The sequence below is a fragment of the Dinoroseobacter sp. S76 genome, from assembly GCF_049801095.1.
Taxonomy (GTDB): Bacteria; Pseudomonadota; Alphaproteobacteria; order Rhodobacterales; family Rhodobacteraceae; genus Dinoroseobacter.
In genome coordinates, this window is the sequence record NZ_JBNAGH010000005.1 from 2,501 (window position 1) to 230,165 (window position 227,665).

A 227,665-nucleotide genomic window follows, 5' to 3' on the forward strand; every position below is an offset into this window, starting at 1 on the left:
GACATCGTATAGAGAGTTAAACATCAGAATTGCTGATCTCCCTTGTGAGGGAAGATCGGTGGATGGATCCGCAAGGGTCTCATTCACAAAGCAATTTTGTCCAAGTCAAGTACACTAACCCGGTTCAATTCCACGGAATTGGACCAAGTTCATGAGATCCGCACGGATCCATGAGCGGGAAATAGTATGCTTTGATCCGGAAGCGGCGTTTGTCGTCTTCTGGATCAAATCAAGCGCGAAAAGGGCGTTTGGTGAATGCCTTGGCAGTAAGAGGCGATGAAGGACGTGATACTCTGCGATAAGTCATGGGGAGCCGAGAATAGGCTTTGATCCATGAATTTCCGAATGGGGCAACCCACCTGACAGTTTGTTATTATTGCTCTCCGGAGCGGCTAATAACGGGCTGAACCAGGTACTTTTTGACTGAATACATAGGTCTTAAAGAGCAAACCCGGGGAACTGAAACATCTAAGTACCCGGAGGAAAGGACATCAACAGATACTCCCCTAGTAGCGGCGAGCGAACGGGGACCAGCCGAGCCATGCGAGCGACAAGAACTGTCTGGAAAGACAGGCCATAGAGGGTGACAGCCCCGTATTGGAAGCTCAATTGGACGTATTAAGTAGGGCGGGACACGTGAAATCCTGTCTGAACATCGGGGGACCACCCTCGAAGGCTAAGTACTCCTTACTGACCGATAGTGAACCAGTACCGTGAGGGAAAGGTGAAAAGCACCCCGACGAGGGGAGTGAAACAGTTTCTGAAACCGGACGCCTACAAGCAGTCGGAGGCACATCAGTGCTGACGGCGTACCTTTTGTATAATGGGTCATCGACTTGGTCTCACGAGCAAGCTTAAGCCGTTAGGTGTAGGCGCAGCGAAAGCGAGTCTTAATAGGGCGCATGAGTTCGTGGGATCAGACCCGAAACCGAGTGATCTAGGCATGATCAGGATGAAGGTTAGGTAACACTAACTGGAGGTCCGAACCCACACCTGTTGAAAAAGGTCGGGATGAATTGTGCCTAGGGGTGAAAGGCCAATCAAACTCGGAGATAGCTGGTTCTCTGCGAAATCTATTTAGGTAGAGCGTCATCCGAATACCCCGGGGGGTAGAGCACTGGATGGGTAATGGGGCCCCACAGGCTTACTGATCCTAACCAAACTCCGAATACCCGGGAGTACTAGATGGCAGACACACTGCGGATGCTAACGTCCGTAGTGGAGAGGGAAACAACCCTGACCTACAGCTAAGGCCCCTAATTCATGGCTAAGTGGGAAAGCAGGTGGGACGACCAAAACAACCAGGAGGTTGGCTTAGAAGCAGCCATCCTTTAAAGATAGCGTAACAGCTCACTGGTCTAATTAAGTTGTCCTGCGGCGAAGATGTAACGGGGCTCAAGCCATGAGCCGAAGCTTAGGATGCACATAGTGCATGGTAGCAGAGCGTGGTGTGAAATAACCCAGTCCTCTACAGCGCCTTCGGGTGTTATGGAGGATCGGGTTTGACTGTGAAGCCGGCGCGTGAGCGATCCGGTGGAGTGATCACCAGTGAGAATGATGACATGAGTAGCGACAAACAGGGTGAGAGACCCTGTCGCCGAAAGTCCAAGGGTTCCTGCTTAAAGTTAATCTGAGCAGGGTAAGCCGACCCCTAAGGCGAGGCCGAAAGGCGTAGTCGATGGGAATCCGGTTAATATTCCGGAGCCAGGAGGATGTGACGGATCGAGACTGTTGTTCACCCTTATCGGATTGGGTGGGCCGCTGATCGGTTCCTGGAAATAGCCCTCCATGAGATCGTACCCTAAACCGACACAGGTGGACTGGTAGAGAATACCAAGGCGCTTGAGAGAACGATGTTGAAGGAACTCGGCAAAATACCTCCGTAAGTTCGCGAGAAGGAGGCCCCGTTTGTAGGCAACTATAGGCGGGGGGCACAAACCAGGGGGTGGCGACTGTTTACTAAAAACACAGGGCTCTGCGAAGTCGCAAGACGACGTATAGGGTCTGACGCCTGCCCGGTGCTGGAAGGTTAAAAGGAGGAGTGCAAGCTCCGAATTGAAGCCCCAGTAAACGGCGGCCGTAACTATAACGGTCCTAAGGTAGCGAAATTCCTTGTCGGGTAAGTTCCGACCTGCACGAATGGCGTAACGACTTCCCCGCTGTCTCCAACATCGACTCAGCGAAATTGAATTGCCTGTCAAGATGCAGGCTTCCCGCGGTTAGACGGAAAGACCCCGTGCACCTTTACTACAGCTTCACACTGGCATCAGGCCATGCATGTGCAGGATAGGTGGTAGGCTTCGAAGCAGGAACGCCAGTTCTTGTGGAGCCTTCCTTGAGATACCACCCTTGCATCGCTTGATGTCTAACCGCGGTCCGTTATCCGGATCCGGGACCCTGTGTGGCGGGTAGTTTGACTGGGGCGGTCGCCTCCTAAAGCGTAACGGAGGCGCGCGAAGGTTGGCTCAGAGCGGTCGGAAATCGCTCGTTGAGTGCAATGGCAGAAGCCAGCCTGACTGCGAGACTGACAAGTCGAGCAGAGTCGAAAGACGGCCATAGTGATCCGGTGGTCCCGAGTGGAAGGGCCATCGCTCAACGGATAAAAGGTACGCCGGGGATAACAGGCTGATGGTGCCCAAGAGTCCATATCGACGGCACCGTTTGGCACCTCGATGTCGGCTCATCTCATCCTGGGGCTGGAGCAGGTCCCAAGGGTACGGCTGTTCGCCGTTTAAAGAGGTACGTGAGCTGGGTTTAGAACGTCGTGAGACAGTTCGGTCCCTATCTGCCGTGGGTGTAGGATACTTGAGAGGAGTTGCCCCTAGTACGAGAGGACCGGGGTGAACGATCCACTGGTGGACCAGTTGTCGTGCCAACGGCAGTGCTGGGTAGCTATGATCGGACAGGATAACCGCTGAAGGCATCTAAGCGGGAAGCCCCCCTCAAAACAAGGTATCCCTGAGGACCGTGGTAGACCACCACGTCGATAGGCCGGAGGTGTAAGCGCAGCAATGTGCTCAGCTGACCGGTACTAATGGTCCGATAGGCTTGATTTGATCCAGTAGACGGCAAATGCCCCTGCGGACAATCAAAGCATACACAAACAAACGTATTTGGCTTGGACGCCGATGTGAAAAAGCGCACCACAATTGAACAGTGTTCGAATGCGGTGCGCCAAGCAGATCAACGGTGTTGGAACGCGTTGTCGACTTTGTCGAAACGCTGCCTCCAACTAAAATCCTTGCTCTGCAAGGGCTTTTTCCTTGGTTTGGTGGTCATAGCGCGAGTGAAACACCCGATCCCATCCCGAACTCGGTCGTTAAGCACCGTAGCGCCGATGGTACTGCGTCTTAAGGCGTGGGAGAGTAGGTCACCGCCAAACCTAGAAAAAAGCCCATAACTCTCAATACGATCTCAAAAAAGCGCCAGGCAATAACACTGCCAACGCAACTGGCGCGGGATGGAGCAGCCCGGTAGCTCGTCAGGCTCATAACCTGAAGGTCGTAGGTTCAAATCCTACTCCCGCAACCAAAACCAAAAGAAATTCTAGACAGGTCCGATACGCCAAAGTGGCCATTTGAAGAGACGCTTTGTGGCGGAACGATCGCGTGTGATCAGCCTATTGAGACAAGCTCGGTCGAGCTGTCAGGCGCTACGAAAATGCGCTCCAAAGTGGCAGATGATCTCACGGATCAGACGACACCGGGCCCGAGCCGTGCGGGTACAGGTCACGACGAGGCGCTCCAAAACCCATCTCCTCGCAAAGAAGCAGCAACGCGGGAGCCCGTTGTGAACCAACGGGTTGGGTCGACTACTCTGTTGTGTCGTTGAACGCGCGCAGCGCGCGTTGGCATTGGTCTCTGTCTTCCGCCAGGTGCTCCTTGATGCGGTCGATGGCGTCGGGCGGCAGGCGTTTGCCTGCGCCCAGATGCGCAAGACAGGCAGGGTCATAGTAGCGCATGGCATTGGACAGCACGAAAAGCTCATCCATGAGGTCTAACGTCCCTGCTGGCGAGGTGATGTCGCAGACATTGTCGGTGCCCAGCCGTACGAAGACGCCAGCGGCCAGCAACTCAAGCACACGTGCGATCGAATTATGGGTCGGAGCCTGAATAGGCCGGATCTGGCGCATGCTGATCGCAGCTGACGGGCAGCAGATCACACCAATGTTTAACTCCGCCAGCTCCCGTGCCATGCGATCAAACCGATCATCCTCATAGGCGGAGGGCGAAATGACGTGGATCAGCCAAACCTTGGGCTCATCGCCCGCGGGAATGAACGCCGCCTCGCGCACGATCTTCAGGGCGCGTTCGGTCTGGTCTTCGCGGCTGTGGTTCTTTTGGTCCACATGGATATGCACCTGCTTGTCCAGATCTTTGGCCAGCCCAATGATGCGACGGCAGCAGGCGTCAAAGCCAATATGCTCCGGGTAGTCGACCACATCATCCCGCTCTGGCAAGGCTCCGATGAAATCGGCCTGTTCCGCTGCGCGTTCGATCAAGGCCCAGCGGTCAGGTTCATCATCCCGAAACCCCATTGGAGAATATGCGCCTACCCGGAAATCAATCCGCGGTCGCGCCCGGTCGCCGATCTTCAACAACCGTTCCATTGCCGACAGACCAACACGATCCGTTGTCACATCCACAACGCTGTGGGCATGAGCCGTCCCGAGATCGGCCATCTTCAGCACGCAATTCTCAACCCGCGCCTCCAGCAGGTCGGGATCATAGCAAGCGCTGTTATGGATCAGGGGAATAAGCGCGTGCTTTTGCGCGATGGCCAAGGAGGACTCCGCCCCGTTGCCCAGCTTGCGCATGATATCGAGCGTCGGTTGCAGGGTCTCGGCGCGATCAAGGTGAAGATGGGCATTGAACATGCCGCCGAGGTCCATGATCTCTGAATGCAGATCTGCGAGAAAGGATGTCTTAAAGTCTCTGTCCAATGCTCTTCTTCCTTGCGACCCATTTGCGGTCATGCGGCCCCGCGTATCCGTTCCACGAAAAGCCCGCTGGTGGCGGTGCGTCTAGCTGGTCCATGTCTTCCAAAGGGAGACGAATTCGCCCCGATCCTGCGCCTCCGGCAAGATGTTCTTGCCAGCATGCGGATACCGGATCCGCTCTGCATGGGGGATCAACTCGCCAACCATGTCCGCGTGGTGCTTGTGACGGCGACGGCGCCCATAGATGATTTTAATGCGCAATTTGTCCGGATCATGGGTCGCGCCCAAACGCGCAAATTCCGGGTGCCATTCCGGATGTTTGGTCAGGCTGGCCGGGTCCACGGACACCGCTGCATCGAAATTGGCGCCAAATCCCACATGCAAAATTGCCAGCGACCCGCCACTTACGCCGACGCCAATGACGCGCTGATACCCGTGGTCCCGCACAAAACCCGTTACGAAGTCTGCAATAGCGGACAAATCGTCTCCGATGCCCGGCACGCCATGGAAGAAGAGGCGTTGCGAATGGTCGAGAAAGGTCAGCAAATCCGACCGCTCCACATCCATACCGGCCAGAAACCGGTAGGTCGGCATGGAGAGACGCATCCGGTTGCCGGTAAAGCCCACAATCAGTGTCTTGGTCTCTGCAGGGATTGTCGGGTCGCCGTAGAAGAGCGCTGAGGGCAGCAGCTCTTTGCGCTGCCACCGGGATATATTCGGGCTGAGATCGAGGTACTTTCGCGTGTTCTTGAGCCGCTCGGTGAATTCCGATTTCATCCGAAACCGTTCGAGGAAGCCGAGCGACTTATGTGTCTCATCGAGGTCGAGCGCCTCGAGCCTCTCCACATGGGGCAGAACCTCCGCTGGCGCCAAATGCGTGACGATGAAGTCGAGCTTCAGTTTCAGATCCGAGCGGCCCTTGACCTCGGAAATAAGCTTCCTCGCATCTTCGAAGTCGCCCGAGAAGACAATCTGCTCGGACAAGACCGCTTGGGTGATTTGATCTGCCCCAGCGTTGTCTTGGGCACCTTGCGGCTCCAGGCCGTGCTCTGCGAGCCGTTCTGCGATTTCCCGCACAGTTGTAAAGTTCTCGACCACGTCGTCAGGCATTGATGCATCGAGCGCGGTTTCCAGTGCCACCATAATGCGCACGGCGGAGAGCGAGTCTCCATCGAGGCTCGCGAATTCATCGTCGACATTGAGTGACTCCAACGAAAGCTCTCGCATCCAGATCTCCGCGATGAGCTTTTCGAGCGGTGTCTCCGGACCACGGGCATCCTGCGGTTTGTCATTGTTGCTTTCCGCTGCCAGGGCGGCGAGGCGCTGACGGTCGATCTTGCCAACGGGCGTTTTCGGAAGATCGTCGAGAACGATAATCTGCCGTGGGATCTTATGCGGGGCGAGCCGCGTTGCCAGAAACGCACGGAGATCGGCAATATCTCCGTCGGGCGCGCGGGTCACTGCGCAGTGAATGTCCTCTCCCAATCTGGTGTGAGGCAACGCGAAGGACGCCGCCTGTCGAACCCCGGGATGCGCGGTCAGAACGTCATCCACCTCGTTGGGGCTGATTTTCTCGCCCCCTCGATTAATGAGCTCCTTCGCGCGGCCTGTGAGGAACAGAAAACCGTCTTCGTCGAAATACCCCAGATCGCCGGTGAGAAACCAATCGCCGACAAAGGCCGCGTCATTGGCCGCGTCATTCTCCTCGTACCCGTCAAAGACGTTCTCGCCCCGGACCGCGATCTGCCCTGTTTGCCCCGGCGCTAACGCCTCACCTTCAGGAGACAGGATCGCGACGTCGGGCCCGGCACTTTGACCCACCGACCCGGGCTTGTCCGCTGCAGGTGGCAATTGTGTCGAGGTTATCAAGGGCCCGGCTTCGGTCATCCCAAGTGTGCGGACAATCGGGACGTGGAACCGGGCTTCGAGCTTTTCTTGTTGAGCAGGTGAAAGTGCTGCCGCGACACAGCGCAGGAACCTCAGCCCCATCAGTGGTGAGGTCAGGTCCTGACGGGATGCGTGCAGCTCTAGCTCCGCGAGGGTCGTCGGCACCCCTTGGAACCACGTCGCTTCATGCGCCCGTTGCAACGTGAAAAACTGCTGGGCCTCAAAGCTGCCTGCCACGACCAGACTGCTCCCCGCAGCCAAGGGCGCAAGCAACAGATCTACCAGACCCCCGATGTGAAACTGCTCCCACATCACGAGACATTTGTCCTCCGGGGTGAGGTCGACGGACCGCGCCACATCAAAGGCCGAGCAACAGACATTCCGCTGACTCAAGGGGACGATTTTCGGTTTCCCGGTGGAGCCCGATGTCATCAAGATCAGCGCTGTCTGGCTCGGGAGGGCTGGGCGGAGAGAGGGGTGCGCAGCTTCCTCCGTTGCGATCTGGCGATCGGCACTGACCCAGACAATCGGCAGCGACAAGTGTTGCGCCGCTTTCACAGCGTCCTCCTGGGCGTCCCGGGGCAGGACCAGAGCGTCGATCTGAGTGGCGCTGAACTGCGCGACAAATTCCGGAAAGGTCATGGTCGGGTTGAATGGGACGGCCACGCCATGTGTGGTCATGGCCAGCAGCAGAACGGCCATGTCTATCCCGTTTGGGAACACGATCCCGTATCGCGTCGGCGTCGACGTCGCGGGGGTGCCGGTGGCCCCGGCAAGCGCTCCGGCCAGACGCAGAACCTCTTGCTCCAACGCGCCATAGCTCAACGTGCCGCCTTCGGGGGCGATGAGCGCGGGGGCCTCTGGCCTTGACCCGGCCTGAAAGGACAAAAGCTCTGCAATCGTTCTGATCGCGGTGGTGTCCGTGTCTTTCATGCCAAGACCTCCACATCGAGTTTCTCGAGCCAGCGATGCCCTGGGCGGGCGAGCCAGTGTCTATGCGGTTGGGCGACGAGACGCGGCGCGTCCTCCGCAAACAACGCGCGCAGGGCGTGCACGATCTCGGTCCGCACCATCGCGTTGCCCAGACACATATGGGATCCGGCCCCAAAGGCGAGATGTTGCGGACGCGTGTCCAAGGGGCGAAACGCATCCGCATTCTCGAAAACGGCCTCGTCGCGATTGGCCGAGGCGAGGCCGAGCAGCACTATAGACCTGGCGCGAATGGTCTTGCCCCGGATCTGCACCGATTCCTTGGTGATCCGCCCTTGGTACTGTCCGGGGCTTTCCAGCCGCAAACACTCATCCACCAGTTTCGAGACGTCTTTTGTCGATCCGAAAAGCGGCTCTGGCAGGCGGTCCTGTTGCAGCAGGATGCTGAGGCAGTTGGTGAGCCCGGATTGCACATTGCCAATCCCATCCGCCGCCAGCAGCATGACATTGTCCGCCACTTCATGGTCTGAAACGCTGCCATCCATCTTTGAGACAAGATCGGAGATCAGATCCTCGATGGGCGCAGCACGACGCAGCGCCATGAGGTCCAGGACATGCTGTCGAAAGGCCCGGAGGCTGTCATTGAGCCGGTGAAATTCGTCTCCGTCCGGAATGGCATGAAACAGGCGAAAGAAGTCGTTGCTCCACTCTGCGACTCTGGGCGCATCCGCCTCCGGAAACCCGAGCACGGCGCAAATCGCCCGGCTGGAGAACGGGATCGCAAACTCCGAAACCAGATCGACATTTCCTCCGAGCGACAGGGTTTTGCAGCTGGCCGCGGCCAGCGCGGCAAACCGGTCCTGCTGGTTTTGCGTGCGCCGCACAAAGTTCCGTGCAAGCCAGGCGCGCAGTTCGGTGTGGTCCGGCGCGTCCTTGAAGGCGATCAGGTTGTTCGCGACATCGGCCGCGACGAACTTCGATCGGTTGCGCGCGTGGACCAGCGCAAAGGGCGCTGGCTGATTGCTAAACCGCGCATCCTTCAGACAGGCCAGGACATCCTCGTACCGGCTGATGAACCAGAACCCTTTCGGGTTCCAATGGACCGGATCCTGGTCGCGCAAGGCTTTGTAGACCGGGAACGGATCGTCGATGGTCGCCGGATCGTTGGGCTCAAAGCTTGATGCTGTGCTCTCTTGCATGCGCGTATTGCGAGCCGCATATCCCGTCGCGCCGCCACCCCGTCCGGTCAGCGATCTGGCGTCTGCTCTATGGGCTCATTCCTCCTCGTCCCATCTCAGGTATGTCACAGATCTCAACCCGTGTTAACACCGCAGGCCAAGCCCAAAACCGGGGGCACCCGCCGCGCATGGATCATGCGCTGTTCGCTCCTCGCAGCGCCTCGTGAAACCCGCGCACCAGAAGGTCGAAGACCACGCGGATCCGCTTGCTGGTTTGCAACTCCCGATGGGTGACCAGCCAGATCGGAAACTGGAAGCGCGGCAACTCGGGCAGCACCCGTTCCAGGCTTGGGTCCGCGTCGCATAGAATGTCCGGGAGTACGGAGATCCCCAGATCCGCGCGCAAAAGCTCCCATACCACGACGCCATTCTCGCTCGACATCACGAAATTCTCTGGGCGCAAGGGGATACCGAGATTGTGCATCGGCGCCAGCAAGCGCTCCGGGTCCGGATTGCCGAGAAAGGCATGCTCGGCGACTTCTGCCGGCGTCTTGGGGCGTCCGGCTGTGTCGAGATACGCTTTGGACGCAAAGAGCCCCGCTTGAAAGTCCCCGACATGCCGCGCGATCAGCTCGGGCTGGTCCGGTCGCACATGCCGGATCGCGATATCCGCCTCGCGCTTGATCAGGTTCTGAAGGTCGTTGGAGGCGACGATGTTCACCCGGATCCCCGGATGGCTGCTGCGCAGAGGGGCCAAGAGCTTCGGCAGGGATTGCGCTGATAAGAGATCTGTCGCGGTCACGGTCACAAGACCGGTGACATCCTCCGAATGGGCGGTCGCGGACATGGAAATGCGCGTCGCTGCCTCCCCCATCACCCGCACATGGTCCAGCAGGTCACGCCCGGCCTCGGTCAGCGTCGGTCCTCGCACGCTGCGTTCCAGCAGGGTGACGCCAAGCTTCTCTTCAAGCTCCGTGATCTGGCGGCCAATGGTGGGCTGAGTGGTCTTCAGGGCCCGTGCGGCCCCGCTGAACGAGCCTTCCTCCGCCGTGGCGAGAAAGGCGCGCACCTGGTTCCAATCGAAAGAGATAGCGCTCCAGTTCATGCCTGAACGTATAGCCAATATACGGTTTTCCGCAATTACCCATTCGAACATGAACAGCTAATCAGTTCTCAACCGATGAGGTAGCACATGCAAACGATGTTCTCGCAAGACCCCAGCCCATCCTTCTGGGATAAAACAGCGCCCAGTTACGCTAAGAAGCCGATCAAGGACCCTGCGGCCTACGCCGCGAAACTGGATACCGTTCGGGCGCGGCTGCGCCCTACGGACCATGTGCTTGAGATCGGCTGCGGCACCGGGAGCACGGCGCTCGCACTTGCGCCCTCGGTGGCGCGCTATACGGCGACGGATGTCTCCCAAGCGATGATCGATATCGCCGAGGGCAAGCAGCGCACAGCAAGCGCGCCAAACCTGCACTTTGCCGTGGCCGATGCGGCGCAGCTTATGGCGCAAGCGCCTTTCGAGGCGGTGCTGAGCTTCAGTCTGCTGCACCTGGTGGAGGATCTGCCCGCGGTCCTGCGGGTCGCTCGCGACCAGCTTCGTCCCGGGGGCCTGTTTCTCTCCAAGACCGTCTGCATGGGAGAGGCGAATGTCCTGTTGCGCGGTGTCGTCCGCGGACTGAGCGCCACGGGCTTTGCCCCGCCCGTCCAGCACCTGACCCGCGATCGGCTTTGCCGCGACATCCGCCTCGCAGGGTTTCAGATCGACACATGCCTCCACTTCGGAGACAACCGCCTGAGCCCCTTCATCGTCGCGCGCAAACCCGGCTGACGCTTCCCCGGGCAGCTGATTTCACAATGCGAAGGATCGCTCCCCATGCCAAGCTGACTAGGTAGCCGAGACACGCTCTGACACCCAGAGGTCGTCGGACCTCATCCTGCTCCCTTACCCAACTCCAAGAACCGCGATAGAGGCCACGCCTACCGCAATCCAATCTGATCCAGGGCACGGACCATGGCTGCGTGGCGATCAGGGTCGCGCAGGGTGAAAAGCGTCCAGAACCGGTCCTTGTAGAACCCCTTATAGGACTGACCGATCTTTTCCACGGCCTGATCCGCGCGTTCTTTGGCGCCAAAAGCCGAATAGACGGCCGCCGCCACCACATAGACATAGAGATGCGGGTTCGTGGCCCGGACAGAGAGATCCGCGTATTTGAGCGCCGCCTCGGGATCATTGCGCACAAAGGCAGCGAGGCTGCGCGAGCTGATCATCCCGGCGATGTGCGGATCAATCGGGCTCAGGGACATGGCGGTCGACGCATGCTGATCCGCCACCACCCCGTCGCAGGTGATCGCGTTGAACTTGCCGAGCTCATAATGCCCGAAGGCATAGTTCGGGTTCAGCGCAACGGACCGATCCACCCAGCCTCTCGCGTTGTCCACATCGCCCGAGATCCAGTTCGCCCGACCCAGCACCAGATTGCAAAACGGGTCCAGTGGATCGAGCTGGGTCGCCCGCTCCGCAAGCTCCGTCCCGCGCGACAGGCTCCGCTGCGGATCATCGGTGAAGAAGAGGTTGTAATGCTCGAGCTCGGCATAGGCCAAGGCGCTATAGGCGCGGGCAAAGCTGGGATCGCGCGCGATGGCCTCTTCCATATGGTGGCGCGCGATCTCATGCCCCGACTGCCGGAAACGAAAGAGATGCCGGATCCCCAGATGGTAATGCCCCCAGGCATCCAGGTTCTCGGTCGGCACACGCTCCAGGCTCTCGGCCTCGTTCAGGGGGATATGCATCTCCACCGCGCCGCACACCTCGCGCACGATCTCTTGCCGGGTCACGAAGATATCGTCGAGGGGGCCAGCATAGACCTCGCTCCAGACGACCCGGTGGCTGCGCGTATCGGTCAGCTCTGCCGTCACGGTCAGGCGCGGGCCAAGCAGCTCCACAGACCCGGTCAGTGCGTAGGCGGCCCCGAGCCGGGCATGGATCTCGTTGAAATCGAGGGAGGCGGGATCAAAGCGAAAGGTCGAAGCCCGGGCGATCACCTTGACCGCGCGCAAACGCGAGAGGGCGGAGATCAGCTCTGCCGGGACCCCTTCGGCAATCGCGCTGTGGCTCGGATCGCTATGGATGAGCGAGAAGGGGAGCACGGCCACCACCGGGCGTCCTCCCTGAGGGACAGGATCCGGTGGTGGGCTGGGCTCAGGCTGCAGCACGCTCGCCGGGCGCGCAGCGCCAAGCTCGACCGTGGGCGCCACAAACCGGAACCCTTTGCCGCGCACGGTCCGGATGAACCGCTGTGCGGATCCATCATCCCCCAGCGCCTTGCGCAGCTGCTTCAACGTGCTGGAGATCGAAGCCTCAGAGACAAAAACTCCGGGCCACACCTGATCGAAGATTTCGTCCTTGGTGACCACCCGATCCCGGTTCTGCACCAGAAAGAGCAACAGGTCATAGCATTTCGGTTCGAGCGGGATCCGCCCGTCCTGAGCAATGAGTTCCACTTGCGCCGGGTCCAGCGTGAACCCCTCGAATTCGTAGGCCATGGGGCTAAGCGTATAATCTCAAACCCCCGTCGCAAAGGGGGTAAAGGCGCGCGCCGCTGCCCGGATGGGCTCAGATATCGAGCGTGTTGGTCCGCTCCCATTCCGAGAAATGGGACACGTAGGAATTCCATTCCTGCATCTTCATTTTCAGATAGGCGGCGGAGAACTCCTCACCCATCGCTGCCTTCAGCCCCTTGTCGCGCTCATAGGCCCGCAGCGCATCGAGCAGGTTCAGCGGCAATTTCGGTGCCCCGCGCACCTTGTGGCCTTCGGTATACATGTCGATGTCATAGCGCTTGCCGGGATCGGCCTCGCTGCGGATGCCGTCGAGCCCCGCGGCGATGATCACCGCTTGCAGGAGGTACGGGTTGGCCGCCCCATCCGGTAGGCGCAGCTCGAACCGGCCCGGGCCGGGGACGCGGACCATATGGGTGCGGTTGTTGCCGGTCCATGTCACCGTATTTGGCGCCCAGGTCGCCCCAGAGACCGTGCGCGGCGCATTGATCCGCTTGTAGCTGTTCACCGTCGGGTTGGTGATCGCTGCCAGTGCCGAGGCGTGTTTCATGATCCCGCCGAGGAAGTGCTTGCCCCGTTCCGAAAGGCCCACTTCGCCGGTCGGCCCGTCCCCCTCACCGGCAAAGACATTGGTTTTCGCGTCGGCCCCCGGCGCGTCCCAAACCGAGATATGGGCGTGGCAGCCATTGCCCGTCAGGCCCTCGATCGGTTTCGGCATGAAGGTCGCGCGGAACCCGTGCTTCTCGGCGACGGATTTAGTCATGAACTTGAAGAAGCTGTGCTTGTCCGCGGTCTTCAGGACATCGTCGAACTCCCAGTTCATCTCGAACTGGCCATTCGCGTCCTCATGGTCGTTCTGATAGGGGCCCCAGCCCAGCTCGAGCATGTAGTCGCAGATCTCGCGCACCACGTCATAGCGACGCATGACCGCCTGCTGGTCATAGCAGGGCTTCTCGGCCGTATCGAAGGGATCCGAGATCTGCGTGCCCTCGGGCGTGAGCAGGAAGTATTCCGCCTCCACCCCGGTTTTCACATGCAGGCCTTCGCTGGCCGCCTCGTCGATCAGCCGGCGCAGCACGTTGCGCGGAGCCTGGGCCACATCCGCACCTTCCATCACGCAATTGCTCGCAACCCAGGCCACCTCCGGCTTCCAGGGCAGCTGGATCACCGAGGAGGCATCCGGCACGGCCAGCATGTCCGGATGCGCGGGGGTCATGTCGAGCCATGTGGCAAAACCCGCAAAGCCCGCGCCCTCCTCCTGCATCTCGGCAATCGCCTGAGCCGGGACCAGTTTCGCCCGTTGTCCGCCGAACAGGTCCGTGAAGGAAATCATGAAGTATTTGACACCGGTGTCCTTGGCGAAGGTGGCGAGATCAATGGTCATGTGGCGTGGTCCTGTTGTCGGTTGGGATCGAAATGAATGCGCAGCAGCCGCGCGGGGCGCGGCTGTCTGGTGTGATCAAAAGCTGGTGCCGGGTTTGCCCGGATACCAATCGGTACCCGCGAGGGGGATGCGCGCCATGGCGGCGGCCTCCATCGTCAGGGCGCAGAGGTCCTCGGGCTCCAGATTGTGCAGGTGGCTCTTGCCGCAGGCGCGCGCGATGGTCTGGGCCTCGAGCGTCATCACCTTGAGGTAGTTATTGAGCCGCCGTCCCCCCTCCACCGGGTCGAGCCGGGCCATGAGATCGGGGTCCTGTGTGGTGATGCCCGCCGGGTCATTGCCCTCATGCCAATCATCATAGGCCCCTGCCGTGGTGCCGAGTTTCTGGTAGTCGTCCTCCCAGCGCGGGTCATTGTCCCCCAGCGCGATCAGGGCCGCCGTGCCGATGGCCACCGCATCCGCGCCAAGCGCCATGCATTTGGCCACATCCGCCCCGGTGCGCACGCCGCCGGAGACGACAAGCTGCACCTCCCGGTGCATGCCCAGATCCTGCAGCGCCCGCACGGCCTCCCGGATGCAGGCGAGGATCGGCTGGCCCACATGCTCGATGAACACGTCCTGCGTGGCGGCTGTGCCCCCCTGCATCCCGTCGAGCACGACCACATCCGCCCCGGCCTTCACCGCGAGCGTCGTGTCGAAATAGGGCCTTGCGCCGCCGACCTTGATATAGATCGGCACTTTCCAGGAGGTGATCTCGCGCAGCTCTAGGATCTTGATCTCCAGATCATCGGGACCGGTCCAATCCGGGTGCCGACAGGCAGATCGCTGATCGATCCCCTTGGGCAGGTTGCGCATCTCCGCCACCCGGTCCGAGATCTTCTGACCCAGAAGCATGCCGCCCCCGCCCGGCTTCGCGCCCTGTCCGACCACGACCTCGATCGCATCGGCCTTGCGCAGATCATCCGGGTTCATCCCGTAGCGCGAGGGCAGATACTGATAAACCAGCTTATCGGAATGGCCGCGCTCCTCTGGCGTCATGCCGCCATCGCCCGTGGTGGTCGAAGTGCCGGCCAGCGTGGCGCCCCGGCCCAGAGCCTCCTTCGCGGGGCCTGACAGTGCACCAAAGGACATGCCCGCGATGGTGATCGGGATGTCGAGCTCGATGGGATTGCTGGCAAACCGCGTGCCCAGCGTCACCCGCGTGTCACAGGTCTCCCGGTAGCCCTCCAGCGGATAGCGCGAGATCGAGGCGCCGAGAAACAGCAGATCGTCGAAATGCGGCACTTTCCGCTTCGCCCCACCGCCGCGCACGTCATAGATGCCCGTGGCCGCCGCGCGCCGGATCTCGGCATTGATGCTCTGGCTGAAGGTGGCCGATTGGATCGGTTCGGTCCGCGGAGGACCGTCCTGCTTGATGTCCTTCATCGCTGGATCCTCAATAGGCATTGTCGATATGGAAATTATAGAGCTTGCGGGCTGAGCCGTAGCGCTTGAACTCTTCGGGTTTCGCATCGCAGCCCCCGCGTTCAAGGAGGTCCGCCAGGATCTCCAGATGTTCGGGGCGCATCTCTTTCTCGATGCAATCGGCGCCGAGCGATTTCACCGAACCGCGCACGAAAAGGCGCGCTTCGTAGATCGAATCCCCCAGCGCGTCGCCCGCATCGCCGCAGACCACGAGGTTCCCCGATTGCGCCATGAAGGCGGACATGTGCCCGACATTGCCATGGACCACGATGTCGATCCCCTTCATCGAGATCCCGCAGCGCGAGGAGGCATTGCCCTTGATCACCAGCGTGCCGCCATGGCCCGTCGCCCCGGCATATTGGCTGGCATCGCCGTCGATCACGACCGTGCCGCTCATCATGTTCTCGGCCACGCCCGGCCCGGCGGAGCCGTGGACATGGACCGTGGCCTGCTTGTTCATCCCGGCGCAGTAATACCCGGTGGAGCCCTTCACATTCACTTCGATCGGCGCGTCGAGCCCGACGGCAATCGCGTGACTGCCACGGGGGTTCACGACCTCCCATTGGGTCTGGTTGGTGGTCTCCGCCTGTGCGTGCAGCGTGGCGTTCAGCGCGCGCAATCCCTGCGCTTCGAGGTCAAAAATCTGCATCTCAGTGGTTCCAGAAATAGACGGTGGCGGGCTCGGGTTCCCAGACGCGGGCGCTGTCGATCCCGGGCAGGTTCACCAGCGCGCGATACTCGGACCCGAAGGCGACATATTGATCCGTCTCGGCCATCACCGCCGGTTTGCAGGCAATCGGGTCGCGGACCACGCCGAACCCGTCCTTGGTGCCCACCACGAAGGTGAAAAAGCCGTCCAGATCCTCCAGCGAGCTTTCGAGCGCATCCCCGAGGCTCGCGCCGTTCTGCATCTTCCACGTCAGATAGGCGGCGGCCACCTCGCTGTCATTCTCGGTCTCGATCCGCACGCCCTCACGCTGCAGCTTGCGGCGGAGGGAGTTGTGGTTCGACAGGGACCCGTTATGGACGAGGCATTGATCCGAGCCGGTATTGAACGGGTGCGCGCCCATGGTGGTCACGGCGGATTCCGTGGCCATCCTTGTGTGCCCGATCCCATGGGTGCCGGACATCTCGGCGATGCTGAACCGCGCGGCGACGTCCCTGGGCAGACCCACTTCCTTGTAGATCTCGATGATGTCGCCCACGCTCATCACCCGGATCGCAGGGTCATGGGCCTCCAGCGCGGCGCGGGTCGCCTCGACCTTATCCGCCGGGACCTCGAGAACCGCATGGGTGTCCTTCTGGGCCAGCGTGACCGGCGCGCCGATCGCTGCGGTGAGCGTCTCGGCCAGCCCGTCAAACACCGTCTCGGGACGGTCCGACTGGATCGTCAGTTTGGAGCGCCCGCCCTGTTCATCGCCATAGAGCGCAAGCCCCGCGCTGTCCGGTCCGCGATCGGTCATGGTGACCAGCATGTCGGTCAGCATGGCGCCCAACTCCGGCTCCAGCGACTTGTCCTTCAGAAATAGGCCGACGATCCCGCACATCCGCACGCTCTCCATGATCTGGGATTTGGCGGGAACCTAGCACTCACCCATCGCGATTCACAACCATGAAGAATAAAAATTTCACCACAGGAATAATTCTGCTGAATCTCAGCGCCCCTGTGGGTAGCTGATGATCGAAATGTAGCGCGCCGGCAGCTCCACCAGCGTTTCCGGCCCGTGGGGTGCATCCGCGTCAAAGAACAGGGTGTCGCCAGGGCGCAGGGGATAGATCTCGGCCCCGTGCCGGTAATCCACCGCGCCGCTCAGCATGTAGATCGTCTCGAGCCCGCCATGCTGGAACGTGTCGAACGTGTCGGATTCCGCGGTCAGCTCGATCAGATAGGGCTCAACGATCACGCCGCTCGCATTGCTGCCGATATGGCCGAGCAGGTTGTATTGATGGCCCGCGCGGGTCCCCTCGCGTTCGATCTCGACCCCTTCGCCCGCCCGCGTGTGCACCGCCTCGCGCTGTTCCTCGTATTGCCGAAAGAAGGCCGTCAGCGGCACCGACAGCGCATTGGCCAGGGATTGCAAGGTCGAGAGGGAGGGCGAGGTATTGCCGTTCTCGATCTTCGACAGCATCCCGATGGAGAGGCCCGTCTGCTCGGACAGATCCGCGACCGTCATGTCATGCTGCTTGCGAAAGGCCCGCACCTCGCGCCCGATCGCGACCTCCAGCACGCTTTCCCGCCCGGTCCGGACGGAATGGGGGTCCTGGCTCAGTTTGACGACCATATCCTGCTCCCTCATCGGGCCTCAGAGTTTCTTCTGATTGCCACTTTCTTTCCTGAGATTACACTAGATGGATCGAAATCAAACCACCACCGGGCCCATGACACAGACCATGATTGCCGGGTTCCTGATCTCGGCAGGCTTTCCCATGGCCTGCCTGACCTCGATGATCGAACCCTTGCGCGCCGCCAATGAAATCCATGGCAGGGACGTGTTCCACTGGCGGCTTCTGTCCGAGGCGGGCGGGCAGGTGACCTCCAGCGCGCAGATCGGGTTCGAGACGGATCCCGCGCGCGCGGCGGAGGAGCGGTTGGACTACCTTATCCTGCTTTCGGCCCCGACGACCCGGCTTGCCGATCCCGCGACCGCCGCCACCCTGCGGCGCCGGGCGCGCCACGGCACGGTACTGGGCGCGGTAAGCGGTGGGGTCTTTCCCTTGGTACAGGCGGGTCTTGCCCCCGGCACGCCGATCGCGGTCCATTGGTGCTATCAGGCGGCGTTTGAGGCGGCCTTCCCGGATCAGGCCGCCACAGAGCAAGTGCTGGAATGGCGCGGCCCGGTGATCACGGCAGCAGGGGCTGCGGCGGCCTTTGACCTCGCGCTCTTGATGATCGAGCAGCGTTTGGGGCCGGAATTGGCTGCGGAGGTTGCTTGCTGGTTCCAGCACCCGGTGATGCGGCGCGGGGATGTGGCGCAGGCGGTTCCGGCGCTGATCGGTGCGGATCCCGGGGCTGAGCTGCCGCCTCTGGTCGCCCGGGCCGTGCGGCTCTTCTCCGCGGATCTGGCTGTGCCGGTCCCCGTAGGCGAGGTCGCAATGCAGCTAGGGATCTCTCCCCGGCAGCTCGAGCGGGCCTTCAAGCGGGCGACCGGGCAGAGCCCCTCGCGCTATGCCCGTAAGCTCCGCATGGAGGCCGCGCGCCAGATCATGCTCTACACCAATGACAAGGTGATCGAGGTCGCGCAGGCCGTCGGCTATGGCGACGCGCAGACCTTCGGCAAGCATTACCGGGCGGCCTTCGGGAAATCGCCGCTGGAGGACCGGGCGCAGATCAATCTCTTCCGCGTCGAGGGCAATTTGCCGGTGCCGTCGACCTAGGCCACGGCCTCCATGCCCGTCAGCAGCGCATGGTGTAGCGAGCCCGCCGATGAGCGGGGGCCAAGGATCCGGATCAGATCACCGGTTTCGGGGCGCAAGACAAAGCACCCGAGATGGTCGATCACCGTGCGTTGGGCGGCTCCGGGTGGCATGCGGCGGATCTCCACCGGGCAGAGCAGCTCCATCGCCGCCGCGATCATGTCGCCCGCAAGGTCGAAGACGACCCAGCCATCGGTCTGCTCGGTGATCGAGGCGGCCGCCCGGAACCGGGTCTTGAGCACTGCAGCCAGATCCTCACGGGTGTCGAAAGGCGCGGTAATCATCCAGGCCTCGGGCCCGATCCAGAACCCCGTTTCCGGAGTGCCCCGCGTCATCTCCCCCGGCCCGGGCACCGCCCCGAGCAGTGCGGTGAGAGCCGCATGGCAGGTCTCCTCCTGTCCCACCCGCGCGCTGAGCGAGGCTAGCGCAAAACCCGGGTTCTCGGTCAGGGTCAGCGTGCCGATGGTGTCGACCCGGGGGGTGAGCCCGCCCAGAGCCGTGCGGGGCTGCAGTGTGATCGAGGTCTCAGACACGGAGCCGCTCTCCTTCCGGGTCGATGAAATGGGGCGCGACCACTTCCACCGCGTGATCCACGCCGGTCAGGGGACTCACCACGCGCAACTTCTCGCCCAACCTCTGATCCCCGGCCTTCAGAAAGCCGAGTGCGATGGCATGGCCCAGATGGGGCGAGTGACAGGTCGAGGTGATAAAGCCCTGATCCTCCGCCGCGGTGACGCCCGCGTCCTTGGCGACCAGGTGGGATCCCGCAGGCACCGGCAGGCTCGGGTCCGTGGGCTTGAACCCCACAAGGCGCAGGGCATCCGGGGCGTTCAACCCCTCCCGCCGGGAGAGGACCGTGCCGATACTGTCCTTCTTGTCCGAGACCATCCGTGCCATCCCAAGGTTCAGGGCCGTGGTGGTGCCGTTCAGCTCATTGCCCGCCGGATGCCCCTTTTCGATCCGCATCACGCTGAGTGCCTCGCTGCCATAGGGCGTGACGTCGAACTCTTCCCCTGCGGCCATCAGCTTGCGGATCAGCGCATCGCCATAGCGGGTCGGGACAGCGATCTCATAGGCCAGCTCCCCGGAGAAGGAGATCCGGAAAAGCCGCGCCCGCAGCCCGTCCACGCTGATCTCGCCGCAGGCCATGTAGGGAAACGCCGCGTTCGAGAGGTCGTGGTCCGGATCGACCACCTTTTGCAGCAGCCGCCGCGCGTTCGGCCCCGCGACGGAGAACTGGGCCCAGGCCTCGGTGGTGGAGATCAGCTGCACATCCATATCGGGAAAGAGGCATTGCCGCACGAACTCCATATGCCTGTAAACGCTGACCGCGTTGGCCGTGGTCGTGGTGACGATGAAATGGTCCTCCGCCAGCCGCGCGGCGGTGCCGTCATCCATGGCGATCCCATCCTCGCGCAGCATCAGCCCGTAGCGGACCTTGCCCACCGGAACCTTGGCGAACGGGTTGCAATAAATCCGGTTGAGGAAGGCCGCGGCATCCGTGCCCTGCACATCGATTTTGCCCAAGGTTGTGACGTCGCAGATGCCTACGGATTTGCGGGTCTGCAGTACCTCCCGATCCACGGATTGTCGCCAATGGGTCTCGCCCGGGCGCGGGAACCACTGGGCGCGCAGCCACATGCCCACTTCGACAAAAACCGCGCCTTGCTCTTCGGCCCACTGGTGCGAGGGCGTCTTGCGGGTGGGGCGGAACGCGTCGCCCCGCGACCGCCCTGCAAAGGCCGCGATCGCCGTAGGTGTATAGGGCGGGCGGAACATGGTGGTGCCCACCTCTGGGATCGGCTTGCCCGCAAGCTCAGCCATGACAGCGAGCCCGCCCATATTCGATGTTTTGCCCTGATCCGTCGCCATACCCAGCGTGGTGTAGCGCTTGAGGTGCTCGACGGAGGTGAAGTTCTCCTGATGGGCGAGGGCGATATCCTTGACCGTCACATCGTTCTGCTGGTCGAGCCAGGCCCGCTTCGCTCCGGTCACATGCCAGAAGGGTGTCAGGCGCAGGGGCGTGTCCTCGGTCTCCGGCAGGTCGGGGAGGTGCGCCTCGATCCCGAGATCGGCAAGTGCGGCCTGCGCGCTCTCGGCCCCGGACCGCAGCGCGCCCGCCGTAATGAGGAAGCCCTGCGCCGCCCCCGCGACCCGCAAGCCTTGGGGCAGAGGCTCTGCCGGGACAAAGGCGGCAATTGTCTCTTCCCAGACCGGCCTGCCGCGATGGTGGCTCGCCAGATGCAAGTTCGGGTTCCACCCGCCGGAGACGCCGAGCGCTCCGCAGGCGATCTGCTGCTGCGCGCCCTCTGCAGTGGTGACCGTGACCGTTGTCAGGCCGAGCCGCCCGCGCGTGTCCGTGACCACGGCGCCGGGGATCACCTCATAGGAGGTGCTCTCGGGCGCGTCGGCGCGGGTGTCGATCACGGCGGCGATTTCGACCCCAGCCGCCTGCAGATCCGCCGCACTGCGATGGCCATCGTCATTATTGGTGAAAATGGCGACGCGCCGGGCCGGGGTGACCGCCCAGCGATTGACGTAGCTGCGCAGGGCCGAGGCCAGCATGATGCCGGGCCGATCGTTGTTGTCAAAGGCGATGGGCCGCTCCGTGGCCCCGGCGGCCAGAACCGCGCGCTTGGCGTAGATCCGCCAGAGGATCTGGCGCGGTTTGCCCGTGGGCGGGATGGCCACATGGTCCCAGACCCGCTCCAGCGCGCCGTAAATCCCGTGATCGAACCCGCCGAGCACCGTGGTCCGGGTCATCACCCGGGCATTCGGCAGGCTCTCAAGCTCGGCGAGAACCTGGGCGGCCCAGACCGCCCCAGCGGTATCCCCAATACAGTGGGTTTCGGCATTCAGGCGCCCGCCGATCTGGAAATCCTCATCCGCGAGGATCACCTCCGCCCCGGCCCGCGCGGCGGTCAGCGCCGCCATCAACCCGGTGGGGCCCGCGCCGATCACCAGCAGGTCGCAATGGCGGAAGCCCTTGTCATAAACATCCGGATCGTCCAGCTCCGACAGGGCGCCGAGCCCGGCGGCCCGACGGATGATCGGCTCATAGACTTTCTCCCAGAAGGCGGCGGGCCACATGAAGGTCTTGTAGTAGAACCCCGCCGCGAAGAAGCGGGAGAGCCGGTCGTTGATCGCCATGGCGTCGAAGGCAAGGCTCGGCCAGCGGTTCTGGGAGCTGGCCTCGAGCCCGTCAAAGAGCTCCGCCGTGGTCGCACGGGTGTTCGGCTCGGCCCGGGCGCCGCTGCGCAGGGTGATGATCGCATTCGGCTCCTCGGAGCCTGCGGTCAGGGGGCCACGCGGACGGTGGTACTTGAAGGACCGCCCCATGAGCCGGACCCCATTGGCCAGCAGGGCAGAGGCCAGCGTATCCCCCTCAAACCCGGTATAGCTTTTCCCGTCGAACCGGAAGTGCAGCGGGGCGTCGCGATTGATTTGCCCGCCGCTCAGGCGATGGATCTGGCTCATGTCGAGCGCCCTTCGCGCCGCGCCACGTCCCGGGCCAGCTCCACCGAGGTGATCTCATGGGTGAGGGTGTCGCGGGTCACCACGAGCCAGGACCGGTCCCCTTGCTCGTGAAACCAGAGCTCCCTATGCAGACCGGCGGGGTTGTCGCGCAGGTAGCCGTATTCGATGAAGGCCTCCAGCGCGCCGTCGGCCCTCCCGTCCGGGCGCCCGATCAGGGCCGCATCGCCGAGATAGGTGAACTCCGCCGCGTCGCGGGGGCCAAGCAGGGGGTGGTCAATGATCATGTCCGCGCCTCAATGCAGGTTGGGCTGATTGCCCATGCCTTTTTCGTCGATCATGTGCCCGGTGGCGAAACGATCGAGCCGGTAGGCCGTGGCGGTGGGGTGAGGGGCATCCGTGGCGAGCAGATGGGCATAGGCATAGCCGGAGGCCGGGGTCGCCTTGAACCCGCCATAGCACCAGCCGCCATTGAAATAGAGCCCGTCGATCGGGGTGCGGTCGATGATTGGTGAGCCATCCATGCTCATATCCATGATCCCGCCCCACATCCGCAAAAGGCGCGCGCGGCCCAGCATCGGAAAGATCGCCATGCCACCCTCGCAGACATCCTCGACCACCGGCAGGTTGCCGCGCTGGGCATAGGAGTTGTAGCCGTCGATATCGCCGCCAAAGACCAGCCCACCCTTGTCCGACTGGCTGACATAGAAATGCCCCGCGCCGAAGGTGACCACCCCGGGCAACACGGGTTTTAACCCTTCGGAGACGAAGGCCTGCAGCACATGGCTCTCGATCGGCAGGCGCATCCCCGCGTGGGCCATGACCCGGCTGGAGGAGCCGGCGACGCAGACCCCGACCTTGCCCGCCTTGATCGGACCTCGGGTCGTCTCCACCCCGGTGCAGGTGCCGTTCTCGATGACAAGTCCCGTGACCTCGCAATTCTGCAGGATGTCCACGCCCAGTTGGTCCGCCGCCCGCGCATACCCCCAGGCCACCGCATCGTGGCGTACGGTACCGCCGCGATGCTGGGCGAGCCCGCCCTTGATCGGGAAGCGTGCGGTCTCGGTATTCAGGAACGGGTAGCGCGCCTTGATCTGCGCGGTGCTGAGCAGTTCCGCATCCGCGCCATGCATGCGCATCGCATTGCCCCGCCGGATGAAGGCGTCGCGCTGGGCGTCGGAATGGATCAGGTTCAGGATCCCGCGCTGGCTGACCATGGCGTTGTAGTTGAGCTCCTGCTCCAGCCCCTCCCAGAGCTGCAGCGAGAACTCATAGAACGGCTCGTTGCCGTCGAGCAGGTAGTTCGAGCGGATGATCGTGGTGTTCCGCCCTACATTGCCGCCGCCGATCCAGCCCTTCTCGAGCACGGCCACCCGGTGCCGCCCATAGATGGAGGCGAGGTAATAGGCCGTGGCGAGCCCGTGCCCACCACCGCCGATGATCAGGATATCATAGCTGGGCTTGGGCTCCGGATCGCGCCAGGCCGGGCCCCAGCCGCGATGGCCGGTGAGGGCTTCTTTGATGACGCGAAAACCTGAATAGCGCATGCGGTTCGGACTCCTTCCGCGCGATCATGATCTATGAAACAGGGGTTTGTCCTAGGGAAACCCGACGGGGACGCATGCAAATCGGACATCCATGTCGGATCTGGGGGTCAGGGCGTGCCCGACAGGGCCTCGGCAGCGAGCAGCCGGTCGGCAATCGCCATGGTGTCATCTAGGTGGCTTTCCACCGCCGCGCGTGCGGCTTCGGGATCTCCGGCCGTGATCGCGTCACAGATCCGCGCCATGTGCTCGGGACCCGGGCGCGCGCGATCCGCAGCGGCGAGGGTCAGCATGCGGAGGCGGCTGATCCGCCCGTTCAAACGCTGCACGACCTCCCAGGCGACTGTGTGCCCGGCCCCTTCGAAGATCTCGGCATAAAAGTCCGAACTGGTGCGAAAGACCGTGCCCGGGCTGGCCTCCGCCAGACCCTGCTGCAGACGCTTCAGGGCGTCGCGCAGGCGGGTCGCGCCTTCGGGTGTGATTTTGTGGGCGCAGGCCTCGGCGGCGGCAGTTTCCAGCGCGCGGCGGATGTCATAGATCTGGCGCGCGTCGTCCCGGCTCATCCGGGCTACGATGGGGCCGCGCCCGGGCAGGATCTCGACCAGACCCTCGGCCTCCAGGTAGCGGATGGTCTCGCGAACCACCGTGCGGCTCACCCCGAGTTGGTCGCAGAGCGGTCGTTCGACGAGCCTTTGACCGGGCTCGAACACGCCTTCGATGATCGCTTCGCGCATGCGCTCCTGCACCAGATCCCGCAGGGTGGCGGGCGGCTGGTCGATCTTGGCGAGAGAGGCTTTCGGCATGAGGCGAGGATAGGGAGGCCCGGGGAGCGGAGCAAGATCATATTGACATATGGTATGATGGTATACCAAACTTCTGCCATCGAATCCGGGAAGGGACAGCCATGGCGGCGGAGATCCGAAAAACGCTTTTGCAGGTGGAGCATACGCTGATCGAAGGCGGCAAACCGGCGGAGACGCCGCTGGTCCTGATCGCGGCGGTGGCGGTGATCCGGAACCCCTGGGCGGGGATGGGCTTTGTCGAGGATCTGCGCCCGGCCATCAATGCGTGCGCGCCCGGGCTGGGGGCCCGGCTGACGCAGATGATCCTTGAGGCCGCGGGCGGCGGCGACAGGGTCGAGGGCTATGGCAAGGCCGCGATTGTCGGGGTCAATGGCGAGGTGGAGCATGGCTCGGCCCTGATCCACACCCTGCGCTTCGGCAACCACTACCGCGAAGCCGTTGGCGCGAAATCCTATCTCGCCTTCACCAACACGCGCGGTCCCGCAAACGCATCGCTGCAGATCCCGCTGATGGACAAGAACGATGGCGGGCGGCGGAGCCATTACCTGACCATTCAGCTTGCAATCCCCGATGCCCCGGCCCCCGATGAGATCGTGATCGCGCTGGGCGCCTCCACCGGCGGGCGGCCCCATCACCGGATCGGGGATCGGTATCAGGACCTCAAGGAACTTGGCCATGATGTCGACAACCCTGCAGCAGTTTGAGGGGCTCGGGCAGATCGGCCTCCAAGATCGGGGGCAGGGCGCGCCGCTGATCCTGCTCCACGGGGTTGGGATGCAATCGGCGGCCTGGGCGCCGCAGCTCGACGTTCTGTCGCGCACCCATCGGGTGATCGCGCTGGACCTGCCCGGCCATGGCGGCAGCGCGCCTTTGGCGGGGGTGCCGGGTCTGCCGGACTACGTGGCCTGGCTGTCGGATGTGGTGTCGGCAATTGGGCTTGGTCGGGTCAGTCTTGCGGGCCATTCCATGGGCGCGCTGATTGCCACCGGATTTGCGGTGACGCGGCCCGATGTCGTGCGCCGGGTGGCCCTCTTGAACGGAACCTATCGCCGGGGCCCCGCCGCGCGGCAGGCGGTGATCGCCCGCGCCGCGCAGATCCGCGCCGGACATATGGATCTCGAGACGCCGCTGGAGCGCTGGTTCGGGCAAGACCCGAGCACCGATCACCTGCGTGCACAGGTCCGCAGTTGGCTCGCCGCTGTGGATCCCAAAGGGTATGGCGACGCCTATGCGGCCTTTGCCGAGGGGGATGCGGTCTATGCCGACCGGCTGGGGCAGTTTCCAGGGCCGCTGCTGGCGCTGACCGGCGCGGATGACCCGAACTCCACCCCGGCCATGTCGCGCGCCATGGCGCAGGCCGCGCCCCAAGGGCGGGCGGTCATCCTCGAAGGTGCGCGGCACATGGCCAACCTAACCGCGCCAGCGGCCGTCAATGACGCGCTCGCGGATTGGCTTGCGCAGAGCGATGAGATGAGGCAGCGGGCATGACCGGCTTTGATCCCAAGGAGCTCCGCAAGGCGTTCGGCACCTTCATGACCGGGGTCACGGTGGTCACGGCTCGGGATCCGGGCGGCGCGCCGCTCGGCTTTACGGCGAATTCCTTCACATCGGTCTCGCTGGACCCGCCGCTCGTGCTGGTCTGTCTGGCGACGGCCTCCGCCAACTACGAGGCCTTTACGACGGCCCAAGGCTTCGCCGTGAACATCCTGTCGGAGGGCCAAACCGCCCTCTCCAACACCTTTGCCCGCCCGGCGGAGGATCGCTTTGCCGAGGTAAGCTGGCAGGCTGGCCCGCACGGGGCGCCGATCCTCGACGGGGTCTCGGCCTGGTTTGATTGCGCGATGCACCAGACCGTGGCGGCGGGCGACCATGTGGTCCTGATCGGCGAGGTCCGCGCCTTTGACCACAGCCCAACCCCGGGCCTTGGCTATGCGCGCGGGGCCTATGTGACCGCATCCGCCGAGGCGGAGGCGTTGACCCCGCCCCGGGACATGGTGGTCTCGGCCCTGATCGAGCGGGATGGCCAGATCCTGCTGCAGGATGCGGGCGATGGCAGCCTGTCTCTCCCGACCAGTGATGATGTGACCGACGGGGTGCACGCGACGCTGGATCGCCTGATCGGCGAGACCGGGCTGCAGGCGGAGCCGGGCTTCATCTACGCCGTCTACAAGGACGCGCGGATGGGGCGGCACCACGTCTCCTTCCTGTGTCCGGCGGGGCCGGGCGCCCCGCAACGGGGGGCGTTCACGGTTCTCAACCCCTCCACACTCATGGATGTGGCGGACCCGGCAACTTGCACCATGCTGGAGCGGTTCGCCGACGAGAGCCGCCTTGGCGATTTCGGGGTGTATTACGGCAATGAGGTGACCGGCGAGGTCAGGCCCCGCGAGACAGGAGGCGCGCGTTCATCATGAAGTTTTCCCTCTTTGCGCATATGGAGCGGATCTCTCCGGATCAGGATCAAAAGCAGCTCTATGACGAGTTCATCGCGCTGTGCAAAATCGCTGATGCGGGCGGGATGCATGCGGTCTGGACCGGGGAGCATCATGGGATGAACTTCACCATGGCGCCCAACCCGTTCCTGAACCTGATCGATGTGGCCCGTCATACCAAGCATGTGCGGCTTGGGACCGGCACGGTGATCGCGCCGTTCTGGCACCCGATCCGGCTCGCAGGCGAGGCGGCGATGACGGATATCATCACCGAAGGGCGCCTCGATCTCGGTATCGCCCGGGGCGCCTACAGCTTTGAGTATGAGCGGATGATGCCCGGTCTCGACGCGTGGGAGGCGGGCCAGCGCATGCGAGAGCTGGTGCCCGCGGTCCAGAAGCTCTGGGAGGGGGATTATACCCATGAGGGGGAGTTTTTCACCTTCCCCAAGACCACCTCGGCCCCTCAGCCCCTGCAACCGGGCGGCCCGCCGATCTGGGTCGCGGCGCGGGATCCCAACAGCCATGAATTTGCGGTGGCCAATGGCTGCAATGTGCAGGTCACGCCGCTCTGGAATGGCGATGATGAGGTCGCGGATCTGATGGCGAAGTTTCAGGCGGCCTGCCAGAAGTTCCCCGCGATCCCGCGCCCCAAGATCATGCTCTTGCGCCATACCTATGTGGCCGAGGACGCGGCGGATGTGCGTCAGGCGGCGATCGAGCTCAATCGGTTCTATTGCTATTTCGGGGCGTGGTTCCTGAACAAGCGCGACATCCATCAGGGTCTCATCGACCCGCTCAGCGACGGCGAGATCGCAGCACATCCGTTCTATACGCCCGAGAACATGGAGCGGGACCTGGTGATCGGCACGCCTGGCACGGTCATCGACCGGCTGCGCAAGAGCGCCGAGCTCGGCTATGATGAATACGCGTTCTGGGTGGATTCCAGCATGAGTTTCGAGCGCAAGAAAGCCTCGCTCGAGCGGTTCATCTCGGATGTGATGCCCGCGTTCCAGTAAGAGGGTGAGGATGCAGCAGTTTCAGCACTATATCGACGGCGCCTTTTCCGAAGGGGACGCCCAGTTCGACAGCCTCGATCCCGCTACGGGCCAGCCCTGGGCGCGGATGCCCGAGGCGCGCGTCGCGGATGTGGACGCGGCAGTGGATGCGGCCGAACGGTGCTTTTTCTCGGCGGAGTGGGCCGGGATGACGGCGACGGCCCGGGGCAAGCTGCTCTACCGTTTGGCCGAGTTAATCGCCGATCATGCGGGCCGTCTGGCCGAGCTCGAAACACGGGATACAGGGAAGATCATCCGCGAAACCTCGGCCCAGATCGCCTATGTCGCCGATTTCTATCGCTACTATGCTGGGCTCGCGGACAAGATCGAGGGCGCGCATCTGCCCATCGACAAGCCGGATATGGAGGTCTGGTTGCGGCGCGAACCGGTGGGCGTCGTGGCGGCCATCGTGCCCTGGAATTCGCAGCTTTTCCTCTCGGCGGTGAAGATCGGCCCCGCGCTGGCGGCGGGGTGCACGGTGGTGCTCAAGGCCTCCGAGGACGCGCCAGCGCCCATGCTGGAATTCGCGCGGATCTTCGATCAGGCGGGCTTTCCGAAGGGTGTTTTGAACGTGATTACCGGTGGACCCGAGGTTGGCGCGCGGCTCAGCAGTCATCCCAAGGTCGCCCATGTGGCCTTCACTGGCGGGCCCGACACTGCGCGCCATATCGTGCGGAATTCGGCAGAGAACCTCGCCTCCACCTCGCTGGAGCTGGGAGGCAAGTCGCCCTTTATCGTTTTTGAGGATGCGGATCTCGACAGCGCCGTGAATGCGCAGGTCTCGGGGATCTTCGCGGCCACCGGGCAGAGCTGCGTGGCGGGCTCCCGTCTGGTGGTGCAGGCCTCGGTCAAGGATGACGTCCTTGCGCGGCTCAAGGCCAAGGCGGAGGCGGTCGTGATCGGTCCGCCGAGCGAGATGGGGACCGAGGTTGGCCCCCTGTGCACGGCACGGCAACGGGAGGCGATCATCGCCCTCACCAACCGCGCGGTGCAGCAGGGCGCCCGACTGGTGACCGGAGGGGCTGCGCTGGACCGGGAGGGGTACTATTTCCCGCCGACGATCCTGGATTGTTCCGAGGCGCGCGGCGCGGACAGCCTTGTGGAAGAATTCTTTGGCCCGGTCCTCTCGGTCGTCTCCTTCGAAACCGAAGAGGAGGCGATCGCGATCGCCAATGACACGCGCTACGGGCTTGCCTCGGGTCTCTTCACCCAGAACCTGACCCGGGCCCACCGTATGATCCGGGCGATCCGCGCCGGGATCGTCTGGGTCAACACCTATCGCGCGGTCAGCCCCATCGCGCCCTTTGGCGGGCACGGGCTCTCGGGCCATGGGCGCGAAGGCGGGCTGCAAGCCGCCCTCGACTACACCAAGGTCAAATCCGTCTGGCTGCGGACCAGCGATGATCCCATCCCGGATCCGTTCGTGATGCGCTGAGCCCGGGTTCAGAGCGGCAGGGCGATACCCTCCGGCACGTTCTGATAGCAGACCGGGCGCAGGAAACGGCGGATCGACAGGGTCCCGACACTGGTCGCGCCGAAGTTGGTGGAGGCCGGGTAGGGGCCGCCATGGACCATGCTGTCGGCAACCTCGACGCCCGTGGGAAAGCCGTTGAAAAGGACCCGCCCCGCCTTGCGCTCCAGCACCTGCAGCAGCGCGCCAGCGGATGGGAGATCCCCGGCATCCGCGTGGAGCGTCGCGGTCAGCTGCCCCTCGAGCCCCTTGGCGAGGGCCGCGAAATCCTCGGCGCTTTCGGTCCGGATCACGACGCCCAGCGGGCCAAAAACCTCATGCGCGAGGCGGGGATTGGCGGCAAATGTCCGGGCCGAAACCTGATAGAGCGCGGCCTGTGCCTGTCGCCCCTGGGTCTCGTCCGCAACCAGCGTCTCGACCCCGTCCGCCCCGGTGATCTCGTCCCGCCCGCTGCGGAAGGCCGCCGCGATCCCGTCGGTCAGCATGGTCTGGGTGGCAGCCTCTTCCAGCGCCGCTGTGGCCGCGGCAACAAAGGCATCGCCCGCAGCACCCGCAGGCAGGATCGCGAGCCCCGGATTGGTGCAGAACTGGCCCGCGCCCATGGTCAGGGACCCGGCCCAGCCTTGGGCAATTTCCGTCCCCCGCGCAGCCAGCGCCTCGGGCATCAGGAACATCGGGTTCACCGAGCCCAGTTCCCCGAAGAACGGGATTGGCTCCGGGCGCGCGGCGCAAAGGTCAAAGAGCGCCCGCCCCCCGCGCAAGGATCCGGTGAAGCCCACGGCTTTGATCCAGGGATTCTGCACAAGGGCCGCGCCCACGGCATTGCCGCCATCCTGCACGAAGCTGAACACGCCCGGATGCAGGTTATGGGCGCGGCGCGCGGCCTCTATGGCCTCGGCGACGATTTCGCCGGTGCCGGGATGGGCCGGGTGACCTTTGACCACCACCGGGCAGCCCGCCGCGAGGGCCGCCGCCGTGTCGCCACCCGCGGTGGAAAAGGCCAGCGGGAAGTTCGAGGCGCCGAACACCGCCACGGGACCAATGGGGCGTTGGATCATCTGCAGGTCCGGGCGGGGCAGGGGCGCGCGATCCGGCAGGGCCGGGTCATGGCGATGGTCGAGATACGCGCCGGCGCGGATATGTTCGGCAAAGAGCCGCAATTGCCCGACCGTCCGAGCCCGCTCGCCATTCAGGCGTGCCTCGGGCAGGCCGGTCTCGGCGCAGCCAATTTCGGTGATCGCCTCTGCGCGGGCCTCGATCTCATCGGCGATGCTGTCGAGAAAACCCGCGCGCTCGGCGCGAGAGGTGTAGCCATAGCTCCAGAATGCCTCCTCCGCCGCGGCGCAGGCCGCTTCCACGAGCGCCACGCTCCCGGCGGAGTAGGGTTTCGGTGCGCCATGGGCGGGGGTCGAGAGGAAGCTGCGCTCTCCGTCCATCCACGCCCCTGCGATCAGGCTCAGTCCATCCATGCTTTTGTCCTCAAATCAGCCCGCGCGCGGCGAGGTTTTTCATCAATGCGCTCGTCCCGAAGGTCCAGGGCGGGCAATCCGGAGAGAGCCGCACCGTGTTGGACAAGGTGCCGAGCAGGGGAGTGGAGATTTCGACGCGGTCCCCGATCTTGTGGGTGAACCCGCCGCCGGGTGTGTCGCGATCCTGGGTCGGAGCGAAGAGCGTTCCGAGCATCAGGAAGAAGCCATCCGGGTATTGGTGATGGGGGCCGCAGGTCTGGGCGACGAGGTCCTCGGGATCCCGGCTGATCTCGGCCATGGAACTGCTGCCCTTCAGGACAAACCCGTCCGGGCCTGTCACTGTCAGGGTCAGCTCCACCTGCCGCACATCCTCCAGGTCAAATCCCTCGTCAAAGAGGCGCAGCATCGGACCGATCGCGCAGGAGGCGTTGTTGTCCTTGGCCTTGCCCAGCAGGAGCGCCGAGCGCCCTTCGACGTCGCGCAGGTTCACATCATTGCCCAAGGTCGCGCCCTTGATCCGCGCGTCACTGTCCACGGCGAGCACGATCTCGGGCTCGGGATTGTTCCATGTCGAAACCGGGTGGAGCCCGATGCTCGCCCCCGCACCCACCGCCGACATGGCCTGGGATTTGGTGAATACCTCCGCATCCGGGCCGATCCCGACCTCCAGATACTGCGACCACATCTCCTCGGCGATCAGGGCGTGTTTCAGGGTCATCGCGGTCTTGGATCCGGGCACCACCGCGCGCAGACTGTCCCCGAGGATCTCGGTACAGCGCGCGCGGATCGCATCGGCCTTGGCGGGATCGCCCTTGGCCTTCTCCTCGATCACACGCTCCAGCATGGAGGAGACGAATGTCACGCCGCAGGCCTTGATCGGTTGCAAGTCCGAGGGCGCGAGGAAACGGGGTTTGTCGGGATCGGGCTGTTCCACCGAGTTCGCGGCGATCTCGGTGAGGCTGCCGAGATCCGTGCCCGGAATGGCACTTGCGGTGGCGGCGGGATCGTCATGTTCCAGCAGGGCCTGCATGGTGGGCGTCTCGCGCGTGGTGATGTCCACCAGCCGGTCGCCGCGCCGCTGGACAAGGGCGGGGCCTGCCAGATCTGGCCGCCAGACGCGTCCGACAAAGGCGCCCGTTTCGGGAAGGTTCAGGGTCATACGGGGGCTCCAAGCTCGGTGAGGTGATCCAGAAGGGCGGGGGCCTGCGCGCAGACCACGTCCGGCAGGGACATGTGGTCGGCCCCGGGCAAGACCCGCCAGGCCGCGCGCGGAGCGGTCCCCATCAGGGCGCCGCCGCGCAGGAACTCATGGGTCTCGCGATCCCCGTTGAGATAGAGGGTCGGCGGATAGGGCCCCTCGGGCGACAGGGAATGCTGTGCGATCTCCGCCGGGGTGAGGGCCAGTGCCTCTTGCAGGAAGGACTGCGCCACGGGTCGCAGATCATAGACCCCGCTCAGGGCCAGAACGCCTTGCGTGCGCGCCGCCAAACCCCGGTCCGCCATGGCCGACAGCGCCAGATGCGCCCCCGCGGAATGGCCCACGAGCAGGAATTGCGCCTCGGGAAAACGTGTCGCCAAGGTGTGCAGGGCAGCAGCGGTATCCGCGATCAGATCGCCGAGGCGCTGGGCGGGCATCAGCCGGTATTCCACATTGGCGACCGCAGCGCCAAAGGGCTGGAAGGCGGGCATCATGAAGCGGTGCGTCTCCGCCTCGAGCGCGCGCCAATACCCTCCGTGGAGGATCACGGGCAGGCAAGTCTCTGGCCCATGCCCCGCGATCCATTCCACCCATTGCCTTGGGTCGGGGCCATAGGCCGCGCGCTCAAGCGGGTTGCGCTCTGCCACAGCCGCGCTCGCGGCACCCATGCGAGCGAGGGCACCCGCGAAATCTGGCAAGATCTCAGAGAACTTGAACTGGCTGTCCCAGAAGGCTTGCATGCTCAGCGATCCTGCAAGGCGTCGGCCACCCGGGCGTGAACCTGCAACAGCGCGCGATGATGATCCGGATTGCTCCCCCGGCTGGGGTTCAGGACGAGGCCCAGGGTCACGATCTGGCGCGACGTGGCCTCCACCGGCACCATCAGGGTGGCCGTGCGACGCGGGATCCCATCCTCGAAGGCCCGCAGGTCGAGCGCGCTCACGGCGCCAAGGGTCAGATCCGGGATCACATCAAAGCTGTAGCGCGGGGAGAGCCGCGTCAGCCGCGTCTCGCGGCCCAGCGAATGAGGCCCCATATGGACATCCATATCCTGCAGCACCGCGAGAAAGGCCGTGTGCTGGGTCATCTGCCGAAGCTGCAGCAGCGTGGGCTGGGCCAGCGGCGCCAGACGCCCGAGGCCGAAGCCGCGCAACCCGGTGCGGATCGCCGACAGACCGGGCAGGTAGGTCCCGCTCTCGTCCCGGCGCAGAAGGCCGTCCGCCTCGAGTGCGGCCACATGGCGGTAGCCGGTGCTCGCGGGCAATCCGGCAGACTGGATGAGCCGGGCCGGGGTTGTATGCGCGTCCCGCTCGGGCGCTGTGACAAGAGCCTCGAACAGGTCAACGGCCCGGGCATAAGCAGTCTGGGTCATGCGGAGGCACTCCTTCGATTGGGGGTTTTCGGCCCGCGCAGGGCAGGCCCTTGGGAGAGGATCGCCTCATCGGGCAGATCCCAGGCGACATGGCGTTCGGCCCAGGCGTCGGCCTTGACCGAGAGGGTCTCCAACCCGCGGGGCAGCACGATCTGGACCGGCACCTCCACGCGCTGGGGCACGGGATTGCCGCCCAGCACATCGAGCGCAAGTTCGAGCGCGCGGGCCCCCATGCTCGCCGGGTAATCGAGCGCCGCCATGGGCACCTTGTGGTGCAGGCAGAGCTTGTACATCTCGTTGAGATCCCCGCCCGTATGGGCCGGGACGGGCTGGTCGCTTTCCAGAAACCGGCGGAGGGAGCCGACGCCCTGAAGCCCGCTATCGCACCAGACCCCATCGGGCGCGCGACGGGCCTCGGACAGGACCCGGCCGATGGCCTCATAGCCGCCGCGCGCGGTCCAGTCGGTATAGCTGACATTCTCGACCCGGATGCCGGGGAACTGCGAGAACACACCAAGGGCGGCCTGTTGGCGGCGCAGGGCCGGGCTGGTGCCTTCGAGCCCGCTCAGCATCCAGACCCGGCCTTGACCGGCCAGATGCTCGGCCATCCAGAGCGCACTGATCCGCCCGATCCGGTGATCCGAAGCCGTGGCGAAACTGACAAGCGACGCGCGATCATTGGGCCGCCGATCCACGGCGACAATGGGCAGACCCTGGGCCGCGAGTTCACCGAGCCGGTCGCTCAGGGCTCTGTCATTGACCGAAGCGATCGAGATCAGCAGCAGGTCGATCCCTGCGGCCACCAGCTGGTCAATCTGGCTGCGCTGCCTGGCGGGGTCATCCTGCGCATCCAGCACCAGCAATTCCGCGATCTGCGCCTGGGCGATTTTCTCGGCATAGGACAGGCTCTGTAGCATGGCTTGCCGCCAGGCATTGGAGGTCGAGGCGTTGGAAAAGCCGATGCGATAGGGCGGCTCGGTGCGAAACCGCATGGTCTCGACCGTGCGCACGAGGGAGGGGTCCCATTCCAGATCCGGGCGCGCCCGTGTTCCCTGGGGCCGGGCGGGCTGAGGGTTCACGGCGAGGGTCTTGCGCGTCTCCACCTCGGGGGCTTCGAGCGGCGCAAAGATCATCGCGCGCGCCTTGGGGCCAAGACGTAGCACGCCGTGATCCACCCTCTCCAGCCAGCCGGCGGTTGTCATCGCCCGCAGGAGGCCAAACCCGGTCGAGCGGGTCACGCCCAGATCCCCAAGGATGTCATGGGTGCGGCGCGGGGTGTTGGCGGTGTCGAAGCCTTTCAACACCGCCGCGATCCGCTGCACATTCGATCTGTCATCCTTGGACATCGGCCCGGGTCCTCAGCTTTGCGCGCGCTTCATGTAGACGGCTGCGGCGAGGATGATCAGGGTGCCCTTGATCACCAGCTGCAGCTCGATCGAGAGCCCTAGGATGACCACGATGTTGAAGAGGGACACAAGGATCAGCGCCGCGAGCAGCACGCCGGGCACCGAGCCCTTGCCCCCCGAAAGGGCCGCTCCGCCGATGACCGCCGCCGCGATACTGTCGAGCTCATAGCCGCGCCCGGTCCAGTTATCGACGATACCCACATAGCCCACGAGAAAGAGCCCCGCGAACGCCGCCATGACGCCGGAGATGACGAAGGCCATGACCACCAGCATCCGGGTTGGCGCGCCGGTCATGTAAGCTGCCTCGGGGCTGTCGCCATAGAGCTTCAGCCGGCGCCCGAACACCGTCCGCTCCAAGAGCCAGTGCATCCCGATGGCCACAAGGCCAAGCGCGATGAGGGCCACCGGGATCCCGGCGATATCGCCCGTGGCAAGCCAGCGGAACGTCTCGGGCAGGGTTCCGCCCGGCGCGCCGCCCGTATAGGCAAAGCGGATGCCCTGCAGCACGATCATCGTGGCCAATGTGGCAAGAAACGGCGTCACCTTGCGATAGGCCACGAGATAGCCGTTCACCGCGCCGATCGCCGCGCCAAGGATCAGGCCCATGGCAAAGATCAGCGGCGTGCTGTCGATCAGCGAGGTCGAGAGCACCGCGACCGTTGCCATGATGGAGGCCACCGACAGGTCGAGCCCCCGCACGATGATCACGATCATCTGCCCGATCACCACAAAGCCCAGCGGCGCCGCCTGGATCAGGATGTCCTTGAGGTTGGCGGGCGTCAGGAAGCGCGGGCTGAGCGCCGTGGTCACCGCCCAGATCACGATCAGGAACCCCAGCAGCATCAGCAGTTCGCGCCGTTGGGTCGCCCGCACCGTGTTGCGGTTGCGCTTGGCCGGGGCGGGATTGGAAGCGGTCATGCTCATGACTTGGCCTTTCCTGCAAAGAAGGAGACGGCGGCGATGATGATCACGCCCTCTGCGATCCATTGATAGAAGCTCGAGACATTCATGAAGTTCAGGACATTGGCGAGCAGGGCCAGCAGGATCACCGCAAGGGCCGTGCCGAGCACCCCGCCCTTGCCCCCGGCGAGCAGGGTGCCGCCCACGATCACCGGGGTGATCGAGCGCAGATCGAACCCGACGCCCGCGCGCGGATCGCCGACGCCGAACCGCCCGGTCATATACATCGCCGCCACCGCGCAGAGCAGGCCAGACAGGGCGTAGATCGCGATCTTGGTGTGCTTGACGGGCAGGCCGGAGACGGCGGCCGCGGCTTCATTGTCGCCAATCGCATAGATCCGGGTGCCGAAGGGGGTCCGCCAGAGCATGAAGCCGATGGCCAGATAGAGGAGGATGACAAAGACCATGCCATAGGGAACCACGCCCAGCCGCCCATAGGTGAAATCTTCGAAAAAGAGCGGGACCGAGCCCGTCGGTTGCCGGGTGATCAGCAGGGCCGCTCCGGCGAGGATGGTCGATGTGCCCAGGGTCGTGATCAGCGGGTGCACGCCCACATAGGCGGTGATCGCCCCGTTGATCATGCCGATGATGATGCCGAGCGTGATCACCACCGCCATGGCCATCAACAATGTGCCGGCCGTGTCCCCGGCCAGTGCGGCAAAGACCACGGCGAGAAAACTCAGCGCCCCGGCAAAGCTCAGATCGATACCGCCCGAGAGGATCACGATGGTTTGCGCAAGGGCGACGATGGCGAGCGCCACCATTTGATCCTGCACATTGGCGATGTTGAGCGGGGTGGCAAACCGGTCCGAAGACGTCATGCCGATGAAGAAGACGAGACCGATCAGGGCCAGAACGACCAGATGGACCGGTTGGGCGCGCGTGGCGCGGACGAGGGTGCTCATGCGGCCACTCCGTGATGGGTTGAGGTTTCTGCGGCGGCCACGGTGATGATCGCCTCTTCGGTGATCGCGTCGCCGCGCAGTTCCTTGGCGAGCTCCCCGTCGCGCATCACATGCACGCGGTCGCAGAGCCCGACGATCTCGATCAGTTCCGAAGAAATCACGAGGAGCGCCATGCCCTCATCCGCCAACTCGCGCAGGGTGCGATAGATCTCGGCCTTGGCGCCCACATCGACGCCGCGGGTGGGCTCATCGAGGATCAGGAGCTTGGGCCGGTTCTCCAGAAGCCGGGCGACCAGCACTTTCTGCTGGTTGCCACCCGACAGGGCCGAGATCGGCAGGCCCACATGGTCCACAACCACCCCGCGCCGTTCCTTCAGGATCGCCGCGCGTCGCTCTTCATGGCCCGGGGGGATCGCGTTGTGATGCACCCCGAAACCCGGGGTCGTGGCCGCGAAGTTCCGCGCCACCGACGCGTTGAGAAACAGCCCGTCATCCTTGCGGCTTTCGGTCAGCATCAGGATCCCTGCCTCGATGCAGCCCGCCGGGTCCCGATGGGGCATGGGCTCGCCCGCGAGCCGCACCTCGCCGGTCGCGGGGGCGGCGCCAAAGAGCGCCAGCGCCAGCTCGGTCCGCCCGGAGCCCACGAGGCCCGCAAGCCCGAGGATCTCACCCGCATGGACGTCCAGATTGGCGGGCGGAAGGCCGGGCGCGACCACCAGATCGCGCACCTCCAGCACTTTCTCGCCTGCCATCGGCGATGCGGCTTTGGGCGGGAAGAGGTCCCCGAGCTCGCGCCCGACCATGGCCGCGATCACGCTGTCATGGCTGTAGTCGCTGGTGGGGCCTTTCGAGGTCACGACCCCATCCTTGATCACCGTGATATCGGTGCAGATCTCGAAAATCTCGTCGAGCCGGTGGGAGACATAGACCAGCCCCATCCCGCGTTCGCGCAGATCCTTGATGATCCGGAAGAGGTGCCGGGTCTCGTTCTGGCTGAGCACGGCCGTGGGCTCATCGAGGATCAGGACCTTCGCCTCTGCGCGCAGGGCCTTGGCGATCTCGACCATCTGTTTGTCGGCCACCGACAGCGTCTCGACCAGATCATCCGGGTTCAGCCGGATGCCGAGATCATCGAGCAGGGCCTGGGCCTGCGCCTTGAGCGCGGCGCGGTCGATAAGGCCAAAGCGGCCCCGGGGTTCAGCTCCGAGATAGATGTTTTCCGCGATGGAGAGCGCGCCCAAAACCGAGAACTCCTGATGCACCACGGCGATCCCGGCGGCGAGGCTCTGGCGCGGGTCGGTCCATCCGGCCGGGGCGCCCTCGAACTCCACATACCCGCCCGTGGGCGTATAGAGCCCGGTCAGCAGCTTGATCAGCGTGGATTTCCCGGCGCCGTTCTCGCCACAGAGCGCCACAGCGTGGCCTCCATGCACTTCGAATTCGATGCCTTTGAGGACCTCGTTGGGTCCAAAGGATTTGTTGAGACCGCGTGCGGCCAGATAGGGCTGTCCCATGGGTCCTCCTCCCGTGGCGGGCCGGGGCGATGCGTGGCCGCCCCGGCGCGTTTGGCTTATTTGGGATAGTCCGCGCTGAAGGTGGCGGGGTCGTAATCCGCCCCGACGCCGGAGGACATGATCACCGAGCCCGGCTTGTCCATGAGCGCGTAATCAGCCACGAAAACGTCCGCCTGCACCGAGGCGGTCTCATGCCCCTCGGAGACGACGACCTGCTGGTTCACCTCGATCCGTTTCGGGATGCCTTTTCCGTCGAGCACGTCGAACAGCACCTCGAAGGCCTCGGCCCCCATGGCGGGCGGGTAGTCCACGCCGATCATCGGCACGTCGTTCTGCACGCTGAGCTGGTACATGGCGTTGAAGTCACCGCCCGTATGGGGCGGGATCGTGCCGGCCTCGTAGCCCGCCGCGAGGAAGGCCTCGATCGAGCCCGAGCCCTGCAAACCGGAATCCGCCCAGACCCCGTTGATCTCGGTGCCGTATTTCTGGATCAGCGCCGACATGATGGTCTTGCCATTGGCAGGGGACCAACTGGTGTATTGGGTCTCCAGCACTTCGAGCTCGGGGAACTGGTTGAAGACCTCCATCGCCGCCTGGATCCGTGCCTCGGCGGGCGAGGCTCCGGCCAGACCGCCGAGCATTACGACCTTGCCCTTGCCGTCCAGTTTCTCGGCAAGCCACTGGGCGGAGATCCGGCCAAGCGCCTGATCCGAAGCGGTGACAAAGCTGATGAAGTTCTCGGCGGTGGGCACGGAGCGGTCCACCAGAACCACGGGAACCCCCTGCCGCTTGGCACGCCGGATCACCGGGTCCATGGCCTCGGCGGTGGCTGGCGAGATCAGCAGAATATCCACCCCTTGCGCGATCAGGTCCTGCACATCTGCGGCCTGTTTGCTGGGGTCGTCATTGGCATCCGTGATGATGAACCGCGACAGCTTCTCGGCATTGCGCTCTGCGGCGGCCTCGATCCCGTGCAGCATCGCGACCCGCCAGGGGTTCGAGATCGATGCGTTGGAAAAGCCGATCACATAGGGCCCGTCTTTCTTGTAGTCCGACGCGTCATAGATTTCGGTTGCGCCGGGGTTCCACAGAAAGGTGCGGGGCACGCCTTGGTAGCCATCCGCCAGTGCCGAGCCTGCAAACAGCCCGAGAGTCGCGGCCATGGCCGCGGGTTTGAGAATACGCATGTTGTCCTCCCTAGCGTATTGCGATGATGGGGTTATTCAGCAGCGCGGATCAGGCCACCGGCCTGGATCCCGGAGCGGGGGTCTTTGAACATCACCCCGTCCTTCATGATCATCGACAGGTTGTCCTGATGCTGCACGAGGCTGACATCCTTGGTGACATCGCCCTTCACGAGGAGCAGATCCGCCAGGAAGCCTTCCTTGACCTGACCCAGATCCTCGGAGCGGCCCATGAGGCTTTGCCCCACGGTCGTGGCGCATTTCAGGGCCTCGACCGGGTCATATCCAAAGTACCGGACGAAATGCTCGATATCCCGTGCGTTTTGGCCCATGGGCGTGACGGCAAACCCGTAATCGCCGCCCACCACCACGCGGATGCCGCGTTTGCGGATCTCGTGATAGGTGGCGCAGGTCGCGTCGAACTTGCGGAAAAGGTGCAGTTCCTCGGCGACCTCCTTGGTGATGCCCGCGGGCTCCCCCTCCTTGGTGGAGTTATGCACGAGGCCGAAGGCCGGTCCGACCCAGATCCGGTCCTTGGCCTCTTCGAGCATGTCCAGCGCCTCTTCATCGGCGAAATCGCAGTGATAGATGCAGTCGACCCCGGCGCGGATGGCGCGTTTGACGCTCTCGGACGATCGCGCATGGGCAGCGACCTTCTTATCGAAGGCATGGGCCACGCGGACAAAGGCTTCGAGCTCTTCGGGTTCGGTCGGGGTGATCTCGGCCCGGGCATGGCTGACGAACTCGTCGCCCGAGATGTTGATCTTCATGATATCGACCCCGTCGCGCACGCATTCGCGGGCCACGCGGCGCATCTCGTCCGGTCCATCGGCGATCAGGCCAAAGCTTTCCTGATGGATGTGGCGCTTGCGCTCGTCGCCAAGCCCGGCGGTGGTGGTGACCTCTGGGCTCCCGGCCATCATGCGTGGCCCGTCCAGCAGCCCGGAATTGATTGCATCGCGGGCCACGACGCCCAGCATGGGTTTGGCGGAGGCCGCCTCGAAGATCGAGGTGAAGCCGTGGCTCAGCAGGAGGCGCAGGTTCTGCGCCGTGAGCAGCATATGCTCTTCATTCGACAGAAGGCCCAGCTCCGGCGGCTCGTTGATCCCGGTGAAGCTCGGGTGGCAATGGCCCTCGACCATGCCGGGCATCAGCGTATGACCAGAGCCGTCGATGACTGTGCCCTGCAACTCGGCAGGGCCGTCTGAGCCCTTGGCGACTTCGGTGATCCGGTTGCCGTCGATGGTGACCGTGGCCGCATAGGCCGCGTCCGACACGCCGTCCCAGACAGACGCACCGGTGATGGTGATCTTTGACATGATGTCCTCCCTGCCGCGTCTCTCCTCAGGTGCGGCTGGAGGTCAGTGAAGCGGCTCAGGCCCGGTCGCGGGAGGGGGCAACGGAGCCAGTTGTGCCATATATTGGACTATTCCGAATTGCGGGAGCGCCACACGGCTGGAGCGGATCAGACACAGAAAAGCCCGGCTCGGAAGATCCAGAGCCGGGCTTGATCATTTGCGCCAGTGCAAGGCCTAGGTCGAGGCAGAGGCTCTGTTCGGTTCCGACCCGTCGCCATTCGGCGTGATGTCGACGACCTCGGGCAGGACCGTGTCATCCTCGGCCTCAGCCTCGGTGCTCTTGTCCTCGATGGCCCCGACGATCAGCGGCAGCATCTCGGCGGAGTTCGTCAGGGCGATCTCGGATTGCGGCGGCTCCACCCAGGACAGGGAGTCGAAGGCCCCGCAATTGTCACAGACCGGCACCCAGGCCGCGTGGATGTTGTTGCAGTTGCCACAGGTCCATTGCGGCCCGCGCGACGCAGTGACCGCCTTGGCGAGCCAGGCCCGGATGATCGCATCATCGGAGCCCTCGCCCTTTTCAACCGCGGCCATGATGGTCAGAGACCGGGCCGTGGGCGCGGTCTCATAGAGATCGCCAAGGGATTTGCGCGCCGCCGGGAAATCCTCGGCTGCGATAAAGAGCTCGGCCATCAGGAGCCGGGATTCCACATGGTTCGGGTTGGGCTTGATCAGCGCCTCGAACCGCTTGATGCGCGCGGCTGCGGTCTCGTCCGGTGCGATCTCGGCATAGGCCTCGGCCAGTTCCGGATGGGGGTTGAGCTCCCATGCGCGCTTGAGCAGCTTGGTCGCCTGACGCTGTTTGCCACCGCGCACGGCCACGCGGGCCGCCATCGCTGCCGAAGGCACGAGGCCCGGCGCCATGCGGTTGGCGTCATTGATCAGCGCCTCGCCCAGCTCGGTTTTGTTCGAACTGATCGCGTCCATCGCCTCGCTGAAGGCAAGCACCGCATCCCGGCGCTTGTGCACGTCGCGCGGCATATCCCCGGTTTTCAGCTTGGCGGCGAGGGTCTTCCGCGCGCCGGACCAGTTCTCGTCATTGGCCTGCAGGCGGAGCAGCGTGTCCTGCACCTCCGTATGGCGCGGCTTGAGCGAGAAGGCTTTTTCAGCCAGGGCCATCGCCGTGTCCGTGTCGCCATCGGCCAGACGTTGGCTCAGCAGGCCCCGGACGCCGGCGAACTTGGTCCGCTCATCCGTCAGCATGGTCTTGTAGGTTTCCGACGCCTTGGCGCGATCCCCGGCGAGCTCGGCCGCTTGCGCGGTCAGCAGGCTGGTCAGATCCGGACGGCCCAGATAGCGCTCGGCCCGTGCGGCCTTGGCCATGGCCACGCGGCCTTCGCCGGAGGCCAGCGCCATCATGCCCTGAGCCAGGGCCTCAAAGCCCTTGCGCTCCCGCCCGCGAGAGAAATAGCGCGATACGGCGGTCTCGTCGCCATTGAGGAATTTCAGGGTCGCCAGCAGCAACCCCGCTGCCTTGAAGAGCAACCAGGCCGAGAGCAGCAGAAGCAGCATCAGCACCACCGCCGCAACCGGCGAGAGCGTGAACTCGGTGGAGGCAACGGCGATGCGCACTTGCTCGCCGGTATCCATCAGGAACGTGGCCCCGAAGGTGAGCGCCGCGACCATCGCGACGAAAATCAGGATCTTGATAAGTGACCAAAGCATCGGGGCGCCCTCAGTTCGAATTGATTTTAGTGGCGAGCGCGTCCAGCGCGGCGATCGCGTCGACCCGGGCCTGTGCAGCACCGATCCAGGCCCCCATGGCGCTCTGCCCTTCGGCAGGCAGCGCGGCGATTTCGGCCAGGGCGGCCTCAAGCTGTCCGGCGTTCACGGCCTCCTGGGCGCGGGACAGGATCGCATCCGGATCATCTCCTTCGCGCGCTTCGAGGGAACGTGCCCCGACCTGCGCCCGCAGGAAGGCAAAGACCCGGTCCTGGGGCGCATCGCCCACGGTCGCCTTGAGCGAGTCTGCGAGACCGGCCCGGGCGGCGGCCGGGAACTGCCGCTGCAGATCCAGCAGGGTTTCGACCCCGCTCGCTGCGACAGCGCTCAGGGCCTCCGGCACGGGCACAGTGATCCCGTCCACGGCCCCGGCAAAGCTCGATCCATTCTCCAGCGCTGCCGACAGGTTCGACACAAAGGCCCGGTTGGAGGCCTCGTCCACCGCCGATTGCGTCTCGCTCTGGAGGGCACCGGCCTGCGTCCGCACGGCCTCCATCTCCGCCTGGGCAGCTTCCATTTGTGCTTGCGCGGCGGCAGCGGCCTCGGCCAGCCGCGCCTGCATGGCGGCGTTCTCTTCCTGCTGCTGGGCGAGGGTCGCCTGCAACGCGGCCATGGCGGCGCTGTCGGCGGTCTCGGTCCCCTCGGGCAGGGCGGCGATCGCGGCCATCTGCTCTTCGAGGTTCGAAATCAGCCCGGTCTGGGCCGAGATTTCCGATTGCAGCGTGCCCAGCTCGCCCTGAAGCGTGCCGATCTGATCGGCGACACTGCTGACTGTGCCTTCAACGCTTTCCACGGCGCCCGCGATGGCGTCCACGCGGGGATCCTCGGAGGGGGCGGCGGCGACAGTGGCCAGCTCGCTCTGCAGGGCGGCGATGCTGGATTCCAACCCGCCGATCTTGGCGATTTCGGCGGAGTTGTCTTCCGTCCCGATGATGCCTTCGCCCACAAGGTAGTAGCAAAGCCCAAAGCCCAGACCGGCCGCGATCACACCGCCGAGGAACGGACCCATGAAGCCGCCCTTCTTCTGCACCACGACCGGTGCGGGCTGCGGCGCAGGCTCGGCCTGTTTCGCCGCGACAGGCTCCGGTTCTGGCAGGGGTTCGGGCTCCGGGGTCTCGGTCGGCGTCTCAGCCTCGGCAGGGGTCTCGGCCTCTGCGGGCATGTCATCGCCGGGTGTTTCGTCGCTGGTTGTCTCATCAGCCGGTGTCTCATCCCCGGAGACCTCATCGGTGAAGCTGTCGTCTGATGCGGTGTCGTCGGAGGTCTCAGCGCTGTCTTCCGCTGTCTCGTCCGTTTGCTCTTCGGCTTCGGTCGTCTCCTCAGCGGTCTCTGCCGTCTCCTCCTCGGCAACCGCATCCCCCGGCTGTTCGTCGAGGATCTCGGCGTCTTCGATCACATCATCCTGCTTCGGGGTCGCCTCGGCGTCGAGACTTTCGGGGGCTTGATCAGTGTCGGATACCTGGTCCTCGGGTGTTTCGTTCGGGGTTTTTGGATCTGACACGGACAACATCCTTCCAAGAATTCACGGAGCCATGCGCCCGAATCCTCTTTCCGACCGCACCGTCTGCCAGACTAGCCAGAGGACCTGCCTGTCTCAAGGCGATTGCCCGCCCCATAGACCAAAAGAGCAGCTCGCATTGCCGCAGCTGTTGGCGTTTTAAGCGTCTCGACACCCGCATAAGCAGACCCGTCCAGTGCGCGTGCAACTGCAGTGCTCATCGCGAAGATCTGCGCCGCGGGCGCCGCGGGGCATTCCGTGGCGAAAAGCGAGGCCGTGCGGGGCGAAAAGAGCGGCACGAGACACGGGCCGGTCAGGGCCGCGCGGGCCGCATCGCTCAGGGGGCAGGGCAGCTGATCATAGGCGATGCAGTCCTGCGCCTCCTTGCCCGCCGCGCGCAGGCGTTCGGTGATCTCGCCCCGTGCGTGGGCCCCCCGAATGTGAAGGAAGGGACCGGGCCGTGTGAGGGCAAGGGCCAGGACATCCTCTGCCGTGCCATCGGCCGAGTGCGCGTCAAAGCCCGCCGCACGCGCCTGCTCGGCCGTGCGGGCGCCGACACAGAGCGCGGTTTGCCGTGCGCCATCCGTGGCGGCAGGATAGCTCGCCACCCCATTGGCCGAAGTGAAGATCAGGGTCACCTCCGCAGGCGCCGCGACGATCCCCTCCTGCGGCACGATCCGCAAAAGCGGGCTGATCACCGGCGCAAGCGTCTCGGGCAGCTTGGCCGCAAACGCCTCCGCCTGCGCGCGGGGACGCGTCAGCAGAACGGGGAGAGGCGGTTGTGCGGCCATGGTCCCGGTGGTAGCTGCGGGGCAGCAAAGGCGCAACCGAGGCAGGCCATGTCGGCGACCCCCCTGACCGTTCTGGGCATAGAAAGTAGCTGTGACGACACGGCGGCGGCGGTGCTGCGGGGGCCCGAGGTGCTGTCCTCGGTGGTTTATGGCCAGACCGCGCTCCATGAGGCGTTTGGCGGCGTGGTGCCCGAGATTGCGGCACGCGCCCATGTGGAAAAGCTTGATGTGGCGGTGCAAGGGGCCTTGGCCGAGGCGGGCGTGCCGCTGGACGGGCTCGATGCGATCGCCGTGACAGCGGGGCCGGGTTTGATCGGGGGGGTGCTCTCCGGGGTGATGCTGGCCAAGGGGCTCTCGGCGGCCTCGGGCGTGCCTCTGGTCGGGGTGAACCATCTGGCGGGCCATGCCCTGACCCCGCGCTTTACTGATGATCTGGCCTTTCCTTACCTGATGCTGCTGGTCTCCGGGGGGCATTGCCAGTTCCTGCGGGTCGAGAGTGCGGAGCGGTTTCACCGGCTTGGGGGCACGATCGATGACGCGCCGGGCGAGGCATTCGACAAGACCGCGAAGCTGCTCGGCCTGCCGCAGCCCGGTGGCCCGGCCGTCGAGGCCGAAGCAAAAAACGGCGATCCCAAGCGGTTTGCCTTTCCGCGCCCCCTGCTGGATCGGGCTGGCTGCGATATGTCTTTCTCAGGCCTCAAGACCGCGCTGCTGCGCGCGCGGGATGCGGTGGTGGCCGAGCATGGGGGCTTGCGCCCGGAGGATCGCGCGGATCTCTGCGCCGGGTTTCAGGCGGCGGTCTGCGATGTGCTGGTGGAGAAATCCAGCCGGGCACTGGCGGCGTGCGAGGGCCTGACCGGATTTGCCGTGGCCGGGGGCGTGGCCGCCAATGGCGCGGTGCGCGCGGGCTTGCAAGGCTTGGCCGAGGCGGAGGGACTGCCCTTCGTGGCACCTCCCCTGCGGTTCTGCACCGACAATGCCGCGATGATCGCCTGGGCGGGGCAGGAGGCCTTTGCCGCCGGACAGCGGTCCGACATGACCCTCGCCGCCCGTCCCCGTTGGCCGCTGGATGACCGCCAGCCCGCGCTGCTCGGGTCGGGCAAGAAAGGGGCCAAGGCATGAGCGCCGCGATCGATGTGATGGGGGCGGGCGCCTTTGGCTCGGCACTCGCCATCGCTCTGGCCCGAGGCGGTCGCGAGGTACGGCTCTGGTGCCGTGATCCGGCACAGGCGGCGGTGATGGAACGGGACCGCACCGTGCCGCGACTGCCCGGGGTCACCCTACCGGAGGACATCTCGGTGACGTCCGATGCCGCCAAGATGACCGCGCCGATCCGCCTGCTAGCGGTGCCGATGCAGGCGCTGGGTGGACATCTGGCGGAGCATCGCCCGCCCCCCGCCACAGCCTTGATTGCCTGCTGCAAAGGGCTGGATCTGGCCACGCGGCAGGGGCCCACGGGGCTGATCGCGTCGCACGTCCCTGACGCCGTGCCTGCGGTTCTCACCGGGCCGAGCTTTGCGGCGGATATCGCCCGGGGGCTGCCGACCGCCCTGACCCTGGCCTGTGCCGAGGCCACGCGTGCCGAAGCGCTGCAGACCGCGCTGTCCACCGAGACCCTGCGGCTCTATCGCAGTGCGGATCCGGTCGGAGCCGAGCTGGGCGGGGCGCTCAAGAATGTGGTGGCCATCGCGGCGGGGCTGGTGATCGGCGCGGGCCTGGGTGAGAGCGCGCGCGCGGCCCTCATGACCCGCGGCTATGTAGAGATGCAGCGTCTGGCGCAGCATCTGGGCGCCCAGCCCACCACGCTGGCCGGGCTCTCGGGCTTTGGGGATATGGTGCTCACGGCCACCTCGACCCAATCGCGCAACTTCGCCTTTGGCCAGGCCCTGGGCGCCGGGCACCGCCCCGAGGACGGGATCACGGTTGAGGGACGCGCCACGGCGCAGGCTGTGGCCGGGATCGCCGCTGCCGAAGGTCTCGACATGCCGATCTGCACGATGGTATCCGCTGTGATCGACGAAACCCTGACCATAGAGCAGGCGATGGGCGCGCTGATGTCCCGCGACCTGCGAGAGGAATGACATGCTGGTTGCCCTGATCGCCATAGACAAACCCGGATCGCTCGAGCTGCGGAAGGCCAATCGCGAGGCGCATGTCGCCTATCTCAAGGCCTCCGACGCGGTGCAGCAGGCCGGGCCCTTCCTGTCCAACACGGGCGAGATGTGCGGATCGCTGATCATCCTCGAGGTCGCCGATATGGAAGCCGCGCAGGCCTTTGCCGCAGGGGATCCCTATGGCAAGGCCGGGCTCTTCGAGAGTGTCGAGCTGCGCCAGTGGAACCGGGTCATCGGCTGATGCGCTATTGGCTGTTCAAATCCGAGCCCTCGGTCTGGTCCTGGGACATGCAGGTCGCCAAGGGGGCTGCGGGCGAGGAATGGGACGGCGTACGCAACTATCAGGCGCGCAACTTCATGCGCGAGATGGCGCTGGGCGACCGGGGCTTTTTCTATCACAGCCAGAAGGACAAGGCGGTGGTCGGCACGGTGGAGGTCTCCGCCGAGGCCCATCCCGACAGCACCACCGAGGATGACCGGTGGGAGTGCGTGGATATCCGCGCGCTCAGCTCCTTCGCGCGGCCTGTGACCCTGGACGAGATCAAAGGCGAGCCGCGTCTGGCGGAAATGGTCCTGGTGCGCAATTCGCGCCTCTCGGTGCAACCGGTCACGGCGGAAGAATGGGCGATCATTTGCGAAATGGGAGGGCTTGCCCCCTGATTTCCAAAGGAAGTCGACTTTCGCGTGCAGGTTTGTCGCAGTTTTGCGGGAATCCGTGGCGGGCGCCCGGGTGCCCCCCTATTGTATTGGGAACGCGGACTGGTCGGCCTCGCAGTTCCGTGACTGACCAAGAGGCGGCAGGCGCCGTTTCGGACTTGATGTGACAGCCAGAAAAGCGTCGTCTTTTCGAGCAGGAGGACCGGTACATGATCCCAGAGATTGGCAATTTCGCCCTGATGCTCGCCCTTGCTGCGGCCCTGGTTCAAAGCGTGCTGCCCATGGCGGGGGCAGCGCGGCGCAACGCGATCTGGATGCAATCGGCGGTGACCACGGCGCTGATCCAATGCGCGCTTCTGGTGGTGGCCTTTGCCGCCCTGATGCGCTCCTTCATTGTCAGCGATTTCACGGTCGTGAATGTGGTCGCGAACTCCCATTCCCTGAAGCCGATGATCTACAAGGTTGCGGCGACCTGGGGCTCCCATGAGGGCTCGCTCCTCCTGTGGGTGCTGATCCTCGCGATCTTCGGGGCGGGCGTTGCCCTGCTCGGGCGGAATATCCCGGCGGAGCTGCGGGCGCGGACGCTTTCGGTCCAGGCCTGGATCAGTGTGGGCTTCCTGTCCTTCATGATCTTCACCTCGAACCCGTTTGACCGGATGTTCCCCGCGCCACTCAATGGCAACGACCTGAACCCGCTCCTGCAGGATATCGGGCTCGCCCTGCATCCGCCGCTGCTCTATCTCGGCTATGTCGGCTTCTCGATTGTGTTCTCTTTCGCCGTTGCCGCCCTGATCGAAGGGCGGGTGGATCCGGCCTGGGCGCGCTGGGTGAGGCCCTGGACCCTCGCGGCCTGGGTGAGCCTGACCGGTGGGATCGCGCTGGGCTCCTGGTGGGCCTATTACGAGCTCGGCTGGGGCGGCTGGTGGTTCTGGGACCCGGTGGAGAATGTCTCCTTCATGCCCTGGCTTCTGGGCACGGCCCTGCTCCATTCGGCGATTGTCACCGAAAAGCGGGATACGTTCAAAAGCTGGACGATCCTGCTGGCGATCCTGACCTTCTCGCTCTCGCTGCTGGGGACCTTCATCGTCCGCTCGGGGCTTTTGACCTCGGTCCATGCTTTCGCTGTCGATCCCGAGCGCGGGGTCTACATCCTCGGCCTTCTCGCGGTCTCCATCGGCGGGTCGCTGGCGCTCTATGCATGGCGGGCGCCGCAGCTTGAGGGTGGTGGGCTCTTCACTCCGATCAGCCGGGAGGCGGGCCTGCTGGTCAACAACCTGCTCCTGGCCACGGCCACGGCTGCGGTCCTCTTTGGCACGCTCTATCCGCTCTTCCTTGAAGCGATCACGGGCGACAAGATCTCCGTCGGACCGCCCTTCTTCAATGCGAGCTTCATTCCGATCATGCTGCCGCTGGTCTTCCTGATGGGGATCGGGCCGTTCCTGAGTTGGAAACGCGCAGATCTGCCGGGTGTGCTCTCGCGCCTGAAACTGGCCATCGGGCTGGGCATCGCGGCGGCCCTCTGGGGCTGGTACATGGATACCCAAGGCCCGATCCTCGCGATCATCGCCCTGGGCGTGGCAAGCTGGCTCTTTGTGGCTTCGGCGCGCGAGTGGCTGTCGCGGGTCAAGGCGGGCAGCGTGCCCATGGCCGAGAGCCTGCGCCGGGCGCGGAACCTGCCGCGCGCGGCCCATGGCATGACCATCGCCCATATGGGGGTTGCGGTGCTGATCCTCGGCTTCGTCGGCTCCTCGGCATGGAAATCCGAGCAAATCCTCTTTGCGAGCCCGGGCACAGTGGTGGAAATCGCGGGCTATGATGTGCGGTTTGACTCCGTCGACCGGGTGCGCGGCCCGAACTATGTCTCGGATATGGGGACCATGACCGTGTTCCGGGATGGCGAGCAGATCACCGTGCTGCAGCCCGAGCGGCGCTGGTACCCGGTGGCGGAAATGCAGACCACGGAATCCGCGATCCGTTCGACCCTCGCCGGGGATCTCTACCTGACCATCGGCGAGCCAGCGGCGGACCGGGCGTCCAACGAATGGACCCTGCGGATCCTCTATGAGCCCTTCGTGAACTTCATCTGGATCGGGACGGTGTTCCTCGTGGTGGGCGGGATGTTCTCGCTGACCGACCGGCGCCTGCGGGTGGGCGCGCCGCGCCGGGCCCAGGCCGCGCCTGCCGATGCCACCCCTGCGGAGTAACCCATGAGACGTGTGCTCGTTGCCCTTCCGGTGCTGATTGTCCTCGTGCTGGGGGCGTTCTTCTGGTGGGGGCTGAACCCGGATCGCGACCCAAACGCGATCCCCTCGGTGCTGATCGACGCTCAGGCGCCAGAGTTTGATCTGGGCGGCATCCCGGGCATCGAGACGCCGGGCCTTGCGACAGCGGACCTGTCTGGGTCGGCCAGCCCGCTGGTGGTGAATGTCTTTGCCTCATGGTGCGTGCCCTGCCGGGCGGAGCATGCGGTCCTGACGCGCATGGCGCGGGACGAGGACATGCGGCTGCTCGGCATCAACTACAAGGACAAGCCCGAGGACGCGACGCGCTGGCTCGCGGAACTGGGCAATCCCTATGAGCGGATCGGTGCGGATCTGAACGGGCGCACGGGGATCGAATGGGGGATTTCCGGCGTGCCGGAGACCTTTGTCATCGATGCGGACGGGATCGTCGTCTACCGCTTTGTCGGCCCGATCGTCACCGCTGAGGATGTGGAGCAGATGCGCGGCGCGCTGGAGCTCGCCCGGTCGCGCAGCGGAGGGGCCTCGTGATGCGGATCCTGACCTCTCTCCTGTTGGCGTTGAGCCTGCTGTCTGCCCCCGCCCTCGCCGTGCAACCGGACGAGATCCTCGAGGATCCGGTTCTGGAGGAACGCGCGCGCGAGCTCTCCAAGGACCTGCGCTGCGTGGTGTGTCAGAACGAGAATATCGACAGCTCCCATGCGGGCGTGGCGCGGGATCTGCGGATCCTCGTGCGCGAACGGCTGGTGGCCGGGGATAGCGATCAGGAAGTGCTCGATTTCGTTGTGGCGCGCTATGGCGACTACGTGCTTTTCAACCCGCCCTTCAAGCCCGCGACCTATGCGCTTTGGATCGGGCCGTTTGCGGTGATGGGGCTCGGGCTCTTGGGCGTGGTGATCATGCTTGCCCGGCGTCCGCGCAAGATCGATGCCCAGGCCGTCGCCCTGAGCGAAGATGAAGAACGTGCCGTGGCGGCGATGCTGGCCGAAGACGGCAAGGAAGGACCCAAGGGATGATTTGGGCAATTGGCGGTGTTCTGGCCGCTCTGTCTGTACTGGTGCTGGTCCTGCCGGCGATGCGCAAGCGCACGGACACGCTGGGCCGTGACGAGAGCGCGCTTGAGATTTTCAAGGATCAGTTGTCCGAGGTGGACCGCGATGCGGCGCGCGGCCTGATCTCGGGCGAGGAGGCGACGGCAGCACGATCAGAGATCAAGCGCCGGATGCTGGCCCTGACCAAGCGGCAGGAGGCCGGTGGCTCGGGCGAGACCCGGGCGGGCGGGCTGCCGGTGCTGCTCGCGGCGGCGGCGTTTATCCCGGTGGCGGGGTTCGCGCTCTATGCCGTGCGCGGTGCGCCTGAGATCCCGAGCCAGCCCTTTGCCGAACGGGCCGCCGAGCAGGAGGAGGTAACCGAGGTTGCCCAGCTCGCCGAGACCCTGCGCACGCGGCTCTTGGAGGATGAAACCGGCGGACCCTCCGATGGCTGGATGCTTCTCGGTCAGACCTATATGCGCATGAACCGCTTCGGCGAGGCGGCGCAGGCCTTTGCTGTGGTGGCCGTGCGGCCCGAGGCGGACAGCAGCGTGCATTCCCAATATGCCGAGGCGCTGATCGCGGCGGAGAACGGGGTGATCACCCAGACTGCCAGCCGGGCGATTGCCCAGGCCATGGCGCTCGACCCGATGAACCCGGCCGCGGTCTATTACAACGCTCGCGAACTGGCCCAGGAGGGGTTGATCCGGGAGGCGCGGGCTTCGCTTCTGACGCGGATCCAGCAGGCAGCGGGTCCCGAAGCCTGGATGGAGATTTTCCTGCAGCAGGCCAACCAGCTGGGCGAAGAGATCGGGCTCGACCCGATCTCGCTGCGCGATGTGGTGTCGATCCCGTCCGAGGCGCCCGGCGCGGCCATGCCCGGCCCCACGGCCGAACAGGTCGAAGCTGCGCAGGAGATGAGCGTCGAGGATCGATCGGCCATGATCCGCTCCATGGTGGATGGGCTGGCCGCACGGCTCGAGGAAGAGCCCGGCGATCTGGAAGGCTGGCTCCGGCTCGCACGCGCCTACGCGGTGCTGGGCGAGGCCGAGGGGGCGGCAAACGCTGCCGAGAAAGCCCGCGCGCTGGCCGAAGTGCTGCCGGAGGATGATCCCGGACGGCTCGCGACACAATCAGCCCTGAACGCGCTGGGCCTCTGATCCCTAGCGCGTGGCTTGGGCGAGCTGGCGCAGGCCCGCGTCGCGCAGGGCTTCGGCGACCGCATCCGCGCTCAGGATCTCTGGCAGGGCAATGCCCTCGGGGGCTGCGGGGCCGTAGACCACGTTGAACGGAATGCCGTAGCGTCCAAAGCTCTTGAGATAGGCGGAGATCACGTCGCTCGGGCGGGTCCAGTCCGCTCGCATGGGCGTCACGGTCTCGGATTTCAGCAGGCTTGCCACCGGGTCGCGGTCGAGCACCAGTGCCTTGTTGGCCTTGCAGGTCAGGCACCAATCGGCGGTGACATCGACAAAGACCACCTCGCCCGCGGCCACACGGCGCGGGATCTCGGAGCGGTCGAAGGGCGTCCAGTCCGAGCTGGCAAGCGCGTCGCCGCCCTCCGCACTGGTCGGGGCGGGGGTGATGGGCAGAAGGAAGGCTGCAATCAGCACCGCAGCGGCCGCGGGGGCCCGCGCGCGCGCAAGGCGCGTGCCGAGGGGCGAGAGGACCGCCACAAGAACCACCAGCGCCCCGGCAATCCAGAGCGCGGCGGAGGGTCCGGCAACCCCGTTCAGCACCCAAAGCAGCCAAGCCGTGGTCAGCAGGAGGAGCGCCGCCAGCACGAGCTTCAGCGTCACCATCCAGGCGCCCGGTTTCGGCAGGTAGCGGATCAACCCCGGTGCGGCGGCGATCAACAGGTAAGGCAGGGCGAGGCCAAGCCCAAGCGCGGTAAAGATCACCAAGATATCTATGGGCCGCCCGGCCATGGCAAAGGCGATGGCGGTGCCGAGGAACGGGGCGGAGCAGGGGGTTGCCAGCACGGCGGCAAAGGCGCCTGTTGCGAAGTCACCGAGATAGCCCGAGCCCTTTTCCGAGGCCATGCGCGTCATCAGACCCTGCGGTAAGGAAATCTCAAACAGCCCCGCAAGATTGGCGGCAAACACCGCCAGAATGGCCAGCAGCGCGACCAGGAAATACGGGTTCTGGAACTGCAATCCCCAGCCCACGGAAGCGCCCATGCCGCGTGCCGCCAGTGTCCCGGCGGCCAGCATCCACATGAAGGCCATGACCCCGGCCGCAGACATCAGAAACCCCGTGCGCACGCGCGCCGGCGACTGGTCCGTCGCCTTGAGCGCGGAGGCGAACTTGATCGACAGCACCGGCAAAACGCAGGGCATGACATTCAGGATCAACCCGCCCAGCACCGCGATCAGAGCGATCCACAGAAGGTCATTCATCGCTGTGTTTGCAGTCTGTGCTGCATAGGGCGGGGCCGGGGGCTGTGCATCAAGCTGCACATCCTGCAGGTCGATGGCCACGGTCCCGTCCGTCAGGGTCAGACGCAGGGGCTCCTCGCCCGTGACAGGCTCTGACAGGATCGGAAGCTGCGCCCACAGCTCCTCACCCTCGACGCGGATATCGGGAACCCCGAAGGCGGTGTAGGCGTCCATTTCGGGGAACACATCCGGAGCGGTCCAGCCCCCCGCGCGGGCTACGGAGAGCACCAGCGCGGTCCCGTCCTCGGTCAGGGCGGCGGAGGTCAGCGCCGCGCCGAACCGCTCGGGCGCTTCGGGCACCTGGCTCGCGGCATCTGCGATCAGCGAAGCGGCCTCGAGATCCACGCCCTCCCCCGGACCCAGAGGCAGAGAGAGCTCAAATGTCTCTGGCACGCAGATATCGGCGCAGACCAGCAGGTTCACCTGCGCCGAGAGCGTTGCAGGCGCTCCGGGATCCGCAAGCGTGACCTTCAGCGGGAAGGTGACCGCATCCGCATATCCGAAATTCTCAATCCCGAAGGCGCGGAACCGCGTCGGGGCCGGATAGAGGAGCTCCACCTCGGCGATATTCTCGGAGCCTTCCCAGGTCACCTCGGGGGGCAGGCCAACCTCGCCCGGCGAGCGCCAATAGGTTTTCCAGGTATCTTCCAGCGTGACGGCAATCCCGGCAGAGAGGTGGCGCGTGTCCGGCGCGACCCCATTCTCCACAGTGACCAGACGCGCGGTCGAGATCGGCGAGACATGCGCCTCGGATTGCGCGGCGGGGCTGGGTTCGGCCAGCACGCCGAGGCCACTCGCCAGGGCGAGGGCGTATCCGAGAGCCCGCACGGAGCGGGGGAGGTCTGTGAGAATTCGGGTCACGCGTGCCTATCCTGAGACTCAGACGTCACTTTAATATAGTCTCGCGTCGTCTCAGGAACGAGAGGACACAAGTGCAGACCTGCCCTTTGGGCTCCGTCGGCGCAATCAAACTCTGGTCACGAGGCTGCGAGCGTCAGAGCACCGTCACCAGCGTGCCGGTCGGCACACGCTCATAAAGATCGACGACATGCTCGTTGATCATCCGGATGCAGCCATTGGACACGGACCGCCCGATCGACCAGGGCTGCGTCGTGCCGTGGATGCGGAAATAGGTGTCCACATTGCCCTGATAGAGATAGAGCGCTCGCGCCCCCAGCGGGTTGTCCGGGCCACCCGGAACCCCATCGGCATATTTCGCATAGCTGCGCGGATCGCGCTCGATCATCTCATCTGTGGGACGCCAGCTCGGCCAGACGGCCTTGCGCTTGATTGTGGCATTGCCCTTGAATTCCAGCCCCGCCTTGCCGACCCCGACGCCATAGCGCAGGGCGGTGCGGTCCGGCTGCACCAGATACAGGTAATGCGCCGTGGGCACGACGATGATCTGCCCGGCCTCGAACGGGTAGCGCAGGGGCACCACCCGGGGCTCGAACCTCGGATCGAGTTGGAACCCGCTTTGAGCGATGGCCGGCGTGGCCAGGCTGGCCAGACCCATCCCGAGAAACGCGCGCTTGGTAATCATGGTCACTCTCCTTCATGTCCCGCGAGGGTCCGCGCGTTGGCGGACTTGGTCTGCGTTGCTGATAAACCCAACTCCCAGATCCGGATTTTGGGTAGCAACCATTCGCCGATTCGCGCATCACATCCCCGCGAGCCTAGGGCAAACTTGCTGAATATGTTGTTTCTCGGACGCGACATCGCCCCAATGGCTTTGACGCGGCAGGGCTTCTGGGACATTCTGCGCCGGACAAATCCGCGGCGTTTTCCCTGCGCCGCCGTGAGGAGACTTCGATGAAAAACCTGCTGTCGACTGCCGCTTTGAGCCTGTGTCTCGCCCTGCCTGCCGGGGCTCAGGACCTGAGCGACGCGCGCATCAAGGAACTGGCGCTGGAAGCGATCCTGGAGAACCCGCAGATCGTCATGGATGCCGTGGCTATCCTGCGCGAGCGCGAGGCGGAGGCCCAGGCTGCCGCCGCCGCCGAGACCCTCTCCACCCAGCGCGACCTGCTGGAGCGGGACGAGAACGCACCGGTCCTCGGCAACCCGGATGGGGATGTCACGGTCATCGAGTTCTTTGACTATAACTGCCCCTATTGCCGCCGGGCCAAGCCCACGGTCGAAGGTCTGATCGCGGCGGATTCCGGCGTGCGCGTCGTGTTCCGCGAGTTCCCGATCCTCGGGGATAACAGCGTGCTTGCCTCACGCGCGGCCCTCGCCGCCCGGGAGCAGGGCAAGTATGAGGAATTCCACTGGGCGCTCATGGCGCTGTCGGGACGCATTGGCGAGGCGCAGATCATGAACGCAGCCGAAGAGGTCGGGCTCGATACGGATCAGCTGCGGGCGGATATGGAGTCGGACGCGGTGACCGCGCATATCGAGACGTCCATGGCGCTGGCACAGTCTCTTGGCATCACGGGGACGCCGTCTTTCGTGGTGGGCGAGACCATTCTGCCGGGGCTCGTGGATCAGGCGCGTCTCGAAGAGCTGGTCGATCAGCAGCGCTCGGACGGGTAACGCAGGGCTGGCCCGCGTCTAGCGGGCCACGTTCGCCGCAAACCCCAGCTGGTTCAGCACCGACAGAACCACGGCTTCGGACTCCTGGGTGCGTACCTCGATGATGCAATTGTCCGGATGGGTGTTGATCTCGGCATTCGGGTCGAGCTCGGTCAGGGCGTCCTGGATCGAGGACACGCGGCTGGACCGGTTGATATCTGGAACGGCAAACTTGGTCATCTGGATCTCCTCCAACAGCGCGGGGCGCGGTCGTTTCGTTCGGTGACGCAGAGCCCCGTGGGGCTCAACCTCCAGTTCCTGGACGTATACCTAGCGTACCCCGTCGCATTCGCAACGATTTGTTAACGATTTGTGCGGAGTTGACACAGGCGCGGTGTCGAGACACCTCATGTGTTCACGGAGTGCCATGAGTTTGGGCGCTTTCTTTGCAAAATGGGGAGGATAGCTTGGGTCAAAGCGTTCAAGGGGATATCGGAGGCGCGTTGGGAATCACTCCGGTCGGGGGCATCAGCCATGTGCGCGGGGCTGCGGACCGCCCGCTTCTGGATGTGACGATCCCGGATTTGCTGCGCCAGACAGCTGCCGCGCACCCGGATCAGACCGCCGCGATTTTCGCAGATCAGGACATCCACTGGAGCTATGCGGCGTTCGCGCGCAAGGTCGATGAGCTGGCCGGGGGCTTTGCCCGGCTCGGGCTCACGCGCGGCGACCGGGTTGGCATGTGGGCCCCGAATTGTGCGGAGTGGTTGCTGACGCAGTTTGCGACGGCGCGGCTGGGGCTGATCCTCGTGAACATCAATCCTGCCTATCGCACCCATGAGCTGCGCTATGCGCTGACCAAGACGGGCTGCAAGGCGCTGGTGCTTGCGCCGTCTTTCAAGACCTCGAACTACCTCGCAATGCTGTCGGAGCTCGCGCCGGAGTTGGCTGCGGCACCCCCCGGGCAACTTGCGGCGGCGGCTCTGCCGGATCTTCGTGCCGTGATCGTGACGGGCGCAGAGGCGCCTGCGGGGATGCTCGCCTTTGACGCGGTGCTGGAGAGCGGGGCCGACACCAATGCGGCGGAGCTGGATGCGCTGGCCCAAGGGCTCGATCCCCATGACGCGATCAACATCCAGTTCACCTCCGGCACCACGGGGATGCCGAAGGGTGCGACGCTCACCCACCACAACATCGTCAACAACGCGGCCTCGGTCACCGATGCGATCCGGCTCACCTCGGCGGATCGGCTTTGTATTCCGGTGCCGTTCTACCATTGCTTCGGCATGGTGATGGGGACCCTGGGCTGCGTGACCAAGGGCGCGACCATGGTGATCCCGGGCCCCGGCTTTGAGCCGCTGGTCACGCTCGAGGCGCTGTCGACCCATCGCTGCACGGCGCTTTATGCGGTGCCGACCATGTTTGTCACCATGCTCGAGCATCCGGAATTCGCGCGCTTTGACCTCAGCACCATGCGAACCGGCATCATGGCGGGCGCGCCCTGTCCGATCGAGGTGATGCGGCAGGTCCAGTCGCAGATGCATATGAGCGAGGTGACCATCGCTTATGGCATGACCGAAACTTCGCCAGTGTCGTTCCAATCGGCCACCGATGACCCGGTGGAAAAACGTGTCACCTCCGTTGGGCGCATCCAGCCCCATGTGGAGGTCAAGATCGTCGGGGAGGATGGCGCGCCGGTCCCCGTTGGGGCGCAAGGGGAGCTGCTGACCCGGGGCTATTGCGTGATGAAAGGCTATTGGGAGGATCCCGAGCGGACCGCCGAGGCCATCGATGCCGAGGGCTGGATGCATACGGGCGACCTGGCCACGCTGGATGCGGAGGGGTTCTGCAAGATCACCGGGCGCGTGAAGGACATGATCGTGCGCGGCGGCGAGAACATCTATCCGCGGGAGGTGGAGGAGTTTCTCTATACCCATCCGGATGTCAGCCAGGTTCAGGTTTTTGGCATTCCCGACGCGCGCTATGGCGAGCGCAGCTGCGCCTGGATCGTGGTGAAGCCCGGAAGCGCGCCCAGCGAGGACGATATCCTCGACTTCTGTCGCGAGCGGATTGCCCATTACAAGATCCCCTCCCTCGTCCGTTTCAAATCGGAACTGCCCATGACGGTGACCGGCAAGCCGCAGAAATTCGTCATGCGGGCGGAGATGGTGGAGGAGCTCGGCCTGCAGGAGATCGAAACCGCCTGAGGGGAGTGCGGGTTGCGTGGCAGGCGGGGGCCGGCTCCGTCCCTGTCGTGTTAAGGTAAAGAAACTGTGAGCAGCGCGGGGGTGCCTTAAGCTTCCATTAACGGAGATAATCCTAGGGTGCGGCATGTTTTGGCGCAGGCTGGCCCTGGGACGATTTGAGCGATAATCTGCTCCTCTGAGCGGGATAGTAACCTTAACGGAACGTAACGTTCCTGATGACAGAGATTTCGTTTGCCAGTACAGCACGCGCCCAATACAGCCGAAAAGATCAGTTATTAACCTCGTCGCAGGATGTGACCCGGAGCATTCATCATGTGTACCATTTGCCAAGCCATGAACCCCGACCGTGACCGGTTTACCTATCACGAGGCGCCCATGCTCGGCGCGTTCATGCGGGACAGTCTGGCGGCAGACCTTCCGGAGTACACGGTCGATCAGGTGGCGGATCAGCTCAAGAGCGGGTTCTTCAATCCCAACGAGACCTCCTGGGATCTGGATCCGGGCGAGGCGATCAATGTCGATATCTCGCGGCTGACCGACAAGGGGCAGTATTACGCCGAGCTCGCGCTCGACGCCTGGACGATGACCACGGGGATCGAGTTCAACATCACCGAGCTTGATGTGGTGGCCTTCGGCTTTGCCGAGAGCGGGATCATTTTCGACGACACGGATTCCGGGGCCTACGCGCAGCCGATCACCAATAGCAGCGACGAGATCTACACGGCGAAGATCAACATCTCCCAGTCCTGGATCCGGGGCGATGCCGAGACGATCGATAACTACTCCTTCCAGACCTACATCCACGAGATCGGCCATGCGCTCGGTCTGGAACATGCGGGCAACTACAATGGCAATGCGAGCTACCCGCGGGATGCGCTCTATTCCAATGACAGTTGGCAGATGTCGATCATGTCGTATTTCAGCCAGACCGAGAACACCTCGATCGATGCGAGCTTTGCCTATGTGGTAACGCCGATGATCGCGGATATCCGCGCCATTCAGCAGCTCTACGGGGTCGATGGCGGTCTGCGTCTGGGCAACACGACTTACGGCGATAACTCAACTGCGGGCGGCTATTACGACGAGCTTATGACCACCCGGAACCCGATCGCCTACACGATCATCGATGATGGCGGGTTGGACACGTTCAATTTCGCATCCGTGAGCGCGAACCAGAATATCGACCTGCGCCCCGGCGCGATCAGCGATGTGAACGGGCTCAAGGGCAATCTCATCATCTATTCCGACACGGTGATCGAGTTTGCGCGGGCGGGCTCGGGCAATGACACGCTGACCGGCAATGCGGCGGACAACTACCTGCTGGGCGGGGACGGGTTTGACACGCTGATCGGCGGCGAGGGAGATGACATCCTCATGGGCGAGGGGGGCGTGGACGTACTCACCGGCGGCGCGGGGGCGGATGGGTTTGTCCTCTCCGGGACGGGCTCCGACGGGCTCGATGTGGTGACGGATTTCACCGATGGCGAAGACCAGCTCTTCTTCGAGAACGCCAAGACCTTCAGCGATATCCTCGTGGTCGAGCGGGGCTTCGGCACAGTCGTCGGCTTTGGCGGGGATCGCGCGGTGCTCTTGGGGGTCGAGGCCGATCTGCTCGGCTCCGAGGACTTCGTCTTCATCTAACCCACTGCCGCGGGCACAGTTTTGACGCAGGTCCCTCGACAGGGGGCGCATCCCTGCTAGCTCCGCTCCTATGACTGGCACTGAGACATCCTTGTCCCGTATTGGCTTGGCTTTGACCTATGGCGCGATCTGCCATGGAATTTTTGCGCTGGCGGGGCTCGCCATGCTGGTGGGCTTGTTCACCGGCATGCAATCCGGGTTCGGTGCAGTGCCGCAGCCCTATGCCTGGGTGGTGAACCTGCTGCTGCTGGCGCAGTTCCCTCTGGCCCATTCCGCGCTTCTGACACCGAAGGGGCGCAAGGCGCTGGCGCGTCTAGCTCCGGCGCCCCATGGGGTGACCTTGGCCACGACGAGCTATGCCACGATTGCCTCTCTACAGCTTCTGGTGCTCTTCACGCTCTGGACCCCGTCGGGCGTTGTGCTCTGGCGGGCCGAAGGCGCGGCCTTCTGGACCCTGTGCCTGTGCTATGGGGGCAGTTGGCTTTTGCTGACCAAGGCCTCCTTCGATGCGGGGCCTTCGGTGCAATCCGGGGCGCTGGGCTGGATGGCACTTCTGCGCGGGCGGCGCCCGGTCTTTCCGGACATGCCGGAGCGCGGGCTCTTTCGCGTGGTACGTCAGCCGATCTATGTCGCCTTCGCCCTGACCCTGTGGTGTGTGCCGGTCTGGACACCGGACCAGCTGCTGGTGGCGAGCGTCTACACGGCCTATTGCATCACCGCGCCGCGCCTGAAGGAGCAGCGCTTTCTCAAGATCTATGGAGACCGGTTCCGGGCCTATAAGGCGCGGGTGCCTTATTGGATCCCCTTGCTCCAGAGGAGGAGGCAGAACGATGCCTGATGGAACCGCGCCGCAGCGCAATGACCTGCAGATCTATGATGACCGCGCGGATCAGTGGTGGACCGATGAGGTGCGCTGGGTTCGGACGCTGAAGAACATGGTGCCGGGGCGACTGGCCTATTTCGACCGGTTCTTCGACTGGGAGGGGCAGGATGTGCTCGATCTTGGTTGCGCCGGTGGGTTCATGGCCGAGGCGCTCGCGCGGAAAGGCGCGCGCGTTACGGGGATCGATCCGGCGGCCAAGGCGATTGCCGCGGCGCAGGCCCATGCGGCGGCAGAGGGGCTCGAGATCCGCTATGATACCGGGGTCGGCGAAGCGTTGCCCTATGGGGATGCCAGCTTCGACGCGGTGGTCTGTGTCGACGTGCTGGAGCATGTCGAGGACCTGGCTCAAGTCGTCGCCGAGGTGTCCCGCGTGCTGCGTCCCGGAGGGATGTTCCTGTTCGATACGATCAACCGCAACCCGATCGCACGGCTCGCGGTGATCACCATGGCGGAGGATGTGCTCGGTCTGCTGCCCAAGGGCACCCATGATCCAGCGATGTTCATCAAGCCCGCCGAGCTGCGCCGGGCGCTGGACGGGGCCGGGTTCGCGGTGGGCGGCTTCACGGGGCTTGGCCCACGGGGCATGACCCGGCGCGGGGATTTCACCTTCGGCCGTCTGCCGGGTACGGCGATCATCTATATGGGCACCGCGCGCAAGCCTGCGGGCTGATCCTGTGGATCGCGCCTGCGCGACAAAACCCGCAGACTGCGGCGGATTGTGCCGAAAATGCCAAGCGTGCCGCATCGGGACAGAATCGAGAGCTCCATCGCCGCAGCCCGGATTCCCGTGCGTAGTATTGGGTAGGGGTCGTTATGGGGCTGCATCCGGCAGGTAATTTTGTTATTAACATCAGGCACCTAATTTTTGGTAATTGCGCCTTGCCATGCCGAGTTATTTTTTAAATGCTCACGTGGTGTTCGCAGCTTTTTTGAGTTGCGGAAAATGGTAAGAAAGTTTTACCAAATACGTGGGATACCTAGGGAGGGAAATCCATGAAGTTCAGAACAATGGCAGCGATCAGCTGCCTGAGCCTTGCTGCGACCGGTGCTTCCGCGCAGGAAGTGCTCGAAATGACATCGTCGTTCGGTAAGAACCTGCCGATCCTCGGCACCGCGGGTGTCGACTTCGTCGAGAAGATCAACAGCATCTCCGAAGGCGTTGAGTTCGAGCATTTCGATCCGGGCGAGCTTGTCCCGACGCTCGAAGCGCTGGACGCCGTGTCCAACGGATCCGTGGACGCGTCCTACGCGACCGCAGGCTACTGGCAGGGCAAGATTACGGCTGCGTCGCTCTTCGCGGCTGTGCCCTTCGGTCCCGAAGCGGGCGAATTCCTGGGCTGGATGCTTTATGACGACGGCGCCGAGCTCTATCAGCGCATGTATGACGAAGCAGGCTACAACGTTCAGGTTCTGCCCTGCGGGATCATCGCGCCGGAAACCTCCGGCTGGTTCAAGAACGAGATCACCTCGATGGCAGATCTCGAAGGTCTGAACATGCGCTTCTTCGGCCTTGGCGCCGAAGTGATGCAGCGTCTGGGCGTGTCCACCTCGCTGCTGGCGGGTGGCGACATCTTCCCGGCGCTGGAGCGTGGCGCGATCGACGCGACCGAGTTCTCGATGCCCCGCATCGACGCGCGTCTCGGCTTCTACAACATCGCGAAGTTCAACTACTTCCCCGGCTGGCACCAGCCCGCCACGATGTTCGAACTGCTGATCAACAAGGATCGCTGGAACGATCTGGATGAGCGCAGCCAGAAGCAGATCGAAGTGGCCTGCCTCGCGAACATCACCACGAACTATGCCGAAGGCGAAGCCACGAACTTCGCGGCCATGATCGAGAACACCGAAAAGCACGGTGTGACCATCAAGACCTGGCCTGATGAGATGCTTGCCACCTTCGAAAGCACCTGGAACGAGGTTGCTGCCGAGCTGGCCGCCGAAGACGCTTACTTCAAAGAGGTCTGGGACGACCTGCAGGAATACCGTGCAGGCTACAAGACCTGGGGCAACACCATCTATCTGCCGCGCCCGCGGTAAGATCTGAACCCATCGAGCCGGGGCGGCGCCAAGCGCACGCCCCGGTTTTTTCGTGTCTGAGGGCACGCAACACGTCCGGGGGGAGCCATGGAACCAGCTGACGAAATCATCAAACTCTCTGATCCCGGCGAGAAAGACCGCGCGGTCCATAATCGCGGTGACAGAGGCATTGTCTGGGTCTCGAATGCGGCGGCCTGGCTGTTTCCGATCCTGATGGTCGCGATCTGCGCCCAGGTCGTGCTGCGCTCTTCGGGGTTCAACCAGGCCTGGCTCGATGACCTGCAATGGTGGCTCTATGGCGCGGCGGTGCTGGTCGGGATCGGCTATGCCGTGACCACCACGAGCCATGTGCGCGTGGACATCCTGTTCGACAACTACTCCGAGCAGAAGAAGACCAAGATCGAGATCTTTGGCCTCGTCTGGCTGTTTCTGCCCTTCATCATCCTCTGCTGGGACGTCACGGTCCACTATGCCATCTCGTCGGTGATCGCCGATGAGGGCTCGGACAGCCCGAACGGATTGCACAATCTGTGGCTGCTCAAGGTGGTGATGAACCTGTCCTTCGCCTTTATCGGCGTCGCGATCTGGGCCGCCTATATCCGCTTCCTCGACAAGCTGACCGAGCCGGTCCTGTGGAAGCAGCTCCTCTGGGCCTTTCCGTCGACCATGTTCCTGATCAACCTGATCGTTTTCTACAGCATCTGGTGGTTCTTGCGTTTAACCACGCCTGCCGATGTGACCGACCGACAGATCGGGCGCATGCCGATCTTCGGCGAGTGGAAAGTCGGCGTCGAAGAAATCCCCTATACCATTATCATCACGACCATCGTCACCGTACTCGTCATCGCAGGCGCGTGGCTGATGGAACGTCGTAAAGAGGCGAGGTTCTAACCTATGCTGACCTTGCTTGAGGCGGTTTCGCCCATCCTGACCCTGAACGAGATCGCCGTTCTGGGGATGTTCGTTGTCTTCATCTTCATGCTGTTCCGGGGCATTCCGGTGGCCTATGCGCTGGTCGGGGTGAGCCTTGTCTTCGCGTTGATCGCCGAGATCTTCCTCGATCCGAACCGCTCGGTCCTGCGCGAGGTGATCGATTTCGACCGAACCGGCATCGATTACCAGCGCTTGCAGGTGCTGTCGGGGCGGCTCTTTGGGAATATCGTCAAGAACCCGGTGCTCGTGGCCCTGCCGATGTTTATCTTCATGGGCCTCATGCTGGACCAGTCCGGCGTGGCCCAGCGGATGATGCATTCCATGCAGAAACTCTTCGGCGGTCTGCGCGGCGGCCTCTCCCTGACGGTGCTGCTGATCGGGATCATCCTCGCGGCCTCCACGGGCGTGATCGGAGCCTCGGTCACTCTGCTCGGGGTGATGGCGCTGCCGGCGATGATGAAGCAGAACTACTCGAAACCGATTGCCACGGGGACGATTGCCTCAGCGGGGACGCTGGGCATCCTGATCCCGCCGTCGATCATGCTCGTGATCATGTCGGACCAGCTGGCCATCAGCCTCGGTGACCTCTTCATGGGCGCGCTCTTTCCGGGGCTGATCCTCGGCGCGCTCTACATCGTGTTCATCGTGATCTACGGGCTGATCAACCCCAAGGCCATGCCGGTGCCAGAGCATACGGGCGAGGTCGGATGGGAGGTCGTCAAAGACGTGCTCCTCGCCGTGGTCCCGCCGATGTTCCTCATCCTGCTGGTGCTGGGCTCGATCTTTGCGGGCTTTGCGACACCGACCGAGGCCTCCGGCCTGGGCGCCTTCGGGGCGACGGTGCTGGCCGCGCTGAACGGGAAGCTGAACTTCAAGGTTCTCAAGGAGGTCAGCCGCTCGACCCTGAACACCGCCGGTTACATCGTCGGGATCTTCCTGGCCGCGAACTTCTTTGCGCTGGTGCTGCGCCGCTATGGCGGGGATGAGATCATCCAGGGCTATGTGACCTCGGCCTTCTCCGACCCCTACATGATCGTGCTGTTCATCCTGTTCATCATCTTCCTGCTCGGGTTCCTGCTCGACTGGATCGAGATCACGATCATCATCATGCCGCTGATGCTGCCGATCATTCAGGGCCTCGAACTGGCTGTGCCCGGCTTTGATCAGGTGCGCGACCCGGCCGTGGTCTGGTTCGCGATCCTTGTGGCGGTGACCCTGCAGACGAGCTTCCTGACGCCACCGGTGGGCTTTGCGCTCTTCTACCTCAAGGGCGTCTGTCCACCGGGGGTGAGCCTGGGCCATATCTACAAGGGGATCATTCCCTTTGTAATGTTGCAGCTTCTGGGGCTCTTCATCGTCTTCGAGTTCCCGGCGCTCACGACGTGGCTACCCGCGGTGGCTTACGCCGATTAGCGCGGCTCTTGAGTTGACATCAAAAAAAGGGCGTGCCAGTGGCGCGCCCTTTTGCCGTCCTATGGGGGAGGTTCAGAGGGGCAGGCGACGCTGCTCCGCATCGGAAGCGTAGACCGCCGCCTCCATCCGGCGCACATCGAGATAGTCGCGCGCCTCATTCTCGAAGGGCGCCTTGCCCTGCAGTCCGGCAATCACATGAGCGTTCAGGGCGTAGACACAGTCCCCGGCAAACCCAGGGTAGGTCTGGGCTGCGAGAATCTCCGTCTCCTCTTTGCTGCCAAAAACCCGCCGCGTGACGGAGCCGTCCCCCCAGAGGCTGAGCGTGGCTTCCGTCCCTTCCAATGCCGCCTCGCCAAAGGTTAGACGCGGGTTCTCCGTTGCATGGTCCAGCAGGCGGTTTCCATCGAACAGCGCCCGCGCGCCGGACGCGTAGTCAAAGAGGATGTAGCCCGCATCCTCCCCGGCGATGATCGGGTTCTCGCGGCGCAGATCCGCATAGACCCCCGTGGCCGGGCCGAGCAGATAGCGGAAGGTGTCGATCCAATGGACGGCGGTTTCCTGAACCAGCAGTCGGGGCATCTTCTGGAAATAAGGTTGCCGGTCGAGATAGGCCTCGGGGCCTCGCCCGTCGCCCGTGCGGAAGCGAAAGGTGAGCTGCCGCGGCTCGCCAATCTCGCCCCGATCCATGGCCGCGCGCATGGTGCGGTACCAAGGCTGAAAGCGGAAATTCTCATGGATGATAAGGGGCACCCCGGCGGCGTCGGCCTCGGCGGTGACGGCCTGCGCCTCCTCCAGACTACTGCAGAAGGGCTTCTGGCAGATGATTGCGCGCACGCCCTTGGCGATGGCCAGACGGATTGCCACCGCATGGGTCTTGGGCGGCGTGATGATGTCGAGGATATCCGGGACGTCGACGGCCAGGAGGTCTTCAAGGCTGGCGAAGGCGGGCAGGCCGGTCGCCGTGGCCTTGTCCAGATCGCGGTCGATTGCGCCGATCGGCGTTGCCTCTTCCAGCCGCGCCCAAGCCTCGTAATGGAACCGGGCGAAATACCCGGCTCCGACGCAGGCCACGCGGTAGCTCACAGATGCGTGGCCACTGCTGCCGCGGCCTCCTCCGTCGTGGCGGAGCCGCCCAGATCTCCGGTCAGGATCGCGCCATCGGTTAGCACGGCCTCCACTGCTTCGCGCAGCCGCGCACCATCCGCCGCGATTTCGGCATTTTCGGACCGCACCCCCAGCCAGTCGAGCATCATGGCTGCCGAGAGGATCATCGCCAGCGGGTTCGCGATGCCTTGGCCCGCGATATCCGGCGCGGTGCCGTGACAGGGTTGGAAGACCGCGTTCTCGTCGCCGATATCCGCCGAGGGGGCGAGGCCGAGCCCGCCCATCAGGCCTGCGCCCAGATCGCTTAGGATGTCGCCGAACATGTTCTCGGTCACCATCACATCGAAGGCACCGGGTCGCGTTACCATCCAGAGCGCCATGGCATCCACATAGGCGTGGTCGGCTGCAAGCTCAGGGTGTTTGGCGGCCTCAGCATCAAAGAGCTCGCGGAAATAGGCGAAGGCCCGGAACACATTGGCCTTGTCCACGCAGGTGACTTTGCCGGCTCCGCGCCCGCTCGCCTTGCGTTGTGCGGCGAGATCGAAAGCAAACTTGAAGAGCTTCTCTGACGTGGCGCGGGTGATCTTCAGAGTTTCCTTGGCGTAATCCTCAGTGACCTCGCCGGTGCCCTTGGTGTGAAAGAGGCCCTCTGTGCTCTCGCGGATCAGGACGAAATCCACCGGTCCCGGCGCGTCCAGCGGGGTTGGATGGCCGGGGACGATCCGCACCGGGCGCACACCCGCATAGAGGTCGAGCGCGATGCGAATGTCGATCTGCGGCGTGATCTCGGTGCCGTCCGGATAGCGGATATCCGGCAGCCCCATGGCCGAAAGCAGGATCGCGTCCGATTGGCGCGCGGCCTCGACCGATGCTTCCGGCAGCGCCTCGCCCGTTTTGGCATAATGCGACGCGCCCATCGGGTGATGGTCGAAGGCCAGCCTATAGCTGCTTGCGGCCTCGGAGATCTGGGTCAAGATCGTGAGCGTCGGGGCCATGATTTCGGGCCCGATCCCGTCGCCGTCGAAGACGACAATTGAAAAAGTCTGCATGGATGTCCTCCCGCGCGCAATTTGCCGGGCTGACCCGGCAGTCGCAAGCGTCTTGCATGCGGTCCGACGCTCGACATAGGTTTTTGGGACAGACCCAGGGGAGGGCGCGAATTGTATGCGGTGACAGTGACATTTCGATTGGTGGCGGGAGGCGCGGAGGCGTTCATGCCCCTGATGCTCGCCAATGCGCGCACGACCCTGACCGATGAGCCGGGCTGCCTGCGCTTTGACGTCTGCACGGATCCTGCCCTGCCCAACGAAGTGTTTCTCTATGAGATCTACTACGACCGGGCGGCCTTTGATCGGCATCTGGAGACGGCGCATTTTCAGGAGTTCGATGCCGCTGTTGCGGATCTCGTCGCCGCCAAGGATGTCCGCACCTATGCGCAGGTGCAGGAATGAGTGCCTGGGAGGTCTACGCGGTCAAATACGCGGATCGCAATGCGCGGACCCGTGGGGACAGTTTCCTCTTCGATGATCAGCACGATGTTCCGCACCCTATGGATTATTTCATGTGGGTGTTGCGGCGCGGGACCGAGACGATCCTCGTGGATACCGGCTACGATCATGCGGAGGCAGAGCAGCGCGCGCGGCCCATTCGTCTGGACCCGAGGGAGGCACTGGCGCCCCTCGGCCTGACCCCGGAAGACATCGACCGGGTGATCGTCACCCATCTGCACTATGACCACGCGGGTGGCTTGCACCTTTTCCCCAATGCGACGCTCTACATGCAGGCGGCCGAGATGGCCTATGCCACGGGGCCCTGCATGTGCCACGACGCTCTGCGCTTTCCCTTCACAGGCGCGCATATTTGCGAGGCGGTTCAGCGGCTCTATTCCGGAAAGCTGGTGTTCTTCGAGGGGGATGGCGAGGTGGCCGAGGGTGTGACGGTGCACCAGATCGGTGGCCATTCCCGTGGGTTGCAGGCGGTGCGGGTGCGCACCGAGGCTGGCTGGCTGTGTCTCGCCTCCGACGCGGCGCATTTCTACGAAAACTTGTGGTCGCGTAAACCTTTTCCACTGGTTGTGGATCTCGAGGATATGCTGCGGGGCTTTACGCGACTCGAGACATTGGCGAGTGACCGCGGCTTGATCGTGCCGGGGCACGACCCTCTGGTCTTCTCGTATTTCCCGGTGCTGGAACCCGATCGTATCTTGCGCTTGGACCGGGGGCCGAGCCCGGGTGCCTTTGACTGATATGCTGTCGTTTTTCCGGAAGAAATCGCAGAAGCCAGAGATTGCGCTGAGCCCTGTGATGCCGGATCGGCTGCTTTACGCCGTTGGGGATATTCATGGGCGGGCCGATCTTCTGGAGCAGATGATCGACGCCATTGAGATAGATGCAGCCGGAGCCGAAGGGGATCTGGTCTTTCTGGGGGACTATATCGATCGGGGTCCCGAAAGTGCTGCGGTGTTGCGGCGCCTGTGCGGTTTGCGCGTCGGGCATCTCAGGGTGAATTGCCTCATGGGAAACCACGAGCAGATGTTGCTGTCTTTTCTGGAGGATCCGTTGGCCGGTGAGATGTGGCTGCGCAATGGTGGGATGGAAACCATCAGCGACTTTGATCCCGCGCGACGTGATCCGGCGGAAGGCGTGTCCCCGCTACAGGATCTGCGGGATCGTTTGCAGCGGGCCATGGGGCAAGAGTTGGTCGACTGGTTGCGTGGGCTGCCCCTGTCTTTCTTGAGTGGGACCGCTGGTTGCGTTCATGGCATGGCCGATCCGAAAGCAAGTTGGGAAATGCAGGCTGCACGAGGGGTTCTTTGGGGGCGCCCGACAGCAGCCTCAACACCGCGGCGGGACGGAATCTGGGTAATCCACGGTCACACGGTTGTTCCGCAGGCGGAAATTGGGCCCGGGCGTATCGCTGTCGATACAGGTGCGTACAAGAGCGGTTTGCTGAGCGCCGTGCGCTGTGACGGCGGGGAGAGCCGGTTTTTGACTGTTGGCGGCGCGGCTCAGTAGGCCTCGCCGCTATTGTAGCCATAACCATAGCCTTCGTCGGAATGGCGGCATTTGTTCAGCACCATGCCGAGAACATTGGTATGATCCGCAACTTCCTTTTCGCACCGATCCAGATCCGCGACCTTGCTGCGCTCAGCATCCGCAACGATCAGAACGCAGTCCACATTGGTGAAGAAGGCAGCCGCATCGTCATTCACGAACATCGGCGGCACGTCGAAGAGCATGATGCTCGGCTTATACTCAGCCTCGATCCGGTTAACGGTCTCGGTCGTCGAGGTGTTCAGGAACACATCGGATGGGTCTTTCACGCGGTGTGCGTTCAGAGACAGGGCGACATTGGGCCCAAGGCGACGCGCGTGCTGCTCAAACGGGAGGCTCCCGTTCAGGACATCTGCGACCGTGCCGGTGGGTTTAACGCCGAGAATGTCTGCAAGTGCTGGGCGGCGCATGTCCAGATCCATCAGGATGGCGCGGATAGAACGTTGGCGCGCGATGGAGCTTGCCAGGTTGCAGCAAACGGTGCTCTTCCCGGCGCCACTATTGGCCGAGGTTACGGCTAAACGGCGCCAGCCGTTCTTTTCCATCTGCTTCAGAGCCTTGGTTCGCAAGACATCGAAACTTGCCGCTTCGGACTGTTTTGAGCCTGCGGAGAACACACGGTTCTTGATCAGATGCGCGGGGTCGGTTTGAAACTCTTCCAGAGCCGCCCAGCGTTGGTCCAGAGTTGACGCGCCGCGTTCACGCGGTGCGGACGGGGCCGCAGCATCGCTCTCGACGATGCCGCTGGAGACGGGGGCATCCCCGCGCCGTTCGCGCGCTTTTTCCAGCGCTGCCTGAAGTTTTTCCATTCGACTAGTTCCTTACATCTCAGCGCGGAGCCACCAAAGCGGTCTCTACACACCAATCTTGTTGAGGACGCGATCTGCCAGCAGATCAAGCGGCAGATACAGCATGTGGATAGCATAGAGCGCGACCGGTATGCCGATGATCACCAGGATGACGATCGCAGCTTTCAAGCTCCGCTCCATCACTTCCTCGCGGCGTGTCTTCACATAGGGCAACGTCGCAAGTGGCGCGATGCCGAGGGTCTTGACCAGATCAACCGGGCGCCGAACGGTGCGGTCCAACAGCTCCAGCAAAAGGATTAGGCCGAGGCCCAAGACGATCCCGGCAAAGGACCCGCCGATAAAGACCAGCATCGGGGACGCGCTGGAGGGATCCGTGGGCGTGGTCGCTTGTTCGAGCACAGTGATGCGCTGCCCCCGCGCCGCAAGCTCGATCCGCTCGCCGGTTTGCGCGATATGGAGGCGTTCGACCGCGGCGTTATACTGCTGCTGGACGTTCTGGTAGTCACGGGTCAGGCCTTGGAGTGTGACGGAGATGCCAGGCGTCTCATCAAGTGTGCCTTCGACTTCCTCGACCTGCGTGTTCGTCAACTCGAGCTGCTCGCGCAGAAACTCGATTTGGGCATCGATCTGCTCGATCTGCGATTGCAGCGAACCGGTTGGGTCGTCTGTCGGGCTTTGTCCACCTAGGGACTGGATCACCCCTTCAACCTGCTGGATGCGAGAACGCAGGATGCGCACACGGGGCGAGGTTTCCCCGGCCGTTTCCATGGCTTCCGCCAGTTCCTGGCGCAGGATTTCGACCTGCTCTTGCTCGCGCGTCAGCGCTTCGCTGCCTTCGAGCTGCTGGTCACTGCGGCCCACGGGGAGGGCATCCACCAGCTGCTTGCGCTGTTCGTTGAGGATCAGGATGTCGCGGGTATAGGCCGTTGCGCGCTCTTGTAGATCTGCGAGACGCTCCAGACGGAACTCGAATGTCTCGGGCAGTGCGTCGATGTTTTCGAGCCGAAACTCCCGCATGGCGGCGGTGCGTTGATCGACCTCTTCGGACAGCCGATCGACCTCCTGTTTGAAGAATTCCTCTGTATTGGAGGCGCGGCTTGTGCGCAGCCGGCTGTCTTCACGCTGAATGAGGGTCACGTATTCATTGACCACATCGGATGTGGTCTGCGCCACATCATCCACGAAGGAGAGCGACATCAGGGTCGCGCGGTTTCGACCGGTGGTCAGGCGGATCACACTCTTGTCGCGCATGTTCCGGACGATCTCATCCGGGCTCATCTGCGAGGCATTTGGGAACACGTCGAAGCGGTCCGCAATGTCGAGCATGTTGGCCCGGGTCAACAGACGCTGTTGCACCACTTCGAGCTGCTCCTGGGCACCCGTATTGCTCAGCGTGGTGACGAGTTCATCCGGGATCTGCCCCGCTTCGAGCAGGAGCCGGGCCGAGGCTTCGTACCGTGTCGGCAGCTGCTTGGAGATATAGGCCGAGGCAACGATCGACAGACCGGCGACCGCGATGAAGATCGGGAACCGGCGCCACAGGACCGACAGAATATAATGTATGCTAAAGTTCATTCTGCCGCCTCGCCCATTTGGTCAAAGTTTCCGATGAAGATGCCATCGGAGAGAACCTCATCAACGGCGCTTGCGGTGACCACTTGCCGATTCTCTGTTGCGGTGTAAAGCAACGCAAAGTCGCAGAGCTTGTTGACCAGCCGAGGTACGCCTTCGCTCGCCTGGTAGATCCTGTCCAGCGATTGATCCGTGAACTCGGTGCCCGTTCCGCCAGCATGTTTCATACGATGCGCGACGTATTCCCCGACAGTTTCCCGGTCCATGGCAGGGATGTGGTAGAAGGCCGAGACACGCTGCGCGAATTGCTGCAGATCCGGATGCATGATCATCTTGCGCAGCTGCGGTTGGCCGACAAGAACCAGCTGCAGCACTTCATCCTTGTTCGAGTTGATGTTGGTCAGCATCCGGAGCTCTTCGAGCCCTTCGGAGGACAGGTTCTGCGCCTCGTCTATGATTATGATGACCCGGCGCCCCTCAGCATACTCGGAGACGAGAAAGTCCTGTAAACGCTGAAAAAGTTCGACGTAGTCATCCGTGGGTTCGGACGGCACTGACAGCGCGTTCAACACCCATTTCAAAAGCTCGCCACGCCCGCCTTGCGCATTGGAGATCAGGCCGATCGTGACCATGTCGTCGATGGAGCGCAGCAGGCGCTGCAATAGAGTAGTCTTGCCCGCGCCAACCTCGCCGGTGACAACCGTGATCGGGGCGCTGCTGAGGATGCCGTATTCCATGACGGCATAGGCGCGCTTGTGGATCTTGCTCCAGAACAGAAAGTCGGGATCGGGCAGCAGTTTGAAGGGCCGCTCCCGGAGCCCGAAATAATCCGAATACAAGCCGCTCATGGACATCGATACACACTCATTCTTTCCATCAACACGGGGCCAGAACACAGGCGGCCCACATCTACCATATAGGAAGACGCCCCGATCTTTGGAGTTCTTTGTAGTCTCCGAGGGTTAAAGAACAGCGAAATGCGCTCTGGAGGCGTCGGTTGTGCGCATTTTGCGCAGCATCGTGTCGTCCGAGCACTGGCAGGAGCATTCTGCAACAATACTCGCGTTGCGCACGCTTCGTTTTCAGAACATCACCGATCCCGTGATTCGTCGGCTCACGCTTTGGGCACGCTGCGCCGTAGCGTGAAAATATTCCAAATTCGCCCAAAAATAACAACAAACGCCGACGTAGCGGCAGTTTAACCATGCACTTATAAAATTTACAATCAAGTTTAACGGTCACTTTTGTTCGTAAAAACAGGATATTACGATGATTTCGGGCGCGATATCGCGATCCGTGGGCCTTGGCAGACTCCGCCACACGTGCTTAGTTAGCGCTGTCTTAACGATCTACAGAGTTTCAAAGATCAGTGTGTGTGGCGCGTCTCGAATTTCTGCAGACGCTGAATGGTGAGTGAAGAGTACCATGACGATAAGAGCGAACGACATTTCAGGTAGCACCCCGGTCTCCGCGATTGCAGTAGGGACCAAAGCCTCCTCCACGAACCGTCTCTACCGCAACGCAGGCAAGCGTTTTCTGGACCTTGCCCTTGTTGTGGGGTCGGCAGTTTTCGTGGCGCCTGTCATTCTTCTTCTCGCGGCTTTGGTCGCGCTTGATGGACACAACCCCTTCTACTGGCAGTCTCGTGTGGGCCTGAACGGTCGGAGCTTCCGCCTCTGGAAACTGCGCACAATGGTTCCGAAAGCGGATGAGAAGCTTGAAGCTTATCTCGCTGCGAACCCCGAAGCCCGCGAAGAGTGGGACACGACCCAGAAACTGAAATCCGATCCGCGCATCACGCGCGTTGGCCGGATCCTCCGCAAAAGCTCGCTGGATGAACTGCCCCAGCTGATCAATGTCCTGACCGGCGACATGTCCCTCGTGGGCCCGCGCCCGATGATGGAAGCCCAGCGTGAGATGTATCCCGGCGAGGCCTACTACCGCATGCGCCCCGGCATCACTGGCACCTGGCAGATTTCGGACCGCAACGATTGCAGCTTCCGCGGTCGCGCTCAGTTCGACGATCTCTATGAGCAGAAAATCACCCTCGGCGAAGACATCCGGATCCTGAAGCAGACCTTCTCCGTCGTCTTCCGCTGCACCGGGTACTAATAAACCCTTAGGGGTTCGGTCGCTATATGTCGCAGAGCTGCACGAATTCGTGCAGTTCTTGCCGTGGATAGACCATACTTGCACTGCTACACTGGCAAGAACGGCGGGCGGAAACGCCGGGTAGAATTGTGGAGAGTGGTTGTATGAGATTAACTGGTTCGGTTCGCCTGATGATTGGCGTCCTTGGGGTCGCGGCGCTTGCTGCCTGTGACACCGCGGAAGAGCGCGCGGAGGAGCATTACCAGAAAGGCCTTGAGTTGATCGAGGCTGGGGATGCGGACCGTGCTCTGGTTGAATTGCGTAATGTTTTCAACCTGAATGGCTTCCATCGCGACGCGCGCGCGCTCTATGCGGCAACCGTGCGCGAGATGGGTCGGACGCGGGAAGCCTATGGGCAGTATCTGCGTCTGGTTGAGCAGTATCCCGATGACCTCGAAGGGCGTCTTGCGCTCGCGAATCTCTCCATCGAAGGGCGCCAGTGGGAAGAGGCCACACGGCATGTGACCCGCGCCAATGAGCTCGCCGCAGATGATTTCGGCGTGAAGATTGTCGATCTTGTGGTGCGCTACCGCGAATCCGGACTGGCCAATGACGATTCGACGCGTGCGGCTCTGTTGGAGACGGCGCTCGAAATGCTGGAGCAAGCTCCGGAAGAGCTGAACCTGCATAATGTCCTCATCGATGGGGCCATCTGGCAGCAGGATTTCGATCTGGCGCTGGAACGTGTGGATGCCGCGCTCAGCTATTACCCGGAGGAGCAGCAGCTCTATATGCTCCGTCTCGCCGCGCTCGAACAGCTCGGGGATATGGAGGGGATCGAAGAGCAACTCGTTGCCCTGGCAAAGCAATTCCCGGATGTGGAGCGGTATCGCCGTCTCGTCCTGCAGTTCTATCAGCAGCGTGGCGAGCCGGAGAAGGCCGAAGCCTTCATCCGCAGCATCGTGTCCCCGACCGATGAGGATCCGTCTGAATATGTCGCCTTCGTGCGCTATCTGCGCGACACGCGCGGCATTCAGGCCGCAGTGGACGAGTTGGAGAATGCTCTGGTCGAGGCGCCGGACTCCGCAGTTCTCAAAGCGCTGCAAGCGTCCCTGATCTTCGATTCCGGTGACCGGGACACGGGCATCGCCCAGATGCAGGCGATCGTCGATGCGGAGGAGGAATCGAATGATACGCTCCGCTTTAAGGTCGCGCTTGCCCAGATGCTGCTCGCCACGGGCAATGAGGTTGGCGCCCGTAAGCTGGTCGAAGAGACATTGGCTGCCGATGCCAGCAATGTGGATGCGATCAAGATGCAGGCGGCCTGGCTGATTGATGGGGACGAAACCGAACGTGCCATCAGCCTGCTGCGCACGGCGCTGGACCAAACCCCGGATGATCCCCAGATCATGACTCTGATCGCCAATGCGCATTTGCGCAACGGCGACCGCGAATTGGCACGGGATCTCCTGAGCCTGGCTGCGGATACCTCTTCCTTCGCGCCCGAGGAAAGCCTGCGTTACGCGCAATTCCTTGTGGGGGCGGACGAGCTGCTCGGGGCTGAGGATGTGTTGGTCAACGCCCTGCGTCGCGCACCGTCCAACCTGCGGGTTCTGGCGTTCCTCGGCGATGTCTATGTTCGCCTGGAAGACTGGTCGCGCGCAGAACATGTGGAACGGACCCTCCGTCAGTTGGAGGACACCCAGGCAACGGAAGCCGCGGACGCCATTCGTGTCGCAATCCTTGACGGACAGGGCCAAGCTGAGGACGCGCTCGACTTTCTCGCGCAGCTTGCCACGGGCGAAGACGGCAATTTCAGGGCTTTGACCGCCGCGGTGCAGTCGCTCATCGCCGCGGGCGAAGTGGAACAGGCGCGCGCACTGGTGCAGGAAGCGATTGAGCTCGACCCGGATCGGTTCGATCTTCAGTTCCTTGATGCAGCTCTGGAAAGCAGCGCTGGGGATCTCACGGTGGCTGAGAAAACCTACCGGGATCTGATCTCCCGCGAAGAAGCGAATGAGCGTGTCTGGGTGGAGCTGGTGCGCGTCTTGAACCGAGCGGGCAAGCCTGGCGAGGCCGAGATTATGCTCGACCAGGGTCTCGAAAAGTTTCCGGACGGGCCCAACTTGCTTTGGGCAAAGGCATCGACCCTTGAACAGCGCAACGATATCGAAGGCGCAATCGCGATCTACGAAGATCTCTATGCGATTTCGAGCCGCTCGACGATCGTGTCGAACAACCTGGCCAGCTTGCTTTCAACCCATCGTGGCGACGAGGCCAGCATCGAGCGCGCCTATCGGATTGCCCGGCGCTTGCGCGGGACACGAAATCCGGCCTTCCAGGACACCTACGGTTGGCTTGCCTATCAGCGCGGTCGCTATGATGAAGCGCTGACCTATCTCGAGCCTGCGGTGGCTGGCCTTCCCCAGGATCCGCTGGTTCGGTTCCATCTCGGGATGACCTATCTCGCGGTGGACCGCACGGCAGAGGGCGCAGAAGCCTTGCAGACGGCGATCAGCCTTGCGGGCCCGAATGACACGCGTCCGCAATTTACGATTGCTCGTGAAGAGTTGAACAAACTTGAGAATGCGGGCCAATGATTGTGAAACGAATCCGTGTATGAACAAACGGCGCTGCGACAGGGACGTCGCGGCGCTGACTTGATCTGTGTAGAATGGCCCCTTGTGTACTAGCCTCTAGGTGATTGCGAATGTCGACGTTAACTCAAAGCATAGACTCTGGCCGCGCGCGGCTACCAATCAATTTACCCGGGCTCTTGTCATTCGGGCTTCTGCTGGCGGTCTCCGTCCCGATTTTCTGGATGGGGTTCGTCTCGCTCTTCAACGCTTGGGGCACGCCTGAATACAGTCACGGACCTCTGATCCCTCTGATTTCGCTTTATCTATTCCTGCGGGAATTGCGCGACAAACCGAATGTTGCGGAGGGTGAGGTCAAAAAGCGCTGGCCTGGCATTCTGGTGATCGCCTTCGGCCTGCTGATTGCTTTCGCCGGCAATCTGGCGCGGATCCCGGACATCATCACCTACGGGTTCATCATCTGGACCGGTGGCGTGGTGCTGACGGTGTTTGGTTGGAAACAGGGTATTCGCCACCAACTCCCAGTGTTTCACCTCGTCTTCATGCTGCCCCTACCGCAGTTCGTGTACTGGCAGATGACCATGTTCCTGCAGGGGATTTCCTCGGTCGTGGGGGTCTGGTTCGTTCAACTCGCTGGCGTCCCGGTGTTCCTGGAAGGCAACATCATTGATCTGGGGGTCTATAAACTCCAGGTGGCCGAGGCCTGTTCCGGCCTGCGTTACCTTTTCCCGATCCTGTCCTTCTCCTACCTCTTCGCGATCCTCTATCGGGGGCCCTATTGGCATAAGGCGGTGCTGCTATTGATGGCCGCCCCCTTGGCGGTCTTCATGAACTCGGTGCGCATTGGGATCATCGGCGTCATGGTGAACTCCTACGGGATCCAGCATGCGGAAGGGTTCATGCATTTCTTCGAAGGTTGGGTGATCTTCGGGTCCTGCATCGCGATTCTGTTCCTGATGGCGATCGCGCTTCAGCGTCTGACACCGAACCCGCTGCCGCTGAGCGAGGCGATCGATCTCGACTTCAACGGCCTGGGTGCGGTCAGCGGCCGCATTCTCGCGATTCAGAACTCGGTCGCCATGATGGCTGGCACAGCAGTCGCAATCCTGGTGACCGGCCTCTTTTTCGTCATCAACCCGGGGGCAGCGCCCGCGATTGAGCGTGACCCCTTCGCGATCTTCCCGCGCCAGATCGCCGAGTGGCGCGGCGTTCAGGTGCCTCTGGATACACAGATCGAGCAGGTTCTGGCGGCCGACGACTACATCAACGCGAACTACGTGAACCGTGAGACCGAAGAGACGATCAACTTCTTTGTCGCCTTCTACAACAATCAGACTGAAGGCGGTGGGATCCATTCGCCCGAGGTGTGTCTGCCTGCCGGCGGTTGGGAGGTGTTCAGCCTTGATCCCTACGAGGTTTCGCTGCCCGACACGGCTTACGGTACGTTCAACCTGAACCGTGCTGTGATTCAGAAGGGCCTCTCCAAGCAGCTGGTCTATTACTGGTTCGAGCAGCGCGGCGAGCGTTTCACGAACGACTATTCTGCAAAGGCCGCCGTGGTTTATGACGGGATCTTCGAAGGCCGCACCGATGGCGCCATGGTGCGCTTTGTGACCCCCATTCGGGGTGGCGAGAGCGAGGCTGCCGCGGATGCGCGCCTCAAGCGGTTCATGGGAGAAACGCTGGTTAAGCTTCCGCGCTTTGTTCCTCTTTGAACTTCAGCGCTTTACATCTAGGGTGCTCATCAGGCGTTAGGTCCTGATGGGCATCCAGATGAACGAAACGAGCAGACCATCACCGGCTCTCAAGACCCCTTCGGTCACGTCTGGCATCAAACCCTCGTCGCAATCTACGCCAATGCTGATCCCCATCGGGATCATCGCAATCTGCGTGGCCGTCGAGAGCGTCTTCCAAATCGCCAATCTGGGCCTGATCGAGCATCCGCGTCTGCGCGCCGAGGTCCTTGAATACCTGGCCTTCTGGCCGGGGCTTCTGCGCAGCTGGCAAGCGAACTACCCTCTGCAACCCTATGCGATGTTTTTCTCCTATGGGTTCCTGCACGGTGGTTTGCTCCACCTCGTGCTCAACATGGTCACGCTCTATTCACTCGCCAAAGCGGTGATCCAACGGGTTGGGACATTGAAGTTCCTGGCCCTCTACGCCGTCGCCATTCTTGGCGGCGCGGTGGGTTACTGGCTTCTAACCTCGAGCCTGCGCCCGATGGTCGGCGCGTCCGGTGCACTGTTTGGCTTGGCGGGCGCCATCGTGGCTTGGGATTATCTCGACCGCTACCTTTTCTCCGAAGGCTTGCTCCCCGTCCTCCGCACGATCCTTTTCTTGGTGGGGCTCAACCTCGCGCTGTGGTGGGCCATGGATGGCCAACTCGCGTGGGAGACCCACCTAGGCGGCTTTGTCGCTGGCTGGATCATGGCGATGCTGCTGGATCCAACCGGTCGTCCGCCCCCCAGCCCCGACGCCTAGTAGTCCCGCTCAAAGAAGATCCCGATGCTGCTATTGTCGGTCCCTGCTGTACCCCGCGCCGTTAGGGAATCCGTGAGCTCGACATTCAGATCGATCTCGGTCTCGCCCTCATTGTTGATGTTCACATTGGTATAGACATCATCGGAGATGTATTTGCCGAGCCGCAGGTTCGTTTGCCCATCCTCTTCGGTGGTTAGGTCGAGATCGTCGAGACCGGCCTCTTCGCGCAGGGCGTTGAAGAAGCCCAGCCCAGTCCCGTTGCGCACCGCGACCAGTGAGTTCGCCAGTTGCAGCGCTTGCAGCGGGCTCAGGCTGGACACTTCGGAATTGAACAACAGCCGAGCCAGAACCTCATCCTCGGGCAAGGTCGGAGTGGACTCAAAACTGATTTCCGGATCATCGGCGGGGCCCGAGACGATGGCCGCCACTTCATAGTCATCGGTTTCCGTGCTGGCCACGAACCGCAGATCCGGGATCACGGAGGCGGTCAGCAGGATCTCCCCCTCAGTCAGGTCGAGCCGCTGACCGAGCACATCGAGGCGCCCACGCTGCAACTCAAACTCCCCGACCGGGCGCGGGTTGTTTGAACTTCCGGTTATCTCGACGCTGCCCCCAAGCTCCGCATCAAGCCCAAAGCCACGCACGAAAATCTGGGTGGGCGAGTTGATCAGCAGGTCGAGTCCCAAAGGCGGACCCGGCGCACTCGCTGCCGAAGGGGGCTCCGGCTGCGCCTTGAGCCCCGCATGGGACAGGGTGCGCTCCACCCCTTGGGAAGCGCCGACATGCTCGATGCCTTCCAGCGTTCCAACTGTACCGCCGCCATCGGGAATGCGGATCTCCGTCTCGTCCAGATTGATCTCACCAGAGAGCACCGCGCCACCGGCCAGCGGCCCGTCCAGGGCAATGGCGCCATCAATCCGGGTTTCTACAAATCCCTGCAGCGCGAAGCGCAGCCGGTCGATATCGATGTCCAGCGCGGATTGTTGTGGCGGCGTCAGTCCGAGGGAGCCCCCGAGGGAAATCCGCCCTCCGCGATTGCCGCGTCCGGAGAGGTCCAGTGTTGTGGTGCTGTTGGCGAGGCCGACAGTGCCGCCCAACTGCTCCAGCGCAAAGCCGACGGTTGGATCCGCGACGCGCCCATTTTCGACCCGCAAGGTCGCTGTAACCGCGTCGAGGCCCAGCGGCCCGTCCACCGAGACATCGAAGCCGATCGCGCCGCTTGCGGTGCGCGGTGACAGGAAGGGCTGCGCCAGCTCCATCCGTACCGCGCCGTCAATATCCAGATCGGCCGTTGCAAAATCATCGGCGATGGAGCCCCCCAGATTGAGGCGCAAACCAGCGGGCCCAGACCCACTGCCCTCCACCGCGTAGCGTCCTCCGCTGTTGCGCACCGTGCCAGAGAACTCGGTCGCGCCTGGAAATCCGGGCACGATCCTGTCGAGCGAGTCCAGCGCCAAAGAGATATCGAGATCCGTTTGTGCACTCGTTCCGCTGCCCGTGACCGACAAATCCAGTGCTTCGGTTTCCACAACTGCCTTGCGGATTGCGATGCCATCCGTGCTCCGTGCGCCGGAAAAGGCGAGATCTGCGCGTCCGCCGAGCAGGCTGTCAGCCTCCGCGATGCCAGTCCTGAGCCCGCGCCCCTGACCCGTGACGTCCAAATCGAAGATCCCGCTCAGAAGCGTGGCGCTGCCCTCGACATTCAGGTCCACCGCCCCTTGCAACGTTTGCCCGGTCACCTCGGCGAAACGCGCCAGATTGGGCGCGGTCAGGGCGATGCCGCCGTCGAAATCGATCCCCTCGGCCAGGTTTTCGAACAGGCCTTGCAGGCTAAGTTCCAGATCGCCCGCCGCGATTGCCGCTTCGGAAATTGTGAGCGGTGTATCCTTTTCCCAGTCAAACGCCGCGTTGAAGGCCACTTCATCGCCCGCGGCCCGCTGCAGTTTCGGATCAGAGAGGACGATGCCGTCTGCCCCGCCGCTCAGACGTCCAGTCACTGCGCCCAGCTGCTCTCCCTCCGGCAGGGTCAGCTCGCCCGCTCCGCGCAGGTCGACGCTTTCGATCTCGAACTCGCCCTGCGTAAGGTCCGACATCGCGATGACGGCGGACCAGACCGAGGCGGCAGTGCGATCATAGGACAGGTTCAGATAGGCGGAGGTCAGCTCTGTCGGTGTGCCAGGCACGGGCAGGCGCACGGGGGCACCCTCGGCGGCAGCCAAGCGTGCGACCAGGGCGATTTGCTCCGGCCATTTGGTCTCGGATAGGGCGAGCCGGGTGCGCATGTTGAATAGCGCGCTTTGCAGATGCAGGCGTGGGATGCTGATCGCGCCGTCGGCAAAGAGAACCGTCTCGAAATCGAGCCCGGTCTCGCTGCCAAAAAAACTCTGGATATCCTCGGTCACTAGGGGCCGGATATCCCCGGACAGCTTCGCCTGGATCGTGCGATCGACCCCGTCCGCGCCCTCGGCTTCGGCGGAGAGAAGGCGAACGATCCCCCCCAACCGGGTGCTATCGGCAGTGGCAAACCGGAGATCCGCCTCGAAATCCGACAAGAGCCCGCGCCCCGTGACCGAGAGCTCCAGATCCGGAGCCCCGGGGATCCCGGTCTTGCGCGACAAGAGCCCACCTTCGCGTCCCTTGGCATCCAGGATCACCACCAGCTCTTCGCTGCTGTTCTGGAAGCTCGCCGTCAGATCCAGCAAGGTGCCCGTGACATCGGTCCGCTCCAGATCCAGCGAGATAGAGCCGTTCCCATCGGCGAGGGTCAGCCCGCCCACCAGTGTCGCGACGACCTTCTCTCCCAGAACGGGCTCTTCGAGGACGATTTCTTCGGCGGCAATGCGCTCGATCTCGATCGACACCGGCAGTTCCGGGAGCTGGAACTGGAACGGTTCCGCCTCGGCCTTGGGCAGTTCAGGATCTTCGGGCGCGCCAGCCGGGATCCGCAACAAGGTAATACGCCCGGCGGCCAACTCCTTGGCGCGAACCCGTCCGCGCAGCAGGGCGGTACGCGTCCAATCGAGCTTGGCGTCTTCGATGACCATCCAAGGGCCGGTCGGATCCGCAAAAGTCAGGCTCTCGATCGTGGCGGTTGAGGACAGCGCGCCGCTCAGCCCATCCACGGTCACTTGCAAGGTGTCGGATGACAGGCTCTTCTCGAGCAGCCCTTCCAGCCCGCCCTTTTCCTCGTCTTGAGCGAGTGCACCAAGTGGAAGCCAGAGCAGGCAGGTCAGGGTGATCAGAATCCGCATCAAAACGCTTGCCCCAATCCGAAGTAGAATTGCACGCCGTCATCCGTGTCACCGCTCACCGGCGCGGCGATGTCCACGCGGATCGGGCCCACAGGCGTGTCATAGCGCAGGCCGAGCCCGGCGCCGCTATGGCTGTCACCATTGCCGGTAAAGATGTCGCCATCGGTGATCCGGCCATAATCGAAGAACCCGACCGCGCCGATTGCATCGGTGAACCTGTAGCGCGCCTCTAGCGAGAGGCCGGCAAACCCCTCGCCGCTGGACAGGGTGTCGTTGCGGATCACGCCAAGAGATTCAAAGGGTTGGCCGCGCACGGTTCCGCCGCCGCCGGAGAAGAACAGGTAAGATTCCGGCACGGAGCCCGAGGTTGCGCCAAACACGCTGCCCAATTGCCCGCGCACGGCCAAGGTCAGGGCGTCATCCTCGATGAAGGACTTGTAGTAGCGCGCATCCAGCGTCGTGCGGATCCCGTCATCCGCGTCCCGCTCGCCGACGAAGGGGAAGACCTCGCCGCTGATGAAGGCGCCAGAGCGGGCATCCGTGACGATATCGCGATCATCATAGGTGGCGCCCACCGGGGTGCCGAAGATCCGGAACCGGCGGTTGCCCGGCTTCAGGTCGGTCTTTGTCGCCGAGAGCCGGATCCCGCCATAGACAAAGAACTCGTCGCTAAGACGGTAGTTGAACCCCGTGTCGAAGGTCACGATGTCTTCTTGAAAGGTGCTGTTGGCTTCGCGCGAAATGTCGAGGGACATGCGGAAATCCGCCTCGGGAGCAAAGACCGCGGGACGCAGGAAGGACACACCGAAGGTGAATTCCAGCTCCTGACTATCCTCGAGTTGCTGGGTCAAGTCCGCGTCAAACCGCAGGCGCTCGCCGCCGCCCAGAAGGTTACGGTGAAACCAGAAGCCGGACACGGAGATGCCGTCGCTGCTGCCGATCTCGGCGCCAAAGCCAAGGCGACGGGGCTTTTCTTCCTGCAACTCGACGATGACGTCGATCGTATTGTCCGGGTTGGGGGTCTCGGCCTCTTCGACCACCACAAAGCGGAAGGCCCCGCTCCGGGAAATGCGCCGCTGGATTGTTTCAAGATCCTCGTCTGAGAACTGCGCCCCGGCGGGAAAGCCCGCCATGGCGCGGATGCGCTCGGTGCGCACATCTTTGTTGCCGAGGATCTGCATCTCGCCAAAGGTCAAGCGTGGGCCCGGATCGATGGAAATCTCTACATTCAGCGCGTTTTCCCGGTGCGCCGCGGTCACGCGCTGCCCGGTCAGGGCGGCTTTGGCGTGCCCCACATCGCGCCAGCCTTGTACCGAGGCAGTCGCGGCCTGCTGGATCAGCCCGCTGCGCGCCAGCACACCGGAGCGGAAATCCTCGGGCAATTCGGTGCCTGGGGCGGTCGGGTCCACGATGGCCCGGCCAAAGGTAAAGGGCTTGCCCGGCGCGATCTCGACCTGGATCGTGCGCACCTGATCCGGCGTTTCAAACGGCGACAGCTGCGCGGCCTCGCGCCCATCCACGAGGATCGACACCACGCCGGAGTAGTAGCCGTTTTGATAGAGCACCGAGAGGTAGCGCTTGTAGTCCGCCTTGGCCGCCGCCACCACGTCTTGTGAGGTGGAGCTCTCCTCCTCCAGAACCACCCGCACGAGGGAGGCCGCACGGAGGCTATCGGTCAGCTCTTCATCGACAAATGTGGTCGATATCTGCAGATCCTGGGCCTGAACGCCGGCCGTTCCGAGACCAATCGCCAAAAAAACGGCACTACACCATGCCTGCACGCGCCCTCTTACCGGTCCCATTGCATTCTGCCTGTTAACCTCTCTCCTCTATCCAAGGCATACCCCATCGCGGCGCGGGCGCAAACGGCTGAGGCAGCTGAAGCGCAGGTTTAAAGGCGCGCGCAATAAAGGGCGCATTTGAACTGTTAGGTCGGCCTTAACAGCCACGGGCTAAAACCGGTCTTGGGTGAAGTATAGAGGTGATGCGATGGGTGGGGACCTTCCCGCACCAGTCATCATCAAACGTAAAAAGGTTATCGCGGGCGGCGGCCACCACGGGGGTGCGTGGAAAGTTGCCTATGCGGACTTCGTGACCGCGATGATGGCCTTTTTCATGTTGATGTGGCTGCTGAATGCAACGACCGAAAAACAGCGTAAGGGTATTGCGGATTACTTCAATCCGACGATCCCGGTGAACCGGATCTCTGGCGGTGGCGAGGGGATGTTCGGGGGGGACAATATCTTCTCCGAGATGACCCTGGCGCGCAGTGGTACCGGGGGGACAGACCGCACCAATGGCTCGGCCTCGGCCCGTGCCGATGCGGAGGCCGAAGGCGCCCGTTTGCAGGCGCTTTCCGAGGATCTTTTGGGGTTGAGCGGTGAAAGCGATGTGGCCGAGCAGCTCAAGCGCCATGTCACCACCCGCGTCACGGATCGTGGGTTGGTGGTCAACTTGTTCGATCAGGATGGGGCGACGGTCTTTGTTCCCGGCACGAATGATCTCACACCCCTGGGTACCGCGCTGTTGCTGGTGGTCGCCGAGGTGTTCAAGGTGGTCGATAACGGTCTGACCGTGACCGGCCACGTGCCGAGTCGCCCGGTCGTTCTGCGCGAGAATGACGTGTGGGAGGTCTCGACCGAGCGCGCCCATGTCGCGCGAAAGTCGCTTCAAGACGCCGGATTTCCGGCGGAGCGGATTGTCATGGTCTCAGGGCAGGCAGATCGCAAGCCGACAGCCTATCCGGATATATCAATACAAAACAACAGGTTGGAGATTGTCTTACTCAGGTCAAATCATTCCAAGTAAAAAATGAGGCCGAATTAGGGCGCCTTTAACAGCTTCGACTCCAAGTTCCGATCATCGGAGTCGATGCTGCAGAAAGGCGCACAATGACTATTTCTTCTTCTTTGAATGCGGGTGTTGCCGGACTTAATGCGAATGCGACGCGTCTGGCGACCATCTCGGACAATATCGCGAATTCGTCCACCTATGGCTACAAACGGGCCGAGGCGGATTTTCAGTCCATGGTCATCTCGGACAATGGCAGTGGCAGTTATTCTGCCGGTGGTGTTCGGGCGACCACAACGCGCGTCATAGACGAGCGTGGCCCCCTGGTTGCGACCTCCAATTCCACCGATCTGGCTGTTGCGGGAAGTGGTATGCTCCCCGTCACGTCCATGGCCGCGGTTGAGAACCCGAATGGGAATTACCCGCTGAACCTTATGACCACCGGGTCCTTCAGCCCCAACGAGGACGGCTATCTGACAACGACCACAGGTATGGTCCTGATGGGATGGCCCGCGGACCCCGATGGGACAGTGCCGGACTTTCCCCGGGATACCGTGGCCGGGCTTGAGCCGATCGAGGTGACCTACAACCAGTTCGCAGGTGATCCTACCACGCTGATGGAGTTGAACATCAACCTGCCAGCGGATGCGACCAAGGCGAATTCCGGGGCGGAACCCATCGTGATGCCCATGGAGTATTTCGGCAATCTCGGCACGTCCGAGACCTTGACGGCGACCTACACGCCCTCGATCCCAACTACGGGCTCGCCTTCGAACACCTGGACCCTCTCCATTACCGATTCCGCATCCGATGGTGCAGTAGTCGCGGAGTTTGAACTGGTCTTCAACACGGGCCGCGATACGGGCGGTAGTCTCGCCTCCGTGACCGCGATCTCCGGTGGGACCTATGACGACACAGACGGAACGCTTTCCATGACCGTCGCAGGCGGCCCCATCGATCTGGAGATTGGCGGTCTTGGCGGCACCGGTGTCCCCACCAAAATGACCCAGCTCTCGGATACCTACTCGAGCGACTATGACAAGAACGGGACGCCCGTGGGTGGCCTGACCGGCGTGCGGGTTGACGAGAATGGGATCGTGAATGCGATCTACGACAACGGCGCCACGCGGACCATCTACCAGATCCCGCTGGTGGATGTACCGAACCCGAATGGTTTGATGGCCAAGGACAACCAGTCCTACGCAATCTCCTCCGAGAGCGGCGCCTTCTTTCTCTATGATGCGGGCGATGGCCCGACTGGAGACATCGTCGGGTTTGCTCTCGAGGAATCCACCGCGGATGTCGCGGGCGAGTTGACCCGGTTGATCACGACCCAACGGGCCTATTCGTCCAATGCCAAGATCATTCAGACCGTCGACGAGATGTTGCAGGAAACAACCAACATCAAACGCTGATAGTCGTCAGAAAAGGACCCACCCATGTCCGTTACAATTGCTCTCAACAACGCGCTTTCTGGCCTTACGGCGGCCAGCAAGGCGGCGTCCGTGGTCTCTTCGAACATCGCCAATGCGAATACAGAAGGGTACGGCGTGCGCGAGGTGGAACTCTCTTCCGCCTCGCTGGGCGGGCAAGGGGCCGGGGTCAAAATCAATGGCATCTCGCGCAGCGTAGATCAGAGCGTATTGGCAGACCGCCGCGCCGCTGATGCTGCCTATGCCAGCGCGGCAACGCAAGCCAGCTACTATGCGAGCATCGAGAACGCGATTGGCCTTCCAGGCGATGATGGGTCCTTGTCGTCTGAGCTGGCCAAGTTCGATGCCGCGTTGATCGAGGCAGCAAGTCGACCGGATTCAGATGCGCGCTTGTCCAGTGCCGTTGCGGCAGCAGATAGCCTCGCCACCACCCTGCGCGACTTGAGCGGTGATATTCAAGCGGAGCGTCTAGAGGCTGAGAAGCAAATCGCGGCGCAGGTGGATATCCTGAACACGTCTCTTTCGCAAATTGAGGATCTTAACAACGAAATCCGTCGCCAAACCGCCAACGGCAATGAAGCGCTCGCGCTGATGGATCAGCGCCAAGTCCTGATTGATCAGGTGGCGAGCATCGTACCCGTCAATGTCGTGGATCGGGATTTCGGTCAAGTCGCCCTCATCTCCGACGGAGGAGGGGTCCTCCTCGATGGACGTGCGGCCGAGTTTTCCTTTGAGGATGTGGGCGCGATTGTTCCGGAGATGACCGTAGAAGGCGGCGCTCTGAACTACGTGGAGATGAACGGGTCTCCTGTCGATACGAGCGCCACTATCAATCCCTTGAAAGGTGGGTCCTTGGAAGCGCTCTTCGAGGTGCGCGACGAGCTGGCTGTCGCAGCGCAACAAGACGTGGATGCGGTGGCCCGGGATCTTATCGAACGTTTCGCGGACACTGCTGTGGATCCAACGCTCAGTCCAGGAGATCCAGGGCTTTTCACAGATGACGGCGCAGCCTTTGATGCATCGCTCGAGACCGGCGTGGCCGGGCGCATCTCCATCAACGCGCTCGTTGATCCCGACCAAGGTGGCGAAACTTGGCGGCTCCGCGCAGGCTTGGGTGCAACCTCCCCGGGCGAACCTGGGGCGGGGGCCATTCTGCTTTCCCTTTCCGACGCCTTGAACGGACCAAAGGTTGCCGCCTCCGGCTCTTTTTCGTCCATACCCCGGTCGGCGGCCGATCTGGCCAGCGATTTTCTTTCTAAGATCGGGACAGCGCGCCAGGCGTCTGAAGGTGAGGTCGCCTACACATCCGCCAAATGGGAGGCCCTTCGAACGCTCGAGCTTGAGGGCGGTGTCGACACCGATCAGGAACTACAAAAGCTCTTGGTGATCGAAGACGCCTATGCCGCGAACGCGCGAGTCATTCAAACCGTCGACGAAATGCTCGACCTGCTGCTGAGGATCTGACCATGATTTCAACATCCATCGGTGACCTCGCCCAAACCATGTCGAACCGCATGCAAATGACGCGGCTCAAGAGCAATCTCGGAACCCTCACCTACGAGATGTCGTCTGGTAAGAAAGAGGATATCTCTGCCGAGGTACGTGGCGAGTTCAGTGCGGTCTCCGCGCTTGAGGGCTCGTTGAAGTCCTTGTCCGCCTATGAGAACTCGGTGACCGAGGCGGTGTTGCTCTTCGATACAGCCCAAGCGTCTCTCACGCTCGTCAATGATCTCGCTGTGGAGGCGGGCCCGAACCTGATCTTGTCCAGCGAGGTTTCCGACCCGGCGATGCTCAAGGCGGCTGGAGAAGACGCGGAACAGAAACTCGCTACGATTATCTCAGCGCTCAATGTATCGGTCGCAGGGCGGTCAGTCTTCGGCGGGGCAGCTACAGATGGGGCTCCACTGATCTCGGCAAACGAGATGCTTGACGAATTGACGGCTCTGGTCGCTGGCGCCGCAACGCCAACGGATGCTCTGGCCTTGGTCGAAAGTTGGTTCTCGGATACCGGAGGCGGCTTTGAGACGATCGCCTACCAAGGGTCGGATGATCCAATGACCGCGATTCCGGTTGGCCCTGATGAGAAGGTGACACAGTCAGCGACCGCCGCGGATACGGCCATCCGAGAAGTCATGTCTTCATTTGCGACCGCAGCTCTCGTCGCGCGGGGTGTCTTTGACGGCGATGCGCAGCTTCAGGCCGAACTGATCGGCGCAGCCGGGGAGGCGATGCTGACTTCTGAAACCGGCCTCTCGGTTCTGCAGGCGGAACTCGGAGCTCAGCAGGCCTTCCTAGACGGTGTGGGTGGCCGACTTGAGACACAGCAAAACACATATCAAATGGCGCTGAACGAGATCTACGCCGCTGACCCTTACGAGGTGGCGACACAACTCGAAGCCGTCGCATTGCAGCTCGAAACGATGTATGCAGTGACGTCACGCTTGAGCAGCCTGTCCATGACTGAGTATCTGAGATGATCAAGCAGGTCTTTGCCGTTCTCGTGTGTTTTTGCGTTGCAAGCCAGGGGTTTGCGACACCCATCCGTCTCAAAGACCTGGTGGAATTTGATGGTGTTCGAGGCAATGACCTTGTGGGCTATGGCCTTGTGGTCGGCCTCAACGGGACTGGCGATGGCATCCGAAACGCGCCCTTCACCGAGGAAATTCTCGGGAGCATTCTCGAACGCCTTGGCGTGAACGTATCTGGCGAGCAATTTCGCCCCAAGAACGTCGCAGCAGTCATTGTGACCGCGGAATTGCCCCCTTTCGCGCGCGCTGGCAGTCAGATCGATGTGACCGTGTCAGCCATTGGCGACGCCAAAAGCCTTTTGGGCGGGACACTTATCATGACGCCCATGAACGCGGCGGACGGTGAGATCTACGCGGTTGCACAGGGAACCATCATCGCGGGAGGAGAATCCGCGCGAGGCGGGAATGAAGAAGTCGTCACCGGTGTGCCAACCGCAGGTGTTATCCCTTCAGGGGCGCGCGTGGAGCGGGAAGTGGATTTCGAGTTTGGAGAGCTCACCTCGCTTCGGCTGGCCTTGCGAGCGCCGGACTTTACCACAGCGTCGCGCATCGAGACGGCGATCAACGCGTTCTTTGAACGGCAGGTGGCGCTGATGCTCGATGCGGGAACAGTCGAGATTGATATCGCGCGCACGCGATTGCGGTCAGCAGCCCATGCCATTGGTCGTATCGAAAACATCCTTGTAGAACCCGAACTTCGGGCGAGAGTGGTTGTGGATCAACGCTCAGGCACGATCGTGATGGGAGAGGATGTCCGCGTCTCGCGAGTGGCTGTATCTCAGGGCAATCTGACGATCCGAATTGAGGATCGCCCGGTTATCGCGGTTCCAAACCCCTTCTCCACGGCCGAGACGATTGTTGTGCCGAGGCAGGAGGTCGCTTTGGAGCGTGAGCCCGGTATCGGCCTTGCGGAAGTCCAAGAGGGTACGAACCTGTCTGAAGTGATTGCGGGTCTCAATGCTCTCGGTGTGGCGCCGCGCGACATGATCGACATTCTCAAGAGCATCAAGGCAGCTGGCGCTCTACATGCAGAATTCGTGGTCCGCTAGTCTGGCATCTCTTCGACGGCAATGAATTGCGCTCGGTCCGATAGTCCGTCAAAAAGTTGTGCTTCTGTCCCAGTCATCCAAGCCTGTGTGCCTAAACTGCAGATCTCATCATAGAGAGCGTTTTGCCGGTTCCGGTCCAGATGCGCGGACACTTCGTCGAGGAGAACAAGAGGGGCAGCGGCGCGCTCTGTTTTGAGAGATCGCACAACTGCCAGAATGATGGAAATCAGGAGCGCCTTCTGCTCTCCAGTCGAGCAATCCCTCGCTGACACACCTTTGGAGGAAAAAATAGCCGAAAGGTCATCTCGATGCGGGCCTGAGAGGGTTCGACCTGCCAAAAGGTCTCGGGATCGTCCATCTTGTAGTGCCGCGCGAACATGGGGAGCCGTTGCAAGGGGGTTATCCCCTTCGGGTCCGACCAAGGCGAGTTCAGCGATTGGAAAAGCCTCACTCGCTTCGGATTGCCCCCCTGCAATGCGCCGCAGTGTTTCGCCTCTTTGCAAGGTGATCTGTTCTCCGGCGAGGGACATGCGCGCTTCCAACGCATCGTACCAATGTGGATCCGAGATACCGTCCTTCAGCAGACGGTTTCGATCCCGCATCGCCTTTTCGTACTCGAGAACGTGCTTTCCGTGGTCGGGAAAGAAATTCAAAGTCAAACGGTCGAGAAAACGACGGCGCCCTTCTGCGGCTTCCGTCCAAAGACGATCCATCGCGGGAACAAGCCAGACGACTGGTGCCAGTTTCCCCAACTCCAATTGAGGCTTCGATTTCCCGTCGATCTTTACGGTGCGCGCCGCGCCACCTTGGCTCCCGGTTTCAATGAGGTGATGGGTTTCACCAATGGAGACCTGCGATGTGATCTTCCAGCCAATATTGTCAGGTTGGCGTGCAAGTTGGTCCCCCTTCGCGCGACGTAAACCGCGTCCGGGCGACAAAAGGCTCACCGCCTCCAGGATATTGGTCTTGCCGGCCCCGTTAGGGCCATGCAGCACAACAGGCCTCGGGTCCAAATCCAGCATGAGGGACTTGTGAGATCGGAAAAACGAAAGCTGCAGGCTTTCAACCGCGAGCTTCACCAAGCGCTGCTACACGCGCATGGGCATGACAACGTAGACAGCGGAGGAATCTCCCCCCTCCCGCATCATGGTTGGATCCGCAGCCGAGTTGAACAAAAACACCGCATTCTCGCGATCCACTTGGCTGGCGATCTCCAGCAGGTATTTGGCGTTGAACCCAATCTCGAGCCGCTCGTCCCCATAGGCGACGGCGAGTTCTTCCTCCGCAGCCCCACTATCCGGTGCATTGACAGACAGGATCAAACGATCCTCATCCAGAGCCAACTTCACAGCACGGGACCGTTCAGAACTCACCGTCGCAACGCGATCTACCGCCTTGGCAAATTCTGAAGCATCGACCTCAAGCTTGCGGGAATTCCCCATGGGGATCACGCGTGTGTAATCCGGGAACGTGCCGTCGATGACCTTGGACGTCAGCGTGATCTCGGGTGTTGCAAAGCGCACCTTGGTCTCGGACACGGAGACTGCGATCTGCGCATCATCATCTTCTAGCAGCTTACGCAACTCGCCGACCGTTTTACGCGGAACGATCACACCAGGCATGGTCTCGGCTGCATCGGGCAATTCAGTGTCAATCCGCGCGAGGCGGTGACCGTCCGTGGCGACGCAACGCAAGCAGCGCCCGTCCTCACCATCCGCCACATGCATATAAACACCGTTCAGATAGTAACGGGTTTCTTCGGTCGAGATCGCGAATTTTGATTTCTCGAAGAGGCGACGCAAAACCGTGGCTGGCGCCGCGAAGTTGCTTGTGTATTCGGCGGTCGTCATTACAGGGAAGTCTTCGCGGGGCAGCGTCGCGAGAGAGAAGTTGGAGCGTCCGGCCACAACTTCGAGCCGACCCTTCGCGCTGTCATCGATCAGTTGCACCAAAGCGCCGTCGGGCAGTTTGCGCACGATCTCATGCAGAGTGACGGCAGGCACCGTTGTCGATCCGGCCCGTTCCACCTGCGCCGAGACGCGGTCCACAACCTCGATATCCAGATCAGTGGCGCGGAAGCTGACGGCATCGCCCTCAGCCTCGATCAGCACATTCGCTAGGATCGGAATGGTATTGCGCCGCTCGACAACCGACTGCGCCTGGCTAACGGCTCTGAGAAGAGTGGCCCGCTCGATGCTGATTTTCATAGCGTTGTCCTATGCCCCCCGGGAGCGCTCGAGCCTAAGCATTCTTGCACAGTGCTCAAGCGCTAAATGCGAACTTCCAATGGTTTGAGGGGGCCGTCAAGGCCCGCTTGTCCGTCGCGGGCCTTTGTCGTTTTCAGGTCAGACCTGCAGCGTCCGGGTCAGGATCTGCAGGTCCTCTTTCACCTGAGGGTCTTCTTCGCGCAGGGCCTCGATCCGTTTGACCGCATGGATGACCGTGGTGTGGTCACGACCACCGAAGCGCCGCCCGATTTCGGGCAGGGACCGAGTGGTCAGCGTCTTGGCCAGATACATGGCCAGCTGCCGGGGGCGCGCGATCGCCCGGGTGCGACGCGGGCCGAGCAGGTCAGTCATGCGGACATTGTAGAATTTCGAGACCGTTTGCATGATCTCGTCCACGGTGACGCGCCGATCATTCGCGCGGATCATGTCCGAAAGAGCCTCTTGCGCCACATCGATCGTGATGTGCTGCCCCACCAGAGACGAGAACGCGAAGAGGCGGTTCAACGCGCCTTCGAGCACACGCACATTGGTGGAAATGCGTTGGGCCAACATCTCCAGCACGCCATCATCGATGTGGATCGATTCGCCGCTGGCTATATGGTCCTGAAGACGCTGCTGCAGGATCCCGAGACGCAGCTCGTAATCCGTGGGATGCAGGTCCACGACCAGACCACTCGACAGCCGCGATTGGATTCGATCCTCCAACCCGTCGATCTCTCCCGGCGCCCGATCCGCAGAGATGATGATCTGCTTGTTCTGGTCGATCAGGGAGTTGAACGTGTGGAAGAACTCATCCTGCGTGCTGTCCTTGCCCGCGATAAACTGTACGTCGTCCACCATGAGCAGGTCGACAGAGCGAAAGAGCTCCTTGAACTCCATGGTGTTCCGATCCCGCAAAGCGCGAACGAAGCGATACATGAACTGTTCCGCCGAGAGATACAGCACTTTCAACTCTGGGTTGCGTGAGCAGGCTTCCCAGGCAATGGCGTGCATCAGATGTGTCTTTCCAAGTCCCACGCCCCCATAGAGGAACAGCGGGTTGAACGAGACCGGTCCACCCTCTGCCACCCGCCGTGCGGATGCATGGGCAAGCTCGTTCGGTTTGCCGACCACGAAGTTCTCGAATGTCAGTCGCGAGTCCAGCGGCGCGCTTTGCAGCGATGCGGAGGGAACCGGCTTTTCGCCTGCGGCCGGCTCAGTCTTAATCGCGGGAGCGGTCGCCTTCGCCGCGGACGCGTTGCTGCGTGCCGTGGCCGCAAGACGCGCCACATCAAACTCGATGCGGTTCACCTGTACGCCCGCCGAGAGAAGATGCTGCAGGATGTCATCACGGTAGTTCCGTGCGACCCAATTCCCGACAAAGTTAGATGGAGCTTCAAACCGGACGACGCCTTCACGACAGTCAGTGAATTTCAGCGGCTCGATCCAGGTAAGGTAGTTGTTTTGCCCGACAGTTTTAAGCAGATCATTCTGAACACTCCCCCAAGTGTCTTCGGTCATTTTTTGCCCTTTTTATAAGTGTTTAGGACTGCACCCATGACAGTCCACGTGCCTTCCATCCGCTCAGCGCCCCGCGGTGCTTTGCGTCGTCCAGGTCTCCTTCAAAACCCTCTTTTACGTTGACGCAAATGACCGTTTCACCGCGTGCGGCAAAGGTCTGCGCCATGGTCTGCGCGGCACTGAGTGAGCGTGCCCCCGACCGGCAGATGAAAAACGCCTGAGAGGGAGCAGCTCCTCCGAGGGCGTCCAGCACCTGGTTCGCAAAGTCCGCGTTGTGAGACATGCCCGGAAACGTCGCCCATTCAACCTGAAGGGGCGCGCGTCCGAGATCGCTGAGATCGGGGCCGCCCACAAATGCCCACTCTGCCGCGGATCTGACGTCCACGAGCACCGCGTTTGCATCCTGTGAGAGACTGTCCCAGACGTCTTGAGGCACAGCCTCTCCGACGACGGGATTTTGGCCCGCGCTCATATTCTAACTCACTTCCGTGTGACTCGCTGGGACATGGGTATCAACTGCTCCACGGGTCTCGCAACAAATCTTCTTTGTTGACTCCGGGGATATCGTTCATCGAATCTTTACACAACCCTGGGTTGATATTCGATTGCGCGAGTAAGGTTCATAAAATGAAGGGGAATTCTGTCACAAAAGCAAAAACGCCCCCGGACGGAGGCGCTTTCAATTTTTTTTCAACCTGAGGGTGAGCGATCAGGCGCTGAGCGCTTTCACCCGCTTGGACAGGCGCGACATTTTCCGGGCTGCCGTGTTCTTGTGCACGATGCCCTTCGTCACGCCCCGCATCAGCTCCGGTTGAGCCGAGCGCAGAGCGTCGGAAGCCACCGCATAGTCCCCGGACGCAATGGCTTCTTCCACCTTGCGCAGATACGTGCGGATGCGCGACCGACGCGCCTTGTTAACGTCAGCGCGACGCTCGTTCTGGCGCGCGCGTTTCTTTGCCTGAGGCGAGTTGGCCATGAGGCCTCCCACTTGATGTCACGAGTAAAATTCTGAACCGCTCCAATAGAAGCGAGTCGTCATCAAGTCAACCTGTGAACGGGGGAATTGACCTATTTGTCCCGGAACTGCGGTTCGCGCTTCTCAAGGAAGGCGCCCATGCCCTCGGTCTGGTCTTCGGTGGCGAACATGGCGTGGAAGAGACGGCGCTCAAAGAGCAGTCCTTCGCGCAGCGATGTCTCGTAGGAGCGGTTCACCGCTTCTTTCACGGCCATGGCGGTCAGTTGGGATTTCTCGGCGATCTTGTGGGCCGCACCCATCGCCTCCTCCATCAGCTTCTTGACCGGGACGACCCGGCTGACGAGGCCCGAGCGTTCGGCCTCCTGCGCATCCATGAAGCGACCTGTCAGATGCATATCCATGGACTTCGACTTGCCGACGAACCGTGTCAGGCGCTGCGTGCCGCCGATCCCGGCGACTACGCCGAGGTTGATCTCGGGCTGACCGAATTTCGCGGTTTCCGACGCGATGATAAAATCGCACATCATGGCGATCTCGCAGCCACCGCCTAGGGCGTAGCCCGAGACCGCCGCGATGATCGGCTTGCGGCAGTTCAGCAGACGCTCAACTTCGGGACCAAAGAGATCCGAGCCGAACACATCCACGAAGGTCTTGTCCGACATTTCCTTGATATCCGCGCCAGCGGCGAAGGCCTTGTCGGACCCGGTCAGGATGATGCAGCGGACCTTCTCGTTTTCTTCTGCCATCTGCAGCGCCTTGGCGAGCTCCAGCAGCAGTTCCGTGTTCAGAGCATTCAGCGCGTCCGGTCTGTTCAGCCGGATCAGTGCGATGTGGTCCTCCACATCGACGATCAGCGTGTTGTAGGCCATTCAGGCGCTCCCGTTGTTCCCAGCCCGGGCAGGGTTACCAACTGGAGCGCGGGGTGCAAGGTTATCTTTGGCAGCTGGGACAATAGAAGGACGATCTGCCTGATTGGACGATCCGGCGCACTACATCTGGGCAGGCCGGGGTCTGGCACGGGGCGCCTTCGCGGTCATAAACTTGGAATCGGTGCTGAAAATAACCCAGATCTCCGTCCGTTTGCCGGTAGTCCCGGAGCGAGGATCCCCCGGCCTCGATCGCCTCGGACAGGACGGCGCGGATGATGGGAACGAGGCTGCGCACGCGGCTCTCCGAGATCCGCGCCGCCTTGCGTTGCGGCGAGATGCCCGCCCGGTAGAGCGCTTCGCAAACATAGATATTGCCGAGGCCCGCGACGATCTTCTGATCGAGCAGGGCGGATTTGATCGGCGTGTTCCGCCCCTTGAGACGCGCGACAAGGTAGTCCTCGTCAAACCCGTTCCCCAAGGGTTCGGGGCCGAGGCTGGCGAGCATCGGGTGTGCCTCGACCGCGTCGCTCGGCGCCAGATCCATCGCGCCGAACCGCCGCGCATCGTTGAAAACCACCCGGGAGCCTGTCTCGAAATCGAACACAACGTGGTCGTGTTTTTCCAGCGCGGGCAGCTGATGGTGAAACTCACCCGGTCTCGTCGCAGCCCCGTTGTCATGCGGCGCATGGATCAGGATCCGTCCGGACATGCCGAGATGAATGATCAGCGTCTCGCCCGTATCCAGCTCGGCCAGGATGTATTTCGACCGCCGCCCCAGCCGAATGACCTTCGCACCGGTCAGGCGCTCAGCCATGCGCTCCGGCAGGGGCCAGCGCAGATCCGGCCGCCGCACATCTGCCGCGACGATCCGCCGACCGGTCATTACCGGATCCAGCCCGCGACGGACCGTTTCGACCTCTGGAAGTTCAGGCATCAGCTCTCCCCGCGTTGCAGCACGTTGTCACCGCCAAGCCGCAGCCTATAAGGAGGGGGCAGCATCCACCGATGGCAAGAGCACATGACCGAGAAGAATGAGAAAACCACGCATTTCGGCTACCAGACGGTCGCCGAGCAGGACAAGGCCTCGCTCGTGCAGGGTGTCTTCACCAATGTCGCGTCGAAATACGATGTGATGAATGATCTGATGTCGGCGGGTCTGCACCGTGTCTGGAAGGATGCGATGATGGATTGGCTCGCGCCGCGGGACGGGCAGCGCCTGCTCGATGTGGCGGGGGGGACCGGCGATATCTCTTTCCGGTTTCTCAAGCGCGCGCCCGGGGCCGAGGCGGTGGTGCTCGACCTAACCGAGAGCATGCTGGTCGCCGGACGGCAGCGGGCCGAGGCCGAGGCGATGGATACCCGTCTTGATTGGCTGGTCGGCGACGCAATGGCGCTGCCTTTTGAGGCCAACAGTTTCGATGTCTACACGATCAGTTTCGGGATCCGGAACGTGACGCGGATCGCGGATGCGCTGTCCGAGGCGTATCGTGTGCTCAAGCCCGGCGGCCGGCTCATGGTGCTGGAGTTCAGCCAGTTGCCCAATCCCGGGCTGCAAAAAGCCTATGACCTCTATTCCTTCAACGTCATCCCGCCCATGGGCCAGATGGTGGCCAATGACCGCGACAGCTATCAGTATCTCGTGGAATCCATCCGCCGTTTTCCGGATCAGGAGACCTTCGCCAGCATGATCCGCACCGCGGGGTTCGAGCAGGTGAAGTACCGCAATCTCAGCTTCGGGATCGCCGCGTTGCATTCCGGGTGGAAGCTCTAGCATGCGCGGACCCCACAATTTCTGGCGCTTGATCCGAACCGGGGCGACCTTTGAGCGGACGGGCGCCATGCGCGTGGCGCTCGAAGCGATGGATGCGCCGCCCGCCTTGCGGCTTGCCGCGCGGGTGCTGGGCTGGCCGTTCCAGTGGCTCGGGCTGAAGGGCGACGAGACGATGCCGCCAGTGACCCGGGCGCTCACTGCGCTTGGGCCCGCCTATATCAAATTCGGTCAGATCCTCTCGACCCGGCCCGATGTGGTCGGGCAGGAGCTGGCCGATCAGTTGAAGGTTCTGCAGGATAAGCTTCCCCCGTTTACCGCCGAGGAAGCCAAGCGCGAAGTGGCGCGCGAATTGGATATGCCGGTGGAGGAGCTGTTTTCGGAGTTCTCGCCCCCCGTGGCCGCGGCGTCCATCGCGCAAGTCCACAAGGCCCTGCTTGCTGAGACTGGCGAAGCCGTTGCCGTCAAGGTCCTGCGCCCCGGTATCGAGAAAGCATTCCGCAAGGATATCGACGCGTTCTACCTGATCGCGCAGGCGGTTGCGCTCTTTGCGCCGGGCGCGCGGCGGTTGCGGCCGATCGATGTGATCGAGCATTTCGAGGGCGTCGTCATGGGCGAGCTTGATCTGCGCCTCGAGGCCTCCGCTGCCGGTGAGTTCGCCGCGACCACGGCGCAGGATGCGGGCTTCCAAGTGCCGGACGTGCATTGGGACCTCTCGGCGCGCCGCGTCATGACCCTGTCCTGGGTTGAAGGCATCCCGATGCACGATGTGGAGGCGATCCGCGCCGCCGGGATCGACACGATGGAGCTTGGAAGCCGGGTCCTGTCGCTCTTTCTCAGCCAAGCGCTCCGGGACGGGTATTTCCACGCGGATATGCATCAGGGGAACCTGAAGGTCGGGCCGTCCGGGGATATCATCGCGCTCGATTTCGGGATTATGGGGCGGATCGATGAATACACTCGGCGCGTCTATGCGGAAATCCTTATGGGGTTCATCCAGAAGGACTATCGCCGCGTGGCCGAGGTGCATTTCGAGGCCGGTTACGTGCCGGCGGACCGCGATATCGATCAGTTCGCGCAGGCACTGCGATCGGTCGGGGAGCCGATCTTCGGCATGGACGCTTCGCGCATCTCCATGGCGCGGCTTCTGGCCTATCTTTTTGAGGTGACAGAGCGGTTCGGGATGGAAACTCGAACTGAACTTATCCTTCTGCAACGCACCATGGTCGTGGTCGAAGGTGTGGCCCGTTCGCTCAACCCTCGGATCAATATTTGGGAAGTCGCACAGCCGATTGTCGGGTCCTATATCGCGCAGAATGTCGGGCCAAAGGCCTTGCTGCGGGATCTGACCGCGACGGTGCGGGTCTTGGGGAAGTTTGGCCCGCGGCTACCGCAACTGGCTGAGGCCGCGCTTGTCCGGCAAACGAACCTTGCCACACCGCCACCCAAGGTCGTGCGCTTGCCGGGTTGGGCCTGGTTTCTCGCCGGAGCTGCCTCAGCTGGCGTGCTCGGCGCGCTCGCAGGCTTGCTCTAGCGCTGCGCATTCCTTCTCGAGCGCTTCTGCGTAGATCGCGTTGCCCTGCGACAGCTGCATTTGGCAATAACAGGCCATGCGCCAACGATAGTATGGCGCGATCCGGATATAGGCGCGCGCCAGTTCCGCATCCGCGTATGCCTCCAATAGCGCGTCATCCGAAATAATCGGGTCGGTTTTGGATAAGGATTGCATGCCAGGCGAACTTGCGTGCGCGATATCCTCGCAAGGATCGCCTTGCGCGGGGCATTGCCAATCAAGCGCGATTGCCTTGGATGTGTCCAGTATCGCCACATTTGCGGGCACCAGGTCCCGGTGGACCAGGCGCAGCGGCAGTGGGTTTGGTACGTCTCTATTAGGCGGGGCAAGGCGTGTCAGCCAGGCTGGGGGCCTGCTTTTTGCCAGCATGGCATGACCATCCAAAAGCAAGTCCATCGACGATTTGCGGCAGACCGGCAGATCTGGCCAAACAGGTGTCTGATGGATCTCGCGCAGGGTTGTGGCCAACGCAAGCGGGGTCAAAGCCCCGTGCGTTGGAACGAACTGGGACAAGATCAGCGCCGCACCGCTGGGCAGCCATTGAAACGTGAGCGGTTGTGCAGAGAGCGCGCGGTGGCTCAAGGCCTTCATTGCCGCCCACTCCAGCTCCGGAGCGTTCGGGAACAGCGCTGAACTCCGTGCCGGGTTGGTGTATTTGACAACAAGTCTGGTGCCGATTTCAGGCGTGTGCACCCAGACTTGGCTGGTATGGCCTTTGTGGATCTGCCCAAGGCCTTTTGAGGACAGACCCAACCCGCTCAACGCATTGGACACCTCTAACGGCAGCTCGGTCTGTGGGGAAGGGGGAGCGATCTTGGCCATGGCGCGGAGCTATAGCCAGACCGATTTGCCGTGGCCAGAGCTGTTTCAGACCGGCTGGCGCAGACTGATGACCGAGGCTGCATCAAGCTCGATCCCGCCGCCGGTCACAAGCTGCGTGCCGCCGCCCGAGGCCCTCACCTCGACAATCTCGCGATAGGCCGACACGCGCCCATCCGGCAGGCTTTCGCCATCTACGGTGGATTCGACAGAGAGGCTATATGAACCGCTTGGCAAGGGCGCCCCGTCCGCGCCGACCCCTGCCCAGAGCATCGACTCGGCCGATGTATCCAGCGGCAAACGTTGAACCTCTGTGCCGTCGGAGCGGAACACGACCAGCTCGGCGCTGTCGGCAAAACTCGGGATCTCAGGGCGGATCTCAATAGGTGCACCGTCGAAATACATTGGCCCGACTGCCAGTGCATCCATGCCAACCCAACTCGCCAGCTGGGACAGGTTCGCCAACCCCATCTGGCCCCCGAGATCTTCGAGCAGTGCATTGGTGCGCGTCTGCTGTTCGACCCCCGAGAAGGTCGCGAGCTGGACAGCCAGATCCTGACTGTCCACCGGATCCAGGGGGTCCTGATTCTCCAGCTGTGTTGTCAGCATGGTGAGAAAGGTCTCGAAATCGGAGGCAATCGCCGTTGCCGAATTCGACGAGTTGCTTGCGGGTTGGGTGGTCGACGTGACCCCGGAAACTGCGTCCATGATGTCTCCTATAGTCTCAGGTCAAGGCCGGAAGAGGATGTGTTCGTGCGCGGTGAGGCAGGGCCTGCAGCCTCGGTGCTATCGGTTTGCGACGAGATCACGTGGTGCGAGGCAGCCCCCTCGCGTTCGCCCGAGGAGTCCGACGCGTTCGATCCGTCCTGGGAGAAACTGAACGAGACATTTTCCCATCCAGCCTCCGCCAGTTCGGCGCGCATCTGTTCGATATTGCGGCGAATTAGATCGAGCGTTTCGGGGCGCTCGACCTGCACGAGCACAGTGCCCACGCCCTCGCTCCCCGAAAGGGTCATGCGCACACGTCCCAGTTCTTCCGGGCTGAGGAGGATTTCCGTCGAGTCGCCCGGTGCCTTTGGCATCCCAGCCTGAAGTTGCGCGAGGATAGCTTGAGCGGTGGTCGCTGGACGCTGTGCGGTTGCAGCAGTGAGATCGGCCTTCGACAGGGTGCTCTCGGACGAGGAGTTGCTAGCTCCGAGGGTCAGTTCATCGAACATGTCGAGCGTGTCGGTCTTGACCGGAAGCGTCGGGATCGCGGTCGTGGAGAGACCCGCTTGCATACTCAGAGCGGCGTTTTGAGTACTGTGACCCAAGCTCGGTGTTTGTTGGTTGCCGAGGAAACCTGATGCTGCGCGTTCGGGTCGCTCGGGACTGTTTGCGTCGGTAAGCTTTTCCGCAACGTGATGATTGGTATCTACGGTTTTCGTTTCGACCATCGCAAAAGGCCGAAGTTGTGTTGGAGTGGCGGTCACTGCGCCAATGGGGGCGTTTGCACCTGAGCCAGGGTTGGTCGCTTCTCCCTTAGACACCGTGATTTCTGCCGTTGCAGGAGAGGCCACCGGACCAATCGATTCCTGCTTTGGAGGTATCAAGACATTTGAAGAGTCGGGTGCCGCACTTGCAATCTGTCGGATCTCAGCCCGGATTGGGGCGAGACCGGCGAGGCCTAGCGTTCTGGGGGGCATTGATGCGTCCAGTGGTCTCTTTGCCAAAAACTGCTGGTTACCTTGTCCTTCGCCTTGCGGTGAAGCAGGGCGCGAGTTGTCGAATTGCGTCAGCAACTGGTCCGCAGCCTGGGGCACTCCCACAGGCTTGGATGAGGTCAAAACCGCTCCCGTTGGTTCAATCTGAGTTGTCGCGGGCGCAAAGGCGGCTCCCGATCTGTTGCTCTCAGGCTGAGTTGAGGCGAGCTTTATCCCGGCTTTTGGAGCAGGGGCTTGTGTAGAGGGAGAGCTGAGCCCTGTTCCAGAAAAGGAGGGAGCGTTTGCCGTTTGCGTGGTGCGTGATGCCGAGCCGGAGTCGGAAAAGGCGCTCTGTGCGATGTTGACTTGGCGCGTCTGCGCGCTGAACGCTGCTTCGCTCAATGTCACTATCGGTCGAGGGCGTGATTGCGCAAAGTCTGGTTCAACCAATTGGTCTAGAACCGAACCTTTACTTGGCGTCGCTTCTGTTTGTGCGGCGCCCGGGGCCGCCACGGCGCGATCTGATGACTTCGCATTGACCTCATCTCGAATTCTCTGAGAGTCACTCTTTTGAGCGTTTTCGGCCTCTTTGGACGAGGCCCTTTTCAGAGGCTCTTGAGCGCCCGCATCCGTCTGGACAAGACTTGCGTTTTCGCCGTCTTGCGGCAAGCGCGTTTTTGCGGATGCCTCTGAGTTCAGTTCTTGGGCCGTCGGAGACGGAAATGCCGATGGCTTTCCCTCTCGACCCGAAATCGGGGCGGCCTGTGTGGGACGCGTTTCATTTGCTTTGGTGGTTGTGACAGCTTTCTCAACGGCTTGAGAAGGAACAGGCGCTTCTGAAGTGCTCGTGATCCTGTCTTCTGAAAAAGCGCCCAAGCGCGCAGGCGCTTTGCCCTCGCTTTCAGCGACAGAGGCGGCCTCTTTGACCGGAACATCCACTTTCCGAGGATCAGTCTCTATCTCAGCTTTGCCATCCACATCAGTTTCAGCGGTCGCACCGCCCTCGGAGGCCTCTCCGCCTGCAGAAGGTTTCTCCGGCGTTTCGTCCCCTTCGGAGATCGATGTCGGGGTCGCTTCAGGTTTTCTGTTGCGGTTCTCTTCGGCTTGAAACGCCTCCAGGAATCCGTTGGCAGAGGCTTCGTCGCCCGCGATTTGCGCGCCTCCAGAGCCTTTTGCAGACGCTTTGGTTTGGCTGTCGCTCGCCGTTAGGGCGGGTAGAACACGTGTAATCTCTAGGTGCATGGTGACCTTCTGGGCACTGGTATGCCGTTCTGCCTAGCGAGTATTCCTTACTACTTCTTTACCCTGGCTGCGCATCACTATGGCATGGATAGAATCGCACCCACATCACTGAACAGCGCGCCTGGACCGGCCTCTCTGCCCTCTCCGCAGGACGAGGCGCTCCGCGAGGCCGCTGAGAAACTCGAGGCCGTTTTCCTCTCGGAAATGCTCAAGGCCGCCAAGTTTGGCGAGACACCCAGCACCATGGGGGGCGGTGTCGGCGAAGATCAGTTCGCGTCCTTTCTGCGCGATGCCCATGCAAAATCCGTTGCCCAGACCGGTGTGCTCGGTCTGGCCGAATCCCTGTTCAACGCCATGAAGGAGGCCGGAGATGTGGAATAAGTCGACCCCATCGAAGCAGATTATCGCTTGCCTGGAGCATGAATATGAGATGCTCAAGACCGGGAAGTTTGACGACATTTCGACACTTTCGGCCAAGAAGGAAGGCCTGCTGAAAGGGCTCGATCCGAAGTCTCTCGCACCTGCAACGGCGCAGTTGATTTCGCAAATGGCCACGCGCAATGGCGCCTTGATGGTTGAAGTGATGCGTGCCTTGAAAGAGGTCTCTGCGCGTCTTCGTTCTGCCGAGAAACCGGATCGCGCATTCTCTAGTTATACGGCGGTCGGAGGGGCTGTGAATATTGGCGGCAGTTCCAGAGGTCATTCTAAAAAACTCTGAAAATTGTAGTGATATTACCGAGAGTTGGGTGGTCGCATTAAGCCTGTCTTATTGAGTTGCATTCAAGGTCACGGAGCACCCTCGAGGTGACGCGGGTAAAAGCCGCTACGTCAGAAGGACGTGTCCGTTGGCCAACAGGCCTGAGCAAAGACAAGGCGCAAAAGCGCCACCTAATCAAGGAACGCAGATGTCTAGTATTCTGACCAATAACAGCGCAATGGTTGCGCTTCAGACCCTGAAGACAATCAACTCCAACCTCAGCAAAACGCAAGACGAGATCTCGACGGGTAAGTCCGTTGCTACTGCGAAAGACAACGCCGCGATCTGGGCGATTTCCAAGGTCATGGAAGCCGATGTGAAGGGTTTCAAGGCCATCTCGGAAAGCCTGTCGCTCGGTGAATCCACCGTTGCGGTTGCGCGGAACGCTGCGGAAACCGTCAGCGACCTTCTGACCGAGATCAAAGGCAAGATCGTTGCTTCGCAGGAAGACAGCGTCCCGGCGGACAAGATCCAGACCGACATTGACGCGCTGAAAGAGCAGATCAGCTCGGTGATCAACGCCGCCCAGTTCAACGGTAAGAACCTGGTCGACAATTTTGACGCCACCTCGATCCTGTCTTCGCTCGATCGGGATTCCTCCGGCAACGTCACCGCAAGCAGCATCGCTTTCAATGGTCAGAACCTGACCTCCGATAGCGGGACCCTGTCCACCGCGAATGCGCTGAGCCGGATCGGTACTGTCAGTGATGCTGGCGTCTACACTGTCGGCAATGGTGCGACCCTGTCCAGCGCGGCCAATGACGCGACGCTGACACTCGCAACCGATCTCGCTGACGGGGATACGATCACCATCAACTTTGGTGAAGAACAGTTCACCTATACCAACTCGACCGGCTCTGCGGTCGCCGTGGCTGATCTGGACGACATCGTTGCTGCGGGTATTGCCAATCTCGGTGTTGAGGGTGTGACGACCAGCGTAACTGGCGCAGGTGAGGTCACCGTATCCTCGACCAATGCCTTTGAATCGATCGAGATCCAGGGCTCTTCGCCGAGCACGACTGTGAACGTCGACCCTGACGCTGGTGGCGCTCAGTCCGCAGCGGGCAATGGCAACGCGGCAACCCTGGTTGCACGTGCCGAGACCATCTCTCTCGGTGGGGCTGGGAACACGGGCGGTGTTGTCAATGATGGCGATGGTTTCCAGATTGCGCTTGATGGCAAGACCTTCAACTATGTTGCCAAAGACGGTGATACGCTCAACGATGTGGCAACAGGTCTGAAGCGTGTGATCGATGCCGGCGGCGTTGAAGGGGTGTCTGTCAAGGTCAACCTGTCCGACGACCCGACCACCGCGCCTCCGACCATTCAGATCGACAACAGCGGCACGGCGACTGTGTCTCTGACGGTTGATGATGGGTCGGGTGGTACGGCATCGGGCGGTCTTGTGGGTCTTGACGGGATCGACGTGACCACCAAGGAAGGTGCTGCCAACGCGCTCGATAACATCGAGAGCCTGATCAACACCGCAGTTGACGCTGCATCGGCCTTTGGTTCCGTGCAGAGCCGTGTTGAGATCCAGTCCGACTTCATCGGTCGCCTGACCGACTCCCTGAAATCCGGGATCGGATCGCTGGTGGACGCTGACATGGAAGAGGCATCCGCCCGTCTGCAGGCGCTGCAGGTGCAGCAGCAGCTTGGTACCCAGTCCCTGTCGATTGCGAACCAGGCGCCGCAGAACATTCTGGCGCTCTTCAGATAAGTCCAGTGGCCCCGCAGTAGCTTTGCTGCGGGGCCATCGTTGACACTGTCACTGCCTCTAGCCGGAAGATCACGATGAACGCTTACGCCCGCAGCCAAATGGCCTACTCCCAAAGCAAGAGCGCAACTCGAACAAATCAGAGTATCGAGTATGAGCTGTTTGCGAATATTACCAGTGCCTTGGTGCGCTATCGCGACTCCGCAAAAGACAATTACAGTGAGTTTGTTACAGCCCTTCATGACAATCGTCGCCTTTGGCTCGTGCTTGCCAGCGACGTTCTCGAGGATGGCAATATGCTTCCGGTTATGCTGCGAGGGCAGATTGTCTATCTGGCGGAATTCACGCGGTTGCACACATCGCACATCCTGAATGGAGACGCGAATGTAGACCCGCTCATTGAGATCAACCGCAGCATAATGAAGGGACTTTTTTCCCAACGAGGTGTGAAATGACTGGCCTGGTGCTGAAGCTTTCTCCGAAAGAACGTGTTCTTGTAAACGGTGCTGTTGTCGAGAATGGAGATCGTCGTAGCCGTTTGAGTATCATCACGCCAAACGCGAACATCCTGCGTCTGCGCGACGCGATCCACCCCGACGAGGTGACCACCCCTGTTCGGCGCGTATGCTATATCGTGCAATTGGTTCTCTCTGGTGACGTGCCTCCGGATGAGGGCGCACCTCAGTTGCTCCGGGGCATCGAACAGCTGAGTCAGGTCTTCCGCGATAGCGACAGCCGCGCGCGCCTCAACGAGGCAACGGAAAGCGTGCTGAGCCAAAACTTCTATCAAGCGCTGAAATCCCTGCGGTGCATCCTGCCCCGGGAAGAGCGCCTCTTGGCGACGAGCCACTGATGACTTTCCAACCTGTCGTGCCCACGGGTGGTGTGGTGGGCTGGAACTTCTTGAATCGCACGATGGAGGCGCAACGGGCGGCCTTCACGCAGACCGAGAGCTATCAGAGGGATGAAGACTACTTCCGAGCCAATGTCGGGAACATTCGGTCTGCTGAAGAGCTTGTTGCGGACCGCCGGTTGTTGTCATTTGCTTTGGATGCGTTTGGACTCGGGGATGACATCGGCAACAAGTACTTCATTCAGAAAGTGCTTGAGGATGGGACCCAAGATTCCGCAGCGCTTTCAAATCGTCTGTCCGACAAGCGCTATAAAGAGCTTTCCGACGCCTTCGGTTTCGGGGCCGGGCAGTTTCCCAGAAACCAGCTGAGTTTCTTCGCAGATGAGATCGTCTCCAAGAACGAGGAAAGCCTCTTCGAAGAAGCTGTCGGAAACGTAGACGGTGATCTGCGGATCGCATTGAATCTGCGCCGCGAGCTCTCCGAAATCGCATCGGACGATATGTCTGAAACCGCGAAGTTTTATACCGTACTTGGTAACCCTCCGCTGCGAACAGCGTTTGAAACTGCCTTTCGGCTACCCAGTGCGTTTGCGACGCTTGATATCGATCGACAGGTCGAGTCCTTGCAAGACAGGGTCGAGAGCTCGTTCGGCGCAGCGACCATCTCGCAGTTCGCAGACGAAGACATGACCGAACGGCTGGTGCAGCAGTTCCTTGTGCAGTCTGACATCCAGAGCTTCGAGGCAAGCTCGTCCCCGGCGGCGATCGCACTGGCATTGCTGCAATAGTCTTGCTGCGCCGTGTTCTGGGGTAAGCTGAGGCGAGCGCTGTGGTCCAGAAAAGGCTGCTTAGACCATACCGTTCAGTTGACGTTCAATGTAGACCTGTGGGTTTCGAAAGGCTCAACGACACCATGATCGCTGAGACGTGGACCGGGATTGCAAACCAACGACGCTCCAAAGAGCGCCTTCAACACAAAGTAGGGCGGGATCCAATCCGTCGCGTCATCCACGGCTTTGGCCCAACCGGCAAAGTTGCTTGCAACACTCTCCAGATCTTCACTGGTCAAGATCCCTGCAATGGGCAGAGGAACCTTCTTCACGACACTTCCACCAGTTGCCACGGCGAGGCCCCCCTGCATAGACCTGACTGCATTGGCCGCAAGCGCCATTTCATGAGGGTTTTTCCCGAAGACTGTCAAATTGTGGCTGTCATGAGAGACGCTCGTCGCGACGGCGCAGTCCATCGTGCCCCAGTCTTCGAGGACAGCCAGCTTTAGCGAAGCGCCGGATTGGTGCCGGTTGATCACGGCCATGCGGAGATACTCCGCAGGGATTTGCACGACATCTGAGATGACTTCGAACCTGCCTCTCCCCCACTCCGGAAAGCGCGGTTTCCGCAGCGTGCGCATGTCAACTGTCCTGCCCTCAGCGCGAAACTCAAAGTCCTCAGGTTTTAAGAGCCGAGATTTGACGGTGCTGGTGAGCTGCGGTGGAACTTCGACCTTGCTCTGCGCAACCGTCAATACGCCTTGGTCCGCAACACAAACACCGTTCATGTAGACCGTCTCGACAACTGCCTTGCGCAGGTCGGTCACAAGTAGAAAATCAGCGCGCCGGCCGGGCGCCAGATGCCCCAGATCCTGCCGTGAAATGCACCGGGCGGCATTCAAGCTCGCGGCGCGGTAAACCCAAGCCGGGGGCAAACCAAGTGACATGAGAGTGCGCAAAAGATCGTCCAACCCACCACGTTCCAATAGGTCATTGGGAAACACATCATCGGTGCAGAGCGTCACGGTTTGCGGCAAATGCCCAAGTGCCAGCAACGCGGCCGCAAATTCAGGCAAGAGATGCTTGTGTGACCCGCGCAGTTCGATGGTCAGACCCGCCCGCAGTTTTTCAAGCAGATCTTCGCCAGATGTCAGCTCGTGATCGGTTTCCACGCCTGCGGCGACAAAGGCGTTCAGATCCGAGCCAGACAAGCCTCGCGCGTGGCCGCAGATGCGTTTGCCGCTCGCCAATCCGGCGGACACGATCTGCCTTGTACGCTCATCTCCGGTCAGCAGGGGGTGCATTGTCATCAGTTCCGCCGCCCCGTGCGTGTCAGGGCGTGCGAGCAGCTCCGCGATGGTTTCGGCATCAAAATCAGCGCCACTCGTCTCATAGCCCGGCGCGGATGGCACACATGTGGGAACGAGAGGCAGGAAACGGAGAGCTGCGGCCCGGGCGGCGGCGAAGGCGTAATCCATCCCCGCCAACCCCGCGACATTCGCGAGTTCATGGGGGTCCCAAAGAGCGGTCGTCACGCCGCGCGGCACCATATGGCGCGCGTATTCCGTGGGTGTGATCATCGAGCTTTCGACATGCATATGTGTGTCGATCAATCCGGGCAGCAGGTATTTGTCTTTCGCATCAACCCGTGTCTTCGCATGGGATGCCGAACCCGGCGCATGCACCGAGGCGATCAGTGCCCCGACGATGCCGATATCAGCGGCCCGCTCTTCGCCCGTCACCATATCGAGCACGGTCCCGCCTTCGATCAACAGGTCAAAGGGGATCTCTTGTCGGGCGGCCTGCACGGCGCGGCGACGCAAAGCCGGATCGTTGAGATTGGCATCAACGGGCATCGCGCTCCCCCTCGAAGGCGGCGAGACAATCGCGCGCGATCATGCCATCGGCATCCGTGACCAGACGCGTCCGCGACATCGGCTGCGGCGCGAACCGGGTCTCACCATAGCTGCCATCGTCGCAAACCGAGACTGTCATGGCCATGGGCGCATAGACAAAACGGTCTGGCCAGATCACCGCGGCGGCGGCGATCGGGTCGTAAATCGCCATGGCCTGCCGTCCCCGCTCCAACGCGATGTCCAGATAGCCAAGCAGCAGATCGCGGCTGAGCGCATCCGTTTCGGGTGCATCTTCCGCGCTGAAACAGTGCTTTCGGCACAAGGTGAGGTCCACCACATCGAGCGGAATCTGGGCAGACAGGACCGTTTCGAGTGCCTCCGGGTCCGCGAGCGCATTGTACTCCGCCCGTGGCGAATGATTGCCGGGCCCCGCACTGCCGCCCATCCAAACGAGGCGTGTGATTCGTGCTGCGACGCGGGGGGACTTCTGCAAGAGGCGGGCGATATTGGTCAGAGGGCCGAGGGCGAGGATCGTGCGCTCCGGCGCCCGACGCGGGGTACGCAGCCAATGCTCCAGCGCCGCCCGCGCGGGTGGAAACACCGGCGGGCGCGCCGGTTTTGGCAATGTGTGTCCCCGGCTGCGCATGCCGAGCGGTCCCAGGATACGGGTCGCGGTTTCCGGGGCACGTTTCAGCGGCTGGTCCGCACCGGAATAGATCGGCATCTCGAGGCCGTAGGCCGCCTGCGCGCCATGGGCATTCGCTTCGACCTGTGGCAAGGGCGCGTTCCCGGCCACCAGCGATATGCCCGCGATCGCGACCCGGTGGGTGCGCAGCAAAAGCAGCGCCCAGAGGTCGTCAAACCCCATATCCGTATCCACCCAGATCGCGCTCATCGGCTCAGCGCCCGTGCTGTGGCATGGGGCAGGTCGAAGGAGACCACCCCACCGATCGGGATCTCCGGTTGTTCGATGGGTGCATCCGCCGTGATGGCGCCGATCTCGCTGTCGAGGACGTATTCCCGATGCCCCCCGGCGAAACTGCTGGCGCGGACGCGGCCTTGATGAGGTCCACTGCCCACCTGCACGCCACTGGGACGCCAAGCCAGCAGCGGGGCTGGCGCGGGAAAACCAAGAGGCAGCGCGCCGGTCTCAGACGTGAGTTTCCCGTCGTCCGTGGCGAAGATGTTCTCAAACCCCATGAAATCGGCAGCAAAGGCCGAACTCGGCGCGGCATAGAGCTCAGCCGGACTGCCCAATTGCTCAATCTCGCCATCCTTCATCAGCACGATCCGATCCGCGAGGGCGAGCGCTTCGGCCTGATCATGGGTGACAAACACCATTGTGACGCCGGTCTCCTTTTGCACCCGCTGCAACTCGTTGCGCATTTCGAGACGCAAACGGGCATCGAGGTTCGAGAGCGGCTCATCGAGCAGCAGAACCTTCGGCTCCATCACCAGGGATCGGGCCAATGCGAGGCGCTGCTGCTGCCCGCCCGACATCTCGCCGGGTTTGCGCGCCTCGAACCCGGAGAGCCCAACCGTGGCCATCCCGGCCTCGGTCCGGCGGCGGATCTCGGCCTCCGGCAGCTTTTGCAACCGCAACCCGAAGGCGACATTCTCGAAGGCGCTGAGATGGGGGAAGAGGGCGTAGGACTGGAACACCAGCCCGATCCCGCGCTTGTTCGCTGCCACCCGGGTCACGTCGCGGCCATCAATTTCGATCCGGCCCGTGCTGGGCGTCAGCAGCCCGGCAATGGCGCGCATGGTCGTGGTCTTGCCGCAGCCTGATGGACCGAGCAGGGCGATCAGTTCCCCCTCCCGGATGTCGAGGTTCAGGGAGGGCACAGCGACGGTCGACCCGTAGGAGAGGGTCAGATCCTGCAGGGAAACGAAGGCGTCAGACATAGCGAGAGAACCCCAAAAGCCGTTCGGCGATGAAGACAATGGCGACGGACATGAAGGCCAGCAGCGCTGAGAGTGCTGCGACCGAGGGATCGAAGGTGATCTCCATATAAGACAGCATGTCGATGGGCAGCGTCCGCACCCCCGGTCCCGACAGGAAGAGCGAGGCGGGCACCTCGTTGAAGCTGGCCACAAAGCCGAGGATGAAGGCCGCCAGAATGCCGCCGCGAATATTGGGCAGCACGACCTTGGTGAAGGCCTGCACCCGCGTACAGCCGAGGATCACGGCGGCTTCTTCCATGTCCGCGCGCAAATTGTTCAGGCTCGAAGAGACCACGCGCACCGCATAGGGCATCACCAGTGCCGTGTGTGTCACGAAAAGTGCTGCAGTGATCGAGACGTTCAGGGGCACCACGAAATACCGCAGGAGCGCGAGCCCAACGATGATACCCGGCACGATGATCGGTGCGGCGACGATGGTTTTGATCGTCTCGGCTCCGGGCAGGTCATAGCGGTGCAGGGCGTATGCCGCGGGGATCCCCAGCAGCAGCGCCGCGAGGGTTCCGAACACCGCGAGGAACATCGAGAGCGCAAAGCTGGCCCGAAAGCTCTCGACCGTGAACACCTTGGCGTACCATTTCAGGGACAACCCCTGAGGCGGGAAGGCCAGTGCCTCCCCCGCCGAGGCCCCGGCAAGGATCACGATCAGGAAGGGCCCGATCAGGAAGGTCAGCGTGACCCCGAGGATGACCCAAATGGCAAGACGCGGCATTGACTATCTCCCCGGCGAGGCAATCCGCTTGAGCAGCAGATTGGCCGAAAAGGACATGACGATCAGGATCATTGCGATGACACTGGCGGAGACAAAATCGTTGGAGACATTCACCCGCTGATACAGCAGCGTTTCCAGCATCAGGACCTTGGACCCGCCAAGGATCGCCGGGGTGATATAGGCGGTCAGCGCCCCGGTGAAGACCAGGGTCCCGCCGATTACCAGCCCCTCGCGTGTGAGCGGTAGGATCACCCGAAAGAAGACCTGCAACCAGCTGGCTCCGAGGACCCGCGCGGCGGGGATGACATCCTTGGGGATGTTCTCCATCGCCGAGACGAGGGAGATGATCATCAGCGGCAAAAAGAGCTGCAACAGGCCGATGAATACCGCGGTTTCCGTGAACAGCAGCCGGATCGGTGTATCCGACAGGCCGAGCCCGACAATCGCGTCATTCACGATGCCCGTCCGCCCGAGAATGACGATCCAGGCATAGGTCCGCGCCACGGGTGAGATCATCAGCGGCAGCACCACGAGACCAAAGATCCGTCCGCGCGAGGTCGCGGGCAGGTTCACGATGCAGAACGCCGCCGCATATCCGATCACCGCCGCCGTGCCCGCCACCAGCACCCCGAGCTTCAGCGTGCGCAGAAAGACCGTCTGGTTGAGCGGTTGCGAGAAGAAATCCACATAGCCCTGCAGGCTCCACGCCCCGCCCTCGGTCTGAAACGCGATCGAGAGCAGGATGCCCACGGGCACAAGGAACACCAGAAAGGTGAACAGCGCCGCAGGCAGAGCGAGGGCCAATCCTTCGGTGCGGTTGAGAAACATGGCAGGGCGTCCTGTCACAGCGGGATGTGGGGACGGGGCAAGCGCCCGCCCCCAGGCCGTTTAGCGGATGACTTCGCTGTTCCACTGCTCCACCCAGGCATCGCGGTTCGCGATGATCTCGGCAGGCGGCAGGATGTTCAGCGAGTTGATCAGATCCGCGCCATAGGTCAGGTTCGAGGCGACCTCGTCGCTGACCGTGACATCCATATTGGCCGGGCTGTCGATCAGGGCCTCGGCGATCCGGGTCTGCACCTCGGCCGAGAGCCAGTAATCCATCAGTTTATAGGCCAGCTCCTCGTTGCCATTGCCCTTGGTCATGATCATCACGTTCATGCCGCCGGCCTGACCTTCGGCAGGCTCCGCCCAGGCAAAGGGCAGGGGCGAGCTCTTGAACCGGCTCCAGGCGAAGCGGCCGACCGGGGCGGCGATCACCTCTTCCTGGTTCATGAGCTGCGCCAGCTCCGAGGAGCGGGAGTAGAAGGTCACGATGTCATCCGCGCTCTCGCCGATGGCCGAGATGGTCGCGGTGAAATCGCTGGCATCCCCGCCTGCGGCCTTGTCGAGCATCATCAGGGTGAGCGGTCCTTGGGTCCCGGTGATGTTTGGGAGGGAGACATTGCCCGCCAGCTCTTCACCGAGAAGGTCGCCCCAGCTGTTGATTTCCACCAGATCCGAGCGATAGACGATCGAGCTTGCATAGAAGGTGTAGCCCACCGCCATGTTGTCGCCGATCGGGTCCTGTGCGGCCGGGTAAAGCCGGTCGAAGCTGCTGATCTGCGCGGTGTCGAGCGGGCTGAGCAGGCCCTTGCGCGCAAGGCTCAGCGCGTCATGGGAAGAGATCACCGCCATGTCGATCACCGGGTCGGCGGCATTGGCCTCGATCTTGGCCATCCGCTCCACGCTGTTGCCGGTCTCGATCACCAGCTCGCAGCCGCAGATCTCTTCGAAGGGATCATAAAGCGCCTCTTTGTAGGCGTCTTGGGCAAAGGAATAGACGGAGATCGTCAGGGTCTCTTGCGCCATGGCCCCGCCCGCCGCGAGAGCGGTCATGCAGGTGGCGAGGGGAAAGATCTTGGTCATTGTCAGGGTCTCCTCTTGGACGGAAATGCGGGAATGCCGGTGGATGCGCGCAGGACGAGCCGCATGGGGACGGTCTCGCCGTGATCGGGGGGCGGGCGACCGTCGATCTGCGCGGTGATGATGGCGATGGCGCGGCGGGCGATGTCTTCGACATCTTGCGCGACGGTGGTCAGGCTCGGATGCATGGCCGAGGAAAACGCCATATTGTCGAAGCCGGTCAGGCTGATCTGTTCGGGCACGGAAAGCTCGGCGCGCATCAGCTCGGATCGGACCCGCAGGGCCAGAAGGTCCGAGGTGGTCATCACCGCTGTCGCGCCCTCGCGGATCAAAGGCAGGATCTGCGCGATCCCGGCATCGCCCCAGACCGTCGTCTGAGCCACATCCCCAAGCACGCCGGTCATACCCGCGATCCGGTCGCGCTGCACTTCGGAAACGGGATCGGCGCCGAGGATCACCACCTGACGGTGCCCGATCTCGCGGATATGTCGCGCGACCAGCGCGCCGCCGCCCCGATGGTCCGCCGAAACGGCGTTTTGCGGGTCCGAGGCGGTGTTGATCACGGCCACTGGCACGGGCATCGGGTCCGGTGAGGTGCCTTTTTGAGGTACGACGAGCATCCCGTCCACACCCAGATGCAGCAAGCGGCGCAGGGCCTGGCTCTGCTCTGCGGGGCTGCCGCGACTATCAGCGATCAGGATCCCCATATCCTGCGCATCGGCCATCATCGACAGCGTCTGCGCGATCCGGGGGAAGAGGGGATTGGTCAGATCCGGCATCACGAGGCCGAGGATTCCGGTCCGCCCGCTTTGGAGGGCGCGGCCCGCGAGGCTCGGGCGGTATCCCATCTCCTGCGCGCGGGTGCGGATGCGCTGGGCGAGGTCCTCGGACACGCGGCCCTTGCCGCCAAGCGCATTGGAAACGGTGGTCGCCGTGACCCCGATCTCCGTTGCGATGTCCTTGATGCTGACCATGAGATGCCCTCTTGCTTGAACGTTAAACTCGCGATGTGAGTCGCGTCAATGCTGAAGTTTAACGTTAAATCAGAGAGGCAATGAGAAACCCCGCAGCCGGAACTGCGGGGTTCTGTTCGGTTGCGACTGGTCTCGGACCTAGAAGTCGAGGTTTTCCACGCTCAGTGCATTCTGCTGGATGAAGGCGCGGCGCGGTTCGACCACGTCGCCCATCAGCTTGGTGAAGATGTCATCCGCATCGGCCACATCCTCGATCTGCACCTGCAGGAGCGTGCGCGCCTCGGGGTCCAACGTCGTCTCCCAGAGCTGATCCGGGTTCATCTCGCCCAGACCCTTGTAGCGCTGCAGGGATTGACCCTTCTCGCCCTCGTCGAGGATCGCCTTCAACAGGGCGAGCGGACCATGGATCATCTGATCCCGCTCCTTGCGGGTCAGGCGTGCCGGGTCGCGATAGACCTCGCGGCTCTCGCGCGAGACCGAAGACAGCTTGCGTGCCTCGCCGGAGCGGAGCACCGCGCCATCGAGTGTTCGGATCTCCTCGACACCGCGCAGCACGCGGCTCAGCCGGATCCCGTGATCCTGTGTGATCCGGCCTTGCCAACCACGCTCATACTCCACGGCCACGAGGTCGAGCCGTTTGGCGACCGCATCGGCGACCTGCTGCAGATCCTCGTCCGCGCGGCCCGGGTCGAACGCTCCGGCTATTGCGGCCTGCTCGAGGATCGGGCGCGGATAATGGGTCGGGAAGGCGTCAAGGATCCGCTTGAACTGCCGCGCGGCCTCCACCACCCGGGCGAGGTCCTGTCCCGCGATCTCTTCGCCCGCGGGCAGGCGCAGCACCGCGCCCTCGATGCCCTGAGCGATCAGGTGATCCTCCAGCGCGGCCTGGTCCTTGAGGTAGACCTCGGACTTGCCCCGCGCGACTTTGTAGAGCGGCGGCTGCGCGATGTAGAGATACCCGCCCTCGATGATCTCCGGCATCTGCCGGAAGAAGAAGGTCAGGAGCAGCGTCCGGATATGCGCGCCATCCACGTCCGCATCAGTCATGATGATGATCTTGTGGTAGCGGAGCTTCGAGATGTCGAACTCGTCCCGCCCGATCCCCGTGCCGAGCGCGGTGATCAGAGTCCCGATCTCCTGACTTGAGAGCATGCGGTCGAACCGTGCGCGCTCCACATTCAGGATCTTACCGCGCAGGGGCAGAACCGCCTGATTGTGGCGCGAGCGGCCTTGCTTGGCGGAGCCTCCGGCGCTGTCGCCCTCCACGAGGAAGAGCTCGGAGTTGGCTGGATCCTTCTCCTGACAATCGGCGAGCTTGCCGGGCAGGGAGGCCACATCCATCGCCGTCTTGCGCCGGGTCAGCTCCCGCGCTTTGCGGGCGGCCTCGCGGGCGAGGGCGGCCTCGATGATCTTGCCGACGATCTGCTTGGCCTCGTTGGGATGCTCTTCGAACCACTCGCCGAGCTTTTCGTTCACCAGGCCCTCAACGGCCGGTCGCACCTCGGAGGAGACAAGTTTGTCCTTGGTCTGGCTTGAGAATTTCGGGTCCGGCACCTTCACCGAGAGCACGCAGGTCAGGCCTTCGCGCGCGTCATCGCCGGTAAAATTCACCTTTTCACGCTTCGCGATCCCGCTCGACTGGGCATAGGAGTTGATTGTCCGGGTCAGTGCCCCACGGAACCCTGCCAGATGGGTGCCGCCATCGCGCTGGGGGATGTTGTTGGTGAAGGGCAGCACCGTTTCGTGGTAGCTGTCGTTCCACCACATGGCGACCTCGACCCCGATCCCGTCCTTCTCGCCTTTCATGAAGATCGGCGCGTCCATCACGGCGGTCTTCGAGCGGTCGAGATACTTCACGAACTCGCGCACGCCGCCCTCGTAGAAGAGGTCCGAGCGCAGGGGCTCGGCGGGCCGCTCATCCTCGAGAATGATCCGCACGCCGGAATTCAGGAAGGCCAGCTCGCGCAGGCGGGTTTCCAGCGTTTTGAAGACATATTCGAGGTTCGAAAACGTATCGGTCGAGGCCAGAAACCGCACTTCGGTGCCTTTGCGGCCATTCGCATCGCCGACCACGCGCAGATGCTCGGCGGTCACGCCGCCTTCGAAGCGGGCGTAATGCTCCTTGCCATCGCGCCAGATCCGCAGCTCCAGCCAGTCGGACAGGGCGTTCACGACCGACACCCCCACCCCGTGGAGACCGCCGGAGACCTTGTAGGAGTTGCTGTCGAACTTCCCGCCCGCATGGAGCTGGGTCATGATCACTTCGGCCGCGCTGACGCCTTCTTCCTCATGCATGCCCACCGGAATTCCGCGTCCATTATCGCTCACGGAAACGCTCGAATCCGCGTGGATTTTGACCGTGACGGCGTCCGCATGACCGGCCAGCGCCTCGTCGATGCCGTTATCGACGACCTCATACACCATATGGTGCAGACCCGAGCCGTCATCGGTGTCACCGATATACATGCCCGGACGCTTGCGGACAGCCTCCAAACCCTTGAGAACCTTGATGGAATCGGCGCCGTAATCTTCGGGCGCCTGCGCGGTCTCTGCCATGAGAGCCTTCCTGTTGTTTTCTTTGAGTTTATACAAGCCTTGGGGGGGGATGTCACGCGCTTGCAACAAGATATAGCGTTGATGCCCGTCAGGAGGCGGGCGAAATGCGCATCGGCTCTTGTGGGCGCGGCGCGTGGTCGCCATCAGGGGCGCGCGCGGGCTCTCCGGGGGACAAGCGACGCCCGCGCTCTAGGTAGGCCGAGGAAGGAGAAACCCCCCATGGTCTTGCAACTGCGCGGTGTCACGAAATCCTATGAGACTACCGATGGTCCCCTGCCGGTTTTGCGCGGTATCGATCTGGGTCTGAACGCGGGCGAGACCCTTGCCCTGACTGGCGAGAGCGGGTCGGGCAAGAGCACGCTTTTGCATCTGGTGGGTGGGCTCGACACGGCCGATGCGGGCGTGATCGAGGTGGCCGGAGAGGATGTGGCCCGCATGGATGATGCCGCCCGCGCCACTCTGCGGCGCGAGACGGTCGGAGTGGTGTTTCAGCAGTTCAACCTGATCCCGGCGCTGGATGTGGCGGCGAACCTGTCGTTTCAGGCGCGGCTCGCCGGGCGCCATGATCCGGACTGGCAGGCTGTGCTGGCCGAGCGGTTGGGCCTGACCCCCTATTTGCGACGCTATCCCGAGCAGCTCTCTGGCGGGCAGCAGCAGCGCGTTGCGATCGGGCGCGCCATGGCCACGCGCCCGGCGCTGCTTCTGGCTGATGAGCCCACGGGGAACCTGGACGAGGCGACGGCGGATACGGTGCTGGCGCTGATGCTGGAGCTTGTCGCGGAAACCGAAGCCGCCCTTTTGATGGTCACCCATTCCGAGCGGCTGGCCGACCGTATGGCGCGCCGGGTCCATCTGCGGCGCGGGCAGGCGGCCTGATGCGGCGCACGGCCCTGTGGGGGATGATGGCCCATTGGCGGCGTCATCCCGGTCAGTTCCTGACCCTGATCCTCGGGCTGGCGCTGGCCACGGCGCTCTGGTCCGGGGTGCAGGCGATCAACGCAGAGGCGCGGTCGAGCTATGCCACCGCGGCTGCCGCGCTCGGTCAGGATGAGCTGAACCAGCTCGTGGATCCCTCGGGCCCGATCCCCGAGACGACCTATATCGCCCTGCGCCGCGCGGGGTGGGGCGTGTCGCCTGTGCTGGAGGGGCGGATCACGCGCGATCTCGGGGTGATCCGGGTGCTGGGGATCGACCCGATCACCGCCCCACCCCAGGCCCAAATGGTCGATCTCAGCGCGCCGGAGGACCTGATCGCGTTCTTCTCGGGCCGCGCCTATGTGCCGCCGGAACTGGCCGCGCAGCTCGGTCCCCGTTTCGAAGGGCAGGAGGTCCGCGTGGCCGCCAGCCTGCCAGCCGGGACCCTGATGATGGATGTGGGACAGGCGCAGCGGGTGCTCGATCGCCCCGGTCAAGTCTCCCGCTTGCTGGTCTGGGCCGAGCAACCTCTCACTCGCCGCCCGCTCGCCGAAATCGCGCCCGAACTGCAGGAGGCCACGCCCGAAGATCGCGGCGATGTCGCGCGGCTGACGGATAGCTTTCATCTGAACCTGACGGCCTTCGGGTTTCTGTCCTTCGCGGTCGGTCTTTTTATCGTCCATGCGGCGATCGGGCTGGCCTTCGAACAGCGGCGCCCGACCTTCCGCACCCTGCGCGCGCTGGGCGTGCCGGCGCGGATGCTGGTCAGCCTGCTCGCGGCGGAGGTGCTGGCGCTGTCTCTCGTGGCCGGGGTGATCGGGGTCGCGTTGGGCTATGCCATCGCGGCAGCGCTCTTGCCGGATGTGGCCGCGACTCTGCAAGGGCTCTACGGGGCGAGCGTGGATGGCGCCCTCAGCCTGCGCCCAAGCTGGTGGATTGCCGGACTGGCCATCTCGGTTCTCGGCGCGATTGCAGCAGCGGCCCAGAGCCTGTGGCGGCTCTGGCATCTGCCCGTGCTGGCCCCGGCCCAGCCCCGGGCCTGGGCGCGCGCCTCGGCCCGGTCCATGCGGGTGCAGGGCGGTCTGGCGGCGGGGATGATCGTGCTGGGGCTTGTTCTGCTCTTCGCGGGGCAGGGGCTCGTGGCGGCCTTTGCCATGCTGGCGCTCCTGCTGCTCGGGGCGGCGCTGGCCCTGCCCGTGCTGCTCTCGGGTGTGCTGGGGGTCGGGGCGCGGTCGGCGCGGTCCGCGCTGGGCCAATGGTTCTGGGCCGATACACGGCAGCAATTGCCGGGCCTGTCCCTCGCGCTCATGGCGCTTTTGCTCGCGCTCTCGGCCAATATCGGCGTGGGCACCATGGTGGGCAGTTTCCGTCTGACTTTTACGGGCTGGCTCGACCAGCGGCTCGCCTCCGAGCTCTATGTGACCGCGCGCTCCGAGACCGAAGCGGCGGAGCTCCGCGCCTTTCTCGCCCCGCGCAGCACGGCTCTTTTGCCGATCTGGAGCGTCGAGGCCGCCTTGCCCGGCGGTCCGGGAGAGATCTTTGGCGTCGCGGATCACGCCACCTATCGCGACAACTGGCCCCTGCTGACGGCCCTGCCGGGGGTTTGGGACCGGGTCGCAGACGGGTCGGGCATCCTGATCAACGAGCAGCTGTCGCGCCGCGAAGGCCTGCGTCCTGGCGACCGGATCACCCTGCCTGGGCCCTGGGAGGCCGAAATTGCTGGGGTTTATTCCGACTATGGCAACCCGCAAGGGCAGGTGATGATCGGGCTCAGCCGGTTCGAAACCCAGTTCCCGCAGGCGGCCCAGCTGCGCTACGCCGTGCGCCTGCCCCCGGAGGAGACCGAGGCCGTGATGACCGCGCTTCAGACCGAGTTCGGCTTGCCCGCGAGCACGATGATCGATCAGGCGACGGTCAAGGCGATCTCGCTCGCGGTGTTTGAGCGGACCTTCACGGTGACAGCCGCGCTGAACGTGCTGACCCTCGGGGTGGCCGCGATTGCCATGCTCACCAGCCTGCTGACCCTTGCGCGGATGCGGGTGCCGCAGCTCGCGCCCGTCTGGGCGCTGGGCCTGACGCGGAAACGACTCGCGCGGATGGAGCTGTTGCGCGCAGCGCTGCTCGCCGCTCTCACGGCGGCTCTGGCCTTGCCGGTCGGTCTGGTCCTCGCCTGGGCCCTGCTTGCGGTGGTGAATGTGGAGGCGTTTGGCTGGCGATTGCCCATGCATCTCTTCCCCGCCGATTGGCTACGGCTTGCGGTGCTGGCGTTGGCGGCGGCATTGCTGGCCTCGGCCTGGCCCGTGATGCGGTTGGCAACGACAGCGCCCTCGGAACTTTTGAAGGTGTTTGCCAATGAACGCTAAAGCATTGTGCCTCTGCCTCGCGAGCATCTGCACACCCGTCGCGGTACTCGCCCAAGGGTTCGCAGGGCTCGGGACCAGCACGGCGGATGGCTTTTCCCAACCTGTGCCCGACCCGGTCTTCGAGTTCCCCCAAGATCATGGACCCCACCCCGACTACCGGATCGAGTGGTGGTATCTGACGGCGAACTTGCAAGGTGCGGATGGGCGCGATTACGGGCTGCAATGGACCCTCTTTCGCTCGGCGCTGGAGCCGCGACGGACGGAAGGCTGGGACAGCCCGCAGATCTGGATGGGGCATGCGGGGCTGACCACGCCTGACCAGCATTTCGTGGCCGAGCGCTTCGCCCGGGATGGCACGGGACAGGCCGGGGTCACGGCCGCGCCCTTCGCGGCCTGGATCGACGATTGGCAGATGACCGGAACCGCGTCCGTGGGCGCCGACGCGATCTCGGCCCTGCGCCTCACCGCGTCTGGGGTGGACTTCGCCTATGATCTCGGGCTGACCGCAGACGGGCCGCTGGTGCCCCAGGGGGCATGCGGCTTTTCGGTGAAATCCGACAGTGGGCAGGCGAGCTATTACTATTCGCAACCCTTCTACCAGCTCACGGGCACGCTGACATTGCCCGAGGGTCCGGTGGCGGTGACAGGCTCCGCCTGGCTTGACCGGGAATGGTCGAGCCAGCCCCTGGATGAGGGGCAAACCGGCTGGGATTGGTTCTCGCTCCACCTTGAGAGCGGAGAGAAGGTCATGGGCTTCCGTCTGCGTGACGCGGCTGGGGCGGATTACACGGCCGCGACCTGGATCGCGGCGGATGGCAGCCCTGACCCCCTGCCCAATGGGGCCTTTCAGGTCACTGAGCGTGCTCGGACGGAGGTCGCTGGTCGTCAGGTGCCGACGGAGTGGCAGGTGCAGATCCCGAGCCGCGGGCTCGACATCGTCACCCGTCCGTTGAACGCCCAAAGCTGGATGGACACGCTCTTTCCCTATTGGGAAGGGCCCATCCGGTTTGAGGGCAGCCACCGGGGCAAAGGCTATCTGGAGATGACCGGATATGAGTGATTGGTACACAGAATTGGACAGCACGCTTGACCAGGTCTGGCAGCTTCTGGGCCGGGCGATCCGCGATCCCAAAAGCCCGCTGCGCACTCCGGTCATGGCCACGGTCGGGGTGGACGGCGCCCCGGATGCGCGGGTTGTGGTGCTCCGTTCCGCCACACGTAGCGCTGGAGCACTGGAGGTCTATACCGATCGGAGATCAAAGAAAGTCAAAGACTTAGAATCATGTCCGTCGGTAACAATTTGCGCCTGGCTGCCAAAAGCTGATTTACAGGTACGTATTAAATCGCTAGGCACTATAGCCAGCGGATCAGAGGTTTTGCCCTTGTGGCAGTCGATGTCTGAGACCGCCCGCCGGGTCTATGGCGGCGTGCCTGCTCCGGGAATGTTGCTTGCGCATCCCTCGGCGTTTGGTATCCGCCCGGACCCGGCGGATCTTGCTGTTCTGCGCTTTGCGATCTCCGAAATCGAAACTCTGCATCTGGGCCGCGAGATGCACCGCCGCGCCCGGTTTCAGCGAGATAACGCGTGGGCGGGGGCCTGGTGCGCGCCCTGAGCAGGCCGCTCAGAGGGCGAACATCGGGAAGCTGACGCCCAGCGACCAGGCGAGGATCAGGCCGAGGGCAACGCCAATGCTGCCGACAGCACCCGTGCGCCGCCCGAGCCAGGCGCCCATGGTGCCGAACACCACGAAATAGAGCACGATCACCGGCAGGATGATCAGCAGGAAGAACAACCCTTCCAGGTCCAGCGCGACCGCGATGCCCAGCGACAGGAAGAAGCCCAGCTTGGCCACGATCCGCCGCCAGAGCGCTGCCGTACCCGCCCCGCTGAGCCAGGTATCGGCGAGCATGTAAGCCACCGCGCCGAGGGCGATGGCGAGGATGATCACCAGCCGTCCCGCATGGGGCATGAAGGAGGCGACATAGCGGTCCAGCGCGCCGCCGAACACGGCGATCCCATAGAGGAGCAGGGCAAGGCCGACCCAGATCTGCCACCCGCCGGGCCGGTGGCCCCGGAGCCAGAGAACCGCGCCTGCCAGAGCGCCGAAGACCAGCAGGTGCAGCGCGAGGTAGTCCGCTACCAGCACGGGCAGGATGTGCAACTCCACCGGCCAAAGGGCCAGCGGTGTGATCAGACTCGCCGCCCCCAGCGCCATCCAGTAATCCCGCCGGGGCAGGGGGGCGGGCAGCGTGTGCCCCCGTGGCGCGAGCCGCGACAGGGGCCAGGCCAACCCTACGAGCCCCGCGAGCAGCAGCGCGATCCACCCGCCCGTGGTGGCCAGCGCACTCTCCGAGCGGCGCTCATAGGCTGCGTCCAGCCAATCCCGCGCCTCCCGCAGGCTCGTGGCGGCATAGAGCACGCCCACATGCTCCACATTCGGGGCGACCGCCGCCCTGCGGATCACGGTGTCCGTCTGCGCGGTCTCCCCCTCCTCGGCTACTGGATCCACGAGGCGCAGCACGCGCAGGGCCTCGGCCCGTAGGGCTGCCTCCCATGCGCCGGTGATGGCGAGTAACCGCGTGGGCTCCGTCGCCGAGACGGCCTGACTGAACATCGAGATCGCGACCGTGGCCGAGACCCGCGGATCGGCCAGCGTCTGACGCACGATCACATCCGAGGCCATGGAATGCCCAAGCAGCGCCACGCGCCCATCCACCCCGGGCAGGGATAGCGCGTAATCCGTCACGCGCCCGGTCTCCGACATCAGAAGCTGTGTCGTTCCATCGATCCGCGTCACATCCCCGGACATGGGCACCGGGTTGCGGCCATGGCCCTCGAAATCAAAGCTCACCGCCACATAGCCCGCCCGGGCAAGCGTCAGGGCAAAAGCCTCCATTAACTGGCGGGACCCGGCAAAGCCATGGGCGATCACCACCGCCGGGGCCGGCGCGGCCTCAGGCGCGCGATAGACGGTCACTGGGGTCTGCCCGACCGTATCCCGCGAGATCTCGAGCCCCGCGCGCGCCCCTTCCAGCCGCCAGACGGCCAGCGCAATCGAGCAAACCGACAGGACCAGAACCAGCCAGCGCAACCACATCATCGTGAGGATCCTTTCTTGCGGCACCTCGGCCCCTCGCCCGCGCGCGGAGAGGCTGCTACGCCTTGGCGCGACAATGTAGTGGAGCCCGCCCGCATGCAAAGCCCTCTTCCCCTGACCCGTGATCTGGTTCTGATCGGTGGCGGGCATACCCATGCGCTGGTGCTGCGCCAATGGGGGATGACCCCGCTGCCGGGGGTGCGCCTGACCCTGATCGACCCGCACCCGAGCGCGCCCTATTCCGGGATGCTGCCCGGGCATATCGCCGGGCATTACGCGCGGCAGGATCTGGAGATCGATCTGGTGAAGCTCGCGCGCTTCGCCGGGGCGCGTTTGATCCTCGGGCGGGCCGAAGGGCTGGATATGGCCACGCGCGAAATCCATGTGCCGGGCCGCGCGCCGGTGCGCTATGACATTGCGGCGCTGGATATCGGGGTGACCTCCCGCTTGCCGGACCTGCCCGGGTTCTCCGAGCACGCGCTGGCTGCCAAGCCGCTCGGGCGGTTTGCCGATCACTGGGAGACGTTCGCCGCCAACCCGCCGACCGAGCCCCATGTGGTCGTCCTGGGCGCCGGGGTGGCGGGGGTGGAACTCGCCATGGCCTGTGCCCACCGGTTGGGCGCGGAGGCGCGCGTCACGGTGGTGGAGGCCGGGCTGGATATCCTCGCCGGTATGACCCCCCACACGCGCGACGCGCTGGCAGATGAGCTTGCCGCCCAAGGCATCGCCGTGGAGCTCAACGCCCGCGCGGCCCGGATCGCGGCGGACCATGTGGCGCTCGAGGATGGCCGGGCGCTGCGCGCGGATGTGGTGATCGGCGCGACCGGTGCGCGGCCTCAGGGATGGCTGGCTGAGACGGGGCTCGCGCTGGTGAACGGGTTCATCGCCGTGGACAACCAGCTCCGCAGTCTGTCGGACGATCGGATCTACGCCACGGGCGATTGCGCCCATATGGGCTTTGCCCCGCGCCCCAAGGCCGGGGTCTATGCGGTGCGGCAGGCGCCGATCCTGCTGGCCAATCTGCGCGCGGATCTGACCGGCAAGGCCCGCAAGCGCTACAGCCCGCAAAAGGATTACCTCAAGCTGATCTCCACCGGGCGCAAGGCGGCGATTGCCGACAAGGCCGGGATGCGCAGCTCGGGCGCGTGGCTCTGGCGGTTGAAGAACCGGATCGACCGCAAGTTCATGGAGAAGTTCCACGACCTGCCTGCGATGCGAGCCCCCGATCTGCCGCGAGAGGTGGCGGTGGATGTGCGCGCAGCGCTCGGAGACAAGCCGCTTTGTGGTGGCTGCGGCGCCAAGATCGGGGCTACGGCGCTCGACGCGGCCCTAGCCCCTCTGCCCGCGCCGCAGCATCCCGACACGCTCTCGGGTCCTGGCGATGACGCAGCCATTCTACGCCATGGGGGCGGGCAGCAGGTGATCTCGACCGATCATCTCCGCGCCTTTGTCGAGGATCCTTACCTGATGACCCGGATCGCGCTGCAGCACGCGCTGGGCGATGTCTGGGCCATGGGGGCCGCGCCGCAGGCGGTCCTGTCCCAGATCATCTTGCCCCGCGCCACGCCCGAGCTGCACCGGGGGATGCTGGCCGAGATCACTGCCGCAGCGCAGACGGGCGTGCGCGCCGTGGGGGCGGATCTGGTCGGGGGACACACGGGTATCGGGGCTGAACTGACCCTTGGCTTCACGGTGACGGGTCTCTTGCCAGAGGGGCGCGCGGCCATCGGGCTCGCAGGCGCGCAGCCCGGGGACCGGTTGGTCCTGAGCCGTCCGATCGGTTCGGGTGTTCTGCTCGCGGCCGAGATGCAGGGCGTGGCAGAGGGGGCGGATATCGCAGCGCTCTGGGCGACGCTGGCCGAGGGGCAGGCGGAGCTGGCCCAGGCCCTGGCGCAGCACGCCCATGCCATGACCGATGTGACCGGGTTCGGGCTGGCGGGACATCTTGCGCGGCTTTGCGCGGCCTCCGGCGTGGGCGCGTCGCTGTCGCTGGAGGCAGTGCCGGTCTTTGCCGGGGCCGAGGCGCTGGCGGCGGCAGGCCACCGCTCGACGCTTTACCCTGAGAACCGCGCCTTGGTGCCGGATCTGCCGGACCAGACCGCGCGGCAACAGCTCCTCTTTGATCCGCAGACGGCGGGGGGGCTGCTGGCAGCGCTGCCTGCCGGGGTGGATGTGCCGGGCGTGGTCGAGATTGGCCAGATCACCGAAGCCCCGGGGATCCGCCTGGCCGGCTAGGCGCTCAGCGCGCGCAACGCCTCTGCCACCTTGGCGGCGGTGTTCGCCATCGCCTCGGGCTCCAATGCCCCGTCATCGAGCGCAAGCTCGGCCGCTGCGCCGGGCTTGGCCTTGCGGTTCCGGCGATAGAGCGGGTCGTAATGGACTTCCATGAGGCTGTCGGCGAGGGGCTCAAAGGCCTGCTCGGCAACCAGCGCTTGCCACGCCTCGACCTGACCATGACCGTGGAGCTTGCGGAACGGATCAAGCCGCTCGGTCAGATCCGCGGGCTGCGCCAGCAGGTCCCCATAGCTCCGCATCAGATACCGCGCCCGGGCCGCGCGGGGCACCGACAGAACCAGCCGGGGTGCGGATTTCATCGCCTGCCAGATCGCGGGCGGCAGGTTGATGCGCCCGATCTTGGAGCTCTCGGCCTCCACCACCACCGGGCGCGTTGGGTCGAGCGCGGTGATCGCGGCGGCGAGGCGGCTTTCGAACCCTTTCTGGGCCGGTTGTTCCTCTGCATAGGCGCCCAGAAGCGAGCCCCGGTGATGGGCCAACCCCTCCAGATCGATGACCTGAAACCCCTCCTGCGGCAGCAGGTTCAAAAGATCGGTTTTGCCCGAGCCCGTATCCCCGTCGAGCAGCAAAACCGGGCAGGGAAACGTCCCGTCATAGAGCGCGGTCTGCACCAACCGCCGATAGCTCTGATACCCGCCTTTGAGGACATCCGCGCGCCAGCCGACCTGCTGCAGGATGCCGGTGAACGAGCCCGAGCGTTGCCCCCCGCGCCAGCAATAGACCAGCGGGCGATAGCCGCCGCCTTTGCTCGCGAGGTGGGTCTCCAGATGCCTTGCCGCGTTGCGCGCAACCATGGCCGCCCCCATCTTGCGGGCGCGAAAGGGGCTGTCCTGAACATAAACGGTACCGACTTCGGCGCGTTCGGCATTGGACAGCACCGGCAGGCTGACCGCCCCGGGTACATGGTCCTCGGCAAACTCGGCAGGCGAGCGCACATCGATGATCTCGTCGAAATCCGCGCCTTGCAGGGTCGCCAGAGAGGTCAGGGTCAGGGCCATGCCGCCCTCCTAGCGCAGGGGGACGAGCGCGGGAAGCCCTCAGCTCAGATGCTCTTCGCCCCGGGCGCGGGCCAGCTTGATCTGTTTCTGACGCTCGCGAAAGCGGGTGCGGTCGGCGTCGCTATACTCGTCCACGCAGTGCGGGCAGCTCACGCCCTCTTCATAGGCGGGATGGGATTTCGCATCCTCGGCCAAGGGGCGGCGGCAGGCATAGCAAAGGCCATAAGGGCCAGGTTTCAGCCCATGGCCCACGCTCACACGCTTGTCGAAGACAAAGCATTCGCCATCCCAGAGGCTTTGATCCTCCGGCACCTCCTCGAGGTATTTCAGGATCCCGCCCTGCAGGTGAAAGACGTCCCGAACCCCTTCGCCCAAAAGGTAGTTGGTCGATTTCTCACAGCGGATCCCCCCGGTGCAGAACATCGCCACGCGCTTGTTGTCAAAGCGGGCCTTGTTCTCCTCCCACCAGGCGGGGAAATCGCGGAAGCTCTCGGTTTTGGGGTCGATCGCGCCGCGGAATGTGCCGATCTCGACCTCGTAGTCATTGCGCGTGTCGATCACGACCACATCTTCGGCGCTGATCAGGTCGTTCCAGTCTTCTGGGGCCACATAGCGTCCCACGGCGGCGGTCGGGTCGACCTGGGGCTGGCCCATGGTTACGATCTCGCGCTTCAGGCGGACCTTCAACTTGCCAAAGGGCATCTCGGGCGCGTGGCTTTCCTTCCAGACCAGCGCTTCGCAGCCGGGCAGGGCGCGGATGGCGGCGAGGGCCGCGTCGATCCCGGCGCGCGGGCCTGCGATGGTGCCGTTGATCCCCTCGGGCGCCAGCAGCAGAGAACCTTTTACACCGCCCGCTTCGCACACGGCGCGCAGCCCCGGACGCAAGGCATCCGGTGTCTCAAAACGGGTAAAGTGATAGAGGGCGGCCACAACAAACATGGCGCGGGCTATACCGCCCCGCAGGAGGCTTTGCCAAGCTCCGCGGCTTGACGGACCCCAGCGGCTTTTCTACGCAGGATGCGGCTGAATTCGGAGAACCCCATGTCCCATGCGCTGATCGTAATCGATGTCCAGAACGATTTCTGTCCCGGAGGCGCGCTGGCGGTCGCAGAGGGGGATGCGATTGTGCCCGGGATCAACGGGTTGATGGCCGAGGCGGACGCGGTGGTGCTGACCCAGGACTGGCACCCGGCCGGGCACAGCTCCTTTGCGAGCCGTCATCCCGGCGCAGAGCCGTTCTCCCTGACCGAGATGCCCTACGGGCCGCAGGTTCTCTGGCCGGATCATTGCATTCAGGGCAGTGCCGGGGCGGGGTTCCATCCGGATCTCGCGGTGGATGCGGGCCAGATGGTCGTGCGCAAGGGGTTTCGGCCGGCGATCGACAGCTATTCGGCCTTTTTCGAGAATGATCACAAGACCCCCACGGGGCTCGAGGGTTACCTGCGCAGCCGTGAGATCACGGAGCTGACCATGGTCGGGCTCGCCACCGATTTTTGCGTGCAATACTCGGCGCTTGATGCGGCGCGGCTCGGGTTTGCAACTGCCGTGCGGCTCGATCTCTGCCGGGCGATTGATCTTGATGGCTCGCTGGCGGCTGCGCGAGACGCCATGCGGGCAGCGGGGGTGATCCTCTCCGAGGGCTGACATCACGAGGCTCCCATGCAGGAATTGTTAACTGTTGTTTGGGAAGAAGAAGGCTCAAGAACGCCCTGAACGGCGGAGCCCATGTTTCTACCTGCCCGTGAGACGCAGAATGCGCGTCAGAAATTCGAGGAGCGCGTCAGCGCGGATGGCCGTTTCGCGAGCTACGCGCGGGGCCGTCTGTCCTACTTCCTCGGTCGGCAGGTGCTCACCTTCATCGGGGCGGCGATTCTCGGATTTCTGGTCAGCCCGCAGCTGGGATTCGCGGCGCTTCTGGTGGCGCTTTTTGGCGAAGCGGTAGATTGCTTCACCCTGCGCGCCTTCGTGCGCCGTGGGAACTACGGAAGACGGGCGCAACAGGCCTCCATCGCGACGGCTGCGGTTCAGGCGACGACGATCTCGATCTGTGTCTGGCTTGGATGGTGTGCCACCTCGGGCCCGGAGGCCCGGTTTTTTGCTGTGGTCTATATGTGTGGCGCAGTAATCAATGCCGGGCTTGTCTATCCCTTCCACCGCCGCGCGACCGAGGCGCGGCTGGTTGTCTATATCTTTGCAATTGCGTCGCTTTTTGCGATGGATGGGCTCACGGGACGCGGCAGTCAAGGGCAGTTGATCTTTGATTTTCTCGCCACGCTCATGCTGGGCTACATGGCCTATACCTTCATCCGCTTCGTGTTGCGCAGCCATAACAAGCGGATCGTGATGGAACGGGATCTGATCCGACGACAGCACATGCTGGATCAATCCTTCCAGACCCTTGAGGCGCGGGCACGGGAGGCGCGCCAGCTCGCCATGGTCGCAGCCAATGCCAATGACAGCGTGATCGTGACGGACCGAGAGGGGCGGATCGAGTACACGAATGCGAGCTTTACGCGGGTGTCGGGCTACACCGCGGAGGAGGCTTTGGGCCAGCTGCCCGCCGACCTCTTGAACTCGCCGAATACCGATACCGAGGCGATCGCCGCGATCTTCAAGGCGCGGGATATTCATGAGCCTGTCCGGATGGAACTGATCAATCGCACCAAGAGTGGCGAGGATATCTGGGTCGAAACCAACATCACGCCCATGGTGGATGATGATGGCGTCGTGCAGGGCGAGGTCGCGATCGAACGTGATATCACCCAGGCCAAGCGACGGGAAAAAGAGCTCGCGGATGCCAAAACCGCAGCCGAAGAAGGGGCGCGCGCCAAGGCGCAATTCCTCGCCATGGTCAGCCATGAGATCCGCACACCGCTCAACGGGATTATCGGGATGTCCGATGTGCTGCTCTCCGGCAGCTTGCAGAAGGATCAGCGCGAGACGGTTCAGACGATCCTGTCCTCCGGTGAGGCGCTTTTGACGATCATCAATGACATTCTGGATCTGTCGAAGCTTGAGGCCGGCAAGATGGAGATCGAGACGATCCCCTTCGATTTGCGCGCACAGTTGCAAGGCGCCTTGGCTCTGGTTCACCCCTTGGCCGAGGAAAAAGGGTTGGCCCTGTCCTTGACCTTTGACGACTTGCCCGCCGATGAGTTTCTGGGCGATCCCGGGCGGGTGCGCCAGGTCTTCCTCAACCTCATGGGCAATGCGATCAAGTTCACCAAATCCGGCGGGGTGAGCGCCCGGGTCTCTATTGCGACCGGGCCACAAGGGGACGAGATCCGCATCGCAGTTCAGGATACGGGGATCGGCATCCCCGAAGATCGGCTCGCGCATATCTTTGCGGCCTTCGCCCAGGCAGACGGGGCCACAACACGTCACTTTGGCGGAACGGGCCTTGGGTTGGCCATTTCGCGGCAACTGGCGCGCCAGATGGGGGGCGATATCGATGTGACTTCGGCCCCGGGCCAAGGCTCCTGCTTCACCTTGCGGTTCCGCACGCAAGCGGCCGCATCGGCGCATAAGGCCGCCACCTGCAAGGCCACGGCCGGGATCGCCGGAATTCCGGCGGATATCCGGATCTTGGTGGCCGATGACAACCGGACAAACCGGCTGCTGCTGGGCAAGCTGCTGGACAAGGTCAAGCCGGGTCTGATTTTCGCGGTCGATGGGATCGAAGCAGTTGAAAAGTTCCGCTCCGAGGGGCCAGACCTGATCCTAATGGATATGTCCATGCCGCGCTGCGATGGAATCGAGGCCACGCGTTTGATCCGCGAGATCGAAGCGCTGGAACCGGCGCCGGCCGTGCCCATCCTCGCGCTGACGGCCAATGCTTTCGCCTCTGATCGCGACCGCTGCCTCGAAGCGGGGATGGATGGCTTTCTGACCAAGCCGATCCGCCGCCGGGATCTCTTCGCCGCTATTGCGGAGTTTGCACCGGATCAATCCCAGACGGATCGCGCCACGACTGCGCTGAAAACCGCCGCCCTCTAGCAACTTTGCGTCCTGCGGACAGATCGGGTATCACCGCTCTGGACGCCGCTCGTCGTGACTTGGCGTGCTTGCGGAGGAAGATGCGTGGTCGATATCGCGGAACGGGTCTACAACCACAATTGGAAGATCGACCCGATCATTCGGTCTCTGATCGACACCGATTTCTACAAACTGCTGATGTGCCAATCCGTGTTCCGCAACCGCCCGGACACCCGCGTGACCTTCAGTCTAATCAACCGCTCCAAAGATGTCCGTCTCGCCGAACTGATCGATGAGGGCGAATTGCGCGAGCAGCTGGATCACATCCGCTCACTCTCCCTCAGCCGCGGAGAATCCACCTGGCTGCGCGGCAACATGTTCTATGGCAAGCGTCAGATGTTCCGCTCGGATTTCATGGAGTGGTTCGAAGGGCTTAAACTCCCTCCGTATAACCTCACCAAGCGCGACGGCCAGTATGAGCTGACCTTCGAGGGTCAATGGCACGAGGTCATGTTGTGGGAGATCCCGGCCCTCTCGGTTCTCATGGAGCTGCGCTCCCGTGCGGTCCTGCACGACATGGGCAAGTTCGAATTGCAGGTCCTCTATGCCCGCGCCATGACCCGCCTATGGGAGAAGGTCGAGCGGCTGCGCGAGATCCCCGACCTCCGTCTTGCGGACTTCGGCACGCGGCGGCGCCACTCTTTCATGTGGCAGGACCGCTGCGTGCAGGCGATGATCGAAGGGTTGGGCGAGAAATTCGTTGGCACCTCCAACTGCCTGATCGCCATGCGCCGCGAGGTCGAGGCGATCGGGACAAATGCCCATGAGCTGCCGATGGTCTACTCCGCGCTGGCCAAGACCGATGCGGAGCTGCGGACTGCCCCCTATCAGGTGCTCGCCGATTGGCATGAAGAGCATGAGGGCAACCTGCGGATCATTCTGCCCGACACCTATGGCACCGAAAGCTTCCTGCGCGAGGCGCCGAATTGGCTGACCGGTTGGACAGGCATTCGCATCGACAGCGGGGATCCGGCGGCAGGCGCCGAGCGCGCCATCGCCTGGTGGAGGGATCGCGGTGAGGATCCAAGGGACAAGCTCATCATCTTTTCCGACGGTCTCGATGTGGACAAGATCGCCGAATTGCAGGCGCAGTTCACCGGCCGTGTGCGGGTCTCCTTCGGCTGGGGCACGCTGCTGACCAATGATTTTCGCAAGCTTGTGAGCGGGGACCGGCTCGCGCCCTTCTCGCTCGTCTGCAAGGCCGTGGCCGCGGATGGTCGCCCGACTGTCAAGCTGAGTGACAATCCGAACAAGGCCATGGGGCCGAAGGACGAGATTGCCCGGTACAAGCGGGTGTTCGACATGGGCGCGCAAGAAGCGCTCGACGTCATCGTCTGAAGCTCAGGAAGTCCTCGCCCGCGAGCACGGCCTCGGCGGCGCGCAAGGCCCGGGCCTTGTAAAGCGGTGATTTCGGATGCCCGGTCGGGTAGCGCGGCACCACCCAAGCCAAGGCGCAGAAACTGCGCAGCATCGACAACAGGGGCAGCGCGGCGCGTTCCTCATCCCCGAGCGGCGTGACCACCTCGTAGCCGCGCAGCACGGCATCGCGCAGATCCGGCAGCAACGGGTCATCAAGGCTCTGGGTGAGAGCCGTCGCAACATCGTAGAGCCGGTACCCGGGCCCGCAATCATCGAAATCGATCAGCGCAAGCCCATCTTGGGTCACCAGGACGTTTTCGCGCAGTGCGTCGCCATGGATGAGCGGAGCCAGCGCCGCATCCGGCAGGGCAAGCAAGCGCTCGCGCGCGAGATCCCGAGCCCGCAGGATCAATGACATCTCCGCCTCTGTCAGGATCGGGCTTTCCCAATACCGACCCCAGATCGGATCCGTCCCGGTCAATCCGTCCAGATCCCAGGCCGGGCGCTGGGCCGTGAGCGGGCCTTGGGGCAATGCCGCGTGCAGGCTGGCGAGGGCCGCGCCGAGCTTCTCGTAGAGGTCCAATGCATTGGGCGGCAAGGGGGCGTCCCCTTGCCCGAGTGCGTCCCCGTTCACCCAGGAAATCAGGCTGGCTACCGCTGATCCGGGCCCCTGCCAAAGCCATTCACCGTCTTTTGTCCGGTGCCCTCGCGGGCACGGAAACCCTGTCGCGGCAAGGGCATCGCAGAGCGCGAGCTCCGCCGCGATTTCCGCCGTTGTCTTGTAGCCCACCCGGTGCACGCGCAGAGCGGCGCGTGCGCCATCGGGCAACGTCACCGCGAAAACAGCGTTCTCCCGGTGGCTCAGCAACTCAGGCTCGCCCATGCAGCCCCAAGCTGCCTGAGCCTCCGTCGCGATTAATGCGGGCATGTGTCGAAACTCGCTTGCAAAATGTCCGCGAGCCGGTCCGCATGTTCGGGTGCAAAGGGCAGGGGCGGGCGGATCTTCAGGATGTGCATCTCTCGCCCGATCCGGTTGATCAGCACGCAGCGCTGTTTCGCCTCTTCGGTGATGGCCGCGGCCAGAGCCGGGTTCGGCGCACCGGTCTCATCGACCAACTCGATTGCGAAGGCCAGACCACGCCCCCGGATATCGGCGATGCCCGGGTGGGTCAGCCCCTTGAGCCGATCCAGCGTATAGGCGCCAACCCGGTCCGCGTTCTCGACCAGACCTTCGCCTTCGATCACGTCGAGCACCGCGTCCGCAGCCGCCATGGAAACCGGGTTGCCACCGAAGGTGTTGAAATAGCCAAACGCCTCGCGAAAGGCAGTCATGATCTCGGAACGGGCGATGGTTGCTGCAACCGGATGCCCGTTGCCCATGGACTTGCCGAGGGTGACGATATCCGGGGCAAACCCCAGCGCCTCATACCCCCAGAACACGTCGCCGAGACGTCCGAAGCCCGGCTGGATCTCATCGGCGATCACCAGGCCGCCCGAGCCGCGCAGCGCCTTGAGCGCCGGGTCGAGGAAGCCTTTGGGCAAGCAGGGCAGGCCCTCATTGGCAAAAATCGGGCAGAGGATCAGGGCGGCAACCCCATGCCCGCGGGCCTCCAGATCGGCTATGGCCTGCGCGATCTCTGCGCCGAAAGCCGCTGCCTGCGCCTCCGCGCTACCGCCCAGCGGGACGCGCGCATCGGGGGCAGGAACCAGTCGGACATGGTCGGGATAGCCCCCGATCGGCGGGCGTCGCGTGCTCAGCTGCGAAACTGCGGTGGTGTTGCCGTGATAGGTGTTATCCGTTGCGATCAACCCGCGCGCACCGGTCGCCGCCTGGGCCATGCGGAGGGCCACATCGACCGCCTCGGACCCGGTGCAAACCATGATCGCCTGATCCAGCCCGTGGCCCATCTTGCCCGTGAGCCGCTCGATATAGTTCAGCACTCCGTCATGCAGATAGCGCGTATGCGTGTTCAGCACGCCCGCCTGGCGCGCGATCGCGGCGACCACATGGGGGTGGCAATGGCCCACATGGGGCACGTTGTTGTAGCAGTCGAGATAGCGCCGCCCGCGCGCATCCCAGAGCCAGACCCCCTCGCCGCGCACGATATGCAGGGGCGGGTCGTAGAAAGTCGGGACGTTTGGCCCCATCAGCCGCGCGCGGCGCTCCAGCAGGTCTGTCATTCGCGGTCCTGCACGCGTCCGCGGAGCGCCTTGATCTGCCCGCGCTGGGTCTTGGCGTCGAGCCGCCGACGTTTCGAGCCGAGGGTCGGTTTGGTTGGAATGCGCCGGGTCGGCCGTTTCAGGGCATCGCGGATCAGTGCCGCGAGACGCTCCCGCGCGATCTCGCGGTTGCGGGCCTGACTGCGCGTGTCGTCCACCTGCAGGATCAGCGCGCCGTCCTTTGTCCAGCGCCGTCCGGCGAGCCGCTTGAGCCGCGCTTTCACCGGATCGGGGAGGTTCGGGCTGCGCGCGGCCTCGAACCGAAGCTCGACCGCCGTCGAGACCTTGTTGACGTTCTGACCGCCCGGCCCGGAGGATCGGATGAAAGTCTCCGTCATCTCCCAGTCCTGCAAGGTGATGGTCTCGCTGATCTGCAACATGGGGTGCTGTCTCGGTCGCTTGTCCCATGGTGATACACAAGCGCGCCGTCTCAGGCGAGGAGTTTCCCGGGCTCGACAGCGCAGGATTGGGCCACGGGCGAAAATCAGCCCTCAAGACAACGAAAGGGCCGCCCGGTTCGGGGCGGCCCAGCCGAAAGTTTCGGAGGTGGGGTCGGTTAGATGCGTTGCAATGCAACCGATCCGCTGGAGCGGTCATCACCGCCAAGGGCTGCCTCAGAAGCGCGCCACTCCAGTTGTCCCGACACCTCTCTCCAATACCTTTTTAGACACTGGATCACCTCCTTTCGATTGTTGAACCTAAGGAGATGCTGCCACAGATTTTGTGTTTGTCAAAACCTTTTATGCTAGGTTTGGGCGGACCTGCCGCAAAATGAGGCGGAAGGGGATGAGGGCGAGCAGAGCGAGGCTCAGCTTGACCATCCAGTCGGCCACCGCGAGCGACACCCAGAGCGGCACGACCGGTCCGATGCCCAGAAGCGGCAGCGCTTCGCCAGCCCAGGAGACGTCATTGCCGGGTTCGATCATGGTCAGGCTCGCGGAAAACGCGATGGTGAAGAAGATCGCCGTGTCGAGGGAGGAGCCAACAAGCGTCGAGGCCAGGGGCGCGCGCCACCAGGCGCCGCTGCGCAGCTTGTCGAACACCGCGATATCCACCAATTGCGCCGTCAGGAAGGCGAGGCCCGAGCCGATCGCGATCCGCAGGGTGACGAGGGGGCCGAACTCCCCATGGATCTGGCTGCCGATCAGGGAGCAGATCACGCCCACAGCGAACCCGATCACCACGACGCGGCGCGCGGCGGCGGTGCCGTAGATCCGGTTCATCAGATCGGTGACGAGAAAGGCGAGCGGATAAGTAAACGCGCCCCAGGTCAGCCATTGGCCGAAGAGGAATTGCACGAGGATATTGGAGGCGACGACAATGGCCGCCATGGCAAGGATGCCGGGCAGGTGGATGCGGGTCATGTATGTGGTCCGTTTTTACAAGGTCGCGGAGACTTGGCGCCCATGGGCGCGGAGGCCGCTCGGATAGCGCCTCGGGCGCGGCACTGCAAGCCTAGTCGAGCCGGTATTCCACGATCTGGTTGCGCAGGAAGAGATTGAAATTGTCATCCGCGACCATGGTCAGGCGCAGCCGACCCTCCGGATCGCGCCAGACCGCGAGCCCTTCGAGGTTCTCATGGGTGCCGGTCGGGGTCTCCAGCAGGGTCTCTTCGCGGGTGATGCGTCCTTCGGGCGCGATCTCGAACCGCCGCACCCGGGTTGAGAAAAACACGCCCCGCAAGGCCCGCTCCAGCAGGTAAAGATGTCCATCCGGGCCGAAATCCATGCCGACCACGAGGAAGTCGCCACGCCGGGGCAGGGCGAAGGGTGTGTCCCAGCGGCGCCCATCGAAGCGATAGACCGGAAACGGGCGGTCCAGTTTCCCGGAGCGCTCGGGCACCGTATAGACCCAGCCCCTTTCATCCGCCGCCAGCGCCTCAAGGCTGGAATTGCGCTGCAGGCTGTTGAAGACTGCCGGGTGGGGCAGGCGCGCCAGATGCCGACCCTCGGGGGAGAACCGCTCGATCCGCGCGAAGCCCTCGTAAGACACGAGCAGATCACCCTCCGGGGTCAGGGCGCTGCCTTCGGCATCCTGCAATCCCGGGCGGACGGGGCCGTCATCCCCGGTCTCTAACGGCATCACCGTGGTCAGGGTCACCTCACGCAGGTCGCCATTGGCCTCGCGCAGCATTTCGCCCCGCACAAAGAGGCCGCGATCCCCGATCGCGTGGAATTGGCGCCCGTCTTCGGTCACCGAGAGGGCCGACAACCCCCCGAACTCCGGATCCACATGGGTCAGCGTGATCACGCTCGACAGCTCCGCCGCCCCGGCCCCAAGTGCGAGGCAGGTGGCGAGCGCCGGCGCGATCAGCGCGAGGCGAGCACTTGCTGGCATTGCTGCGGCAGATCGGCCATGACGTAGTCGCGGGCATTGCGACGTTTCGGGGCGGGTTTCGCAGGTTTGGCCGGTTTCGCGGTCTTCTTCGGTGGCGCAAGCGCGTCGGTCACCCACCAGTTCAGGGTCGCATCACAGCCTGTGCCGCCCTTGGAGAGCTCCCGCACGCTGGGGGTCTGGGTCTTACAACCGCGCGCGCCGGAGGGGCATTTCAGCCGCACATGGAAATGGTAATGATGTCCCCAGAGCGGGCGGATCTTTTGCAGCCATTTCTTGTTGCCCTTGGCGGCGTTGCACATGGCGATCTTCGCCGGGGCGGTGACAAAGATCCGGTCCACGGCCGGGTCCTTGGCCGCCGCTTTGAGGATCTCCATATGTTGCGCGGTCCAGTTCCCGTTGACAGAGCGCTGATCCTTGGACCGCACGGAGATCGAGCTGATCTTCTCGCGCTCGGACCGGCTTAGGTTCAGGCGTTTGGGCGGCAGCATCCAGATGTCGATATCGAGCCCCATCTGGTGGCTTTGATGGCCCGAGGTCATGGGCCCGCCGCGCGGCTGGCTGATATCGCCAATATAGAGCCCCTTCCAGCCGGGCTGCCGCGCAGCGAAAGCGCTGAGCCGCTCGACGAACGCGATCGCATCGGGATGCCCCCAGTTGCGGTTGCGGCTCAGACGCATGGCCTGCCACGTGGGGCCGGTCTCACGCAGCTGCGTGCCGCCCGCGAGACAGCCCTTGGCATAGGTGCCAAAGGCCGCCGGGGCCTGACGCGAGCCGCTGGGTTTCGCCCCAAAGAGCGCGTTGGCCTTCTGTTGGGCCAAACTCGGGACGCTCAGGGTGGGCAGGGCAAGCGCTGCGCAGAGAAGAAGTCTGGAAAATACACGGATCATGGTCTGCTCATCTCAGGGTCCGGATGCACGAACCTTAGCAGAACGAGACCACAGAGGAAGAGGAGGATCAGCGAGATCAACCCAGCGCTCTGGGTGCCGCTGAGATCCGTTGCAATGGCGATGGTCAGGGGGGCGAGAAACGAGGTCGCCTTGCCTGCCAGCGCGTAGAGCCCGAACGCCTCGGTCATCCGCTCGGGATTGGCCTGGCGGACCATCATCGTCCGGCTTGCCGCTTGCACGGTGCCTCCCGCTGCGCCGATCAGCGCGCCGCAGATGTAAAAGAGGATATCGGGCAGCGAGGAGTCGGGCCCGACGGGCATGCCGAACACGACCTCGCGCGAGACCGATACGATCGTCACCCCCACCAGGGACAGCACGATGATCGACAGCACGATCACCGGTTTCGGGCCAAGGGCCTTGTCCGCGAACCCACCGAGATAGGCAAAGATTGCCCCGGTGATCGCAGCCATGATCCCGAAGACACCGATATCGATCACGCTCCAGCCCAGCACGCCGAGCGCGTAGATCCCCCCGAAGGTGTACATCCCGTTCAGCGCGTCGCGATAGAGCATGGAGGAGGCGAGATAGGCGCTCAGGCTTGGTTGCGATGGCAGGCTGCGCAAGGTGCGGCCGAGATCGCGCAGGCCCTTGAGGACGTTCGTGCGCTGGGGCTTGGCGGGCGGGGTCTCCCGCACCCAGAGGAAGAACGGGATCATGAAGATGACAAACCACAGGGCGGTGAAGGGCCCGACGCTGCGGGTGCCTTCGCGGGTCTCCGGATCGAGACCGAGCGCGGGGGGCTGGCCCAGCAGGGTCACGCCCGCCTCGTTCTCTGCCAGAAAGAGCAGCATGATCAGCAAAGCGACGACGCCCCCTGCATAGCCCACGGCCCAGCCGGTGCCCGAGATCCGCCCGATCTCTGCCGGTGGCCCCAGATCGGGCAGCATGGCGTTGGTGAAGATCGTGGCGAACTCCATCCCGATCAGCCCGAGGCCGAAGGCGATCAAGACGACCCAAACCAGATCCGTGCCCGGGGCCGCGAGCCACAGCGTGCTCGCCCCCGCCACATAGAGAATGGAAAACCCGATGATCCAGGGCATCCGCCGCCCGGCCTGATCCGCCAGGGACCCGAGGATGGGCGCCAGGAGCGCAATACTAAGCCCCGACAGGGTCAGCGCGTATCCCCAAAGCGCCTGGGCTTCGACCGGATCGCCGACCACCGTCGCGAAATAGGGTCCAAAGACAAAGGTCAGGAGCAGCGTGTTATAGGGCTGGCTGGCCCAATCGAACATCATCCAGCCGCGGATGCGTTTGCGTTCTGGTGTCATGGGGCCCTCCGACTTCGGCGCGATTAGGGCAGGCGCCCGGGCGAAGGGCAAGGGGCTTTGTCAGGCGCCAAGCTCCGGGGGCCAGGGCCGCTCCGCCTCGGCGGCGATCCAGCTCTCGACCCAGGCGGGCAGGGTCACAGGCGCATGGCCCGGTGCCAGCTCCGCCAGCAACCGCTCGGGCGCGACGATCCCCTCCTTGTCCGTCATGGCGGACCGGAAGACGGCCTGACTGGTCACGGTGCCGCGCACCATCATGATTTGCTCGATATAGACGAAGCGATTGTCCCAGCCGATGGTCCGCGTGCGCATCTCGATCCGGTCAAACATCCGCACCCGACGGCGATAGCGCACGACCGAGCCCGCAATGGTCAGCCCCCAGCGTTTCCGCCGCAGCAGTGCCAACAGGCCCACGCGCTGCCCCATGGGGATCCGCCCCATATCGAACAGCGTCAGCGTGCGGCCATTGTTCAGCTCCATCCACAGATCGATGTCCCAGGGCCAGCAGAGATGATGGCTCACATGGGTTTCGGTGGGCTGCAGAGGCGGCATGCGCCGGGCGCGCAGGACCTGATAGGCGAGGCGAAAGACGGGATACATCGGAGGACTCCTTTGGGCGGGAGGATGGCCCTCTTGACGTGCGCGTCAACCGTGACCCAACGTCCATGCCTTGCGCTGGGCGCGCCCGACGCATAGGTCTTGGAAAACCAGCGCGGAGACCCCAATGCAGTCGCTCTTTCAGATCCTCATGCTGATCCTTGATGTGGTGTGGTTCATCATCATCGTCCACATCATCATGAGCTGGCTCATCAACTTTCAGGTGCTCAATCTGCGCCAGCAACTTGTGGCACAGATCTGGTATGGGCTGGAGCGCTTGCTCGACCCGATCTACAGCCGGGTCCGGGCGATCTTGCCGAATATGGGAGGGCTCGATCTCGCGCCGCTCGTGGTGCTGATCGGCGTCTATGCCCTTCGGATCATCCTGACCAACAACATCGCGGCGTTTTACTGAGATATAGCGGTCGCGCCGCCTTGCCCCACGACAGGGAGTGTGGGATGCTCTGAAAAAAGAGCAGTCACCTCCTATCATGCCCGCAGCCGACGCCCTTCTGTCGTCCGTTTTTGGATTCTCCCAGTTTCGCCCCGGTCAGGCCGAGGTGGTCGAGGCGGTCTGTGCGGGCGAGGATGTTCTGGCCATTATGCCTACGGGCGGGGGCAAGTCCTTGTGTTTCCAGCTGCCCGCGCTTGCCCGCCCAGGCCTGACCGTGGTGATCTCGCCGCTGATCGCGTTGATGCGGGATCAGGTGCGTGGGTTGCGCGAGGCCGGGGTGGCCGCCGGGGCGCTGACCTCGGGCAATACGCCCGAAGAAACCGATGCGGTATTCGACGCGATCGAGGATGGCTCCCTCAAGATTCTCTACATGGCGCCGGAGCGTCTCGCCCATACGGGCACCCAGCGGCTTCTATCCCGGGCGGGCGTCGGGCTGATCGCCGTAGACGAGGCCCATTGCGTCAGTCAATGGGGGCATGATTTCCGGCCCGATTACCTGCGGATTGGCGAGCTGCGCCGCGCGCTCGATGTGCCGGTTGCGGCCTTCACAGCCACGGCGGATGCGGAAACCCGGGATGAGATCATTGCACGGCTCTTTCCCGGTGCCCCACCGCGGGTTTTTCTGCGGGGTTTTGATCGCCCGAATATCCATCTGGCCTTTGCGCCCAAGGACGGGCCGCGCCGCCAGATCCTCGACTTCGCCGGGGCGCGCAAAGGGCAATCGGGCATCGTCTATTGCGGGACCCGCGCCAAGACCGAGGGGCTCGCGCAAGCGCTCCGCGAGGCCGGGCACGCGGCTTGTCACTACCATGGCGGGATGGAGGCCGAGGATCGCCGCTACGTGGAGACCCGGTTTCAGCGCGAAGACAGTCTGATCGTCGTGGCGACCGTGGCCTTTGGCATGGGGATCGACAAGCCGGATATCCGCTGGGTCGCCCATGCGGATCTGCCCAAGAGCATTGAGGCCTATTATCAGGAAATTGGTCGCGCGGGCCGTGATGGCGCCCCGGCGGAAACGCTGACCCTGTTCGGGCCCGATGACATTCGCCTGCGGCGCAGTCAGATCGACGAAGGCCTCGCGCCGCCGGAGCGGAAGAATGCCGATCATGGCCGACTGAACGCGCTGCTCGGTCTGGCCGAGGCCTTGCGCTGTCGGCGTCAGAGCCTGCTGGCCTATTTCGGCGAGGAAAGCACGCCTTGCGGGGCCTGCGATCTTTGTGACCAGCCGCCGGATGTGTTCGACGGGACCGAGGCCGTGCGCAAGGCGCTGTCGGCGGCGCTGCGGACGGGCGAGAATTTCGGATCCGGCCATCTGATCGACATTCTGGTGGGAAATGCGACAGACAAGGTGCGTCAGCGCGGCCATGAAGACCTGCCGACCTTTGGGGTGGGGCGCGATCTGGACAAGCGGACCTGGCAGGGTGTGTTTCGGCAAATGATGGGTCATGATCTGGTGCGTCCGGATGTAGAACGCCACGGCGCGCTGGTGATGACGCAGGCCGCGCGACCCATCCTGCGCGGCGAGGCGCGCATCGATCTGCGCAAGGACACTCTGCGCAAGGCGGCGCAACGTCCGGCTGTTCGAGCGCTGGTTTCCGAGGAAGATGCGCCGATGCTGTCGGCGCTGAAGGCCAAGCGCCGCGCGCTGGCCGAGGCGGCTGGCGTGCCGGCTTATGTGATTTTCAATGATCGCAGTTTGATCGAAATGGCAGAGCGGCGCCCGACAACGCTCGATGCCTTCGCGCGGATCAGTGGGGTTGGCGCCAAGAAACTGGAGCGCTATGGGGCGGATTTCCTTGAGTTGATTTCCGGTGAGGTCACTGCGCCCGTCTCGCCCGCGCGGCGCAAACTGGCGGGGCGCTCCGCTGGAGAGACCTATGACAAGCTGCTCGAGGCCCAGGCGGATTTGATCCGCGGCCCCATGGGCACGGAAAAGCCCCTGACCTGTTCGGCCGCCGTGCTGTCTCGTGTGGCCGAAACGCGCCCCTCGGACAGTGATGGCCTGACGCAACTTCTCGGGGATCGCCGCGCCGAACGATTTGGAGCGGCGTTTCTCGAAGTGCTGCGCGAAACCTGATGCTGGACGGCGCTGCGGCGCTGACTAGATTGCTGTGAAACCGAGGATGGAGAGCGCCACATGTTGACTGTCATTTCCCCCGCGAAACGACTGGATTGGTCCGTGCCGACCCCGGCTGACGCAACGCTGCCCGCGTTCCAGGACAGTGCCGTGGCCTTGGTCGAAGTCGCGCGGCAGTTGACCCAAGGGGATCTGCAGAAGCTGATGGGATTGTCCAAAGACCTTGCGCGACTGAATGTGGAGCGTTTCGCGGCGTTTGAGCCGGAGGCGGCGACCGACACGGCGCGTCCGGCGGCTCTGGCCTTTGCCGGCGATACGTATGTTGGGCTGGAGGCGGGGAGTCTTTCCGAGGATGAGATGCGCTATGCCCAGGATCATCTGCGGATTCTTTCCGGGCTCTACGGGATCCTGCGTCCGCTGGACCTGATCCAAGCGTACCGATTGGAGATGGGCAGCCGCCTGAAAACGGAACGCGGCAAGACCCTCTATGCGTGGTGGGGCGACCGGATTGCCTTGGCGTTGAATGAGGCGGCGGCGCAGACCGGGAGTACAGCCATCGTCAATTGCGCGTCTCAGGAGTACTTCGGGGCCGTCGATCTGAAAGCGCTGAGCGTTCCGGTGCTCACGCCGGTCTTTCTCGAGGATCGCGATGGCGCGGTGAAGACCGTGAGCTTCTTTGCCAAGAAAGCCCGGGGCGCGATGGCGCGGTTCGTTGTCCAGAACCGCGTGACGGATCTGGAAGGGCTGCGGGAGTTTGAGATCGGCGGCTACGCGTTCGACCCGGACCGCAGTTCCGATGACAGTCCTGTCTTCGTGCGCCCCTACCCGGAGCCAGCGAAAAAGCCGAAGGCCAAGCAGGCAGCCTGAGCGTCAGTCATCGAGATGCAGGGGGAGGCGCCCCTCGGGCACAAGCTCCTCGATCCGGCCCATGATCTCTGCCTTTTTCAGCGGTTTGGTCAGGTAGTGGTCGAGCCCTGCGGCAAGGATGCGATCCGAATCGCCATCCATGGCATGGGCGGTCAAGGCAGTGATGGGCACCCGGGGCGCTGAGTTTTCTTCTTCCAGGGCTCGAATAGTGCGGGTGGCCTCCATCCCGTCCATCTTGGGCATGGAGATATCCATGAAAATCATGTCCGGGCGTTCGTCCTGATAGGCCGCCACAGCCTCCTCGCCATTATTGGCAAAGCGCAGGTCGATATTCAGGGTCTTCACCATCTTGCGGAAGACCAGCTGGTTCGTCTTGTTGTCCTCGGCCGCCAGGATGCTGATTTTACGGGGGGCATCTGTGGCCGGAGTGGGGGGCGCAGGTTCCGTCGGGGCTATGGTCGGCTGCGCAACCGGTTCCGGCGCCGGTTCGGGCGTTGGCGCCAGCGGCACCACGTTGGACGCAGGCGTGGCTGCCGGAGGCGCCGGTGTCTCGGCGGCGGGCGCGGCAGGGGCTGGGCTGGGAGCGGCGGTCTCCTCCGCCAGCTTGGCGCGGCGGCGTGCAGACATGAAGGGACCGGGCTCAATCACCGGTGTCGTTTGCTCTGTCTCAAGCGGTTGCGCAGCAGCCGCAACTGCGGGAGCCTCGACCTGGACCGGGGCGGCAGTCGGACTGGTCTCAGCCAACGAAGGAGAGGCAAGCGGCTCCGCGGCCACGGGTTCCGGCGCAGCCGTGGGTGCTTCGGGTTTCGCAAGCGCGTTCAGTGCCGCATAGAGATCCGCGCGCATGACCGGTTTGCTGAGCGTTGCCTGGAACATATCCTTATCGTCGGAATTGAGCTGCCCCATCATGGCGGAGCTCAGCAGGATCACCGGCGGGCCGTTGGGGCGCTCTCGCAATTGCCGGGCAAGGTCGCTGCCCGAGAGGCCGGGCAAGACCAGATCCGTGAGGACGGCGTCGATATCCTGATGACCGTCAAGATATTCCAGCGCCTGCTCCACCGAATTGGCAACGGACACGGAGACGCCCAGTGGGGCCAACTGCCGCTCGAGGATCGAGCGGTTGATCTCGGTCTCATCCACGATCAGCACACGGCGCAGATCCGACGTAATGGCGAGCGGTGTCTCGCCGTCTTCTTCATTGAGCGGCAGGGTAATCCGGAAGGAGAAGCAGGAGCCTTCACCCAGCTCGGAATCCACCCAGATCTCCCCCCCCATCAGCTCGATCAGCTGGCGAGTGATGGCAAGGCCGAGGCCCGTGCCCTCAAAGGCGCGGTTGCGTTCGTCTTCGGCCTGATTGAACTCACCGAAGATGTGATCGATCATATCGGGTGCAATGCCGATCCCGGTGTCTTCGATGCTGATGATGATCTCTTGCGCGCCGTTCTCCGGCGGCATGCCGATCACCCGCAGGAGCACATGGCCTTCGAGGGTGAACTTGACCGCGTTGCCGACGAGGTTCGTCATCACCTGGCGCAACCGGCCCTGATCCCCGATGAACTTGCTGGGCAGGAAGATGTCGTAGTCGAGCACCAGATCGACGCTCTTTTCCTGGGCGGTGGGCTTGGCGAGCATGACCACGTCATGCATCAGATGCTCCAGATCGATCGGACCCGGATGCAGCTGCAGCTTCTCGGCCTCCATCTTGGAGTAGTCGAGCACGTCATTGATGATCACCAGCAGGGCTTCGCCGGATTTGCGGATCGTCTCGACATAAAGCAGCTGCTCTTCGTCGAGCGGGCTGTCGCAGAGCAGCTCGGCCATGCCGACGACCCCGTTCATCGGGGTGCGCAGCTCGTGGGTCATATTCGCGAGGAAGGCGGACTTCGCCCGGTTGGCGGCCTCCGCCCGGGTCCGCGCGATCGTCAGATCCTTTTCCCGGCGGATCGTGTCGGTGATGTTGAGGCACAGGCTGACGATGTCGCCATCATCGCCCCGCCGCTCGACCAGCTTGATGGAATAGCCATTCCAGAGCCGGACCACAGCCGGTTCGATCTGGCTGCCATTCCAGCGGTTTTGCATCATGGCGCACCAATCCGCGCGGCTGAGCCCTTCGGTGTCGATGATGCCTTCTTCGACGCAGAGCTTCAGCAGATCGGTGTATTCCGCGCCGGGCGCCACAGCCTCGATCCCGTCAAAAACCGACATATAGGCCGGGTTCGCCAGCACGAGCCGCCGCGAAGAATCAAACACCGCAAAGCCGTCTTCGATGGTCTCGAACGAGGTCCAGAGCCGTTGTTCGGCCCGGCGGAGATCCGAGCGGACCTGGAAGTTCTCGTCCTTCAGTTCTTCCGCATGGTGGCGTTGCTCGACGATCTTGTCGGAGAGCGTAAACGCATGTTTTGAAAGCTTTTCATTGGCAGCGAAGAGCTCTTCCTGTTTCTGTGCGAGCAGCCTCTCAGCGGTCAAACGCGCACGGCGTTCAGCAGCGAGTTTGTGCTCGATCTCGGCGATTTGCATGCGCGACGTCCTGCTTGGTCCCCTTGGCCGCGCGGCTTAATCTCCGCGCGGTCCCGGGTGACACTGGACGCAATTGGTGAATCTCAGCTTAAAGCGCCTCAAGCGCCAGTGCGATACCTTGTCCGCCGCCGATGCACATGGTCACCAGTGCACGGGTCCCTCCGCTGCGTTCCAACTCGTAGAGCGCTTTGATCGCGAGGATGGCACCGGTGGCTCCCACCGGATGGCCGAGGGCGATGGCACCACCATTCGGATTGACCTTGGCCGGATCGAGCCCGAGCCCCTTGTTCACCGCGAGCGCCTGGGCCGCGAAAGCCTCATTGCTTTCGATGACGTCGAAATCTTCGACCGAGAGACCGGTCCGTGCGAGCAACGCCTCAACCGCGGGCACGGGGCCGATGCCCATCACCTCGGGGCGGACACCCGCATGCGCGTAGCCCAGCACGCGCGCACGGGGTTTCAGCCCCGCAGCCTCCGCGGCGGAGGCTTGCGCGAGGACCAGAGCCGCGGCCCCGTCATTGATGCCGGAGGCATTGCCCGCTGTCACGGTGCCGTCCTTCTGGAACACCGTGCGCAAGCCCGCCAAGGCCTCGGCTGTGGTGGGCTTGAGATGCTCATCGCGCTGAAACTCCACCATCTCGCGCTTCACTTTCACGGGCACCGGCGTGATCTGGCTGTCGAAATAGCCTGCTTTCTGGGCGGCGGCAGCACGGGTCTGGCTGTCCAGGGCAAAGGCGTCCTGATCCGCGCGAGAGATGTCATGCTCGGCGGCGACGTTCTCGGCGGTCACGCCCATATGGCCGGTCCCGAAGGGGCAGTTTAACGCGCCCAGCATCATGTCTTGCGATCCGGTATCGCCCATCTTCTGCCCCCAACGGGTGGCGGGAAGGATATAGGGCGCGCGGCTCATGCTTTCCGCCCCGCCGGCCAGACCGAATTGCGCGTCCCCAAGCATCAGCGCCTGGATCACCGAGACCAGCGCTTGCGCGCCGGAGCCGCAGAGCCGGTTCACATTCATGGCAGGTGTCGTGTCCGGCACCCCCGCTTCCATCGCGGCCACGCGCGAGAGGTACATATCCCGGGGCTCTGTGTTGATCACATGGCCATAGGCCACATGGCCGATCTGGCCGCCCTCGACCCCGGAGCGCTCCAGCGCGGCCTTGGCCACGGTCGCGCCGAGCGCGATGGGCGGCACCGATGCGAGGCTGCCTCCGAAGGTGCCGATGGCGGTGCGAGCGCCGTCCAAAATGACGATATCCTGAGCTGCGGACATGATGATCCTCCCCTGCGCGAAACTGCGTTGCGCCATTGGTGGCAAGTCCGGGCCAGTGGATCAAGAGACGCCCCAGCGTCACATCCGGCGGGGAAGCTCGGCCTAGCCCTCGCCGGTCTGCGTGAGGCGAGACAATTGTCGCTGGAGGGCGGCGGCATCGGTCCCGAGCTGGGAGAGCACCTCGGCCTGATAGGCATTGGCCACCTCTGCAAGCTCGACCATCATGGCACGTCCTTTCTCGGTCAGGGTCAGATCCACAAGCCGCTTGTCTGACTCGGAGCGGAACTTGGTCAGATAGCCCGCCGCCTCCAGCCGGGCCGCGGCACGGGAGACCTTGGATTTGTCCATATCCACCCGCTCATGGATCTCGCGCACGCTCACCGTGCCCGATTGGCTGAGATGGGCGACCACACGCCATTCGGCGACACTGATCCCGAAGCGTTCTCGGTACCGTCGCGCAAATTGCCGGCTGAGCCGTCCGGCGGCGACATTGAACTGATAGGGGAGGAACGTATCGAGGTTGAAGTCGGTCTTGGTCAAAGGGCCTCCGGCGGGGCGGCTGCGGGGGGCGATCCCGAGAGGGCAGAGACTCGCCCGGGGTCGCGAAACTGTCTTAGCACAAGCTGGCGTGCTTTTCTGTGACGCATCAAACCATAGCGAGGCCCGAAGAGGGAAGCCCAAGCGCGCTGGCGGGCTTTGGGCGGGAAGACGCTCGCGCGGGATCTTATGTGCAGGACCCCGATGACAGGCCGCGGGGGCTGAAGGGATCTGTGCGACAGGGGGCGCTTGAGACGCGTGATCTTTGCCCAGCAGCCGCACATCCCGGCGCGCGCTCTGTGTGCCGCAGACCAGTCTCGACCACGGCGGCTGCCTGGATTTCACGGCAATTGTTCTGGCGGGGCGGAGAGATCATTTGGTCGGGCTGAGAGGATTCGAACCTCCGACCCCCTGCTCCCGAAGCAGGTGCGCTACCAGGCTGCGCTACAGCCCGACCGAATGGCGGGGAGGTACCCGTTTCATCCCATGGATGCAAGCGGCCATCCGCCGCGCCCGGCGAAAAAACCTCGTATCTCGCCACGCAAGCCGAGAGGCTGGTCGAGACCGCAGGACCTCGCTACACACACGGGCAAGATGACCTTTTCCAGCCGCCTCACCTACCTGATCAGCTTCGCGCCGATCTACCTGTTTCTCAAGCTCGCGCGGCTTGTCCCGTTTCGACGGCGGGTGGCGCTGGGCGGGGCGCTGGCGAGTTTCGCTCTGCGGCGATTCCCGCCCGCCCGGGCGCGGGTGATGTCCAATCTCGGGCGGATCCGACCGGACCTGAGCGAGGCCGACGCCCTCGCGCTCTGCGCGCGGATCGGGCGGCAGCTGGGACGGACCCTGACGGAGATTCTCTTTGGGGAAGAGCATCAGTCCCGGCATCTGGCCTTTCGTGTCTCGGGCCCCGGGCTGGCCGCGATCGAGGCCGCCCATGCGGAGGGCAAGCCGATCCTTCTGGTCAGTGCTCATTTCGGGCAATGGGATGCGGCGCGGATCCATTTGCGCGATGCGCTGGGGGTTGAGGTGGGGGCGCTCTACCGCCCGAATAACAACCCCTATTACGAGCCCTATCTGGCGGCGGGGGCCGCAGCCTCGGGCACGCCGCTGGTGCCCAAGGGCAATGACGGGTTCCGCATGCTCTTGCGCCACCTGAAGGGCGGCGGGGCTTTTGCGATCATGGCCGATCAATACCATTCCGGGGGTGAGGTGCTGCCGTTTCTCGGGGCGGATGCCAAGACCGCGCTGACCCCGGCGGAGCTGGCGATCCGCTACAAGGCGCCGCTGGTGCCTTGTTTCGGGATCCGCCGGGACGCGGAAGAGGCGATCGACGTGATCTTCGAGGAGCCGATTCCCGTCGCCGCCCCCGAGGTAATGATGACCGAGTTCAACAATCGCGCCACCGCCCGGATCGAAGCCGATCCGGACCAGTGGCTCTGGCCCCATCGCCGCTGGAAGGGGCTTGAGAAGCGCTAGTTGCCCGGCCGGGCGTCGTCCTCCGGCGCGCCAATATCGGGCTTGGCGCTGTCCGGCAGAAGCGGGCTGACCCGGGGCAGGGTCGCGGTCTCGGGCGGGGTCCGCGTGCGCAGGACGGGCTTGTTGTCCGAGACGCTCTGGCGGCTTTCCCGGGCCACGATATAGATCCCCGAGGCGATGATGATCCCCGCTCCGATGGCCGTGGCGGCATCGAGGCTCTCACCAAAGAGCACATAGCCAAAGGCCGAGGCCCAGAGGATCTGGGAATATTGCATGGGCGCGATGATCGCCGCCTCGCCCGCGCGATAGGCACTGATCAGGCAGAGATTCGCGACAAACCCGAGGAGCGCCATCACACCGACCGCCGCCATATCGCCCAGGGGCATGGGACGGTAGGTGAAGGGCATGAAGGCCGCCATGAGCACGAAGTTCGCCACCATCGGGTAGAGCAGCAGGACGACCGAGCGTTCCTCCCGCCCGATCTTGCGCACGATGACCGAGGCCGTCGCCCCGCCCACCGCTGCCGTCAGCGCCGCGATATGGCCGAGCGTGATCTCGGTCGCGCCGGGGCGCAGGACAATGACCACACCGATCAGGCCCGCGATCACAGCCAGCCAGCGGCGCAAGCGCACGGTCTCGCCGAGGATCGGGATCGACAGAACCGTGATCAGGAGCGGCGAGGCGAAGAGGATCGCGTAAGTCTGCGCCAGGGGCAGAACGCTGAAAGCGTAAAACGCCGTGATCCCGGTGATGACCGCCGCCACGGTCCGCGTCGCAATCCACCAGGGGTGGCGCGGTTTCAGCGTGCCGACATTGGTGTCACGCATCATCATCACCGTGGTCAGCGGAAAGCTGAACAGCACGCCAAAGAACATGATCTGGAAGGGCGCGTAGCTGCTGCCGAGGCTTTTGACGACCACGTCATGGACGGCGAAGAAGGCAAAGGCAGAGAGGCCGAGCAGGGCGCCTCGGAGGTTTGGGGACAGTGTCATGGGGCGACTCAAAGGAAGTAACGTGGCGTTAGCGCCACCAACCTAAGTCGCTTTGCGTCCGAACCCTGCGAGTCGCCAAGGGCCAAATGGCCGCACTTCCCGTGGCTGCAGTCCAGCTATGCGCCGGATGCGGGGCTTGGGGAGCCGCTGGCGCGTGCAATGCACGCGCCTGACGATGTCTGATCAAAGTGCGGAACAGTGCTGCGGAGTGCGGAAGGGACCGCTTGGGCAAGACCGCGCCGCGTTCTCCCACCGGCGCCGCAGGCGGCGTCGCGGATCTCAGATCCGCGCCACCGGTCTTAAAGGCTGGCGTCGAGGGCCGCGATCACCGCGTCGCCCATCTCGCTGGTGCTGGCCGGGGTCGCATCGCCCGCCTGCATCAGGTCCGCAGTGCGAATGCCCTGACCGAGCACGGTGTTCACGGCTGCCTCGAGGCGGTCCGCCTCATCACCCTGATCAAAGGAATAGCGCAGCGCCATCGCAAAGCTCAGGATGCAGGCACAGGGGTTGGCCTTGCCCTCACCCGCGATGTCAGGCGCAGAGCCGTGCACGGGCTCGTAGAGCGCCTTGGGACGCCCGTTCTCCATGGGCAGGCCGAGGGAGGCCGAGGGCAGCATGCCGAGCGAGCCGGTCAGCATCGCCGCCGCATCCGACAGCAGATCGCCGAACAGGTTGTCGGTCACGATCACGTCGAATTGCTTGGGCGCGCGCACCAGCTGCATCGCACCGGCATCCGCATACATATGGCTCAGCTCGACCTCGGGGTACTCGGCGGCATGCACCTCGGTCACCACGTCGCGCCACAGGATCCCGCTTTCCATCACATTGGCCTTCTCCATGGAGCAGACCTTGTTGTCCCGGCGCTTGGCCAGCTCAAAGGCGGAGCGCGCGACCCGGGAGATCTCGCTTTCGGTATAGCGCTGGGTGTTCACACCGACGCGCTCATTGCCTTCCTTGAAGACCCCGCGCGGCTCGCCGAAATAGACGCCGGAGGTCAGCTCGCGCACGATCATGATGTCGAGCCCGGCGACGATGTCCTTTTTCAGGGACGAGAAATCCGCCAGCGCGTCAAAGCATTGCGCCGGGCGCAGGTTCGCGAAGAGATCCATCTCCTTGCGCAGGCGCAACAGCCCGCGCTCGGGCTTCACGGAGAAGTCGAGCACGTCGTATTTCGGCCCCCCCACAGCGCCGAGCAGAACCGCGTCCACCTCTTGCGCCTTGGCCATGGTCTCATCCGAGAGCGGGATGCCATGCACATCATAGGCCGCGCCGCCCACGAGATCCTCGGAGACGTCAAAGGTCATGTCGCGCTTGGCGCCGAACCAATCGATGATCTTGCGCACTTCGGCCATGACCTCGGGGCCAATGCCGTCTCCGGCGAGGATCAGAAGGGAAGGGGTGCTCATCTCTAGGTGTCTCCGGCTGCGTTTCGCCGGCTGCGGTATCCCGTCCGGGGCGGAGGGTCAAGGTGACGGGATGTGCGAGGCGGCGCGGGCGGGTCGGGATCACGCCTTAGAAGGCGAGATCTACCCAGATCAACCGGTGGCGCGAAGCGGTCTCGGCTTCCTCCAAAAGCTCCACCTCTGCGGCGCCTGGCCAGTGCAGCCCGCTACCTGCCACGGTCAGCGTGCGGCTTGGCAGGATGTAATCCACGCGCAGATTGCCGGGATCGCTGGGCCGGTCGTCGGGCCAGTCGACCGTATCCAGCGCCGGATCCCCGCGATGTGCCGTGTTCACGCCGCCCTGACGCGCGCTCGCCTCTGCCGCGCCCTCTGCGCTGGGCGCCGGATCCTGCAGTTTGGGATGGCCGCGCAGGCGAGCGACAGCGCCCGGGCGCGCCTCCCCATCCAAGGGGTCCGCGTTCAGTGTGCCGAGCACCACGGCCTGAGGCCCCAATGCCCGCTGGAGCGCGGGCGTCCAGCCATTCAGGTAGTCCGCCCAGAACCGCTGCTGATCCGCGTTGCGCCGCCCATTGCGATCCTCCGGCCCGTCAAAAACTGGCGCCATGGCATGCAAGGGCAGCAGATGCAGGCGCGACCCGTTGGGCAGCTGGATCGGCACATCCCAATGGCCCGTGGACGAGAGCCGCAGCACCTGCAGCACGTCTGGATCCGGCAAGGTTGGCAAGTCTGCGGCGGGAAGGTCGGACCAGAGGAGGTCCGTAAACTCCAGCACCTCGTCATGGAGGATCGGGTAGCGCGACAGGATCGCCAGCCCGCCTGCCCCGCGGAACTCGCCATAGGCCTGGGCATCCTCCGGTTCCTCCAGCCGTCCATCCCCATCGAGATCATAGCCCGTGGGCACCCCGGTATTGGGCGCGCCCGCATAGGCATGAGCGAGCGACAGGCCGGACTTCGTCAAAGCCGCCTGCAAAGCGCGCAGAGTTTGCCCCCCGGCGTCATAGTCGATGTCTCCCAGCAGGATGATATCCGGTGCAGCCCGGCTGAGAATGCTGAGCACCGCCGCCAGCTGCTTCGGGCGTTTCTCCTTGCCCAGATCGCGCAGCAGCAAACCCGGCCCTTTGGCCGACAGCTCCGTATGGAAATAGGCGATGCGGATGGTCTCGGCCTGCACAGGCGCGCCGAGTGCCGAGAGCGCCCCAAGCGCGAGCGCCGGGACGTGCCAGAAAGCCTTGAGAGATGCGAGAAACCCCATCTGCCCACCAAAGCGGAGGCCGCGTGTGGCGACCGTGTTCAGCGGGCAGGAAACAGGGAAGGGGTTAAGACCGGATTAACCAAGATCCCCGGCGCGCAAATCCGCGCGCCGGCTAGGGCCTTTGGGTCGATCAGACCCAGGGACGGGCTGCGGCGGCCTGTGCTTCGAACGCATCGATGGAGGCGGCTTTCTCCAGGCTCAGACCGATATCGTCGAGCCCGTTGAGCAGGCAGTGCTTTTTGAACGCATCCACCTCGAAGGAGATCGAGCCACCATCGGGACCGGTGATGGTCTGGTTCTGCAGATCCACGGTCAGAACCGCGTTGGCGCCGCGCTCGGCGTCGTCCATCAGCTTGTCGACCTCTTCCTGAGGCAGGGCGATGGGCAGAATGCCGTTCTTGAAGCAGTTGTTATAGAAGATGTCCGCAAAGCTCGGCGCGATCACGCAGCGGATCCCGAAATCGAGCAGCGCCCAGGGCGCGTGCTCCCGCGAGGAGCCGCAGCCGAAATTGTCACCCGACACGAGGATCTGCGCGTCCCGGTACTGCGCCTTGTTCAGCACGAAATCGGGGATCTCCGCGCCGTCATCATCATAGCGCATCTCGTCGAAGAGGTTCACACCCAGACCCGAGCGCTTGATCGTTTTCAGGAACTGCTTGGGGATGATCATGTCCGTATCGACATTGATCAGGGGCAGGGGGGCCGCGATGCCCGTGAGCGTGTCGAACTTGTCCATCTGGTGTCTCCTGGCGCCCGGTGCCGGGCGATGTCTTGTCATCAACTCATGTCCACACCGCCGCCAGAAGCGCCGGGGACGGATCGCCGGTGTGATGCCTTATTTTGCGGAGCGGTGCAATCCAAAGGCTTCGCGACAAAAAGAGCGATGCCTTGTGCGGGTGCGCTGATCCGCGTCCGTATGACCGGGCCGGAGTTACCAGGTGCAGTGACCCGCAGCCAGCGGCGCTGACGAATGTTTCCATGCGGACCTTGATCGGTAGAGTGCCCTCAAACCTCGACGCCGGGGGTGAGGGGGCGAGGCTCCGCATTGAGCCATTGATCCAAATGGCCCGCAGAGAGCGTTTGATGGGCGGCGACGCCCTGCGCTCTTGCCCGCGATCGAAGGCCAGGATCTGCGATGTCTGGGGAGGAACTGGTCAGAGCGGGCGCGGGTTGCGCCCGATCCGCAGTTATTCCTTGGGCGTCTTGGCGAGCTCCGGATGGGCGCGCAGGAAGAAGCCGAGGACGGTGAAGCCCAACCCGTTAAAGAGCAGCTCAACCCCGAGAAGCACCCCAAGAAGCTGTGCCGAGGCGGTGGCGAAATTGGCGAGGATATAACCCGCCAGCAGCACCGAGAGCGCGCCGGAGATCAGCATGGGCCAGAAGAACTGCGTCTGTTTCATGGTCCAGGCAAAGACGATACGCGCTCCGCCGCTCACGGCGAGCAGGATCGTGATCAGCAGCGCCAGAGAGATCGCCCCCTCGAGCGGGTGGAACAGGAAGGAGATCCCGAGAAACGCGGCCAAAGCGCCCATCCCGATGGAGAAGAGCTTGCTCCCCATCCCCTCGGCCTTGAGGCCACCGGCGATCTGCGCGGCCCCGGCAAAGAGGAACAGGGCGCCGGTGACGGACGTAACCGCCACCGAGGCCAGAACGGTGTTCCCCAGAACGATGATGCCACAAATCAGGGAGAGCAGGCCCAAGAGAACCCATTTCATCCAGTCTTTCATGGCCCATCGCTCCTGTCAGGTTGCCGCTTTGGGGCAGGCTACATCAGTTCGCGCACATCCGTAAGACGCCCGGTGACGGCGGCTGCTGCGGCCATGGCCGGGCTCAGCAGATGGGTGCGACCTCCGCGACCCTGACGGCCTTCGAAGTTCCGGTTCGAGGTCGCGGCGCAGCGCTCGCCCGGGGTCAGCTGATCCGGGTTCATGGCCAGGCACATGGAACAGCCCGCCAGACGCCATTCGAACCCGGCTTCCTTGAAGATCTCCGCAAGGCCCTCTTCCTCGGCCTGGGCACGGACGAGGCCAGAGCCCGGCACGACCATGGCGCGCTTCACGGCGATCTTCTTGCCCTTGAGGATTTCTGCGGCGGCGCGCAGATCCTCGATCCGTCCATTGGTGCAGGAGCCGATGAAGACCGTGTCGATCTCGATCTCGCTCAGGGGCGTGCCCGGGGTCAGACCCATATAGTCGAGGGAGCGCTTGGCCGCGTCGACCTTGCCGCCGGTGAAATCCTCGGGGGAGGGGACTAGCGCGCTGATCGGCAGCACATCCTCAGGGGAGGTGCCCCAGGTCACGACCGGCGCGATATCCTCGCCCTTGATCGTGATGACCTTGTCCCAATGGGCGTCCTCGTCGGAAAAGAGCGTCTGCCACCAGGTGAGCGCGGCCTCCCATTGGGCGCCTTTCGGCGCATGGGGGCGACCTTGCACATAGTCATAGGTCTTCTGGTCGGGCGCGATCAGGCCGGCGCGGGCGCCGCCTTCGATGGCCATGTTGCAGACCGTCATCCGGCCTTCCATGCTGAGATCGCGGATCGCCTCACCGCAATATTCGATCACGTAGCCGGTGCCGCCTGCGGTGCCGGTTGCACCGATCACCGAGAGGGTGATGTCCTTGGCGGTCACACCGGGGCGCAGCTTGCCGGTGATCTCGACCTTCATGTTCTTGGACTTTTTCTGGATCAGGGTCTGGGTGGCGAGCACATGCTCCACCTCCGAGGTGCCGATCCCGTGGGCCAGCGCGCCGAATGCGCCATGGGTCGCGGTGTGGCTGTCGCCGCAGACCACGGTCATACCGGGCAGGGTCCAGCCCTGTTCCGGGCCAACGATATGCACGATGCCCTGACGGATGTCGGAGACCGGGTAGTAGTGAATGCCGAAATCCTTGGCGTTCTTGTCGAGGGCCTCGACCTGAATGCGGCTGTCTTCGGTCATTTGCTCGGGGTTCTCGCGCCCGGCGGTGGTGGGCACGTTGTGATCCGGCACGGCGATCGTCTTGTCCGGCGCGCGGACGCTGCGTCCAGCCATGCGCAGACCCTCAAAGGCCTGGGGGCTGGTCACTTCATGGACGAGGTGACGGTCGATATAGAGCAGGCTGGTGCCATCCTCGGCCTCATGGGCCAGATGGGCGTCCCAGATTTTGTCATAGAGTGTGCGGGCAGTCATTTTTGTCTCTCCCGAGGTGCGGGTTGGATCATGTCAGAGGGCGAAGCGCGGCGCGCATCCGTCAGCTATCGGCAGGCTCGGCCCGCAGGGCGGCGTGGAATCGCCACGGCATCCGCGTCCGGTCCGATATGTTGAAAACCCGATTCATGGGCAGCAGATACAACCCAAGACGCGGACCCGCAAGACAGCACTCCGGCGTGGTCCCGCACAGGCTGCACATGTGTCGCACCCCAATAATCTGGAAAAAACTGATCCAGACCCAATCTTGCACCGTAACCCCTGCAAAACTGGCCAAACAAAGGACGCGGCGCCATGATCCGCTTGACCCATATCGCATTGATGCTCGGTCTGACCGTTGCGGCTGTGTCCGTCGGAGCGGAGGCGCAATTGTATCGCGGTTACGAGACGCCCAGCTACGAAGTGACCGTCAAAAAGGGTGACTTCGAGCGACGGGACTACGCGCCTCAGGTCGTGGCCGAGGTCATGGTGCGCGGGGATCGCGAGCAGGCGGTCTCGCGCGGGTTCCGGGTGCTTGCGGACTATATCTTTGGCGGCAATGTGGATGAGGCCAAGGTGGCCATGACCACTCCGGTCAGCCAACAGGCCAGCGACGATGATGATGGCCCGAACCTCTGGGTGGTGCGGTTTGGCATGCCTCAGGGCTACACGCTGGAGAATCTCCCGAAGCCGCAATCGGCCGCGATCCGTCTGGTGGAGACACCTGCCGAGGATCAACTTGTCGTTCAGTTCTCGGGCCGGTGGAGCGATACGCTCCTCACCCAGAAGGAGCTGGAGCTGCGGGCCTTTGCTGCCGCCCACGGGCTGGAAGCCTCGGGCGCGCCGCGCTTTTACTTCTATGACGGGCCTTTCACGCTGCCCTGGACACGCCGCAACGAGGTGGCGCTGGTCCTGAACTGATCGGCGTGCAGCCCGCATGCATCACCTGGCGCGCGTCAAAACGCCCCCAGAGTTGAGCGAACTTCGCTTCAGTGTTATGATTTCAACAACCCTGCGCCGGGGTGGGATCGGCGTGTTGATGTAGGAGGACAGAAATCTGTCTCACATTTCCAATGCGGTCGGGGGCTCCGCTGTGACCGAAACCTCGACCCCTGGACTGGCCGCTTTGCCATCCACGGACATGAGCGAAGATCTGCTCTCGCTTGTCCTTTCTTCCCTTGATCAAGACAAAGCCGAAGACATCGTCTCCATCGACCTGCAGGGCAAGTCGAGCATGGCCGATCATATGGTGATCTGCTCGGGCCGGTCCTCGCGCCAGGTCGCGGCGATCTCCGACAAGCTGGTCGAGCGGATCAAGGCTGAACTGGGCCGGGGCTGCAAGGTCGAAGGCAAGGGCCAGGGCGACTGGGTGCTGATCGATACGGGCGATGTGGTGGTCCATGTCTTCCGTCCGGAAGTCCGCGACTTCTATCAACTCGAAAAAATGTGGATGACCCCGGCGGCGCAAGCCTGAGCCGGGGCGCTGTGCGCCCATGAAAGTCACGCTCTGCGTGGTCGGCCGCCTGCGGGCGGGACCGGAACGCAACCTGATCGACGATTACCTGCAACGCTTTGACCGCACCGGGCGGGGCTTGGGCCTCGGCCCGGTCTCAGTCGTTGAGGTTGAGGACCGCAAGGGCGGTGGGTCCGAGGCCGAGGCGGTTCTCCTGCGCAAGGCGGTTCCGGCTGGGGCGGTGCTCTGTGTGCTGGATGAACGGGGCAAGGTGATGTCCTCGCCGGAATTTGCCGGGCAGATTGCCGAGTGGCGCGATGCCGGGCGAGGTCATCTGGCGCTTGTGATCGGCGGGGCGGATGGTCTGACCAAGGCCTTGCGGGCCGAGGCCGATGCGAGGCTGTCCTTCGGCAGGATGGTCTGGCCCCATATGCTCGTGCGCGTGATGCTGGCCGAGCAGCTATACCGTGCGGCGGCCATTCTGGCCGGAACGCCCTACCATCGGGCGTAGCACGCGCAGAAACCGGCGGGTTTTTGAGTATTTTTGGAACAATGAGGGGGGCGTGCGCCCGGGTGAGGTTCCGATCCGCCTGTGGCTTCGCTAGAAGGCGGGTGACGAAGCAGAGGATGGTCCCATGAGTGCGCCGAAACCCGTTGTGTTGTGTATTCTCGATGGCTGGGGGCTGGACCCGGATGGGGCAGCCAACGCGCCCTTGCTGGCCGACACGCCGGTCATGGATCGGCTCATGGCCGAGTGTTCCAACGCGACGCTGACGACCTTTGGTCCGGATGTGGGTTTGCCCACGGGGCAGATGGGCAATTCCGAGGTTGGGCACACCAATATCGGCGCGGGGCGCGTGGTGGCCATGGATCTGGGTCAGATCGATCTGGCCATCGAGGATGGCAGCTTTGCCGAGACCCCGGCGCTGCAGGCGTTCATCGCCAAGATGCGGGCCTCGGGCGGCACAGCGCATCTGATGGGGGTCGCCTCGGATGGGGGCGTCCATGGCCATAGCGCCCATATCGCGGCGGCGGCGCGTGCCGTAGCCGCGGCGGGGGTGCCGGTGGTGATCCATGCAATCACAGATGGGCGCGACGTGGCCCCGAAATCCGCCGATACCTTTGTGCCCGCATTGGAAGCTGCCTTGCCCGAGGGGGTGCGGATCGGCACGGTGATCGGGCGCTACTATGCCATGGATCGCGACAATCGGTGGGAGCGGGTTTCGCGCGCCTATGCCGCCATGGCGCGGGCCGAAGGGGAGGCGGCGGCCAGTGCGACGGAGGCGGTGAGCGCCTCTTACGCCCGGGGCGAGACCGATGAGTTCATCGCCCCCACGGTGATCGACGGGTTTTCCGGGATGGCGGATGGCGATGGCCTCTTTTGTCTGAACTTCCGGGCCGACCGGGCGCGCGAGATCCTGCGCGGTTTCGTGCAGCCGGATTTCACGGATTTCGACATCTCGGGGCGACCCGGCTTCGCGGCCGCTTTGGGCATGGTGTCCTATTCTGATGATCACGACGCCTGGCTGGGGATCGTTTTTCCCAAACGGGAGATCGTGAACACGCTCGGTGCCTGGGTCGCCAAACGGGGGCTGCGGCAGTTCCGTTTGGCCGAGACCGAGAAATACCCCCATGTGACCTTCTTTCTGAATGGCGGCCAGGAAGTGCCCGAAGACGGCGAGGAGCGCTTCATGCCCGCTTCGCCCAAGGTCGCGACCTATGATCTGCAGCCTGAGATGAGTTCGGCGGAGGTCACGGACCGCTTCGTCGGCGCGATCGAGGCAGGCTATGACCTGATCGTGGTTAACTATGCGAACCCGGATATGGTCGGGCATACGGGCGATCTGGAAGCCGCAAAGGCGGCCTGTGCCGCGGTTGATGCGGGCCTCGGGCGGGCGATTGCCGCGCTTGAGGCCGCAGGGGGCGCGATGATCGTTACCGCCGACCACGGCAATTGCGAGACGATGGTCGACCCGGAAACTGGAGGGCCGCACACGGCCCATACTCTGAACCCGGTGCCGGTGATCCTTGTGGGTGGGCCTGAGGGCGCAGAGCTGGCCGAAGGGCGGCTCGCGGATTTAGCGCCCAGCCTTCTGGAGCTGATGCAGGTGCCGCAACCGCCCGAGATGACGGGCAAGAGCTTGCTCCGGTGAGGGCGCTCCGCGCCGCTCTGGCTGCGCTGGCGCTTGGCGTACCTTTCGTGGCAGAGGCCCAGTCGGACCCTGTCGCCCGCGCGGAGGAAGCCTCCGCGCTTCTGGCCGAGGCGCGCGCGGCGCTGACCGCCGAGACCAGCGCTTCGGACCGGATCGCTGTGTTGACCGAAGCGGTGCGGGGTTTTGAGGCCGGACTTGAGGCTGTGCGCGAAAGCACCCGGCAGGCGGTGATCCGCGAGCAGGCCATCACGGATCGGCTGGCAGCGGAACAGGCAAGGCTCGGCGCGCTTCTCAGCGTGCTGCAGACTATCGGCCAGACCCCGGAGCAGGCGATGCTCCTGCATCCGGACGGCCCGCTCAGTCTTGCGCGGTCGGGCATGCTCGTCTCCGAGGTCACGCCTGCCGTGGCCGCCGAGGCCGCGGAGCTGCGCGCGACCCTGGAGGAGCTCAACCGCATCCGCCGGACCCGCACCGTGGCGGCGGCCCAGCTCGAACAGGCGCTTCTGGATATTCAGGCTGCGCGCGTGGCGCTCGCGGGTGTGGTGGCCCAGCGGGTCCGTCTGCCGCAGGACAGCGCGCCGGATCCGGTGCTGCTGGGGGTGCTTTCGGCCTCGAGCGCGACCTTGCGGGATTTTGCCGAGCAGCTTGATGCGCTGGACGGTCCCGCGCCGCCGCTCTCGGACTTCGCTGCGCGGCAGGGATCTTTGCCCCTGCCCGTGGCGGGCCGGGTCCTGCGCGCCGCCGGAGAACCAGATCTGGCGGGCATCATCCGGCCCGGTCTGGTGCTCGCGGCCCCGTCCCAAGCGCTGGTCACCAGCCCCAGTGCGGCCACTGTGCGTTATGTGGGCACGCTGCTCGACTACGGAAACGTGATCGTCCTTGAGCCGCAAACTGGCTACTTGCTTATTTTGGCGGGGGTCGATGATCTTTATGTTGATGCTGGAGAGGTCTTGTCCCCGGGCGCTCCGCTTGGCCTCATGGGCGGTCTGCCAGAAACCGAGAACGGTTTTGCCAGTGGTCAAACCCGGCAAGAGACGCTTTACTTGGAACTCAGAAACGGCGGCGAACCGGTCGATCCGGGTGCGTGGTTCGTGACAGACAAGGATTGAGATGCAGATGAAGAACTTCGTTATGGCCGCGCTTGGCGGCACCGTGGCCGGCGCACTGCTGACAACCCAGGTCGCAGGACCGCTGCTGGCCCAGGAAAACGCCCGCAAGACGTCGGTCTATGAGCAGCTGGACCTGTTTGGGGACATCTTTGAGCGGATCCGCGCGCAATATGTCGAGCAGGTCGAAGAGGGCGAACTGATCGAGGCCGCGATCAACGGCATGCTGACCTCGCTCGACCCGCATTCCAGCTATCTGCCGCCCAAGGATTTCGGCGATATGCAGGTCCAGACCCGCGGCGAGTTCGGCGGGCTCGGGATCGAAGTGACCCAGGAAGACGGCTTCGTGAAGGTCGTCTCGCCGATCGATGACACCCCGGCGGCCGAGGCCGGCATCGAGGCCGGCGATTTCATCACCCATGTGGATGGCGAGAGTGTGCTGGGTCTGACCCTCGACGATGCGGTGGGCATGATGCGCGGGCCAGTTGGCTCCGAGATCGTGATCACCGTCGTGCGCGAGGGCTTTGACGAGCCTTTCGATGTGACAATCACCCGTGACACGATCAAGCTGACCGCGGTGCGCAGCCGCACCGTGGGCGACACGGTGGTGATGCGTCTGACGACTTTCAACGATCAGACCTATCCGAACCTCGAAGAGAAGCTGGCCGAGGAAGTGGCCGAGCTTGGCGGGATGGAGGCCGTGAATGGCTTTGTCATCGATCTGCGCAACAACCCCGGTGGTCTGCTGACCCAGGCGATCAAGGTCTCCGACGCCTTCCTCGACAAGGGCGAGATCGTCTCGACCCGGGGGCGCGACCCGCAGGATGGTGAGCGGTTCAACGCCACCGAGGGCGATCTGACCGAGGGCAAGCCGATCGTCGTGCTGATCAATGGCGGCTCGGCCTCGGCCTCCGAGATCGTGGCGGGCGCGCTGCAGGATCACCGCCGCGCCATCGTCGTGGGCACCAAGAGCTTCGGCAAGGGCTCGGTCCAGTCGGTCGTCCCCCTGCGCGGGGATGGGGCCATGCGCCTGACCACCGCGCGCTATTACACGCCCTCGGGCCGCTCGATCCAGTCGCTTGGCGTCTCGCCGGATATCGTGGTGGCCCAGCCCACCCGTCGTCCCGACGCGGAGGAGGAGGTCGACAACCGGCCCCGTCGTTCCGAAGCGGATCTGCGCGGCTCGCTGGACAATGACTCGATCTCCGAGGATGAGCGTCAGCTTCTCCTCAAGGAGCAGCAGAAGGCCGAAGATGCCGCCAAGCTGCGGGACGAGGATTACCAGCTCGCCTATGCCATCGACATCCTCAAGGGCCTGAACGCGCTCGGGCCGACCGACTGATCAAAGAGGCCGCATGACTCCGGAAGAAATCTCTGCACTGCCCTATCGCAAATGCGTCGGGGTGGTGCTGTGGGACGGTGCGGGCCGGGTCTTCACCGGCCAGCGCTTCGACAGCGAGCTGCCTGCTTGGCAGATGCCCCAGGGTGGCATCGAGGAGGGCGAGAACGCCCAGACCGCCGCCCTGCGCGAGTTGGGCGAAGAGACCGGGGTCCTGCCCGAGCAAGTTGAGGTGGTCGCCGAGGCCCCGGACTGGATCTCCTATGACCTGCCGGTGGAGATCGTGCCCCGCATCTGGAAGGGCCGCTACAAGGGCCAGACCCAGCGTTGGGTCCTGATGCGGTTTCAGGGCACGGATGCAGATATCAATATCGAGACGGCCCATCCGGAGTTTTCCGAATGGCGCTGGCTGGAGCCGCCCAAGGTGCTCGCTTCCATCGTGCCGTTCAAGCGTGATGTCTATGAGCAGGTCTTCAAGGCCTTCGGGAACTGGCTGTGATCCGTCTGTTCCTTCTGGGGTTGGCGGTGGCGCAACCGGCCCACGCCCTGAGTTGCCTGCGGGCGGACCCGGTGCGCAGCTATCTTGAGCGGGCAGACCTTCCGGATCAGGTGGTGCTTTTGGGCACGTTTGATGTCACGCCCGGGGCGCTGGACCGCCCCGACGGCACGATGACCCAGATCCCCGAGGACAAGCAGGTTACGGGCCAGTTCCGGGGCGAGGATCTGCTGAGTGGGACCCGGATCGAGGGCCCGATCACCGTGGTCAGTCACTGTATGGCCTCCTGGTGCGGGAATATGGCGCCGGGGGTGCATCTGGCCTTTGGCACGCAGAGTGATGCGGGGCTGGTGGTCTCGGTCGATCCCTGTGGGTCGGCGGCCTTTGCGGACCCGGATATCGCGACCCTCGCGCGGCTCGAACGCTGCATGGTCGATCAGGCCTGCGAAATCCCTGAATAGCTTGCGACAGATCCGGGCGGCTTGACGGGCGGGCCATGGCGTTCCATGTTTCGCTATAGAACATAACATGAACAAAAACTGCAAAACGAGTCGCCCATGTTCGTGGAACTGAGCGCTCTGTCGAATTTCACCTTTCTGACAGGCGCCTCCCATCCCGAGGAATACGCGCAACGGGCCAGCCTGCTGGGCCTCCCTGCGCTGGCGATTGCGGATGTGAATTCCGTGGCCGGGATCGTGCGCGCCTATACGGAGATCAAGGAGATCGCCCGCCAGGTCCGCCTGCGGCAGGAGGCAGAGGCGCGCGAGGGTCTGATCGGTCCGCCGCCGCCCCGGGAGCAGGGGGCGGGAGGGCGCTCTGCGGCGATCCGCAACGTGCCGCGTTTCCTGCCGGCGGTGCGCCTGCGCCTGCGCGAGGGGCTGGAGATGACGGCGCTCCCCGAGGATCGCACGGCCTGGGGGCGGTTGACCCGGCTCCTGACCATGGGGCAATTGCGGGCGGCCAAGGGTGACTGTGATCTCGGCCTCGCGGATGTTCTGGACGGATTGGAGGGGTGCCAACTGCTCCTCCACGGCCCGCCAAACGCGCTGGCGGGGCCGCGCGGCGCGGGCAGATGGGTGTCACAGGCGCGACAGGTGACGCGCCGCTTGCCCGGGCGCGTCAGCCTCCTCATGGGGCCCAGCTATGACGGGCAGGACCCGGCCCGCTTCGCCGCCTGGGCCGGAATCGCCGCGGATCTCGGCATCCCCACCGTGGCGAGCGGTGCCCCGCTCTTTCACAGCGCGACCCGCCGCCGCCTCGCCGATGTCATGACCGCCATCCGAAACGGACAACGGGTCGAGGAACTGGGCCGCGCGGCCCAGGCCCATGCGGAACAGCGTCTGCGCTCCGAGGCCGAGATGCTCCGGCTTTTTCGCGGCCATGAAGAGGCTGTCCATCGCAGTGCCGAGATTGCCGGGCGCTGCCAGTTCTGCCTCAGCCAGCTGCGCTATATCTACCCCTCCGAAGTCCAGGGCGGCGAGACAGCCCAGGACCGGTTGGCGCGCCTCGCCCATGAGGGGCTGCGCTGGCGCTACCCAACGGGCGCCCCAGACAAGGTCCGCAATATGCTCAACCATGAGCTGCGCCTGATCAGCAAGCTCGGCTACGCCCCCTATTTCCTGACCGTGAACGACATCGTCGCCTTTGCCCGCACCCGGGACATCCTCTGTCAGGGACGCGGCTCGGCGGCCAATTCCGTGGTCTGCTATTGTCTCGGCATCACCTCGGTCTCCCCCGAGATCGGCACCATGGTCTTCGAGCGCTTCGTCTCCGAGGCCCGGGACGAGCCGCCGGATATCGATGTGGATTTCGAGCATGAGCGCCGCGAAGAGGTGATCCAGCATATCTATACCCGCTATGGCCGCCACCGGGCCGGGCTCTGCGCCACGGTGATCCATTACCGCGGCAAGCGGGCGGTGCGCGAGGTGGGCCGGGCCATGGGGCTGAGCGGGGATACCCTCTCGGCCCTCTCGAGCCAGATCTGGGGCTTCGGCTCCGTCCGCGGCATCGAGGAGGCCCGGCTGCGCGAGATCGGCCTTGACCCCGCCGATCGCCGCCTGCGCCAGACCATCGACCTGATCTATCAGATCCAGGGCTTTCCCCGACATCTGAGCCAGCATGTGGGCGGCTTCGTGATCACCGAAGGGCGCCTCGACGAGCTGGTGCCCGTGGAGAATGCCACCATGGAGGATCGCACGGTTCTCTGCTGGGACAAGGACGACCTCGACAGTCTCGGCATCCTCAAGATCGATATCCTCGCCCTCGGCATGCTCTCCTGCGTCCGCAAGGGGTTCGAGCTCATGCGGCAGCATCATGGGCTCGATTACGACCTCGCGACCCTGCCGCCCGAAGACCCGGTGGTCTATGACATGCTCTGCCGCGCCGACAGTATCGGCGTGTTTCAGGTGGAAAGCCGGGCGCAGATGAACTTCCTGCCCCGGATGAAGCCGCGCAGCTTCTATGATCTGGTGATCCAGGTGGCCATCGTCCGGCCCGGCCCGATCCAGGGCGACATGGTCCATCCCTTCATCCGCCGCCGCAATGGCGAGGAGCAGGTGCAGTTCCCCTCGGACGCTCTGGGGGAGGTCCTGTCCAAAACCCTCGGGGTGCCGCTCTTTCAGGAACAGGCCATGCAAATCGCCATCATCGGCGCCGGGTTCGATCCGTCCGAGGCGGACCGGCTGCGCCGATCCCTCGCGACCTTCAAGAAACACGGCAATGTCTCGGAGTTCCGCGACCGGTTTCTGAAGGGCATGGCCGCCAATGGCTATGAGCGAGATTTTGCGGAGCGCTGTTTCTCGCAGATCGAGGGGTTTGGCAGCTATGGCTTCCCGGAAAGCCATGCGGCGAGCTTTGCCCTTCTGGTCTATGCCTCCTCCTGGATCAAATGCCACCATCCGGGGATCTTTGCCTGTGCGCTGCTGAATTCGCAGCCCATGGGGTTCTATGCCCCCGCCCAGATCGTGCGTGATGCCCGCGAGCATGGGGTGGTGGTGCGTCCGGTTTGCGTGAATGCGAGCTATTGGGATTGCGTGATGGAGCCCGACGGGCAGGGCGGTCTGGCCCTGCGGCTGGGGTTCCGGCAGGTGAAAGGGCTCAAGCAGGAGGATGCGGATTGGCTCGTGGGCGCGCGGGGCAATGGCTATGGCGCGGTCGCGGATCTGTGGCGACGCGCGGGCCTTGGCAGCCCCGCGCTGACGCGCCTTGCGGAGGCGGATGCCTTTGCGGATCTGGGGCTGAGTCGGCGCGAGGCCCTCTGGCAGGCAAGGGCGATTCAGGGGCCAAGGCCCCTGCCGCTCTTTGCCGGGGATCTGGAGGGGGAGGTCCTGGCGGAACCGGCGGTAGAGTTGCCGCAAATGAGCCTCGGCGAGGAGGTGGTGGAGGATTTCGTCGCCACCCGACTCAGCCTGCGGGCCCATCCCGTGGCCCTGCTGCGTCATGTCCTGACACCGGGTATGGGAGATCCGGGTCTCGCCGCCCGGCCCGATCCGCGTGGAGCCTGAGGTTGGAGCGAGGGGCCAGCCCCTCGCGCTCCCCGGGATATTTACGGACTTAAGATCAGGCCAGCTGGGCGCGAGCGGTCAGATCTGCAGGGTGGTTAGGGCAATGGTATCGGTGGGGGCGCCGGAGAGGATTGCGGGGTTGAAGGCCATAGAAACGGAGGGCGTTGAGAGGGGGCGGCATTGCAGTGGGGCTAGCTCGGGGGACGGGATCTCTACGGCTCAGATCGTGAGCGGGAAGACATGCAGTTTGCCGGTCATGAAGCACTCCGTTCGCATCGAACAAGTGAACCGGGTTTGTAACAGAGCAGCACGGGCCCGGCTGCCGGGCCGTTGAAGACTGCGAAGGTTATGACTGACGCCAGCGGGTGGGGGACCAGCACCCGCGCCCGGGGCATGCCATCTGCCCGACAATCAATGGCATTGGCTCAAGGTTGCGACATGGGAGGCACTGTCCCAGTGAGGGTCATTGCTGCGCGGGCCGATTTCCAGCATCCTGCGCGAGAGCGGACGGGAGGGAACACGTCATGCGTATAATTGGGATCGGAGCCGTATGCGCGGTTTGGCATTCTGCAGCAGTGCAGGGCTTCTGCGGAGCGAATATCAGCGATTTGCGAAGGGGCATGGCGCTTGCCCTCTGATCCGATCATCCGCCCGGCGGCGCCCGCCGATTGGTCCGCGATTTGGGGGATGCTGCGCCCGGTGTTTCGGGCGGGGGAGACCTATGCCATCGATCCTGCGATCTCTGAGGCCGATGCGCGGGCCTATTGGATGGCCTCTGCGCGGCAGACCTTTCTGGTTGAGGCGGATGGCGAGGCCCTTGGCACCTACTACCTCGTGGCCAATTTCGCCGGGAACGCAGATCACATCTGCAATTGTGGCTATGTGACGGCCGCGGCGGCCCAGGGGCGCGGCGTGGCTCGGGCCATGCTGACCCATTCGCTGGAGGCGGCGAAGGCCAGCGGGTTCCGCGCCATGCAGTATAATTGCGTTGTGGCAAGCAATACCCGTGCGGTGGGCCTCTGGCAGGCCCATGGGTTCGAGATCGTCGGCACCCTGCCCGAGGCGTTCCGCCACCCTGCCCAGGGCTTCGTAGACGCCTATGTGATGATGAAACGCCTGTGATGTCGGAGACACCCGTGACCTCAACCCACCGCGAACGCCCTTTGCTGGCCGTACTGATCGATGCCGATAACGTGCCTGCGAAGTTCGCCGAGGCCATCCTGAAGGAGATCGCCTCCATCGGGGAGCCTGCCCTGCGCAGGGTCTATGGCGACTGGTCGAGCGGGCGGCTGCGCAACTGGTCCGAGAAGGTGCTGAGCCTCGGGCTCGTGGCCCATCAGGATACCGCCAACACCACGGGCAAAAACGCCTCGGATATCGGGCTGGTCATCGATGCCATGGACATCCTCCATGGCGGGCGGTTTGACGGGTTCGTTCTGGTCAGCTCGGATAGCGACTTCACCAGTCTCGCGAACCGGTTGCGCGAGGACGGCAAGGAGGTGATCGGGATCGGCGAGAAGAAAGCGCCCGAAAGCCTGCGCAATGTGTGCAACCGCTTCATCTTCATCGAGAATATCGTGCAGGATCGGGGCGAGAACACGGCGACGACCCGCCCGGCGGATCGCGAGAAGGCCGCGGATGCGATCCCGCTCATCCTCAATGCGATGGACGAGATCGCCCAGGATGACGATTGGTATCCTCTGGGCCAGCTTGGTCAGTATATCTCGGCCGTGAACCCGGATTTCGACACGCGCAGCTATGGGCATCGCAAGCTGAGCAGCCTGATTGCGGAGCTCAAGCGGTTCGAGACCAAGAAAGTGGGCAACCAGCTGGTGGTGCGGCGGCTCGACTAGGCGGTGTCCGTGCCGTAGCGGGCAAGGAACATCTCGACCGCGCCCGAGAGCACCCGGCAGACCTCAGCCTGCGTGGGCGCTGGCGGCACCCGCATCAGGAGCCGCATCTGCAGGTCGGCGCGGCAGAGCTCGACAAACTGATCGGCGGCCAGCGGCAGGTCGTCAATCTCCAGCTCGCCCCGGGCGCAAGCCTCGGCAAAGTAGTCGCACAGGGCTGCCTGGGTCGCCATGGGGCCTGTGTCGTAGAAGGCCTGGGCGAGCTCGGGAAAGCGTTCCCCCTCCGCGATGCAGAGCCGAAAGATACCGAGCCCCATAACCGAGAGGCTGAAGCCGATGATTGTCTCGCCCGCCTGGCGCAGCACCTTGGCGGGCGGGGCGGAGCGGTCGATATCGGTCATGGCCCGGTCGGTGATCGCACCGATCTCGGCCCGGGTCACTTCGAGAAAGAGCAGCCGCTTGTCGTCGAAATAGCTGTAGAGCGTCGCCTTGGAGACCCCGGCCTCGCGCGCGATGTCATCCACGCTGGCCCCCTCGAACCCGTCGCGCAGAAAGATGCGGCGCGCGCCTTGAAGCACATCTTCAAACTTTCGGCCGCGTCTGACCTGTGAGGTGACGTTCATGCAAACTCCATTCCTATGACAACATAGGGCGTGGGCCGCTCCGGTCTCAAGTCTGTGGTTGAAACCGGATCCGCGGCGGCTTAACTTAGAATCATTCTAAAACAAGGCGCCCCCTCCCATGGTTACCCTGTCCCGTCGGCGGTTCTCCGATCTCAGCGAAAAGGAAGTCCTGGCCCTCGCCATCGCCTCGGAGGAGGATGACGGACGGATTTATCGCACCTATGCCATGCATCTGCATGCGGATTTCCCCGAGAGCGCAAGGATCTTCGAGGAGATGGCGAAAGAGGAGGAGGACCACCGCACGCGCCTGATCGAGCTGTTTCGCGCCCGGTTTGGCGAAACGATCCCCCTGATCCGGCGCGAGCATGTGGCGGGCTTCTATGCGCGGCGCCCGATCTGGCTCATGGAGAACCTGAGCATCGAGCGGATCCGCGCCGAGGCCGCGATGATGGAGCGGGATGCCAGCGCCTTTTATCACAAGGCCGCGCAGCACTCCTCGGACGCCCAAACGCGCAAGCTGCTGGGATGGCTCGCGGCGGCTGAGGCCGGGCATGAGCGGCTGGCCACGGACCTGACCGGGAACATCCCCGAGGATGCGCGGGACGAGGAAGAAGCCGTCGCCAAGCGCAAATTCATCCTGACCTGGGTGCAACCGGGTCTGGCCGGTCTCATGGACGGGTCGGTCTCGACCCTCGCGCCGATCTTTGCCGCGGCCTTTGCCACGGGCGACACGTGGCAGACCTTTCTCGTGGGACTTGCGGCCAGCGTCGGGGCGGGGATCTCCATGGGGTTCACCGAGGCCGCCTCCGATGATGGGGAGCTTTCGGGCCGGGGCGCGCCCTGGAAACGGGGCCTCGCGTCGGGCGTGATGACCACGCTGGGCGGGCTGGGGCACGCGCTGCCCTACCTGATCCCGGATTTCTGGACCGCCACGACCATCGCGATCATCGTCGTCTTCATCGAGCTTTGGGCCATCGCATGGATCCAGAAGACCTATATGGAGACGCCGTTCCTGCGCGCGGCCCTGCAAGTGGTGCTGGGCGGCGGGCTGGTGCTCGCCGCCGGGGTGCTGATCGGGTCGGGCTAGGCGCGTCATTCTCTCCCTCGGACCGCTTCGGGCTTGGCGCTGCCCGGGGCTGATGTAAGGTGCCGCCATGCTGGCGATATTTCTGCAAACCCTGCCTTTTTTCGCGATTATCGCCCTCGGATACGGGGCTGGGCGCACGAACTTCTTTTCGCCCGAGGCCACGGCCTATCTGACGAAATTCGTCTTCTATTTCGCCCTCTCGGCGATGCTCTTTCGCTTTGCGGCCAATCTCAGCCTGTCGGAGATCCTCGATTGGCAGATTGTGGGCGCCTATCTCTGGGCGACCGGGGTGATCTACCTGCTGGCCACGGCGGTGGCGCTCGTCCGCAAACTCGGGATCGAGGAGGCCGCGGTGGAGGCGCAATGCGCCGTGATCGGCAATGTGGGCTTTCTCGGGATCCCCATGCTTGTGCTCTTGCTGGGTGAGGCGGCGGTGGGGCCCGTCCTGCTGGTGTTGACCGTGGATCTGATCGTCTTTGGCAGCCTGATCGTGATTCTGATCACCGGCTCGCGGGATGGGCGGGTCTCCTTCGGGGTGCTGCAATCCGTGGGGCTGGGCCTGGTCAAGAACCCGATGATCGTGTCGATCTCGCTGGGGCTGCTTTGGTCCGCGCTGGCGATTCCGATTCCGGGGCCGATGAACGCGTTTCTCGACATCATCGGCTCGGCGGCCACGCCCGGGGCGCTTTTTGCCATTGGCGCGTCGCTCGCCACGAAATCCGCGGAACGGATCCAGGTGGCCGGATGGCTGTCCTTCTGCAAGCTTGTGATCCATCCCGCGGCGGTCGCCCTCGCCGCGCTGGTGATCTTTCCGGTGGAAGACAGCTACGCCGCCGGGGTCATGATCGCCGCGGCGGCCCTGCCCACGGCGGGCAATGTCTACATCCTCGCCCAGCACTATGGCGTCGCCCCGGCCCGGGTCTCGGCAACAATCCTGATCTCGACTGCGCTGAGCATCCTGACCCTCTCGGCAATCATCGCCGCCCTCGGGCAGGGCTGGATATGAGCCTCTATATCGACGCCGATGCCTGCCCGGTGAAAGCCGAGGCCGAGCGGGTCGCGACCCGTCACGGGGTGCAGATGTATGTGGTCTCCAACGGGGGGCTGCGCCCGTCTCAGAACCCGCTGGTCGAGATGGTGTTCGTCCCCGACGGGCCGGATGTGGCGGATATATGGATCGCGGAGCGTGCGGGGCCGGGCGACGTGGTCGTGACCGGCGATATTCCCCTGGCCGCGAAATGCGTGGAGGCCGGGGCGGAGGTTCTCAAGCATAATGGCGAGCGTCTGACCGAGGCCAATATCGGCAACGTGCTTGCCACGCGGGACCTGATGGCCGATCTGCGCGCGGCGGATCCGTTCCGTCAGGGTGGCGGGCGCGCCTTCTCCAAGGCGGATCGGTCGCGATTTCTGGACGCTTTGGAACGGGCTTTGCGGGCGGCCAAGTCCAAAAAATAACCCGCACATCCCCCAACCTCGAACAGATTGTTTCCGCTCCGAGAACTGGCAGTGGAGAAGCATTGACCTGGGGTATCCGAGTAGGAATGATGGGAAACATTTCGAGCATTCGGCGCTCTTAACCAGTATCCAGGGGAGGTATTAACCATGATTTCAAAACTACTGACGCTCTCAGCCGCAGCGATTGTCGCTGCGGGCGCAGCGCAGGCCACGACGATTTCGTCGACCTTTGACACGGACGTCGAAGGATGGACCGGAGATGGCGGCACGGTGAGCCATGTGGCCACGGGCGGAAATCCCGACGGCTATCTGTCTCAGACCGACGTCACCGGCACCTTCATGTTCGTGACGCTGCCCGCAGCCTATAATGGCGATCTGTCCGCGTTTGACGGCGGCACGGTCGGGTTCGACGCCATCGATCTGGGCGGCTCCGGATCTGAGCTCCTTGGCTTCGGCACGCTGTCGATCTCGGGTGCGGGCGGCACCGCATCGGCGGATCTCTATGCCGGTGCTGTTGCAGACATCTGGACCAGCGTCAGCGAGGACTTCACGGCAGCCACCTTCGGGGTCAGTCAGATGACATGGGAGGCCATCCTGGCGGATGTCTCGAGCATGACCCTCGAGACCGAGTTTATCGATGGCCGGGTGGAAACCGTCGGCATCGACAATTTCGAGCTGACGGCGCCGGTCGCGCCGATCCCGCTACCGGCGGGGGCGGTCCTGCTGCTCTCCGGCCTGGCCGGGTTGGGCTTGGCCAAGCGCCGCAAGACCTGACACGATAATGGGGGTGCTGGCGGCTCGCCGGCCCCCCTTCGCTCAGGCCGGGACGGGCGCCGCGCGCTCCCGGATGGGCAGGTGGACGAGGGCCGAGAAGAGACCCACGCCGACACCGATCCACCATACCAGCGTATAATCTCCGTAGGCATCATAGAGCCGTCCGCCGAGCCAGACGCCCATGAAGCTGCCGATCTGGTGGCTCAGGAAGACCACGCCATAGAGCGTGCCCATGTATTTCAGCCCGTAGAGATGCGCGATCAGCCCTGAGGTCAGCGGGATCGTCGCGAGCCAGAGCGAGCCCATGGCCAGGGAAAAGAGGATCACCGTCTCCGGTGTGATCGGCACCATGATGAAGGCCGCCGCCACCAGTGTCCGGCCGAGATAGATCCCCGCCAGCAGGTTCTTCTTCGAATACCGCTTCCCGGCCCAGCCCGCCGCGAGCACGCCCCCGATATTGGCCAGCCCGATCATCGAGATGGCCACGGCCCCCAGCGCCGAAGTGGTCGTGATCCCCAGCCCGGCCAGGACGCCGCCCGGCGCGATTGGTCCGCAGAGCTCGGTCACGAACGCAGGGAAATGCGCCGTGATGAAGCCTAACTGATACCCGCAGGAGAAAAACCCGAGGAAAATCAGGGTGAAGCTTGGGTCTCGCAGGGCGCGGCCGACCACCTGCCCCATGGGCTCGGGTGCGGCTGTACTGGGCGCGGAGGCCGGGCTGCGCAGGACTGGCAGGACCAGCAGGGTGGAGACGATCGCCAGGGCGAAGATCACAAAGACCACCTGCAGATCAAAGAGGTTCAGCAGCATCTCGGCCAGGGGGGGGCCAAAGATCTGCCCACCGGAACCCGCCGCGGTCGCAATGGCCAGCGCCATGGAGCGATGCTCATCCGAGGCCGCGCGCCCCACGATGGCGAGGATCAACCCCATGCCGGTGCCCGCGATGCCAAACCCCACCAGCACTTCGAGCACGTGATGCTCCGTCGGAGTGCTCGCCCCGGCGCTCAGCAAAAGTCCGATTGCATAGAAGGCCACGCCCAGCAGGATCGCCTTGCGGTCGCTGAACCGCTCGGCAATCGCCCCGAAGAGGGGCGCGCCCAGCCCCCAGGCGAGGTTCTGGATCGCGATGGCCATGGAGAAATCGGACCGAAGCCAGCCAAACTCCTCCTGAATGGGGATCTGGAACACGCCAAAAGCGGAGCGAATGGCGAAGCTGATCAGGATGATCGCACAACCGGCCAGCAGGACCGGTGTGATCAGAGAGGGGCGCTGTGTCATGGGCGCGAGCCTGCGGCGATGGGTCAGGAGCGTCAAACGAATATTTCTGGCCCTCACCATCAAAATCGCTTAACCGTTGCGGGCGAAAGGACCAGGATATGGCGGAATTAACTGAGCGTTATCATGCGCTTGTTGCTGCGGGCGAAATCACGGCCGATGCCGCCCAGGTGAGTGTCCTTCACGTTCTCGAAGCGTTGGTGACAACGCTCGATGCGCCCGCGCCCAAGCGCGGGCTGCTCAAGCGCTTCTCCAAGCCGCAGGCGCCGGAGGGCAAGCGCGGCGCCTATCTCTGGGGCGGGGTGGGGCGCGGCAAGTCCATGTTGATGGATCTGTTCTACGAGACTGCTCCGGTGACCGGGAAACGGCGTGTCCATTTCCATGCCTTCATGCAGGAAATCCACGCGGCCCTGCACGAGGCGCGCAAGACCGGGGTCGAGGATGCGCTCGCCCCTGTGGCCGCGGATGTGGCCAAGGATCTGCGCCTTTTGTGTTTCGACGAGATGCAGATCACGGATATCACCGATGCGATGCTGGTCGGGCGGCTCTTTGATCTGCTCTTTGCGCGCAATGTGGTAATCGTGGCGACCTCGAACCGGGTGCCGGATGATCTCTACAAGAACGGGTTGAACCGGGATCTCTTCCTGCCCTTCATCGCGCTCATAAAGGAGCGGCTGGTGGTCCATGAGCTCGTCTCCGAGACGGACTATCGCCAGAACCGTCTGACCGGGGCGCAGCGCTATTTCACACCCAAGGGGGCGGAGGCGCGCGCCAAGCTCGACGCGATCTGGGAAGACCTGACCGGGGGCGAGAACCATCCGCTGACCCTGACGGTGAAGGGACGTGCGCTGGAGATCCCGCGCTATCACAACGCGGTCGCGCGGATGCGGTTTTGGGAGCTGTGTGGTCAGCCCCTGGGCGCGGGGGATTACCTCGCATTGGCCGAGGCGGTCCGGGTGCTGCTGCTCGATGACATTCCAGCCCTGGGGCGGAGCAATTTCAATGAGGCCAAGCGCTTCGTCACGCTGATCGATGCGCTTTACGAGGCCAAGGTGCAGCTGATCTGTTCGGCGGAGTCCCAGCCCGAAACCCTCTATGTCGAGGGTGAAGGGACTTTCGAGTTCGAGCGCACCGCGTCTCGCCTGCGCGAGATGCAGGATGCGACCTGGGGCACGGAGGACTAGCCCCGCGCCCCGCTACGGCGCCCGCTGGATCAGAGGGCCGCGAGCAGCGCCTCGCCGCCGGAGGTCTCACAGACCCCGGGGTTTTCCTCGGCATGGAGCACGGTCACCGTGCCATCCTCGACCACCATCGCGTAGCGCTTGGAGCGCGCATGCAAACCGGCGGGCGGGGCGTCGAAATCCATGCCCACGGCCTTGGTGAAGGCGCTGGCCGGATCGCCCAGCATGGTGATCCCGGCGCCCGCCGCACCGGTGGCCTCACCCCAGGCCTGCATCACGAAGGGGTCGTTCACCGACACACAGATGATCTCGTCCACGCCCTTGGCGGTGAAACCGTCCTTGGTGCGCATGAAGCTCGGTACATGGGCCGAGTGGCAGGTGGGCGTATAGGCCCCGGGCACCGCGAAGATCACCACTTTGCGTCCGGCGGTCAGGCTCGAGACCGTGACCTCTTCGGGTCCCTCGGCGCCCAGTTTCACCAATGTGGCCTCGGGCAGTTTGTCCCCTGTTTGCATTGCGTATTCCCTTCGCGTTGCGTTTCGCACTAGACCGCATATAGCCTTTGCACAGCCAGACACCAGAGCGAATACGGAGCCCCGCCCATGTCCCATATTGTCATCATCGGCGCTGGCCAGGCGGGCAGCGCGCTGGCCGCGAAGCTGCGCAGCTCCGGCTTCGAGGGGGAGGTGACCCTGCTCGGGGCGGAGGCCGTGCCGCCCTATCAGCGCCCGCCTTTGTCCAAGGCATACTTGTTGGGCGACATGGCGCAGGAGCGGCTCTATCTGCGGCCCGAGGCCTATTATGCCGAGAACGGGATCACCCTGCGCATGGGGACCGAGGTGACGGGCATCGATCTGGCGGCCAAGCAGGTGCAGATCGGCGATGAGGTGCTGAGCTATGACCAGCTTGCCTTTACCACCGGCTCGACCCCTCGGCGGCTGCCTGCGGCGATTGGCGGGGATCTGGAGGGGGTCTTCACCGTGCGCGACCTGCTGGATGCAGATGCCATGGCGCCGCTGCTGGTCGAGGGCAAGAAGGTGCTGATCGTGGGCGGCGGCTATATCGGGCTGGAGGCGGCGGCGGTCACCGCCAAGAAAGGCCTCAGCGTCACCCTGGTCGAGATGGCAGACCGGATCCTGCAACGGGTCGCGGCGCCGGAGACCTCGGATTTCTTCCGGGACCTGCATCAGGGGCATGGGGTCGATCTGCGCGAGGGGGTCGGGCTCGACCGGCTCTTGGGCGAGGGCAAGGTCACCGGGGCGCGGCTGACGGACGGCTCTGAGATTGACGTGGATTTCGTCGTGGTCGGGGTGGGCATCGCGCCGGGGGCGGCGCTGGCCGAAGCGGCAGGGCTGACCATCGAGAACGGCATCTGGACCGATGAGATGGGCCGGACCTCGGACCCGTCGGTCTGGGCTGCGGGGGATTGCGCCTCGCTGCCCTATGGCGGGGCGCAGATCCGGCTGGAATCGGTGCAGAACGCCATCGATCAGGCCGAGGCCGTGGCCGTGAACATGCTGGGCGCCGAGACGCCCTATCACCCCAAGCCTTGGTTCTGGTCGGATCAGTATGACGTGAAACTTCAGATCGCCGGGCTGAATACGGGCTATGACCGGGTTGTGGCCCGCGAGGATGAAGGCGCGCGCTCCCACTGGTATTATGGCGGCGACCGCCTGCTGGCCGTGGACGCCATGAACGCCCCTCGGGCCTATATGGTGGGCAAGCGCCTGATCGAGAGCGGGCGGAGCCCCGCCATCGACGTGATCGCAGATCCCGACACCGACCTCAAAGCGCTCCTGCGGGGTTGACGCCGCGATGCGCATCATCGCGGGGGCGTTCGGGGGGCGGCGGCTGGCCAAGCTCGGCAAGGGAGATATGGCGGCCCATCTGCGCCCAACCCCGGACCGGGTGCGCGAGGCGCTCTTCTCGTCGCTGAGCTCTGGCGCCTATGGCGATCCGATCAGCGGGGCCCATGTGCTCGATCTTTTTGCCGGGACCGGCGCGCTGGGGCTCGAGGCACTGTCGCGCGGGGCGGCGGAGGTGAGTTTTGTGGAGAATGGCCGTGTGGCCCAAGGGCTCTTGCGGGAAAACATCGCGACTTTGGGTGTGGCGGATCGCACGACACTGATCGGGCGCGACGCGGTCAAGCGACCACCCCATAGCGGCGCCCCTTTTGATCTGGTGTTCCTCGACCCGCCTTATGGCAAAGGCCTCGGAGCGCGGGCGCTGGCTGTGCCGGGCTGGATCGCGCCGGGCGCTCTGGTGGTGTGGGAGGAGAACGCCCCCCAACCCGCGCCCGAGGGCTTCACCCTGTTGGACCATCGCCGTTATGGCGACACCCATGTCACCCTCCTGGAGGCGCAGGAGCCCTAGGGGCAAAACGCAAAAGGCCGACCCAAATGGGCCGGCCCTCTGGATCCTCCGCGCCAAGGCTTAGTTCAGCGGGGCGCTGTCGTCCCGGGTCACTTGCACGGCGGCGCGCGCATCCGCCACGAGGCCAGCCCCGTCGAGACCCTTCTCGGTCATCTCGGCGATCCAGGCTTCGGTCACCTTGTCCCCCAGCAGGGCGATCTCGCCGGTCAACTCGGGCGACATGGTCGCGATCTCGTTGCCCGCATCAGCCATGGCCTGCTTGCCGGTGGTGTCGCCCGTGTCATGGGCACGACCCGCCAGCGCCGAGGCGGCAAAGCCAGAATTCGCGTCGATCACGGCCTTCAGGTCATCGGGCAGGCTGTCATACTTGGCCTTGTTCATCGCCCAGATGAAGAAGAGGTTATAGAGGCTCTTGTCGCCTGCGACATCCGTATGGCTGTCGGTCAGCTCATCCAGTTTGAGCGAGGGCGACATCTCCCAAGTGATCACGCCGCCATCGACGACGCCGCGCGACAGGGCTTCGGGGAAGGCGGGCACAGCCATGCCCACGGGCGTGGCGCCCACTTCCTTCAGGAGAAGCGTCGCCGGACGGGACGGCCCGCGCAGCTTGAGCCCCTTGAAATCGCCCAGTTCGGCGATTGCGGGGCCTTTCTTGTGCACGAGACCACGCCCGTGCATGTGGGCCGCGATCACCTTCACATCGGCGAAATCATCCATCAGGTGCTTCTGGGTATAGACCCAGGCCGCCTTGGAGGCATCTTCACCGGATTTCGTGGTCATGAAGGGCAGTTCCATGGCCTCGGCCTCGGGGAAGCGCCCGGGCTGGTAGCCGGGGATCACCCAGCCGCCATCCACCGCGCCGTCGCGGATCAGGTCATACATGTTCGGGGCTTTGCCGCCCAGCTGCATGAACGGATAGAGCTCGACCTTGATGCGGCCATTGCTGTCCGCTTCGATCTTGCGGGCCCAGGGCTCCATGAAATGGGTCGGGTTCGCGCTGAGCGGCGAGACGAAATGCTGAAACCGGAGCGTGACCTCCTGCGCGACGCTCGGCAGAGCAGTGGCGGAGAGGGCAAGCATGGCCAGAGCGGCGGTCTTGGAGAGGAAGGTCATCGCTGGGGCCTCCTTTACAATCTGAATACGGTCCTGCGAGCAGGGGTCGAAAGCGCCTGATACGGCGCGCTGCGGGCAGTATCTAGGGTTAAAATGCTCTAGTTGCAAATCATTCGCAAAAACAATGCAGGGCAAATCATCGCAACCAAATGGTCAAATATCTGAAACAAGTCGATTTTCTGCATCCGGCCAAAACACAAGAATTATTTCCCGCGCTTTGGCCGGGATAGCCCGCCCGGGCTCAGGCGGGGACCAATCCGCTGCGGGCAGCGGTCACATATTGGGCAATCCGATCGAAATGCCGGTCCCAGGTTCCGCAGCACCCGCCCCAGATGTCGACCTTGGGATAACGCCCTGCAAGATCGCCCATGCGGTGGCCCAGATCCTCGGGGTCGCCCTCCTCGATATGGCCGAGCTTGCAGAGGGAGACCTTGTCCATGCTCACCGCATTCGGGCGGAGGGAGCGGATCCGGTCCGTCCAGCGTCCGGGCTCCAGGGCGGGCTCAAACTCCAGCGGGTGGGAGCAATTGATGCCATAGCTGTCGGGCCGCGCCGCACCGGCTTCCGCATCCGTTGCCTCGATCGCCTCTTTCAGTGACGGACCCGATTTCAACTTGTGGTGGCTGTCCAGTGTGAAGGAGAGGTTGAGTGGCACGCCGATCCGCGCCGCCGCGCGGCTGATCCCGACGGCCTCGGGGATGTTGTTGATGGTTGCGGCCCAGACGAGATCGACGCCACACTGCTTGAGGTTTGCAATCTGCGTCGCGTGATACTCCTCAGCCTCCTCTGCGGTGATGTCGCGGTTCAGGGCATAGGCATCGCCGCGCGGCCCGAGGCAACCGGCGATAGCGATATGGGGGATTTGGCCCGCATAGGGCGCCGAGACCGCGCGCAGGAAATCAATGCATTTCTGCTGCATCTCGCGCAGGCCTTCGGCGGAATAGCCAAGCTTCTCGGCCCAATCCGGGCTGGCGCGATAGTCGAACCCGGCCAGCAGCGCCCCGCATTGATGCCGGGCCACCACGTCGAGATAGCGGCGGTACATATCATGCATATCGGCCACGGCGGCGGGTTTGTTCATCAGCTCAAACACCGCGAACTCGCGCAATTCATGGCCGTGCCGATACATCAGCTCGGTCTCGGTCCCGCCTTCGGCGAGGTAAATCTGATTATTTAGTCTTGGAAATTCAGCGCTTTGAAATGACATTGGGGTCTCCTCTGGTGCCGTAGGCTACCAGAAAAGGCCCCTCTTGTCTGCGCAGGGGAGATCAGAGTGTGTAGGTCGGGTGGAACAGACCGCCGGGCGAGAGGGTGAAGATCTCACAGCCATCCGCGGTCACGCCGATCGAGTGCTCGTATTGCGCGCTCAGGCTTTTGTCACGGGTCACGGCGGTCCAGTCATCGGCCAGGACCTTGGTCTCCGGGCGGCCCAGATTGACCATGGGCTCGATGGTGAAGAACATGCCCTCCTCGAGGACAGGCCCGGTCCCCTTGCGCCCGTAATGCAGCACATTGGGCGGCGCGTGGAACACCCGGCCCAGCCCGTGCCCGCAGAAATCGCGCACTACGGACATGCGGTGGCTTTCCACGTAGGTCTGGATCGCGTTGCCGATATCGCCAAAGGTGTTGCCGGGGCGAACCGCCTCGATCCCCTTGAAGAGCGCGTCATGGGTCACCTGGATCAGACGCTCGGCCCGGCGGGGCAGCTTGCCCGCCACATACATCCGCGAAGTGTCGCCGAACCAGCCATCCACGATGACCGTCACGTCGATATTCAGGATGTCGCCATCCTTGAGCTTCTTCTCGCCGGGAATGCCGTGGCAGACCACATGGTTGATCGAGATGCAGGAGCCGTGCTTGTAGCCCTTGTAGCCGATGGTCGCCGAGGTCGCCCCCGCCGCATCCACCTTATCGGTGATGATCCGGTCCAGCTCCCCGGTGGTGACACCCGGCACCACATGGGGCGCGATCTCGTCAAGGATCGTCGCGGCCAGCTCCCCGGCTTTGTGCATCCCCGCAAAATCGGCGCGCTCATAGAGGCGAATGCCATCCTTGGTCAGGGTCGCCCGAGGTTGTTCGTTCACGCTGGTCTCCATCATGCATGACAGATAAGGGTTTTTCCGCCGTGCTGCTAGCCCCGCTTAGGCGGTTTGCCGCGCAGGATCAACGGGAAGCGCGTGACCGAGCGTCACTCCGCCGATCTCGATCTCGGTGCCGTAGCAGAGCATTTCAACCCCCGCCTCGCGCGCCGCATCGAAGGCCGCCGCATAGCCGGGGTCGAGATCCGGCGCCATGCGGAGCCGGTTGCAATCGGTGCGCTGCACGAGATAGAGCATTACGGCCCGGTGCCCGGCCTCAACCATGCGGCTGAGCTCCACCAGATGCTTGGCGCCCCGGGTGGTCACGCTGTCGGGAAACTCGGCCCAATCGCCATCGCGGCGCAGGTGGACATTCTTCACCTCCACATAGGCATCCGGCAGCCCGTCTTGCGTCGCCAGAAAATCCACACGGGAACTGGTGCCGTATTTCACCTCCGGCCGGATCGTCTTATAGGCGGCAAGCTCGGTGATGGCACCGGCATTCAGCGCCTCGCCCACCACCTTGTTCGGGACCGAGGTGTCGATCCCGGCCATGTGGCCGTCCTCAAGCTCCACCAGACGCCAGCCATAGTTCAGCTTCTTCTTGGGGTCGTCATTCGGCTCCAGCCAGATCCGTCGCCCGGGATCCTTCAGCCCCAGCATCGCGCCCGGGTTCGGGCAATGGGCGCGGACCTCCTCGCCGGTCTCCTCCAGCGTGGCGTCACTGAGAAAGCGGTTATAGCGCCGGATCAGGCGCGCGGGGATCAGAGGGGTTTGAAAGCGCATGGTGCTCGACCTATACCGAGGCGCAGCACAAGGAAAGAACCACGCGATGAGCACACCCACCGCCGCCATGATCGTGATCGGGGACGAGATCCTGTCCGGGCGCACCCAGGACAAGAACATGTACCACCTTGCGGGCGCGCTGACCGACAAGGGCGTCCCTCTGGTCGAGGCGCGGGTGATCTCGGACGATGCCGACACGATCGTCGCCACCGTGCGGGAGCTGAGCGGGCGCTACACCCATGTCTTCACCTCTGGTGGGATCGGGCCGACCCATGACGACATCACGGCCGACGCGGTGGCGGCAGCCTTTGATCGTCCGATCGATGTGCGCGAGGATGCGCGGGCGCTGTTGGCGGCGCATTATGCCAAGACCGGCGCGGAGCTGAATGACGCGCGGCTGCGCATGGCGCGGATCCCGGACGGGGCCAGCCTGATCGACAATCCGGTCAGCACCGCACCGGGCTTCACCATCGAGAATGTCCATGTGATGGCCGGGGTGCCGTCGGTGTTTCAGGCGATGGTGGCCTCGGTTCTGGCCACGATTGATGGCGGGGCGCCGATCCTGTCGGAAAGCCTGCGGGTGATCCGCCCCGAGAGCGAGATTGCCGGGCCCCTGCGGGATCTGGCCGCGCGGTATCCGGACCTCTCCTTCGGGTCCTACCCGTTCATCCGCGACGGGGTGTTCGGCGCCAATGTGGTGGTGCGCGGGACGGATGCGTCCCTGCTGGGCGAGGCTGTGACCGCCCTGCGCGATGCCTTCCCCGAGGCCGCATGACCGCGCTCTGGGCGGCCATCGACGCGACCTGGGCCGCGCCGCAAACCCATCGCAGCGGGCCTTTCCTGCTGCGCGAGGGGCAGGGCGGGGGGCAGCGCGTCTCAGCCGCCACCCTGAGTGCGGCCGACGGGCCGGACCCGTCCAGCGCCGAGATCGACGCCGCCGCCGAGGCGATGCGGGCGCTGGGCCAGCGACCGCTCTTCATGGTGCGAGGCGCGCAGACCGGGTTTGACGCGCTGCTCGAGGCCAAAGGCTATGAGGTCAACGATCCGGTCGTGGTCATGACCGCCCCGGTCGAGACCGTGGCGCAGGATGGCCCGCCCCCGGTCAGTGCCTTCGCGATCTGGCCGCCTTTGCAGATCATGTGCGAGATCTGGGATGCGGGCGGCATCGGGCCGGAGCGCCGGGCGATCATGGCCGGGTCCTGCGACCCCAAGGCCGCCATTCTGGGCCGGGTCCGCGACCGCGCGGCGGGCTGCGCCTTTGTCGCGCTCCATGACGGCATCGCCATGATGCATGCGGTCGAGGTCAGCGCGCCCCTGCGTCGCCTCGGCACCGCGCGGAACATGACCCTCGGGGCCGCCGACTGGGCCCGGCGCAACGGGGCCCATACCTTCGCCATCCTGACCACGCGCGACAATGCCGCCGCCCAGGGGGTCTATGCTTCCCTCGGCATGGTCCCTGTGGAACAGTACCATTATCGCCAAGACCCCAACTGGATGGAGCCCGCGCCGTGACCGATACCCCAGAGCTTGTAACCGCGCTCGATCTGCCTGCGGTGGATCCGCTCCCGCCCGAGACGGCCAAGTATTTCGCGATCTGCGAGGAGAAGCTCGGCCTCGTGCCCAATGTCCTCAAGGCCTATGCCTTTGATATCGAGAAGCTGAACACTTTCGCGGCGCTCTATAACGATCTGATGCTGGCCGAGAGCGGGTTGACCAAGCTCGAGCGCGAGATGATTGCGGTCGTCGTCTCGTCGGTGAACCGCTGCTATTACTGCCAGGTCGCCCATGGCGCCACCGTGCGCGAACTTTCGGGCAATCCCGAGCTTGGCGAGCAGATGGTGATGAATTACCGGGTCGCCGATATCGATGCGCGGACCATGGCCATGCTCGATTATGCCGTCGCCCTGACCGAGGCGAGCGCCAAGGTCACCGAGGCGGATCGCGCGGTGCTGCGCGACCATGGGTTCAGTGACCGGGACATCTGGGACATTGCCAGTGTGACGGGGTTCTTCAACATGACGAACCGCCTGGCCTCCGGCGTCGATATGCGCCCGAACGCGGAGTATCACGGGGCGCATCGGTGAAATGGCTGGCCGGGATCGTCCCGGCCTGTCTGGCCAGCACCCTCGGGGCGCAGGAGCTTGCCCTGCCCGAGGGAGCGACCCTCATTCATGACGAGAGCGAGCCTGCGATCCGCGCGGTGCTCCCGTCTGGTGCCGCACAGGGCGGCACAGTGCCAACTGCGACGCTGGAGGGCGATGCGCGCCACCGGGTCTGGCGGCTGGTGCCGTCCCATTCGATTGCAAGCCTGCTCGCAAGCCTTGGCCCGCAGGTGGAGGCGGCCGGGTTCTCGCCCTTCCTGACCTGCGAGACGTGGGAGTGTGGCGGCTACAGCTTTCGCCTCGCCATGCCCGATGTGGATCCGCCGACCATGATCGTGGATCTCGGGCGCTTCGGCTATATCGGGGCGGAGGGCGCGACCGGGACCGCCCTCGCGTTCATCCTCAGCACCACGCGGGATTCCAGCTATGTGCAGCTTACCACGGTGACCCCTGTCGGGATTGCGGCGCCCGCCGTGGTCGGGGCAGCGCAGGTCGCGGCCGAGCCGCTTCTCGACCAACCCGCAGATCCCGGGGACTTCTCGGCAACCCTGCTGGAGACGGGCGGCATCGTTTTGGAGGATCTGCGCTTTGAACCTGGCAGCGCGACCCTTGCCGCGGGGTCCTTTGCCTCGCTGACATCTCTGGCTGCGTTCCTGCGGGAAAACCCGACCCGGCGCGTGGTGCTGGTCGGGCATTCCGATGCCCAGGGCTCCACGGCGGGCAATATGGCCCTGTCCAAGCGCCGGGCCGAGGCCGTGCGCGCGCGTCTTCTGGCGGAGTTCGATGTGCCGGGCAGTCAGGTGCAGGCAGATGGCGTAGGCTATCTCGCCCCGCGTGCCAGCAACGACACCGAGGATGGGCGCGAGGCCAATCGCCGGGTCGAGGCGGTGCTCGTCCAGCCCTGAGCGCTCAGAGCGTGGTCGGGTTCCCGTCCGGCGCGTATTCCGCCACGAGGAAGTCGATGAAGGCGCGCACCTTGGGCTGGGTGAACCGGCCCGGCGGATAGACCGCGTAGATGCCCAGATCCTCGTACGGCAGATCCGGCAGGACTTCGACCACCTCACCCGCCTCCAGCGCCTTGCGATAGAGGAAGGTGGGCAGATAGGCGATGCCAAGCCCGGACGCGGCCGCATTGAGCAGCGATTGTCCGTCATTGACCGTCAGCCAGCCCGCTGTTCGGATCTGCCGTCTCTCGCCGGACGGGGCCGTGATCTTCCACAGATTCCCCGAGGCCTGGTTCGAATAGTGCAGCAGTTTGTGATCGCTCAGATCGTCGATTTTCTCTGGCGTCCCGAAGGTCTCCAGATATCCCGGCGCCGCCACCAGCCGCTTCGACGTCTCCGTGAGCTTGCGCGCCCGGAGCGTGCTGTCCTCCAGCTCGCCCACCCGCACGGCCAGATCGAACCCCTCGGAGATCAGCTCCACATAGCGGTTGTTCAGCACCATGTTGATCTGGATGTCCGGGAACTCATGGAGGAATTTCGCCAGCACCGGAGAGAGGTGATTGACCCCGAAATCCGTCGCCACCGAGATCCTCAGGAGCCCGCTCGGCTGGGATTGCATGGCGTTGACCAATGCATCGGCCTCGCCCGCATCGTTCAGCACCCGGCGCGCCCGGTCGTAATAGGCAAGGCCAATCTCGGTCGGGCTCACCCGGCGCGTCGTCCTGTTGAGCAGGCGCGCGCCGAGACGCGCCTCAAGCGACGAGACGTGCTTGGAGACCGCAGATTTCGAGATCCCCATCTTTTTGGCCGCGTCGGTGAATCCGCCTTGGTCCACCACTGTGGCAAATGCTTCCATTTCGGTCAGTCGGTCCATCGGATTGATCCTGGCAGCTACATTCACTGATCAGGTATCGGAGACAATTCAGGCGTTATTGGGCCGTCATCCCGTCATTATAAGGATTTTGCCCCGTGATTGTTGGCCGATTCCGCCGCAAACCGGCCAGAAGGTGGCAATGCCCCTTTTTTGCCGTGTTTGCTGAGGGGTTTAGCAGGCTCTCGGTCGTGAGACGCGGCCAACCGGTCACGCCCTTTGGATCCCGAAAAAGTGACCGGAGCGCGACGGATTTGCAGCATGTCTTGGGTCGCGGCTGAGTCGACGCGCGGGGGCTCAGAGCGTGGCGGCCAGCCGCGCGCCCTGATCGATGGCGCGTTTCGCGTCGAGCTCTGCCGCCACATCCGCCCCGCCGATCACATGGACCGGCACGCCGCTCTCGACCAGCGCATCCGCAAGCCCCCGATCGGGCACCTGCCCGGCGCAGAGCACGATCGTGTCCACTGCCAAAGTCTGCGGATCCGTGCGTGCCTCACCCTTGGAGATCTGTAGCCCGTCCTCGGTCACCGCCTCATAATTCACGCCGCCGATCATCTGCACGCCTTTCATCTGCAGGCTGGCGCGGTGGATCCAACCGGTGGTCTTGCCGAGCCGTTTGCCGAGCTTCTCGGATTTGCGCTGGAGCAGAGTGATCTGGCGGGCGCTGGCCTCTGGCTGTGGACCCTCCGCCGCAAGGCCGCCACGGGTCTCGGCGGGGTCAGTGACGCCCCATTCCCGTTTCCACAGATCCGGGTCCTCGGTCGGGCTCTCGCCCTGATGGGCCAGATACTCGGCCACATCGAACCCGATGCCGCCCGCGCCGACAATCGCGACGCTGTCGCCGACCTCGGCCCCGCCGCGCAGCACATCTATATAAGAGAGCACGTTTTCAGCCTCCTGACCGGGGATTTCCGGGTCGCGGGGCAGCACGCCCGTGGCCACCACCACCGCGTCATAACCTGCGACGGTCTCGGGCGTGACCTCGGTGCCAAGGCGCAGGTCGACCCCGCGCTCGGCGACCATTGTCTCGTACCAGTCGACAAGGCCGTGGAACTCCTCCTTGCCGGGGACCATGCGCGCCATGTTCAGTTGCCCGCCGATCCGGTCAGCCCGGTCAAAGAGCGTCACAGCATGGCCCCGCTCCGCCGCCACGAGCGCCGTGGACAGGCCCGCAGGCCCGGCGCCGACAATCGCGATCTTGCGCGGCGTCTCGGCAGGCGCGTAGGTCAGCTCGGTCTCGTGACAGGCGCGCGGGTTCACAAGGCAGGAGCTCAGCTTGCCCGAGAACGTATGGTCGAGGCAGGCCTGATTGCAGGCAATGCAGGGCGCGATGGTGTCCGCACGCCCGGCTGCGGTTTTGGCCACGAACTCCGCATCCGCGAGGAAGGGCCGCGCCATGGAAACCATATCCGCGCAACCTTCGGCCAGCACCTCTTCGGCGACCTCGGGGGTGTTGATCCGGTTCGAGGTGATCACGGGGATCGAGACCTCGCCCATCAGCTTCTGAGTGACCCAGGCGAAGGCTTTGCGCGGGACGGATGTGGCGATGGTCGGGATCCGTGCTTCGTGCCAGCCGATGCCGGTGTTCAGGATCGATGCGCCCGCGCCCTCGATGGCATGGGCAAGCTGCACGACCTCTTCCCAGGTGGAGCCGTTGGGGATCAGGTCGATCATGCTCAGGCGATAGATCACGATGAAATCCTCGCCCACGGTCTCGCGCACCCGGCGCACGACTTCGACCGGCAGGCGCATCCGGTTTTCATAGCTGCCGCCCCAGCGGTCCTCGCGGCGGTTCGTGTGGGTGACGAGGAACTGGTTGAGGAAATAACCCTCCGAGCCCATGACCTCGACCCCGTCATAGCCCGCTTCGCGGGCCCGGGCGGCGGCGGTGGCGATATCCGCGATCTGCTTTTCGATGCCCTCTTCGTTCAGTTCCTTGGGCGGAAATGGCGAGATCGGGGATTTCACCGCCGAGGGGCCGACGCAATCGGGCGAATAGGCGTAGCGCCCGGCATGGAGGATCTGCATCGCGATCTTGCCCTCGGCCGCGTGGACCCGGTCCGTCACGATACGGTGGTTGGCGATATCCTCGGGCGTGAAGAGCCCCGCCGCCCCGGGAAACACGCCGCCCTCCTTGTTGGGCGCCATGCCGCCCGTCACCATCAGACCGACACCGCCCCGGGCGCGCGCCGCGTAGAACTCTGCCACACGGTTCCAGTCCCGCGTCTCCTCAAGCCCCGTATGCATCGAGCCCATGAGCACCCGATTGCGCAGGGTTGTATGGCCCAGCTCCAAAGGACGCAGAAGGTTCGGATAGGCTGTCATGATGGCGCTCCGGTGGTGTGGCGATTGCCGCGCAGACTGCCGGGGGGCGGCGGGGATGTCATCCGCAACGCTGCGTCAGTCCTCGGCAGCCCTTGCGCGGGCCTCGGCCTGAAACGCGCCGCGCAGCTGATCGAGCTCGGCGCGCAGGAGCGCAACCTCGCCCCGCAGATCATCCGCCAAATCCCCGCCCGCGAGGATTGGCAGACGCGCCAGCACAGCCTCCGTGGCGCTGTCGATGATCAGAAAGACGGACGTGCCATCGCGCAGAACCGTCGCAGGGAGGGGCCAGCGCACCTCCCAAACACCGGGCTGACCGGGCAGGGCGGTGACCTCCGGATCCGAAAGGCGCGTGCCGTCCAGCAAGACCGCGAGGGCTGGTTCCGCTCCGGGATTGGTTGCGGTCAGACGGCCCTGCCAGATACCTCCGGCAAAACCGGTTTTTTCCAGTTCGAACGCAGTGGGGGTGTCGGAGGGCATGGGCGTCACAGCTCCGCTCTGGCATGGCGCGACAGGATGAGGTCGCAGAAGGTGAGGCGTCGCATGGCGGGCTCCTCGACCATCAGGTCGATCCAGATCCGCTCCAACGGCATGTCGCGCAAGTGACCATAGGCCAGATCGAAGGCCACCTCGGTGGTGCTGCCTTCGGTGGGCGGAAACTCCGCAAGCATCTGCGCGGTGTTCGGTCCCTGCTGCAGGTTGAGACGGCCATAGAGCCGGGTCTCTGCGGACATCGTCAGATTGAGGGTGAGCCTCAAGACGTCGCGTAAGCCGATCCCGGTGACCTGATCTTCCGGCAGGCTCAGGACGAGCGACAGGAAGGAACCGCGAAAGCGCAGCGTGTCGAGGGACAGGGCGAACCGGGCGGGCGCCGCAGGCAGGGCGAGGGTCTGGCGCAGGGTGATCTCGGCCAGGGGGCAGTCGTGAAAGAGCGCAAGATCCGGGCTGATCTTAGTGCCGTTTTCCGGCCCCACATGGGCGGCGGGCAGGGCCGCATCGCACCAGGAGAGAGGTCTGTAGGCCCAGAGTGCTCCGGCAGGGACCGCCGCCGGGGCAGCTTGCAGGGTGCGCAACCCGGCCTCGGCCTGTCTTGCGGCGCGATCCGCATCCGCCCGGGCCGCGCGCGCAGCGTCCCGGCGAGTGCGCAGGGCCGCCGCGTCCGCAGGGGAGCCCTCGGCGAGGGCCTCTTTCTGTCCGGTGATCAGATCGCTCAAACGGCGCAGCATGCGGCGTGGTCCCTTTCCATCGGCCCATGGTCTGGCGCGCCGTGTGATCCAGCGCGCAAACCCACCCTATCGCGCCATGCCCGGGCGGCAAGCGGGAACCGCGCGGGGCTATTGCGCCTCGGCGCTCGGGGGCAGGTTGCTCCGTCGGATCGCTTCGGCGAAGTCGCGCACGGCGCTCAGCCCCTCGCGCGCTGAAAGCGGGTCGGCCTCGAACCCCAGAACGGCGAGGGCCACGATCCGCCCGTCCACGTCGAGAAAGGCGCGCCAATGCTCGGCGGTCATGCCGGGTGCGTAGCTCTCGCTCTCGTCCCGGGCATGGACATAGAGCACATCGCCCCGGGAGAAGCTGTCGAGGATCGTGACAGTCGCTGCATTCTTGTCCCGGCTCAGCATGGCCCGCCCGGTTTCGGAGCGCAGAAAGCTCGCGAGCAGATCGGATTGGCTGGCCACTTCAATCGCATCGGTCTCCCGGACGGCGGCGGTCAGAAGGGCATGGATTGGAGGCTGCGGTGCCTCCTCCGAGCGGGTGATCGCCGCGCAATTGCCCAGAAGGACGAAGGCCTGAGTGCCGCGATCCCGTGTCGCGAACGGATAGACGCAGAACCCTTCGGGCCCGGCAATCGTGACCTCCCCGCGGGAGACAGTCACCGCCGATTGTCCGATCGCCCCGATGGACAGGCCAATCGCGCCCAGCTCGGCGCAGCCCGCCAGCACGAGGCTGGCGAGCCCGGCCAGGCCCGCCATGCGGACCCGGCGCAGAGCAAACCGCTCAGAGATCGGCGTAAACGTGCTTTTCTTCGCCGCCGCCGGGATGGGTCACCGCCCCGAGACGCGCGCCGCCCACAAGCTGGGCGTATTTCCACAAGGCACCGGTCGCATAGATCGTCTCGCGCGGGCCGGCCCAATTGGCCTTGCGCTCGGCCAGCTCGTCCTCGGTCAGCGCGACCGAAAGCTCGCCCTTGATCGCGTCGATGGTGATCATGTCGCCATCCTGGAGCATCGCGATGGGACCGCCATGGGCCGATTCCGGACCCACATGGCCGACGCAGAAGCCGCGCGTTGCGCCAGAGAAGCGGCCATCGGTGATCAGCGCCACCTTCTTGCCCATGCCCTGACCCGAGAGCGCGGCGGTGGTCGCCAGCATCTCGCGCATGCCCGGACCACCTGCGGGGCCCTCGTTGCGGATGACGAAAACATCGCCCTCTTCATAGGCGCGGTTCTGCACTGCCTCGAATGCGTCTTCCTCGCATTCGAACACGCGGGCCGGGCCGGTGAAGCTCAGCTGGTCCTCGGTCATGCCCGCGATTTTCACGATGGCACCTTCGGGGGCGAGGTTGCCCTCCAGCCCGACAACACCGCCCGTGGTCGAGAGCGGCTTGTCCACCGGGTAGATCACCCGGCCATCGGCGTCGCGCGCGACCTTGTCGAGCTCTTCGCCCATGGAATAGCCCGTGGCGGTCATGCAGTCTTCGTGGATCAGACCGGCGCGGCGCAGCTCGCGCATCACAACCGGCACACCGCCCGCCTCATACATGTCCTTGGCCACATATTTGCCGCCCGGCTTCAGGTCGACGAAATAGGGCGTGTCACGGAAGATGTCGCAGACATCCTGCAGCGTGAAGGAGATCCCGGCCTCATGGGCAATTGCGGGCAGGTGCAGACCGGCATTGGTCGACCCGCCGGTGCAGGCCACGATGCGCGCGGCATTCTCCAGCGACTTGCGGGTCACGATGTCCCGCGCGCGGATGTTCTTCTCGATCAGGTCCATCACCGCGCGGCCCGAGGCCTCGCCATACTGGTCCCGGCTCTCATAGGGTGCGGGCGCCCCGGCAGAGTTCGGCAGCGCGAGGCCGATCGCCTCGGAGACACAGGCCATGGTGTTGGCGGTGAACTGACCGCCACACGCCCCGGCGGAGGGGCAGGCCACGCGCTCCAGCACTTCGAGCTCGGCATCGGAGTAGTTCCCGGCCTGGTGCTTGCCCACGGCCTCGAACACATCCTGAACCGTGACATCCTCGCCGTTCAACCGGCCCGGCAGGATCGAGCCGCCATAGATGAAGACCGAAGGGACGTTGAGACGCACCATGGCCATCATCATCCCCGGCAGGGACTTGTCGCAGCCCGCCAGACCCACAACCGCGTCATAACAATGGCCGCGCATGGTCAGCTCGACCGTGTCGGCAATCGCCTCGCGCGACGCCAGCGACGAACGCATGCCCTCATGGCCCATGGCGATCCCGTCGGTCACGGTGATCGTGGTGAACTCGCGCGGCGTGCCATAGGCCTGCTTGACGCCCATCTTCACGGCTTGGGCCTGACGGCTCAGCGCGATGTTGCAGGGCGCGGCTTCGTTCCAGCAGGTGGCGACCCCGACCAGCGGCTGGTGGATCTCTTCCTCGGTCATGCCCATCGCATAGTAATAGGACCGGTGCGGCGCGCGGGCCGGGCCTTCGGTGACATGACGGCTGGGCAATTTGGACTTGTCGAACGGACGCTTGAGCATGACGTGTCTCTCCTGGCAATTGCTCCGCCTGATACGCGCTCAGGGACGTCGGCACAAGCATGGCGGAGGCCTAACGCAGCGCTGACGGGATCGCGCGCAGGCTTGCGGGGCTATTTCAGCCTCGGAGTTTTTTGATGACCCGCCTTTCTCTCGCTTTGACAGCCATTTTGACCCTGACCCTTCCCCCTGCCGCGCAAGCCCAGGACAACACCCCGTCCCTGCTGATCCGGCCGGAGACGAGCCTGACGCTCCGCCCCAATGTGGAGCTGACCGTGCGGCCCGAGATCCTGCGGGATCTGCGTTTGACCGCGACCCAGATCGAGCAGTTCCTGCGCGCTCATCCTGAGTTGGATAAGGAGGCCAAGCCTCTGCCCGACGGGCGCATCCAACTGCCGCCTGATCTGGTGGAGGGCGCGCGCTACGGGCTCGAGAAGCGCATGGCCATCGCCGGGCATGGGCAGGTTTTCGATATCGAGGGCCGTCCGATCAAGATCGACCGGGATGAGGCTGCCAAGCTTCTGTCCGATATCCAGGAAGTTGCCCTGCTGGAGCGGCGCGCCAGCAAACTGCCTGAGATGGAGGGCATGGATCAGCTCATCGAGATCACCAAAATCCTTGAGGAAGTGCGGAGCCTCCGCGATCTGGACGAGACGAACCGGCTTTACGCGCAATACCTCACCATCCGGGCCGAGGCGCAGATGCTGGAGGATTCGCGTCGCGCCGCCCTGCTATGGCGGGCCGAGCACCTGTCGCGGCTGCTCTTCCCCCGTCCGGAGATCGAAGCCGTGCTGCGCCCGGATCTCATCCGCGTCAAGCTGCGCCTGTCGGACTGGATCATCTCCCTGCTCACGCAGACCGACTATATGCGCAGCTGCGGGGCCGAGGATGTGCCCGTGCCGCCGGATTTCTCGACCAACTCGTCGAAATGGACCTTCCAGGGCAATCTTGCGAGCACGCTGATCGTTCAGGGCAAGACCGCGGCGGTCTATACCTATGCCTCGCCCTCGGTGCGCGGCAGCTGTATCGCCCTGCCGCGTGGGCCCGGTGGTACCACCGATGTGGCGGGTGTGATCTGCCAGAGTGCGGAGACCGGCAAGGCCTGTTTCTGGGACAATCTCGAAAAGGGCACGGGCGACATCATTCCCTTTGGCAACAACGCGGTCATCAAAATCCGCGACATGCAGGACGCGACCGAGCTGTCGCTGAACTGCACGGGCTGCCATCAGGGCAACAACGTGTTCAACATCTCGCCGGATGATCCCACATGGTGCCGCCTGCTGCGCGGTGGCCAAAGCGGGGCGAATTGCAACGCGCTGTCGGGGCCCAATGCGGCGAATTTCACGACCGAGGTGGATCCCGGCGTGCTGCCCCTGAGCGTTCCGGGGACTATGCCGCCGGTGCTGCATTCGCGCTATACGCCGCTCTCGGGCTCGCCCGCGCGTCCGGGATGGGTGAACAACACCGCCCCGGGCTGCGGGGGTGCCTGTCATCTGGGGCCGAACGGCGCCTTCACGCCGCCGCCCATGCCGCCGACCTGCGGCGCCAACTGCAACTGAGGACGGTTGTCCTCAGCGCCTGCGCGGGCCATAGGTCCGCGCGAGCAGCCGGAGCCACGCGAAATGTCCTTTTGGACCCCTGAATTTGACCGATTTGCAGCCCCGGCGCGGACCCGCCCGGCGCTGTGGCGTTTCTTTGCGGGCCTTGTCCTGCTGGTCGTGGTCTACATCGCGTGCCTTGCGGGGATCTTTGGTCTGATCGCGCTGATCGGAGGAGAGTCGGCGCTGATCCATTGGATGCAGCGGGTGGAGCAGGCCGCCGGACCCACAGCGACCCTGATCCTGCTGGCGACGTTCGGTGGTGTGATCCTCGGACTATGGGCGGCGCTGCGACTGATCCATGGGCGCGGGCTGAGCACAACGCTTGGTCCTGCGGGGCTGGGGCGGCGCGGGTTTCAGCGGGCCGCGTTGATCACCGCTGCGGGGCTTGTCCTGTCCATGGCGCTCTTTCTGCCGCGGATCGAGATCCTGCCGAACCTGCCTTGGGCGATCTGGGCGTCGTTCCTGCCCCTCGCGCTCTGCCTGATCGCGCTGCAGACCGGGGCCGAAGAGATGCTCTTTCGAGGCTATCTGCAACAGGAGCTTGCCACGCGTTTTGCCAACCCGCTGGTCTGGATGCTCCTGCCCAGCATCCTCTTTGGGCTGGCCCATTACGATCCGGGCGCTGCGGGGGAGATCGCCTGGATGGTGGCCCTGGCCGCTGGGCTCTTTGGCCTGCTGGCGGCGGATCTGACCCGGCGTACAGGTCATATCGGCGCGGCCTGGGGGATGCATTTCGCCAATAACTGCTTTGCAATCCTCGGGATCTCGGTGCAGGGCACGATCCCGGGCCTGTCCCTCTACACCACCGAGCTGGCAATTTCGGATGCTGCCGAGATCGCGCCCCTCCTGTGGCAGGATATGGCGATGACCGTCCTGCTCTATCTCGCCGTGCGCTGGGCTGTCGCGCGCTGATTGCATTTCCCGGCGGCGCCGACTATCTCAGGCGCACACGACCCAGCCCCTTTCCGACCAGAGCGACCGATGAACTGGATCTCCAACTACGTCCGCCCGACCATCAACTCCCTGTTTTCGCGGCGCGAAGTGCCCGAGAACCTGTGGACCAAATGCCCCGAATGCGGAACGATGCTGTTCCACCGGGAGCTGTCGGACAACCAATTCGTCTGCGTCAGCTGCGACCACCATATGGCGATCACGCCCCGCGCGCGCTTTGAGGCGCTGTTTGACGGCGGGATCTTCTCGGAAGTCGAGGTGCCCGCGCCGATCGCCGATCCGCTGCAATTCCGCGATCAGAAGAAATACCCTGACCGGATGAAAGCCGCGGTGAAAACCACAGGCGAGAAAGAGGCGATGCTGGTCGCCGAAGGTGAGATCGGGCGCACGCCGATCATTGCCGCCGCTCAGGATTTCAGCTTCATGGGCGGCTCCATGGGGATGTATGTGGGCAACGCGATCGTGGCCGCCGCCGAGCGCGCGGTGGAACTGAAGCGCCCGTTGATCCTGTTCTCCGCCGCCGGGGGCGCGCGCATGCAGGAGGGCATTCTGAGCCTGATGCAGATGCCGCGCACGACCGTGGCGGTCGAGATGCTCAAGGAAGCCGGGCTGCCCTATATCGTCGTGCTGACCCACCCGACCACGGGCGGGGTGACGGCCTCCTATGCGATGCTGGGCGATGTGCAGATCGCCGAACCCAACGCGCTGATCTGCTTTGCCGGGCCGCGCGTGATTGAGCAGACCATTCGTGAGAAGCTGCCCGAAGGGTTCCAGAGGGCCGAATACCTGCTGGATCACGGGATGCTCGACCGGGTGACCCACCGCATGAAGTTGCGCGAAGAGCTGATCCGGATCACGCGCATGCTGCTGGGGCTCGACCCGGCGATCGCCGGGGATCTGCCTGCGCCGGAGCCCGCTCCGGCAGCGGACGCAGCGGCGGAGACTGCGCCGGAATCCTCGCCGCCCCTGGCTCAGCCCGGGGAAGGCCGCCCGTCCGGCTCGTGAGCGGGGTTAAATCCGACATCATCCTCGAGAGGTTGATGTCCCTGCACCCGAAAATCATCGATCTGACGCTGGATCGGGTCTGGCGTCTTCTGGCGGCACTCGACCATCCAGAACAGGCGATGCCGCCTGTGATCCATATCGCCGGGACAAATGGCAAGGGCTCGACCCTCGCCATGCTCCGCGCGGGGTTGGAAGGGGCGGGCCTGAGCTGTCATGCCTATACCTCGCCCCATCTCGCCCGCTTCCATGAGCGCATCCGCGTCGCGGGGGAGCTGATCTCCGAGCCCGATCTGTCGGCGCTGCTGGAGGAGTGCGAGACGGCCAATGGCGGCGCATCCATCACCTATTTCGAGATCACGACCGTGGCGGCCCTGCTGGCCTTTGCCCGGACTGCGGCTGACTACACGCTGCTGGAGGTTGGGCTGGGCGGCCGGCTCGATGCCACCAATGTGGTGGACCAACCGGCGCTCTGCGTGATCACGCCGGTCTCTCTCGACCACCAGCAGTTTCTGGGCGAGACCGTGGCGGATATCGCGGGTGAAAAGGCCGGGATCCTCAAGCGTGGCGTGCCTTGCGTGGTTGGTCCGCAATCCGATGAGGCGCTCGAGGTGATCGAGGCGAAAGCCGCCCGGGTGGGCGCGCCTCTGCTGGTCTATGGCCAGCATTGGCATGTGGGGATCGAGCATGACCGGCTGGTCTATCAGGACGAGACGGGTCTGTTGGATCTGCCGCGCCCGGTCCTACCCGGCCCCCATCAGATCGAGAATGCCGGGGCGGCTCTGGCCGGGCTGCGCGCGTTGGGTGTGGGCCAAGCCGAGGCGGCCATGACCCGTGCGGAATGGCCCGCGCGCATGCAACGGCTGCGCGATGGGGCTCTGGCGACAGCGCATCCCACCCTCGATCTCTGGCTCGACGGCGGGCACAACCCGGCGGCGGGGACAGCGCTGGCTGAGACCCTTGCCGGTCTGCCGGAGCGTCCGACCTATCTCGTTTGCGGCATGCTGCGCACCAAGGATGTCTCCGGGTTTTTGCGCCCTCTGGCGGCGCAGGCGCGGGCATTGCGCGCGCTCTCGATCCCCGGGGAGCAAGCGACTCTCACCGGGGCCGAGACCGCCGAGGCGGCCCGGGCCGTGGGGCTCGAGGCGCGCGAGGTGGCGGGCGTCTCCGAGGCTTTGGCCGAGATCGCAGGGGAAGACCCCAATGCGCGGGTGGTGATTTGCGGCTCGCTTTACCTGGCGGGGGCGGTCCTGCGCATGCAGGCGTGATCACAGGCCGCCGTTAACCAGAATCACACGCGGCCAATCTAGAACATATCCTGAACACGCCCGTCTTGCGGGCGCCATCGGGATCGCGATTTGCCCAAGAAATCCAAGACCCTCGCCACCCAGGGCGACGATGCGGATCACACCTATTCCAGTGTGGGCTATCCGAATGACGCCTATTACCTGCCCGAAGGCACCGACCTGAAGGTTATGGATCTTAAACTGGTGGATGAGGACGGGGATGGCGATATCGGGCCCGGCGACACGATCAACGGGTCCGAGGTCACGGCCTCCTTTCTCGGCGACGCGGTGGGCGTGGATTTTGGCGATGGGGAGCAGATCGTCGAAGGCGTGACCTTCTATCTCTCCGATGGCAGTCAGGTCTTCATGGCCACCGATGGCACCCAGCTCGAAGATGGCGAGTCCACGGGGAGCAAATGGGTCCATAGCAGCACCGATGTCCCCGTCAGCTCGATCACCGCGCCCTGTTTCGTGGCCGGAACCCTGATCGCGACGCCCGAGGGCGAGGTGCCGGTCGAGGCCCTGCGCGCGGGCGATCTCGTTCTGACCCGGGATCACGGGGCGCAGCGGCTCCTTTGGGTTGGGCAGGTGACCCTGCCGGGGGAGGGCGAAGCCGCGCCGATCCGCTTTGATCCAGAGGCGCTGGGCGGGGAGCGTCCGCTCTGGGTCTCCCCCCAGCACCGGATGCTCTTGCAAGACGGGCGGCTGGATCTCCTGCTCGCTGAGGGTGAGGTGCTCGCCGCCGCTTGCCATCTGGTCAATGGCGACACGGTGGCCCCGGATCCGCGGATGCAGGTCACCTATGTGCACCTGCTTTTTGCCCGGCATGAGATCGTCTTTGCCGAGGGCGTGCCGAGCGAGAGCTTTCATCCCGGCGAGGAAGGGATGCGGTCCTTCGGTCCCGGACGGCGGGAAAGCGCGGCGGAGACCTTCCCGGATCTCGCGGCCTTCCTCACCGGATATGGGCCTTGCGCCCGGCGCGTCCTGCGCGCCCATGAGGCCGTTCTCGCCGGACGTGTGGTGATCGGGCGCCGCACAACGGGGGCAGCCCTGGCCGCCTAGGCCAGCGTGTCGATCTTGGTCGCGAGCTTGATGTCCAGATCCGACAGCCCGCCCACATCATGGGTGCTGAGCGTGACGTCCACGGTGCGATAGACATTGAACCACTCGGGATGGTGGTCCCATTTCTCGGCCCAGAGCGCCACATGGCTCATGAAGGCGAAGGCGGCGGTGAAATCGGCAAACTCGAAACGCTTCTCGATGGCGTCGCGCCCGTCTACCAGCGCCCATCCCGCTGCCAAAAGAGGGGCCAGCGCCGCATCGCGCGTCTCAGGGGTCAGTTTCTCAGCCATCAGTCCTCCGACAGGGTTTTCTTGAACGGGCCGTAGCCGGTCATCACTTCGATCTCCTCGTCCACCGCGTCTTTCTCGGCGGCAAGATAGGTGCGGATCGCATCGGCAAATCCGGGATCCCGCACCCAATGCAGGGAATGGGTCTGGGTCGGCAGGTAGCCGCGCGCAAGTTTATGGGCGCCCTGTGCCCCGGCCTCGACCGTGGCGAGCCCCTGGGCAATCGCGAAATCGATGGCCTGGTAGTAGCAGGCCTCGAAATGCAGGCAGGGATAGTCCTCGATACAGCCCCAGTAGCGTCCATAGAGCACGTCGCGCCCGATGAAGTTCAGTGCTCCGGCGATGGGCTCCCCATCGCGCAGGGCAAGCACCATCATCATGTCGTCGCGCAAGGTCTCTTGAGCGATGTCAAAGAAGCGGCGGGTGAGGTAAGGCGTGCCCCATTTGCGCGCGCCCGTATCCTGATAGAATACCCAGAACGCATCCCAGTGCTCCGGCCGGATCGCGTCGCCGGTGAGCTGGACGATCTCGCCCCCGAAGCTCTGGGCGGTTTGGCGCTCCTTGCGGATATTCTTGCGTTTGCGCGACGAGAGCGAAGCGAGGAAATCGTCGAATGCGACGTAGCCCCGGTTCTCCCAGTGAAACTGCTGACTGCTGCGCGCCATCAGGCCCATGGCCTCGCCAGCGCGCGCCTCGGTCTCGGTGCAGAAGGTGATGTGGAGGGAGCTGACCTCCGCCTCGACCGCCACTTGCACGGCACCTTGCACGAGTGCCGATTGGCCGACGGTTTCAAAGCCCGGGCGGGTTAGCAAACGGCGGCCCGTGGCCGGGGTGAAGGGGACCGCAACCTGCAGCTTGGGATAGTAGCGCCCGCCCGCCCGCTCATAGGCATGGGCCCAGTTGTGATCAAAAATATACTCACCCTGGGAATGGGACTTTGCGTAGAGCGGCGCGACCGCGATCACCATGCCCTCGGCGCGGGCCACCAGATAGCGGGGCGCCCATCCGCTTCCGGCGCCGACCGAACCGGATTGCTCCAAGGCGCGCAGGAAGCGATGGGTGGTGAACGGATCCGCCGGGCGGCCATCATCCGCCGCCTCTGGGCAGGCGCAGGCATCCCAGTCCTGCGCGTCGATCTCGGCCAGCGTGTGAATCACGCTGATTTCGACGCTTGTCTCGGCTGGGGTGGCGGTGGGCGCGGGGTCTGGGATCATCGAAGCTTTCACCATCGGGCACTGGGTTCAAACATGGCCCCGTCGCGAATGGGGTCAACCCTGCGCACCCCTCGTGGGCCATGGATCAGGGCAGGTATCCCTCAAAGGTGATGTTGTCCGCAGTTTCGAGGGCGGTTTTGGCCTCTTCGGGGCTGCGGATGGTCCAGGTCAGCACCGGCACGCCTCGCGATTTCAGCGCGTGGACGGGGGCCATCTGCAAGGATCTGCGATCATGGCTGATGAAGCTCGCACCAACCCGATCGAAATCGGTGATGGCGCTCAGATGGTCCGCGCGCGCTTGGGTCAGCCCGGGCTCCGTCGCAAAGTCCTTGGTGACAAGCCCGATGGGGCAGTCCGGAGACAGCGTTTGGAAAGACGCCACAGCATCTGGGTTGAAGGACATGACGGCGACCGGTCCGTCATAGGTGGCGAGTGCGCGCGCCACCGCGCGCGCCAACGCGCCATCCTCGGGGGTTTCCTTGCTGGGATGGCTCTTCAGTTCGACCAAGAGCGGGACGCGCCCCGCGACGCGGGTCAGCACCTCCGCCAGGGGCGGGGGTGCCTCCGCGCTGTGTTTCAGGGGGATCCGGGTCATCTCCGCAAGGCTGTGGTCCCGCACCCGCCCGTCCAACCCGGTCAGCCGCACAAGCTCCGGATCATGAAAGACCAGCGCTTCGCCATCGCCGGTCAGTTGCACATCGATCTCGAGCCCATAGCCCTGGGCGATGGCCGCCTCGATCGCGCCAAGACTGTTCTCCACGCGGCCCTGTTTGGCATCGTGCAAGGCGCGATGGGCCAGAGGCCGGTCGAGAAAGGCGCGGGGCAGGGCGGTCATGGGCGGATCTGGAAGATCCCCTCGATCTCAACCGCGACGCCGAAGGGCAGGGCGGCGGCGCTGACGGCGGAGCGGGCATGGCGCCCGGCATCGCCCAGGGCCTCGACCATGAAATCCGACGCCCCGTTGATCACTTTGGGCTGGTCGCCAAAATCCAGGGTCGAGTTCACAAAACCCACCAGCTTGACCACGCGCACCAACCGGTCGAGGTCGCCGTCACAGGCCGCGCGCACTTGCGCCAGCAAGTTGATCGCGCAGAGCTTTGCTGCAGCCGCGCCAGCTTCGGCCTCCAGATCATCGCCGAGCTTGCCCTTGACCATCTCGCCATCGGCCATGGGCAACTGCCCCGAGACATGGACAAGGTCGCCCACCTGCACGAAGGGCACGTAATTGGCCGCCGGGGCCGCAGCCTCCGGCAAGGTGACGCCCAAGGCGGCGAGGCGGTCTTCGAAATTGCTGGCCATGCTCAGTCTCCCGTGATTTCGGCTCCCTTATCCCTCACGGAAAGCGCGATTGAAATAGTCGCTGAGCGGTTTCACGAAATACTCGATCGGGGTGCGGTCGGCGGTGCGGATGAAGGCCTCCACCGGCATGCCCGGGATCAGGTCGAGCCCGGAGAGCTTCTCCATCTCGCCCTCTTGCGGAGCGGTTTCGACCCGGTAGAAGGAAGCGCCCGTGGCCTCATCGACGAACGCATCCGGCGAGACGCTGACCACCTCACCCTTCAATTCCGGTGTGCGGCGCTGATCGAAGGCGGAGAAGCGCAGGTTCACCTCCTGCCCGACAAAAACCTCGTCCACATTGATCGGATTGACCCGGCTGGTGATGATCAGCGGACGGTCCTGGGGCACGAGATAGAGCACGGGCTCCGCGGGCCGGATCACCGAGCGTTCGGCGAAAATCGCAAGGTCGTAGACGATGCCACCCACGGGCGCGCGAATGTCGAGGCGGCTCAGCCGTTCGCGCAGGGCGCGGCGTTGCTGCTGCAACTCAAGTTCCTGGGCCTGAGTGTCGCGCAGCCGCGCGATGGCCTCTTCTCGGCGCGAGGTGGTGAGCTTGAGGATCTCGATATCGATCTCGGTCTGCCGGCCACCGAATTCCGCCTTGGAAGCTGTGAGCTCCCCGACCGAGCCCAGCAGACGCGCCTGCTCGCGCTGCAGCGACAGGACCCGCGAGGCCTGTGCCAGCCCGCGATCCAGCAGGCTTTGCTGATCCGCGAGCTCCTGCTCGATCAGGTCGAGCTGTTTGCCCAGTGCCACTTGCTGCGCGGTGATCCCCTCGATCTGGTTGTCGATTTGCGAGCGGCGGCGGGCGAGTTGCTCGGTTTCGGTCTGGATCGAAGTGTTGCGCGCCTCAAAAAGGCGCCGCTGGCCCGCCATGACATCGGCGATTTCGGCGCTGGATCCTGCCGCCGCGAGCAGCGCGTCATCGAAGATTACCTCTTCGACCCCATCCCGCTCGGCCACAAGCAGCGCGCGCCGCGCCATCAGCTCAAACAGCTGACCCTCGACAATCGCCAGATCCGTCAGCAGCAGCGTCGGATCAAGCTGGATCAGCAGCGAACCGCTTTCCACCGTGTCGCCTTCATCCACGGCAATGCGCTGCACCACGCCACCATCGGGATGCTGAACGACTTGCCGGTTCTGATCGACCTCGATCTGTCCCGGGGCAATGATGGCGCCGGCGATATTGGCCATGACGGACCATGTTCCGAAACCGCCGACCAGTATCGCGAGGGCGGTCCCGCCGATCAGCAATTGGCGGCTGGCGGGGAATTTGCGGGATGAGGGGCTCATGACACACCTCCTGCGGCTTTCTTGAGGATTTCCTTGTGGTTCGAGACCATGGATTTCAGCACCTCGTCGCGGGGGCCAAAGGCCTTGCGCGAGCCGCCTTCGAGCACCAGAAGCGTTTCGCATTGCTCAATCGCGGCGGGCCGGTGGGCCATGATCAGCACGGCCTTCCCGTCCTTCTTCATCCGCGCAACGGCGGCGTTCAGAGCCTGCGAGCCGCTATTGTCGAGGTTTGAGTTCGGCTCATCCAACACCAGCAGCACCGGATCGCCATAGAGCGCCCGGGCAAGCCCGATCCGCTGCATCTGCCCGCCGGACAGTTTGGTCTGACTGCCGAGGATTTGCGTGTCGTAGCCTTTGGGCAGTTTCAGGATCATCTCATGGGCGTCGGCGCGCTTGGCCGCATCCACCACGGCCTGAGCATCGGGTTGGGTCGCGAGGCGGGCGATGTTTTCGGCAATCGTGCCGTCAAACAGCACCACCTGCTGGGGCAGATAGCCGATATGGGTGCCGAGCACATCGGGCCCGAACTGGTCGAGAGAGGCGCCGTCCAGCCGGATCTTCCCCCCCGCCGCGGGCCAGATCCCGGTCAAAGCGCGCGCGAGGGTTGACTTGCCCGCCCCGCTTTGCCCGATCACGCCGCACGCCTCGCCCGGCGCGACGGTGAAAGACACGCTGCGCAGGGCGGCCTGCGCCTCCCCCGGGGGGACCACGATCAACTGCTCCACCGAGAGCTGCGCCTTTGGCTTTGGCAGTGGCGTGCGATCCGCATCGGGCGGAATCGTGTCCAGCAGATCCAGCAGATCGCGCCGCCCTTTCATGGCGCGCTGCACCAGGGGCCACTGGCCGATCGCCATCTCGATCGGGGCCAGAGCGCGGCCCATCAGGATGGAGCCCGCGATCATTGCGCCCGCGGTCAGCTCCCCCTGGAGCACGAGATAGGCGCCGAGACCCAGCATTGCCGATTGCAGAAACAGGCGGAACGTCTTGGTCAGGGTCGAGAAGCCGCCCGTGCGATCGGACGAGGTCAGCGTCTCGGTCAGGGATGCGCTGCGCACTTGATTCCACCGCTCAAAAGCCGAGCGGCGCATGCCCAAGGCTTCCACCGTTTCGGCACCGCCTGCCAGCTGTTGGGACATCATCTCGGCGCGGGCCGAGGCCTCATTCGCCTTGCTGACCGGGCGGCTGGTGAGCCACTGGTTCAGCACGGTCACAATGATCAGGAAGGTCCCGCCGACCATGGCCAGATAGCCAAGCCAGGGGTGGAAGATGAAGATGGCCGCCACAAAGAGCGGTGTCCAGGGGATGTCGAACACCGCGAGGAGCGCGGGCGAGGACAAGAGCCTTTGCATCGCCTCCAGATCCCGCAAGCCGGTGGCAGCGGTCGTCTGCCCCTCGCGCAGGGATTTGCGCAGGGAGGCGGAAAAGACCCGCTGATCCAGCGTGTCCTGCATTCGTGCCCCGGCGCGCGCCAGCACCCGTCCGCGCGCCCAGTCGAGCACGCCCATCATCAGAAACAGGAACGCGACCAGTGCCGAGAGCGCCAGCAACGTCTCTTCTGACTGGCTGCCCAGTACCCGGTCATAGACCTGCAACATATAGAGCGGCCCGGTCAGCATCAGCAGGTTCACAAAGATTGAGAACACGAACACGGACCCGAAAAGGGGCATATTCGCGCGGCGAATCGCGCCCAGTTCTTCCTTGCCCTTGCCTGCATTTGGCGGTCTGCGTGCAGCCATACTCTGTCCTCATCCCCTCGAACCCGCTGCCATGAATGGCGAAGCATTGCCGATTCTAACGCATACTTGTTTAACGCGGCTTCTCTATTCACGAAGCCTTTCCTATCTAAGGGTGTATAGGCGTATATACTGCAAGCCAATTGTTGCTGCTGATCCCGGAAGCCGAGTTCTATGTCCCAATCCCTTCGTCGCATTTTGCGACCTGTGTCCTGTCTTGTTCTGATCGCGGCTCTCGGAGCCTGTGCCAAACCGCAAAACAGCAGTGACATCATTGATCCGCTGGAGCCCGCCAATCGCGGCGTGCACAACTTCAACAAGGCGCTGGACAAAGCCGTACTGCGCGATGTCTCGCAAGCCTATGTCACCGTGGTGCCCGAGCCGGTGGTCGACGCGATCAGCAACGCGACCCACAATCTCGAACAGCCCTCGCGCATCATGAACAACCTGCTGCAGGGCCGGATCGAGAATGCGGCCCATAACTCGTTCCGTTTTCTGGTGAATACGACCTTTGGGCTTCTTGGTGTGCTGGATGTGGCCGACGCCATGGGGCTTGAGGAGATCGACACGGATTTCGGCGAGACGCTCTATGTCTGGGGCGTGGGCGAGGGCGCTTATCTCGAGGTGCCGCTGTTGGGGCCGCACACGTCACGCCGTCTCGTGGGGCGCGCGGTCGACATCGTGACCGACCCGATCGGCGAGGTGGTTTCGGTAACCCGTCCCCTGGCCGTGCGGGCCGGGCTCTTCACCACCGAGCAACTGAAGGACCGCGCAGAGTTCTCCAATGTGGTGGATGACGTGCTCTACAACAGCATCGACAGCTACTCTGCCACACGCATTTTTTACCTCCAGAACCGCCGCTTCATGCTTGGGAGCGCGCAGGGGCCGGCCTATCTCGACCCCTATGAAGAGTTCCCCGACGGCGCCGAGGGTGCTGCCGGAGCGGCCAGTGCCGCGGATGATTTGTATTTCGACCCCTACGAGGATCCCTATGTCCAGTAATCTGCTTCGCCGTACCTTCTTGCGCCAATTCGCAGGCTCCGCGCTTGCGGCGGCGCCCGTGCTTGGGCTTCTCGGCGCGCGACCGGCGCAGGCGCTGGACACGCGGCAGGCCTCGGATCTCGTCGGGCGCGTGGTGTCCGAAATCGATAGGGCGATCAATTCCGGCAAGACCGGCCCGGCGCTCTATCGCGAGTTCGAGAAGATCTTTCAGCGCTATGCGGATGTGAACATCATCGCGCAATCGGTCCTTGGGGTGGAATGGCGCAGCGCCAGCAACGCCCAGCGGCGCGCTTATACGGAGGCCTTTGCGCCTTATATCGCCCGGAAATACGGGCGCCGTTTTCAGGAGTTTGTCGGGGGCCGGATCGAGGTCGAGAGCGCGCGCCCGGTGCGCAGCTTCTTCGAGGTCAAGGGCACGGCGTTTCTGCGCGGCGAGTCGCCCTTCGAGGTGATCTTCCTTGTCTCCGACCGCTCCGGTCAGGACCGCTTCTTCAACATCATCATCGAGGGCGTGAACCTCGCGATCACCGAACGCGCCGAGATCGGCGCGCTTTTGGATCGCAATGGAGGGGACCTGGACCGGATGATCAGCGATCTGCGCACGCTCCAGTAATTGCGCGCGTCCGCGCCGCCCTGGCACAGGGCGGCGCCTCGTTGTCCAACGGCCTAGTTCCGCCCGAGGATCTGCCCCAGAACATCGCGAATGACCCGCTCCGCCGCGTTGCGGATCGGATCCTCGCGCGTGTTGCGCGGGGATTGCACGACCTGCGGAGCCTCCGGCGCCCGCGCGGGCGGCAGGGTCATGGGCAGGGGCTTTTTCGGACGCCCCTCATGGACACGGGCCATCGTCTCGCGCCAGATCTCTGCCGGCAGCCCTCCCCCCGTTACCCCGGTCAGGGGCGTGTTGTCGTCATATCCCATCCAGATCCCGGCGACATAATCGGCGGTGAAGCCCACGAACCACGCATCGCGCGCGGCCTGTGTCGTGCCGGTCTTGCCCGCGGCCTGCCGGTCCTCCGGCAGCTTGGCGCGCCCGCCTGTGCCATCGGCGATTACACGGTACATCATATAGGTGAGTTCCTGTGCGGCGCGCTGGCTTACCACACGTTCGCCAATCCCGCCGGCTTGCCCCATGAGCGGGGTGGTATCCCCCAAGAGCCGCAGCTCGGTCAGCCCATAGGGTGCCACGCTGCTGCCACCGTTGAGGATGCCCGCATAGGCCGCCGTCATCTCCAAAAGCGTGCTCTCCGAGGCCCCGAGCGCCAGGGCCGGGCCATCGGCCATCTTGCGCGCGATCCCGAAATCCGTGGCGACCTTGCGCACATTCTCGCGTCCGACCTCTTCCGAAAGCCGCACAGCGGGGGTGTTGAGCGAGTTCATCAAGGCCTCGGTCAGGGTCACCTCGCCATAGAAATTGCCCGTGTAGTTCCGCGGGCTCCAGGGGCCCGAGCCGGGGATGTTGATGGTCAGCGGGGCATCAAGGATCAGATCATTCGGCCGATAGCCGAGATCGAGCGCTGCCGCATAGACAAAGGGTTTGAAAGCCGAGCCGGTCTGGCGCAGGGCCTGGGTCGCCCGGTTGAACGCGCCCGAAACCTGCAGCTTGCGCCCGCCCACCATGGCCCGCACCGCGCCATCGGCGGACATCACCACGATCGCCGCCTGAGCCTTGGACCCCTTCGAGACCTTGGTGTCGAAGACATATTGCAGGGCCTCTTCGGCCGCGCTCTGGATGTCCTGGTCAAAGGTCGTGCGGATGATCACATCCTCGGTGGTCTCCGATGTCAGAAAGCTCGGGCCCGATTCCATGACCCAATCGGCGAAATACCCCCCCGCCCGACGCTCCGCCGCCGCAGAGAGGGTCGCGGGATTGGCCTGGGCCACGGCGGCTTCGGTGTCGCTCAGATAGCCCTGTTCCTGCATCAACCCGATAATCGTTGCCGCACGCCGCTGGCTGCGCGCCAGATCATTGGTGGGCGCAAACCGCGTGGGGGCCACCAGCAATCCCGCGAGCATCGCAGCCTCGGGCGGGGTCACCTCAGCGGCGGATTTTCCGAAATACCGCTGGCTCGCGGCCTCAAACCCGCGCGCGCCTGCGCCGAGATAGGCGCGGTTGAGATAGATCGTGAGGATCTCGTCCTTGGTATAGGCCGTCTCCAGCGCCATGGAGTAGGGGATTTCCTTGACCTTGCGCCAGATCCCGCCCGAGCGGCACTCCACCTCGTATTCCGCCTCGCTCTGGCCGCTCTCCGGTTTGAACTCGGTTCCGAGACAGAGCAGCTTCGCCACCTGCTGGGTGATGGTCGAGCCGCCATGGCCCGAGAGCGGGCCGCGCCCTTCGCGCAGGTTGATGCGCACCGCACTGGCGATGCCCCGCGGGCTGATCCCGAAATGGCGGTAGAACCGACGGTCTTCGGTGGCGATGATCGCGTTCTTGAGATGGGGCGAGACCGTATCGGCGGTGATGATCCCACCAAACTGGTCGCCGCGCCAAGCATAGACGTCGCCTTCCCGGTCCAGAAGCGTCACCGAACCGCGCACCCGCGCATCGGTCAGCTCCAGAGCCGGGGGCAGTGTGGAATAGTGATAGGCCGTGGCCCCCGCCAGAATAAGCGCGAGCACCGCGAGCCCGCGCCAGGCCACCGCAAAGATCAGGCCGAAAATCCAGCCGATCAGCCGTTTGATGCTCCAGAGGATGCGCGCAAAGAACCCGCGGGGCGGCTGGCCGCCGCCACTGCGCCGCCGTTTGCGGGTCGGGGCCGGTTTGCGTGCCACGGATTTGCGGGGCGCCGCCTTCTTGGTGGGCGCCTTGCGCGCGGGCGCCTTCGGCTTTGGTTTGGGCTTGGCTTTGGCGGCCTTGGCCGGACGCCCGGCAGGCCGCGGGTCGGCGCGCAGCACCGGCCGTTTTCGCTTATCTGAACTCATACACGGTGCCTGTACTGCTCTGGTGCGCCCTGCAAGGGCCCGGGTCTCCGCCCTGGCCCAATGTAACCTTTCGTGACTCGATTTTGCACCGGTCCGATTCCGTTTCTTCGTTCGCCAACTGCCCGAAAAATGTGCGATCGGTGAAAATCGTGCAAAAAATGTGCGACAACAACCTCAGGTTGTCGAGATTTGCCCCTGTCGGATTGAAGCCGCCCCGCGTCACGTTCTGTTGTGCGCCCGTGAACTCTCGCAGGGAACCTGCCTTAAGGAAGGGTAAGACGTGAAACTCATCATCGCAGCAATCAAACCGTTCAAGCTGGAGGAAGTGCGCGAAGCGCTCACATCCATCGGCGTGCGCGGCATGATGGTCACCGAGATCAAGGGCTTTGGCTCTCAGTCCGGTCACACCGAAATCTACCGGGGCGCGGAATACGCCGTGAATTTCGTCCCGAAGGTCAAGCTTGAAATCGTCGTGGGCGATGCCATGGCCGACCAGGTGGTCGAGGCCATCCAATCCACCGCCAAGACCGACAAGATCGGCGACGGCAAGATCTTTGTTCTCGACGTGCAGCAGGCGGTCCGCGTCCGCACGGGCGAAACCAACGACGACGCGCTGTAAAGCCTGCGTCTCTTTTCAGAGGGTAACCGTATAATGAAAATAACCAAGCTCCTTCCCCTGGCGGCCGCTGCGATCGCGCTGCCGAGCCTGGGTCTTGCTCAGGATGCTGCGCCGACTTTCGACGAAATCGGCCCGTACATCATGACCACGCTGCTGTTCTGCATGGCGGGTTTCCTGGTGTTCTTCATGGCCGCGGGCTTTGCGATGCTCGAAGGCGGTCTGGTGCGTTCCAAGAACGTCACCATGCAGATGACCAAGAACATCGCGCTCTACTCCATTGCGGCCATCATGTACTGGCTGATCGGCTTCAACCTGATGTATCCGGGCGATTTCAACGGCTATGTGGGCAGCTTCTTTGTTCTGACCGAGCTGGACCCGGTGGGTGTTGCCGCCGCTGATGCCGCGCTTGACTACGCGTCGGTCGGTTCGGACTTCTTCTTCCAGCTGGTGTTTGTGGCTGCCACCGCGTCCATCGTGTCCGGTGCTCTGGCCGAGCGCATCAAGCTGTGGCCCTTCCTGATCTTCGTCGTGGTCCTGACCGGTGTCATGTACCCGATCTCCGGCTCCTGGCAGTGGGGCGGCGGCTGGTTGTCTGAAGCTGGCTTCTCTGACTTCGCCGGTTCGACCGTTGTGCACTCCGTGGGTGGCTGGGCCGCTCTGGCTGGTGCGATTGTCCTCGGTCCGCGCCTTGGCAAATACAAGGACGGCAAGGTCAACCCGATGCCCGGCTCCAACCTCGCCCTTGCCACACTGGGCACGTTCATCCTGTGGCTTGGCTGGTTCGGCTTCAATGGCGGCTCGCAGCTGGCCATGGGCACCGTGGGCGATGTCTCTGACGTTTCGCGCATCTTCGCCAACACCAACATGGCTGCGGCTGCCGGTGCTGTGACTGCGCTGATCCTGACCCAGGTTCTCTACAAGAAGCCGGACCTCACCATGGTGCTGAACGGCGCTCTGGCAGGCCTCGTTTCCATCACGGCCGAGCCTCTGGCGCCGTCCTTGGGCTTGTCTCTGGTGATCGGTGCTATCGGTGGTGTGATCGTGGTCTTCACTGTGCCGCTGCTGGATAAGCTCAAGATCGACGACGTTGTCGGCGCAATTCCGGTGCACCTCTTTGCAGGCATCTGGGGCACGATCGCTGTTGTGCTTTCCAACTCCGACGCGAACCTGTTCACCCAGCTGAAAGGCATCGTGGCCTACGGCGTCTTCACCTTCGTCGCCAGTCTCGTTGTGTGGTTCATCCTCAAAGCAGTGATGGGCATCCGCGTCAGCGAAGAAGACGAGATCAACGGCTTGGACATGTCCGAAATGGGCATGGAAGCCTATCCGGAGTTCTCCAAGGGCTGAGACTCCTTCCACTCAGCCTGAACACTCCCCGGGCGTATTTTCGCCCGGGCTTTTTATCAAAGTATCGCCGCGTATTTGGTGATGTGTGTTTGGCCACAGGCCGCTTAGTGTACAGTGCAGAGCCGGGTCTTTCGGGCAACCGAGGGGCCCGGTTTCTCTTTGAACAAGGGCTCCGAGGGCTTAGCGCAGCACAGCCGCCAAAGCATCGGCCACGGGGGCACAGGTGGCCTCGGTCACGCCGGCCAGATTGATCCGGCCCGTGCCCACGATATAGAGCCCGTGCTCCGCGCGCAGGCGCGCCACGCGCTCCGTGCCGAGGGGCAGCATGGCGAACATGCCGTTCTGCCGGGTAAGCCGGTCGAACGCATCCGAGTTCAGCCGTGCGCGCAGACTGGCGGCCAGATTGGCGCGGTTGTCGATCAACGCCCTGCGGATGGCGCTGAGCTCAGTGTCCCAGGACGCACGCAGCGTGGGATCCGTGAGGATCTCGGTGACCACCCGTGCGCCGTGATCTGGCGGGAAGGAATAGGTCTCGCGATTGAGACGGGTGAGTTGGCTCTCCACCGCATCCCGGGCGCGGGCGCTCTCCGTCAGCGCAAGACACAGTCCCACACGCTCCCGGTAGAGCCCGAAGCTCTTGGAGCCGGAAAATGCCACGATCGACTCGGGCAGAGCGCTGAGGCGCCGCAGGAAGGCCAGATCCGCCTCTGGGGCTGCGCCGAAGCCGAGATAGGCGCAATCGACCACGGGTATCGCGCCGCTCTGCGCAAGGCTGGTCACGATCTCCTCCTGCAGTTCCGGATCCGGATCGGCCCCCGTCGGATTGTGGCAGCAGGCATGGAGCAGCACCACATCCCCGGCCCGCGCCCCCGCCAGATCGCGGAGAAGGCCTGCGCGTTCGATTTCCTGCGTCGCCGGGTCGATATAGGTGAAGTTCCGGGTCTCGAGCCCCAGGCTCCGGGCCAGAACCCAGTGGTTCGGCCAGGACTCCTCTGGGACCCAGACGCGCAGGTCGGGCCGCGCGGTGCGCGCCAGAGCGAGAGCGGTTTGAACAGCGGAGGTCCCACCGGTGGTCGCGCTGGCCGCGCGCCAGTCTCCGTCGCCCTCCGGCCCTAGCAACAGATCCGAGACCGCCGCGTGAAAGCCCGGATCGCCGCGAAAGCCCACATAGATCTTGCTGTCCTGACTGTGCCAGATCCGCTCCTCCGCGGTCTTCACGGCTTGGAAAACAGGTGTGCGCCCCTCCGCATCCCGCCAGACACCGATACCGAGATCGACCTTGTTCGGGCGCGGGTCCGCCTGAAAGGCCTGCATCAGCGCTAGGATCGGGTCTGTTTCCGACGTCGACAGGCGTTCGAACATGGCCTGTCTCAGCCCGTGGCGACTTTCAGCCCGTCATACATGCCCCATTCGCTCCAGGAGCCATCATAGAGGCTGTGATCGCGATGCCCGATCCGCTCGAGCGCGAGGCTGAGGATCGCCGCCGTGACCCCGGAGCCGCAGCTGGTGATCACCGGTTTGCTGAGATCGATCCCCGCGGCCTCGAAGGCCGCGCGCAACTCCGGCACCGGTTTCATGGTCCCGTCTTCTGCGAGCAGGCTCGCGTAGTGCAGGTTCTTGGAGCCGGGGATATGCCCGGCGCGCAGGCCAGGGCGCGGCTCCGGATCCTCGCCGCGGAACCGGCTGGGGGAGCGGGCATCGACAACCTGCGGCACGCCGAGCTTGGCGGCGGCGGCCACCTGGGTGACGTCCTTGATCAGATGGGCCTGGCGCTGCACTGTCATGTGCCGGTCGCGGATCACCGGGGGCAGGTCCTCGATCTCGCGGCCCTCGGCCTGCCATTTGCGAAAGCCGCCGTCGAGCACGGCAATATCGGTCTTGCCCATGAGCCGGAAGAGCCACCAGATGCGCGCCGCCGAGAACAGTCCCGCGCCGTCATAGACCACCACCTGATGCCCATCGCCCACGCCAAGGGCGCGCATGCGGGACATGAACTTCTCGACCGGCGGGGCCGTATGGGGCAGATCCGAGCGCGCATCGCTCACATCATCCATGGCCAGAAACCGCGCGCCCGGGATATGGGCCGCGTCATACTCCGCCTTCGGGTCGCGCTGCGCGTCGGGCAGATACCAAGACGCATCCAGGATCCGCAGATCGGGATTGGTCAGATGCGCCTCCAGCCAATCGGTGGATACCAGGGTCTTGGGATCGTCTTGTGACACGGGATGCGGCCTTGTCCTGCTGTGGTCTCATCATTGGGTAACGAGCGGAGACCCCGCTGGCAAGAGAGGCCAAAGGACAGGCCTGGACGTGCGCCGTTGGATTTTGAGTATTTTTGGAACAATGAGGGAAAGGACGCGCGTCAGATCCAGACCGCGTTCCTGGTTTCATTGTTCTTCAAATACTCACGGCCAAGCGGGTCGGCCTCGCGCGCGGTCAACCTAGTGCCGTTCCTTGAGAAGCCGCTGCTTTTGCCGGTTCCAGTCGCGCTTGGCATCCGTGGCGCGCTTGTCGGCGAGCTTCTTGCCCTTGGCGATCCCGATCTTCAGCTTCACCAGCCCGCGATGGTTGAAATACATCGCCATGGGCACGAGCGTCATGCCCTGCCGCTGGGTGGCGTTCCAGAGCCGCGACAGCTCCCGTTTCGAGGCCAGCAGCTTGCGGCGGCGGCGCTCTTCATGCTTCCAGGTTTTGGCCTGCGCATAGGGGGCGATGTAGCTGTTGACCAACCAAAGCTCGGCTTCATCCACGGTCGCGTAGCTCTCGGCGATGTTCGAGCCACCCTCTCGCAGGGATTTCACCTCGGACCCTTCGAGCACAATACCGACTTCGAGGTCGTCTTCGATGGCATATTCCCGCCGTGCGCGCCGATTCTCGGCGACGACTTTGTAGTTCTTCTCTTCGGGGGTCTTCGGTTTGGCCATCTGGCTCACATAGCAGGTGCGGCGGGGGATTCAACCAGCCGCATCTGCACCCGCTCCAGCCCGGTTTCGGGATCCATGCGCCGTCCGGTCTCGGCAAAGCCCAGCCGGTGATAGGCGGCGCGGCCGTGCATGTTGAGGGTATAGACTTCGAGCGTGACGTCCTGCTCGGCGCAAAGCTCAGCGCAAAGCGCGCGGCCGATCCCGCTGCGTTGGGCCTCGGGCGCCACGAAAAGCCCGGCCAGTTCCTGTCCCCGGGTCAGGGAGGCGAAACCGACGATCTGGCCTGCGCGGAGGGCGACAAGGGTCTGGGTGGCGGGGAAGTAATCCCCCTCCAGCCGCGCGCGCTCTGCCGCGATCTGGGCATCGCTGAGAAAGGGATGGGTGCTACGGGTGGCGGCCTCCCAGACGTCGCAGAGCGCGTCCAGATCCGCCGCCAGACGCGGGCGCAGGATGAGATCAGTCGAGGAGCCCGGCATGGGCCATCGCGGCCTTCACCGCCTCTTTGGTGCCGTCGGTCAGGCACTGAAGCGGCAGGCGGACCTCCTCACTGCATTTGCCGAGCAGGGAGAGGGCGTATTTCGCGCCCACGAGGCCCGGCTCCATGAAGATCGCCTCATGGAGCGGCATGAGCTTGTCCTGCAGGGTCAGCGCTGCGGCGTAGTCGCCGGCCAGCGTCGCCTCCTGGAACTGGGCGCAGAGCTTCGGCGCCACATTGGCCGTGACCGAGATGCAGCCGACGCCGCCATGGGCGTTGAAGCCGAGCGCAGTTGCATCTTCGCCCGACAGCTGGATGAACTCAGCCCCACAGGCCATGCGGGTCTGGCTGACCCGAGCCAGGTCGCCGGTGGCGTCCTTCACGCCGACAATGGTCGGCAGGGCGGCAAGCGTCGCCATGGTGGCGGGCGTCATATCCACCACGGAGCGGCCGGGGATGTTGTAGATCACGATCGGGATGTCCGCAGCCTCGGCCAGAGCCGTGTAATGGGCCACCATCCCGGCCTGGGTCGGCTTGTTGTAATAGGGCGTCACCACGAGCGCGCCCTGGGCGCCAGCCTCGGCGGCGTGGCGCACAAAGCGGATCGCCTCAACCGTGTTGTTCGAGCCCGCGCCCGCGATCACCGGCACGCGCCCGGCAGCAACCTCGATCACCTTGGCGACCACGGCTTCGTGCTCGTCATGGCTGAGCGTGGGGCTCTCGCCGGTTGTGCCCACGGGCACCAGCCCATGGCTGCCCTCGGAAATCTGCCACTCGACAAACGCCTCCAGCGTCGCGAAATCCACGGCCCCGTCTTTCATCGGCGTGACCAACGCTGGCATAGACCCTTTGAACATGGATACCCTCCTTAACGATGATCGGTCCGATAGTGTCACGGGCGCATACCGCTCCGGCCGGGGGCAAGGCAAGGGGCTCGGGCGAAATACCGGGCGGTTTCCCCTATGATGGGCGGTCAGGACACCCTAGATGACCCCTAAGATCAAAAAACAAGAGCAGGCGAGGCGCGAGATGAACAGGATTGGCAAAGCGTTGGGACAGATGGCGCTGGTGGCAACGCTCGCATTGGCGCCGGTGGTGGCCAAAGCGGATCTTGCGGGGGCGTTACAGGCGGCCCGGGGCAGCGATTGGGACCGAGTCGCCCGGGAGGCGGGGCGGATCACCGATCCGGCGGCCCGGGATGTGGTGATCTGGACGCTGCTGCGCGCGCGTCAGGGGAATTGGGCACAGTATCGAGATTTTTTGGCGCGCAATGCGGATTGGCCGGGCCTGCCGCTCTTGCGGGCGCGGGGGGAGCCGAAGATCCCCGAAAACGCGAACCCGGCGGATGTCCGCGCCTATTTCGCCGCCCAGGCCCCGCGCACCGGCACGGGCGCGCGCCGTCTGGCCGCCGCGCAGCGGGCTGCGGGGCAGAGCACGGCGGCGGGTGAGACGCTCGCCGCTGCCTGGCGTGATCTCAATCTCGACGCGGAGGAACAGGCGCTCTTTCTGCGCAACCACCGCTCCGACATCGCCTCGGCCCATGTGGCGCGGCTGGACCGGCTCCTCTGGGCCGGGCGGACGCGCGATGCGAGTGCGATGCTCGATCTGGTGCCCGCCGATTGGCGCAAGCTGGCTCAGGCGCGGATCGCCCTGCGGCTCGATGAGAACGGTGTCGACGGGCTGATCGCGGCGGTGCCCTCCTCGCTCAGCGGGGATCCGGGGCTCGCCTATGAGCGGTTCCTATGGCGGGTGCGCAAGGGACGTACGGACTCCGCGCGGTCCTTGATGATGGAGCGGTCGAGTTCCGCAGACGCGCTGGGCCGGCCCGAGGAGTGGGGCAATCGCCGTCGCTCCCTGGCGCGGGACCTGATGCGCGATGACCGGGACCGGGAGGCCTACCGTCTGGCGGCAAACCACCACCTGACCGAAGGGCGGCATTATTCGGATCTCGAATGGCTCTCGGGCTTTATCGCCCTGCGCAAGCTCAACGATCCCGAAACTGCCCTGCGCCATTTCCGGGCCTTCCGCGCCTCGGTGGCCTCGCCGATTTCGCTGGGCCGAGCCGGGTATTGGGAAGGCCGCGCGCTGGAGGCCATAGGTCAGCGCGATGGCGCGCGGGCGGCCTATGCGTTCGGGGCCCAGCACCAGACTGCGTTCTATGGTCAGCTGGCGGCCGAGCGGGCGGGCATCGCCCCGGATCCGGCCCTCGCTGGACGAGAGAACTACCCGGATTGGTCCGCAACACCCTATGCGCGCACCTCCGTCTATCTCGCCGCCCGTGCGCTTCAGGGCGCGGGGGAGCGCGGGCTCGCCGAGCGTTTTCTCGTCCATCTCAGCGAGCGACTGACCCTGGAAGAGCAGGGCGCGCTGGCGGATGTGGCCCTGGCCTGGGACGAGCCCCATATCGCGCTGATGATCGCGAAATACGCGGCGCGCAGCGGGGGCGTGCTGCACCGGGCCTATCACCCGGTGACATCGCTCGTGCCCGGCGCGCTCCCGGTCAACCGCGCGCTGGCCCTTGCCATCGCCCGCCGCGAGAGCGAGTTCGACTCGGTGGTTGTCAGCCCCGTGGGCGCACGCGGGCTCATGCAGCTTATGCCGAGCACCGGCCAGTCCATGGCCCAGAAGCTGGGCGAGCCCTTCTCCGTCTCCCGCCTGCTGAGCGATCCGGCACAGAATGTGCGCTTTGGATCGAGCTATCTCTTGCAGCTGATTGACGAGTTCGGGCCGAACCTGACGCTGATCTCGATCGGCTACAACGCGGGGCCCGGACGCTCGCGCAGTTGGACGGACCGGTTCGGCACGCCCAAGGGGCTGGGTGAGGACGCGATGGTCGACTGGATCGAGCATGTGCCCTTCCGCGAGACGCGCAACTACATCATGCGCGTGACTGAAAGCCGGATCATCTATGGCATGCGGCTGGCTGGCGAGGCGCAGCCCTTCCGCGTCATCGACCGCCTGACCGCGCGCTAGGACCCGGTACGCCGGGCGCGGGCCTCCAGCGCTGCGGCGACCTGTGCCCGCCAAAGGGTGAAGATCCCGGCGCCGACCACGAGGGCCGCGCCGATGGCGACGTTCATCCGGATCTCTTCGCCAAAGACGCTGACGCCCAGCATCGCGCCCCAGACCAGTTGCAGATAGGCGAAGGGCTGGACCGAGCTCGCCTCGGCCACCTCATAGCATTTGATCAAGAGGAAATGCCCGCCCGCCCCGGTGATGCAGAGCGCGATCATCCAGGCCCAGTCGCCGGGCGTCATCGGCTCCCAGCCCCAGATGCCCACGCCGGTGATTGCCAGCGCGCCCACGGTGCCGGTCCAGAAGAAGCTGGTCTCTGCACTGTCCTTGCGCGCGGCATAGCGGGTGAGCAGCCCGTAGAGCGCAAAGAGAAAGGCCGCCAGCAGCGGCACCAGCGCCTCGACCTGAAACACCCCGAAGCCCGGCTGCAGGATGATGATCACGCCGACAAAGCCCACCCCGATGGCGACCCAGCGCCGCCAGCCCACGCGCTCCCCCAGCACGGGGCCCGACAGCGCCGCGATCAGGAGCGGATAGCAGGTGAAGACCGCGTGGCTTTCCACGAGGCCCAGCAGGACAAAGCCCGCCACCATGATGCAGATCTCGGTGACCAGCAGCACTGCGCGCAGCCCCTGGATCACCGGCTGTTCGGTCTTGGCCGCCGCGCGGACCCCGCCCGCCTGCCGCGACGCGATGGCGATGACGAAGGCCGCAAAGAACCAATAGCGGATCATCACCACCATCAGCACGTTGTATTCAGCGGCCAGATGGCGGGAGATCCCGTCCTGCAGGGCAAAGACAATCGTCGTCGCGACCATCAGCCAGATGCCCAGCCGCGTGTTGTTCCCGGTCATGGCAGGCGCCCCACACTCATATGCCGCTTGCGGCCAAAGCCGGGGATGCGGGTGACCTCGAACCCCGCCGCGGCGAGGGCCCGGCGCACATGGCCCGCGGCTGTATAGGTGGCAAAACTGCCGCCCGGGGCGGTGTGGCGCGCGACCTCGGCCATGAGGTCCGGGTCCCAGAGCTCGGGGTTTTTGGCGGGGGAGAACCCGTCGAGGCACCAGGCATCGGCCTGCCCTTCCCAGCGCGGCAGCGTCTCGCGTGCATCCCCGAGGATCAGCTCAAAGGTCAGGTCCGGGGCGTTGAAGGTGGTTGCGCCCCCCTCGAGCGCGGCGAGAACATCCTCCAGCACCGGGACCACTCCGGGAAAGGCATCAAGCGCTGCGCGCATCTCCGGCACGGGCATGGGAAATGCCTCAAAACTGGTGAAGCGCAGGGGGGCGTCGATCCCGGCCTCCCGCCACGTTCTGCGCATCACCGCCAGGGTGAGACCCGTGCCAAAGCCCAGCTCGGCCACGGCAAAGCCCGGGCGGAACCGCGCGGGCAGCTCATTGCCGGCCACAAAGACATGGCGGGTCTCAGAGAGCCCGTCCGCCTTGGAGTAATAGGGATCATCAAAGCGCACCGAGACGGGAACGCCCTCTGTCCACGCGACCTCTGCCTGCTGGCCTTGCATGCCGTCCTGCCTTACATCTCAGGGCCGGATCGCGGCCCGGCGCGACAATGGGCAAGGAGGACGAGTTTGGCAATTGCGGATGTGACCGTTCTCGGGGCCGGGATTTTCGGGCTCTCGGCCGCCTATGCCTGCGCCCGGCGCGGGGCGCGAGTGCGGGTGATCGAGGCGGCGCGGATCGGCGCGGGATCCTCGGGCGGGGTCGTCGGCGCGCTGGCCCCCCATACGCCGGAAAACTGGAACCCGAAGAAGCAGGTACAGTTCGACAGCCTCATGCGGGCCGAGGCCTGGTGGACCGAGATCGCGGCGGGTACGGGGATGGATCCGGGCTATGCGCGGCTGGGCCGGGTGCAGCCGCTGGCCGAAGACCGTGCGCTGGATCTGGCCAAGGCGCGGGCCGTGCAGGCAGAGAGCCTGTGGCAAGGGCGCGCGGCATGGCGGATCCGGCCGGTTTCGGACTTCCCGGGCTGGGCGCCAGAGAGCCCCACCGGTCTGCTGATCCACGACACGCTCACGGCACGGCTTCACCCGGCCAAGGCCTGCGCAGCCATGGCCGAGGCCCTGCGCCAGATGGGAGCGGAGATCCTGATCGGCGATCACGCCCCGCACGGCAAGGTGATCGAGGCCACCGGGGCTGCAGGGCTGGCGGAGCTCAGCACCGCGCTCGGAGCCATGGTCGGCAACGCGGTGAAGGGGCAGGCGGCAGTGCTCGGCCATGACGCGCGGGATCTGCCGCAGCTCTTTGTCGAGGGGCTGCACATCGTGCCCCATACGGATGGGACCACGGCCGTGGGCTCCACCTCGGAGCGAGAATTTGACGACCCCAAGAGCACTGATGCCCTGCTTGACGATGTGATTGCTCGCGCGCGCCGTGCCGCGCCGGTTCTGGCCGAGGCCCCGGTGCTCGCGCGCTGGGCCGGGCTGCGCCCCCGGGCCAAATCCCGCGCGCCGATGCTCGGTGCCCATCCCCTGCGCCCGGATCGGCTGATCCTGAATGGCGGGTTCAAGATCGGCTTCGGCATGGCGCCGGAACTCGCCGAGATGGTCGCCGATCTGCTGCTCGACGGTCAGGACCGCATCCCCGAAGGCTTTCGCCCAGAGGCCAGCCTGCCGCGCGCGCCCGTGGCATGACGCTGCTGGGTTACGAACCGGGCGTTCTGGCCTTCGCCTTTGCGGCGGTGTTTTGCGGCGCGCTCTTGCAGCGGCTGGCGGGGCAGGGGTTCGGAATGCTGGCCGCGCCGCTCATCGCCATGGTTGCGCCGGAGGTCCTGCCCGCAGCGCTTCTGTTTCTCGGGATCGCCGTTGGGGCGGGCGCGGTGTCGGTCGACCGGACGCAGCTCAGCCGGGCGGAGCTGCTGCCCGGTTTTGCCGGGCGCACCCTGGGCGCGGTGCTGGCGGCGATGATCGCCGCCCGGCTCGCGGCCCCCGAGGCGCTCGCGGCCCTTGTCGCGCTCATGGTCTATCTCGGGATTGCGCTGTCCCTAATCGGGCTGCGGGTGCCGATCATCGCGCCGACGCTCTTTGGCGCGGGCACGCTGGCGGGGATCATGGGGACCCTGACCGCAGTGGGCGCGCCACCCATGGCGCTGCTCTATCAGCACGAAACCCAAGCCCGTTCAGCCGCGATGCAGAACGCGTTCTTCGCCTTCGGCATGGCTGTGAGCGTGGCGGCGCTCGGCTGGCAAGGGCTGCTCAGCCTGCGCGCGCTGGGCTTTGCCGCACTCCTGTCGCCCGCCGTGCCCCTGGCGCTCTGGCTGGCGCGCCCACTTTCGGCGCGGGTGGCGCGCCATGCCATCCGACCCTGGGCGCTGGGCCTCGCGGGGCTGGCCGCGACGACCCTGCTGATCAGGCTGCTGTAGCCGCAGCGCGCAGCTTGGCCATCAGGGCATCGAGGATCTCCTGATAGCTCTCACCGGTCAGGGCCCCGGCCTCGTCGAACTCCCGGAAGGCTCCGGCGACCAGCACCTCCGGCCCCGGCAGGACCTGCGCCTGAAAGGGCATCATCGCCAGCCGCAGCGCATAGGCCGAGCGCGCGCCACCGGAGCGTCCGGCCGCAGCCCCGATGATCGCCACGGGCTTGTCCTGCCACGGCTTGCCCTCGACCCGGCTCACCCAGTCGAGCGCGTTTTTCAGCACGCCGGTAAAGCTCTGGTTGTATTCTGGCGAGGCAATGATCACCGCATCTGCCGCCGCGATCTGGTCCGCGAGGGTCTGGACCTCCGCCGGGATGCCCTGGGCCTCGAGATCTCCATCATAGAGCGGGAGGCGCAGATTGCCTTCGGTGAACGCGGCGGGCCCGAACCGGCTCGCGGCCTCGCGCAGCAATTTGGAGTTGAAGCTCTCGGCGCGCAGGGACCCGGAGATCCCCAGAAGTTTTGGCGTTGTCATGACCTGTCCTTTTTCCTTTGCCCCAGTGGTAGCCGCCCCCGGACCGGAGGCCTAGGGGGCGTTGTGATCAGGGGCGCACGCGCCGTGTGCGCAGCCCCGCGCGGGGCTGGCGCATCTACCGAATGCCGCCGAGCTGATCCCTTTCGGGCCATCCCTGCCGCGCCTTTGAGCAGGCACCGGACAGGGCGCGGCATTTTTGTCGCCCGTAGGTCAAAAACCCGCTCCGCACGGGACCGGTTCCCTCGCCTCGTACGACTTTGGTCGTAGATTTGTGCTGCGGGAGGACCGAACCGCACCGGATCCGCCGGTGTCCCATCCACTTCAAGGCGGCACAAAGGCCGCACCCGCGAGGCCCCTATGACGGAACTTCTGACGGCGCTGATGCTCTGGATCTCAGCCAATACTGCCTATGATACGGCGGGCATCCCTCTGCCGGATGTGATCGAGATGACCCCGGTGGAGCTGACCGCCGAATACTACACCGATGTCCCTCACCTGATCCCGGCCCAGGGCGTCGATAGTCGTGTCCAGGCGCTCTATTCCCCCCGGGAGGGCACCCATGGCCGGGTCTATGTGCTGGCTGCGGAATGGGTGGAGGGGGCGGATCAGGATGATGATCCCTATACCAACCCGGCCTTCCGCGAGATGGTCCTTCATGAGCTGATCCACCACCTGCAGTTCCAGACCGGCGTGGCGGAGACCTATCTCTGCCCCGCTCAGGGCGAGACCGAAGCCTATGCTGCCGGTGGGCTTTATCTGCGCCAGATGCACGCGCCGGACCCGCTGCCCAATCGCAATTTCTGGGCCCATGTCTATTCGCGCTGCTAGCGCTGCCGGTGTTTCCCGATTGCGCCCCGGGCCGGGGGCTCTAGGCTGGCCGGATCTGCCCTGCCCTGACCAAAGGACCCTTGCGATGATCCTGCATCTTCTGGTGCTGCTGGCCTTTCAGCTGATTGGCGAGGTTCTGACCCGGACCCTGGGCCTCCTGGTGCCCGGGCCGGTTCTGGGGCTGGTGCTCTTGCTGGCTTTCTTCCTGCTCGTGCCCAAAGTGGCCGACGCCGTGCGCCCCACGGCAAGCGGGCTCCTCTCGCATCTCTCGCTGCTCTTTGTGCCGGCAGGGGTGGGCGTGGTGGCCCATCTCGACGTGCTGGGCAGCAATGGCGGCCCGCTGATGGCGGTGCTGGTGGTCTCGACGCTGGTGTCGATCGCGGTGGGGGCGCTGGTCTTCACCGGGGTCGCGCGGCTGGTCGGTCGGAGGGCAGGGGGATGAGTGATCTCGGCGCGATCTGGGTTTACCTGTCCTCCGAGCCGCTCCTCTGGCTGACCGCGACGCTCGCGGCCTATGTGATTGGCGACGCGCTTTTCCGCGCTTCGGGCCGCGCGCCCCTGGTGAACCCGGTGCTGGTGGCGGTGGCGCTTCTTGCGGCGGTGCTCTGGCTGTCGGACACGCCCTACCAGACCTATTTCGAGGGTGCGCAATTCGTCCATTTCATGCTTGGCCCCGCCACTGTGGCGCTGGCGGTGCCGCTCTATACCAACCTCGCCAAGGTGCGCGCCGCGGCCCTGCCCATGATCGCGGCCCTTCTGGCGGGCTCTCTCACGGCCATGGCAACCGCGGTTGGGCTCGGCTACGCGCTGGGCATTCGGGGCGAGGTCCTGATGTCGCTCGCGCCGAAATCTGCCACTGCTCCCGTGGCGCTCGGGATCTCCGAGGCAATCGGCGGCTTGCCCACCCTGACAGCGGTGCTCGTGATCCTGACCGGCATCATCGGCGCGGTCTTCGCCACGCCGCTCCTGAACCTGCTGCGGATCCATGACTGGCGCGCCCGGGGCTTTGCCACCGGGGTTGCTGCCCATGGGATCGGCACCGCCCGCGCCTTTCAGGTCAATGAGACCGCCGGGGCTTTCGCCGGGATCGGCATGGGCGTAAACGCTGTACTGACCGCCGTGCTCGCCCCGGTGCTCATGGGGCTGATTTTCTGAGGGAGGATGCGATGACCGAGACCAATGACGCCGCGCGCCACAATGCCAAGATGGCCAAGAAGAAGGCCGCGCGCGACAAGATCATGGCGACCAAGACTGATAAGAAGGGTCTGATCATCGTCCATACGGGCAAGGGGAAGGGCAAATCCTCCGCCGCCTTCGGGATGATCTTTCGCTGTATCGCCCATGAGATGCCTTGCGCCGTGGTGCAGTTCATCAAAGGGGGCATGAGCACCGGAGAACGTGATCTGATCCTGTCCCATTTCTCTGACCGCTGCGCCTTCCACACCATGGGCGAGGGTTTCACATGGGAGACCCAGGACAAGGACCGCGATATCGAGATGGCACAGGCCGCCTGGGCCAAGGCCAAGGAGCTGATCCGCGATCCCGCGAACAAGATGGTGCTGCTCGACGAGATCAACATCGCCCTGCGCTACGACTATCTCGATATCAACGAGGTCGTCGCCTTCCTGCAAACCGAGAAACCAGAGATGACCCATGTGGTCCTGACCGGGCGCAACGCCAAGGAAGAGCTGATAGAGGCCGCCGATCTCGTCACCGAGATGGAGCTTGTGAAGCACCCCTTCCGCTCAGGGATCAAGGCCCAGATCGGCGTGGAGTTCTAACGGCGCCCCCTCGCGCAACGCGGGGGCAGCACGCCTGCCCCCTTCATTGTTCCAAAAATACTCATGCGCCGGAGGCCTCCCGCGCCGGCCCGCCCGGGGCAGCGAGATCTCTCAGCTGCGCTTTGGCGCTGTTCGAGCGCGGTTGCCAAAGCCCCCGGTCAATGGCTTCGCTGAGCCGCTCGGCAATCTCGCGCAAGGCATCCGGATTGGCCTCGGCGATGAAGGCGCGGGTCTCCTCATCCTCCAGCATTGCTGCATGGACCAGATCGAAATGGTGGCTTGCCACCGCGCCCGTGGTGGCTGCAAAGGCAAAGAGGTAATCCACCGTCGCCGCGATCTCGAAAGCGCCCTTGTAGCCATGGCGTTTCACCCCGGCGATCCATTTCGGGTTCACCACGCGGGAGCGGACTACCCGTCCTATTTCTTCCTCCAGCGTGCGGATCACCGGACGTTCCGGGCGGGAATGGTCATTGTGATAGATCGGCCGCTCCTTGCCCTGCAGGGTGGCCACCGCCGCCGCCGCGCCGCCCTCGAACTGGTAGTAATCATCACTGTCCAGAAGGTCATGCTCGCGATTGTCCTGATTCTGGACAATCGCCTCAGCCTGGCTCAGCCGTGCGGTGAACCCCGCGCGATCCGGTGTGCCCTCCTCCGCGGCGCCATAAGCATAGCTCGACCAGGCAATATAGGCCTCGGCCAGATCCGCCTTGTCAGCCCAGAGCCGCTCATCAATCATCGCCTGCAGGCCAGCCCCATAGGCCCCGGGCTTTGAGCCAAAGACCCGCGCGGTCTGCCCTTCGGCCTTCGCGCGCGCCGCGGCCGGGTTTTCCGCCTCGGGCTCGTCCAGCGCCATGACCGCCCGCGCCGCACTGTCCACCAGCGCGATCTGCTGGGGAAAGGCATCGCGGAAAAACCCCGAGACGCGCAGGGTCACATCCACACGTGGACGCCCCAATACGGACAGGGGCAGCACCTCGAACCCGGTGACCCGGCGATTGGCACTGTCCCATTGCGGCTTTACCCCCATCAGGGCGAGGCACTGGGCGATGTCATCCCCGCCCGTGCGCATATTCGCCGTGCCCCAGGCCGTCAGCAGCAGGGACCGGGGCCAATCCCCGTGATCCTGCAAATGCTTCTCGATCAACAGGTTTGCCGAAGCCCAGCCCAGCTTCCACGCGGTGGGCGTGGGGATCGCGCGACTGTCGACACTGAAGAAATTCCGTCCCGTGGGCAGGACATCCATGCGCCCCCGTGTGGGCGCGCCGGAGGGCGCCGGGGCGACGAACCGCCCTGACAGGGCTGTGAGGAGGCCCGATTTCTCCGCCGGCCCGCATTCCGCAATGGTCGGCAGGACATGGTCTGCAATCGCCTCGAGAACCGCGCGGCTCGCCGGACCTGGTGCGGCCATGCCGCCCTCGACACACGCCACGGCCAGAGCCTCCAGCCGCTCCACCGTGTCGCCATGACTGCGCCATGGATCAGAAAGAAGACCTGCCAGAAGATCGGGACGCGGCCCCGCCCAGGGGGCCGCCATCTCGCAATCAAGCGGGTCGAAGCCAAGCGCCAGATCCCCTGCAAACGCCCGCAGGAGCGAGGCGTCGCCCTCCTTGCCGTCGCCCCGGGGCAGGCGGGTCAGCGCGATCGCAAGATCGCGCGCAAGATCGCCCTCGGGCGCGGTGCCAAAGATATGCAAACCATCGCGGATCTGCGCCTCTTTCAACTCGCAAAGATAGGCGTCGAGTTTCGCGAGATCGCCATCCTCATCGCCGGTAAACCCGGCATCCTTGTCGAGCCCGGTGACCGAGGTCAGGGACAGGATCTCGCGCCGCAACTCGGTGATCCGGCGCGGGTCGACACCGGCGGCCTCGTAATACTCGTCCACCAGCGCCTCGAGATCACGCAAGGGCCCATAGGTCTCTGCCCGGGTCAGGGGCGGGGTCAGATGGTCGATGATCACCGCCTGCGCCCGGCGCTTGGCCTGAGTGCCTTCGCCGGGGTCGTTGACGATGAAAGGGTAGATATGAGGCAGCGGCCCGAAGACGACTTCTGGAAAACAGGCCTCGGACAGGGCCACGGATTTTCCCGGCAGCCACTCGAGATTGCCATGCTTGCCCATATGGACGAGCGCATGGGCGCCATGGACATGGCGCAGCCAGAAGTAGAAGGCCAGATAGTTATGGGGCGGGACGAGATCAGGCGCGTGATAGGTCTCGGTCGGGTCGATGTTATAGCCGCGCGCGGGCTGGATCCCGACCACCACATGTCCATAGCTCAAGATCGATAGGGCGAAGGCCCCGCTCGGGGCAGCGTCGGAATTGAGTATTTGAGGAACAATGAAGAAGGGGTCGTCTTCCGGGGCGCCCCAGCGGTCCTCAATCTGTTCGCGGGCCGCAAGCGGGAGGGCGCGGTAGTGGGCGAGGTAGGTCTCCAGCGGCAGGCGTTCGCCGCCCGTGCGCGCTGCCCGGTCGGTCAGCCAATTGGTCGGGCCCTGCCGGATGGCGGCCATCAAGGCAGCGCTGTCCTTGGGGGCATCTGTGACCTGGTAACCTTCGGCGGCGAGGCGCGTGAGCATCCGCGCGGTTGCCTCGGGCGTATCGAGGCCCACGCCATTGGCGAGCCGTCCGTCTTTGTTCGGGTAGTTCGCGAGAATCAGCGCCGTGCGCCGCTGGCTGACCGGGGACCGGCGCAGGGCGGCCCAGTTCGCCGCGAGATCGGCCACAAAGGCGATCCGGTCGCCCTGGGCTTGATAGGTCGCGATGGTGCATTCGGTGGCTTCGTCGAAGAAGGCCTCGCCCTTGAAGCTGACGGCCCGGGTCAGCACACGGCCATCGACCTCCGGCAGGGCGACATTCATGGCGATATCGCGGGCTGAGAGGCCGGTTGTGCCCTCGGCCCAAGCCTCTTCGCTGCTGCCGGCGAGCACGACCTGAAAGACCGGGGCGCCCTGGGCTTCGGCCATGGTGAGCGGGTTGGTCCCGCTTTTGCCGGCACCATCGGGCGTGCCCACCGCAAAGCTCGTGCAGTTCAGGATCACATCCGGCGGCGCCTGGGTGAAGAGCCCCTGCAGGGTTGCGACCGAGACCGGATCCTTCAGGGAGGCCACAAAAACCGGCAGCGGGTTCAACTCCTTGCGCGCGAGCGCCCGGACCAAACGGTTGATCGGGTGAAGGCCCGCTCCCTGAACCAGCGCCCGGTAAAAGATCAGGGGCACAACGGGCGCATCCGCCTGCCATTGCGCCTGCACCGTCGCGAGATCGCTCAGCCCCGCCCCGGGCCAATAGACCCCGGCCCGCAAGAGCGGGGCGGCGGCGGGCGGTTCTGGGGTCTCAGGATCCAGCAGATGCTGCGCATAACCGAGGAAATTCGCGGCATTCTCCGGCCCGCCTTCGACCAGATAGGACCAGAGCGCGTCATATTCCGCGCCGCGCAGGGTCGAGAGCTCTCGCAGACTGTCATCGGGTTTGTCATCCCCGGGCAGCAGGATCACATGGCCCCCCGCGGCCGCAACCCGTGCCGCATATTGCTCGGCCCCGTAGCGCCAATAGCCCAGCCCGCCCAGCACACGCGCGACTACCAGCCGGGCCTTGGAGGCGCAGTCATCGATATGGAGATCCACGGACATCGGGTGGCGCAGATGCATCATGCTCGCTAGCCGCAGGTTCGGTGGCGCGGCCATCTCGGCGCGCGCTGCGCTCAGGGCGGCCAACTCTGTATCGGCGGCGGAAATGAAGACCAGATCGGCGGGGGTCTGACCCAGATCGACAGGCTCCTGCCCGTCATCGATGCTGCCGGGTGTCGCGGCCAGAAGATGCATGTTGCGCCCCGTTTCTCCAAGTGCAGCGGCGGGTCTATCAAGCCTGCCTCAGCCGGGCAATGGTCGCGCCTCTAGCCCTTGGAGAAAATCGGTGGCCCTTTCAGGACGATCTCGGCCGGGCGTTGGGGGCTGCGGGTCAGCTCCCGCTCATAGAGGACCAACTCATCATTCCCGAGCTCTTCGGAGCTGGCCTCGTAACGGTTGCGCCGCAGCGCTTCGGCTTGGACCGGGTGCATCCGATCGACCCAGGCCCGCAGGACCCGCAGGCGCAGGCTGCGCGCCAGCGTTTCGACCTGTTCGATCAGGATATCGGGCAGGCTGCCCGGCGCCTCGGCGGCGACAAAGCGAAAGGCGCTGACCAGACCGAAACTGCCCATGTTGCGCAGGGCGATGCAGCCGAGGCCGACCTCATCCCGGGCTGCAAGGTAGAAATAGCCGTTGGGTCCGGTCACGTCGGACATATCCGGACGGGTCCGCGACTTCGGCGGGATCAGCAGGGTCTGCGCCAGAGGATCAAACGGGGTTGTCCGGTAAATCCGGATCTCGCGTGGCATATGCTCATAACTCCGGGTCCGCGGACGGACCCATACCCCTCGACCAAAGTATGACTGCTTGTGGCGCGAAAGGCGAGGATCAAATCCAGCTTTACGCTGCGACAAAGAGCGATCCGGCGGGAAATTGGCTAAAATTCGCGCCGAAACCTGCGTCGGATCAAGCTCGGAGCGGCTTTTCGTAGAAGCGACTCAGGGGATCGTCGAGGTAATCGCCGAACGGTCCACGGATCGCGAATCCCTCCCGCTCGTACAAGGCGCAGGCGGAGATCAGGTCGGGACCGGTTTCGAGCCGCAGGATCGGGAGGCCCTTTTCCCGGGCAAAGGCCTCCAGCGCTTGCATTAGGGCTGCGCCAGCGCCGAGCCCGCGCGCCTCGGGGGCAACGAACATGGACTTGATCTCGCCATAGCCATCGCGCGTCGCGAGGGCCGCGCAGCCGATGGCCTGACCGCCCGACATGGCCAGAAAGAACTGGATCCGGGGATCGTCGAGATCCTCGGGGGCCATGCTGTAATTCACCTCTGCCGGATAGCGGTCCATCATCATGGCGGCACTCGCCCCGAGCAGCGCGCGCGCCTCGGGGCTGAGCGGATCGCCCGGCGTGACGGTGACACTCATGCCCGTAGGGCCGCGTCGATCGCGGCCTGATCAAGCCCGGCCTGACCGATTACCACGAGACGGGTCTCGCGCGCTTCGGATGCGCCGAGGGGGCGGTCGAAATAGGTGTCGATCCGAGGGCCTACCGCTTGCAGGGTCAGGCGCATGGGCTTGCCCGCCACGGCGGCAAAGCCTTTGAGACGCAGGATGTCATGGGCCTCGATCACGCTTGTGACATGGGCGGCGAAGGCCGCGGGGTCGGTGATCTCGGGCAGGGTGACCACGAAAGAGGTGAAGGCATCATGGTCGTGGTCATGGTGGTGATGATGCGCGTGATCATGGTCTTGTTGATGATCATGGTCGTGCGAGTGGTCGTCATGGTCGTGAGGGTGGTCGTCCGCGTGGTGATGGTGGTGATGCACCTCGCTTCGCGCGTCCAGATCCGCCTCGGCTCCGATCCCCTGGCCCAGCAGGACATCCACGGGCAGGGCGCCCTGGGTCGCGCTGACCACCTGTACCCCGGCGCGGGCTTCGGATTTCAGCTTGCCGGTCAGGGCCTCGGCTTCCGCCGGGCTCAGCAGGTCGGACTTGTTCACCACAAGCATATCCGCGCAGGCCACCTGATCCTCGAAAAGTTCCGAGAGCGGGGTCTCGTGATCAAGGTTCTCGTCCAGCTTGCGCTGGGCATCCACCGCATCGACGGAGTGGGCAAAACGCCCCTCTGTCACGGCCTTGCCATCGACCACGGTCACCACGCCATCCACGGTCACCTTGGTCGAAATGCCCGGCCAGTTGAAGGCGCGGACCAGCGGTTGTGGCAGGGCCAGCCCCGAGGTCTCGATCACGATGTGATCCGGGGGCGTCTCACGGGCGAGCAACGCCTCCATGGTCGGGATGAAGTCATCGGCCACGGTGCAGCAGATGCAACCATTGCTCAGCTCCATGATGTCGTCTTCGGTGCAGGTCTCGTCCCCGCAGCCCTTGAGGATATCCCCATCGACGCCCAGATCGCCGAACTCGTTGATGATGAGCGCGATCCGCTTGCCCTCGGCATTGGCGAGCATGTGGCGGATCAAGGTCGTCTTTCCGGCACCGAGAAAGCCGGTGACGACGGTCGCAGGGATCTTGGCTGGCATGGGACACTCCGGTCTGAAATGCGCGCTCCGCCCGGACGGGGGCGGAGCCATGTGAGGGGCCGAAGGCGCGGGCGCGCTGCGGCTGTGATGAAAGGGCCCGGACCGCGCGGCGATCCGGGCAAAGGAAAGGCTCAGGCGCTGTGCCCGTCATGCAGATGCGGGTGGAAGAGCGCCGAGCGAGAGATGTCGCGCCCGGCCTTGGCCGCGGCCAGCACGGCAAGATCCGCAAGGGGCTCGATCAGGATCACCAGCATATAGGCGGCCCCAAAGCTCGCGATCGCCGCGAGGTTCTCGGCGCCAAAGCCCGAGCCATAGAGCGCCCAGAACCCGACCCAGGCCACGACGCCCGCCTGATAGGTGGTCGATAGCTTGAGTGCCTGCACATAGCTCAGATCCACATAGGGCGTGCCCGGCGCGATGATCCGTTTCGCAAGGGCACTGATCGCAAAGAGCGGCACCAGCAGGGTCGTCACGTTCATGAAGTATTGCGGCAGATCTGCAGGGGCGAAAAGCATCCCCTGGGCCAGCAGCCCGAGCATCAGACCCAGCGCCGCCGGCGCCGCGCCAAAGAGCAGGAAGAGCGTCGAGCCCAGGATGAAATGCACTTCCGAAACCCCGACCGGGAATTTCGGCAGCACTTCAAAGAAGAAGAAAACGGCCAGGGTCGAGGCCGCAACACGGGCGGCAAATCCGGGAATGCGCGTGGTTTTCAGCGTCTCCCAGGCCAGTTTCGCCGTCCAGACGCCTGCGCCTGCGGCGGTGGCGTAGCTCAGGGCAAGTTTGGCGCCGTTTACGACGCCGGGTTCGATATGCATGTCAGTCTCCTTAACCTGTCACACCCGACAGGAACGGTTGCAGTCTGCATGGCTGGTCTCCTGGCTCGCGGGTCGATGGGTGGCACCGGCCTTCCCAGAGCGCCTGCTCCAGTGGCGTGTCGGTGACCCTCTCCGCATACAGTCGCGGGGGCGGCTGAGGCTTGGGCCCTCCGGGTTGGATCGGGCCGTTCCACATTCCCATTTGATCCCCCGGGCGCTTGGCGCTGGCACGGGGAACCATGCCCGGCGTTTGTGCGCGCGGGATGCGCGGGGCGTCAAGATCCGAATGCGCGCGGGGGTGCCGCAGGGGGCGCGGATCATCTTGAAGGCACCGCAATATATCGCGGATTTCGACTTATCCACGACGATATTTGGTGGCGGGATTGACTCATGGCCCGTGGGTCGTGACCCTCGGAGGTTGAAGAATCATGTCCGGAGAACACCGATGCGGTTCAACCGACTGCGCCTGAATGGCTTCAAAAGCTTTGTGGACCCGACCGATCTCATCATCGGGGACGGGCTGACCGGCGTGGTCGGGCCGAATGGCTGTGGCAAGTCGAACCTGCTCGAGGCTCTGCGCTGGGTGATGGGGGAGAACCGGCCCACCGCCATGCGT

Annotated in this window: 203 protein-coding genes, 2 tRNA genes, 2 rRNA genes and 1 riboswitch (1 of these 208 only partly in view); of the genes, 97 read left to right on the top strand and 110 right to left on the bottom strand. The window is 64.1% G+C overall.

Annotated elements, in window-relative coordinates:
• Positions 1-227 precede the first annotated feature (227 nt).
• The 3 genes from ACP153_RS14890 (at position 228) to ACP153_RS14900 (ending at position 3,531) form a co-directional block, all read left to right on the top strand.
• A 23S ribosomal RNA gene (locus tag ACP153_RS14890) occupies positions 228-3,056 on the top strand.
• 211 nt (positions 3,057-3,267) lie between these two features.
• Positions 3,268-3,382: ribosomal RNA gene (gene rrf / locus ACP153_RS14895) — 5S ribosomal RNA — on the top strand.
• A 72-nt stretch (positions 3,383-3,454) separates the two neighbouring features.
• A tRNA-Met gene (locus ACP153_RS14900) sits at positions 3,455-3,531 on the top strand.
• 280 nt (positions 3,532-3,811) lie between these two features.
• On the opposite strand, the gene ACP153_RS14905 is transcribed toward ACP153_RS14900, so the two are convergent.
• The 4 genes from ACP153_RS14905 to ACP153_RS14920 all read right to left on the bottom strand — a co-directional run bounded on the left by ACP153_RS14905 (position 3,812) and on the right by ACP153_RS14920 (position 10,039).
• Complete coding sequence (locus ACP153_RS14905; RefSeq protein WP_424971804.1) at positions 3,812-4,942, bottom strand: amidohydrolase family protein; 1,131 nt, start codon at positions 4,940-4,942, stop codon at positions 3,812-3,814.
• An 81-nt stretch (positions 4,943-5,023) separates the two neighbouring features.
• The gene (locus ACP153_RS14910) at positions 5,024-7,759 is read right to left on the bottom strand and encodes a non-ribosomal peptide synthetase (protein ID WP_424971805.1); all 2,736 of its coding nucleotides are present in this window, start codon (positions 7,757-7,759) and stop codon (positions 5,024-5,026) included.
• Complete coding sequence (locus tag ACP153_RS14915) at positions 7,756-8,955, bottom strand: cytochrome P450 (RefSeq protein ID WP_424971806.1); 1,200 nt, start codon at positions 8,953-8,955, stop codon at positions 7,756-7,758. The genes ACP153_RS14910 and ACP153_RS14915 overlap by 4 nt, the downstream gene beginning before the upstream one ends.
• A 172-nt stretch (positions 8,956-9,127) precedes the next feature.
• Positions 9,128-10,039 (bottom strand): LysR family transcriptional regulator, encoded by a 912-nt coding sequence (locus ACP153_RS14920; protein WP_424971807.1) that lies wholly within the window; start codon positions 10,037-10,039, stop codon positions 9,128-9,130.
• Positions 10,040-10,126: 87 nt separating this feature from the next.
• On the opposite strand from ACP153_RS14920, the gene ACP153_RS14925 reads away from it, so the two are divergent.
• Positions 10,127-10,768, top strand: a complete 642-nt coding sequence (locus ACP153_RS14925) for a class I SAM-dependent methyltransferase (protein ID WP_424971808.1) — start codon at positions 10,127-10,129, stop codon at positions 10,766-10,768.
• A gap of 149 nt (positions 10,769-10,917) precedes the next feature.
• On the opposite strand, the gene ACP153_RS14930 is transcribed toward ACP153_RS14925, so the two are convergent.
• The 6 genes from ACP153_RS14930 to ACP153_RS14955 form a co-directional block, all read right to left on the bottom strand.
• Positions 10,918-12,483 carry a winged helix-turn-helix domain-containing tetratricopeptide repeat protein gene (locus tag ACP153_RS14930; protein WP_424971809.1) on the bottom strand — a complete coding sequence of 522 codons (1,566 nt, stop codon included), beginning with the start codon at positions 12,481-12,483 and terminating at the stop codon, positions 10,918-10,920.
• Positions 12,484-12,553: 70 nt separating this feature from the next.
• Positions 12,554-13,882, bottom strand: a complete 1,329-nt coding sequence (gene glnT / locus ACP153_RS14935) for a type III glutamate--ammonia ligase (protein WP_424971810.1) — start codon at positions 13,880-13,882, stop codon at positions 12,554-12,556.
• A 75-nt stretch (positions 13,883-13,957) separates the two neighbouring features.
• Positions 13,958-15,304, bottom strand: coding sequence for an FMN-binding glutamate synthase family protein (locus ACP153_RS14940; RefSeq protein WP_424971811.1), 1,347 nt, complete (start codon positions 15,302-15,304; stop codon positions 13,958-13,960).
• Between the two features lie 10 nt (positions 15,305-15,314).
• The gene (locus ACP153_RS14945; RefSeq protein WP_424971812.1) at positions 15,315-15,992 is read right to left on the bottom strand and encodes a protein GlxC; all 678 of its coding nucleotides are present in this window, start codon (positions 15,990-15,992) and stop codon (positions 15,315-15,317) included.
• Between the two features lies 1 nt (position 15,993).
• Positions 15,994-16,890 carry a class II glutamine amidotransferase gene (locus ACP153_RS14950; RefSeq protein WP_424971813.1) on the bottom strand — a complete coding sequence of 299 codons (897 nt, stop codon included), beginning with the start codon at positions 16,888-16,890 and terminating at the stop codon, positions 15,994-15,996.
• A 108-nt stretch (positions 16,891-16,998) separates the two neighbouring features.
• Complete coding sequence (locus ACP153_RS14955) at positions 16,999-17,625, bottom strand: helix-turn-helix domain-containing protein (protein ID WP_424971814.1); 627 nt, start codon at positions 17,623-17,625, stop codon at positions 16,999-17,001.
• Positions 17,626-17,692: 67 nt separating this feature from the next.
• Here ACP153_RS14955 and ACP153_RS14960 point away from each other — a divergent pair, with 67 nt between their 5' ends.
• A complete protein-coding gene (locus ACP153_RS14960) occupies positions 17,693-18,718 on the top strand; it encodes a GlxA family transcriptional regulator (RefSeq protein WP_424971815.1) in 1,026 nt (341 codons plus the stop codon).
• Here ACP153_RS14960 and ACP153_RS14965 read toward each other — a convergent pair.
• From ACP153_RS14965 to ACP153_RS14985, 5 genes are all read right to left on the bottom strand, one after another.
• Complete coding sequence (locus ACP153_RS14965; RefSeq protein WP_424971816.1) at positions 18,715-19,290, bottom strand: sarcosine oxidase subunit gamma; 576 nt, start codon at positions 19,288-19,290, stop codon at positions 18,715-18,717. The genes ACP153_RS14960 and ACP153_RS14965 overlap by 4 nt on opposite strands.
• Complete coding sequence (locus ACP153_RS14970; protein ID WP_424971817.1) at positions 19,283-22,234, bottom strand: sarcosine oxidase subunit alpha family protein; 2,952 nt, start codon at positions 22,232-22,234, stop codon at positions 19,283-19,285. Before ACP153_RS14970 ends, ACP153_RS14965 begins: the two co-directional genes overlap by 8 nt.
• A complete protein-coding gene (locus ACP153_RS14975) occupies positions 22,231-22,518 on the bottom strand; it encodes a sarcosine oxidase subunit delta (RefSeq protein WP_424971818.1) in 288 nt (95 codons plus the stop codon). The genes ACP153_RS14970 and ACP153_RS14975 overlap by 4 nt, the downstream gene beginning before the upstream one ends.
• A 9-nt stretch (positions 22,519-22,527) precedes the next feature.
• Entirely contained in the window at positions 22,528-23,778 is a 1,251-nt protein-coding gene (locus ACP153_RS14980; protein WP_424971819.1) for a sarcosine oxidase subunit beta family protein, read from the bottom strand.
• A 107-nt stretch (positions 23,779-23,885) separates the two neighbouring features.
• On the bottom strand, positions 23,886-24,578 hold the full coding sequence (locus ACP153_RS14985; protein ID WP_424971820.1) for a GntR family transcriptional regulator: 693 nt from the start codon (positions 24,576-24,578) through the stop codon (positions 23,886-23,888).
• A 101-nt stretch (positions 24,579-24,679) separates the two neighbouring features.
• On the opposite strand from ACP153_RS14985, the gene ACP153_RS14990 reads away from it, so the two are divergent.
• From ACP153_RS14990 to ACP153_RS15010, 5 genes are read left to right on the top strand one after another with little or no spacing between them, the layout of a single operon-like run.
• Positions 24,680-25,282: an amino acid synthesis family protein gene (locus ACP153_RS14990; protein WP_424971821.1), complete on the top strand. Its 603-nt coding sequence runs from the start codon at positions 24,680-24,682 to the stop codon at positions 25,280-25,282.
• Positions 25,254-26,066, top strand: a complete 813-nt coding sequence (locus ACP153_RS14995) for an alpha/beta fold hydrolase (protein ID WP_424971822.1) — start codon at positions 25,254-25,256, stop codon at positions 26,064-26,066. The genes ACP153_RS14990 and ACP153_RS14995 overlap by 29 nt, the downstream gene beginning before the upstream one ends.
• The gene (locus tag ACP153_RS15000) at positions 26,063-26,992 is read left to right on the top strand and encodes a flavin reductase family protein (RefSeq protein WP_424971823.1); all 930 of its coding nucleotides are present in this window, start codon (positions 26,063-26,065) and stop codon (positions 26,990-26,992) included. Before ACP153_RS14995 ends, ACP153_RS15000 begins: the two co-directional genes overlap by 4 nt.
• Complete coding sequence (locus ACP153_RS15005) at positions 26,989-28,026, top strand: LLM class flavin-dependent oxidoreductase (protein ID WP_424971824.1); 1,038 nt, start codon at positions 26,989-26,991, stop codon at positions 28,024-28,026. The genes ACP153_RS15000 and ACP153_RS15005 overlap by 4 nt, the downstream gene beginning before the upstream one ends.
• 10 nt (positions 28,027-28,036) lie before the next feature.
• Positions 28,037-29,500, top strand: a complete 1,464-nt coding sequence (locus ACP153_RS15010) for an aldehyde dehydrogenase (RefSeq protein ID WP_424971825.1) — start codon at positions 28,037-28,039, stop codon at positions 29,498-29,500.
• Between the two features lie 8 nt (positions 29,501-29,508).
• On the opposite strand, the gene ACP153_RS15015 is transcribed toward ACP153_RS15010, so the two are convergent.
• From ACP153_RS15015 to ACP153_RS15075, 13 genes are all read right to left on the bottom strand, one after another.
• Positions 29,509-31,005 carry an aldehyde dehydrogenase (NADP(+)) gene (locus ACP153_RS15015; protein ID WP_424971826.1) on the bottom strand — a complete coding sequence of 499 codons (1,497 nt, stop codon included), beginning with the start codon at positions 31,003-31,005 and terminating at the stop codon, positions 29,509-29,511.
• Positions 31,006-31,015: 10 nt separating this feature from the next.
• Positions 31,016-32,164: a fumarylacetoacetate hydrolase family protein gene (locus ACP153_RS15020; RefSeq protein WP_424971827.1), complete on the bottom strand. Its 1,149-nt coding sequence runs from the start codon at positions 32,162-32,164 to the stop codon at positions 31,016-31,018.
• The gene (locus ACP153_RS15025) at positions 32,161-32,943 is read right to left on the bottom strand and encodes an alpha/beta hydrolase (RefSeq protein WP_424971828.1); all 783 of its coding nucleotides are present in this window, start codon (positions 32,941-32,943) and stop codon (positions 32,161-32,163) included. Before ACP153_RS15025 ends, ACP153_RS15020 begins: the two co-directional genes overlap by 4 nt.
• Positions 32,944-32,945: 2 nt before the next feature.
• Positions 32,946-33,575, bottom strand: coding sequence for a helix-turn-helix domain-containing protein (locus ACP153_RS15030; RefSeq protein WP_424971829.1), 630 nt, complete (start codon positions 33,573-33,575; stop codon positions 32,946-32,948).
• Positions 33,572-34,921, bottom strand: coding sequence for a substrate-binding domain-containing protein (locus tag ACP153_RS15035; protein ID WP_424971830.1), 1,350 nt, complete (start codon positions 34,919-34,921; stop codon positions 33,572-33,574). The genes ACP153_RS15030 and ACP153_RS15035 overlap by 4 nt, the downstream gene beginning before the upstream one ends.
• A gap of 12 nt (positions 34,922-34,933) precedes the next feature.
• A complete protein-coding gene (locus ACP153_RS15040) occupies positions 34,934-35,905 on the bottom strand; it encodes an ABC transporter permease (RefSeq protein ID WP_424971831.1) in 972 nt (323 codons plus the stop codon).
• Positions 35,902-36,846, bottom strand: a complete 945-nt coding sequence (locus tag ACP153_RS15045) for an ABC transporter permease (protein WP_424971832.1) — start codon at positions 36,844-36,846, stop codon at positions 35,902-35,904. The genes ACP153_RS15040 and ACP153_RS15045 overlap by 4 nt, the downstream gene beginning before the upstream one ends.
• Positions 36,843-38,360: a sugar ABC transporter ATP-binding protein gene (locus tag ACP153_RS15050; protein WP_424971833.1), complete on the bottom strand. Its 1,518-nt coding sequence runs from the start codon at positions 38,358-38,360 to the stop codon at positions 36,843-36,845. The genes ACP153_RS15045 and ACP153_RS15050 overlap by 4 nt, the downstream gene beginning before the upstream one ends.
• 56 nt (positions 38,361-38,416) lie before the next feature.
• Entirely contained in the window at positions 38,417-39,547 is a 1,131-nt protein-coding gene (locus ACP153_RS15055) for a substrate-binding domain-containing protein (protein WP_424971834.1), read from the bottom strand.
• Between the two features lie 32 nt (positions 39,548-39,579).
• The gene (locus tag ACP153_RS15060; RefSeq protein WP_424971835.1) at positions 39,580-40,863 is read right to left on the bottom strand and encodes an amidohydrolase family protein; all 1,284 of its coding nucleotides are present in this window, start codon (positions 40,861-40,863) and stop codon (positions 39,580-39,582) included.
• A 213-nt stretch (positions 40,864-41,076) separates the two neighbouring features.
• A complete protein-coding gene (locus ACP153_RS15065; protein WP_424971836.1) occupies positions 41,077-42,567 on the bottom strand; it encodes a heme biosynthesis protein HemY in 1,491 nt (496 codons plus the stop codon).
• Positions 42,568-42,577: 10 nt separating this feature from the next.
• Positions 42,578-44,125, bottom strand: coding sequence for a COG4223 family protein (locus ACP153_RS15070; protein ID WP_424971837.1), 1,548 nt, complete (start codon positions 44,123-44,125; stop codon positions 42,578-42,580).
• 71 nt (positions 44,126-44,196) lie between these two features.
• Complete coding sequence (locus ACP153_RS15075; RefSeq protein ID WP_424971838.1) at positions 44,197-44,913, bottom strand: uroporphyrinogen-III synthase; 717 nt, start codon at positions 44,911-44,913, stop codon at positions 44,197-44,199.
• A 48-nt stretch (positions 44,914-44,961) separates the two neighbouring features.
• On the opposite strand from ACP153_RS15075, the gene tsaD reads away from it, so the two are divergent.
• The 8 genes from tsaD to ccmI all read left to right on the top strand — a co-directional run bounded on the left by tsaD (position 44,962) and on the right by ccmI (position 52,115).
• Complete coding sequence (tsaD, locus tag ACP153_RS15080; RefSeq protein ID WP_424971839.1) at positions 44,962-46,035, top strand: tRNA (adenosine(37)-N6)-threonylcarbamoyltransferase complex transferase subunit TsaD; 1,074 nt, start codon at positions 44,962-44,964, stop codon at positions 46,033-46,035.
• Complete coding sequence (locus tag ACP153_RS15085; RefSeq protein WP_424971840.1) at positions 46,032-46,994, top strand: NAD(P)H-dependent glycerol-3-phosphate dehydrogenase; 963 nt, start codon at positions 46,032-46,034, stop codon at positions 46,992-46,994. Before tsaD ends, ACP153_RS15085 begins: the two co-directional genes overlap by 4 nt.
• A gap of 1 nt (position 46,995) precedes the next feature.
• Entirely contained in the window at positions 46,996-47,268 is a 273-nt protein-coding gene (locus ACP153_RS15090; protein ID WP_424971841.1) for a YciI family protein, read from the top strand.
• Positions 47,268-47,687 carry an EVE domain-containing protein gene (locus tag ACP153_RS15095; RefSeq protein ID WP_424971842.1) on the top strand — a complete coding sequence of 140 codons (420 nt, stop codon included), beginning with the start codon at positions 47,268-47,270 and terminating at the stop codon, positions 47,685-47,687. Before ACP153_RS15090 ends, ACP153_RS15095 begins: the two co-directional genes overlap by 1 nt.
• A gap of 206 nt (positions 47,688-47,893) precedes the next feature.
• The gene (locus tag ACP153_RS15100; protein WP_424971843.1) at positions 47,894-49,888 is read left to right on the top strand and encodes a heme lyase CcmF/NrfE family subunit; all 1,995 of its coding nucleotides are present in this window, start codon (positions 47,894-47,896) and stop codon (positions 49,886-49,888) included.
• Positions 49,889-49,891: 3 nt separating this feature from the next.
• The gene (locus ACP153_RS15105; protein WP_424971844.1) at positions 49,892-50,455 is read left to right on the top strand and encodes a DsbE family thiol:disulfide interchange protein; all 564 of its coding nucleotides are present in this window, start codon (positions 49,892-49,894) and stop codon (positions 50,453-50,455) included.
• On the top strand, positions 50,455-50,940 hold the full coding sequence (locus ACP153_RS15110) for a cytochrome c-type biogenesis protein (protein ID WP_424971845.1): 486 nt from the start codon (positions 50,455-50,457) through the stop codon (positions 50,938-50,940). Before ACP153_RS15105 ends, ACP153_RS15110 begins: the two co-directional genes overlap by 1 nt.
• Positions 50,937-52,115, top strand: coding sequence for a c-type cytochrome biogenesis protein CcmI (ccmI, locus tag ACP153_RS15115; protein WP_424971846.1), 1,179 nt, complete (start codon positions 50,937-50,939; stop codon positions 52,113-52,115). Before ACP153_RS15110 ends, ccmI begins: the two co-directional genes overlap by 4 nt.
• 3 nt (positions 52,116-52,118) lie before the next feature.
• Here ccmI and ACP153_RS15120 read toward each other — a convergent pair whose 3' ends face one another.
• Together ACP153_RS15120 and ACP153_RS15125 are read right to left on the bottom strand one after the other, a co-directional pair.
• Complete coding sequence (locus ACP153_RS15120) at positions 52,119-54,251, bottom strand: protein-disulfide reductase DsbD family protein (protein ID WP_424971847.1); 2,133 nt, start codon at positions 54,249-54,251, stop codon at positions 52,119-52,121.
• Positions 54,252-54,384: 133 nt separating this feature from the next.
• Positions 54,385-54,933, bottom strand: coding sequence for a L,D-transpeptidase (locus ACP153_RS15125; RefSeq protein WP_424971848.1), 549 nt, complete (start codon positions 54,931-54,933; stop codon positions 54,385-54,387).
• Between the two features lie 269 nt (positions 54,934-55,202).
• Between ACP153_RS15125 and ACP153_RS15130 the strand changes: the two genes are divergently transcribed.
• A complete protein-coding gene (locus tag ACP153_RS15130; protein WP_424971849.1) occupies positions 55,203-55,925 on the top strand; it encodes a DsbA family protein in 723 nt (240 codons plus the stop codon).
• Between the two features lie 18 nt (positions 55,926-55,943).
• On the opposite strand, the gene ACP153_RS15135 is transcribed toward ACP153_RS15130, so the two are convergent.
• On the bottom strand, positions 55,944-56,144 hold the full coding sequence (locus tag ACP153_RS15135) for a hypothetical protein (RefSeq protein ID WP_424971850.1): 201 nt from the start codon (positions 56,142-56,144) through the stop codon (positions 55,944-55,946).
• Between the two features lie 263 nt (positions 56,145-56,407).
• Here ACP153_RS15135 and ACP153_RS15140 point away from each other — a divergent pair, with 263 nt between their 5' ends.
• From ACP153_RS15140 to ACP153_RS15170, 7 genes are all read left to right on the top strand, one after another.
• Entirely contained in the window at positions 56,408-58,111 is a 1,704-nt protein-coding gene (locus ACP153_RS15140; protein ID WP_424971851.1) for an AMP-binding protein, read from the top strand.
• A gap of 333 nt (positions 58,112-58,444) precedes the next feature.
• Entirely contained in the window at positions 58,445-59,752 is a 1,308-nt protein-coding gene (locus tag ACP153_RS15145; RefSeq protein WP_424971852.1) for a M10 family metallopeptidase, read from the top strand.
• 70 nt (positions 59,753-59,822) lie between these two features.
• Complete coding sequence (locus ACP153_RS15150) at positions 59,823-60,590, top strand: methyltransferase family protein (protein WP_424971853.1); 768 nt, start codon at positions 59,823-59,825, stop codon at positions 60,588-60,590.
• On the top strand, positions 60,583-61,305 hold the full coding sequence (gene ubiG / locus ACP153_RS15155; RefSeq protein ID WP_424971854.1) for a bifunctional 2-polyprenyl-6-hydroxyphenol methylase/3-demethylubiquinol 3-O-methyltransferase UbiG: 723 nt from the start codon (positions 60,583-60,585) through the stop codon (positions 61,303-61,305). The genes ACP153_RS15150 and ubiG overlap by 8 nt, the downstream gene beginning before the upstream one ends.
• Before the next feature lie 323 nt (positions 61,306-61,628).
• Positions 61,629-62,672, top strand: coding sequence for a TRAP transporter substrate-binding protein (locus ACP153_RS15160; RefSeq protein ID WP_424971855.1), 1,044 nt, complete (start codon positions 61,629-61,631; stop codon positions 62,670-62,672).
• Positions 62,673-62,759: 87 nt separating this feature from the next.
• Positions 62,760-63,563 carry a TRAP transporter small permease subunit gene (locus ACP153_RS15165; RefSeq protein ID WP_424971856.1) on the top strand — a complete coding sequence of 268 codons (804 nt, stop codon included), beginning with the start codon at positions 62,760-62,762 and terminating at the stop codon, positions 63,561-63,563.
• Between the two features lie 3 nt (positions 63,564-63,566).
• Complete coding sequence (locus tag ACP153_RS15170) at positions 63,567-65,018, top strand: TRAP transporter large permease (RefSeq protein ID WP_424966266.1); 1,452 nt, start codon at positions 63,567-63,569, stop codon at positions 65,016-65,018.
• A 72-nt stretch (positions 65,019-65,090) separates the two neighbouring features.
• On the opposite strand, the gene ACP153_RS15175 is transcribed toward ACP153_RS15170, so the two are convergent.
• Both ACP153_RS15175 and ACP153_RS15180 read right to left on the bottom strand, forming a co-directional pair.
• Positions 65,091-66,101 carry a Gfo/Idh/MocA family protein gene (locus ACP153_RS15175; protein WP_424971857.1) on the bottom strand — a complete coding sequence of 337 codons (1,011 nt, stop codon included), beginning with the start codon at positions 66,099-66,101 and terminating at the stop codon, positions 65,091-65,093.
• Positions 66,098-67,171, bottom strand: a complete 1,074-nt coding sequence (locus ACP153_RS15180) for an isocitrate/isopropylmalate dehydrogenase family protein (RefSeq protein ID WP_424971858.1) — start codon at positions 67,169-67,171, stop codon at positions 66,098-66,100. Before ACP153_RS15180 ends, ACP153_RS15175 begins: the two co-directional genes overlap by 4 nt.
• Before the next feature lie 126 nt (positions 67,172-67,297).
• Here ACP153_RS15180 and ACP153_RS15185 point away from each other — a divergent pair, with 126 nt between their 5' ends.
• From ACP153_RS15185 to ACP153_RS15195, 3 genes are read left to right on the top strand one after another with little or no spacing between them, the layout of a single operon-like run.
• Entirely contained in the window at positions 67,298-67,573 is a 276-nt protein-coding gene (locus tag ACP153_RS15185) for a putative quinol monooxygenase (RefSeq protein ID WP_424971859.1), read from the top strand.
• On the top strand, positions 67,570-68,367 hold the full coding sequence (locus ACP153_RS15190; protein ID WP_424971860.1) for an N-acyl homoserine lactonase family protein: 798 nt from the start codon (positions 67,570-67,572) through the stop codon (positions 68,365-68,367). Before ACP153_RS15185 ends, ACP153_RS15190 begins: the two co-directional genes overlap by 4 nt.
• Before the next feature lies 1 nt (position 68,368).
• Positions 68,369-69,136: a metallophosphoesterase family protein gene (locus ACP153_RS15195; RefSeq protein ID WP_424972054.1), complete on the top strand. Its 768-nt coding sequence runs from the start codon at positions 68,369-68,371 to the stop codon at positions 69,134-69,136.
• On the opposite strand, the gene ACP153_RS15200 is transcribed toward ACP153_RS15195, so the two are convergent.
• The 3 genes from ACP153_RS15200 to ACP153_RS15210 are packed head-to-tail and all read right to left on the bottom strand — an operon-like array spanning position 69,130 to position 72,410.
• The gene (locus ACP153_RS15200; RefSeq protein ID WP_424971861.1) at positions 69,130-69,984 is read right to left on the bottom strand and encodes a CpsD/CapB family tyrosine-protein kinase; all 855 of its coding nucleotides are present in this window, start codon (positions 69,982-69,984) and stop codon (positions 69,130-69,132) included. The genes ACP153_RS15195 and ACP153_RS15200 overlap by 7 nt on opposite strands.
• 45 nt (positions 69,985-70,029) lie before the next feature.
• Positions 70,030-71,559 carry a GumC family protein gene (locus ACP153_RS15205; RefSeq protein WP_424971862.1) on the bottom strand — a complete coding sequence of 510 codons (1,530 nt, stop codon included), beginning with the start codon at positions 71,557-71,559 and terminating at the stop codon, positions 70,030-70,032.
• The gene (locus tag ACP153_RS15210) at positions 71,556-72,410 is read right to left on the bottom strand and encodes an ExeA family protein (protein ID WP_424971863.1); all 855 of its coding nucleotides are present in this window, start codon (positions 72,408-72,410) and stop codon (positions 71,556-71,558) included. The genes ACP153_RS15205 and ACP153_RS15210 overlap by 4 nt, the downstream gene beginning before the upstream one ends.
• A 571-nt stretch (positions 72,411-72,981) precedes the next feature.
• Between ACP153_RS15210 and ACP153_RS15215 the strand changes: the two genes are divergently transcribed.
• From ACP153_RS15215 to ACP153_RS15230, 4 genes are all read left to right on the top strand, one after another.
• Complete coding sequence (locus tag ACP153_RS15215; protein ID WP_424971864.1) at positions 72,982-73,668, top strand: sugar transferase; 687 nt, start codon at positions 72,982-72,984, stop codon at positions 73,666-73,668.
• Positions 73,669-73,811: 143 nt separating this feature from the next.
• Entirely contained in the window at positions 73,812-76,247 is a 2,436-nt protein-coding gene (locus ACP153_RS15220) for a tetratricopeptide repeat protein (protein ID WP_424971865.1), read from the top strand.
• Between the two features lie 176 nt (positions 76,248-76,423).
• Entirely contained in the window at positions 76,424-77,959 is a 1,536-nt protein-coding gene (gene xrtD / locus ACP153_RS15225; RefSeq protein ID WP_424971866.1) for a VPLPA-CTERM-specific exosortase XrtD, read from the top strand.
• Positions 77,960-78,005: 46 nt separating this feature from the next.
• Entirely contained in the window at positions 78,006-78,725 is a 720-nt protein-coding gene (locus tag ACP153_RS15230) for a rhomboid family intramembrane serine protease (RefSeq protein WP_424971867.1), read from the top strand.
• Here ACP153_RS15230 and ACP153_RS15235 read toward each other — a convergent pair.
• Both ACP153_RS15235 and ACP153_RS15240 read right to left on the bottom strand, forming a co-directional pair.
• A complete protein-coding gene (locus ACP153_RS15235; protein WP_424971868.1) occupies positions 78,722-81,976 on the bottom strand; it encodes a translocation/assembly module TamB domain-containing protein in 3,255 nt (1,084 codons plus the stop codon). The two genes, ACP153_RS15230 and ACP153_RS15235, sit on opposite strands and share 4 nt — an antisense overlap.
• Complete coding sequence (locus ACP153_RS15240) at positions 81,976-83,778, bottom strand: autotransporter assembly complex protein TamA (RefSeq protein ID WP_424971869.1); 1,803 nt, start codon at positions 83,776-83,778, stop codon at positions 81,976-81,978. The genes ACP153_RS15235 and ACP153_RS15240 overlap by 1 nt, the downstream gene beginning before the upstream one ends.
• 187 nt (positions 83,779-83,965) lie before the next feature.
• Here ACP153_RS15240 and ACP153_RS15245 point away from each other — a divergent pair, with 187 nt between their 5' ends.
• The 5 genes from ACP153_RS15245 (at position 83,966) to ACP153_RS15265 (ending at position 89,776) form a co-directional block, all read left to right on the top strand.
• Positions 83,966-84,784, top strand: coding sequence for a flagellar motor protein MotB (locus tag ACP153_RS15245; RefSeq protein WP_424971870.1), 819 nt, complete (start codon positions 83,966-83,968; stop codon positions 84,782-84,784).
• Between the two features lie 83 nt (positions 84,785-84,867).
• Positions 84,868-86,181, top strand: a complete 1,314-nt coding sequence (locus ACP153_RS15250) for a flagellar hook protein FlgE (RefSeq protein WP_424971871.1) — start codon at positions 84,868-84,870, stop codon at positions 86,179-86,181.
• Between the two features lie 24 nt (positions 86,182-86,205).
• Positions 86,206-87,663, top strand: a complete 1,458-nt coding sequence (gene flgK / locus ACP153_RS15255) for a flagellar hook-associated protein FlgK (RefSeq protein ID WP_424971872.1) — start codon at positions 86,206-86,208, stop codon at positions 87,661-87,663.
• 2 nt (positions 87,664-87,665) lie between these two features.
• Positions 87,666-88,676 carry a flagellin gene (locus ACP153_RS15260; RefSeq protein ID WP_424971873.1) on the top strand — a complete coding sequence of 337 codons (1,011 nt, stop codon included), beginning with the start codon at positions 87,666-87,668 and terminating at the stop codon, positions 88,674-88,676.
• Positions 88,673-89,776 carry a flagellar basal body P-ring protein FlgI gene (locus ACP153_RS15265; protein ID WP_424971874.1) on the top strand — a complete coding sequence of 368 codons (1,104 nt, stop codon included), beginning with the start codon at positions 88,673-88,675 and terminating at the stop codon, positions 89,774-89,776. The genes ACP153_RS15260 and ACP153_RS15265 overlap by 4 nt, the downstream gene beginning before the upstream one ends.
• On the opposite strand, the gene recF is transcribed toward ACP153_RS15265, so the two are convergent.
• The 7 genes from recF to mutM all read right to left on the bottom strand — a co-directional run bounded on the left by recF (position 89,773) and on the right by mutM (position 96,283).
• Complete coding sequence (gene recF / locus ACP153_RS15270) at positions 89,773-90,858, bottom strand: DNA replication/repair protein RecF (RefSeq protein WP_424971875.1); 1,086 nt, start codon at positions 90,856-90,858, stop codon at positions 89,773-89,775. The genes ACP153_RS15265 and recF overlap by 4 nt on opposite strands.
• Before the next feature lie 6 nt (positions 90,859-90,864).
• A complete protein-coding gene (dnaN, locus tag ACP153_RS15275) occupies positions 90,865-91,983 on the bottom strand; it encodes a DNA polymerase III subunit beta (RefSeq protein WP_424971876.1) in 1,119 nt (372 codons plus the stop codon).
• A gap of 138 nt (positions 91,984-92,121) precedes the next feature.
• On the bottom strand, positions 92,122-93,504 hold the full coding sequence (dnaA, locus tag ACP153_RS15280) for a chromosomal replication initiator protein DnaA (RefSeq protein ID WP_424971877.1): 1,383 nt from the start codon (positions 93,502-93,504) through the stop codon (positions 92,122-92,124).
• Between the two features lie 22 nt (positions 93,505-93,526).
• The gene (locus tag ACP153_RS15285) at positions 93,527-93,976 is read right to left on the bottom strand and encodes a rhodanese-like domain-containing protein (RefSeq protein WP_424971878.1); all 450 of its coding nucleotides are present in this window, start codon (positions 93,974-93,976) and stop codon (positions 93,527-93,529) included.
• Between the two features lie 237 nt (positions 93,977-94,213).
• Positions 94,214-94,480: a 30S ribosomal protein S20 gene (rpsT, locus tag ACP153_RS15290; protein WP_424971879.1), complete on the bottom strand. Its 267-nt coding sequence runs from the start codon at positions 94,478-94,480 to the stop codon at positions 94,214-94,216.
• A gap of 92 nt (positions 94,481-94,572) precedes the next feature.
• Complete coding sequence (locus ACP153_RS15295) at positions 94,573-95,349, bottom strand: enoyl-CoA hydratase (protein WP_424971880.1); 777 nt, start codon at positions 95,347-95,349, stop codon at positions 94,573-94,575.
• Between the two features lie 61 nt (positions 95,350-95,410).
• Positions 95,411-96,283 (bottom strand): bifunctional DNA-formamidopyrimidine glycosylase/DNA-(apurinic or apyrimidinic site) lyase, encoded by an 873-nt coding sequence (gene mutM, locus ACP153_RS15300; RefSeq protein ID WP_424971881.1) that lies wholly within the window; start codon positions 96,281-96,283, stop codon positions 95,411-95,413.
• A gap of 84 nt (positions 96,284-96,367) precedes the next feature.
• Between mutM and ubiE the strand changes: the two genes are divergently transcribed.
• On the top strand, positions 96,368-97,120 hold the full coding sequence (ubiE, locus tag ACP153_RS15305) for a bifunctional demethylmenaquinone methyltransferase/2-methoxy-6-polyprenyl-1,4-benzoquinol methylase UbiE (protein ID WP_424971882.1): 753 nt from the start codon (positions 96,368-96,370) through the stop codon (positions 97,118-97,120).
• Position 97,121: 1 nt separating this feature from the next.
• Positions 97,122-98,651: a 2-polyprenylphenol 6-hydroxylase gene (gene ubiB, locus ACP153_RS15310; protein ID WP_424971883.1), complete on the top strand. Its 1,530-nt coding sequence runs from the start codon at positions 97,122-97,124 to the stop codon at positions 98,649-98,651.
• Here the strand turns inward: ubiB and ACP153_RS15315 are convergent.
• From ACP153_RS15315 to ACP153_RS15325, 3 genes are read right to left on the bottom strand one after another with little or no spacing between them, the layout of a single operon-like run.
• Positions 98,613-99,512 carry a phosphotransferase family protein gene (locus ACP153_RS15315; RefSeq protein WP_424971884.1) on the bottom strand — a complete coding sequence of 300 codons (900 nt, stop codon included), beginning with the start codon at positions 99,510-99,512 and terminating at the stop codon, positions 98,613-98,615. The genes ubiB and ACP153_RS15315 overlap by 39 nt on opposite strands.
• A gap of 45 nt (positions 99,513-99,557) precedes the next feature.
• Positions 99,558-100,217 (bottom strand): flagellar hook capping FlgD N-terminal domain-containing protein, encoded by a 660-nt coding sequence (locus tag ACP153_RS15320; protein WP_424971885.1) that lies wholly within the window; start codon positions 100,215-100,217, stop codon positions 99,558-99,560.
• 8 nt (positions 100,218-100,225) lie between these two features.
• Complete coding sequence (locus ACP153_RS15325; protein WP_424971886.1) at positions 100,226-102,433, bottom strand: flagellar hook-length control protein FliK; 2,208 nt, start codon at positions 102,431-102,433, stop codon at positions 100,226-100,228.
• Positions 102,434-102,517: 84 nt separating this feature from the next.
• On the opposite strand from ACP153_RS15325, the gene ACP153_RS15330 reads away from it, so the two are divergent.
• The 6 genes from ACP153_RS15330 (at position 102,518) to ACP153_RS15355 (ending at position 106,548) form a co-directional block, all read left to right on the top strand.
• On the top strand, positions 102,518-102,814 hold the full coding sequence (locus tag ACP153_RS15330) for a rod-binding protein (protein ID WP_424971887.1): 297 nt from the start codon (positions 102,518-102,520) through the stop codon (positions 102,812-102,814).
• Positions 102,804-103,151: a hypothetical protein gene (locus ACP153_RS15335; protein WP_424971888.1), complete on the top strand. Its 348-nt coding sequence runs from the start codon at positions 102,804-102,806 to the stop codon at positions 103,149-103,151. The genes ACP153_RS15330 and ACP153_RS15335 overlap by 11 nt, the downstream gene beginning before the upstream one ends.
• A gap of 187 nt (positions 103,152-103,338) precedes the next feature.
• Positions 103,339-104,910, top strand: a complete 1,572-nt coding sequence (locus tag ACP153_RS15340) for a flagellin (RefSeq protein WP_424971889.1) — start codon at positions 103,339-103,341, stop codon at positions 104,908-104,910.
• Between the two features lie 74 nt (positions 104,911-104,984).
• Positions 104,985-105,362 carry a flagellar biosynthesis regulator FlaF gene (gene flaF, locus ACP153_RS15345; RefSeq protein WP_424971890.1) on the top strand — a complete coding sequence of 126 codons (378 nt, stop codon included), beginning with the start codon at positions 104,985-104,987 and terminating at the stop codon, positions 105,360-105,362.
• Positions 105,359-105,760 carry a flagellar biosynthesis repressor FlbT gene (flbT, locus tag ACP153_RS15350; protein WP_424971891.1) on the top strand — a complete coding sequence of 134 codons (402 nt, stop codon included), beginning with the start codon at positions 105,359-105,361 and terminating at the stop codon, positions 105,758-105,760. The genes flaF and flbT overlap by 4 nt, the downstream gene beginning before the upstream one ends.
• A complete protein-coding gene (locus ACP153_RS15355; RefSeq protein ID WP_424971892.1) occupies positions 105,760-106,548 on the top strand; it encodes a DUF1217 domain-containing protein in 789 nt (262 codons plus the stop codon). The genes flbT and ACP153_RS15355 overlap by 1 nt, the downstream gene beginning before the upstream one ends.
• Positions 106,549-106,622: 74 nt before the next feature.
• On the opposite strand, the gene ACP153_RS15360 is transcribed toward ACP153_RS15355, so the two are convergent.
• The 8 genes from ACP153_RS15360 to gyrB all read right to left on the bottom strand — a co-directional run bounded on the left by ACP153_RS15360 (position 106,623) and on the right by gyrB (position 116,495).
• A complete protein-coding gene (locus ACP153_RS15360; protein WP_424971893.1) occupies positions 106,623-108,386 on the bottom strand; it encodes an adenine deaminase in 1,764 nt (587 codons plus the stop codon).
• Positions 108,376-109,281: a nucleoside hydrolase gene (locus ACP153_RS15365; protein WP_424971894.1), complete on the bottom strand. Its 906-nt coding sequence runs from the start codon at positions 109,279-109,281 to the stop codon at positions 108,376-108,378. The genes ACP153_RS15360 and ACP153_RS15365 overlap by 11 nt, the downstream gene beginning before the upstream one ends.
• On the bottom strand, positions 109,278-110,291 hold the full coding sequence (locus ACP153_RS15370) for an ABC transporter ATP-binding protein (RefSeq protein ID WP_424971895.1): 1,014 nt from the start codon (positions 110,289-110,291) through the stop codon (positions 109,278-109,280). Before ACP153_RS15370 ends, ACP153_RS15365 begins: the two co-directional genes overlap by 4 nt.
• Complete coding sequence (locus ACP153_RS15375; protein WP_424971896.1) at positions 110,284-111,060, bottom strand: ABC transporter permease; 777 nt, start codon at positions 111,058-111,060, stop codon at positions 110,284-110,286. Before ACP153_RS15375 ends, ACP153_RS15370 begins: the two co-directional genes overlap by 8 nt.
• Positions 111,061-111,063: 3 nt before the next feature.
• Entirely contained in the window at positions 111,064-111,888 is an 825-nt protein-coding gene (locus ACP153_RS15380) for an ABC transporter permease (protein WP_424971897.1), read from the bottom strand.
• A gap of 60 nt (positions 111,889-111,948) precedes the next feature.
• Positions 111,949-112,968, bottom strand: coding sequence for an extracellular solute-binding protein (locus ACP153_RS15385; protein ID WP_424971898.1), 1,020 nt, complete (start codon positions 112,966-112,968; stop codon positions 111,949-111,951).
• Positions 112,969-112,970: 2 nt separating this feature from the next.
• Positions 112,971-113,939, bottom strand: a complete 969-nt coding sequence (locus ACP153_RS15390) for a LacI family DNA-binding transcriptional regulator (protein WP_424971899.1) — start codon at positions 113,937-113,939, stop codon at positions 112,971-112,973.
• 138 nt (positions 113,940-114,077) lie between these two features.
• Complete coding sequence (gene gyrB, locus ACP153_RS15395; protein WP_424971900.1) at positions 114,078-116,495, bottom strand: DNA topoisomerase (ATP-hydrolyzing) subunit B; 2,418 nt, start codon at positions 116,493-116,495, stop codon at positions 114,078-114,080.
• Positions 116,496-116,714: 219 nt separating this feature from the next.
• On the opposite strand from gyrB, the gene ACP153_RS15400 reads away from it, so the two are divergent.
• Genes ACP153_RS15400 through ACP153_RS15415 form a run of 4 tightly spaced genes read left to right on the top strand, consistent with a single transcriptional unit; the run spans position 116,715 to position 121,386 of the window.
• Positions 116,715-117,371: an ABC transporter ATP-binding protein gene (locus tag ACP153_RS15400; protein ID WP_424971901.1), complete on the top strand. Its 657-nt coding sequence runs from the start codon at positions 116,715-116,717 to the stop codon at positions 117,369-117,371.
• Positions 117,371-119,773 (top strand): FtsX-like permease family protein, encoded by a 2,403-nt coding sequence (locus tag ACP153_RS15405; RefSeq protein WP_424971902.1) that lies wholly within the window; start codon positions 117,371-117,373, stop codon positions 119,771-119,773. Before ACP153_RS15400 ends, ACP153_RS15405 begins: the two co-directional genes overlap by 1 nt.
• Positions 119,763-120,833, top strand: a complete 1,071-nt coding sequence (locus ACP153_RS15410; RefSeq protein ID WP_424971903.1) for a lipocalin-like domain-containing protein — start codon at positions 119,763-119,765, stop codon at positions 120,831-120,833. Before ACP153_RS15405 ends, ACP153_RS15410 begins: the two co-directional genes overlap by 11 nt.
• The gene (locus tag ACP153_RS15415; protein ID WP_424971904.1) at positions 120,826-121,386 is read left to right on the top strand and encodes a pyridoxamine 5'-phosphate oxidase family protein; all 561 of its coding nucleotides are present in this window, start codon (positions 120,826-120,828) and stop codon (positions 121,384-121,386) included. Before ACP153_RS15410 ends, ACP153_RS15415 begins: the two co-directional genes overlap by 8 nt.
• Before the next feature lie 9 nt (positions 121,387-121,395).
• On the opposite strand, the gene ACP153_RS15420 is transcribed toward ACP153_RS15415, so the two are convergent.
• A complete protein-coding gene (locus ACP153_RS15420; RefSeq protein WP_424971905.1) occupies positions 121,396-122,874 on the bottom strand; it encodes a serine aminopeptidase domain-containing protein in 1,479 nt (492 codons plus the stop codon).
• A gap of 93 nt (positions 122,875-122,967) precedes the next feature.
• Between ACP153_RS15420 and selD the strand changes: the two genes are divergently transcribed.
• On the top strand, positions 122,968-125,106 hold the full coding sequence (gene selD / locus ACP153_RS15425; RefSeq protein WP_424971906.1) for a selenide, water dikinase SelD: 2,139 nt from the start codon (positions 122,968-122,970) through the stop codon (positions 125,104-125,106).
• Here selD and mnmH read toward each other — a convergent pair.
• Together mnmH and ACP153_RS15435 are read right to left on the bottom strand one after the other, a co-directional pair.
• Positions 125,103-126,164 carry a tRNA 2-selenouridine(34) synthase MnmH gene (gene mnmH / locus ACP153_RS15430; RefSeq protein WP_424971907.1) on the bottom strand — a complete coding sequence of 354 codons (1,062 nt, stop codon included), beginning with the start codon at positions 126,162-126,164 and terminating at the stop codon, positions 125,103-125,105. The two genes, selD and mnmH, sit on opposite strands and share 4 nt — an antisense overlap.
• Before the next feature lie 39 nt (positions 126,165-126,203).
• On the bottom strand, positions 126,204-127,103 hold the full coding sequence (locus ACP153_RS15435) for a rhodanese-related sulfurtransferase (protein ID WP_424971908.1): 900 nt from the start codon (positions 127,101-127,103) through the stop codon (positions 126,204-126,206).
• A gap of 102 nt (positions 127,104-127,205) precedes the next feature.
• On the opposite strand from ACP153_RS15435, the gene pncA reads away from it, so the two are divergent.
• The 3 genes from pncA to pncB all read left to right on the top strand — a co-directional run bounded on the left by pncA (position 127,206) and on the right by pncB (position 131,537).
• Positions 127,206-127,808, top strand: a complete 603-nt coding sequence (pncA, locus tag ACP153_RS15440) for a bifunctional nicotinamidase/pyrazinamidase (protein ID WP_424972055.1) — start codon at positions 127,206-127,208, stop codon at positions 127,806-127,808.
• A gap of 81 nt (positions 127,809-127,889) precedes the next feature.
• The gene (locus ACP153_RS15445) at positions 127,890-130,160 is read left to right on the top strand and encodes an ATP-binding protein (protein WP_424971909.1); all 2,271 of its coding nucleotides are present in this window, start codon (positions 127,890-127,892) and stop codon (positions 130,158-130,160) included.
• A gap of 84 nt (positions 130,161-130,244) precedes the next feature.
• Positions 130,245-131,537 (top strand): nicotinate phosphoribosyltransferase, encoded by a 1,293-nt coding sequence (gene pncB / locus ACP153_RS15450; protein ID WP_424971910.1) that lies wholly within the window; start codon positions 130,245-130,247, stop codon positions 131,535-131,537.
• Here pncB and ACP153_RS15455 read toward each other — a convergent pair.
• From ACP153_RS15455 to ACP153_RS15490, 8 genes are all read right to left on the bottom strand, one after another.
• Positions 131,527-132,486: a phosphotransferase enzyme family protein gene (locus ACP153_RS15455; RefSeq protein WP_424971911.1), complete on the bottom strand. Its 960-nt coding sequence runs from the start codon at positions 132,484-132,486 to the stop codon at positions 131,527-131,529. The genes pncB and ACP153_RS15455 overlap by 11 nt on opposite strands.
• A complete protein-coding gene (locus tag ACP153_RS15460; RefSeq protein WP_424971912.1) occupies positions 132,474-133,739 on the bottom strand; it encodes an aspartate aminotransferase family protein in 1,266 nt (421 codons plus the stop codon). The genes ACP153_RS15455 and ACP153_RS15460 overlap by 13 nt, the downstream gene beginning before the upstream one ends.
• Complete coding sequence (gene arfB, locus ACP153_RS15465) at positions 133,736-134,158, bottom strand: alternative ribosome rescue aminoacyl-tRNA hydrolase ArfB (RefSeq protein ID WP_424971913.1); 423 nt, start codon at positions 134,156-134,158, stop codon at positions 133,736-133,738. Before arfB ends, ACP153_RS15460 begins: the two co-directional genes overlap by 4 nt.
• A gap of 360 nt (positions 134,159-134,518) precedes the next feature.
• Positions 134,519-135,142, bottom strand: coding sequence for a queuosine precursor transporter (locus tag ACP153_RS15470; protein ID WP_424971914.1), 624 nt, complete (start codon positions 135,140-135,142; stop codon positions 134,519-134,521).
• A 91-nt stretch (positions 135,143-135,233) separates the two neighbouring features.
• Positions 135,234-136,115: an esterase-like activity of phytase family protein gene (locus tag ACP153_RS15475; protein WP_424971915.1), complete on the bottom strand. Its 882-nt coding sequence runs from the start codon at positions 136,113-136,115 to the stop codon at positions 135,234-135,236.
• Positions 136,088-137,002 carry a penicillin-insensitive murein endopeptidase gene (gene mepA, locus ACP153_RS15480; protein WP_424971916.1) on the bottom strand — a complete coding sequence of 305 codons (915 nt, stop codon included), beginning with the start codon at positions 137,000-137,002 and terminating at the stop codon, positions 136,088-136,090. Before mepA ends, ACP153_RS15475 begins: the two co-directional genes overlap by 28 nt.
• A complete protein-coding gene (locus ACP153_RS15485; protein WP_424971917.1) occupies positions 136,999-138,330 on the bottom strand; it encodes an MFS transporter in 1,332 nt (443 codons plus the stop codon). The genes mepA and ACP153_RS15485 overlap by 4 nt, the downstream gene beginning before the upstream one ends.
• Before the next feature lie 60 nt (positions 138,331-138,390).
• Positions 138,391-138,927: an acyl-CoA thioesterase gene (locus ACP153_RS15490; protein WP_424971918.1), complete on the bottom strand. Its 537-nt coding sequence runs from the start codon at positions 138,925-138,927 to the stop codon at positions 138,391-138,393.
• Between the two features lie 124 nt (positions 138,928-139,051).
• Between ACP153_RS15490 and ACP153_RS15495 the strand changes: the two genes are divergently transcribed.
• The 3 genes from ACP153_RS15495 (at position 139,052) to yaaA (ending at position 142,322) form a co-directional block, all read left to right on the top strand.
• Positions 139,052-139,339 carry a YggT family protein gene (locus tag ACP153_RS15495; RefSeq protein WP_424971919.1) on the top strand — a complete coding sequence of 96 codons (288 nt, stop codon included), beginning with the start codon at positions 139,052-139,054 and terminating at the stop codon, positions 139,337-139,339.
• A 76-nt stretch (positions 139,340-139,415) separates the two neighbouring features.
• On the top strand, positions 139,416-141,455 hold the full coding sequence (gene recQ / locus ACP153_RS15500) for a DNA helicase RecQ (RefSeq protein ID WP_424971920.1): 2,040 nt from the start codon (positions 139,416-139,418) through the stop codon (positions 141,453-141,455).
• Positions 141,456-141,515: 60 nt separating this feature from the next.
• Complete coding sequence (yaaA, locus tag ACP153_RS15505; protein ID WP_424971921.1) at positions 141,516-142,322, top strand: peroxide stress protein YaaA; 807 nt, start codon at positions 141,516-141,518, stop codon at positions 142,320-142,322.
• 3 nt (positions 142,323-142,325) lie between these two features.
• Here yaaA and ACP153_RS15510 read toward each other — a convergent pair whose 3' ends face one another.
• From ACP153_RS15510 to ACP153_RS15525, 4 genes are all read right to left on the bottom strand, one after another.
• Positions 142,326-144,839, bottom strand: a complete 2,514-nt coding sequence (locus ACP153_RS15510; protein WP_424971922.1) for a response regulator — start codon at positions 144,837-144,839, stop codon at positions 142,326-142,328.
• 88 nt (positions 144,840-144,927) lie between these two features.
• Complete coding sequence (locus ACP153_RS15515; RefSeq protein WP_424971923.1) at positions 144,928-146,112, bottom strand: acetyl-CoA C-acyltransferase family protein; 1,185 nt, start codon at positions 146,110-146,112, stop codon at positions 144,928-144,930.
• 102 nt (positions 146,113-146,214) lie between these two features.
• Entirely contained in the window at positions 146,215-146,652 is a 438-nt protein-coding gene (locus ACP153_RS15520; protein ID WP_424971924.1) for a MarR family winged helix-turn-helix transcriptional regulator, read from the bottom strand.
• Between the two features lie 374 nt (positions 146,653-147,026).
• Positions 147,027-147,103 (bottom strand) — tRNA-Pro (locus ACP153_RS15525).
• A gap of 140 nt (positions 147,104-147,243) precedes the next feature.
• Between ACP153_RS15525 and ACP153_RS15530 the strand changes: the two genes are divergently transcribed.
• Positions 147,244-148,125, top strand: a complete 882-nt coding sequence (locus ACP153_RS15530; protein ID WP_424971925.1) for a lysophospholipid acyltransferase family protein — start codon at positions 147,244-147,246, stop codon at positions 148,123-148,125.
• Here the strand turns inward: ACP153_RS15530 and ACP153_RS15535 are convergent.
• The 6 genes from ACP153_RS15535 to leuC form a co-directional block, all read right to left on the bottom strand.
• A complete protein-coding gene (locus ACP153_RS15535; RefSeq protein ID WP_424972056.1) occupies positions 148,122-149,111 on the bottom strand; it encodes a DMT family transporter in 990 nt (329 codons plus the stop codon). The two genes, ACP153_RS15530 and ACP153_RS15535, sit on opposite strands and share 4 nt — an antisense overlap.
• Before the next feature lie 305 nt (positions 149,112-149,416).
• A complete protein-coding gene (gene leuB, locus ACP153_RS15540; protein ID WP_424971926.1) occupies positions 149,417-150,523 on the bottom strand; it encodes a 3-isopropylmalate dehydrogenase in 1,107 nt (368 codons plus the stop codon).
• Between the two features lie 106 nt (positions 150,524-150,629).
• Positions 150,630-151,772: an endonuclease/exonuclease/phosphatase family protein gene (locus ACP153_RS15545; protein WP_424971927.1), complete on the bottom strand. Its 1,143-nt coding sequence runs from the start codon at positions 151,770-151,772 to the stop codon at positions 150,630-150,632.
• Positions 151,773-151,902: 130 nt separating this feature from the next.
• A complete protein-coding gene (leuD, locus tag ACP153_RS15550) occupies positions 151,903-152,508 on the bottom strand; it encodes a 3-isopropylmalate dehydratase small subunit (protein ID WP_424971928.1) in 606 nt (201 codons plus the stop codon).
• 451 nt (positions 152,509-152,959) lie between these two features.
• A complete protein-coding gene (locus ACP153_RS15555; protein ID WP_424971929.1) occupies positions 152,960-153,499 on the bottom strand; it encodes an HdeD family acid-resistance protein in 540 nt (179 codons plus the stop codon).
• A gap of 38 nt (positions 153,500-153,537) precedes the next feature.
• Positions 153,538-154,941: a 3-isopropylmalate dehydratase large subunit gene (gene leuC / locus ACP153_RS15560; protein WP_424971930.1), complete on the bottom strand. Its 1,404-nt coding sequence runs from the start codon at positions 154,939-154,941 to the stop codon at positions 153,538-153,540.
• 312 nt (positions 154,942-155,253) lie between these two features.
• Here leuC and ACP153_RS15565 point away from each other — a divergent pair, with 312 nt between their 5' ends.
• The 11 genes from ACP153_RS15565 to ACP153_RS15615 all read left to right on the top strand — a co-directional run bounded on the left by ACP153_RS15565 (position 155,254) and on the right by ACP153_RS15615 (position 166,841).
• Entirely contained in the window at positions 155,254-155,859 is a 606-nt protein-coding gene (locus tag ACP153_RS15565; protein WP_424971931.1) for an SOUL family heme-binding protein, read from the top strand.
• 220 nt (positions 155,860-156,079) lie between these two features.
• Positions 156,080-156,412 carry a ribosome silencing factor gene (rsfS, locus tag ACP153_RS15570; RefSeq protein ID WP_424971932.1) on the top strand — a complete coding sequence of 111 codons (333 nt, stop codon included), beginning with the start codon at positions 156,080-156,082 and terminating at the stop codon, positions 156,410-156,412.
• 19 nt (positions 156,413-156,431) lie between these two features.
• The gene (rlmH, locus tag ACP153_RS15575) at positions 156,432-156,902 is read left to right on the top strand and encodes a 23S rRNA (pseudouridine(1915)-N(3))-methyltransferase RlmH (protein ID WP_424971933.1); all 471 of its coding nucleotides are present in this window, start codon (positions 156,432-156,434) and stop codon (positions 156,900-156,902) included.
• A 124-nt stretch (positions 156,903-157,026) separates the two neighbouring features.
• Positions 157,027-158,544, top strand: coding sequence for a 2,3-bisphosphoglycerate-independent phosphoglycerate mutase (gene gpmI / locus ACP153_RS15580; RefSeq protein WP_424971934.1), 1,518 nt, complete (start codon positions 157,027-157,029; stop codon positions 158,542-158,544).
• Positions 158,541-159,653 carry a murein hydrolase activator EnvC family protein gene (locus ACP153_RS15585; RefSeq protein WP_424971935.1) on the top strand — a complete coding sequence of 371 codons (1,113 nt, stop codon included), beginning with the start codon at positions 158,541-158,543 and terminating at the stop codon, positions 159,651-159,653. Before gpmI ends, ACP153_RS15585 begins: the two co-directional genes overlap by 4 nt.
• A gap of 7 nt (positions 159,654-159,660) precedes the next feature.
• Positions 159,661-160,992: a S41 family peptidase gene (locus ACP153_RS15590; protein ID WP_424971936.1), complete on the top strand. Its 1,332-nt coding sequence runs from the start codon at positions 159,661-159,663 to the stop codon at positions 160,990-160,992.
• 13 nt (positions 160,993-161,005) lie between these two features.
• Entirely contained in the window at positions 161,006-161,488 is a 483-nt protein-coding gene (locus ACP153_RS15595; RefSeq protein ID WP_424971937.1) for an RNA pyrophosphohydrolase, read from the top strand.
• Complete coding sequence (locus tag ACP153_RS15600; protein ID WP_424971938.1) at positions 161,485-161,946, top strand: hypothetical protein; 462 nt, start codon at positions 161,485-161,487, stop codon at positions 161,944-161,946. Before ACP153_RS15595 ends, ACP153_RS15600 begins: the two co-directional genes overlap by 4 nt.
• 96 nt (positions 161,947-162,042) lie before the next feature.
• The gene (locus ACP153_RS15605) at positions 162,043-164,988 is read left to right on the top strand and encodes an error-prone DNA polymerase (protein ID WP_424971939.1); all 2,946 of its coding nucleotides are present in this window, start codon (positions 162,043-162,045) and stop codon (positions 164,986-164,988) included.
• Between the two features lie 627 nt (positions 164,989-165,615).
• Positions 165,616-166,110: an N-acetyltransferase family protein gene (locus ACP153_RS15610; RefSeq protein WP_424971940.1), complete on the top strand. Its 495-nt coding sequence runs from the start codon at positions 165,616-165,618 to the stop codon at positions 166,108-166,110.
• A 14-nt stretch (positions 166,111-166,124) separates the two neighbouring features.
• The gene (locus tag ACP153_RS15615; RefSeq protein ID WP_424971941.1) at positions 166,125-166,841 is read left to right on the top strand and encodes an NYN domain-containing protein; all 717 of its coding nucleotides are present in this window, start codon (positions 166,125-166,127) and stop codon (positions 166,839-166,841) included.
• Here ACP153_RS15615 and ACP153_RS15620 read toward each other — a convergent pair.
• Positions 166,838-167,461: a TetR/AcrR family transcriptional regulator gene (locus ACP153_RS15620; protein ID WP_424971942.1), complete on the bottom strand. Its 624-nt coding sequence runs from the start codon at positions 167,459-167,461 to the stop codon at positions 166,838-166,840. The two genes, ACP153_RS15615 and ACP153_RS15620, sit on opposite strands and share 4 nt — an antisense overlap.
• Positions 167,462-167,579: 118 nt before the next feature.
• Between ACP153_RS15620 and mbfA the strand changes: the two genes are divergently transcribed.
• From mbfA to ACP153_RS15640, 4 genes are all read left to right on the top strand, one after another.
• A complete protein-coding gene (gene mbfA, locus ACP153_RS15625) occupies positions 167,580-168,548 on the top strand; it encodes an iron exporter MbfA (protein ID WP_424971943.1) in 969 nt (322 codons plus the stop codon).
• Positions 168,549-168,615: 67 nt separating this feature from the next.
• A complete protein-coding gene (locus ACP153_RS15630) occupies positions 168,616-169,554 on the top strand; it encodes an AEC family transporter (RefSeq protein ID WP_424971944.1) in 939 nt (312 codons plus the stop codon).
• Complete coding sequence (locus ACP153_RS15635; RefSeq protein ID WP_424971945.1) at positions 169,551-170,003, top strand: YaiI/YqxD family protein; 453 nt, start codon at positions 169,551-169,553, stop codon at positions 170,001-170,003. Before ACP153_RS15630 ends, ACP153_RS15635 begins: the two co-directional genes overlap by 4 nt.
• A gap of 147 nt (positions 170,004-170,150) precedes the next feature.
• Entirely contained in the window at positions 170,151-170,777 is a 627-nt protein-coding gene (locus ACP153_RS15640; protein ID WP_424971946.1) for a VPLPA-CTERM sorting domain-containing protein, read from the top strand.
• 42 nt (positions 170,778-170,819) lie between these two features.
• Here ACP153_RS15640 and ACP153_RS15645 read toward each other — a convergent pair whose 3' ends face one another.
• Positions 170,820-172,055: an MFS transporter gene (locus tag ACP153_RS15645; RefSeq protein WP_424971947.1), complete on the bottom strand. Its 1,236-nt coding sequence runs from the start codon at positions 172,053-172,055 to the stop codon at positions 170,820-170,822.
• 98 nt (positions 172,056-172,153) lie between these two features.
• Here ACP153_RS15645 and zapE point away from each other — a divergent pair, with 98 nt between their 5' ends.
• Complete coding sequence (gene zapE / locus ACP153_RS15650; RefSeq protein ID WP_424971948.1) at positions 172,154-173,236, top strand: cell division protein ZapE; 1,083 nt, start codon at positions 172,154-172,156, stop codon at positions 173,234-173,236.
• A gap of 29 nt (positions 173,237-173,265) precedes the next feature.
• Here zapE and ACP153_RS15655 read toward each other — a convergent pair whose 3' ends face one another.
• Complete coding sequence (locus ACP153_RS15655) at positions 173,266-173,748, bottom strand: peroxiredoxin (protein ID WP_424971949.1); 483 nt, start codon at positions 173,746-173,748, stop codon at positions 173,266-173,268.
• A gap of 87 nt (positions 173,749-173,835) precedes the next feature.
• Between ACP153_RS15655 and ACP153_RS15660 the strand changes: the two genes are divergently transcribed.
• Together ACP153_RS15660 and rsmD are read left to right on the top strand one after the other, a co-directional pair.
• Positions 173,836-175,041 (top strand): NAD(P)/FAD-dependent oxidoreductase, encoded by a 1,206-nt coding sequence (locus ACP153_RS15660; RefSeq protein WP_424971950.1) that lies wholly within the window; start codon positions 173,836-173,838, stop codon positions 175,039-175,041.
• A gap of 7 nt (positions 175,042-175,048) precedes the next feature.
• The gene (rsmD, locus tag ACP153_RS15665; protein WP_424971951.1) at positions 175,049-175,606 is read left to right on the top strand and encodes a 16S rRNA (guanine(966)-N(2))-methyltransferase RsmD; all 558 of its coding nucleotides are present in this window, start codon (positions 175,049-175,051) and stop codon (positions 175,604-175,606) included.
• 60 nt (positions 175,607-175,666) lie between these two features.
• Here rsmD and ACP153_RS15670 read toward each other — a convergent pair whose 3' ends face one another.
• The 4 genes from ACP153_RS15670 to sfsA all read right to left on the bottom strand — a co-directional run bounded on the left by ACP153_RS15670 (position 175,667) and on the right by sfsA (position 179,583).
• Positions 175,667-176,719, bottom strand: coding sequence for a TRAP transporter substrate-binding protein (locus ACP153_RS15670; RefSeq protein ID WP_424971952.1), 1,053 nt, complete (start codon positions 176,717-176,719; stop codon positions 175,667-175,669).
• Positions 176,720-176,960: 241 nt separating this feature from the next.
• Complete coding sequence (locus ACP153_RS15675; RefSeq protein WP_424971953.1) at positions 176,961-177,926, bottom strand: homocysteine S-methyltransferase family protein; 966 nt, start codon at positions 177,924-177,926, stop codon at positions 176,961-176,963.
• 61 nt (positions 177,927-177,987) lie between these two features.
• Positions 177,988-178,818 carry a type I methionyl aminopeptidase gene (gene map / locus ACP153_RS15680; RefSeq protein WP_424971954.1) on the bottom strand — a complete coding sequence of 277 codons (831 nt, stop codon included), beginning with the start codon at positions 178,816-178,818 and terminating at the stop codon, positions 177,988-177,990.
• Positions 178,819-178,860: 42 nt separating this feature from the next.
• Entirely contained in the window at positions 178,861-179,583 is a 723-nt protein-coding gene (gene sfsA / locus ACP153_RS15685) for a DNA/RNA nuclease SfsA (protein WP_424971955.1), read from the bottom strand.
• Positions 179,584-179,629: 46 nt separating this feature from the next.
• Here sfsA and ACP153_RS15690 point away from each other — a divergent pair, with 46 nt between their 5' ends.
• From ACP153_RS15690 to ACP153_RS15705, 4 genes are read left to right on the top strand one after another with little or no spacing between them, the layout of a single operon-like run.
• Positions 179,630-180,358 (top strand): competence/damage-inducible protein A, encoded by a 729-nt coding sequence (locus ACP153_RS15690; RefSeq protein WP_424971956.1) that lies wholly within the window; start codon positions 179,630-179,632, stop codon positions 180,356-180,358.
• Positions 180,355-181,095 carry a GNAT family N-acetyltransferase gene (locus ACP153_RS15695; protein WP_424971957.1) on the top strand — a complete coding sequence of 247 codons (741 nt, stop codon included), beginning with the start codon at positions 180,355-180,357 and terminating at the stop codon, positions 181,093-181,095. The genes ACP153_RS15690 and ACP153_RS15695 overlap by 4 nt, the downstream gene beginning before the upstream one ends.
• Positions 181,092-181,667 (top strand): peroxidase-related enzyme, encoded by a 576-nt coding sequence (locus ACP153_RS15700; protein WP_424971958.1) that lies wholly within the window; start codon positions 181,092-181,094, stop codon positions 181,665-181,667. The genes ACP153_RS15695 and ACP153_RS15700 overlap by 4 nt, the downstream gene beginning before the upstream one ends.
• Complete coding sequence (locus ACP153_RS15705) at positions 181,664-182,590, top strand: OmpA family protein (protein ID WP_424971959.1); 927 nt, start codon at positions 181,664-181,666, stop codon at positions 182,588-182,590. Before ACP153_RS15700 ends, ACP153_RS15705 begins: the two co-directional genes overlap by 4 nt.
• A 4-nt stretch (positions 182,591-182,594) precedes the next feature.
• Here ACP153_RS15705 and ACP153_RS15710 read toward each other — a convergent pair whose 3' ends face one another.
• From ACP153_RS15710 to ilvD, 6 genes are all read right to left on the bottom strand, one after another.
• The gene (locus tag ACP153_RS15710) at positions 182,595-183,503 is read right to left on the bottom strand and encodes a LysR family transcriptional regulator (protein ID WP_424971960.1); all 909 of its coding nucleotides are present in this window, start codon (positions 183,501-183,503) and stop codon (positions 182,595-182,597) included.
• Positions 183,504-183,797: 294 nt separating this feature from the next.
• Positions 183,798-185,825, bottom strand: a complete 2,028-nt coding sequence (locus ACP153_RS15715) for an FAD-dependent oxidoreductase (RefSeq protein ID WP_424971961.1) — start codon at positions 185,823-185,825, stop codon at positions 183,798-183,800.
• 75 nt (positions 185,826-185,900) lie between these two features.
• Complete coding sequence (locus tag ACP153_RS15720; protein ID WP_424971962.1) at positions 185,901-186,302, bottom strand: hypothetical protein; 402 nt, start codon at positions 186,300-186,302, stop codon at positions 185,901-185,903.
• Between the two features lie 5 nt (positions 186,303-186,307).
• Entirely contained in the window at positions 186,308-187,048 is a 741-nt protein-coding gene (locus ACP153_RS15725) for a DUF6478 family protein (RefSeq protein WP_424971963.1), read from the bottom strand.
• 108 nt (positions 187,049-187,156) lie between these two features.
• Positions 187,157-187,792 carry a hypothetical protein gene (locus tag ACP153_RS15730; RefSeq protein ID WP_424971964.1) on the bottom strand — a complete coding sequence of 212 codons (636 nt, stop codon included), beginning with the start codon at positions 187,790-187,792 and terminating at the stop codon, positions 187,157-187,159.
• 25 nt (positions 187,793-187,817) lie between these two features.
• A complete protein-coding gene (ilvD, locus tag ACP153_RS15735; protein WP_424971965.1) occupies positions 187,818-189,551 on the bottom strand; it encodes a dihydroxy-acid dehydratase in 1,734 nt (577 codons plus the stop codon).
• A gap of 134 nt (positions 189,552-189,685) precedes the next feature.
• Here ilvD and ACP153_RS15740 point away from each other — a divergent pair, with 134 nt between their 5' ends.
• The 5 genes from ACP153_RS15740 (at position 189,686) to ACP153_RS15760 (ending at position 195,450) form a co-directional block, all read left to right on the top strand.
• On the top strand, positions 189,686-191,107 hold the full coding sequence (locus ACP153_RS15740) for a hypothetical protein (RefSeq protein WP_424971966.1): 1,422 nt from the start codon (positions 189,686-189,688) through the stop codon (positions 191,105-191,107).
• Positions 191,108-191,170: 63 nt separating this feature from the next.
• Positions 191,171-192,061, top strand: a complete 891-nt coding sequence (locus tag ACP153_RS15745; RefSeq protein ID WP_424971967.1) for a type II CAAX prenyl endopeptidase Rce1 family protein — start codon at positions 191,171-191,173, stop codon at positions 192,059-192,061.
• Between the two features lie 69 nt (positions 192,062-192,130).
• A complete protein-coding gene (gene accD, locus ACP153_RS15750) occupies positions 192,131-193,105 on the top strand; it encodes an acetyl-CoA carboxylase, carboxyltransferase subunit beta (protein ID WP_424971968.1) in 975 nt (324 codons plus the stop codon).
• Positions 193,102-194,370 (top strand): bifunctional folylpolyglutamate synthase/dihydrofolate synthase, encoded by a 1,269-nt coding sequence (locus ACP153_RS15755; RefSeq protein WP_424971969.1) that lies wholly within the window; start codon positions 193,102-193,104, stop codon positions 194,368-194,370. Before accD ends, ACP153_RS15755 begins: the two co-directional genes overlap by 4 nt.
• Positions 194,371-194,460: 90 nt before the next feature.
• A complete protein-coding gene (locus ACP153_RS15760; RefSeq protein WP_424971970.1) occupies positions 194,461-195,450 on the top strand; it encodes a Hint domain-containing protein in 990 nt (329 codons plus the stop codon).
• Here the strand turns inward: ACP153_RS15760 and ACP153_RS15765 are convergent.
• The 6 genes from ACP153_RS15765 to ACP153_RS15790 form a co-directional block, all read right to left on the bottom strand.
• Positions 195,447-195,740: a 4a-hydroxytetrahydrobiopterin dehydratase gene (locus ACP153_RS15765; RefSeq protein WP_424971971.1), complete on the bottom strand. Its 294-nt coding sequence runs from the start codon at positions 195,738-195,740 to the stop codon at positions 195,447-195,449. The two genes, ACP153_RS15760 and ACP153_RS15765, sit on opposite strands and share 4 nt — an antisense overlap.
• A complete protein-coding gene (locus ACP153_RS15770; protein ID WP_424971972.1) occupies positions 195,740-196,951 on the bottom strand; it encodes a GNAT family N-acetyltransferase in 1,212 nt (403 codons plus the stop codon). Before ACP153_RS15770 ends, ACP153_RS15765 begins: the two co-directional genes overlap by 1 nt.
• Before the next feature lie 85 nt (positions 196,952-197,036).
• A complete protein-coding gene (locus ACP153_RS15775; protein ID WP_424971973.1) occupies positions 197,037-197,786 on the bottom strand; it encodes a glycerophosphodiester phosphodiesterase family protein in 750 nt (249 codons plus the stop codon).
• The gene (locus ACP153_RS15780) at positions 197,783-198,250 is read right to left on the bottom strand and encodes a RidA family protein (RefSeq protein WP_424971974.1); all 468 of its coding nucleotides are present in this window, start codon (positions 198,248-198,250) and stop codon (positions 197,783-197,785) included. The genes ACP153_RS15775 and ACP153_RS15780 overlap by 4 nt, the downstream gene beginning before the upstream one ends.
• 27 nt (positions 198,251-198,277) lie before the next feature.
• Positions 198,278-199,582, bottom strand: a complete 1,305-nt coding sequence (locus ACP153_RS15785; protein WP_424971975.1) for an HlyD family type I secretion periplasmic adaptor subunit — start codon at positions 199,580-199,582, stop codon at positions 198,278-198,280.
• A complete protein-coding gene (locus tag ACP153_RS15790) occupies positions 199,579-201,318 on the bottom strand; it encodes a type I secretion system permease/ATPase (RefSeq protein WP_424971976.1) in 1,740 nt (579 codons plus the stop codon). The genes ACP153_RS15785 and ACP153_RS15790 overlap by 4 nt, the downstream gene beginning before the upstream one ends.
• A gap of 204 nt (positions 201,319-201,522) precedes the next feature.
• Between ACP153_RS15790 and ACP153_RS15795 the strand changes: the two genes are divergently transcribed.
• Positions 201,523-202,317: an MlaA family lipoprotein gene (locus ACP153_RS15795; protein ID WP_424971977.1), complete on the top strand. Its 795-nt coding sequence runs from the start codon at positions 201,523-201,525 to the stop codon at positions 202,315-202,317.
• Positions 202,307-202,930, top strand: a complete 624-nt coding sequence (locus ACP153_RS15800) for an MlaC/ttg2D family ABC transporter substrate-binding protein (protein ID WP_424971978.1) — start codon at positions 202,307-202,309, stop codon at positions 202,928-202,930. Before ACP153_RS15795 ends, ACP153_RS15800 begins: the two co-directional genes overlap by 11 nt.
• 53 nt (positions 202,931-202,983) lie before the next feature.
• Here ACP153_RS15800 and ACP153_RS15805 read toward each other — a convergent pair whose 3' ends face one another.
• Positions 202,984-205,242 (bottom strand): transglycosylase domain-containing protein, encoded by a 2,259-nt coding sequence (locus ACP153_RS15805; protein WP_424971979.1) that lies wholly within the window; start codon positions 205,240-205,242, stop codon positions 202,984-202,986.
• Between the two features lie 280 nt (positions 205,243-205,522).
• Here ACP153_RS15805 and ACP153_RS15810 point away from each other — a divergent pair, with 280 nt between their 5' ends.
• Positions 205,523-205,861 carry a P-II family nitrogen regulator gene (locus tag ACP153_RS15810; RefSeq protein ID WP_424967047.1) on the top strand — a complete coding sequence of 113 codons (339 nt, stop codon included), beginning with the start codon at positions 205,523-205,525 and terminating at the stop codon, positions 205,859-205,861.
• 33 nt (positions 205,862-205,894) lie between these two features.
• The gene (locus ACP153_RS15815; protein WP_424971980.1) at positions 205,895-207,208 is read left to right on the top strand and encodes an ammonium transporter; all 1,314 of its coding nucleotides are present in this window, start codon (positions 205,895-205,897) and stop codon (positions 207,206-207,208) included.
• 180 nt (positions 207,209-207,388) lie between these two features.
• Here the strand turns inward: ACP153_RS15815 and ACP153_RS15820 are convergent, their stop codons facing one another.
• The 5 genes from ACP153_RS15820 to dapA all read right to left on the bottom strand — a co-directional run bounded on the left by ACP153_RS15820 (position 207,389) and on the right by dapA (position 211,464).
• Positions 207,389-208,570 carry an aromatic amino acid transaminase gene (locus tag ACP153_RS15820; protein ID WP_424971981.1) on the bottom strand — a complete coding sequence of 394 codons (1,182 nt, stop codon included), beginning with the start codon at positions 208,568-208,570 and terminating at the stop codon, positions 207,389-207,391.
• Positions 208,571-208,578: 8 nt separating this feature from the next.
• Complete coding sequence (sseA, locus tag ACP153_RS15825; RefSeq protein WP_424971982.1) at positions 208,579-209,430, bottom strand: 3-mercaptopyruvate sulfurtransferase; 852 nt, start codon at positions 209,428-209,430, stop codon at positions 208,579-208,581.
• Between the two features lie 219 nt (positions 209,431-209,649).
• The gene (gene smpB, locus ACP153_RS15830) at positions 209,650-210,132 is read right to left on the bottom strand and encodes an SsrA-binding protein SmpB (protein ID WP_424971983.1); all 483 of its coding nucleotides are present in this window, start codon (positions 210,130-210,132) and stop codon (positions 209,650-209,652) included.
• A gap of 5 nt (positions 210,133-210,137) precedes the next feature.
• Complete coding sequence (locus tag ACP153_RS15835) at positions 210,138-210,608, bottom strand: GNAT family N-acetyltransferase (RefSeq protein WP_424971984.1); 471 nt, start codon at positions 210,606-210,608, stop codon at positions 210,138-210,140.
• Positions 210,589-211,464, bottom strand: coding sequence for a 4-hydroxy-tetrahydrodipicolinate synthase (dapA, locus tag ACP153_RS15840; RefSeq protein ID WP_424971985.1), 876 nt, complete (start codon positions 211,462-211,464; stop codon positions 210,589-210,591). The genes ACP153_RS15835 and dapA overlap by 20 nt, the downstream gene beginning before the upstream one ends.
• 172 nt (positions 211,465-211,636) lie before the next feature.
• Here dapA and ACP153_RS15845 point away from each other — a divergent pair, with 172 nt between their 5' ends.
• Positions 211,637-213,580, top strand: a complete 1,944-nt coding sequence (locus ACP153_RS15845) for a transglycosylase SLT domain-containing protein (protein ID WP_424971986.1) — start codon at positions 211,637-211,639, stop codon at positions 213,578-213,580.
• Here ACP153_RS15845 and ACP153_RS15850 read toward each other — a convergent pair.
• Both ACP153_RS15850 and mnmD read right to left on the bottom strand, forming a co-directional pair.
• On the bottom strand, positions 213,577-214,476 hold the full coding sequence (locus ACP153_RS15850; RefSeq protein ID WP_424971987.1) for a DMT family transporter: 900 nt from the start codon (positions 214,474-214,476) through the stop codon (positions 213,577-213,579). The two genes, ACP153_RS15845 and ACP153_RS15850, sit on opposite strands and share 4 nt — an antisense overlap.
• On the bottom strand, positions 214,473-215,141 hold the full coding sequence (mnmD, locus tag ACP153_RS15855; protein ID WP_424971988.1) for a tRNA (5-methylaminomethyl-2-thiouridine)(34)-methyltransferase MnmD: 669 nt from the start codon (positions 215,139-215,141) through the stop codon (positions 214,473-214,475). Before mnmD ends, ACP153_RS15850 begins: the two co-directional genes overlap by 4 nt.
• A 66-nt stretch (positions 215,142-215,207) precedes the next feature.
• Here mnmD and ACP153_RS15860 point away from each other — a divergent pair, with 66 nt between their 5' ends.
• Positions 215,208-216,269 (top strand): NAD(P)/FAD-dependent oxidoreductase, encoded by a 1,062-nt coding sequence (locus ACP153_RS15860; RefSeq protein ID WP_424971989.1) that lies wholly within the window; start codon positions 215,208-215,210, stop codon positions 216,267-216,269.
• Positions 216,266-216,997: a TSUP family transporter gene (locus ACP153_RS15865; protein WP_424971990.1), complete on the top strand. Its 732-nt coding sequence runs from the start codon at positions 216,266-216,268 to the stop codon at positions 216,995-216,997. Before ACP153_RS15860 ends, ACP153_RS15865 begins: the two co-directional genes overlap by 4 nt.
• On the opposite strand, the gene ACP153_RS15870 is transcribed toward ACP153_RS15865, so the two are convergent.
• The gene (locus ACP153_RS15870; RefSeq protein WP_424971991.1) at positions 216,984-217,526 is read right to left on the bottom strand and encodes an NADPH-dependent FMN reductase; all 543 of its coding nucleotides are present in this window, start codon (positions 217,524-217,526) and stop codon (positions 216,984-216,986) included. The genes ACP153_RS15865 and ACP153_RS15870 overlap by 14 nt on opposite strands.
• Before the next feature lie 357 nt (positions 217,527-217,883).
• On the opposite strand from ACP153_RS15870, the gene ACP153_RS15875 reads away from it, so the two are divergent.
• From ACP153_RS15875 to cobO, 4 genes are all read left to right on the top strand, one after another.
• A complete protein-coding gene (locus ACP153_RS15875; RefSeq protein ID WP_424971992.1) occupies positions 217,884-218,354 on the top strand; it encodes a hypothetical protein in 471 nt (156 codons plus the stop codon).
• An 85-nt stretch (positions 218,355-218,439) separates the two neighbouring features.
• Positions 218,440-218,796 carry a CidA/LrgA family protein gene (locus tag ACP153_RS15880; protein WP_424971993.1) on the top strand — a complete coding sequence of 119 codons (357 nt, stop codon included), beginning with the start codon at positions 218,440-218,442 and terminating at the stop codon, positions 218,794-218,796.
• Positions 218,793-219,509, top strand: coding sequence for an LrgB family protein (locus ACP153_RS15885; RefSeq protein ID WP_424971994.1), 717 nt, complete (start codon positions 218,793-218,795; stop codon positions 219,507-219,509). The genes ACP153_RS15880 and ACP153_RS15885 overlap by 4 nt, the downstream gene beginning before the upstream one ends.
• A gap of 11 nt (positions 219,510-219,520) precedes the next feature.
• The gene (cobO, locus tag ACP153_RS15890; protein ID WP_424971995.1) at positions 219,521-220,135 is read left to right on the top strand and encodes a cob(I)yrinic acid a,c-diamide adenosyltransferase; all 615 of its coding nucleotides are present in this window, start codon (positions 219,521-219,523) and stop codon (positions 220,133-220,135) included.
• A 61-nt stretch (positions 220,136-220,196) separates the two neighbouring features.
• Here cobO and cobN read toward each other — a convergent pair whose 3' ends face one another.
• From cobN to ACP153_RS15915, 5 genes are all read right to left on the bottom strand, one after another.
• Positions 220,197-223,949: a cobaltochelatase subunit CobN gene (cobN, locus tag ACP153_RS15895; RefSeq protein ID WP_424971996.1), complete on the bottom strand. Its 3,753-nt coding sequence runs from the start codon at positions 223,947-223,949 to the stop codon at positions 220,197-220,199.
• Between the two features lie 71 nt (positions 223,950-224,020).
• Positions 224,021-224,503 carry a hypothetical protein gene (locus ACP153_RS15900; protein WP_424971997.1) on the bottom strand — a complete coding sequence of 161 codons (483 nt, stop codon included), beginning with the start codon at positions 224,501-224,503 and terminating at the stop codon, positions 224,021-224,023.
• A 157-nt stretch (positions 224,504-224,660) separates the two neighbouring features.
• A complete protein-coding gene (locus tag ACP153_RS15905; protein WP_424971998.1) occupies positions 224,661-225,119 on the bottom strand; it encodes a GNAT family N-acetyltransferase in 459 nt (152 codons plus the stop codon).
• Positions 225,116-226,234: a cobalamin biosynthesis protein CobW gene (gene cobW / locus ACP153_RS15910; RefSeq protein WP_424971999.1), complete on the bottom strand. Its 1,119-nt coding sequence runs from the start codon at positions 226,232-226,234 to the stop codon at positions 225,116-225,118. The genes ACP153_RS15905 and cobW overlap by 4 nt, the downstream gene beginning before the upstream one ends.
• Before the next feature lie 131 nt (positions 226,235-226,365).
• Complete coding sequence (locus ACP153_RS15915) at positions 226,366-227,049, bottom strand: energy-coupling factor ABC transporter permease (RefSeq protein WP_424972000.1); 684 nt, start codon at positions 227,047-227,049, stop codon at positions 226,366-226,368.
• 33 nt (positions 227,050-227,082) lie between these two features.
• Positions 227,083-227,306, bottom strand: a riboswitch (cobalamin riboswitch).
• Between the two features lie 188 nt (positions 227,307-227,494).
• On the opposite strand from ACP153_RS15915, the gene smc reads away from it, so the two are divergent.
• On the top strand, positions 227,495-227,665 hold the start of the coding sequence (smc, locus tag ACP153_RS15920) for a chromosome segregation protein SMC (protein WP_424972001.1). Its footprint extends 3,282 nt past the window's final position; only the first 171 of its 3,453 coding nucleotides appear in the window; its start codon is at positions 227,495-227,497; the stop codon falls past the right edge of the window.

What these genes read in the sequence shown, in the direction of transcription:
- ACP153_RS15785 (WP_424971975.1), bottom strand. Translation starts at nt 199,582, where the DNA reads ATGAGCCCCTCATCCCGCAAATTCCCCGCCAGCCGCCAATTGCTGATC.
- ACP153_RS15630 (WP_424971944.1), top strand. Translation starts at nt 168,616, where the DNA reads ATGCTGGCGATATTTCTGCAAACCCTGCCTTTTTTCGCGATTATCGCC.
- ACP153_RS15355 (WP_424971892.1), top strand. Translation starts at nt 105,760, where the DNA reads ATGACTTTCCAACCTGTCGTGCCCACGGGTGGTGTGGTGGGCTGGAAC.
- ACP153_RS15090 (WP_424971841.1), top strand. Translation starts at nt 46,996, where the DNA reads ATGCTGGTTGCCCTGATCGCCATAGACAAACCCGGATCGCTCGAGCTG.
- ACP153_RS15900 (WP_424971997.1), bottom strand. Translation starts at nt 224,503, where the DNA reads ATGCCACGCGAGATCCGGATTTACCGGACAACCCCGTTTGATCCTCTG.
- sfsA (WP_424971955.1), bottom strand. Translation starts at nt 179,583, where the DNA reads ATGCGCTTTCAAACCCCTCTGATCCCCGCGCGCCTGATCCGGCGCTAT.
- rsfS (WP_424971932.1), top strand. Translation starts at nt 156,080, where the DNA reads ATGAGCGAAGATCTGCTCTCGCTTGTCCTTTCTTCCCTTGATCAAGAC.
- yaaA (WP_424971921.1), top strand. Translation starts at nt 141,516, where the DNA reads ATGTTGACTGTCATTTCCCCCGCGAAACGACTGGATTGGTCCGTGCCG.
- ACP153_RS15670 (WP_424971952.1), bottom strand. Translation starts at nt 176,719, where the DNA reads ATGACCTTCCTCTCCAAGACCGCCGCTCTGGCCATGCTTGCCCTCTCC.
- ACP153_RS15870 (WP_424971991.1), bottom strand. Translation starts at nt 217,526, where the DNA reads ATGACAACGCCAAAACTTCTGGGGATCTCCGGGTCCCTGCGCGCCGAG.
- ACP153_RS15460 (WP_424971912.1), bottom strand. Translation starts at nt 133,739, where the DNA reads ATGACAGACCTGCTGGAGCGCCGCGCGCGGCTGATGGGGCCAAACGTC.
- mnmH (WP_424971907.1), bottom strand. Translation starts at nt 126,164, where the DNA reads ATGGCCCTGACCCTGACCTCTCTGGCGACCCTGCAAGGCGCGGATTTC.
- ACP153_RS15390 (WP_424971899.1), bottom strand. Translation starts at nt 113,939, where the DNA reads ATGGTCAGCATCAAGGACATCGCAACGGAGATCGGGGTCACGGCGACC.
- ACP153_RS15135 (WP_424971850.1), bottom strand. Translation starts at nt 56,144, where the DNA reads ATGACCAAGTTTGCCGTTCCAGATATCAACCGGTCCAGCCGCGTGTCC.
- ACP153_RS15635 (WP_424971945.1), top strand. Translation starts at nt 169,551, where the DNA reads ATGAGCCTCTATATCGACGCCGATGCCTGCCCGGTGAAAGCCGAGGCC.
- ACP153_RS15180 (WP_424971858.1), bottom strand. Translation starts at nt 67,171, where the DNA reads ATGCAGACTTTTTCAATTGTCGTCTTCGACGGCGACGGGATCGGGCCC.
- ACP153_RS15315 (WP_424971884.1), bottom strand. Translation starts at nt 99,512, where the DNA reads ATGGCCAAGATCGCTCCCCCTTCCCCACAGACCGAGCTGCCGTTAGAG.
- ACP153_RS15555 (WP_424971929.1), bottom strand. Translation starts at nt 153,499, where the DNA reads ATGAAAGACTGGATGAAATGGGTTCTCTTGGGCCTGCTCTCCCTGATT.
- ACP153_RS15170 (WP_424966266.1), top strand. Translation starts at nt 63,567, where the DNA reads ATGCTGACCTTGCTTGAGGCGGTTTCGCCCATCCTGACCCTGAACGAG.
- leuB (WP_424971926.1), bottom strand. Translation starts at nt 150,523, where the DNA reads ATGAGCACCCCTTCCCTTCTGATCCTCGCCGGAGACGGCATTGGCCCC.
- ACP153_RS15745 (WP_424971967.1), top strand. Translation starts at nt 191,171, where the DNA reads ATGTCCTTTTGGACCCCTGAATTTGACCGATTTGCAGCCCCGGCGCGG.
- ACP153_RS14975 (WP_424971818.1), bottom strand. Translation starts at nt 22,518, where the DNA reads ATGATCATTGACCACCCCCTGCTTGGCCCCCGCGACGCGGCGGAGTTC.
- ACP153_RS15545 (WP_424971927.1), bottom strand. Translation starts at nt 151,772, where the DNA reads ATGGGGTTTCTCGCATCTCTCAAGGCTTTCTGGCACGTCCCGGCGCTC.
- cobW (WP_424971999.1), bottom strand. Translation starts at nt 226,234, where the DNA reads ATGCCAGCCAAGATCCCTGCGACCGTCGTCACCGGCTTTCTCGGTGCC.
- ACP153_RS14985 (WP_424971820.1), bottom strand. Translation starts at nt 24,578, where the DNA reads ATGCCGAAAGCCTCTCTCGCCAAGATCGACCAGCCGCCCGCCACCCTG.
- ubiG (WP_424971854.1), top strand. Translation starts at nt 60,583, where the DNA reads ATGCCTGATGGAACCGCGCCGCAGCGCAATGACCTGCAGATCTATGAT.
- ACP153_RS15045 (WP_424971832.1), bottom strand. Translation starts at nt 36,846, where the DNA reads ATGAGCACCCTCGTCCGCGCCACGCGCGCCCAACCGGTCCATCTGGTC.
- ACP153_RS15530 (WP_424971925.1), top strand. Translation starts at nt 147,244, where the DNA reads ATGACCTTTTCCAGCCGCCTCACCTACCTGATCAGCTTCGCGCCGATC.
- map (WP_424971954.1), bottom strand. Translation starts at nt 178,818, where the DNA reads ATGATGGAGACCAGCGTGAACGAACAACCTCGGGCGACCCTGACCAAG.
- ACP153_RS15765 (WP_424971971.1), bottom strand. Translation starts at nt 195,740, where the DNA reads ATGGCTGAGAAACTGACCCCTGAGACGCGCGATGCGGCGCTGGCCCCT.
- ACP153_RS15420 (WP_424971905.1), bottom strand. Translation starts at nt 122,874, where the DNA reads ATGATGTGGTTGCGCTGGCTGGTTCTGGTCCTGTCGGTTTGCTCGATT.
- ACP153_RS15240 (WP_424971869.1), bottom strand. Translation starts at nt 83,778, where the DNA reads ATGGGACCGGTAAGAGGGCGCGTGCAGGCATGGTGTAGTGCCGTTTTT.
- ACP153_RS15145 (WP_424971852.1), top strand. Translation starts at nt 58,445, where the DNA reads ATGAACCCCGACCGTGACCGGTTTACCTATCACGAGGCGCCCATGCTC.
- ACP153_RS15730 (WP_424971964.1), bottom strand. Translation starts at nt 187,792, where the DNA reads ATGGCGGGCCTGGCCGGGCTCGCCAGCCTCGTGCTGGCGGGCTGCGCC.
- ACP153_RS15015 (WP_424971826.1), bottom strand. Translation starts at nt 31,005, where the DNA reads ATGGATGGACTGAGCCTGATCGCAGGGGCGTGGATGGACGGAGAGCGC.
- ACP153_RS15515 (WP_424971923.1), bottom strand. Translation starts at nt 146,112, where the DNA reads ATGTCCGCAGCTCAGGATATCGTCATTTTGGACGGCGCTCGCACCGCC.
- rsmD (WP_424971951.1), top strand. Translation starts at nt 175,049, where the DNA reads ATGCGCATCATCGCGGGGGCGTTCGGGGGGCGGCGGCTGGCCAAGCTC.
- ACP153_RS14945 (WP_424971812.1), bottom strand. Translation starts at nt 15,992, where the DNA reads ATGCAGATTTTTGACCTCGAAGCGCAGGGATTGCGCGCGCTGAACGCC.
- ACP153_RS15690 (WP_424971956.1), top strand. Translation starts at nt 179,630, where the DNA reads ATGAGCACACCCACCGCCGCCATGATCGTGATCGGGGACGAGATCCTG.
- ACP153_RS15260 (WP_424971873.1), top strand. Translation starts at nt 87,666, where the DNA reads ATGATTTCAACATCCATCGGTGACCTCGCCCAAACCATGTCGAACCGC.
- flbT (WP_424971891.1), top strand. Translation starts at nt 105,359, where the DNA reads ATGACTGGCCTGGTGCTGAAGCTTTCTCCGAAAGAACGTGTTCTTGTA.
- ACP153_RS15105 (WP_424971844.1), top strand. Translation starts at nt 49,892, where the DNA reads ATGAGACGTGTGCTCGTTGCCCTTCCGGTGCTGATTGTCCTCGTGCTG.
- dnaA (WP_424971877.1), bottom strand. Translation starts at nt 93,504, where the DNA reads ATGACCGAAGACACTTGGGGGAGTGTTCAGAATGATCTGCTTAAAACT.
- ACP153_RS15385 (WP_424971898.1), bottom strand. Translation starts at nt 112,968, where the DNA reads ATGACCAAGATCTTTCCCCTCGCCACCTGCATGACCGCTCTCGCGGCG.
- ACP153_RS15405 (WP_424971902.1), top strand. Translation starts at nt 117,371, where the DNA reads ATGCGGCGCACGGCCCTGTGGGGGATGATGGCCCATTGGCGGCGTCAT.
- ACP153_RS15065 (WP_424971836.1), bottom strand. Translation starts at nt 42,567, where the DNA reads ATGCTTTGGTCACTTATCAAGATCCTGATTTTCGTCGCGATGGTCGCG.
- ACP153_RS15865 (WP_424971990.1), top strand. Translation starts at nt 216,266, where the DNA reads ATGACGCTGCTGGGTTACGAACCGGGCGTTCTGGCCTTCGCCTTTGCG.
- ubiB (WP_424971883.1), top strand. Translation starts at nt 97,122, where the DNA reads ATGCGCGGACCCCACAATTTCTGGCGCTTGATCCGAACCGGGGCGACC.
- ACP153_RS15165 (WP_424971856.1), top strand. Translation starts at nt 62,760, where the DNA reads ATGGAACCAGCTGACGAAATCATCAAACTCTCTGATCCCGGCGAGAAA.
- ACP153_RS15725 (WP_424971963.1), bottom strand. Translation starts at nt 187,048, where the DNA reads ATGCTGCGCCGTTTGAGCGATCTGATCACCGGACAGAAAGAGGCCCTC.
- ACP153_RS15775 (WP_424971973.1), bottom strand. Translation starts at nt 197,786, where the DNA reads ATGACCGCCCTGCCCCGCGCCTTTCTCGACCGGCCTCTGGCCCATCGC.
- mbfA (WP_424971943.1), top strand. Translation starts at nt 167,580, where the DNA reads ATGGTTACCCTGTCCCGTCGGCGGTTCTCCGATCTCAGCGAAAAGGAA.
- ACP153_RS15020 (WP_424971827.1), bottom strand. Translation starts at nt 32,164, where the DNA reads ATGACCCTGAACCTTCCCGAAACGGGCGCCTTTGTCGGACGCGTCTGG.
- ACP153_RS15905 (WP_424971998.1), bottom strand. Translation starts at nt 225,119, where the DNA reads ATGAGTGTCACCGTCACGCCGGGCGATCCGCTCAGCCCCGAGGCGCGC.
- ACP153_RS14920 (WP_424971807.1), bottom strand. Translation starts at nt 10,039, where the DNA reads ATGAACTGGAGCGCTATCTCTTTCGATTGGAACCAGGTGCGCGCCTTT.
- ACP153_RS15695 (WP_424971957.1), top strand. Translation starts at nt 180,355, where the DNA reads ATGACCGCGCTCTGGGCGGCCATCGACGCGACCTGGGCCGCGCCGCAA.
- ACP153_RS14910 (WP_424971805.1), bottom strand. Translation starts at nt 7,759, where the DNA reads ATGAAAGACACGGACACCACCGCGATCAGAACGATTGCAGAGCTTTTG.
- ACP153_RS15360 (WP_424971893.1), bottom strand. Translation starts at nt 108,386, where the DNA reads ATGCCCGTTGATGCCAATCTCAACGATCCGGCTTTGCGTCGCCGCGCC.
- ACP153_RS15710 (WP_424971960.1), bottom strand. Translation starts at nt 183,503, where the DNA reads ATGGACCGACTGACCGAAATGGAAGCATTTGCCACAGTGGTGGACCAA.
- cobO (WP_424971995.1), top strand. Translation starts at nt 219,521, where the DNA reads ATGACCGAGACCAATGACGCCGCGCGCCACAATGCCAAGATGGCCAAG.
- ACP153_RS15195 (WP_424972054.1), top strand. Translation starts at nt 68,369, where the DNA reads ATGCTGTCGTTTTTCCGGAAGAAATCGCAGAAGCCAGAGATTGCGCTG.
- ACP153_RS15485 (WP_424971917.1), bottom strand. Translation starts at nt 138,330, where the DNA reads ATGACACCAGAACGCAAACGCATCCGCGGCTGGATGATGTTCGATTGG.
- ACP153_RS15265 (WP_424971874.1), top strand. Translation starts at nt 88,673, where the DNA reads ATGATCAAGCAGGTCTTTGCCGTTCTCGTGTGTTTTTGCGTTGCAAGC.
- ACP153_RS15490 (WP_424971918.1), bottom strand. Translation starts at nt 138,927, where the DNA reads ATGTATCCCGTCTTTCGCCTCGCCTATCAGGTCCTGCGCGCCCGGCGC.
- gyrB (WP_424971900.1), bottom strand. Translation starts at nt 116,495, where the DNA reads ATGGCAGAGACCGCGCAGGCGCCCGAAGATTACGGCGCCGATTCCATC.
- ACP153_RS15715 (WP_424971961.1), bottom strand. Translation starts at nt 185,825, where the DNA reads ATGACAGCCTATCCGAACCTTCTGCGTCCTTTGGAGCTGGGCCATACA.
- ACP153_RS14940 (WP_424971811.1), bottom strand. Translation starts at nt 15,304, where the DNA reads ATGAAGGACATCAAGCAGGACGGTCCTCCGCGGACCGAACCGATCCAA.
- ACP153_RS15125 (WP_424971848.1), bottom strand. Translation starts at nt 54,933, where the DNA reads ATGATTACCAAGCGCGCGTTTCTCGGGATGGGTCTGGCCAGCCTGGCC.
- ACP153_RS15410 (WP_424971903.1), top strand. Translation starts at nt 119,763, where the DNA reads ATGAACGCTAAAGCATTGTGCCTCTGCCTCGCGAGCATCTGCACACCC.
- ACP153_RS15815 (WP_424971980.1), top strand. Translation starts at nt 205,895, where the DNA reads ATGAAAATAACCAAGCTCCTTCCCCTGGCGGCCGCTGCGATCGCGCTG.
- ACP153_RS15005 (WP_424971824.1), top strand. Translation starts at nt 26,989, where the DNA reads ATGAAGTTTTCCCTCTTTGCGCATATGGAGCGGATCTCTCCGGATCAG.
- ACP153_RS15820 (WP_424971981.1), bottom strand. Translation starts at nt 208,570, where the DNA reads ATGTTCGAACGCCTGTCGACGTCGGAAACAGACCCGATCCTAGCGCTG.
- ACP153_RS15565 (WP_424971931.1), top strand. Translation starts at nt 155,254, where the DNA reads ATGATCCGCTTGACCCATATCGCATTGATGCTCGGTCTGACCGTTGCG.
- ACP153_RS14990 (WP_424971821.1), top strand. Translation starts at nt 24,680, where the DNA reads ATGGCGGCGGAGATCCGAAAAACGCTTTTGCAGGTGGAGCATACGCTG.
- ACP153_RS14980 (WP_424971819.1), bottom strand. Translation starts at nt 23,778, where the DNA reads ATGCGCTATTCAGGTTTTCGCGTCATCAAAGAAGCCCTCACCGGCCAT.
- ACP153_RS15445 (WP_424971909.1), top strand. Translation starts at nt 127,890, where the DNA reads ATGTTTCTACCTGCCCGTGAGACGCAGAATGCGCGTCAGAAATTCGAG.
- ACP153_RS15250 (WP_424971871.1), top strand. Translation starts at nt 84,868, where the DNA reads ATGACTATTTCTTCTTCTTTGAATGCGGGTGTTGCCGGACTTAATGCG.
- gpmI (WP_424971934.1), top strand. Translation starts at nt 157,027, where the DNA reads ATGAGTGCGCCGAAACCCGTTGTGTTGTGTATTCTCGATGGCTGGGGG.
- ACP153_RS15055 (WP_424971834.1), bottom strand. Translation starts at nt 39,547, where the DNA reads ATGCGTATTCTCAAACCCGCGGCCATGGCCGCGACTCTCGGGCTGTTT.
- rlmH (WP_424971933.1), top strand. Translation starts at nt 156,432, where the DNA reads ATGAAAGTCACGCTCTGCGTGGTCGGCCGCCTGCGGGCGGGACCGGAA.
- mepA (WP_424971916.1), bottom strand. Translation starts at nt 137,002, where the DNA reads ATGATCCGTGTATTTTCCAGACTTCTTCTCTGCGCAGCGCTTGCCCTG.
- ACP153_RS15110 (WP_424971845.1), top strand. Translation starts at nt 50,455, where the DNA reads ATGCGGATCCTGACCTCTCTCCTGTTGGCGTTGAGCCTGCTGTCTGCC.
- ACP153_RS15060 (WP_424971835.1), bottom strand. Translation starts at nt 40,863, where the DNA reads ATGTCAAAGATCACCATCACCGGTGCGTCTGTCTGGGACGGCGTGTCG.
- ACP153_RS15375 (WP_424971896.1), bottom strand. Translation starts at nt 111,060, where the DNA reads ATGCCGCGTCTTGCCATTTGGGTCATCCTCGGGGTCACGCTGACCTTC.
- ACP153_RS15915 (WP_424972000.1), bottom strand. Translation starts at nt 227,049, where the DNA reads ATGCATATCGAACCCGGCGTCGTAAACGGCGCCAAACTTGCCCTGAGC.
- ACP153_RS15380 (WP_424971897.1), bottom strand. Translation starts at nt 111,888, where the DNA reads ATGTTTCTCAACCGCACCGAAGGATTGGCCCTCGCTCTGCCTGCGGCG.
- ACP153_RS15835 (WP_424971984.1), bottom strand. Translation starts at nt 210,608, where the DNA reads ATGCCGGGCTCCTCGACTGATCTCATCCTGCGCCCGCGTCTGGCGGCG.
- ACP153_RS15285 (WP_424971878.1), bottom strand. Translation starts at nt 93,976, where the DNA reads ATGAGCGCGGGCCAAAATCCCGTCGTCGGAGAGGCTGTGCCTCAAGAC.
- flgK (WP_424971872.1), top strand. Translation starts at nt 86,206, where the DNA reads ATGTCCGTTACAATTGCTCTCAACAACGCGCTTTCTGGCCTTACGGCG.
- ACP153_RS14960 (WP_424971815.1), top strand. Translation starts at nt 17,693, where the DNA reads ATGGATCGAAATCAAACCACCACCGGGCCCATGACACAGACCATGATT.
- ACP153_RS15150 (WP_424971853.1), top strand. Translation starts at nt 59,823, where the DNA reads ATGACTGGCACTGAGACATCCTTGTCCCGTATTGGCTTGGCTTTGACC.
- ACP153_RS15035 (WP_424971830.1), bottom strand. Translation starts at nt 34,921, where the DNA reads ATGTCCAAGGATGACAGATCGAATGTGCAGCGGATCGCGGCGGTGTTG.
- ACP153_RS15885 (WP_424971994.1), top strand. Translation starts at nt 218,793, where the DNA reads ATGAGTGATCTCGGCGCGATCTGGGTTTACCTGTCCTCCGAGCCGCTC.
- dapA (WP_424971985.1), bottom strand. Translation starts at nt 211,464, where the DNA reads ATGTTCAAAGGGTCTATGCCAGCGTTGGTCACGCCGATGAAAGACGGG.
- ACP153_RS15200 (WP_424971861.1), bottom strand. Translation starts at nt 69,984, where the DNA reads ATGGAAAAACTTCAGGCAGCGCTGGAAAAAGCGCGCGAACGGCGCGGG.
- ACP153_RS15655 (WP_424971949.1), bottom strand. Translation starts at nt 173,748, where the DNA reads ATGCAAACAGGGGACAAACTGCCCGAGGCCACATTGGTGAAACTGGGC.
- ubiE (WP_424971882.1), top strand. Translation starts at nt 96,368, where the DNA reads ATGACCGAGAAGAATGAGAAAACCACGCATTTCGGCTACCAGACGGTC.
- ACP153_RS15645 (WP_424971947.1), bottom strand. Translation starts at nt 172,055, where the DNA reads ATGACACAGCGCCCCTCTCTGATCACACCGGTCCTGCTGGCCGGTTGT.
- ACP153_RS15100 (WP_424971843.1), top strand. Translation starts at nt 47,894, where the DNA reads ATGATCCCAGAGATTGGCAATTTCGCCCTGATGCTCGCCCTTGCTGCG.
- ilvD (WP_424971965.1), bottom strand. Translation starts at nt 189,551, where the DNA reads ATGCTCAAGCGTCCGTTCGACAAGTCCAAATTGCCCAGCCGTCATGTC.
- ACP153_RS15365 (WP_424971894.1), bottom strand. Translation starts at nt 109,281, where the DNA reads ATGAGCGCGATCTGGGTGGATACGGATATGGGGTTTGACGACCTCTGG.
- cobN (WP_424971996.1), bottom strand. Translation starts at nt 223,949, where the DNA reads ATGCATCTTCTGGCCGCGACACCCGGCAGCATCGATGACGGGCAGGAG.
- ACP153_RS15370 (WP_424971895.1), bottom strand. Translation starts at nt 110,291, where the DNA reads ATGTCTGACGCCTTCGTTTCCCTGCAGGATCTGACCCTCTCCTACGGG.
- ccmI (WP_424971846.1), top strand. Translation starts at nt 50,937, where the DNA reads ATGATTTGGGCAATTGGCGGTGTTCTGGCCGCTCTGTCTGTACTGGTG.
- ACP153_RS15620 (WP_424971942.1), bottom strand. Translation starts at nt 167,461, where the DNA reads ATGAACGTCACCTCACAGGTCAGACGCGGCCGAAAGTTTGAAGATGTG.
- ACP153_RS15235 (WP_424971868.1), bottom strand. Translation starts at nt 81,976, where the DNA reads ATGCGGATTCTGATCACCCTGACCTGCCTGCTCTGGCTTCCACTTGGT.
- ACP153_RS15595 (WP_424971937.1), top strand. Translation starts at nt 161,006, where the DNA reads ATGACTCCGGAAGAAATCTCTGCACTGCCCTATCGCAAATGCGTCGGG.
- ACP153_RS14955 (WP_424971814.1), bottom strand. Translation starts at nt 17,625, where the DNA reads ATGGTCGTCAAACTGAGCCAGGACCCCCATTCCGTCCGGACCGGGCGG.
- ACP153_RS15220 (WP_424971865.1), top strand. Translation starts at nt 73,812, where the DNA reads ATGAGATTAACTGGTTCGGTTCGCCTGATGATTGGCGTCCTTGGGGTC.
- ACP153_RS15675 (WP_424971953.1), bottom strand. Translation starts at nt 177,926, where the DNA reads ATGTCATTTCAAAGCGCTGAATTTCCAAGACTAAATAATCAGATTTAC.
- ACP153_RS15495 (WP_424971919.1), top strand. Translation starts at nt 139,052, where the DNA reads ATGCAGTCGCTCTTTCAGATCCTCATGCTGATCCTTGATGTGGTGTGG.
- ACP153_RS15245 (WP_424971870.1), top strand. Translation starts at nt 83,966, where the DNA reads ATGGGTGGGGACCTTCCCGCACCAGTCATCATCAAACGTAAAAAGGTT.
- arfB (WP_424971913.1), bottom strand. Translation starts at nt 134,158, where the DNA reads ATGTTGCAGATCAGCGAGACCATCACCTTGCAGGACTGGGAGATGACG.
- ACP153_RS15320 (WP_424971885.1), bottom strand. Translation starts at nt 100,217, where the DNA reads ATGGACGCAGTTTCCGGGGTCACGTCGACCACCCAACCCGCAAGCAAC.
- ACP153_RS15790 (WP_424971976.1), bottom strand. Translation starts at nt 201,318, where the DNA reads ATGGCTGCACGCAGACCGCCAAATGCAGGCAAGGGCAAGGAAGAACTG.
- ACP153_RS15805 (WP_424971979.1), bottom strand. Translation starts at nt 205,242, where the DNA reads ATGAGTTCAGATAAGCGAAAACGGCCGGTGCTGCGCGCCGACCCGCGG.
- ACP153_RS14950 (WP_424971813.1), bottom strand. Translation starts at nt 16,890, where the DNA reads ATGTGCGGGATCGTCGGCCTATTTCTGAAGGACAAGTCGCTGGAGCCG.
- ACP153_RS14925 (WP_424971808.1), top strand. Translation starts at nt 10,127, where the DNA reads ATGCAAACGATGTTCTCGCAAGACCCCAGCCCATCCTTCTGGGATAAA.
- ACP153_RS15660 (WP_424971950.1), top strand. Translation starts at nt 173,836, where the DNA reads ATGTCCCATATTGTCATCATCGGCGCTGGCCAGGCGGGCAGCGCGCTG.
- ACP153_RS15415 (WP_424971904.1), top strand. Translation starts at nt 120,826, where the DNA reads ATGAGTGATTGGTACACAGAATTGGACAGCACGCTTGACCAGGTCTGG.
- ACP153_RS15190 (WP_424971860.1), top strand. Translation starts at nt 67,570, where the DNA reads ATGAGTGCCTGGGAGGTCTACGCGGTCAAATACGCGGATCGCAATGCG.
- ACP153_RS15875 (WP_424971992.1), top strand. Translation starts at nt 217,884, where the DNA reads ATGACGGAACTTCTGACGGCGCTGATGCTCTGGATCTCAGCCAATACT.
- ACP153_RS15010 (WP_424971825.1), top strand. Translation starts at nt 28,037, where the DNA reads ATGCAGCAGTTTCAGCACTATATCGACGGCGCCTTTTCCGAAGGGGAC.
- ACP153_RS14930 (WP_424971809.1), bottom strand. Translation starts at nt 12,483, where the DNA reads ATGGCCTACGAATTCGAGGGGTTCACGCTGGACCCGGCGCAAGTGGAA.
- mnmD (WP_424971988.1), bottom strand. Translation starts at nt 215,141, where the DNA reads ATGCAAGGCCAGCAGGCAGAGGTCGCGTGGACAGAGGGCGTTCCCGTC.
- mutM (WP_424971881.1), bottom strand. Translation starts at nt 96,283, where the DNA reads ATGCCTGAACTTCCAGAGGTCGAAACGGTCCGTCGCGGGCTGGATCCG.
- ACP153_RS15295 (WP_424971880.1), bottom strand. Translation starts at nt 95,349, where the DNA reads ATGGCCTACAACACGCTGATCGTCGATGTGGAGGACCACATCGCACTG.
- ACP153_RS15075 (WP_424971838.1), bottom strand. Translation starts at nt 44,913, where the DNA reads ATGGCCGCACAACCGCCTCTCCCCGTTCTGCTGACGCGTCCCCGCGCG.
- ACP153_RS15780 (WP_424971974.1), bottom strand. Translation starts at nt 198,250, where the DNA reads ATGGCCAGCAATTTCGAAGACCGCCTCGCCGCCTTGGGCGTCACCTTG.
- recQ (WP_424971920.1), top strand. Translation starts at nt 139,416, where the DNA reads ATGCCCGCAGCCGACGCCCTTCTGTCGTCCGTTTTTGGATTCTCCCAG.
- ACP153_RS15400 (WP_424971901.1), top strand. Translation starts at nt 116,715, where the DNA reads ATGGTCTTGCAACTGCGCGGTGTCACGAAATCCTATGAGACTACCGAT.
- ACP153_RS15880 (WP_424971993.1), top strand. Translation starts at nt 218,440, where the DNA reads ATGATCCTGCATCTTCTGGTGCTGCTGGCCTTTCAGCTGATTGGCGAG.
- ACP153_RS15340 (WP_424971889.1), top strand. Translation starts at nt 103,339, where the DNA reads ATGTCTAGTATTCTGACCAATAACAGCGCAATGGTTGCGCTTCAGACC.
- tsaD (WP_424971839.1), top strand. Translation starts at nt 44,962, where the DNA reads ATGTCGGCGACCCCCCTGACCGTTCTGGGCATAGAAAGTAGCTGTGAC.
- ACP153_RS15850 (WP_424971987.1), bottom strand. Translation starts at nt 214,476, where the DNA reads ATGACCGGGAACAACACGCGGCTGGGCATCTGGCTGATGGTCGCGACG.
- ACP153_RS14915 (WP_424971806.1), bottom strand. Translation starts at nt 8,955, where the DNA reads ATGCAAGAGAGCACAGCATCAAGCTTTGAGCCCAACGATCCGGCGACC.
- pncA (WP_424972055.1), top strand. Translation starts at nt 127,206, where the DNA reads ATGTCCCATGCGCTGATCGTAATCGATGTCCAGAACGATTTCTGTCCC.
- ACP153_RS15000 (WP_424971823.1), top strand. Translation starts at nt 26,063, where the DNA reads ATGACCGGCTTTGATCCCAAGGAGCTCCGCAAGGCGTTCGGCACCTTC.
- ACP153_RS15455 (WP_424971911.1), bottom strand. Translation starts at nt 132,486, where the DNA reads ATGCCCGCATTAATCGCGACGGAGGCTCAGGCAGCTTGGGGCTGCATG.
- ACP153_RS15160 (WP_424971855.1), top strand. Translation starts at nt 61,629, where the DNA reads ATGAAGTTCAGAACAATGGCAGCGATCAGCTGCCTGAGCCTTGCTGCG.
- ACP153_RS15590 (WP_424971936.1), top strand. Translation starts at nt 159,661, where the DNA reads ATGAAGAACTTCGTTATGGCCGCGCTTGGCGGCACCGTGGCCGGCGCA.
- ACP153_RS15800 (WP_424971978.1), top strand. Translation starts at nt 202,307, where the DNA reads ATGTCCAGTAATCTGCTTCGCCGTACCTTCTTGCGCCAATTCGCAGGC.
- ACP153_RS15605 (WP_424971939.1), top strand. Translation starts at nt 162,043, where the DNA reads ATGTTCGTGGAACTGAGCGCTCTGTCGAATTTCACCTTTCTGACAGGC.
- ACP153_RS15085 (WP_424971840.1), top strand. Translation starts at nt 46,032, where the DNA reads ATGAGCGCCGCGATCGATGTGATGGGGGCGGGCGCCTTTGGCTCGGCA.
- ACP153_RS15230 (WP_424971867.1), top strand. Translation starts at nt 78,006, where the DNA reads ATGGGCATCCAGATGAACGAAACGAGCAGACCATCACCGGCTCTCAAG.
- selD (WP_424971906.1), top strand. Translation starts at nt 122,968, where the DNA reads ATGCAAAGCCCTCTTCCCCTGACCCGTGATCTGGTTCTGATCGGTGGC.
- ACP153_RS15215 (WP_424971864.1), top strand. Translation starts at nt 72,982, where the DNA reads ATGACGATAAGAGCGAACGACATTTCAGGTAGCACCCCGGTCTCCGCG.
- ACP153_RS15210 (WP_424971863.1), bottom strand. Translation starts at nt 72,410, where the DNA reads ATGTCCATGAGCGGCTTGTATTCGGATTATTTCGGGCTCCGGGAGCGG.
- dnaN (WP_424971876.1), bottom strand. Translation starts at nt 91,983, where the DNA reads ATGAAAATCAGCATCGAGCGGGCCACTCTTCTCAGAGCCGTTAGCCAG.
- ACP153_RS15325 (WP_424971886.1), bottom strand. Translation starts at nt 102,433, where the DNA reads ATGCACCTAGAGATTACACGTGTTCTACCCGCCCTAACGGCGAGCGAC.
- ACP153_RS15025 (WP_424971828.1), bottom strand. Translation starts at nt 32,943, where the DNA reads ATGCAAGCCTTCTGGGACAGCCAGTTCAAGTTCTCTGAGATCTTGCCA.
- ACP153_RS15205 (WP_424971862.1), bottom strand. Translation starts at nt 71,559, where the DNA reads ATGAACTTTAGCATACATTATATTCTGTCGGTCCTGTGGCGCCGGTTC.
- glnT (WP_424971810.1), bottom strand. Translation starts at nt 13,882, where the DNA reads ATGACCATTGATCTCGCCACCTTCGCCAAGGACACCGGTGTCAAATAC.
- ACP153_RS15845 (WP_424971986.1), top strand. Translation starts at nt 211,637, where the DNA reads ATGAACAGGATTGGCAAAGCGTTGGGACAGATGGCGCTGGTGGCAACG.
- ACP153_RS15030 (WP_424971829.1), bottom strand. Translation starts at nt 33,575, where the DNA reads ATGACCCAGACTGCTTATGCCCGGGCCGTTGACCTGTTCGAGGCTCTT.
- ACP153_RS15095 (WP_424971842.1), top strand. Translation starts at nt 47,268, where the DNA reads ATGCGCTATTGGCTGTTCAAATCCGAGCCCTCGGTCTGGTCCTGGGAC.
- accD (WP_424971968.1), top strand. Translation starts at nt 192,131, where the DNA reads ATGAACTGGATCTCCAACTACGTCCGCCCGACCATCAACTCCCTGTTT.
- rpsT (WP_424971879.1), bottom strand. Translation starts at nt 94,480, where the DNA reads ATGGCCAACTCGCCTCAGGCAAAGAAACGCGCGCGCCAGAACGAGCGT.
- ACP153_RS15130 (WP_424971849.1), top strand. Translation starts at nt 55,203, where the DNA reads ATGAAAAACCTGCTGTCGACTGCCGCTTTGAGCCTGTGTCTCGCCCTG.
- ACP153_RS15475 (WP_424971915.1), bottom strand. Translation starts at nt 136,115, where the DNA reads ATGCCAGCAAGTGCTCGCCTCGCGCTGATCGCGCCGGCGCTCGCCACC.
- ACP153_RS15510 (WP_424971922.1), bottom strand. Translation starts at nt 144,839, where the DNA reads ATGCAAATCGCCGAGATCGAGCACAAACTCGCTGCTGAACGCCGTGCG.
- ACP153_RS15050 (WP_424971833.1), bottom strand. Translation starts at nt 38,360, where the DNA reads ATGGGACAGCCCTATCTGGCCGCACGCGGTCTCAACAAATCCTTTGGA.
- ACP153_RS15435 (WP_424971908.1), bottom strand. Translation starts at nt 127,103, where the DNA reads ATGTTTGTTGTGGCCGCCCTCTATCACTTTACCCGTTTTGAGACACCG.
- flaF (WP_424971890.1), top strand. Translation starts at nt 104,985, where the DNA reads ATGAACGCTTACGCCCGCAGCCAAATGGCCTACTCCCAAAGCAAGAGC.
- ACP153_RS15640 (WP_424971946.1), top strand. Translation starts at nt 170,151, where the DNA reads ATGATTTCAAAACTACTGACGCTCTCAGCCGCAGCGATTGTCGCTGCG.
- ACP153_RS14995 (WP_424971822.1), top strand. Translation starts at nt 25,254, where the DNA reads ATGATGTCGACAACCCTGCAGCAGTTTGAGGGGCTCGGGCAGATCGGC.
- ACP153_RS15470 (WP_424971914.1), bottom strand. Translation starts at nt 135,142, where the DNA reads ATGACCCGCATCCACCTGCCCGGCATCCTTGCCATGGCGGCCATTGTC.
- ACP153_RS15720 (WP_424971962.1), bottom strand. Translation starts at nt 186,302, where the DNA reads ATGCCCTCCGACACCCCCACTGCGTTCGAACTGGAAAAAACCGGTTTT.
- ACP153_RS15740 (WP_424971966.1), top strand. Translation starts at nt 189,686, where the DNA reads ATGACCCGCCTTTCTCTCGCTTTGACAGCCATTTTGACCCTGACCCTT.
- leuD (WP_424971928.1), bottom strand. Translation starts at nt 152,508, where the DNA reads ATGGACAAGTTCGACACGCTCACGGGCATCGCGGCCCCCCTGCCCCTG.
- zapE (WP_424971948.1), top strand. Translation starts at nt 172,154, where the DNA reads ATGGCGGAATTAACTGAGCGTTATCATGCGCTTGTTGCTGCGGGCGAA.
- ACP153_RS15335 (WP_424971888.1), top strand. Translation starts at nt 102,804, where the DNA reads ATGTGGAATAAGTCGACCCCATCGAAGCAGATTATCGCTTGCCTGGAG.
- ACP153_RS15770 (WP_424971972.1), bottom strand. Translation starts at nt 196,951, where the DNA reads ATGATCCCAGACCCCGCGCCCACCGCCACCCCAGCCGAGACAAGCGTC.
- leuC (WP_424971930.1), bottom strand. Translation starts at nt 154,941, where the DNA reads ATGACTGCCCGCACACTCTATGACAAAATCTGGGACGCCCATCTGGCC.
- ACP153_RS15040 (WP_424971831.1), bottom strand. Translation starts at nt 35,905, where the DNA reads ATGAGCATGACCGCTTCCAATCCCGCCCCGGCCAAGCGCAACCGCAAC.
- ACP153_RS15330 (WP_424971887.1), top strand. Translation starts at nt 102,518, where the DNA reads ATGGATAGAATCGCACCCACATCACTGAACAGCGCGCCTGGACCGGCC.
- smpB (WP_424971983.1), bottom strand. Translation starts at nt 210,132, where the DNA reads ATGGCCAAACCGAAGACCCCCGAAGAGAAGAACTACAAAGTCGTCGCC.
- ACP153_RS14970 (WP_424971817.1), bottom strand. Translation starts at nt 22,234, where the DNA reads ATGAGCCAGATCCATCGCCTGAGCGGCGGGCAAATCAATCGCGACGCC.